Here is a 230,686-nt window from a genome sequence, read left to right on the forward strand (position 1 = left end):
CTGCGCGGTGCGCAAAGCACGCAAAGGTTTCGACAGCACTTTCTACGGCGAGGCGATTTCAGAAAGCGCTATTTCTGAAAACGCTGGATCAGGCCACCGCGCGCGACGAATCTCTCGAAATCATGTGCCACCCTTCGTTTCTTGATAACACGATCCTGGCGAGCAAATATTGTTATCCGCGACTGGCGGAGCTGGACGTGCTGACGTCTGCATCGCTGAAACAGGCTATTGCAGAACGTGGGTTCAGGTTGGGGACGTTTAAGGATTTATAAACATGAAAAACATAAAGCCCGCTGCTGGCACTATGCTTGCGGCGGGCTTTTTGCTGTGCAGATTTAAACGTGTTTCATGCGTTCGTTAAGCGTTTCAACGATGAACGCGTTAACGGAAACTTCATTCTCAGCGGCTGCCTGATTTAGCCGGTCTCCGAAGGATTCAGGATAGCGCAGGTGAAGGTTTTAATTTTTTCCTGTTTTGCGTAGGGTTCAACACCGGTTGCACTGCAATCTTCCAGATATTCACGAAGGGAAATTTCACCTTCCTTGTTCAGCCCCTGAATACTGTCAGAAACAAAATCACAATATCCAGATAAGCCCAAAAATTTGCCCCGGAACATACCAAGTTCAGGTACGTAGCTGATAACTGCGGGCTGGCCGCCGATGCGTTCATTGATTTGTTTGAGCTTGTTTTGCTCGATTTACTCTATGCGCGCAGACTGACGACCGCGCCTTTATCTGTATCCGGAGACGGATGTGGGCGGTGAATCGGGCGATGCTGCCATTAAGCAGGAATCGCACCCGGGAGCCGCTTCCTTCTTTAATTTCGCCACCTAACGATTTGATCAAAGATTCAATATCTGACCATTTGATACCCGAGGATACCGGCGTTTTAGAAATCTGGTCTAGCGTGTTTTTTTGTCTTTTCCTTAACACCGAAACGGATTCTGTCATTTCGTATTTTATGACTTCATTCTGTGAAGTCATTTTCCCTTTGTGATTTTATGAAGTCAAGTTATGAAGTCATATCTTGTATGCCAACATAACGGGGAATTGCTTTTAGCGGAGGGTAACTTGTGGAGAATATTCAGGAATGTTTGCTTGTCGCGCGAAACATTGTGCGCGGATTTTGTTCGATTAAATAGCTGTTGCTATGAAATTAATGCGGGCTTTCTCGAGTTATTGATAGAGATTTTTGACCCTCTTTTAGTTTCTTTCCTGCAGGAAAGACCTGCATTTATTTTTTTACAGGTCATTCTCAGTTCAGAAGAGTGGGCGGTCAGGTAAACAGGTGGCTGAGCCATGAATGTTTCGCGGTCTGCATTGGCTGCGTGACGGGCAGTGCCGCAACTCCGCCCAAACCTCCGCTGCTTGTAAGCCCGATCCCCCCACCGGGGCGTTTTTGTCTTTCTGCGACAAATCTCGCCTAAATCCGGCTTTCCGCTTTAATCCATTGCATAAAATCATCGATAAAGACCCGCGTTTTTTAAGCGGCAGGAGTTTGTTGGGCAGGGTGATCGCGTAGGTGTTGCGCGGGAGCGGGTTTCCACGCGCCAGTCAGGTAAAACGCGGCGCAGTTTACCGCTGGCGATGTACCGGTTGGCGATAAACGTAGGGATCAGCGCAATGCCGACACCTTGCAGAATGGCGTCAATCATGGCGTCGCTGTTATTGATCATCAGCCTTGGAACCAGCGCGTCTTTCACCAGAGCGATTGCGAAGCGCGTGCGCCGCGAAATTGCCGTTCATCAGGGAAAAAAATGTTGTGTTTGATGAGTCCGGCGGGGAAATCCGGCAGCACTTCGTCGTAATCCGCGGAACACTAATACGTAATCGATCGGCATCAGGGCGCGGGCCACCATGTTTTCCGGCGGGCTTTCGGTGACCCGCAGCGCCAGGTCATAAGCGTCTTGCGCCAGATTACTGACCCTGTCAGACAATGTCAGCTCGACATTGATCTCGGGGTAACGGCGTAAAAAATGCGGGCAGAAACGGTGTGAGCAGAATTTTACCCAGCGTATTCGGCGCGGTAATACGCAAAACACCCTGAGGGGTATCACTGAAACTATCCGCCTGGGAGAAGAGTGCCCTGCGTGGCGGATAATACGGCCTGCGCCTGCCGGTAAATCTCGAGCCCGACCTCGTCGTCGTCGTCGTGACCGATCGCGTGGAGCGGGTAACAAACACCACATTGAGGCGTTTCTCCAGCCTGTCGATCATCCTGCTTACTGACGAGGGGGCCATCGAGGTCTCACGTCCTGCCGAAGAAAAGCTTCCTTTTTCAACCACCTGAATAAAAACGGACAAACTGGGAAGCAGTTCTGCTAACTCACTTGTGTTCTTCACGCATAGCTCTTTTGTTTCTGGGATATCTAGCCAAATTAGCATCAAGCCGTATGATGTTCAACAGAGGCCTCATCGGGTGCAAATCGACCATAATAATCAAATTATTTAACAGGTTAGCTATGCCAAACCAAACGGTAATTGAAATGATCCGCCAGCGCGATGTGCTAAATGTTGGCGTTAGTCTGGGTTTTAAAGGGTTGTCATTTCGTAATTCCATAAAGAATTGCTGGGAAGGGTTCGACATTGATTTAGCCCGGGCTGTCGCGGTGGCGGTCTTTGGCGACGTCGGAAAAATCCATTATATGCCGTTGCAGTCTGGTGACCGTTTCCGGGCGCTGCGTGATGGTGTGATTGATGGGTTCGTTCAATTCCAGTATTACTTTCCAGCGTGAGGCGGAATCAGAGGTCACTTTTGTTCATCCGATGCTGTTTGACGGTGAAGTGCTGATGACGCCGGCCAGTAATTTGCTCGACCGGTTGAACAGGCAAGTTATACCCGCAAGCGCCGGATAGCGGCCATGCGCGGTTCAACAACCGAAGAAAATCTGAAGCGTTATTTTGGAAATTTAAACCTGTACTGCGAAATCAGTCTGTTTGATTCGCCGTCTCAGGCACGCCAGGCTTATCAGCATGGTGAATGCAATATCTACTGTCTCGATTCCTATGCTGGCCGGTGAACGCGCTCAGCTGAAGGATAAAGACGCGCACATTATCTTGCAGGATCGTATCTCACTGGAAACCATGTCACCGGCGGTTGCATCGCATGACCCGCAGTGGCTGAAAGCGGTGACCTGGATCATGCGTGCGCTGATTGAAGCGGAAAACCTGCAAATCAGCAGCAAAAATATTCATGAAATGAGTCAGGAGGCGACGGGGTATCTGAAGACCTTCCTGTATCCGTCGGAACAGAATTGCAAGAATCTGGGTCTGCGGCCTGAATTTATTCGCGAGATTATTCTTCAGGTAGGCAACTACGGTGAAATATTCCAGCGCAATCTGGGGAAATACTCAGAACTGAACCAGGCGCGTCGTGATAATAATTTATGGTCGCAGGGCGGGATGTTGTATTCGCCTTTATTTATATAGCCTCTGATTTATATTTATACTTAATTTTATTACGTTATTTTCGCGCGGTTATCCTTTAAATATTCTTTGGCAGGAACATCATGAAACTATTAGCTGAAAAACAGCAAGAGATGATTTTGTCTGGCTCTGTGAAAAAGAATTTCGGTTTTTAGAGACGCAGCCCGATAATGTTGATGCCAGCGTTATCAGAAATATTATTCTGCATGGCCATCATCAGGGCAATGTTTTATATGTTATTCGTAATTTCGCGAATAAACAGATTTGCCAGGATGTGGCTGAAAACTTCAATAAGATGGTGAATCGCAACGGCGGTGGAAACCGTGCGGATGACGGTTTTGTACTGACCAACCAGATTGGCGCCACGCAGTTCTCACGTAATGGCGAACAATATATGGCGGAAGTGAACCGGGTGAATGCCAGCGTCGCCGAACTGATGTCAGTGACAGACACGTATGCCACAGAATCCCTGTTCCTCAACCGCACGCTGGAAGATTTATTCCTCGAGGAAGGCATTCACTTTGGCCCGGCGCGTTATAAAAATACTTACGCCTGTTTTGCCACTTTCCGCCGCTGGCTGGATAACGGTGCCATGTCGCTGATGCCGCATGAAGACCGCGCCCAGCTCAAATTTGCGCTTCAGGATAATTTCGAAATTGCCGATGCAATGACGGTGACTGCTTTCAACGTGTGTCTGGAAGCGGCACAGGGCGGCGGTGAACTGAAAATGTGGAATCTCGACCCGGACGAACACTGCCGCGCCCGTTTTGGTGTGACGGACACCGGTTACCCTTATCCCCCACATCTGCTGCAGGGCGTGGAGTCATTATCCGTTCAACTGAATGCTGGCGATATTTACTTTATGAACGCCTGTCATTTGCACGGTGTGAGCAGTGTAAGTCAGGGAAGCCGTCTTACAGCGGGCGCTTTATTGGCAGACTCAGTAACAGCAAAGTGGTGTATTGGACCTGACCGGAATGAATTAAACAATGACGGATTATACACTCTTCCTTCTGAATTAATAATGAGTCTGATATGGAACATGTTAATCATCTTGCTGCCGAGGGATACGCTTTTATTCCTGGCAGTTATTATCAGGCGTTGCCTGAAGCGAATTACGAAAACAAAGATACTTTTCTTTCTGACCTGGAGCAGTTAAAACTGGCGTACGAGAATCTGACGCTGGATCCTTATTCTCCGGGTAACCGCTGGCGCGGTTATGCGCAATGTCGTCGTAATGCGCAGGGGGAACTTTCTTTTGGTCAATTCACGGCATATAAGCAAACTAAAAAAATACAATCCGGATACCGCGGTATTATTCGCCAATATCCCTTATTGCCGAAAAATATCACCGCTAACCGTCTGATGCAAGGCAATTTTGCAAGACGATAATCGCTTTGGTGGAAGCCTATGAGCGTATCGGGCCGCTGGATGAACTGACCATTCGGCATTCACCTGTTCCCTACGAGGCGCAGTGCGGTTCACCTGCGTACAGCTCGCCAGTGTGGCTACATAAAGATGATGAGGACGTGGTGTTTGTGCATCTGATCCATGCTCCGCCAACATGCTGGGTGGCGACAATCTGATCGCGCCGAACCCTAAAAATATTGAGCGGGTGCTGCGTCTGGAGACGTTGTTCGACACGCTGGTGGTGAATCACGACAAATACCATGCCGTGACGCCGGTGGGTTGCCGGAAACCCGGAAAGACTGCTGTGCGTGACATCATTTTGGTCACGTTCCAACGTAATGAAGGAGAGGCGGCATGAGCCTGAACCTGAAAGCTTTTATCACCGGAGCATCCAGTGGCATCGGTCAGTCAATGGTGGCGGCCTATCTCGCCGCGGTTATGTGGTCGAGGGCATTGACTGCGCCCCGTCCGTTTTCGCTGATGAACCTGACTACTCTCACCACCAGCTGGATATTACCGACTCCGCGCGCCTGGATGGTCTGTTTGAAGCGGCAGAGTACGCCAGCGGTAACAACGTTTTAATCAACTGCGCCGGAACCCGTGAAATCTGCCGCATTGATGAATTATCGCTGTCACTGTGGGAAAAGGTTTTTGCCGTCAACGTGACCGCCAGCTTCGTGGCCGGACGCGCCTTCTGCAGCAACTGGTTCGGCATAACTTGCCGGGCAATGCCGTCAATATCGCCTCGGTTTCCGGGCTGATGGGCGAGCCGGATCGCACCGCCTACGTCTCGTCAAAACACGCCGTGATCGGCCTGACTAAACAACTGGCGCTGGAATACGGCAAACATCAGATCCGGGTGAATGCCATTGCGCCCGGCGTGATCCGCACGCCGCTGACCGAACCTTATTACGACAACCCGCCCAGATGGAGAAGATCCAACGCGGTCAATACCTGCCTGTGCTGGGCGAAACCCGGGATGTGGCACACGCGGCGATGTATCTCACCTCTCCCGAGGCGCGATTTGTGACAGGTTCCACACTGGTTATCGACGGCGGCTGGACGATTGGTAAAGAACTTTAATCCGATGGCCGGCATAACGGCCACTCATGACTTGCAGGAGTTTTAACATGAACAACACCTATATTCTGATTCCTGGGCGGTGAATTCGCCTTACGTGAACGCGTTCTGGCCGGTGCCCTGCGGGCTTCTGGCGGCATGCGGGTACTCACCATGGCGAAAAACCGCACCACGCCGACAATCAAATTTTTCGACGGCTTTTTGCCGGCGATGTGGCTGATGCTGAGGCTGTGCTGCGTGCCGTTCAGGCTCATCAGGAGAAAACCGGTGAAAGCCCTGCGGCGGTGATCCCGATGAACGACTTTACCGTTCGCGCCGCCAGCCTGCTGAATGAGTATTACCAGTTGCACGGGAATGACAGTCAGACGATCACTAACTGCCGCGACAAATTTGTCATGAAGCAGATCCTGCAAGCCGCTGGCCTGCCGGTACCTCGCTTCGCTGCGTTTCGAACCCTGAATGAACTCAAGAAACTGATCGCAGAGATCGGTCTGCCGGTGGTGATTAAACCCCGTGAAATGGCGGGCAGCCTGGGTGTGTTAAAAATCAGTCGTGAAGATGAAATCGAAGAAATTTTCGGCAAATGCGTGACCGATGTCATTTCTCTGAACGGGGAATCATTTGCGCCGGAAGATCTCTTCCAGGTCGAGGAATATATCCCGGCATGGCAGGAGGTCAGCGTTGAGGTGATCAATCAGGGCGACTATCACCGGGCGATGGCCGTGACCGACAAATACCTGGGTGAAGAGCCGAATTTTGTGGAAGTGGGCCACAGCATGCCGTCGCTGCACAGTGACAATAAGCAACTGCGTGATATCGCCGAACGCGCCTGTCATGCACTGGGGATCCGCTACGGCGTGGCGCATTTTGAAGCGCGAATCACGCCCGCGGGTGAAATCAAAATCATTGAAGTGGGGGCGCGTACCGGTGGCGATACCATTATGGATCTGGTGGAAAGAACCTACGGTATCAATCCTTATGAACTGCACGTACTCAGCCATCTGAACAAACTTAAACCCCTTCCTGACACCCTGAAACCGCGTGGTCTGAGCGCCGTCGCGTTTATTAAAGCCGACGAAGGCGTGATTGAGAAAGTCACTCTGCCCGCCAGCCTGCCAGACCACGTGGTGAATATGCAGGTCACGGCGAAGCCGCTGGATACGTCGAAAAAGCTGGTGTCGTGGAAAACCCGCGAAGGTTCGGTGGAGTATTTCTGGCCACAGCGTGCAGCGGAACCGGGTTTTGATGAGCATTTAACGATTGCCGATCAGTACGCGCGTTCACTGTTTACGCTTCGTCAGGCTTGATATTAACCGGGCCGCCGTGCCTGTGCCGGTGGCCCCTGAACTCTTTTAAGGATAGTGACGATATGAACAGTGATCGTTTTGGACTAAAACGTTTTGTCTTTTCCCGCTTTGCCGGGTCACTGTGCGATCAGTTTCTGCTGTTTGCCGTTCCGCTGGCGATTTTGAAAGCCACCGGATCGTTGACCTTTTCTTCGCTGGCCTTCGTCATTGAATGGCTGCCGCGTATTCTGTTTTTCCCGCTGTCTGGTTTTCTGGCCGACCGTATCAAACCGCGTTTTATCTTCTTCAACGTAGAAGCAGGGCGCTCGGTGTTGATGGTGGTGGCCTTCCTGACCCTGACTTTTCATCCCAGCGCCACATTCCCGGTACTGGCCGTCATGATGGCGCTGCTGTCTGTCGCTTATGTGCTGAACTTTGTGGCGACTGAGGCGTTGTTACCGCGCCATATTCCGGCAGAGACCTTGCCGAAAGCACATTCAATGTTACAAGGCGTTGATCAGACCACGCAGGTCCTCGGGCCAGCGCTGGCGGTAGCCATTTCTGTTTATGGTGGCGTCGGAGCCATTTTAGCCTGTGCCGCCGTGCTGTTTGCTGTCTCTGCCATCAACTATCTGTTCCTCGAAACGCATGATCTGGTGGTTGCCGAAAAGATGAGTTTCCGCTCAATTGTGGAATCAAACCTTAAGGCGATTCATGTACTTAAGCAGAATAAAATCCTGCTGCATCTGTGTGCGCTGACCTGGGTGGTGAATCTGGTCTACGGGGCGGCGCTGGTGGTGAGTGCGGCGGTGATCCTCAAAGAGTTTCACCTGCCGGAAAGCTATTTTGGCGTATTACAAACTTCCGCCGCGCTGGTCACCATTGTGACGTTTCTCTTTGTGCCGCGCATTGCCAAACGCTTTGGTCTCTCCACGCTCGGGACACTGTCATTTTGCGGGATGATTTTGTCTGGCGCGCTGATGTCGTTGTCAGTCGATTACGCGATGTATCTGGTGGGTTATGCGGTGCTGATGGCCTTTGACGGCGCATTCAGTGTCTATCTGCGCACCTTGCGTAGCCAGATTATTCCGCAGGAGCATCTGGGGAAAACCATGGGACTGATTGGCCTGATGAATATGTGTTCGGTGCCGGTCAGTGGTCTGGCGGTAACGGCGCTGGCGGGCAGCTTTATGCCGTTGCAAATCATCGCCATTATTCTGGTTTTTGCGCTGGCATTAGGATTGGTGCTGATCGTCGTCGGTCGCCGCACCTTTGGCTACCGCAGCTGGCTACCCCCGGTGATTGCGCAGCCGCAGGCTTAACGAGGAGTAACCCCTTACCCGTGATGATGGGTAAGGGGCATGTCAGCTCAATCAACGTATCAGAAAGAGAAGCACGAACATCCCAGCGCGCCCCAGAAGGCGTTGTCGTCGGAGACCGGGACATCGGAACCGCGGGCAATGTCATGACTGTGTTTATGCACGCCGCAAGGGCCTGCGCACTGGTGCGCCTGGCGAACCAACCCGACGCGCGCTGCGCCTTGCGGAGGTGCGGAACGGTAATGCCCCGGCACGGTGGTCACCGGCGACCAGTCCGGCAGAACCGGGATCGCCGGTGGCGAAAGCGGCGAGAATCCGCCCGCGGCGTACACCACTTTGCCGTCTACCACTGTCATCACCGATTCAATCCCTTTGATGCGTTCTTCCGGCACGCTGAAGAAATCTTCAGAAAGCACCGCCAGATCCGCCAGTTGCCCGGCTCTGATTTGGCCTTTTTTGCCCTGCTCGCTGGAGAACCACGCGCTGCCCTGCGTCCACAACATCAGCGCAGTTTCGCGGTCGATTCTTGCGTCGTCATCGTACATCGCCATTCCGCCCACCGTGCGGCCGGAAACCAGCCAGTACAGCGCCGTCCACGGGTTGTAGCTGGCAACGCGGGTGGCATCGGTACCCAGCCCGACCGGTAAACCGGCGGACAACATTTTCGCCACCGGCGGCGTATGTTTGGTGGCTTCGAGACCGTAGCGCTCAGCGAAATATTCCCCCTGGAAGGCCATACGGTGCTGGACCGCAATCCCGCCGCCCAGCGCTTTGACGCGCTCAATATTCCGTTCGGTGATGGTTTCGGCGTGGTCGAAGAACCAGTGCAGACCGTTGAACGGAATATCGCTGTTCACTTTCTCAAACACATCGAGCATACGGCTGATGGATTCGTCATAGGTAGCGTGCAGGCGGAACGGCCAGCGGTGTTCGACCAGATGGCGCACCACGCGCTCCAGCTCCACTTCCGTGCCCGGCGGTAAATCCGGACGCGGTTGCAGGAAATCTTCAAAGTCTGCCGCCGAGAACACTAACATTTCGCCTGCGCCGTTATGACGATAGAAATCCGTACCCTGACCGGGTTTCAGCATGTCGGTCCACAGTTTGAAATCATCCAGCTCATGCTGTGGCCGCTGCGTGAACAGGTTGTAGGCGATGCGGATCGTCAGCTGATTTTTCTGATGAAGTTCATCAATAATCTGATAATCCTCGGGATAATTCTGGAAACCGCCACCTGCGTCGATGGCGCTGGTCAGGCCGAGGCGGTTCAGCTCGCGCATAAACTGGCGCGTGGAGTTCACCTGTTGTTCCAGAGGCAGTTTTGGCCCTTTCGCCAACGTCGAGTACAAAATCATCGCGTTCGGTTTGGCAATCAGCATGCCCGTCGGGTTGCCATTGCTGTCACGCTGAATTTCGCCGCCCGGCGGATTGGGCGTGTCTTTGGTGTAACCGACCACTTTCAGCGCAGCGCGGTTGAGCAGGGCGCGGTCATAGAGATGCAGGATGAAAACCGGCGTATCCGGCGCAGCCTGATTGATTTCATCGAGCGTGGGCATCCGGCGTTCGGCGAACTGAAATTCAGTCCAGCCGCCCACGACGCGAACCCATTGCGGGCTTGGCGTGCGCATGGCCTGCTCTTTGAGCATCCGCAGCGCATCCGCCAGAGAAGGCACGCCTTCCCAGCGTAATTCCAGATTGTAATTCAGACCGCCGCGTATCAGGTGAAGGTGCGAGTCGTTAAGGCCGGGAACTGCCGTGTGACCTTGCAAATCAACCACCTGCGTGCCTGCATCGGCGAACTGCATCACTTCATTTTCTGTGCCGACGGCAAGGAATTTGCCGTCTTTAATGGCCACAGCGTTCGCCAGCGGTTTTTCGCGGTCGACCGTGTGGAATTTACCGTTGGTTAAGATCAGGGAAGCAAAACTCGTCATTGGAAAAGCTCCTGTCATTGCGCGGTTGTGCGCGTCAGCCATGAATGAAAAACTCGGGTAATAACCGGCATCCAGAGGAATACCACCAGCGCAACGACGGACGCGTCATTGAGTAAATGGCCGCCCTCCGTGCCTTTGAGCTGCGGCAAAAAGAGACCCCAAAACCAGGGTACGATGTGCGTCGACGGGTAAATCACCAGCAGGGTCAGCAGATATTGTTTCCAGCGTGCCGGAGGACGAACCGTGGCGCTTGGCGGGGTGAACCAGAATTCGGCGCCGGGGCGCACTTCCGTGCTGTCGCTTTGCAACAGCAGCGGGCTGACTTCGTCCACCAGTTGCTTGCGCAGGTCTGATTTGTGCCAGGCGTTGAGATTTTCCAGCGTGTCGAACCGGACCAGAATGGTATAGGCATCGCCGCTGCGGCTCGGGCGGATAACGTTGACGCCCAGATGCCCCGGAAACGTACTGGCCTGCGGCATGATTTTATTCAGCCAGGCTTCGTATTCTGCTTCACGGGCAGGCGCAACTTTGTGCGTAATGACAAGCGTGACGTGTTGCTTGTGGGTCTGAGACTGGGACATTTACCACCTCACCTGTTGAATATGAAATCATTTATCGAATCAATGAAATGATATTAGTTGGCGAGTTGAATCAATGATAGGTGAGAATTTTGGCCTTCTTGTTAAGTTTTTTTGTTACTCATTTTCCCCGACCACGCGCAGGCTGCGCTGCTTCATGACGCGGTGCAAATTCGATTCCAGCCAGTTCGCCAGCCCGGAAACCTGATCCTTCACCTCAATCCCCAGCGGCGTCAGACTATACTCAACGTGCGGCGGCACGACCGGGAATGAACGGCGGTCAACAAAACCATCTTCTTCTAACGACTGCAACGTCTGCGCCAGCATTTTCTCACTGACGCCCCCGACTTTCCGGCGCAGTTCGCTAAAACGCAGCGTTTCGTCGCTCAGGGCCAGCAAAATCAGTAAACCCCAGCGGCTGGTAATGTGCCGGAGGATTTCGCGGGACGGACAGTTAGGATCGAGCACTTCGCCCCGACGTATTTGTTCTGTCAGGGGCAGACGCTCTGCCGTTTTATCGGAAGAAATTATTTTCATACTAACCTTTTGGTGCGTACTTACGAAAAGTTAGTATATCGCATAGGATGTTTTCAGAGCCAGCGTCTTTCAGGCCTCATGTTGAATAAACACTTTTTGGAGAAACAAAATGATTGCAATCACCGGTGCTACCGGCCAGTTAGGCCGCCTCGTTATTGCCGCACTTTTGAAGAAAGTGCCTGCTAATCAAATCGTTGCTGCGGTCCGCAGCCCTGAAAAAGCCAAAGACCTGGCTGATTTGGGTGTGGAAGTGCGTCAGGCGGATTACAGCCAGCCCGCAACACTGGATTCTGCCTTTAAAGGCGTTGAAAAACTGCTGCTGATTTCTTCCAGCGAAGTGGGTCAGCGTGAAGCGCAGCACAATGCGGTGATTGCTGCCGCAAAACGCGCAGGCGTTAAATTGCTGGCCTACACCAGCCTGTTGCACGCAGACAAAAGCCCGCTGGGCCTGGGCGTGGAACACCGCGCGACAGAAAAAGCGCTGAGTGAATCCGGCGTGCCTCATGTTGTGCTGCGTAACGGTTGGTACACCGAAAACTATGCGGCGAGCATCGCACCGGCACTGGCGCACAATGCGTTTATCGGTGCTGTCGGTGAAGGGCGTATTGCTTCGGCCGCGCGTCAGGATTATGCAGAAGCCGCCGCAGCGGTGCTGACCCTCGATAATCAGGCGGGTAAAGTCTACGAACTGGCAGGCGATGAAGCGTATACACTGGCTGAATTCTCCGCCGAAATTGCGCAGCAGTCCGGTAAGAAAGTGGATTACGTCAACCTGCCGGAAGCCGAATTTGCAAAGGCGCTGACCGGCGCGGGTCTCCCGGACTGGCTGGCCACTATGCTGGCTGATTCTGATGCAGGCGCGGCGAAAGGCGGCCTGTTTGATGATTCCCATACATTGAGCAAACTGATTGGTCGCCCGACGACACCGGCAAAAGAGGTGATTGCCGAAACGCTGAAATCTCTCTGATTTGTTAAATACTGTTTTTGGTAAATACTGTTCTCCGGCCTGCAATTTTGCGGGCCGTTTTTCTTTCTTCCTGATCCCTGTTCCCGCCGTCTGTTAAGCGCAACGCCATCTGGTATTATCAGAGAGTCCGCACAAACATACAGGTGAACACATGACCGAAAATGAATTCAGACTGCTGCTCGTTGATAACGGTTTTGATGAGCCGGTGCTGGTCGAGCGGGAACCGTTAATCCGTTTTGAAAACCACACTCACCCGTTCGAAGCCATGGCTTTTATCCTCAGCGGCGACATCACCATTACGACATTAAACGGGACAAGAACCTATTCGGCGGGGGAGATTTTTCATCTTCAGCCCAATGAACCGCACGAGGAAGAATTCGGCGATCAGGGCGTCCGTTACCTTTCGGGGCGAAAAAGTTTGCAGTGAATCGCACATAAAAGAATGCCCGTCAGGGGAAACGGGCATTTGAATGAGTTACAAGGGGAAAACATGAAGTTGTCTGTAGCAGGCTACAGATGAGCCCCTATAATAATCATTTATTGTGACGTTTGTGTGTAGGATAAATCTGCTTTCTGTTCAGTGTGGCAACAAATTGCCAACGTGTTATTGCTATACAACCGTCTACTTTCGCCGCACAATACGTGCCCATTTTTGGTGAGAAAAACAGCGAGCGGAGAATTCTTCAGTGAAAATCAATGTCATTGGCACCAGCGGGAGCGGGAAATCAACGCTGGCGTGCGGTATTTCTCAGAAACTGAATATTCCGTATATCGAACTGGATGCGTTGTTCTGGAGGCGAGACTGGCAGGGCACACCGGATGAAGCCTTTTTCGCATGTCTCAGCGAAAAGCTGAGGGCAAGTGATGACTGGGTGCTGGACGGCAATTACAAACGTACCCAGGCGGTGAAATGGCGGGAAATAGATCTGATTATTTGGGTGGATTATTCTTTCGGTCGGACGCTGTTTCAGGCCGTGAAACGTGCCGCCACGCGGGCATGGAATAAGCAGGAACTTTGGGCAGGAACGGGGAACCGTGAGTCGTTTCGCAAAAGCTTTTTCAGCCGGGATTCCATTATAATGTGGACGCTAAAAACCTTCGCGAATAACCGCCGCCAGTATGAAGCGTTGTTAAACAACCCTGACTGGCAGCACGTTCGTTTTGTGCGTTTACGTTCACCCCAGCAGACTCAGGTTTTTCTCCGTAATCTGACCAAGCTGTAACACCATCCACGGGCTGAATGCCCAAGGTGTTGCACGCACGCTGTTCAGCAAATCTTCCGATTTTACCCATTGATAATCCATGACTTCCGTGTCGCGTGGCTCGGGAGCCCTACGGCAAAATGCGGAAAAAATCGGGCAGAATTCGTTCTCGACAATCCCGGAAGCATCGGTCGCGATGTACTGGAATTCCCCGATCAGCGAGGTGATTTTTTCAACCGATAAACCCAGTTCATACTGGCAACGACGGTAAACGGCTACCTGCAATGATTCGCCGGGAAGCGGGTGCCCGCAGGCGGAGTTCGTCCAGACACCGGGCCACGCGATTTTGTTCAGGGACCGGCGCGTGATCAGCAACTCGCCGCGATCGTTGTGAATGTAGCAGGAAAAAGCCAGATGCAATGGCGTCTGAGCGGTATGCACAAGCGCTTTATCCATGGTACCGGCCGGTTGATTTTTAACATCAAGCAACACGACTTCTTCAATCATAAAACTCTCCGTTACGCCTCCATCATTGCTTTCAACAGGCGAACCAAATGCTGTTGATCATCAGGAGAAAGTCTTGCCAAAAACTCAGTGTCTACCTGCTGGCCGAGCGGCTGGGTTTTGGCCAGAACCGCTTTTCCTTCCCCGGTCAGGGTAATAAAACGCCGGCGTTTGTCCGCCGGATCCGCCTCACGGATTAACAAACCGCGCGACTCAAGTCGTGAAAGCATTTCCGCCAGCGTGGCCTTGCTGCTGATGGCTACGTCGGTCAGTTGTACCTGTTCAATGCCCGGGTTTTCAGCAATTGAGCGCAATACCGCGTACTGAGGTTTGGTCAGATCCGGGATGCATTGCTGCCATCGCGCGGTATGTTGCTGGAATACCTTACGCATTAAGTGAAAGGCTTCCTGTCTCAATTGTGTGCTCATCATCGTTCCCGGCTTTCTTATGGTTTCGTCCTATCTTAGCAATCTATGGATCTCGAATGCGACAGAGCATTGCGGGGATTTGAAAATGAGTATAGGGTAAAATTAATTCGTACACGAACAAAAAACAATGCTATGAAGGAGAGTCGGGATCGCTTTTGATGATCTGCGCACTGGATGAAAACCGTGGGCGCAAAATACCGTTGATGGCGAAGACATTAACCTGTTCGACATCCCGCCGCTGTGCGGTGCCCTTCGTTCGGGTTACAAACCTCGCAAAACACGCTCGGTTTTCCACCACTCCTGCGGCGTGATTTTTGAAAACGGCCAGGGACTGCATAACTGCGTATTAATGGATGTTATTGCAGCGTAATTGTTTTTTCAGCATTGGATGTTCCGTTTGCGAATGATTTGAATTTTTTATCAAAATCATTCAGGCACGTGTCCATATAGACTTTTGTGACGTCGTGGAGTTTTTGATAATTATTAGCCTGCCATTCTGCCAGTGGGGCTTTAATTGCTTCGGGTTCACAGACAACATCAAAGCCAACCATTTTTTCGTTCTCGCCGCCCTTACTGATTGTTGTTTTGTAGTGAAGTTCGTAATTGTCTCCGCCGGAGAGGTTTTCGTACACCAGATACCAGTTGTTGACGTAGATCTCGACCGGCATTTTATAAACTTTCGGTGCGCTGCTTTGCATTTGATTTTTGACGTTAGCGGTCAGCTTAGGTGCCATATAATTCATGGACGGGTTGACTTCACTCATCACAGGCGTGCCTTTCAGCTGTTCCTTGCTAAAGCCAGTTTCCTGAACGCCACCTGCGAACATTCCGACTAAAACATGCAGTGTTTTCAATCCTGTAGCTGCGGCGGTATCAGACCGGTTGATCATCCTCAGGTTACTGTCTGTCGGCTGGCTAATGCTCGTTTTCAGTTCGTAGATAACATTCAGCGTCATCTGCGTATTCTGGCGAAGATGAACGGTCGTTCCGGCTGAACGTGAATGCGTTATTTCCTAACGCGCCCTAACTTCTTTTTATTACACCGACCGTTCACTTTTAGTCAACCTGTGCCAGTCGTTTTCTCATCGATTCACCTTTCATTTCCAGACGGTGCGAGTTATGCATCAGACGATCAAGGATCGCGTCCGCCAATGTGTTATCTCCAACGCAACCGTACCACTCATCCGTTGGCAGCTGGCTTATCATGACCGTGGCGTTCTTACCGTACCTGTCGTCCATCAGTTCCAGCAGATCGTTACGTTGCGCTGGTAGTAACGGTTCGAGACCCCAGTCATCCAGGATAAGCAACTGCGTTTTGGACAGTTGAGCAAGTTGTTTCCGGTAACTGCCGTCTGCCCGGCTGTGGGTCAGTTCAACCAGCAACCGGCTCAGTCGCCAGTACTGTACGCTGTAACCCTGCTGGCAGGCGTTGTTGCCCAGCGCACAGCCTACATAGGTTTTACCGCAGCCGCAGGGACCCGTTATCAGCAGGTTCTGCCCCCTGACCACCCACTCGTTCTGGCTTAACTGAGCGATCCGCGAACGCTCCAGGTTTCTCACCGGCTGATAGTCGATGTCGTGAACCGAGGCTTCAAGCCTCAGCCGGGCCTTTTGCAACAGGCGTTTCTGTTTGCGCTGATCCCTTTCCAGAGATTCACGCGTCACCAGCAACGCCAGCCTTTCCCTGAAGGAGAGCTCTTCGTAAGTGCCGGGTTGTTCCATCTGTGAGGACAGCGCGGCTGCCATTCCCATCAGTTTCATTTCAGTCAGCTGTTTCATCAGCGTATGTGGCATTATCGAGTTCCCTGTTTCAGTGGAAGTGGCGTGGGCCACGGATGTTTTCATGTTCCTGAGGAAGTTCCTGAGACGGATGCAGATCGCCGTCCGCCGGAACAAGGTCGCGATTATTTTTCAGTATCGATTTTATCTGCTTCAGTCGGGTTAGCCCCTCAGCATTAGCCAGCCGGCAGCTGTTGTTGACGCGCTCAGAAGGATACTCGCGCGTCAGGCTCAGTAACCCCAGACACAGGCGGTAGGCCTGCTCCGAATGCGCTTTTTCCACCAGACGCTCACTGACCCACTTGAGCGTGTCGGAGCCCACGCCTGCCGCCCAGTTTTTCAACCGCTCTGGCGTCCACTGCTGATGGTGGCGATGACGCTCCGGCATATGCTCTGCTGCGGTGCTGTTACCGGGATGAAGACGCCGCGGGTGACTGGTGATCATCAGGCCCTCAGCCCAGACCTCCAGCAGGTTGTCGAAGGCATGAAGTTCCACCGTTTTGCCGACGTACTGATGCGGCACAGAGTAATGGTGCTGTTCATATTCAACGTGATAATCGATATTCACTTTCGCTTTTTTGATGTGCCGGTAGCGCCACGGCTGTACCGGTAACGGCCTGAGCGCAGGTTTGTCCAGCCTGTCGAAGGCTTCCCGGCGGTTGCCGGGCAGTTTTTTAAAGGGGCGTTCGTTGAGATCCGTAACCAGCGTACGGATACAGTGGTTCAGTTCTGCCAGCGAGAAGAAGACCTGATGCCGCAGTCGGGCCAGGATCCAGCGCTCAACGATCTGAACGCCAACTTCCACCTTCGGCTTGTCTCTGGGTTTTCGGGGGCGGGCCGGTATTACCGCGACCTGATAGTGCTCCGCCAGTTGCTGGTAGGACGGATTCAGTTCGGGATCGTAGCGACAGGCTTTATTAACCCCGCTTTTGAGGTTATCAGGGACCAGGATTTCGGGAACGCCGCCGAAGAACTCCAGCATCCTGACGTGGCTGAGAAGCCAGTCCGGTAGCGACTGTGTATACGTGGCCTCCGCGAAGGTATAGTTTGATGCCCCCAACACCGCCACAAAGATCTGAGCCTGCCGGCACTCACCGGTTTCGGGTGAGATAACCGCCACCGTGGGCCCACAGTAGTCGATAAAGCATTTTTCACCAGCGAGATGCTGTTGGCGCATGGAGCGCTTCTGTGACTGGGACCAGGTCTGGTAGCGGCAGCAGAACTGTGAGTAGCTGTACGCCCGGATCGGCATCCGCTGACAATACTCTTCCCACAGAAGGTGGCGGGTGACGCCTTTCTTACGCAACTCCATATGGATTTTAGCCCAGTCAGGATCTTCCAGCGCACCGGGACGACTGTCAGAGTCCGGATACAGCATGCTGGCAAGCCTGGGCTCTGACATCCCCTCTGGTAACGGCCAGGAGATCCCGGAGGCCTCAAGGCGTTTGAGCATTTTCTGGATGGCACCTGTGCTGACATCGGCGCACTGGCTTATCTGACGGAATGACAGGCCGACCTCAAAACGCAGCCTTAAAATTTCATGGATTTTACGCATTGCGATTCTCTTGTTTGGCATATATCACCCCCTGTAATGAAAGGGATAGATATAGCAGCAAAAATCAATGCGTTAAGAATGATTCTGGAAACGTGAACAGCAATTCCGGTCAGGTGAACACCGATTCTGGCAAAATGAACAGTGATTCTGGCCATGGTGCAAAATCGTGGTATTTTCCGTCGGAATACGCGTTCACGCGAAACCAGAAAGTGCGTTCACGTTCTGCCAGAATGAGTGTTCACGATAGGCCAGAATATGCATCATCTGACTTCCGTTGTCAGAGCGGATTTCCGTTGAACGCATTGTCTGGTGTGTCGGCGGTAATGGTCGAGTAGCGCAACCTGCTAAAGAAAGTACCAATGCCGGTAATAATAGATTTGCCCCAAATTGCATGATGCGTTTCCTTACTTGTTAATATTCTGAGGGGGGTGAAATACCCTCAGCAAGTATCGGCAACGGACACAGAATATTTAGGGTTAATTGCAGAGGTAAAACGCAGAATTTAATTAATAACCGGAACTAACTAAATTAAAGTCAAATAAATAAAGCCTGATTTTGTTATAAACAAACGGAACCGGGGCTGCACGAAGGGTGAGACGGCAGGCCGAATCACCCGACAGGGAAAACATCACTCAGCGCAATTAATCAGAAATCCAGTTCGCCACCTAAATAAGCACCATCAATAATGCGCTCATTCGGATTCCCGGCGCTGCCGTCAACGCCAATATAACGGTAACCGGCTTTCACTTTTAATGGCTGGAACGGAACCCAGCTGAATCCGCCATCGGCTTCAACATAGCTTTTCGCGCGGTTATTTAAAGAATCGGGCGCGGCATAACCTTCGGCATAAAAGGCCAGAGAGTCACTGAATGGAACGGTAATACCGCCACCAACAGGGAAGGCCACACCTTCATTATCAGAAACAGAACCCTGCATATAAACGGCTTTCGCACCGATATTAATCATTGCCGGGCCAACCGGAATATCAAAGCCTGCGCCCAAAGCACCTGCCTGGCGTCCGTTACGGGTGTTTTTAGCCCAGTTACTGTCAAGGTAAAGACCGGATGTTGCACGACCCATCCCAACACTGAGTTCGGTGAAATCGCTGCCTGCTTTCGCGCCGAGTTCTAATGCCTGAGCTTGTCCGGTGAAAGTGATTACGGCTACAAGAGCGCTGCCGGCAACGAGAGTTTTCATTAAATTGATACGCATTTTAAACCTGTTCTATGTCGTTTTATATCATCAGCGGTACCTGCGCAGATTGCGTCCAGGTGCCTGTTTTAAGAGTGTATAAGACGACATAACGACAATCGTCATCAATTTATATCTTGAAGAGAGACATATATAGATTTTTATGCGTGATATCGGTTTTATGTAGATTTTAATTCTACATCAGTTTGCCACGCAAACGAACTGTGGCGCGTACGGACTGCTGATCACATACGCGCGGTCCCGGATGTTTCTCACCCCAATATTGATCGATGCGCTGTCGCCGCTGTTTTCCAGCCACAGCTGATTAAAGTCAGTGTCTGGTGTGGTATCCAGCGGTGACGGTGTCACTTTATCAATGGTAAAATGATACGTCTTACTGTCAACTTTGACGCCCTGACTGAGGTAAATCGTTCGTTCCAGATAGGTACTCTTCTCAGGCGATTTTACGTAGCCTTCGTACTGAATAATGCCTTTATCTCTGTCGTAAAATTGCAGACTCTCGGTCAGCGAAAAAATCAATTGTCCCTGGTCAACGTCCATAGTTGAATTTATAAAGGCTTTGCAGTTGAGCGTGGGAATTGATCGGTTCTTCGGATAAAAGATAAACGCCACGGCGATAATCACCATGATCAGCAGCAACAAATAGAAACGCAGGGGTTTCACATAGCTCATGGTTTGATCCATTTATAATGATAGAAGTTGTCACAGGAGATAATTTCCCGGTTTTTCCCCAACGTGCATAAAGACAGCATCATCCGCGTGCTGTTGCGGTTTGATACAGACAACTCTTTATTATAAAGGATCACATGGTCTTTATTGCACTGAAGGCTGTACTTCTTCACCATATTGCCTACTTCCAGCATGGCGTCATTTTTTCGTCGATCCGGTATATCTGAAAGGAATATCACTTCACAGCCGCTTTCCCTGTGAGTGATCACTGTTTTCGCGTCATGATCGTCCTGATATTTCCCTATCCCGAATGCAGCGCCGCATAATACGACCAGCGCACCAAAAATGACCGGCAGGTTGTTCTTTTTAGGCGGGGGAGTCACAACCGGTGCTTCAGAATCTATCGGCAATGGGGGAGAAAGTGGCGTCAGTGGTGCGGGCGCAGTGTCGGATTGTGCAGACTCCGCCACCGGCGTCACGCTGATAGCGGTGTTCAGGCGGAAGCCGATTTTCGGCAGCGTCACGATCAGTTCATTGCAGTCGAGCATGGCCAGATTACGGCGCAGGATGCTGACGTACTGGTTGAGATTGTTTCCCGATGCCTGCAAACCGTGACGATCCCACACCGTTTCCAGTAAATAGTCGCGGGTCAGCTCACGCCCGTCTGAAACCAGAAACTCCTCCAGAAGGCGCGACGCCGGCAGAGTGAGTTTTATGATATCGCCGCTGGGAGAATAAGACAGCGTCCCGTCATCCGGATTGAATTCTATTTTATTATCAATAAGATATTTCATCTGACCCTGTTAGATATCCATGAAGTCGTTCAAGTGGTCTTCTGAGAAAAAGTGTCTCAGATAAAGAGTATACAAATTAAAATCGGATAGTCGTAGTTTGGAAAAATAGGGGTGAATTTTCTGTGCTTCACACATTTAACCCTTATTTTCCTATGGATAATTTTCATGCCGCAGATAATTCATTATCCGGTTTACTCTGCTAAATGAAAAATAAAAACCTATATATGCCCCATCGGGTAATTAAATTGTCTGCTCAAATAAAATACGGTTTCCTGTGTTGCCTGATCACATCGTATCGGAGGGAGCCGGGCCACGCGCATTTTCTCCCGCCTGCACGGGAGGTTTTAATGAACGTCAATTTTACTGATTTTCTCACTGCTTTTTCCTCAGCACTGGACTTACTGAACCCGGAAACCCCTCACCGGAGCACCCGCCGGGCTTATATTACCCAGAACATCGCCCGGCACCGGGGCCTCAGTCAGCCCGCTCAGCGTCGTTTGTTTATTGCCGCCTTACTGTGGGATTTCGGTAACGGCTCACATTCTCCGGCCCACGGCGCGCAGCGGTTGAGCAATATTCCGCTGGTGGCCGAATGCGCCGGTCTGGTTTGCGGTGCCGCGATGCACAATGCGGAACATCGCCTGCTGCAACTGGCAAATGACCTCGCTGCCCTCAGCCTGAATGAATATCCTCGTGGTCATTATCCCGAAAAGGTCATGCAAACCCTGTGTGATTCTATCGGCAGTAAATACGCGCTGGATGACGTCATTGCGCTGCGTGATCTTGGTTTATTCCCGGAATTCTGGAAGCAACTCGCTTCGTCAACATTGAGTATCGAAATTCGTCTCCTTGCGCCTTTCCCGGCACATTCTTTGACCGGCCATGAGTTACTTCAGCTTACCAGCCTGCTGGCGCGTGTGATCGATACGCATTGCTGCTCGGCGATTGGGCATTCATTTAAAGTTGCCGAACTGAGTGTTCAGCTGGGTCGGTTATACGGTTTTTCAGACACGGGCATAGAAAAAATTCATATCGCCGGTCTGTTGCATGATCTCGGCAAACTGGCGGTGCCGGCGGCTGTACTGACACAAAAAAAGCCGCTGAACGAAATGCAAAGAAAGCAGATATTCCGCCATCCCCTGCATACCTGGGATGTTTTATCGGTTGTGCCCGGGTTGTGCGATGTTGCGCAGGTCGCCAGTTTTCACCATGAACGGCTGGACGGAAAAGGCTATCCTTTCTTCCTGAAAAGCACGCAGCTGGATCTGGGTTCACGCATTGTTTCCGTTGCAGATAATTATGCCGCACTGACGGAAGAACGCTGCTATAAGGTGGCTTATTCACCGGAAAAAAGCTTCGCCATCATGGAAGAAAATGCCCGCAATGGCGGGCTGGATGCAGCGGTTATTGGCGCGCTGAAATCCAGCGTCAGCGCTGCCGGAATGGATATCATTAGCGCATCGTCAGGACAGCCGTAATACTCACATTGAATTTACCGGTCTGCACCTGTTCGCCGGACGCCCGGCTCAGTTCAGCCACGTAACCTGTCTCATGAAATGCCGCGCCTGTATCGGTACTGGCGGCGCTAAAATCGACATACTTCCCCTGTTCCGTCCTCACGCTCAGCCCGATGCCCGGCAGGCTGGTTTCGATGTGTTGCGCATCAACCCGTTTGCCGTTGTATGTAAAATTGATCGCCATGTTGTCGTAATCTTCCGGCGAGTTGCAGCGCAACGGCAGATGAAAACGGACGCGGGAAAGCACCGGAGAAGTGCCGAGCGTTGTGTCCGGGAATGTGACGCGCATCGTATTGCGGGTGATGCTGCATTGGCTGACGCTGAGCCGCAGCGCATTCATCCCCAGCGACATTCGCGGTGTGCCTGCCTGATTGAGGGTAAACAGGGCCGGTAAATTATATTCACCGGCCTGAACCCGACCGGTTTTATACAGCCGGAGGGCAAAATTTTTCATCGACGTCGCTACAGACGATCCCTTCAGTGGCGCGCCGTTGTGCAGGCACAGACTTCCTTCCTGCCGGCAAAAACTAAAACCAATCCCCGGAATATCCGTCTGATAAATGCCCCGGCCCTCATCCCAGACCGGATGTGAAATCATTACATTAAGGTCAGAGTCGGGCAGAACAGCATGACTTCACGCGCTGGCAGGAAAAGTGGCCAATAGCGTGCCAGCGGGCTGTATCTGTTTTACCGCTAAGGCCCCGGCTTTAAGCAACAGGATTTTGTTTTCGCTGGCCAGTGTCTGAGAGAAAAGAGGCGGAAGGGCAAGTAAAGGCAATAACAGCCAGGTATTGCGGCGCGCTAAGAACATGATAATTTCCACAAAGTTGAAGTGTCGGATGGGGGACCCGGCGGTGCTGAACGGGGAATATGGCACAGCATATGGCCGTTGAGGGTGACGGCCAGCGGCCAGCGTGCGTGGCTGAAATCCGCCAGTAAAATACCGGCTGCGCCGCCGGTGCCTATCCGGGCATGAGCGGCATCCTGAATCTCGACGCCGAAGGGCAGCGGATGCTCTTTTTTATCGAGTAGTTTGGCAAAACGCCGGTCGTGGCGGCGGGCATTAAATTCGGCTTCGATCACTGCGCCGTGGGTCGGGATGACCCTTTTCACGGTAGAAGAGGCATCGATATGTCGGTCGAGGGATTCAGGATCCAGTTCAACATCGTTCGCGCGGTAAGGCACGGCATACGGGATCACCGCATTGCCCCAGCGATCGGTGGAGACATTCTCGCTGTTTTTAATTTTCAAACCCCGGGTCTGCGGGGTGTGAACCAGCACCACGGTATCGCCCAAGGGCTGGCTGAACGTCACGCCATGATGATGAACCAGTACGCCGCCTTCCATGCCCAGACTGGTTTGCTGATAACCACGCCCCTGCGAAATACCGGCGCTGACAATGCCCGCAGAACCGCTGTAATCACCCGAAATCTGCGATGTTTTCTGGCTTCCCTGGCCGGACAGGCTGACGTCGTAACTCAGCTGATCATCCGCCATCAAAGAACCGTTCACCGAGGCCGTCTGTTGCGTGCCGTTACGGGAATCCGTCAGCGAGTTATAACCGACGTGTTGCATTTGCGATTCACCCAGCGGGATCACTACGTTGAACGTCAGGCTGTTATCCGTGACGCCTTTAAGTCTTCGCTGATGGGTGTAGTAAACCTGAAATTGTGACTGCCAGCGGCTGACGCTCAGCCCGACACGTGAACTGCGCTGCCGGCTGCCGTCCCCGCGCTGGTCTTCGGTATAGCGCAGCATCACGGTCATCGCGCCGATACTTTGATCGAGCTGAGCGTTGTACTGATCGCGGTAGCGGATACCCGCCGGACTCCGCTGCGCTGCGCTGATAGCATCCCCGACTTCCTGATAATTCTGGCTGTACTTGTGTTTCCAGCTCAGGCTCAGGGTGCTTTGGGTTTCGTCGACCGTGCGCACAAACAGCGTTTCCAGCTGTTTCCCCTGCTGCGCTTTCTGGCTGTTTACGGTTTGGGATTTGCTGCGTTTGAGTAATAAAGACAGTCCGCCGATCACCGGAATATTCGCACCCAGCCCGCCGCCGCTGTTCTGATATCGAAAATTGCCCTGCGTCGCCATCTGCTGACCGGCGAGCAGGGTGAACGTATTACTTAACCCGTAAAAGGCGCTGGCCTGATAGATTTTTGGCACAAGCGTTGTGCCTGACGTCGTGCTGTTACGATAACGTCCGGCGGAGATTTCATAGTTAAACACGCCGGGCGGGAGCAGGGCGGCAATGGCATTGAACGCCTGCGTAAAGTGCTGCGTGCTGCCATCGCTTTCAATCACAGTGATATCAAGATCGCCGGAGCTGGTCGCGCTGTGTAAATCCTTAATCAGGAACGGGCCGGGTGTGACGCGGCGCTGGTCAATCACAAAACCATTCTGGCGGATGACCACGGTGGCGTTGGTGCGCGCCGTTCCGCTGATGTCGGGCATGTAAAATCGCTGATTGTCCGGGCGCATTTCTTCGCTGGAGTAGAGTGTTATGCCGCGCAGTGAAACAGACGAAAAGATTTTGCCATTGGTGAAGAAATCACCGCCGCGAAACGTACTTTTTAATGCGGCGATATCGCGGGTGATATAACTGGCGCTGCTCTGATAATGGCTGCCTGCCTCGCTGCTGTAGTTAAAATAGCCGTCGTTGCGCAGCCGCCAGTTTCCCAGATTGATGCCGCTGTTGAGCGTCGAACTGGCGGTGTCAATTTGCTGACTCTGGCTGCCGGTATTGCGCTGCAGGTTCAGGTTGTAATTGAGACGCGCGGCGTTCAGCCCCGCCACCCAATTTTGCTCGGGCGCAATATCCCCGGAGACCGTGGAATAGCGAGCCTGCGGAACGGTCAGGGAAAGCTGCTCGCTCCCGGCGTCATAGTTAAAACGGGCGTCATCCACAAAGGCGGACAGCGGATGTGGCCCTTCAGGCGAACGGTCGGGCGTGATGCCCCAGGCGCAGAGCTGCGCGGCGGTAAATACCGGCTGAACTGAACCTTCTGCCAGCTGGAAAATTTGTGAAACCTGACCGGTTTCTTCGTTATTGATCAGCAGAATGACCGGATAATTCCCGGCGATCATTTCGCTGCCTTTTTCCAGCACCGACGTATCTACGCCCTGCAAATTCCCCACTTTTTCCATTAACGACATATCGAAATCTTCACTGCGCACAAGGCACGGATAAAATAGCGGGAGCAGAAAAAGGGTGAGGAAATGCGGGGGATTCTCATGGTAAGTGCGGGGATCCGGGCCTTATGGCCCGGTAACACCTGACGCAGGTGATGTGAAGGACGCCAGATGTTATTTCCTGATGCTTTATTTATACGTAAACGCGAAGGTTGCGTTAGACGTGACAGTCCCGGCGCTGACCGTGGCGTCCTGCTTGGCGTATTCCACGACAAAGTTGATACTTTCTGTGCCCTGATTCAGGCGGTCGATGTAATCGGCAGAAGGAACAACGCCGCCGTTTACCTGAAGAGGTGTCGCCAGATCCTGCTCACTAAAAAGCTCGAAACCCACGCCTTTCGCGCTGTCGGCATCGGTGCTGGTGTTCGTGAGAATGGTCGGTGTTGACCCATCAGTGTGGCCATCGATGGTCATGGTCAAATCATCCGCACTGGCTTTCTCAGCACAATTCACCGAAAGATGGAAACGTTGCTGATCCTCTGCGGTGGCTTGCCCGGTGGTGAGCGCGGCAACTTTTGCCTGATTGATTTCTGCCAGATTCACGGAATGATCGGTATTACTGTCATTGATCGTACAGGTGGGCGCTTTCACCGAACCATTGAACTGAATTTCAACCGAGGAGGCGGCGTCATCAGCGTGAACCAAACCGGCGACCGGCAGTAAAGATAATGCTAAAGCACCGGCTAATACATTTTTGTTAAACATCATTTTCTTGCCTTTATAAATTTAAAACAGGGAGACTCACTTTCCTTCAGAGAGGGTTTAAATCACTGTGGGAAATTTTATTAAAAGAGATGCTAAATAGAGATATTCTGCATTTTTGAAACACCGCCAAAGTCATTAATAATATTGTAATGAACCTGATGCACAATCGCGTTGGCGGGCACAGGAATGGTCAGCGTCGAAAATGGTTCAACCATATTGGCGGATAGTTTGTTTTTGTCGTTATTTACCGGGCCATCCCACACTTTATCAAAAGTAATATGGTACGGAGTCGGGTTCGTGACGATAAGTTTTCCCGGTTCTGCACGCCAGGTCATTTTGACAAAGCTTTCATGAAGCTCCGGATCAATGCTTTTTGGCCGGTAAAAAATCTTGATACGTGTTTTAAACGCCACAACCAGCTGCGGGCCGTTGTCCCCGGACTTCTGCGGGATTTCCTTCACATTCAGCCACATCAGCGTTTCCCGGTCTGCCGGAAGCTGGGTGCTGTCAATTTTTTCAATTCGCAACGTGCCGGCATTCCCTCCGCTGATCTTCGACAGCGGCGGATACACGGTGAAGCGGCCTTCTTCCTGGCCCTTTTCATTTTCAATCCATGCCTGAGCCAGGAAATTAATCCGCGTCGGATTATCGACTTTTACCGATTCCTGCGAGTTTGATTCAGGATATACCACACGGGTTTCATCCAGAATAAGAGACGCGTGGCAAAGAATTGAAAATAAATACGTCGCCAAGGCTGTTATCAGCTTTGCGGCTATTTTTCTGTTCATGGTTTTACCGGAATTTAAATAATAGGATATTTCGCTTGGAGGCCAATTATAGGCGGCCAACCTCAACGAAACCTAAACGGGGTTGTGCTGAAATTTTGAGATGTGAAATTAATGATACAAAAATAATAGGATGTAAATCTCAGGTCAACGTCAGGAAAATAACCGTTCACCGGATGGAAAAGTGTGTTAATCCCTGTCTCCCGACATTCGTCAGTTATCACAAAAACGTTAACTTTCCGGGAGGATTCGGTAAGACATCCCTCTGTAATCTGACGTCATCGACAACTACCGCAACGGTGACGATGATGATGAACAGACGTAATTTTCTCTTAGGCAGCACCGCCGCTTCGGCGATTGCCGTCATGGGGCTTTTCCCCGGCGTGTTTACCCGCAAAGCCGATGCGCAGGTCAGATCTGAAAAGTTTGAAATTGAACTGACTGATGCGCAATGGCACCAGCGGCTCAGCGATGCGCAATATTACGTATTGCGTGAAGCCGGTACCGAACGCCCTTACTCCAGCCCGCTCAATAATGAGCATCGCGAAGGTCAGTTTTCCTGTGCGGGTTGCGACCTGCCTTTATTCTCCTCGTCGACCAAATTCGACAGCCACACCGGCTGGCCGAGTTTCTGGAAACCGCTGCCGAATGCGGCGCTGACCAGCCGGGATACGACGCTGGGTATGGTTCGCGACGAAGTACATTGCCGCCGCTGCGGCGGTCATCTTGGCCACGTTTTTGACGACGGCCCGCAGCCGACGGGTTTGCGTTATTGCATGAACGGGCTGGCGATGACGTTCACTCCAAAAGTTTAATTTCCGCGAGGCTGCTATGAAAATAACCGTGAAAAATACAGAAAAAAGAGTGAAGTCTTTACGCAATCTCAGTGTGATCGCCGGTCTGGTGCTGGCCTCGGCTTTTGTCTTCCAGAACACCGCCTGGTCGTGGGGCGGCGCGGAACCTGCTGTCGTGATCCCGGCACCCGCACACGATGAACCGGCCGGCACATCACACAGTGAAACCGCCGTGTTTGCCGGCGGCTGCTTCTGGGGAATTCAGGGCGTGTTCCAGCATGTGAAAGGCGTGACCAGCGCGGTGTCCGGGTACACCGGCGGCGAAGCGCAGACCGCCACTTACGAGCAGGTGAGCAGCGGCGATACCGGCCATGCGGAATCCGTCAAAGTCACGTTTGACCCGACGCAGATCACCTACGGCGAACTGTTACACATTTTCTTCTCCGTGGGGCACAACCCGACTGAGCTGAACCGGCAGGGGCCGGACACCGGCACCCAGTACCGTTCGGCGGTTTTCCCGATGAACGCGGCGCAGGCTGAAGTGGCGAAAGCGTATATCGCGCAGCTCAGTGCCAGCAAAAGCTACAGCGATCCGCTGGTGACGAAGGTGGAAAGCAACGCGCATTTCTATCCGGCGGAGGCTTATCACCAGAACTTCCTGAATGATAATCCGAATTATCCGTACATTGTGGTGAACGATCTGCCGAAGATTAAAGACTTAGAGAAAGTCTTCCCGGCGGATTACCGGGAGCAACCAGTGCTGGTGACAAAGTAGAGCTTGACGCTCTGGCTTTAAAGTCAACACCTTGGGCTCGCCGCCCAAACAGGCTTTACGCGCCAGCTTAGTGTAAGTTTCGGTTTTTCAATTGCGGTGATCACTCAGCGGCTCGCGCCGAAACCGACCAAAGAGGCCCAGGACGGGGCCTCTTTGGAATCTCCGCGTCTTTTTACAACCCGCGCTATCGCTCGCTGGCTATGTTTCAGGTACCGCAGCTATTGCCGCGAAAACTTGCCGCTGCGCGGTACCTTCATTTCGGTCTTCGAGCCTTTTGGTCTCGAAACACTCATTCAGCAAGCTTTCTGAAAGCGGCTGGAGGCTTCTTCAATTCAAAATCAGCCTGCATAAATCTTCCGAATTACATAGCCTTTGGCCGCTTTCAAAACGACGTCGAGTGAGTGGTGAGAAACAGCGAGAGTCTTTTTTCGAGCAGGTTCGAACCCGAGGCGAGAGAACCGCGCAGCGGCGGCGTTTGCGGCAATAGCCGGAGTTGCTGAAACATACTTTACTAGCGGCAGCGCGCAGTTAAAAAGCGCGGGTGTCCAGAGGGCGCGCGCGTTAACGCGCCCTTTGGGCCAGTTTGGGCGGCGAGCCCAAGGTTTAGACCTTGAGCGATCACCGCAATTGAAAAACCGAAATTTTCACCAGGCCGCCTTTAAAGGCAGCCCTTTGCAGCTGCCTCCTGCAAATCCAGAAACTCCTCAATGCATTCCATGCACGCCTCCCGCTCCTCCACGTGCGGCATGTGGCTCGAATTCTCAAAAATTACCCACCGGACGTCTTTGATCCCGTCGGCGAAGGGCTGAACCACTTCGGGGGCGGCTTCGTCGTAGCGGCCGGAAATCAGCAAGACCGGCACGTTGATCGCCGGTAAGCGATCGATGATCGTCCACGCTTTCATGCTGCCGATCACGTGGAATTCGGTCGGGCCGTTCATGGCGTGATACACCGTCGGGTCGGTGTCCATCGCGGCGAAGGTGCGTTTTACCTCTTCCGGCCACGGGTTGAGACGGCATACGTGGCGCGCGTAGAAAACCTGTGAGGCGGCTTTGTATTCTTCGCTGTCGATTGTTCCGGCCTGTTCGTGGGCGAGCAGGGTTTCCTGCACACCGGCGGGAAGTTCGCTGCGCAGGCGGGCGGCGGCTTGCAGCCATAATTCCATCGAGGCCGGTGAGTTGGCGATGATCAGCGCTTTCAGGCCGGAGGGGCGCGTCACGGCATGTTCGGCTCCCAGCATGCCGCCCCAGGATTGCCCGAGCAGCGCGTAGTTTTCTTCGATGCCGAGATGACGCAGGAGAGTGTCCAGCTCTGCCAGAAACAGCGACGGTTGCCAGAAGTCCGCCGGTTTATCGGGAAGATGCGTCGAACGGCCATTGCCAATCTGATCGTAATGAATCACCGCGCGGCCTGTTTTGGCGATGTCCCGGAAGGCGTCAACGTAATCGTGCGTGCAACCCGGCCCGCCGTGGGCGATCACCAGCGGAGTTTTGCCGCTGCCGGGATCGCCGCTAATGCGGTACCAGGTCTGGTATTCCTGGAACGGTGCGTAGCCTTCAGTGATGTTGACCATTTTGTTTCCCCTGTCGGTGAATAATCTTCTCAGGGTAAACATCAGTGCGGCGCTGAACAGCTAGTAAAAAAGATAGGAAATCGGGCGGTCAGCTGTCCAGCAGGCGGTAATGCAGCGCGCGGACCACCGCTTGTACGCGGTTGCTGGCACCCAGTTTACGCCCGGCGGTATTGAGATGCAGCGTCACGGTGGCCACTGAGCGGCTGAGTTTTCGGGCGATCTCCTTGGCCGTTAATCCTTCCGCCGCCCATGCCAGACATTCGCGCTCGCGCTTGCTCAGCCGGACATGTTTGCAGGTCAGCACGCTGGCGTCGAACAGCGGAAAGACGCACTCCTGAAACGTCAGCGCCAGCAGGCTCAGTTCCGCCAGCACGTCGTGAATATCCAGCTCATGCCCCGCACCGGTGTGAATACCGGTGACGGTCACAAACCCGCCGTTCGGCAAATGCAAAGGCACGGTTGCGCCGCACGGCATGTTGTTATCACACATGTAATGCGTGACCGGTTTGTTGAGATCGCTCAGACGATTTTGCAGCGACGTGTTGTCCGGCCGCTGATAGGACCACACAAACGGCGCGCAGCTTTCCAGCGCGTAATGCTGCACCGGATCAACCTGGTAATAGCCGCTTTCCAGCCACAACTTCTGCATGTCGCCCGGCACGTTAGACATGCGCAGCAAGGAGGGCGTGATGAGGTCACCTTCCAGCGAGCGCGGCACCGGCGTGTAATCGTAAATCAGGGCGTCGAATCCCAGACGCGACGTCTGCGCGAAAAGCTGGTTAAACGCGCCGTCAACGGTGGTTTCCCGTAATGGCACTGCACTTTCATTCACCGCGAGTTTCATGAATTCCTCTCCGCAATTTCGGCTATACACCAGGAATGTGTTGATCGGGCACCGATTTGGCTGCTGCCCGTTTTATAAGAAAAAGTTATGCAATCGCAGTGCCAAATCGCTGGCATGACAAACCTAGTATTTTTGCTAACTACCGGTGAGGTTTCGCGGAGGCTAACGTAGAGCCACAGGGAAATGACGCTTGCTCTGCACCAAAAACAGTCATTAAGAGGATTGCCATGCACCGTTACCGATTTTTGCTCTGGCGCCCGCTGCAACTGCTGCCGGTTTTACTGGGGATCAGCATTCTGACGTTTGTCATGGTGCGTGCCATACCCGGCGATCCGGCGAGGATCCTGCTCGGTGTGCGCAGTACGCCGGAAGCCATCGCCCGCATTCGTGCGCAGTACGGGCTGGATCTGCCGGTCTGGCAGCAATATCTCTATTTCTTACGCAATCTGCTGCACGGCGAAATGGGCAAGTCTCTGATTTACCGGGTGGATACGCTGAAACTGATTATGTCGCGCATCGAACCGACGCTGTATCTGGTGTTGGGCAGCGTGCTGCTGGCGATGTTGTTCACCGTACCGCTGGCGGCAACGGCGGCGAGAAATCGCGGGCGTCTGGCGGATCAGATGATCCGTCTGCTTTCTACCGTCGGCCTTGGATTACCGGCGTTCTGGCTGGCGATCATGATGATTTTGCTGTTCAGCCTGTCGCTCGGCTGGTTTCCCGTGTCGGGCTACGGCAGTGATTTCGGCGAGCGTCTGCATCATCTGTTTTTACCGTGCCTGACCGTGGCGCTGGCGCTGTCGGCGGTGCTGACCCGCAATCTGCGCGCCAGTTTGTTGATGGAATTACAGAACGATTATGTCACCGCCGCCAGAGCGCGCGGGCAGAACGAGAACCGGATTTTCTGGCGTCATGTGATGCCCAATTCGCTGGTGCCGACGGTCAATCTGCTGGCAGTGAATATCGGCTGGCTGATTGGCAGCACGGTAGTGATTGAAAGCGTGTTTGCCATTCCGGGCATGGGACAGTTGCTGGTGAAAGCCATTATCAGCCGCGATTACATGGTAGTTCAGGGCGTGGTTTTGGTGTTTGCGCTGGCGACGGTGGCCGTCAATCTGGTGGCTGATTTGCTGACCGTGGCCTTGGATCCGAGGGTGAAGCTATGAGCATGACAGAAAAAATAGCCACGCAGCGGTTGGGTCGTTTTCACCTGCGGTGGTTGCCGCGTCAGCAGGCGCTGCGGCTGGGCATTCTGATGCTGAGCGCGTGGGTGCTGATTGCGTTGCTTTCCCCATGGATTGCGCCGTTCGACCCGATTGCGCAGGACGCTGCCGTGACGCTGTCACCGCCGACGTTCGCGCACCCGTTTGGCACCGATAATTTTGGCCGCGACATTCTTTCCCGCGTGATGTGGGGCGCGCGGATTGATCTGCAAATCTGCATCATCGGCGTCATTTTCCCGTTCACCTTCGGCACGCTGATCGGCGCGTTTTCCGGTTATCTCGGCGGTGCGGTGGATACGTTTTTCATGCGCGTGATTGATGTGGTACTGGCATTTCCGTTTCTGGTGCTGATGCTGTCAATCATCGCTATTCTCGGGCCGGGCCTGAGCAGTTTTTATATCGCGATGGCGATGGTCGGCTGGGTATCTTACGCCCGGCTGGTGCGCTCGCAGGTGCTGACGCTCAAACACCGCGATTTCATTCTGGCCGCGCGCAGCCTGGGCTACAGCCATCCGCGCATTTTGTTATTGCATCTTTTGCCTAACGCGCTGACCAGCTCGCTGGTGTTCTCGATGTCCGATTGCGTGCTGGTATTACTGAGCGGCGCGTCGGTGAGCTACCTCGGCTTAGGTGTTCAGCCACCGCTGGCGGAATGGGGCGTGATGGTGGCCGAAGGGCAAAGTTTCATCACCACCGCGTGGTGGATAACCACGTTTCCGGGCTTAGCGATTGTTGTGCTGGCGATGAGTTTCAGCCTGCTGGCCGACGGTCTGGGCGACAAACTGGGGGAACGCGCATGACGCTGTTACAGGTTTGCGGTTTGACGATTGAAGACCGGCAGGGTGTGGCGCTGGTGGATAAGCTTTCCCTCACGCTCAGTGCCGGTGAAATCCTCGGGCTGGTGGGCGAAAGCGGCTCGGGAAAAACGCTGAGCTGCCGCGCGATGATGCGCCTGTTGCCGGGCGAAGGGCTGAAAATCAGCGCCGGAGAAATTTGCCTGAATGACAGCGATTTACTGACGTTAAACGATAAACGCATGACGGCCATTCGCGGGCGGGAAATTGGCATGATTTTCCAGAATCCGGCCAGCCATCTGAACCCGGTGATGACCATCGGTCAGCAAATTGCTGAAAGCCGCCGCCTGCATTTTGGCGCGAGCCGCCGCGAGGCGCAGCTTCAGTCCGTGGAATGGTTGCGGCAGGTGGGCATTCCCGATCCGCAACGGCGAGTGGATAACTATCCGCATGAGTTTTCCGGCGGTATGCGCCAGCGCGCGATGATCGCCGTGGCGCTGGCCTGTGAGCCAAAAATTCTGATTGCCGACGAACCTACAACGGCACTGGATGTCACCGTGCAAATGCAGATTTTACGGCTGCTATGCGACCTGCGCGACCGGCTGGGCATTGCCATTATTCTCATTACCCATGATCTCGGCGTGGTGGCGCAAACCTGCGACCGCATTGCGGTGATGTACGGCGGGCGGTTGTGTGAAACCGGCGAAAAACGTCAGGTGCTGGCGCAGGCGTTGCATCCGTATACCCGCGGCCTGATTGACTGCCAGCCGGCCAGCGAAGGCGGCGCGGGGCGGTTGATCACATTACCCGGTCAGCCTCCGGTGGCGGCGCGTTTCCCTGCAGGCTGCCGTTTTCATCCGCGTTGCACACATGCGACGGCACAATGCCATGAACTCCAGCCCGCGATGCAGTCGGCGGCGTTTGCCTGCAGCCATGTGGCCGCCTGTCATCACCCTTTGCGCGTCCTCAAACCGGTTATCCACGGGAGGGAAAATGAATCCACTTTCTGATGTGACGTCTGTCCTGAACGCGCGGCCTTATCCGCTGCTGGAAGCCGAAGATTTGTCGGTGACATTTCCGGTGTCCGGCGGGCTGGGGCGTAAAAAGCGCGTCGTGCAGGCGGTGAACGGCGTGTCGCTGTACATCAATGCCGGAGAAACGCTGGGGCTGGTGGGTGAATCGGGCAGCGGAAAAAGCACGCTGGGGCGCGCGATGTTGCAGCTTGAAAATGCCAGCGCAGGGCGGGTGCGTTTTAACGGTCAGCTGATCACCGGTGGCGTGAAGCCAGATATCGCCCGACTTCGTCAGCAAACTGCGATGATTTTTCAGGATCCATTTTCCTCACTGAACCCGCGTCAGACGCTGGGCGAGAGTATTGGCGAAGTGCTGCGTGTACATCAGAAAGTCGCGAAAGCGGCAATTCCGGCGCGGATTAACGAGCTGTTGACGCTGGTTGGCCTGAACCCGGAACACGCGTCGCGGCGGCCACAGGCGCTGAGCGGCGGGCAATGTCAGCGTGCCGCAATTGCCCGAGCGCTGGCGATTGAGCCACGGCTGATTGTCGCCGATGAATGTGTTGCCGCGCTGGACGTGTCGATTCAGGCGCAAATCATCAATCTGCTGATGGATCTGCGCGAAAGCATGGGGCTGGCAATCTTGTTTATCGCGCACGATCTGGCGATTGTGCGGCGTCTTTGTGACCGCGTGGCGGTGATGTATCTCGGGCGCATTGTGGAAAGCGGACCGACGCAGACGGTATTTAACACGCCGCGCCATCCTTACACCGCCGCGCTGGTGGCGGCGATCCCCGAAATTGACCCCGACCGGCCGCTGCCGGAAAACCCGTTACAGGGCGAGCCGCCGAGCCCGGTTTCGCTGCCTGCGGGCTGCGCTTTTCATCCACGCTGTGCCCGTGCGCTTCCCGCGTGCAGGCAGGGCGCGGCGCCCGAAACCCGGCATATTGCCGACCATGCCTTCGCCTGTGTGCTTGATGCGCCCGGTAGCGAAAGGATTTTTCCGATGACTGAAGGAATGTTACATGAAGCAAAAGCATTTTAACGTTGTGGCCGCCGGGGTGCTGCTGGCGTTGAGCCTGGTCAGCGAAATGGCGCAGGCGGCCGGAGTTCTGACCATCGGACGTCGCGAGGACAGCACGACGTTTGACCCGATCAAATCGGCGCAAAAACGCCGATAACTGGGTGTTCTCCAACGTGTTTGACCCGCTGGTCCGCGTGGACAATACCGGCACCAAACTGCTGCCGGGGCTGGCGGAAAGCTGGACGATTTCGCCGGACGGCAAAACCTATACACTGAAAATGCGCGATGCAAAATTCTCCGACGGCACACCGGTCACGGCAGCGGATGCGGTCTTCAGCCTGACGCGTATCCGCGATGACGCCGGTTCGCTGTGGAAAGATTCGTACAGCATTATTGATACGCTGAAAGCGAGTGACGCGCACACGCTGGTCATTACGCTGAAAACGCCGTCGGCGGCGTTTCTCTCCCAGCTGGCGCTGCCAAATGCATCGGTGATTTCACAGGCGGCGCTGACCAAACAGGGCGCGGAGGATTTTGCCGAACATCCGGTGGGTTCGGGCGCCTTCAGCGTGAAAGAGTGGACGCGCGGTGAGAAGGTCGAGCTGGTGAAAAACCCGTATTACTGGGATGCCGCGAAGGTGAAGCTTGATGGTGTCGAGTGGCTGACGCTGCCGGATGACAATACCCGTATGCTGAAAGTGCAGGCGGGCGAAATCGATGCGGCGCTGTCGATTCCGTTCTCACGCATTTCATCGTTGCAGAAAGACCCCAAACTGGCTGTTGAGCTGGATACTTCCACACGGGAAGACCATCTGCTGATTAACCATTCCCACGGCGATTTGGGCAAAATCGAAGTGCGTCAGGCGCTGGATTTCGCCATCGACAAAAAATCGATTATTGACACCGTGACGTTCGGCTACGGCAAAATCGCCAATTCCTACATTCCTGACGGCGCGCTGTATCACTACGCCGGCAATCTGCAACGTCCTTATGATCCGGAAAAAGCCAAACAGTTGCTGGCGGCGGCGGGCGTGAAAAACCTGACGCTGAAATATCTGGTGAACGCCGGAGATGAAGTGGACGAGCAAATCGCCGTTCTGCTGCAACAGCAACTCGCCAAAGCAGGCATTACCGCCAATCTGCAAAAAGTGGATCCGAGCCAGAGCTGGGACATGCTGGTGGCGGGGGATTACGACATTTCGGTGATGTACTGGACGAACGACATTCTCGATCCGGATCAAAAAACCACGTTTGTGCTGGGGCATGATTCGAACAACAACTACATGACGCGCTATCACAACGACAAAGTGAAAGCGCTGGTGGCCGCCGCCCGTGTGGAAATGGATCCGGCAAAACGCCAGCAGATGTACATTGATTTGCAGAAAATGGCCAAGGCTGACGTGAACTGGGTCGATCTGTATTACAGCCCGTACCGCAACGTCACACGCAAAAATATCAAAGACTTCCATCAGAACCCGTTAGGGCGCTTCACGCTGGAAGACACCGTTAAAGAGTAATTTCGCCACCCCAGGGAAGTAATAAGAAAGACGCAATAAAAGTCTGTTTTACCCCTTTAGCCCACCTTCCGGTGGGCTTTTTCTTGCCGCTGTGTTCGCCCTCTCTGCCCGCCGGTGTGTCAACCGATCCTCAACCATTGCGCTGACCTCACTTGATTTTGAGCGCTTGCTCAAGTACCTTGCGCGCTTGAGCAAGTGCTCAAAAACTTTCTGAGGCTTTATATGTTCGTCCACAACCGCTGGCTGATCCTCGCCATTGTCACCAGTACACTTTTCCTGATCATCATTGATATGACGGTGCTTTATACGGCGCTGCCACGTCTGACGCTGGCGCTGAGTGCGTCGTCATCCGAAAAATTATGGATCGTGAATGCGTATCCGCTGGTCGTTGCCGGTCTGCTTCCCGGCGCGGGGATGCTGAGTGACCGTCTCGGGCATAAAAACCTGTTTATGAGCGGCCTGCCGGTGTTTGCGCTGGCCTCGCTGTGCGCGGCTTTTGCACCGTCCGCAGAATGGCTGATCGCATCCCGCGTGTTTCTGGCAATCGGTGCGGCCATGATGATGCCCGCGACGTTAGCGATTGTGCGTCATGTGTTTACCAATGAACGCGAACGCGCGCTGGCGATCGGCATCTGGTCGGCGGTGGCGTCGGGCGCGGCGGCGCTCGGGCCGGTGGTGGGTGGCGTGTTGCTGGAATATTTCTGGTGGGGGTCGGTGTTCCTGATCAACGTGCCGATTGTGCTGGCCGTGTTCCCTTGCGCTCTGTCGCTGATCCCGCGTGGCAAAGGCAACCCGGAGCGTCCGTGTGATTTCACCGGTTCGGCGATGGTGATGATCGGGCTGGTTGGCGTGATTTATGCGCTGAAAGAGCTGAGTCAGATGAATTCGTCCTGGGCTGGCGTGCTGCTCCCGGCCTGTGCAGGCGTGCTGTTTCTGGGGCTGTTCACCAGAAGACAAAAACGTGCCGTGCAGCCGATGATCGATTTTTCGCTGTTCCGTAACCGCGCCTTTGCCTGCGGCGTGGGCGTGGCGATCACCTCGATGATTGCGCTGATCGGCATCGAACTGGTGCTGAGCCAGCGGTTGCAGCTGGTGCTCGGGCTGACGCCGTTTATGGCGGCGATGTTCATTTTGCCGATCCCGGTGGCGTCCGCGCTGGCGTCGCCGCTGGCCGGAATGCTGATGCCGCGATACGGCGTTCGCAAAATTATGCTGGGCGGTTTCGCGCTTTCCGCCGCGGGAATTGTCAGCCACGCGTTGCTGTTTGAAGGCGGCACCGCAATGCAGCTCGTCAGCCTGTTTATTTTAGGTTTCGGCCTCGGCGGCGCGGTGACGGCGGCCTCGACCTCCATCATGCTGAACGCCCCGGAAGAAAAAGCCGGGATGGTCGCAGCAATTGAAGACGTATCGTGGGAAATGGGTGGCGTGCTGGGTGTGACGCTGCTGGGCGGGCTGATGACGGCGGTTTACAGCCGCAGCCTCACGTTGCCGGACGGTATTGTGACGGGCGATGGCGCGTATGACAGCCTCGATGAAGCGCTGAATATCGCCAGCCATCTCAGCCCGGAACATGCGACGTTAATCACCGAACTGGCGCGCGCGGCGTTTGATCAGGCATTTCTGGCGGTACTGGTTTCTGCCGCCACGCTGGTGATCGCCACCGTGGTGGTACTGAAAATCGTCCTGCGTAAGCCGGTGGGCGTGCGCCAGTCTTCCTGATAAACTGCGGCCTGAGCGGTTGCTCAATGCCAGCACAGGACTGAAGATGAAAGAAAATCGGGAAGTATTGAGGGCGCGAATCCTCGACGGTGCCATCCGCCTCTTTATCGAAAAGGGCATTGAGAAAGTGACGACGCGCGAACTGACAGAATACGTCGGGATCTCGCGCAGTCATATCTATCACTACTTTCCCGACTGGCAGACGCTGTGTATCGAAGCGCTGACGGAAGTGATGCTGGCGGAACTCAAGGAGTTCACCGCTGAAATCGTGGCGCTGCCGCCGCAGGAAAAACTTCACACCCTGGTAAACAGCTATCTGCCGGACACGCAGGGTGACATCTGGCGACTTTACGGTTCGCTGTGGCAACTGGCGGCGCACAACGAGGCTTACGCCGAACTGGCGCAACTGATGGTGAGAAAATGGCTGGATTTGCTGGCTGAAATCATCAGCGCAGGCATTGATGCGGGAGTATTTCGATCCCCCAACGCCGGCCGCGTCACCCGCCAGCTTTCCGCGATGCTCAACGGCTACGCCGATCAGCTGATCGTCATGCCTTCTGCCGAAGTCAGGCAGGAAGCCATGGAAGATATCTGTGATTTCGTGGAAATGGTGTTAAGGAAATAAAGGGCGTTTTTGATCGGCTCTCCCTCAGGGTCGATCAGAGCAAAGACGGAAAGTGAAGATCTTCAACGAAAGAAACGCTTTAAACGCACACATCCCATTAATTACTGATATCTCTTATTCACACTAATAATTAATTATAGGTGTGAATACCAGCGGTCGGCCTTAAGAAATAATTATGTAGGGTAAAAACCTTTACTATTGTATTGTGAAAACACATTCCACATAAATTAATAAGGTTGAATTATGAATGAGCATGATCAATTACTGGGAGTAATTAATAACGTTTTAGAAAGAAACGAAACTCTGCGTGCTGAGGATGAGTTGCGGTATTGATGGTTGCATGTCTTTCACTATTTCAGCAGTCTGGCGGCGACAGGATTAATATGAGAGTCGCTGATGGGCGTACTTTGTCACTGATACTGGAATTGCCGGTCACGTCACACTAATCAAACAAGATTTTGTAGACAAGGAGTGTTTAATGAGCAATCCGTTTTGCAGGCCGAATACAACTTCAGGATTTCCGAAGTGATAAGTAAATTATCCACATGCCGAATGTTAATAAAATCTATTGTTATCTTATATATTATTTCCATAATGCTGCTCTGTGGTGTATTTAGTAGCTTTGGACAAGAAGTGTTTATTGATGGGGGTGAAATTAAGGATGTCTGCTATATTGTAAGAAACTTTATTTCGGATGATTATAGAGTGATGGCAATACCGATATTCATTGCTATGATACCTGTTTTTATCTATGCCTTTATAACAAAATTCAAAAACAAAGTAATTAATGTTGCAATATGCTTATTCATTTTAGTCTGGGTTTGGTGTTTCCTAATTAAATTCAGGAATTGTCTCTGGTTTTGAATCTTCGAAAAATCCAGATCGTAGATTTCTCGGAAAGGAAATAAACGATTCGTGCTGGAGATAAGTTGCAATCTTGATGACCGCACAATTTTAAGACGAAAGACAATAATTTTAAAAGATTGGGAGCACGAGGATGATGAAAAAAGATGATAGATGGTTCATGTTAATTATCAATTGTTTAATAATTTTTTATATATTAATAGTCATGTTCTTTTTTCTTACAGGTAGTATTCCTGAATACCTATCCCTGGTCGATGGTGTTGAGATAAAAAATGTTTGTGATGTACTCAGAATTTTTGTTTCAAATGATATCAGGGTATGGTTTGCCATTGCTGCGTTGATTGCGATACTTCCTGTCATCATTTACTGCGTCAAAATAAAATTCAGAATTAAATCTATAAATTTAACGTTAATGCTGTTTTCAGGTGTGTGGGTGTGGAACTTTATTATTCAATACAGAAATTGTTTGGGGTTATATATTTATACGACCGGTCCATAGTGATTTTTTGAACTGATAGTTAGAAAGTAAAATTTCAGCGGTTTTTAAATCAAAACTGGCGCGCTCAAAATCTTGCTGATTGAGGGTTCCAGACCTGAGGCTGGAAGCCCGAAAGAAGGCACCGCGCAGCGGCAAGATTTGCGCCACACGCAGAAGTGCCAGAACATGACCTTTGTCCCAGCGACAGCGCGCAGTAAAAAGAGCCCGGGATTCTCAAGGGGGACGGCGATAAGTCCTCCTTGAGGCCGGTTTGGGTGGCAACCCAAGGTTTTGAATTTGAATTAAAAAGCCGCTACGGATGCAGCGGCCCTCTGCATCAATGCTCCCGCATTCCCGCTGCAAACATCAGCAGATGAAATATCGTTGCGACGACAAACAGCGCTAACACACTTCCACCCCAGATGACGGCCATCCAGCCAACGCGTTTTAAAAACGGTGCTTTGGTGATGTTGCTGTCATCCATTTTTCTGATGAGATTCATACTAAATTCCTCAGTGATAACCCTGATCCGGCGTCACTTTTCCGCGGAACACGTAGTAGCTCCAGAAGGTGTACACCAGAATGATCGGGATGATGAACAGTGCGCCAACCAGAATGAAGCCCTGGCTTTGTGGCGGTGATGCCGCTTCCCAGATGGAGATGGACGGCGGAATGATGTTCGGCCAGATGCTGATCCCCAGACCGGTATAGCCCAGGAACACCAGCGCCAGCGTCAGCAGGAACGGCGCGTGATGCGCGTTTTTGCTGATCGCACGGAACATCCACGCAGACACGAACACCACCAGAACCGGCACCGGCAGGAACCAATAAAGGTTAGGGCGCGTGAACCAGCGGGTGGCGATATCGCTGTGCGTCAGCGGTGTCCACAGGCTGACCGCCAGCGTCACCAGCAGGAAAACCGCCAGCAGAGGTTTAGCGATTTTATGCATCGCTTCCTGCAATTCGCCTTCGGTTTTCATAATGAGCCACGTGCAGCCGAGCAGGGCATAAGCCACGACCAGCGCGAACCCGCAGAACAGGGTGAACGGCGTGAGCCAGTCCAGCGCGCCACCGGCATACGTGCGGTTAACCACCGGAATACCGTTGATGAACGCGCCCAATACCACCCCCTGACAGAAGGTCGCGATAACCGATCCCCCGATGAAGGATTTATCCCATACATGGCGTTTGGCCGGGCTGGCTTTGAAACGAAATTCAAACGCCACGCCGCGGAAAATCAGACCGAACAACATCAGGGTCAGCGGGATGGTCAGCGCATCCAGAATCACCGAATACGCCAGCGGGAATGCGCCGTAAAGCGCCGCACCGCCCAGCACCAGCCAGGTTTCGTTGCCGTCCCAGACCGGCGCAACGGTGTTCATCATCACGTCGCGGTCGTGCTCTTTTTTCACCAGCGGGAACAGCAGACCGATACCCAGGTCGAAACCGTCCATCACCACATACATCATCACGCCGAAGATGATGATCAAAAACCAAATCAGCGGTAAGTCGATACCCATGATCAAACTCCTTTAGAGTCGTCGGACAATGATTCGGAAATAGCCGACAGCGGACGCGCCGGCGTGCGGTGCTGGCCAGGGCCACCGTGGTCAACGCTTTGACCTTCATGTGCCTGAGGACCTTTGCGGATCAGACGCATCATGTACCCGTAACCCACGCCAAATACGGAGCAGTAAATCACGATGAACAGGATCAGGCTGACGCTCATCTGAAGAACGTTATGGTTCGAGACGGCATCTTTGGTACGCAGCAGGCCGTAGACTACCCAAGGCTGACGCCCCATTTCCGTGGTGATCCACCCCGCGAGCAGCGCCAGCAGACCGGAAGGCCCCATCAGGAACACAAAGCGCAGGAATGCTTTAGAGGTATACATTTTGCCGCCACGACGCAGGATAAGGCTCAGCACACCTAGTAAAATCATCAGCATGCCCAGACCGGCCATGATGCGGAAGGTGTAGAAAATGACGGACGAGTTCGGACGATCTTCTTTCGGGAAGGATTTCAGCGCCGGGATCTGCTGCGTCAGGCTGTGCGTCAGGATCAGGCTGCCCAGATACGGGATTTCAACCGCATAACGGGTTTCTTCGCGGTTCATGTCCGGGTAACCGATCAGCACCAGCGGCGTCGGTTTATTGTCTTTATTTTCCCAGTGACCTTCGATGGCCGCAATCTTAGCGGGCTGATATTTCAGGGTATTCAGACCGTGGGCGTCGCCCAAAAATGCCTGGATCGGGGAAACAATCAGCGCCATCCACATCGCCATCGACAGCATGGTGCGGATTGCCGGCGTATCACGCCCGCGCAGCAAATGCCATGCCGCCGCAGAACCCACGAAGAACGCCGACGCCAGGAAAGCGGCGGTGGTCATGTGCATTAAGCGGAACGGGAAAGACGGGTTGAAGATGATTTTCATCCAGCTGACCGGCACGACCAGATTGTTAACAATCTCGTAGCCTTGCGGGGTCTGCATCCAGCTGTTGGACGCGAGGATCCAGAAAGTGGACATCAGCGTACCGAGCGCCACCATGCAGGTGGCGAAGAAGTGCAGGCCGGGGCCTACGCGGTTCCAGCCGAAGAGCATCACGCCCAGAAAACCGGCTTCGAGGAAGAACGCGGTTAACACTTCATAGGTCAGCAGCGGGCCGGTAATGCTCCCGGCGAACGAGGAGAACATGCTCCAGTTGGTGCCAAACTGATAAGCCATCACCAGACCGGAGACCACGCCCATACCAAAGTTAACGGCAAAAATTTTCGACCAGAAATGATACAGGTCGCGGTAAGCCTCTTTCTTCGTTTTCAGCCACATGCCTTCCAGAACAGCCAGAAAACTGGCAAGCCCGATAGTGATTGCGGGGAAAATGATGTGAAAAGAGACGGTGAATGCAAACTGGATCCGGGCCAGTTCTAGTGCATCTAGACCAAACATAACAACCTCTTTTTGTGTGTCAGGTAACCCTTTCAGATAGCAATACCGGTACGGGAACCGGCAATTTCTGACATTCGCAGGTGAAGTCTTAAATAAAAGGGTAGTACAACTGGGGTTTCGCGAGGAGTCGATTTAACCACGGGGGGTAAAGGGATTAACAGGGACGGTTTCGTGGGGAAATTACCGGCTGAAACACTTTCGCGGCAGGGATGGGAGCGGGGAGGGAAACTAATTTCAGCCCGGAACGCGTCAGGGAAGAGTAACCCCAAAAACTGAACGGACATGTTGTTGCATTGATCTGGATCAAAGAGTTTCGATGTTTTCTGAATGTAATTACCCTGCATCCAGTAATGACTTGTTGTGTACCATATTGGTAACTAAAAAGTTAAATCACTGTCGGCCTCAGCGTATTCTGGCTTTAATGCAATGTAAATTTATGTCATCTGTTTGAGTTGAAATGACGTCAAAACGGGTAACGGTTGTAGCATTTTTTTACATTTGAGCATCAGGTGGAAACGCCGTCAGCACAGCAAGTTTACTGACGGCTTAATAATAATCGTTACTGAGTTTTATAAACGTTAGCCGCAGGCACCAGCAATTCATACCGGTTCAGCAACTGCGTGAACTGACTGTCCAGTTGCATCAGCAACTGAGGGGACACGGCACTTTTCTGCTGTCTGGCTTCGGCTAATTTTCGCAACGACTCTTCGACCGGCGTGGCGCTGTTAAGTGCCTGCTGGATCGCAAAAACCGACGATTTGAGCTGCGAGACGGTCATATATTTGCCGCGTTGTTCATCCAGCCCGTTGAGTTTATCTGCCAGTTGCTGCAACTGCGTGTTGGCCGACTGCCAGCCGTTGAGGTTTTCCAGCGGGATTGCGTTTGCGGTGAGTTGCTCTGTCCATTCCTGCGTCAGCTTTTGCGTCGCGGGATTTTCAGGCCAAAGAAGCCGGGTTTGTTGTACCAGCTGCGAACCGCTATCCTGCGGCCAGCGCGGTGAAAGTGCGGCCAGCTGGCGCATCTGCTGGCGGGTGGCCGCAATAATCGCGGGTGCTTCCCGGTTCAGCGATTCGGCCTCGCGATTTTTCAGGGCTTCCAGCGTTGTGGCGTTCAGTGGTTTTGGTACACCCTGAAGCGATGCCATCAGACGTTCGCTGGCAGACGGATGATAAAACGCATTCACGCCTGCTACTACGCCGCTGCCGACCAGTACGGTGACGACGATCCCCGCCACGAATCCTTTCCACTGTAACGGACGTCTCGCTGTCGGGGCTGGAGAAATCACTACCTGCGGGGCCACCGGTTCTGCCTGAGCGACGTACACCCAGGGTTCACTGGCGCCGGTATTCCATTCTCTTTCGACCTTTTCTGCGGCAGCAGGCAACACAACGGCAGACTCTGTCGTGGCGTGCATGTTTTCTAATCGCATCGCCGCGCCCTGCATAAAGGTGCTCAATGTGCCGAGCTGGCTGGCGTGTTTGAGTTCAAGGCGTTGCAGTCCGTCGCACAGCGCATTGATGAGTTTTTCCGCCTCATAAATTTGCGGCAGGTCGCGGTATTCCAGCGTCATCCCCCGCAGGGATTGCTGAAGGCGCTGGCTCAGCCCGGTCAGAATCTCCATCCTTGCGTGAACGGGCTGCGGCCACAGCCCCGGCCACTGGCGTGAGATCAACGCGTCGAGTATCGCCAGTCCTTCATTCAGGCCGGATAGCCCGACAAGTTGCATCCGCGCCTGCGTGTACCACGACGCAGTTTGCAGCTCGATGCCGTTTTGCTGGAACAGGCTCAGGCACAGTTGCTCCACTTTTTTCCAGTTCACATCCGGGCGCGCCGGATGTGTCAGCTTACTCAGTTCTTCGCGTAAAACGGCGTAATCAGCCAGCGCACGCGGGTCGCCCCCGGTGCGTAGCTGGCGTTCAATAGACATGGTTGTTTTCCTTAACGGGCGTAATTCTGCTGTTTCATGTGGCGCATCAGCACCCGGCCTTCCGGCATAAATTCAGTCCCGAACCGGACCAGACCGAGGTCTTTCAGCTCGGCGTCGATGGCGTATTCAAGAAGCCCTGGCGTGGATTGCGGCAGTAAAATCACGTTCAGCTTTCGGATCCGCGGCTCGTATTTCAGCAGCGTGGCGGAGAGCGTAGTCAGCAGGGAATGCGCGGTGCCGGGCATCCCCTGCAAGATTTTGCTCATGTCCGGCAGGCCGTAGTCAGGCAGATGTGAAATCGTTCCTGCGCGGCAGTTAAGGATCCGCTGCATGTTGTCGAGCACGGACAGGATGACCTGATTCTGTTCGCTGACCTGATGCAGTTCGAGGCCACCGGCAAAGTTACCGAGCAGCATTTCATAGACGGAAGGCTGCGGCATCTTACTTATCCTTCAGAGGAATCAGCGTCATTCCCTGGTTATTGAGCTCAATCTGACGGGCTTTATCCGGATCGAGGTCGTCGCGGCTCAGCACCAGTCGCCAGGTGTTATTGGCGATGTCCGGTGCCAGAAACAACCCGGCCACGGCGACAAATTGCGCCTTTTCGTCCATCGGCATATCCACCGTTATCGCCTCGCCCGGACGGACGCGGATGTCTTTTTCCGCGACCAGATCGGCCTTAATAGCCTGACCGTCTCCGGCAAACAGAGACGGATAATCCGTGCCGTCAAATACCTTGCGGTCCTTTAACTGATAGATACGCACGACCGTTGCCAGCGGCGCACCTTTGGCATTGTTGTTGACCGCGTCACGCGCCCGGATATCCAGATGCAGTGTCTTGACCTGCTTGTAGAAAATAGATTTCGTGACCGCGACGGTGCCGTCGCTCACTTTTTGGGTCAGCCCGCAGCCGCTCAGCGTGAAAGTTATTGCCAGTGCCAGCACTGTGCAGCGGGTGTTACCAGCGGTAATCGCCATGTTCATCGGTCTCTTTACGGTGTGGGTTTTCCTGAACGCGCTGATAACGGCCCAGATTAATGGTGATAACGGTATCGCTAACGGGTGTGGCAGTGACGGCGCGTTGTGTGCGCATGACTGCCGTGCGTCCCAGCAGCACGCCGCTTTCCTGCGGCTGGCAGGAAAGTCGGGCATCTGGCAGCAGGCTGCGCAGTACCGAGAGCTGCATACGCACGTGCAGCCGTGAGCCAAGGTAAACGTGCAGCAGCGCCACTACATCTGTATGCAGTTGCCCGCCGGGCAGCCACTCGCGGGCTTCATCAGTATTGCGGGTGTTCAGGTTCAGCAATATCTGGCTGTTGACGTCCACCGCGTGCGTCCCCATCACCGGGCTGCTGCGCATACTGACGGGCTGACGCGCGCTCATGGCCAGCCGGTGGCGCAGCGGAATGCGCAGCCGGTCGTGCGCCATCACTGTGGCCTGTGTGTCCGGGGCCAGCAGCTTAACCAGCGCCACGACGCCTTCACTCGTGCGGGTTGGCAGGCGCATCATGCCGGTGAGTGCAAGGAAGCGTGAAACCGGTGTTGCCACCGTTTCCGCGCAGCCGTCAATCCCCAGCCCGCACAGGCTCAGCAGGTATTTCGAGGTTCTGTCCGTGCCGCCGGCCACAAAGGTGGCCGGATACGAGTATTTGCGCCAGATGCGGTAGTACTGGGTGATCATCCGGTGGTTGAAAATGTCCAGAAAATCACTGACCGCCTCGTGCCCGTCCCGGCGCTGGGTGATGTCGTCGATATAGGCCGTCGGCAGCGGCGACTCCACGCCGTACAGCCCCATAAAGGTGGTGCGGATCGTAGGCGGCAGGTGTGCCTGATTCGGAAACTCCACCCGTTTAAATTCACTGGCCGGAAAGCCCATCCCCGGATGCGGACGAAAACGCACCGGGTCATATTTCACCTGCCAGTCACTGCCCAGTGCAGGTACATCCGGCTGGCTTTGTTCCAGCAACTGACAGAAGCGATAAAACTGCGTGTACGGCAGTTTTTCGCGCATCTGTTCAATTAGCCGGGCAGTCGCTGATTGTGGTTCTCTTTCCATCGGATGCATTTGCCTTCGGGCTGAACGATTAAGGTGAGCTGATTAAACAGGTGGATGTCGGTATACAGCGCCAGGAAGCGGTTGAGCATTTCGCCGAACAGGTGGATATCGCCCTCGCCGGTAAAGCCGTTGCCGTCAATCGTGACTTCGATGTCGATACCGCGCAGCAGGAAGCCCTTTTCAAAGCGCTGGATCTGGTGATGCTGCACCTCAAGAATGGCGTCGAGACGGCGGTTATTCAGTTCATCTCCCTGCCAGTTATACAGCTCCAGAGTGCCGCGCAGCACTTCGGCGCTGCTCATCAGATTGAGGTAGCTCGAGCCGAGATGGCTCAGTACCCGCCACTGAAAACGATCTTCCGCAGGCGGATAGGCTGGCAGCGTCGGCTTGCACAGGTTGCGCACTTTCAGCAGCGTCTGTAGTACCGCTTCGCAGTGGTCTAGCAGGGTGCTTTGCAGGGCTTTGCGCGGCAACTGCCCGTTGGTGCCGGTGATTTTCAGTGAAACCGCTTCGCGCGCAAAATCGCGATCCGATTCCCACTGCACGCCGCCGAGGATAAGCCAGGTGTCATGCATCCCGGTCACGCCGCGTTTGACGCGGGTGTGATAATAGCGCTCCGGCGCATGACGGCGCTGCATTCCGCCCTGATGGCGGAAGCTGGTGAACGGCACATAGCTGGCCTCCGAGGTGCGGCTCGACCCTGTGACCGAGTCCACCGAGTAAATCTCGGTATGCCCGTCCTGCAGACGGCGCGGGCGCAGCATATATTCGCTTTCCAGCCCGTTGATAATCAGCGGGTCGGCTTCCAGGGAGAACAGGTTAATGACCGGCACACAGTGCAGATGCATCACGTCGTCAGTCACCGGCACGTCACTCTGCCACTGGCTGCTCAGCACGACCTCAATGTCGAAATATTCAATCCCGGCAGGCAGCGTGATGTCTCCCAGCCCGTTGAGATTGACGAACATAAACTTCTCGCGGAAGGTGAAATACTCCAGCAAAAGCTGGTAGCCGCTGAACGCGCTTTCGCCTTTAGGCCACAGCAGGTCTTCGTCGGCAAATCCGCCGGGCGAGAACCAGCCGTCGAGCCGGATGCGGTCGGCCTGATTGGGCAGACGCAGATACAGCGCCGCCTGACGGCGGGTCAGCGCGAGATGCAGCGCGCTGCTGACCGGCGCGTCGCCCGCCAGATAAAAGCTCAGCTGCGTTAAATCCACCTGCGACCAGTCGGCCTGCGAACTGCACGCCAGACGCAGACGCAGCACCGAGCGCCCGTCCGGCTCGGTGGCCATCACCACTTTGGAGACGGCGAGCGGGTTAAGCATCATCTCGCGCGTGGTGCGGTACTGGCAGACGGTATTTTTCGGCCCGACGGGGCGGGAAAACACCTCCATCCCCGCCGGCACCACTTCGGCAATCTTCATTGCCGGCACGTCCGGCGAGAGCGCCACAATGGAAAGCGACGGAATGGTGCGCAGATAGTGTGGCCACAGCATGCTCACCAGCCCTTCGGTGAACTCCGGCAGGTCATCATCAATCTTTTCGCGCAACCGTCCCATCGAGAAGGCAAACCCTTCGAACATCCGCTCGACGTAAGGGTCCGGTGTACCGGGTTTATCGAGATCGAGCATCGCCGCCCGGTCAGGGTGAGTCTGTGCAAACTCTTTTCCCGCATCGCGCAGATAGCGCAATTCGGTGTCGTAATAACGCAGGGTTAAGTCTTTCATTATCTTTCCAGAATAAATTGATTTCTGTTACGGCAGATAAATAAATGCCCAAGTCTGAGCGGGTGTTTAGATATACATATTAGAAATGTCAACACACCTACAACGTATTCCGCTGTTCGTCTATTATCTGAACTGCTTATTACACCATAGGCAAAATTCGTCAGCAGTATCTTCATCGCCAATATCTGGAGTCTCGTTTATTATATTGGCGGCATTGTGAGGCCTTTTTACACCAAAGGTTTTTTCTAACCAGTCAATAAAAAATGATTTATTTTTATTTCCTCTCCATCTGCTATTTCTTCAGGCGATGATGAAAAATCATACACATCGCCTAATTGACCATATCCTATAGAAAGCAACGTTAAAAACTCCTTTGCATTATTAGCAATCACACAACATAGAGTCGAAGCAGAACCAGACCCCATGTGAACAAACCTAAGCTCGTTGTTATCATCAAGCCAAAAAGCAAGGCGAGAACCGTCAAAGCCACTTTCCGCGAATGGCACCAGCCTTGAAGATATTTCATCCGTGATTTCCGGAAGGTCAAACCAATAATTCAGCCCTTTATGGGCTGAAGTGGTGAAGGTTATGTCCGGGGAAAATTCATAGTCGACATTGATTCTTCCATATTGGAAAACAGCAGGGTCACCGACCATGCCTTTAGGTGTCTCAATAAGACCGTCACGAGCCTCGACAAAACCGTTTTTTTCAATCCATTTGTAAAGAAGTTTTATTTCCTCTGGTGTGTTTATACCATTTTTAATTTCTCAATTTCCTTTTGTAAATCCATTAATAATTTACACATAAATAATCCCTCAATATTTATTAATGCTGGTTATTGTGTATACACAATAAATTCGAAGTTGCAGGTTTGCTGTTTATACGACATCGTTAAATTGATATGCCGTTAGTAGCCGCTTTTCGGGCAGGGTTCACCGGTTTTACACAGCAGATGTACGGCGGTTGATTTATCAAAATCCGGCGAGGTCGGCAGCGGCCTGCCGGTTTCCGGGTTGAGCTGCTTGTCTTTCGCCAGTTGCTCAATCAGGGCTTCGCCGGGTTTCGTGGGTGGCACATTGGCTTTTCGGGCTTCGACCCATTTTAGCTTACCGTCCCAGGCGGGCAGCGGGGCAGGTGGCAGCGGGACGATATCGTTGATTTCAGGGACTTTGGGATTGGCGTAGGAGTAACGACTCAGGATATCGCCTATTATTCTATAACGACTGGCGCGTTCTGGATCTTTCTGCTGTCCCATATAGTACAGTCCATCTGTGGGTTCCGGTCCGCCAAATCCACTCTCCAAAAAACTGGCAGAACTGCCATCACCTGCAGCGACTCCCAACTGAAATGCTTCCACCGCAGCCTTGTATTGTTCTTCGCCTTTTAACTCTATCCCCAAAAAACCAGCAGACTCGCCTTCCCCCTGCTCGGCCGCACAGCGACGCATCTGCCGGGAAACATCCGGTGCCATATTTCCCGGAGCCAGTTTTTCACCGATGTAAGCCTGTGCTTGGGGATTGCCTTCATCTGCCGCTTTGCGGTAATAGCGCAAAGCCATGTCCTTATCCTGCTGTAAACCGGCAGCGCCGTTATTCAGATAAAGGGCGACAAAGTAGTAACCGGTCGCCACTTTTGCATCGATCATCTGCTGGCTCATGCGCAACAGCTCTGCGCTGCTGAGCTCAAACCGGCCGCGCATCGTACCGTTTTGAAGATTGATATTGGCTTTGTAATGTCCGTTGGCGGCGGCAATGCGGTACAGTCGTTCAATCTGCTTCTCTACAGCAGCATCTTTCTTAAGCTGGTTATTGATCTGCAACCAGCGGGCATACTTAAACAATAAGTCGGAGTCTGCGGAGGCCTCCGGGATAGTTTCATGCTTGCAGGTAAAGGCCAGTTTGGCAGTGATAGTAGAAAGCGGATCCATCGCCGCACTTATATTAACGGGCTGCGTGAGGTTATTTTGATCACACGCCATCAGTAACAGACATGATAGAAATAGCAATTTGCGCATCAATCCTGAACCTTTAGGAGGGGAAGAGTAATTCCCCTCGAATGTGAACTTCCTAATAAGGTTATTCTGGTTTCGGTTGGTCTTGTATTCTCAGTTTCATTTTCCACTCAACCGTTTTTTCTCTAAAGCGGCCTGAATTTCCTTTGCTCGAGATAATGGATAAAATGTAACTTTCCCCACGAATAAATCTTCATCGTAGGTAAACGTGGCGGCTATTTGTTGATTAGGAGCAGGTAAGCTATAGACCTCTTTTATTCCTACATAAATAGTCATCATTATTTTTGCATCAGCGTAAATCATGGGCAACCCGAAGCGCGCCCGCACCCATTGCTGCGTCATCACAGGTTGCAGACCGAATGGCATCGGATTAGGAAATAACCAGTCGGTTTTACCTTCATCCTCTAAGATTAACGATACTTCTTTAAGGGTTTTTTCAGCGTTATTTATAAAAGATAAAAATATACCCTCACGTTTCAAATCTAAGCTGGCAACATCATCGCTCACCGAGCCATAAGGCTTGGTTTTATAAGGAATCAATCCTTGATCATGAATATCCTGATATGGCTGGCCTAGTTTTTTCACCAATTCTTCAACATCAATATTCATTTAATATAGTCCCACGTGTTGATTTAATTCATGTAATTTGGTTCCAAATGAACGGGCGGCGTGAGGTTATTTTGATCATACACCGTCAGTAACAGACATGCTAAAAATAGCAATTTGCACATCAACCCTGAACCTTTAAAAGGGGATGGGTAATTCCCCTCGAATGTGAACTTCCTAAAAAAATTCTGATTTCGGTTGGTCTTGTATTCCCAGTTTCATTTCCCAATCAACCGCTTTTTCTCTAACGCCGCCTGAATTTCTTTAGCTTTCTCTAATGAGTAAAAAGTAACACTTTCTACAAAGAAATCTTTATTATAAGTAAATGCTGCAGCGATATTTTGATGAGGAGAAGGTAATGTGTAAACTTCCCTCACTCCTACATAAATGGTCATTATGATTTCGGCTTCAGCGTAAATCATTGGCATTCCGAAGAGCGCCCGTACCCATTGTTGTGTCATTACAGGTTCCAAGCCAAACGGCATTGGATGAGGGAAGATCCAATCTGTCTTCCCTTCATCCTCCAATGTTAGTGTCACTTCAGTAAGGGTTTTTTCAGAGTTATTAATGAAAGCTAAATATATTCCCTCACGTTTCATATCTAACCTAGCGTCGTCATCACTAACTGAGCCATAAGGTTTTGTCTTATAAGGAATTAAATCTAAGTCAAAAATCTCCTGATAAGATTTACCCAATTGATTTATTAGCTTTTCGATATTAATATTCATTTAATATAACCCCGTTTGTCGGTTTAATTTATGTAATTCTTTTCTGACCTCTTCGAGCCTTTCATCAATTACATTATATTCATTCTTAAGGCACTCAGCATTTGCATCCCAGTTGGCATTAACTGCCGCCTCAAGATCGTTGGAATCCAGTTCTTTTTGTCTGATGGTCTCGCCACCTTCTGTTTCAATCTGTCTATTATTCCTTCCACCATAGGTCTCACTACATTTTTGATGAGCTTTCTTTGGAATAGCAACAGATGCAACCTTGTCAACCATTTTATCAATAAGTTGATTTGTTGCCAGGGGGTTCTTTCTCTTTAGATATATTCGTACTGCTTCCCTTGATGGAATATGATCCACCTCATATTCACCCTGCCTCGAACGGCCTTTGAAATTACCATAATAGTCAACCTCAAGGTTTTCGACAGGGGCTTTCTGAAAATAGACATAAATGGCCGGTACATTACCAATCGGGTCAACAATGATGAAATCATCAAAATCCCGATCATCTATCGGAAATGTTTCTATGCCCGGGCGCTGTTCATCGGGAATTGGCGTTCCCAGTATCGGTGGCAAGGGCTCAGGAGCCGGATTGGGTAATCCCCAGATACCGACAGGCTCTGGCATTGGCGTCGGCGGGGAAGTATATCCGCCGGAACTTCCTTCATGAATCGTTGTTTCGTTTTTCGTAGACGGATTAAGCTGGACGGGGGTGCTGCTATCGCCTTGCACAAATCTGCCCTGACCGGTGTCCGTTGACCAGACAAGCTTGCCCTTGATGGACGGGTCTTCAAAACTCCACGTTTTATCATCAACCCGTTTTGCAAATCTCACCCGAACCCGGTCCAGCCCGCTCCCTTCGCCAACCTGGTAACTCTTCGTGGTTTTTTCGCCTGTCCGGGCATCCTGTTCAACACGTAAGCGAACTTGTGTTCGTACCGAGCCATTTTGCCGGGCTATCTGCCGGAGTTCATCCTCCGGTACATAATCTTGTTGTGAAACTGTATTCGAGGCACGGGTATATGCGCCGACCAAGAGTTGGCCATTAATCATGTTTTGATATAGCTGGTCGGGAGGCAGGTCAGAATTACCCAGGCTAGGTGTGTAAAATAATCCCATAATCAGGACGGTGGCGGGGTTAAGCGTTAAGCCTTCACCTACACTCGCTGCCGCCGTGCTAACACGTGTAGCGATCGCGCCACCCAACGCGGTTTCCGTCGCCATGACATAAGCGCCGGCCATGGAAGCGGACAATGATGCAGATGCAAAAAAAACTTTTGCCGGTAAGCGTTCTACAACGGGTTCTTGTGGGGTCGCAGAGGTGCTGGCTGATGAAGTTCCCAATATTTGAGACATTACGGCTTTCTCCTGTCCATCACTTACAACAGTTCGACTTTTATTGATTCAGGTGTTCCGGTATAAACGCCGGCCGTTTTTCCTTTTGCATCAGCTCTTCCTTCAAATACTTCACCTTTCTCGGTCGTTATGCGGTAACGGGCATAGGGAATGATTTCACCGGTCTTCTGATCTTTGACGGTAAAACGTTCTTCGAACCCTTTTGGTAGCTCAACCGGAGGCACCCGAAAATTCGCCGGCCCCATCTTTTGCCAGTTGGCCGACTTAAATAAGATGTTTTGCGGATCGGCGATTTCGATATTCCCGCCGCTGAGTTTGATGTACCCGCCGCCGCAGGTGAGGATCAGCTCTTTGGAGGCGGTGACCGTGATTTTCCCTTCTGCGCTGGTGACGGTGATATCGTTTTTCGCCAGTGCGGACAGTTCGTCGCCCTGCGCCTGAATATCCACTTTCCCTTTACCGGCAATGAGTTTCATCCCGGCTTTTTGTGCCAGCAGGCTGACGCTTTCGCCCGCCGCGGCGGTGAAGGATTTGCCGCTGCTGATATCGGTATTACTGCCCGACATCATCCCGACACTTTCGCTGCCTGACGCCACGCGCACCGCTTTCGGGCTGACGATGCCGATGCCCTGTGGCGCGGACATCAGAATGCCCGCCGCTTTCAGTTTTGCCAGCGAGGCGTTCAGCGCTTTCTGGCTGTCAATATCGCCCGGCGTCGCCTTGGCAATCTGTGCCGCTTTCGCCAGACTACGCGCCAGCGTCAGCGCCTGTTCAAGCTGCGCAATAGCTTCATCCATTTCCAGCTGTTTGCCGCTGGCGGCAGGCTGCTGATCGGCGGTGATGAAAATGCCTTTACCGGCACGCAGTGCGCCCCATTCGTCGGTGCGCAGTTCAAAACCTTCACCACGCTTTGCCCGCCCGGCATCCACATTGTGGCCGAGGTTCAGCTGCGTCTTGCCGCCGTATTCGGTGCTGAGCTTGATGTGTTCTGCGCCGCGTTTGTCTTCCATCCGCAGTTTGTTATTCGCCGGTGTGCGGATCACGTTGCGGGTATTGTTCTTTTCGGTGACGTGATCAACGTGACGGGAATCGTGCAGGGCGTGGGCGATGTAAGGCCGGTCCGGATCGCCGTCGTGGAAGGCAATCGCGACTTCCGTACCCTGAATTAACGGGAAGTGAATGCCGTATTCGTCGCCGCCGTAAGGTTTCGCGAAGCGCACCGGCATGCTTTCCTGACCCTTTTTTTTATCGTCCTGATCGGCATCAAACTTCACCCGATACAACCCGGCCGCGTCCTGCCAGGCGTAGATGTCGTTCGGTTTTGCGCTGGTGACGCGCGCCATCAGGGTGCCGCTGACGGTCGGGCGCGGCATGAGGGCGGGGCGCCAGCACAGGGTTTCGCTGAAGGGAGCGGCGGCGAAAGTGATGTTCAGCGCCTCTTTGCGGCTGGCGGTAAATCCGGTGCGCAAAATCACCATCGGCAGTGATAACTGTTCGGGCAGGGTGGACGGAATGCTGCCGTCGGTGATGGTGAGCACCTGCGCCGGTTTCAGCGTGGCATCGGTACTGGCACCGGTAATCAGCGTTTGTGCGGATAAAAATCGCTCATGGTCGAGACGCGCCATGAAGTTGCCGGTTTCAGCAGCCGGGTCGGTTTTCGCACCGGACTCCAGATGGCGGGGCTTGTAATGGTAGACGTCACCATAATTACTTCCTTCACCGTCGCCGCGCGTCATGTCGGCTTTGGCGGACTGATTGACCTTCTGCGCTTCGCGGTAGTTGTAGTCTTTGGCGGTGACGCTGGCCTCAACGACGTTGTGCTGAACGCTCAGCCCCCAGACGGACTCCGCGCCGCTGTCGCTCATGCCTGACGGGCTGCTGAGCGGCAGCGTTTTCCCGAACGCGTAGGCGCTTTGCTTATCGGCAAAGTGCACGACTTCAGTTTGTGTATCCGGCTGCAGGCTGAAGAAATAGAAAATTCCCACTTCCGAGAGCAGGCGTTCGATAAAGGTCAGGTCACTTTCCTGATACTGGTTTATCTGTTCGCGTTTCGGGTAAGTCTGTTTCAGTGCAAACTCATATTCCCAGCCCTTAAAGCCATGCTCTTCCAGAATCTGAGCGACGACATCCTGCACGGATTTATTGACGAAGAAACGGTGCGTGCGGAACTGTTTGTCCAGCAGGGCGAGGGAAGGCTCCAGCGTTAACCGGTATTTCGCCTCGTCGGCTGAGCCTGAAATCCGGCTAAAATCGGTAACCACGCCGTGTACGACTTTCTGATCCACCAGGTTTTGCAGCAGTCCGGTGCCCATCGTCAGGCTGGCGGGTTTACGCAGGAACTGAGTTGCATCCAGATCTTTATCGTCGCTGGTGAACATGATGTTGTACTGATACGTCTTACTGAGCCTCTCATTGCCGGTGAAGTCTTCCACATCCAGCGGTGAAGAGCAGGAGGGAATATCAAGACGGTAACGGTTCAGGGTGGTGGCGCTCAACGCGGCAACAGTACTTGTAAGAATATCCATCATTCGGGCAAATCCTTATGTTTTACTTATCCACACAACACCGCAGCCCGCGCCGGGTCGAGGCTGATTAATCCGGCCAGTAAACTGTCCATTTCACCCTGCAGGCGGGGTTTGTCGGCGTCCGCGCGGCTGGCTTTGATGCGCAGCAGTTTCAGACGGCGGGCTTTCACTTCGAACAGCAGATCCGGCTCCCACTGCGTGAGCGTTAGACGGGCTCCGTTGCCATCCAGTTCACCGAGAAGATGCAGCGCCATGTCGTTTTTGCCGTACTGCTCGGCGACGCGCGCCATCAGCAGACGGATCAGCCATTGATGGCGGTGCGTGCGGGTGCCGGGGCGGTTTTGCAGCCAGCTAAGTGCCGCTTCGATCCCGTCGCTGTCGGCCTGCGCCAGTGCTTCCGGCTCCAGTTGCAGGATGTCGTCATCGCCGGAACCGGCCGTACTGGCTGAGGCTGCGGAGTCGTTGCTCCAGTCCGATGACATCGTGACCTGCTGGGTGAGCCAGTTCATCGTCACTTCATCGGCAAACGGCGTGCCGTCACTGAACGCCAGCCCTTCAAGACCCGGCAGGCGGGTCAGCAAACCGCTCAGATCCTGCTGAACAATGCCCGCCCAGCTTTCATACGGTGCGCCCGCCCTGGTCAGCGCCTGATGGACATACCATTGCAGATCCAGCCACAGATGGTTGACGCCCTGCGCAAACAGGCTGTCTGTTTGTTCGAGAAGCTCCAGCCAGCTTTGTTGCAGATACAGGCGTTTGAGCAGGGCGCGGTGTTCGGGTTTTGGCGGCGTCAGGCGGGTGCGACCGTCGGCGGCCAGCGGCGGCAGCTCGTGCAGCGTATCCAGCCGGATGCTTTTCATCAGATGGTGGCCGGAGAGCCAGCCGTCCGGCTGGTCACGCAGGAACTTTGCCAGCAGCTTGCCCTGATCGAGCAAATCGCGCCCTGAGGCGACCGGTTTGAGCGCCGGAGTGTCCGGTGACGACGAGGTAATACTGCCCGTCGTGGTGCTGCTGTTTTGCGGAATGATGGCATCCGGGCCGCCGGACTGCGCAAGCCGGTTTTCCAGCGCCGCGTACAGGCCGCCGAGCTCCGGCCGGGCAGCGTCATCCCAGCTTGTCACGTTCTCTTCAATCAGGGAAAGCGCGCCGGTGATACGTTCAAAATCGGCTTTTGCCACTTCCGGGAACAGCGACAGGCTGTCCAGCACGCGGCTGCCCGCCAGCCATTCCAGCGCCAGTTTGCGGCTGTTGCCGCGCTGCGGATGCAGGGCGTCGCCAAAGCGGGTAACCAGGCCAGCGAGCAGGGCGAGGCCGTCCGCCAGTCCGCTTTCGCCGTCGGTGTGCAGCCGCGCCCAGATGTAGTAGGTCGCCACGCGCACGTCCTTGCACGTGGTGGTCAGCAGTTTTTCCGCCAGTTCACAGACCAGACGCGTGTCCGCACCGGACAACTTATTGACCTCCTCGCGCATCTGCTGGAAGTCGTCGTCATAGCCGGGGTCAGCACCGGCCGGTGAATCAGGCGAGACGGGGGCAAGCCACTTATCCCAAAGAGAGATCTGCTGCTGTGCCTGCTGTAAAAGCAGCGTGGGGTCGGCAGAACAGGCGTTCTGCAGCGTGGTTATTGTGGCCATTACGGTTCCTCTGCAAGGGCGTCGGGGTCAAAAGGTTTTTCAGCCGGCGCTGCCGGGGTGTTCTGCACCTGAAAAATCTGTGCGGGCAGTGTGAAGTTACGCAGCTTCAGCAAGGCCAGCGGGCCTTCTCCGGCTTCGGTACGCAGGGTGTAATTGAGCGGCCTGCCGTCGGGCGCTTTCCAGGTGATGTTGAAACTGCTGTTAACGCCCGGATACGGCGTAACGGTGGCTTTGTCGAGCAGGCGGATTAATCCCCATGCACCCGGCATATCGGCATACTGACGGGTACCGGCCTGCGTGCTTATCCAGCTCAGACTGGCTCCCGGTGCTTCGGTGTCGTGCGGCCAGGTGAAACGTTTCCAGGCGGGCAGCTGGTTGTAATAGCTGAGTTTCTGGCTGTCGACAATCAGGTCGGTCTGCATCACGTCTTTGGCGGTTCCCGGACGCAGCTCGAAGCTGACGCCCGCCTCGCCGTTGGCGAATACCACGTCAGAGAGCATGCTCAGCTGGTCCACGGCCTTGAGGAATGCCGGGCTGAACGTCAGCCCCTGCGCATTGATGCTGTCCGGCACCCAGTGGCTGCCTTCTTTATGCAGCACGCCGTTCAGGCGGGTTTGCAGGAAGCGGGCGATGCGGCCGCTGTCGCTGTTGAGGTAACGCGCCATCAGCGGCAGGGAGACTTCGCTGCTGGTGTCTTTTAACGGATAGCGTCCGCCAAACGTGCTGTTCCAGTCATCGACAATCGCGGCCTGCCACTGGGCGTTCAGGCTTTCGGCGGCCGGGGTTAACACCTGCTGCCATGCCTGTTCCATCGGCTGGACAAACACCGTCTGCCCGAACCCGCTCCACTCCTGCCCGAGGCTGGCGGCGACCAGACTGCCGTAATCACGGGTCTCGGTCAGATCCACCGCTTTCCCCTGAAACACGGTTTGCGCCAGCGTCTGGGTCATCGCCTGCGGGTCAGCGGCGTTTACCACCTGCTGCAGCTTGAGGCGAACCTGCGTGACGCGGGTAAGGAAGGTTTGCAGGCTGAGGCTGGTCTGCCCGCCGCCTTTGTTATCCATCAGCGCCAGAACCGGGCCGAAGGTCGCGTCCAGCGGCCCTTTAGCGCCAGCCTGCTGGTCGATGGCCGGTTGTTCATCGCGGTTTAACAGGTTTTTGGCGGATTTCACCAGCGAGTCCGACAGCGCTTCGCCGGTCTGCCCGGTTTTGCCCTGAATGCTCAGGGTGTTCATCAGCGCGACCAGCGGCGACTGACGCACGTCGGCCATCAGCGTCAGCTGGTCGATGGCATCAGATAACGTCTGCGCCTGCTGCCAGCGCAGGCTGTTGAGGAACTCCAGCCAGCTACCGGAGAAATCGGCAAAGTAGCGTTCTTTCAGGCGGGCCTGCAGCGCTTCCGGGGAATCCTGCTGCACGGCGGTGGTTTTGATGTCACTGAGCACCCAGTCCATCTCTTCGCGGCGTCCGCTGACCACTTTTTCAATGGCCGGTTTAACCGATTCTTCCCAGGCTTTGCGGGTGAACATGCCCGGCACCACGGCATCGGTGGTAAAGATGCGGCTGGCGTCGGTATCGCCGGTCATGTCTGCCAGGCGCAGGTCGGCGTACTGATTGGCAACCTGACGCAGCATTTTCTGATAAAGGGAGGACTCGCTGTTGCGCGCGCCCATTTGACGAACCAGCAGGGTACGCACCTGACTGACCAGACGGTCATCCGGTGTCAGACGCCATTTCGGATGCGCGGCAAGATTGCGGGCATAAAAGGCTAACAGGGTCGGGCCCTCACCCTGCCAGACGCCGTCCGGTACGCCGTCACGCTGCGGCCAGTCGTTGAGTAACGTATTGCTGAACCAGGTGAAGTCCATCTTCTCCGGGCGGGCCAGCATCAGGTACATTTTCAGCTGGTCGTAAGCGGGTTTGATGAGCTTGTCGCGGTTCGGGTCATCGGGCGCAAGCTGCACCAGTGCTTCGAGCTGAGATTCAAGGTGCTGTGCCGCGGCATCGCGCAGCAGCGGCAGTGCGCTTGCGCCGTAATGGGGCCAGAGGGCGGCGAGCAGCGGGTCGTTCTGGCTGAGGCCAAAGCGGCTGTACCACGGCACGCCATCAATTTGGCGGAATTGCAATTTATCCAGTGTGTGCTGTAACGCCAGCTGCGCCTGCAGGCGCGCCGGTAAAGGCTGTTTGTCGTTTGCCGCGAGTTCCACCTGTGACTGCGCATCCTTAACGGCGTCGCGGTTAACCAGAAAGGCCATCACCGAGCCTGCGCCCCATAACATCATCGCACCCGCTGCAATCAGGGCCAGCAATCTGCGCCAGGCAAAACCGAGCTTCTTCGCTGCAAGTCCGGCAGGCAGTGACGGCAGGGAACCGAGCAGGACATCCCAGCGGTTGTCTTTGCCCCAGTGATGTTTCACGGTGCGTTTGGCATCCACCGACGCCGGGCTGAACATCACACCGGCCAGCGGGGAAGGGCGGTACGGATTAAGCAGCGCACCCAGCGGCCCGGCCACCGACTCCGGTGAACGTGTCAGCTGGTCAGCCAGTTGCAGTAAAAACTGATGCGCGGTGTCAGTACTCACCTGCTGTGTGCCTTGCTCTATCAGCACCGGCACCAGACCGCTGAGCTGCGCGCTCAGTTCATCCGCGCGGCAATCCGCCGGCAGCAAACAGCCGACCGACTGGGTAATGCGGTCAGCCTTTACACCTTCAGCGATGTGCAGTGACCAGACATACAGCGGCAGCCGCCAGCCCAGCAGCGTATAACGCGCGGTAAATGCCTGCGCGACGCTGTCCATCATGTCGGTGGAAAGCGCAGGCCGTACATCTTTCTGGCCGGGCAGCGCGGTTTTTGCGAGGGCAGACGTCACCCACACCACACCATCGAGCGGACGCCGGCGCAGTTTACGCAGTGCGCCCAGCCAGGCGGCATCTGCCTGTGCGCCTAAATCGCCGCCCCAGAGTAAAACGGTGCCCGCATCTTCCTGCCAGTTTTGTTCGGTCAGGCCGGGTGCGAGTTGCTCCACATCCGCCGTGCTGCCGGTCAGCAGCAGAATACGGACTTTGCGGGACCAGAAGCGACCGTAGGTCTGGCGCAGGGCCTGCTGGATTTCAGCGACCGTGATGTGGCGCGGCGGCGTTTGTGCGAGGCGGTTTTCACTGTCCGGCAGAATATTGTGTTGTTTCTCTTCTTTGCGGTGAATTACCTGGCGAGCCAGGCGCAGCAACGCAGGCCCAAAACGTAATGCTGCACCCAGCACACAGACCAGCAGGAAGGCGACGACCTTTTTGCTGGTCGTGTCGAGCCCGATCATTTCGCCGTGATACCAGATAGCCCAGCCTATAAGGCTGAGTATCGCCAGTAGCAGAACCGTCAGCCCACCGATACGCCAGAGCCTAAATAACGCGCTCATCCCCACTCCCTGATGTGATGGTGTAAACAAAATTTTCTGCTCCTGTTGTGGATAACGCTAACCATGATTGTTGCCCGATGCGGACAAAATCAGCCCCCAGCGCAAGGTTGAGCCAGGGCGAATAAGGCCCCTGAATACCGCAATATGTTTCGACAGTTGTCATGTCTTCTGCCTGCCACTTCGTGCCCAGTGCATTACCGGTGTCTATCAGCCCGGCTGTGGATTCTTTCCATTTTTGATGATCAGCAAGAACACCGGCAGTGCGAATTGCATGCGTTTGCGTCGTCAGAAACAGCGTCAGATCTTCATCAAAATGATCCATATCCAGAGGCATAGGACGCAGCAGCCGGACAGAATGCGGTAATGAATACTTGCCCGCCACGTCATCGCTGGTAAACATCAGCGCGGCCAGGCCATCCGAATAAGCCTCGTCGCCATGTAACTGCATGACCAGAACCAGATGAACGAAAGACTCCGGCTGTCTGAGGCGTTCATCGAGAGTGCTAAAGGAGAGCTGGTCAGCAAGATTGAGTGAAGCTGGCCCCGGTTGTCCCGGGAACACTTCCTGCCAGGTTTTATCAAACCGGGCCAGTAAATCTTGCCGGGTTCTTTCCGGTTCATCGCTGAGCAAAGTGACCTGAAGAGGTAATTCAACAGGCAGCCCTGATATTGCCTCCTGCGCGCCCATCAACAGAACGGACAGGGGAGATTTGTCTTCGAGATAATCAATGCGGCGAACGAGTCGCGGGAACTGCTCGAGGCCGGTGGCATTTTGCTGCAACAGCGCGGCTGAAATATGGTCTGGCAATAACAGGCAACTTGCCGATATCGCGATATAGCGCTCTGCCCATGCAGTCCACTGCTGCTGGGCATGTTCAGCTTCCTGCGTAAAAAACTGAAAGCGTTCCAGTTCACGCCCGTAGAGATAGCCGCGCATGCAGAAGATCAGTATCCAGAGGACCACGGGGATCAGTGAAAATAACCAGATGTTCACTGCATTGAGGACACTCAGCGTTCCGGAAGCGTGTAAAACGAAGAACAACACGCCGGCGATGACCGCCAGTACACCGCTGAGTAACCAGCCCCGGAAGAAGGGGAGCGGGTTGTTCAGGCGTAAAGGGTTTTTGACGTTCCCAGCCCATGACTTATCCTATTGCGCAATCCGGCGCGCTTGAAATGACCTGACAGCCGCACTGACACCGGCAACCATCGACTACAATGGCTTTACCATCAGATACCCAATCAGGAGAACCTTCCACAATTTGGTTAGTGCCGTGTCCGGGAACCGGACAGCTGATTTTGTCGCCCACAAGTGCGACAGCTTTTCCGTTCACGATCATGGTTGACGATGCTGAAATAACAGTGCCACCGTGCGTGGTTTTATCGCCAAGTAATACGAAGCCTTTTGGCATAACAGTATCGCCTCTGTAGTTTATTGATGAGTTATATGGAAGATGTTTTAAATGTTTACTCTGTCGTTTCTATTAATTGGCTGATGTAACAGTAATGACATTTTCTTTTATATCTTTATACACAGTGCTGTCGTCTGGATTTGTTACCGCATGTCCAATGGGGTTGCCCAGTTTATTTTTTATACGGCATTACTCTTTGAAGCCTCAGCGAAGTGGCAATCAAAACTAATATCCTGGAGTTCATTTATTCCTTCCTTACGTCATTTCAGCTGCTCAAATTATTTAAGATACTTTGCTGGTAGTGACTGTGCATTAATGACGCAGCGGAAAGTTATTTTCGGTATAAAACCACGCTTTGCAACTTCATAGGGATTATTTTCAGTGTCTGCCGCAAGTGCTTTCTCAAAATCTCCATTATATTTACTCCATAAACTTGGGGGAATTCTTTTAACAATGGGTCCTTTCCTGTCCTAAACATTGTTGTCGCAGTAGGGGCTGCATCATCCGCCCGACTGTCTGCAGTTGGCATTCCTCTGAGGGTCTTCTCTTTGCCTTCTTCAGGCCCCGTTGGGTTATTTTGCGGGCTGTGCTGATAATAGCTTTTACTGTACCAGTCACGCATCCACTCCTGCCCATTAGTCCCCATATCAAATAATCCTAATGGTGTTGCGGGGTACTGCCCTACAGGGAAAAGCCCGTCTCCAAGGCCGGAGTAACTTTCCTGCTGTTCATCAGAAGGGACATTAACGCCAACTTTAAAATGGCCGTCATTAGTTCCGTAGTGAACATCTTGTCCGCGATTGCGGGCAGAATATTCCCACTGTGCTTCTGTAGGTAAATCGAATGGCAATCCAGTTTTTTGACCCAACCATTGGCAATAATCCCGGCTTAGTTGCCAGTTGGCTGTCGCTGGGTAGTCAGGGTCACGCAATTTTGGATACCTTTTCAGATACCCAGAATCTATTTTTATCTCAGGCAACCCTTTATTATTGGTATAAGTATCATAATTTTTGTAAGTGACTTTATATTTAGCAATATAAAAACTGTCTAACGAAACGGTATGAACAGGAAAACTCGCCCCCTCATTGGCAAAGGTGCAAGGTTGCCCGTATGTCTTAAGGCATATATCTCCCATTTCAAAGGTTCCACCTTGCACAAAGACCATGTTTTTCATGACTTCAGTAACGGCCTGATCACTTTTGTCGCAACCCGTTAGCGTCAAAACACTAAAGCAGAGTGCGATTTTTTTTGATTTTTTCATAGTTAGCCCTTTTTATTTAAACCAATCTTTCACTTGCGTCGTAATAATTTTTATTTAAAGTGTTTTTGAATAGCGCATAATCAAGTGAGTCATTCGGAGTAATAGGAAAACCTGGCATAGGTAGTTCGCTTAATAAATTATAAATTTTTTCGAAAGCAGCACCATACCTGCCACTGTCAATTGTCGTGCCAGACGTCCAGTTATCACTGACCTCTGTAATATCGGGGGCGTACATGCGAATTTCCAGTTGTTTCATTTTAACTTCCCAGTCAGGATATTGTCGTTGTCCTAACGTAAGTGAACAGTATTGTAAAACATTTCGGTATTCAGCTTTAGACTGTACCCATCTGAATATATTTAGAATTCCTTTTTTTATTCCTAATTGGTTACCTGGGAGAATATCTCTTACACCGTCGTAGAAGTCTTCTTCTATTAGCATGGCTAACATGTTACCTTTTATTTCAGGCGTAGTGTAATGACATAGCTCTTTATTATTTGAGATGCTTTCAATAAAAAAAGATCTTTTTTTCTTGTCAGCAAAAAATTCATCAATAGATTTATCTAAGTCGACGCCTTTATTATATAGCCGACGTACTGTTTCTAAGTCCATTACCAGCGAAAGTAAAATTAATTTTGTAATCACAGGGAATGAAGAACCTATAATTATCACTGATAACTTCTGATAATCTGCATCACGCAGTAAGTAGCACACGTACTTTAGAAAATCAAACAATTGCCCTGCATCAACCTCAAAATCGATACCCCCGCTGGCACCTTGTCCCCAGCAAAGCCCTGCATGACAGGCAACGTATAATTTTCCTTTATAGAGTTTGATTTGAAATGTTGCTTCAAAACCGGCACCGGCGAGGTAGGATATGCTTTCACCGATTTTAGCAATTGCCTTATAATCATCTTCATTTTTAGAGGTCATTTTATCGGGTTCTTTCCACATCACTGAACCTGATACTTCACCTTTGGCCTCAAACCAAGCGAAAGCGCGTATCCCAGCCTTTACATCCGAGTTTTCGGCCACTTTACTTAAATCTATTTTCCTCTCAGCGGGGGCCGGAGTTGGCTTGTAATCCGAACCTATCCCCCTGATACCGGCTTTCTCCTGCGTATCAGGTTTTTTATTGATTTCTATACCTAATTCAGCAGTGATTGAGGCTCCGAGACTGCTGGTTGCGACAACTTCTAAATCGATGCGTAAATATCCTAATACACAATCACCTTTACCATCACGCCTTGGCACGGAAGGGAGCCACCCCAGCCGGTGCGGGTGCATGATTTTAAAATTCCCTTTGGCTTCCCAAACGGCAAACTCCGCATTGCCACTCAACTTCGCCTGGCCTTCCATTTTGGTTGGGTCAAACTCAATATTTGCCCCAAGTCCGGACGTATAACGCATCAGCTGAGCGCCAAACGATGCATCAAAATGATCGTCCGGGGACTGTTCTTTATCATCATGCAACTGTAGATGAGAATTTTTTCCTTCATTCCATTTTTCAGCCCAGCCAAACAATGTCCCTGTATGATCTTTAGGATCGATAATGTCCCAATCTTGTTTAATTTTGGAGGTCACACTTTTTAATTGTTTGTGCAGTTCTGCTTTATCAATTTTTCCGTTTTTAATGAAACTGCCTTTACCGCTTTCTGCCTGTTCAGGAATATAAGGTTCCCATCTTTTTTTGTTCAAACGTGGCCGGACATAAATTATCTTACCTTTACCCGCGGATTTTTTTATCGGCAATACTTCAATTAATTTCTCAGTGTCTTTGCCAATTTCACTCAAAGAATGAATCTTTGTTTTGTCATCATCGCTGGCTTGTAAAGGTTCCAGAAAATTAAGGCCATTTTTCAGATCCTTGTTGGCGTCAAACAAAGTCTGTTCTAATTGACGGTATTTGGAATTGAGAGCCTGATCTTTGGGCGCGGCCAGACATTGGCCCTGAATATCCGAAAAGGCTTTGCTTGCATTAATTTGTGTTTCTACCAAATGCTGCAACCGGTTATTTTCGTCTTCAATTGCAGTCGCAGTGGCCCCATCGACAACGTAATAATAGCCGGTAGAAAGCTCGAAGTAGATAACGCCATTATCTTTCGATTTTATATTCGCATCGGTCCCATTTCCCTGAACCTGCGTTTGCGCTGTAGCCACTGTTTTTTTTGAATCAGTCATGTTAGCTCCCTGTCAATCATCGTCCGAATAAAGTTTTATGCTTCCGGGTGTTGCACTGTATACGGTCGTCGTTTTCCCTTCGGCATCTGTCCGTCCGCTAATTTCCTCACCTTCGGCTGTGACCAGTCGGTAGGGATAATGAGGGCGAGGCTTCCCGGTATTTTCATCCTTTACAACAAAGAATTCATTGAACCCTTTAGGCAATTCGGGTGGCGGTAAATTGATACTCGCAGGCCCCATTTTTTGTACATTCGCGGCTTTTAGCAGAATATTCTTCGGGGCACCCAGCTCAATGTTGCCATCGCTAATTTTTATGTAGGCTCCTCCACAAGTCAGCACAATTTCTTTGGCTGCCGTCACTGTGACTTTACCTTCCACGCTGATGATATTAATGTCTGTTTTGGCCAGTGCAGACAATGCATCTCCTTGCGCCTGAATATCGACTTTGCCTTTTCCTGCAAACAGCTTCATCCCTGACTTGCTTGCAAACAGGCTCACCGTATCAGTGGCTGCAACAGTAAAGTTTTTCATCGCGCTGATGTCAGTATTACTGCCAGACATTATCCCACGCTTTCATTTCCAGACGCGATACGCACCGCTTTCGGACTGACGATACCGACCCCTTCAGGGGCGTGCATCACTATTCCTGGTGCGGTGAGCTGTTCAAGTGATTTATTCAGTGCGTTTTGGCTAACTGTTTCCGCTTTTTCTGCTTTGGCGATTTCCGCTGCCTGAGACAGGCTTTTCGCCAGCGAAAGGGCGCTTTCCAGCTGAGCAATAGCGGCCTGCATATCCAGCATCTGATCACTGACACCAGCCTGATCCGCACTGATAAAAATCCCTTTACCGCCCCTGATGGCACCCCATTCATCCGTGCGCAGTTCAAACCCTTCACCACGTTTTTCACGGGCAGCATCCACATTGTGCCCCAAATTCAGCTGCGTCTTGCCGCCGTACTCGGTGCTGAGTTTGATGTGTTCTTCGCCTCGCTTGTCTTCCATCCGCAGCTTGTTGAGGGCAGGGGTGCGGATGACGTTTCGGGTGCTGTTCTTTTCGGTGACGTGATCAAGGTGACGCGAATCGTGCAGGGCGTGAGCGATGTAAGGTCTGTCTGGGTCGCCGTCGTGGAAGGCGATCGCGACTTCTGTGCCCTGAATGAGCGGGAAATGGATCCCATAAACGTCGCCACCGTAGGGTTTCGCGAGGCGCACCGGCATGCTTTCCTGACCCTGCGTTTTATCGTCCTGATCGGCATCGAATTTCACCCGATATAAACCGGACGCGTCCTGCCAGGCGTAGATATCGTTGGCCTTCGCGCTGGTGACGCGCGCCATCATCGTACCGCTGACTTTCGGGCGATCTTTTAGCGCCGGACGCCAGCAGAGGGTTTCGCTAAAGGGAACAGCGGCGAGGGTCACTACCAACGCATCTTTGCGGCTGGCGAAAAATCCTGTGCGGATCACCACCATCGGCAGTGACAACTGTTCCGGCAGCGAGGACGGGATAGCGCTGTCGATAACGGTGAGCACCTGCGCGGGGTGTAGTGTGACGTCCGTGCTGCGGCCGGTAATCAATGTTTGCTGAGATAAAAAACGCTCATGGTCGAGGCGCGCTGCGAAGTTACCGGTTTCGGCTGCCGCGTCGGTCTTCGCGCCGGTATCCAGATGGCGGGGTTTATAGTGATAAACGTCACCATAATTGATCCCTTCACCGTCGCCACGCGTTGCATCAGCTTTGGCTGATTGCAGTACTTTTTGTGCTTCGCGGTAGTTGTAGTCCTTTGCCGTCACGCTGGCCTGCACCACATTCTGTTGAATGCTCAGCCCCCAGACTGACTCAGCGCCGCTGTCGCTCATGCCCGACGGACTGTTCAGCGGAAGAGTTTTACCGAATTCATAGGCGCTTTGTTTGTCGGCAAAGTGGAGCACTTCGGTTTGCGTATCAGGCTGCAGGCTGAAGAAATAGAAAATCCCGACTTCGGAAAGCAGGCGTTCGATAAATTCCAGATCGCTTTCCTGATACTGGTTTATCTGCTCGCGCTTTGGATAAGTCTGCTTGAGGGTAAATTCATATTCCCAGCCTTTAAGGCCATGTTCCTGAAGAACCTGTTCCACGACGTCCTGCACGGATTTATTGACGAAGAAGCGGTGGGTGCGGAACTGTTTGTCCAGAAGTGACAGGAAAGGTTTAACAATAATTTCGTACCGAACCTGATCGCGAGATCCGCTCAGGCGCTGAAAGCTGGTGACCACACCGTGTACCACTTTCCCTTCGATCGGGTTGAACAGATCACCAATTCCCATGCTCAGGGTGGCGGGTTTATTCAGTAACATTTCCGGGGTAAGGTCAGGATGTAGTGTGGTGAATTTGATCGTGTAATGATAAAGCTCACTGATTTGCTCCAGGCCGTCAAAACTTTCTATATCCAGAAGGTAAGGGCAGGATGGAATAGTCAGGGTATAGCGGTTAAGCGTGGTTCTAATCATTTCAGATATATTTTCCATATGGATATTTCCCTACCCCGCAAATAATAATTTTAAATAAAGTCGCCATACTTTTTTGTTGATATTACAGGTTAGCGATAATGATCCCATTCGTCATAAATATAAGTCAGTGCGAATTTATAAAGGCCATAGGCAATGAAAAAGGCCAGAATACCCGCGCATCCAAAAAGGAAATGGTAAGGTTTATGAGAAAAAAAGAAGCACCATATAGAATAAACCACGCTGACAGTGCCTATCGTCATTCCTATCCCGGCGATGAATCGTGATATGATTATTAGGAAGAAGTCTTTTATATTCATTTTCACTCACTTATGGAGTCTTGCTCAGGCATTGACAAATATATACTTTGTTAGTGTTTTATGATTACGTTAAGGTTAAGTGAAATGCTAACGTTTGTGTGGAGTTAGTAATATTCGTCCTTTTCATCATAAATATACACAAACGCAAAGCGGAACAAACCGTAGCCTATAATGAAAGCAATCAATGAATATATGCCAAGAGTGTATTTCCCTTCCAGAGAAGAGAAAAAAAAGAACCAAATAGATAGCACAAAACCACCAAAGCCTAGTCCCATACCTAGCCCGCGTATCGCTCTGGATATGAGAATGAGAATGAGTTTTTTCATTGTGCCATTCCTCCAAAAAAGTACTCACATATTTTATTGAACTCTGCTGGGTTTTTGTTATCGACTTCACATGCTTTTTCAAATGGTTTTACGGTATCTTCAATGAGAAAATAAAGAAGATCCAAGTCTCCCATTTTTTTTAACTTATAATATATAGAAGGGTTCCTTTCTCGTAAGTATCTTGATGTGTAAATAGCTCTTGAAGTTTCTGCACCGATAGCGATAAACGTGCCAACTGTGCCGCCGGCTAAAATCCCTGCTAAACCGCGAGATGTTATTGCGCTACCAATGTTAAAGCCTGTTATTTCGGTAAATGCAAATTTGCCTGCTAATGAACCAAGGATTTTCTTTAACGCTTCGGTGAGCTTTTCAATATTGATTCTTGACGTGAAATCATCAATAAACACGCTGAGAGCAGCATGAATTAACTTCTCATTGGACGTCCCCGACTTTACTAATTTAGCAATTCTCATCTTATCATCAAAGTTTTCACTACGGTGGCCTGCATCCATAAAATCATAACCAAGATACCCGAAGCTAACAGGAAATGAGATAAACCCTTTTGCAACAGCGCCGAAGAATCCATGACTAGCTACATTGATAGCATCAAGCATGTCGCGCGCAATCTCTTTTGCACCTTCCATAATGATTTTCCCTTAGAGAATCTGAAAACTATTTTTCGCCGGATTACCCGGCGCTCCGTAACCGATCTTTATTCTGCGGTAGAATCACCAAATTCCAGCGTGATCCCGTCTTCTTCATCCCAGCCCAGTGCCAGTGAAGTGGTGCGTTGTTGCTGGCTCATACGGCTCAGTAGTTGCTGGCTCAGCACCGGCAAGATCTGCTGGTTGAACAGGCTGTCGATGTTACGCGCGCCGGTGTCCGGCAGCAGGCAGGCGGCGACCAGCGTGTCGTAAAGGCTTTTTTCGACAGTGGTTTGCAGACCGTAATGTTTGTTCAGGCGTTTGGCGACCTGCGCCAGTTTCATCTCAACGATGGTGCGCAGGGCGTCTGCCGCCAGCGGACGGTAAATCAGCGTCTGGAAACGGGCCAGCAGCGCGGGCTGGAAGTGGTCGCGCAGGATAGGGCGCAACATTTCCTGCAGGGCGCTGTCTGTCGATTCCGGTTGTTCCTCCAGCAGTTGCATGATGTGGTCGGAGCCGAGGTTGGCGGTCATCAGGATAACGGTGTTGCGGAAGTCAATTTCGCGCCCTTCGCCGTCGCGCATAAAGCCGCGATCCAAGACCTGATAAAACAGGTTGATGACGTCACGGTGCGCTTTCTCGACTTCATCGAGCAGGATGACGCTGTACGGACGTTTGCGAACGGCTTCGGTCAGAATGCCGCCCTGGCCGTAACCGACGTAGCCCGGAGGGGAACCTTTCAGCTGAGAAACGGTGTGCGCTTCCTGATACTCGGACATATTAATAGTAATCAGGGATTTTTCGCCGCCGAACAGGCAGTCGGCGAGTGACAGCGCGGTCTCGGTTTTACCCACGCCGCTAGGGCCGACCAGCAGGAATACGCCCAGCGGACCGTTCTCTGACGTCAGGCCGGTTTTGGCGGCGCGCAGACGCTGCGCCATATCCTTGAGCGCGTGATCCTGCCCGACGACGCGCTCGCTCAGATGGTTTTCCAGCTGCAACAAATCCGTCTGTTCGTCTTTTAACAGGCTGGATAACGGCACACCGGTCCAGTCGGCAATCACGGTGGCCACCGTGCGAACATCAACATCCAGACTCAGCAGCGGCGCGTTGCCCTGCAAATGGCTGAGCTGATCCTGCAGGCTGGCGATTTCTTGCTGACGGCTGATGTCCTGACGGATCTCGAGCAGTTGCTGCGTCAGGGCTTTCTCCGCGTGATACTGCGTGTCCAGCGCGGTGAGCTGGTCGCTCAGGCGATCGGTCTCCTGTTCAATCTTTTCAAGGCGATCGCCGTGCGTTTTGTTGCCCAGCGCAATATCTTCCAGCATCGCCTGTTCTTCCATTTCCAGTGCAGTGACTTGCGCTTTCAGACGGGTTAACTCTTCCGGCAACGTGTCGAGGCTCATACGGACGCGGGCGCTGGCGGTGTCCAGTAAATCTACGGCTTTGTCCGGCAGCTGGCGGCCGGTGATATAACGGCGCGACAGGCTGACGGCGGCTTTCACGGCGTCATCGGTAATGTGTACGCCGTGGTGCTGCGCGTAGCGGGATTTCAGGCCGCGCAGCATCAGGCTGGCCATCTCGTCGTCCGGCTCATCCACTTTGACAATCTGGAAACGGCGTTCGAGGGCGGCGTCGCGTTCAAAATATTGCTTGTATTCCGACCAGGTGGTGGCGGCGATGGTGCGCAGTTCGCCGCGGGCAAGGGCGGGTTTGAGGAGGTTGGCGGCGTCTGCGCCACCGGCCTGATTGCCTGCGCCGATGATGGTGTGCGCTTCGTCGATGAATAGGATAACGGGCGTTGGCGACTGCTGAACGGCGTCGATGACGTTTTTCAGGCGTTGTTCGAATTCACCTTTAACGCCCGCACCGGCCTGTAACAGACCCAAATCCAGCGTGCGCAGGCTGACCGTTTTCAGGCTGTCCGGCACGTTGCCCTCCGCGATACGCAGCGCAAGGCCTTCCACCAGCGCGGTTTTCCCGACGCCCGGTTCGCCCACGAGGATTGGGTTGTTTTTACGGCGACGCGAGAGGATATCGACCATCTGGCGGATTTCGTTATCGCGGCCAAATACCGGGTCGATGCTGCCCGCTTTGGCTTTCGCGGTCACGTCCAGCGTGAACTTATCCAGTGCGGCCTGCAAAGCTTCGCTCAGGTTGTGGCTGGACAGGTTATTCGCTTTCGGCGTGGCAGAAGATTCATTCAGCGAGGACACCGGCATGTTCAGGCTTTCTTGTTGCTGGAGATCCGCACGCTCTTCTGACACCGCATCCAGCATCGGTTTGAGACGGCGAAGATGTTCTTCACTCAGGCTGAACAGCGGCCACAGGCCTTCGCAGCGCAGCAGTTTAGGTTTGGCAATCAGCGCTTCGAGTAAGTTCACGCTGCGGATGGTCTGGTTATCATCCTGCAGGGAGGCGGCCAGCCAGGCGGATTTCATCAGCGTCTGCAAATCGTCGGACAACTGCGGCCGGGTGCGCACGGAACGCGGGAGGGCATCGAGATGGGCCAGCAGGCTTTGCCACAGGGCGTCCATGTCCCACTCATAACGACGGGCCAACACGGTGATGTCGCCTTCGCCCAGTTCAAGGAGTTTCAGCAGCCAGTGTTCGATGGTGATTTCCGCGTGCGCGCGGGTCTGGCACAGGGTCGCGGCGGCTTCCAGCGCTTTGGCGCAGTACGGGTTAAGACGACGTAACAGGACAGCTGACTGATGTTCCATAGACATTATTCCTTGATTTTGGGCACGCTACCGCCCGTCGCTGTTTCCTTGTGAAAAGGAACCTAAAGCGCATAAGGTCGGAAGGCTGATTGTGAATTTCTTTGCTGAAAGCCCGCACCGGCAGACGTTTAGCAAAGAAAAAGGCGGGCAGAATGAACTGCCCGTCAGAAGGGTTACTCTAAATAGTCCGTGTTGTAGCAAGGCGGCCAGCGAGTGCAGCCCCGGGAGCATAGATAACTATGTGACCGGGGTGCATGAGCGCAGTCAACGCCGCTACAGCGCGGAATATGACGAGTAACTTAGGCGGTGGTACGTTCGTTCCACGAATCGGAATGAATGATGTTGCCGTCTTTGTAAGTCCAGGTGATTTTTTCGTAACGCAGTTCAATGCGTTCCAGGTGGTTGTGCTTCTCTTTAGCCGGATCCTTGATGTCGTACATTTCTGGCGCGACTTTCACCAGTTTGACGTTTTCAAGCTTGGTGTTGAAATACTCAACTTCCTGGCCCGCGTCGTTGATGCGGTACCATTTGAACTCAGCAGATTTCAGGGTCTGACCGGTGGTCACCGCTTTGTACAAATACGGGCTGGAGGAATCGATTTCTTTGGTAAACAGGAACGGGGTGTGAATACGCGTACCCGTCAGTTTGCCGGTGTTGTTATCGGTCGGGATGTACAGGTTGTGTTCCTGTGCAACCACTTCGATGCTGCCTTCGCGATCTTTTACGTCTACGGAGCCTTTAATGTCCGCACCGCCGTCGTCTTTCAGCCACAGATAAACAGGAATTGCCATGGGTAGTTCTCCATTTTTAGGTTAAACATTCATCAATCATTTGATGAATCGGGGGTTGCTGTTGCCTTGCAGGCATCTGCCTGCGGCACCAGACTTATTTCGACACGACGGTTAGCCGCACGGCCTTCTTCCGTGTCGTTGGATTTCAGCGGGCGGCTTTCGCCAAAGCCCTGCACGGCAAAACAGCTTTCCGGTACGTCGCCGGTGTCACGCATCCAGTCACGCACGGATTCGGCGCGCTTTTGAGAGAGCACCTGATTGGATTTGTCGTCGCCGGTGTCGTCCGTGTGCCCGGCCACCACAATCAGCCAGCCCGGTTTGGCCTTGATGCCGACCAGTGCGTTAATCAGCACCTTGGTGGAGCCGTTTTTCAGCACGAATTTGCCGGTATCGAACAGCGAAAGGGCATCCAGGCGGACAGTTTTCGGTCCCTGAATGATTTTCTTAATTACCGGCGGGGGCGGTGGTGGCGGTGACCAGCTGTTGATCGCACTTTGCAACGGCGCAATCAGCCGCATACCCTGATACAGCCCCAGAGACAGACGCATCGGTGCACCACCACGCAACCAGCCGTCCAGCAGGCGGTGATCGGCGCGCAGTTGCTGCTGCGACTGGAGTTTGGGCGCGGGCGGTGTCCCCGTCAGGCGGTTATAGACGGCCAGATGATCCCCCACGCTTTGGATCAGCCGCTGGTTATTGATGTACGACGCCAGCAGGGCAAACAGCAGAAACAGGCCGCACAGCAGCCCCGCCAGTTGCCAGCTCTGCATCAGGCGCGACACGCCGCGGCGGCGGGGCAGGTAAGGCAGCAAGACATCCGGCAGCGGCAGGCACTCCGGCACCGTGGCCGGGGCGGGTTTCAGCGTGGTGAGCCCGGCGATATGGGCCTGCCACAGGTTGTCCGCATTGCCCGTCACCGGCGTAAAGCAACTGCCCCACGCGCACGGCTTCAGGGCGGGCAAATCCCCCTGACGTTGTCCGATAACGCTGAGAACACGCGTATTGATCCAGCCCAGCAAACTTTCCATCCAGAACACGTAACTGAGCCGCTCCAGTCCGTTGCCTGTGTTCAGTTCACGGCCCCATTCGGTCAGCGGGATGATACCGGCTCCGGCCTCACGGACCTGCACGCCGGACAGCCCCGGCGTCACCGTGTACCAGCGCTCAGCGGTAGTGTCAGATACCGCCTGCGGGGAAAGCCAGGTGCTGATCCAGACCGGCGGAATGCCCGCCAGCCAGCCTTTGCACTGCACGATGGCGCGGTGCCAGGCACGCAGCCTCTGGGTGAAATCATCCGGGTCCTGATGAATTTCCGGCACGACGGCCAGCAGCACACAAATCTGTGCCACCAGTGCCGGACGTTCAGAGGCGAGGTGCTGAGCCAGGAGGGGAAGCTGTTCCGGCATCGCTACCGGCAGATACCAGCCCTGACGCGTTTCGCGAAAAGGCAGGTTGTCTGAAAACAGCGGTGCACTGTCACCGCACACCAGCACGACCGCGCCCTGAAAATCTTCCGGCGGCAGTGTGCATGGGCAATTTTATTGCGGGTGTCACGACGCCACTGAAAATACGCTGCTGCCCCGCAGACAATCACTACCAGCATGCTGAGAGCCACGCGGCTGCCTGCGCCAAGCGGCCAGAAGCCGGTAATGAGCCACAACGCCAGACAGGCGCCGAGAAGCAGCAGTATTAACTGCGTTAGTCCGCGCATCCGTCAGTGCGCCCCTGTCAGCTGCGAGACCATCTTAGCCAGCGTGGTGGAAAGTCCGAACCACAGCGCGGCTAAGAGCACGATACCCAGCACCCAGGAGAACCAGTACATTTTACGCCCGGAGCGCAGGCGTGATGAGCGCGAGACGATGGGGGCGTCCTGCGTCTGCGAGAACGCGGGGACAAGCAGGCTTAGCTTGCGGACCACGTCCTCACGACGTTCATCGCCCTGCTCGCGGTAACGGCCGACAAAACCCAGCGTCAGCGCACGGTAAAAACAGGTCAGCACGGCGGTATCCGGTGCGGGCTCCTGCAGTACGGTGCGGATGCGCTCCCACAGTTCTTCCCCCGCATTCAGGGTGTTGAAATAGCGCGCCTGCAGCGGGTCTTTCAGCCATTTTGCATAGCCACTGTCGGGCTTCTGCCGGTTCATCACGCTTTCATCCAGCAGCGCGCACTGGGTGTAGAGCATGTGGTCGCGGCTCGTATCGCTGAACCCGGCACGCGTTAGGGCTTCCCGTGCACCGTCCATCCAGCCGCAGGCCTGACGGTACAGCGCTTCTCCGTCGGTTATCTCCTGACCGTTACGCAACTGGCTGACCATCAGCCAGCAGGGATAAAAGACTTCATCAACGATTGACGTATTGATCTGACTCATGAGCGCAGCACCGCAAACAGTTCGAGCCTGATATCACCCAGCGTGCCAGGCGTGTAGAAGGCACAGTTGCCCGCTTCCAGCATCGCCACGGCGTCCGGGCTGTTGAGATCAAGGGAGAAGTATTGGTTTTCAAGACGCAGCGGGATAGCCGCCGGCACATGCGACAGCGGCTTCATCACGACACCGCTGAGCGCAACGTTCACCACATCAGAGACAGCCTCGAAACTGCCCGCTTTGCACAGCAGCGGGAACTGGGTCTGCAGCAGGTGATTGGTCATTGACGAGCGCACGGAGAGATAGAAATCGGCCCCTTCGCGCAGACGTGCGTCATGCAGGGAGCCGGTCCAGAACTGACCGTCATGTTTGAGGTCAATGGCCACCATGCGCGACGGCAGGCTCGCTTCGAGCAGTTTATCCAGCAGCGCAAACAGCGGCGGGAAGACCTGCTCTGGCGCGTCGTGCTGATACCGCGGGATGTCTTCCGCTTTGTGCTCAAGGGAGAACGTCAGCAGACTACCGGCCAGGCGCACCAGTTCGCGGTAGAACAGCTCCGGGTGGCGTGACGGGGTCTGAATAAGCTCAGTCAGCACCGGTTCCATGCTGTTTAACGCATTGAGCAGCCAGAACAGCGACACGTCGGCCACAGCAAAATCCGCCATACGCTCGTTGCTTTCACGACGCATGGCCATCAGGCGCCGACGGCGGGCCTGCAGGCGGTGAAGCAGGTCGCTCAGTTCAGTCTGCACCAGCGGGCTGGCGGCAAGAGAGAGCATCGGCGGAATGAAGTTCTCATCCGGCATCCACTGCCCCTGAGCGCTGCGTATCAGGCGCAGAACAGGGCAGGTCAGGTACGCGGCGTTCTCCTGATGGGCAAAGCGCAGGGTGATGGCATGGTGCATGACCGCAAGTTCGGTGCGTTCATGCCCGGACAGCTCCTGCACGGTATGCCACTGCTGCTGCCAGCGGCGCGGACGTTCGCTGTCCTGACCGTCATCCAGGTTGCCGCCGTTGGCAGACAACAAGGGTAAGGCCAGCACGATGTCCACGGTTTCGCGGTCTGTGACGGTTGACAAATCACAGGCCGGAGGCAGGTTATCGGCCAGTTCGGTATCAATCTGCGTGCCGTCCTGAAAGCGAACGATAAGGCGCAGCGCGTTCAGGCGTGAAAGTGCCAGCGAACCGCTGTCGAAGGCGGCATCGATAACGCCCCAGGGATTAGCCAGCGCCATGTGTGCCACGCCGTCAGCCATATAGGCATCCCAGCGGGCCTGTTGCTGAAACTGTTGCGGGGCCAGAAAGGCCCCGTCAGTCCACAGTGGTCGATAAATTTTCATTACCACTCCGGCCTTTTACGCTTTCGCCTTCGGCATCTGAGAAACCAATGACAGGTTCACGTCCATACCTTCCACCTGGAAGTGCGGCACGGCGTAAAGTTTCACGCGGAAGAAGCCCGGGTTGTCTTCGATATCTTCTACGGTCACTTTGGCGTCGCGCAGCGGGTGAGAAGCCTGCAGGTCGTCGCCCGGATCGGTCATTTCCGTCACCAGCGTGCGGATCCAGGTATTCAGTTCCAGCTCCAGCAAACGGCGGTCTTTGGTGGTACCGATGTTTTCACGCTGAATAAGCTTCAGATAATGTGCGATGCGTGACAGCAGGAAGATGTACGGCAGACGGGCGTTGATACGGCTGTTCGCGGTGGCATCAGCCGTGTCATACAGCGCCGGTTTCTGCGCGGAGTTCGCGGAGAAGAAGCACGAGTAATCGCGGTTTTTGTAGTAAGAAAGCGGAATGAAGCCGAGATTGGCGAATTCAAACTCGCGGGTTTCCGGGATCATCACCTCACTTGGGATTTTCACCTGATTGCCGGTGCCCAGATCGTAAAGGTGAATCGGTAAATCGGTCACTGCGCCGCCAGCTTGCGGGCCACGGATCTGTACACACCAGCCGTTTTTGATGAAGCTTTTCACCATGTTCGCCGCGAACGCGAAAGAGGCGTTGGTCCACAGATATTTCTCGTGATCCGGGCCCTTCAGTTCTTCGACATAGTTGAAACTGCGAACAGGGACGGTATCCGGGCCGTAAGGCAGACGGCCAAGCACGCGCGGCATGGTCAGCCCGATGTAGCGCGAATCATCAGAATCACGGAAAGATTTCCATTTGATGTACTCGGCGCGGTCAAAGTAGTTGCCGATGTCTTTAATCGCGGCCACTTCTTCCATCGAATCTTTCAGGAAGAATTTAGGGCCGACAGAGCCGACAAACGGCATGTGCGCCGCCGCAGAGACTTTGGAGATGTTACGCAGCAATGCGACGTCCTGCGCAGAAGCATCAAACTCGTAGTTAGAAATCACAGAACCGATGGGCTCGCCGCCCGGTGTGTCATATTCCTGGATGTAGGTATGACGGTACAGGCCGCTCTGAATGATCTCAGGGCAATCTTCGAAATCCTGACGCAGGTCGTCTTTAGAAACGTCCAGCAGTTCAATTTTTACGTTCTGACGGAAATCGGTGCGGTCAACCAGGAACTTCAGACCACGCCAGCCGGATTCCATACGCTGGAACTCAGGGTGGTGCATGACTTCGTCCAGCTGGCGACTGATCTGCTCGTCGAGCATTGCGATGTGGCCGTCCAGCAAGGTTTTGTCCAGACGTTCGACTTTTTGGCCTGATTGTTTCAGACGCTCCAGGAATACCTGTACCGTAGCAGTAACGCGCTCATCGGTGGTGACATCAGACAGAGCCTGATCGTCCTGGAAGGCATTAACGTCACCCAGTGCGGACACCGGAGTCAGGTTGATTTTTTCAAATAATGACGCATAAACACTTCCTGCGTCGGCACGTTCCAGCACAGTTGTGCGGCTTTCTTGACTGTTTTCAGTAGCAGACATCAGCATAGTCTCGGGTTAATCCGTTCAGGAAGGGTTAGGAATTCTGGGGAGCCAGAGCAGCCAGTTCAGCGCGTAAGTCATCGCTCAAATTGTCATCTTTCAGGATGGTTTCGAGTTCTTTGCGGAAAGTGGCATTGTCCAAAAGGTTGGATTTGAGGTCGCGTAATAAGTTACGCATAGCCAGCATGGCGCGCAGTTGTGGGATCTGGCGGGCAACCTGCTCAGGCTCAAAATCTTTCATTTCTTTGAAGTTCAGACTGACGCTTTCTTCGCTGCGATCGCCCGCCAGAGTGTTTTCCACGGTCAGGTTGAGCGACGGGCTGAAATCGGCCAGAACACTGTTGAAGTTATTTTTGTTGATGTTAACTTTTTCACGATCAGACAATGGACGGGTCTCTTTGCCATTGCTGTAGTCACCCATAACCATTAATTTTAAAGGTAATTCAACTTTCTTCTGCGCGCCGCCCGTATGTAAATCAAGTTTGATATTGACGCGAGCCTTGGGTATTTCTTCCTGAAAGCTATTAGACATGCCTATCCCTTACTGTGGAATGATAAACGCTGCCAATGGTTCCATAAATAAATGAAAGGTTGGCAACCCTGCCATAAAAAACATCCGTTTTTTTGCACTTTGGTGTGCAACTAAAATCAGGGTCACAAGCGAGACAAAATATTTTAGGAACATTTTGCAGTGTGTTTTGAATTTATCTGGAAAGAAAAATTTCAGATAAGTACCTGTTCTCAGTATTTTAGAAACAATAGTAATATTAATGAAAACTAAAATATGTTACTAAGTGTTACCCGTAACGAGCCGCAATAGACAGGGTCAGTATATTGAAATATAGTATTTTTCTTTTAATACCCATTCAGACCGCATGGGATAAGGGATGAGCTTCGCTGAAGATTTTTTAGGGATCTCAAAATTATTAAATTTTTTTGCTAAACAGAACAGATTATCAGTTAAAATTAATAGAAAAGATTTTACAGGTGAATTATCTGATGTGCTCAGTTAAGCGAAAATACATAAGAATTTTCTCTGTCGTATCTGCGGAATATTCTTATGATGAATACATTCATAGAATGTATGTTCGTCATAATTATCTATGAATGAAACTTTTTGATAGGTTTTAAAGGAATGTCAATCTGCGATTTATATCCCTGAGTTGAGATTTTCACGAGTGTTCAAGCACGGGTAATTTACTGTGAAAGTTAAAAATCAGCGCATAAAAAAGAGTGCCTCTATTCATTTATGCGGGATTTTTACCGCGACGGCACTTTTAACGAGCCATTGTGATACTCCGGCAAGGATCATTTGGACAGAAATTTGTGATAAAACACGCAAAAAACTAAACATTATATCCATTATGCCGATAAATAGACTCCAGCCCCATTTTGAGAATCTATTGATGTCGCTAAAAAAATCTTCTTTGCTTGTTCTTGTGGTTCTGTTTGCTCTTTTTTTCACCAGCATGATTTCCAATGTATGGTTGCTCACACAGAGTAATCATTCTCTGGATGATGTGAATAAAGAGATCCGCGTGGTGCTTTCTATCATTGATCCGATCAACCACAGCCGTACCTCACGTGTCCGTGTGATGGAATATATGAAGGAGATTGAAAACAGCGGTGGCCAGCCATCAGCTTCTTCTCTGGACGGTGTCAGTGAAGTGATGGGGAAAGCGGATGCGGCATTCCAGGCTTACATTAATGCGCCAAAATTGCCGGGTGAAAATGAACTGGCGGACGCTTACCGTACGGCTTACCAGAACTATCGCCAGAACGGTATCGAGCCGCTGATTGACGCCGCGAAAGCGGGTGATCAGGCGCAGTTTAAGGCACGGATCCCGGCCGTAGTTGAGCTGGATCATCAGTACGAAGTGGTGCTTGATAAAGTGCTGGCGCTGCATGAGCTGTACGCGAAAAATCTTAACAGTGATGCACAGGACAATTTCAAATTCGGTATCGGGCTGACGGTTGCGTTTGGTTTGCTGTTCCTGTTCATCATTATTGGCGTGCTGTTATTACTCAAACGTTTCGTTCTGACTCCGCTGCTGAGTTCGCGTGATCACTGCCGAAAAATTGCAGAAGGCTATCTCGATACGCCGGTGCCGTTTAAAAACAATTCTCGCAGTGAAATCGAAGAACTGATGCAGTCGATGGAACACATGCGTCAATCCCTGACCCAAATTATCGGGCAGGTACGTGACACCAGCCATACCGTCGCGCACGCGTCGCAGGAAATCTCCGCAGGCAATATCGATCTGGCTTCGCGTACTGAACAACAGGCCGCAGCACTGACGCAAACGGCCGCCAGCATGGAAGAGTTGGGCGCAACGGTAAAACAAAATACCGAAAACGTCAGCCGGGCCAGCGGTCTGACGCGCGAAGCGGTGCAAAATGCCCGTGCGGGTGAGAAGGTGGCGCAGGATGTGATCGGAACCATGGGTCGCATTAACAGCAGTTCTAAAAAAATCGAAGACATCACGGGTGTCATCAACAGCATTGCTTTCCAGACCAATATTCTGGCGCTGAATGCTGCGGTTGAAGCTGCACGCGCCGGTGAACAGGGGCGCGGATTTGCGGTAGTCGCCAGCGAAGTGCGCAGTCTTGCGCAGCGAAGCGCGGTAGCCGCAAAAGAAATCGAGAGTCTGATTTCTGAGTCGGTTGCCAATATAAAGGAAGGGTCAGATCAGGTGTCCCGCACCGGCGAATCCATCTCGGCAATCATTTCTTCAGTTACACAGGTCGATGTTCTGATGGAACATATTTCGACGGCGTCCGATGAGCAAAGCCGTGGGATCAGCCAGATTGAACAGGCCGTGACAGAAATAGACGGCGTTACGCAGCAGAATGCGGCGCTGGTTCAGGAGTCTGCGGCGGCGGCGGCTTCACTGGAAGAGCAGGTACTGCATCTGACCCGCTCGGTTTCGGCATTCAGGTTGGCGGCAAACTAACTAAGTGAGTGAACTGAAAGCGGCAGGGTAATACAACTAAAACCTGATCCGGCTAACTTCCGGATCAGGTCAGAGCGTGAATGAAATGACACTCATTAACGGAATACACCGACGGCTTCGACCAGTCTGTCGGCCTGACGTTTCAGACCTGTTGAAGCGTTCGCCCCTTCCTGAACCTGAAGTGAATTCTGGTGTGTGATCCGGTCGAGTTCTTCGATGGCCTTGGCGATATCCAGTAATCCCAGGTTTTGTTCACGCGTGGCGTTACGGATTTGCCCGATCAGCGACGTGACGTTTCTCACCTGAGAAACAATTTCCGCCATGGTTTTACCCGCCTGATCGACCTGTTTAGATCCCGAGACGACGGTCTCTACGCTGGTGTCGATCAGCCGTTTTATTTCGCTGGCGGCACTTGCACTTCGTTGCGCCAGGCTGCGAACTTCTCCGGCCACCACCGCAAATCCTTTTCCCTGTTCTCCGGCGCGTGCGGCTTCAACCGCAGCATTCAGCGCCAGAATATTGGTCTGGAATGCAATGCCGTCAATCACATTGGTGATGGTCGCAATCTGTTGCGAGCTGTCGGTGATTTCCTGCATTGTGCCGACGACGCCCTGCATGGCGTTACTGCCTTTTTCCGCCGCGGCGCTGGCGGTCATCGAAAGTTTATCGGCTTCGGCGGCTGTTTGTGTGTTGCTTTCAACGGTCGCACTCATCTCGTTCATCGCGGCGGCTGTCTCACCCACGTTGGCGGCAGTCTGTTCGGTGCGCTGACTCAACGCTTCGTTTCCGCTCGCCAGGGATTCAGTTGCCGTACGAACTTTATGTGCCTGATCGTTTACGTCATCCACCATCCACCGGCAGATCAATCCGAGCTGGCCGACCGAGCGCAACGTCATACCTATTTCATCCACCCGTTCCATCGGCGTGATCGTATGGCTGGCTCCGCTGGCAACCCGCAAGGTCTGATGACAAAGTTGTTCGACCGGGCGCGTAATTTGCCATTCAAGCCAGAAGCCTAAAAGCAAAATGAAAAATGTGCAGAGTGCATACGCGCAATAAAACTGTGTGGCGGGAAGCGCAGTGAGCGTCGAAATCGCCAGAGAGTTGAGAAGAAATAAAACGAAGAGACCGCTGCGGATCCGCCCGCGAACCGAAAGCGTTTTTAAAATTGAGAACGGGCGGGTGATGCCGGTACGGATCAACAATCCTCTGAATAAACGGCGATTGTTCAGCTCACCGCGATTCATTTTGTCGTACAACGCCTGGGTTTCGGAAATTTCAGTTGCCGTGGGTTTTGTCCGGACAGAAAGATAACCTTTGGTTTTTCCTCCGCGAATAATCGGCACCACGTTTGCCCGAACCCAATAATGATCGCCGTTTCTCCGGCGGTTTTTCACCAGCGCCGTCCAGGGAAAACCTTGTTGCAACGTGGTCCACATGTCTTTGAATGCGGACGGCGGCATGTCGGGGTGTCGGACAATATTATGAGGCTGACCGATAATATCTTCGCTGGCAAAACCACTGACTTCAATAAAAGCATCATTGGCATAGGTAATATGGCTGTCGGCATCAGTCGTTGACATCAATGTGGCGTCGTCCGGGTACTGATATTCCCGCTGTGATACAGGTTGATTATTGCGCATAGTGACATTTCCATGGCCAGACTGCGATTTGGAGGAGATAAAAGAGGTTTAACTCTTTAGATGTCGGCATAACCAAAATTTTCTTTAGGGCTGAAAGCACGTTATTGAAATTAATGTAGTCAGGCGCTAAAACAGGATGTTTTTTCATCACTTTATAAGCTACAACGATGAGTGCCGATGGGAATATGCGTTATATCATTATGTTTGCTGTTTTTATGACCGAAACTTTAGGCCACAATCTCCGCCGTAACGCCTTTATTCTTCTTTCTACACTGTCTCTGTGACTCCAGACTTAATAGGTCTGGAGTCACAAACATTTTGCCTCTGTTTCGCGGTCTTGCTATAACTGCGCCCAGTGATTTTTCTGATGAAATTCAGCGGACGGGCAATGTGGTATCGGTAACAGAAGTCGAAGCGGATTTTGCCGCTGAAAATGTAGGCCGTCATGTTCTGGATTATCTTCGGCAGGTAAAAATGACGCCGTTGGCAAAACTGGATGATTTTGACGAAGAGGGCAATGCGACGGTCCGGCAGGTGATCAATATCTGGATCCGCCTTTCACTGATGCTGACCCGAAGACGTCCTGAAATCGCCGTTTCCTCTTTGATGAAACATGTGTTGCCGGTGATCGGGGATGTGCCGCTGAACAAAATTACCCGTTTGCGCCTGAACCGGTTGTTTAATATTTTGCTGGCAGAAGGGAAAATTTCGGAAGCTAAACGGGTTTTTGCTTTGTGTAAGCAATTTTTTGGCTGGGCAGAAACGCAGGGTTACCTTGCCCATTCGCCGCTGAGCGCAATGAAACGCCGTGATGTCGGTGGCCGTAACACACCGCCGCGGGAAAGGGCGCTGACGGATGCCGAAATCTGGGTGTTCTGGCATGGCCTTGATTTGTGGGATATTTCAGAACAATGCCGCTGGGCATTACGTTTGTGTTTACTGACCGCCAGACGCCCTGATGAAGTGATCCGCGCCAGAAAAACCGAGTTTAATTTGCGCATTGGCGTCTGGCGGCAGGGTACCCGGAACAAATCCGCCCGCGACCACAGCCTGCCTCTGACCCCGCTGGCGATTATTTGCATCAACGCTCTGCTCGATGCCAGCCCGAAAGACAGTATCTGGTTGGTTCCGTCGCCGAAAGATGCGCAAAAACCTGTGTCCAGAGGGGCTATTACCCAGGTGATCCGGCGGATGTTGCGCGCTGAGCGTGGCCTGGGCATTGATGCTTTTACGACCCGCGATTTGCGCAGAACTGCGCGATCCAAATTGTCATCCCTGAATGTGCCCAACGATGTGGCCCGAAAAATTATGAACCACTCGCTGGAAGGCATAGACAGGGTTTACGACACTCACGACTATTTACCGCAGATGAAACAGGCACTCGACGCATTTTCTGACAATATAAAGGGCATTATCGAGGCCTCAGATTACTTCGAATTACGCCATAAATATGAAGGTGAGTTTCTGCAAATTCCGGAAAATTCGCTTCTGTATATGGAAAAATAACGATTTTTAACCGCATTTCAGACGTATTCATAAGAATCTATTGCCGCCGCACAGGCAAGCGCTCGAAACCTCCGTTGCGCTGGTTTGCGCAGGCGAACTGCTACACTTGGATATTGTTCGTCGTTGCCAGAAGACAAAGGAAATCATGATGCATTCACCAAAATCAAACACGGCTGGTTTGCCGGAACCGACCCGAACAATCCTGCTGAGTACCGGAACGGCGGAACAAAAACGTCAGGAAATTCGCGCGTATTTTATTCAGACATGGGAACTCTATGAAAGCCTGTTTGACTGCCTGACTGACGAACGTGCGTATTACACAAAAGCCATTTCCCTGCGCCATCCGCTCATTTTTTATTTCGGTCATACCGCGACGTTCTATATCAATAAGCTCATGGCGGGGGGGCTGATCCCTCAACGCATTGATTCCCATATCGAGGCGATGCTGGCGATCGGCGTGGATGAAATGAGCTGGGACGATCTCGACGATCAGAACTATAACTGGCCCACAGTCAGTAATTTACAGACATATCGCGACAAAGTTCGCGAAGAAGTTCTGGGCATTATTGATTCAATGCCGCTGACGCTTCCCGTTGGCTGGAACAGCCCGGCGTGGGTAATTCTGATGGGCATTGAGCATGAGCGTATTCATCTGGAAACTTCCAGCGTGCTGATCCGTCAGTTGCCTGTTAGCTGGGTCAGCCCGCAGCCACACTGGCCTGCGTGTAATCTCGCGCGTCATGACCGTAAAATCGTGCCTGAGAACGAAGCGTTGGCGGTAAAAGGTGACGTTGTCACTCTCGGTAAGCAAGATGATACTTACGGTTGGGACAATGAATACGGTTCAGTAACCCATAAAATTCAGGCATTTAGCGCCAGTAAAATGCTGGTCAGCAACGCGGAGTATTTTGCTTTTGTGGAAGGCGGCGGTTATCAGAACGCAAAATGGTGGGATGAAGAAGGTGCAGGATGGCGGGAGTTTGCCCGGGCTGAAATGCCGACATTTTGGGTCGGGTCCCCCGCAGAACCGGAACAGTTGAAACTCCGGTTAATGACGGAAGAAGTGCCTATGCCGTGGGACTGGCCGGTGGAAGTGAATCAGCTGGAAGCGGCGGCGTTTTGTCGCTGGAAGGCCGCACAAACCGGCGAATCCGTTCAGTTACCGACAGAGGCGGAATGGATGATTTTGCGAAATCAGGTAGAAGGGGACCAGCCTGATTGGGAAACTGCGCCGGGGAATATCAATCTTGCCTGGTGGGCGTCATCGTGTCCGGTCGATCACTTTGCGCAGGGGCGTTTCTTCGATATTGTGGGGAACGTGTGGCAATGGGCGTCCACGCCGATCAGTGGTTTTGAAGGGTTCCGCGTGCATCCGCTTTATGATGATTTTTCTACGCCCACGTTTGATGGCAAACATTCGATGATCAAGGGCGGAAGCTGGATTTCTACCGGAAATGAAGCGCTGAAATCCTCGCGTTATGCCTTCCGCCGTCACTTTTTCCAGCACGCAGGTTTCCGCTATGTGATTTCCGGACATCAGGAAATGCAGACGGTGAATCCTTACGAAACCGACGGGCTTATCGCTCAGTATCTGGATTTCCAGTACGGGCCGCGCCATTTCGACGTACCCAATTATGCAGAGCATCTTGTCGACATTGCAGTGAAAAACGTTAATCAGCGCGGAAGGGCACTGGACATCGGGTGTGCAACAGGCCGCGCGAGTTTTGAACTGGCACGGCATTTTGATTCTGTGGTCGGAATGGACTATTCGGCGCGGTTTATTGATGTCGCTTTAGCGTTGGCTCGCGGCGAAGCCTGTCGTTATGTCATTCCGGAAGAGGGCGAACTGGTTGATTATTGTCAGGCTTCACTGTCTGAAGTGAATATCGGTGCAGAGCAAACCGGGCGTGTGAGTTTTGTGCAGGGTGATGCCTGTAATTTGAAACCACAAGGTGAGCTGTATGATCTGGTACTGGCGGCCAATCTGGTGGACCGTTTGCGAGAACCGACACGTTTCCTGGAGGATATCGCGCCAATGATCCGCAGCGGTGGGGTGCTGATTTTGTCCTCGCCGTATACATGGCTGGAAGATTTCACGCCCAAACAGAACTGGCTTGGTGGTTTTCGCGAGAACGGCGAAGCGGTGACAACGCATCAGGCTTTGCGTCGTCTGCTGGCCAGAGAATTTGAGGAAATCCAGGCACCGCAGGATATTCCATTTGTTATTCGCGAAACGGCCCGAAAATTCCAGCACACCGTAGCCGAACTGACGTTGTGGCGTAAACGCTAAAACTCAGCGAGTTTACGTTCAAAAAATGTAAAACGGTCACGAAAAAGTGGCCGTTTTTTATGTGGACATTTTTCCTGTCCGAAAGAAGGAGATCGCTGATATTTAAGTTTTCGCTGTTGTTAGATGTTGAAATTACTTTGAATGTTGTAACTAAAAATAATGAGAATATTGAATGGGTGATCTCCGGGTTCTTTCAACCTTCATTTAATGACACACTGCCGTTATTGCGACTTTAGGACAAATGTCTTCCGATGAAATCGACTCTGCCTGGTTTATTATTAATGTTTACGGCGGTGACTGCTGTTGCCGCACCGGTTTCAGGATTCACCGAAGCACAATGTGTCGCCATGAAAAATAGGCATATTGCGGCTTCCCGGATCGGCCTTCCAACGCGGGGCGCTGTGATAACGACCGTCGCCATGGCGGGTCAGCCTGTTGAAACCCATTGCAAGCTCGAAGGGCAGATCAAACCGATAGACCTTAAAGCACCGGATATTCAATTCCAGCTCTATCTGCCCCTCATCTGGAATGGTAAGGCGCTGCAACTGGGCGGTAGCGGGTTTGATGGCGCAATTAAGGGCGCAGATACCGCACGTCTTGCACCGGCTTCTGTTCCCGGGGTGCTACAACAAGGATACGCCACCTTTGGCAGTGATTCCGGCCATCAGGGCGGGGTGTCCGACGCATCATTTACGTTAAATGATGAAGCCTGGAAAAATTTTGCTGGCGAACAAATTAAGAAAACACACGATGTCGCCATGGCGCTGATTGAACAGGCTTATGGCCGTAAACCGTCGCGTATGTATTTTCAGGGAAATTCGCAGGGTGGACATGAGGCACTGGCCGCCATTCAGCGGTATCCGCTCGATTATGATGGTGCTATCGCAATCCATCCTGTTTATAACGTCGTGGAATTACACATGGCGGGCATTCATATCGGGCAGGCCGTTTACAATACGCCGGGAGCTTGGATTTCACCGGCAAAAGCCGCACTGATAGCGAACTCTGTTATGGGTACCTGCGACAAACTGGACGGTCTGGCTGACGGCGTGGTCTCCAATGTGAATGCCTGCGGCGCGACATTCAAGCTGGAATCGTTACGTTGTCACGATGGTAAAGATGACGGCGACCATTGTCTCTCCGACACCCAATTATCTTTAGTTGATATGCTGAGTAAACCGGTATCGCTGGGTGTCAGCTTACCTAACGGTGATCACTTTGCGCCCTGGCCGATATTACTGGGGGCCGATGCACCTGCACTGGTCAGCATTTTTGGTTCCGGTGCTGATAAGCCCGAACCGGCTGCATCGAACATCATCATTTCCTTTCCTTATATGATGGGTGATCAGGCTGTACGATACGAAGTGATGAGATCTCCAGACTACGATTCCCTGCAATTTAATCCGGCGGTACATTCAACACGTCTCAATGAACTGGCGGCTCAGGTTGATAATGACAACGCCGATATCCGCGCTTTTGTGCAGCATGGCGGAAAGCTGCTTCTGATGCATGGCACGGCAGATATGGCAGTACCCCCCGGAAATACGCAGGCTTACTACGAAAAACTCAAATCCCGGTTTGGTGAAAAAGAGCTACATCAGTTTGCGCGGTTTTATCTCGCCCCGGTTTTACCCACAGCAGTGGCCCGTTTCGCGTGAGCTGGGATTCGTTGGGAACACTCGATAAGTGGGTAGACCACGGCATTGATCCGGGCCAGCAGGTCATGATTGATACCAATAAAGCTACCGCCGGGCGGGGAATGCCGCTGTGTGATTACCCGCAGTTTCCTAAATATAAAGGCAAGGGAGACACAAGATCTGCCGCGAGTTTTGTTTGTGCAACGGAATAGTCCTGCCTGACCCTGAACGAATATCCGCCGCCTGGCGGGTACTCTTTGCTGATGAAATGCAAGTGAATTTACCTATATATAATCACAGGTGAATGAACGTTCTCAAAAAACTTGAACATCCGTCCAAGTCTTGGCATTATCCTGTGCTGTCTCTTTCGCTTTGGACTTTTCCTGTGGCCTATCTCTGTAAGGAAGCACGCAAGACAACCATTCTTGAAGCCGCCGCCCGCGTTGCGCGCGTAGAAGGTTTAGCTGCGACCACCGTACGCCGGGTTGCTCAGGAAGCAGGCGCGGCAACCGGTCAGGTTCATCACCATTTTTCCAGCGCAGGCGAACTTCGCGCGCAAGCCTATACGCGCGTTATGAAGATCCTCAAAGAACAGTTGCTGAAAAGAAGTGAGCCATTGACGGCCCGCGAGCGGTTAAACATGTTGTTGATTGACCCGCAGGATGACGAATCACTGATGGCGATCCCGCTCTGGCATGAAGCCATGTTGCTGACCGAGCAGGAGCCGCTGATGAAAGCCGCTTTTGCGATGTCGGTGGCTGACTGGCACGAACTGGTTTCTGACGCGATTGAATCTGGTCGCCGGAAAGGGGAATTTACCGAAGGCGAATCACCGGAGCATATTTCCTGGCGGCTGATTGGTCTGAGCAGCAGCATGGATGCCATGTCGCGCCTCGAAACTCTCGGGCTTACCCATCAATGTGCGCAATACAATTTGCACCGCGCAATCGTGAATGAACTGTACGCCAGCGAACCTGCTTGTAAGGAAACCTCCAATGTTTAAAACCTATTTGCTGCTTGGGTTGGCAATTATTGCCGAAGTCATTGCCACCAGCAGCCTGAAAAGTTCTGAAGGATTCACCCGTTTGTGGCCAAGCGTTGTCACGTTACTGGGCTACACGATTGCGATCTTTTTATTGTCTCTGACCCTGAAAACCCTGCCGACCGGCATTGCTTACGCGATCTGGTCCGGCGTAGGTATTGTGCTGGTTTCCGCTATTGGCTGGTTCGGTTTCGGGCAAAAGCTGGATACCCCGGCCATGATTGGCCTCGGGCTGATCATCGCGGGCGTCATTGTCGTGAACGTATTTTCAAAATCTGTCGCGCACTGACTATGGCGACTTTATTGCAGCACAGGGAGTTCATTTTGCAGAGCGAACAAAAACCTGATTTCCATGATGACTTGATCAAAGAGTTACTCTACTGGATCGAAGTCAACTTAAGTGATCGTCTGACCATGGAAAAGGCCTCGAAGAAAACCGGCTATTCTCCCTGGTATCTTCAGCGTTTGTTTAAAAGTAAAACGGGTTTCGCCCTGGGCAAATACATTCGCGACCGGCGTCTGACAATGGCGGCGATTGCTTTGCGCCTGACCAATATGCCGATCCTCGATATTTCGCTGTATTACTCTTACGATTCTCAGCAGACGTTCACCCGTTCTTTCAAAAAGAACTTTGCTGAAACACCGGGGATGTATCGACGGAATGCTTCGTGGACAATGAGCGGCATCACGGCGCCGCTGACTATGGATGAGTTTCCGCAGCCTGAATACGTAATTGTAGAAATGCCGGCGATGGCGTTTGAGGGCAAGACATCAACACATTCTTATCCGATTGAAGCGCTGTTTAACGCCAAAAATCATGTGCATCGTGCGGAACTGATGCGCTATCTGGAAACGCCTGAATCGCTACTGGCGCCGGTCTGGGGGTTATCTGACTGCCGCCCGGATAATAATGATGAAGTGACCAACGCCTTACAAATGGATTATACAGTCGCGCATGAAGTGAAGATCAGCGACAGGCATAACATCCTGGTGCCAGCCAACCGTTATCTGAAGATCAATTATCCTTACGATCTCAGCCGTCTTAATGACTTTATTTTGTATCTTTATTCAGTGTTCCTGCCGACGCTGGGCCTGGAGTTCATCATGGAGCCAGATCTGGAAAAGTATTCCCGTGAGTCCGCTCTGAACGGCGTGACTTGTGAATATTATATTCCTCTGGCAAGGCACTGATTTTCCTTCCTGCAAAAACACAAAAGCCTCCCAAATGAGAGGCTTGCAATAACCGGACGTGGTGTTAACTAAAGACCATACCCCCGTCAATCAGTAACGCCTGGCCGGTCATATAATCGGAGTCCGGGCCAGCAAGATAGGAAACGCAGGCCGCGACATCTTCTGGCTCTGAAAGGCGTTTCAGGGTGATATTTTTCGCAAATTCCTGAGTCCCGTAGCCAACAGGTTTGCCAGCGGCGGCAGAAAACTGTCGGTCAATTTCTTCCCACATCGGCGTTTTCACGATGCCCGGGCAATAGGCGTTAACGGTTATCCCCAGAGACGCCAGATCGCGCGCAGCAGTTTGCGTGAGCCCGCGAACGGCAAATTTACTCGAACTGTAGATCGCCAGTTCAGGATTACCCACGTGGCCCGCCTGAGAAGAGGCATTAATGATTTTGCCACCATGCCCTTGAGATTTGAATGCTTTCACCGCAGCCTGAATACCCCAGATAACGCCTTTCACATTGATGTCATAAACTTTATCGACGATTTCCGGCGTGATGTCTTCAATCAGCGTGGTTGGTGCAATACCGGCGTTATTGACGATGACATCAAAACCCCCGAGCTGTTTTGTTGCCGCTTCAACGGCCGCAAAAACCTGTTCCCGTTTAGAAACATCCGCCAGTTGGGCAATCGCTTTACCCCCTGCGTGGTTAATTTCTTCAGCAACTTTCTTCGCTGTTTCGCCATTGTAATCGACGACCGCGACGGCAAAACCATCTTTCGCCAGACGAAGCGCAATTGCACGGCCAATCCCCTGACCGCCACCTGTTACTAAAGCCACTTTTCCATTTTTAGACATACCACTATCCTCTATGTATTCGGTTTCTTTCCAGGTGCTGCGCGCAAGGCACGGACAGACCAGCCCGATACCTTTGCGTGAGCTCCATACTGGTTTACGCCTCTCGCTGTGCTTGTGCAAATGTTAGCCACGGTAATTAACTGTACTCATCCTAATAGTCAGGAAGCGTCAGAATTCGGGCATATTCGGGTAGAATGTAAAAATCGAAAGACATCAAGGATGTTGAAATGACGGATACAAGCAGTGCAATTTTTCGCGATCGTCTGACCCTGTTAGCGCGCTCGTTGCGAATGGCGCCACAGGTTGCAGAGAATCAGGTAGTTGATCGTATGGCATTGAGTTTTCGCAAATTACTCAATTTTTTTGCTGAAGATAACGCGGTGACGCAAAAGTTTTTTCTGTTACCGCCGGAAGGCCCTGAAACACAGGCGATGCTTGCCCGTGTGTTCGCCGAAAATATAATGTTCAGTCAGCAGGACAAGCTGTTTCGTGATGATATTCCCGCCGCACTTCTGGCGCAGTGTTTCACCGGCATGCTGGTACAACTCGCTCACCAACCCGCTGAACCGGCACAACGCCATCAGGACAGTCTGGCCTGTGCCAAACTCTTCTGCGAAGGCGTCTGGCTAAGGGAATAGGGGAGAGCGACCGCGTTATTCTATTAATGAGAAAGCAAAGCATAAATCGTTGGTTCAAATCGCGGTGCAGAAACGGTTAACTGAGGTCATTGAAGGGGCAGACGATATCTGTCTGTTTATTTAAACAGAAATCATGATCAACCGGAGGCCTGTATGTCAACGACTGCACAAGCTACTGAGCAACGCTCGTTATGGCAGCGCATTACACTTCGCAAGGTGGAGGGGCAGACTGAAGAAAAAGCGCAAGACACATCGCGTTTTCTGGAAAGTTTTCTGGCTACAGGATGTCTTTACGGGATTGATGTGGGGAACACAGACCCGGCATGGTTTCGCCGCTCCTGATCGTTATATTCGTTTGTTGCGCTTTAGCTACTGGAACGAACTGTGCAACGGGCAAACGCTCTCCTGATAGTGCAAGCTGTACCCTGAATAGTTGGTGTTACCGTTGCGTTGTGTGGACAGCGTAGCCTTAGCATCAAATATGAAGGTCGTTGTGGAAAGTCTCTCTGACCTCGTCGTAGAAATTTTAGTTCTCTCTCATTTGTTGAGCCCATAACTTTCGCCGGTTATGGGTTTTTTTATGCAAAAAAATGCCCCGCAGTAAGGCGGGGCAACAATAAAGCCGTTGACAGGGATCACGGCAAGTTAATGCGAATAGTTAAAACCAAGGAAGGGTAAATTGAATTGCAGTGATGATGCTGCAAGTCAGGAATTAATTTACCAAAAAAAATTCTTCACTTAAAATACATTATTTACATGATTACTCATTTAAATATTCACGAAACATATGATTGAACCCTACTGAAATACTTAGCAATAAATAATAAAGCCAAATTCAATAATTCCCCTACAAAACAAGGGAACTATATAGGTAGTATTAGTGCGAGCACTGACTCATTAATAAAGTATATATAATAAATTCAAGTATTCAATTAAATGATAAAGGAATGACGTCATGAAATTAAAAGCACTGGCTCTTATTATTCCAGCATTACTGGTGGCAGGCGCAGCGCATTCAGCTGAGATTTATAACAAAGACGGCAACAAACTTGACCTGTACGGTAAAGTGGATGGCCTGCATTATTTCTCTGATGACGCAGGTAAAGACGGCGACCAGACTTATGTGCGTGTTGGCTTTAAAGGCGAAACTCAGATTACTGACCAACTGATCGGTTACGGCCAGTGGGAATACAATATTCAGGCAAACAGTGTTGAAGGTTCTGACGCTAATTCAACTGCCGGTAACGCAACCCGTCTGGGCTTCGCAGGTCTGAAATTCGGTGAATACGGTTCATTCGATTACGGCTGTAACTATGGCGTAGTGTACGACGTAGAAGCCTGGACAGATATGCTGCCAGAATTCGGCGGTGATACCTACACCAGCGCTGATAACTTCATGGTTGGCCGTGCTAATGGTGTTGCAACTTACCGTAATACTGATTTCTTCGGCGCAGTAAAAGGCCTGAACTTTGCGGCTCAGTATCAGGGCGCAAATGATGGCAACAACCGTGGTGAAGGTACAAACAATGGTGACCGTGCGGTCCGTAAACAAAACGGCGATGGTTTTGCACTGTCTTCTACATATGATTTCGGCATGGGTATCAGCGCAGGTGCCGCGTATGCCTCTTCTGACCGTACCAACGATCAGACTGCTGACGATCGTGGGGACAAAGCTGACGTCTGGACAATCGGCGCGAAATACGACGCGAACAACGTTTACCTTGCGACCATGTATGCTGAAACCCGCAATATGACTTATTACGGTAACGGCGACGCAGCAAATAAAACTCAGAACTTTGAAGTAACCGCACAATATCAGTTTGACTTCGGCCTGCGTCCGGAAGTTTCTTACCTGCAATCTAAAGGTAAAGATCTTAATAATGGCAATGGCGGCAAAGACAACGATAAAGATCTGGTTAAATACGTTTCTGTCGGTACCAGCTATTACTTCAACAAAAACATGTCCACCTACGTTGATTACAAAATCAACTTACTTGATAACGATGATTCGTTCTACGACAACAACGGTATTTCTACCGATGATATCGTAGCAGTTGGTCTGGTCTACCAGTTCTAATTATTCGGCATTCAATCTGAATATTAAGAACAATGAAACCCATCTTCGGATGGGTTTTTTAACATTTCAATCGAGAGAGATATTTATTATTCCAACCATCGAGCAACACCGCCGTGGCGAGAACACGTTCCGCGACGATGCGCGCTGAAACTGTACGTTCCGTCACGGCATTGAGCCGAAGCACCCTCGGGAACGTTGCCTGATTTACTGTGTGCGGGTTTATGAACACTTTGCCCGTCGGAATTAATATAATCCCCTTGTTCGATAAGTTCGTTGTCCTGGGAATACTGCTGTTTTGCCATTGCAGGCTGAAAAATCAGAAAGCCAGTGATTATTAAACAAGCGAATAATCGCATGATGTGGTTATCATCCGGTGATAAAAAAGTGTGTGCAAAGAGTACTCCCGGCGCACCGCGTTGCAATCCTGATATTTAACCATTAATGATGTGGTTAAATTATGTCCGCAAAATCATTCCTCCCCCTTATTATTCTTAACGTAAAATTTTAGTTAGGATCCGTTTAAAAAGACGGCAAATCCTTGCCTGATCCTACATGAAATTCTCTCAAGCGCTTGAATTTAAAGAGGTGAAAAGCGTTATTATGCAGGGTCATTTATTAAGCGATTTGTGCCCTACATGATTGAAATCTATTGATAAATCGCATGTACAACAGGCAGAGTCTTTGGTATATTATTGACCAGATCACGTACAGGGCTATTTCTCTGTGATACGGTGCTTTACCTAAGACTGGGTTTCTCAGGACAATGACATGTTAGATTATCGCTTTCCGACAGCTATGCAGATGGTGTTTTGTATCGCTCAGTCCCAAAAGGCTGGCCAGCGCTGCACCAGTGCGATTTTAGCAACGGGTCTGGAAGCCAACTCCAGTTTCATCCGCAAGCTGATGGTGCCGCTGACACAGCACGGCATTATTGTCTCCACTCTCGGTCGCACCGGTTCTATTAATCTCGGGCGACCGGCGGAAGAAATCTCACTGCGCGATATCTACTGCGCGGTCATTGAAGATAAGCGTCTCTGGGCCGCGCGGCCCGATGTTCCCGCCCGCTGCGTCGTCAGTGCCAACGCCTGCATGTATTTCAAGAATATCGTCAATGAAGCCGAAGAGGCCTCGCTTCAGGTTTTGGCTCGTCATACTGTGGCGGATGCGCTGGCGGAGTTCGAACGCGGCGGGAAGTACAAGTGCACCAAAGATCTGGCGGCAGAATACACAGAGAATGTTTCCTGCACTAAGTAATCCGCAGAGTCATTTTTTGCTCACATCGTGAATTTCAAACATAAAAAAGCCGGGAGATTTTCCGGCTTTTTGCTATCTCGATTTTATGCAGAGAGATATCAGACTGATTGCGTATCCAACACGACTTTCTTACGCGTCACCAGCTTACGCAGTGCAACATAAAACACCGGCGTCAGGAACAACCCGAACAGCGTCACCCCTAACATGCCGGAGAACACGGTAATTCCGGTTACGCCACGCACTTCCGCACCCGCGCCATGGCCGAGGATTAACGGAATGGTCCCGGCGATAAACGCAATCGACGTCATGACGATAGGTCGCAGACGCAAGCGACATGCTTCCAGCGCCGATTCAATAATGCCTTTACCCTGCATTTCCAGTTCGCGGGCGAACTCGACGATCAGGATGGCGTTCTTACAGGCCAGGCCCATCAACACCACCAGCCCGACCTGCACGAAGACGTTGTTATCACCGCCGGTCAGCCAGACGCCAAACAGCGCGGAGAGCATGGTCATCGGCACAATCAGGATCACCGCCAGCGGCAGCGTCCAGCTTTCATAGAGCGCCGCCAGCACCAGGAATGCCAGCAGAACGGACATCGGGAAGACGATCAGCGCCGCATTTCCTTGTGTGGATTGCTGATAACTCAAATCCGTCCATTCAATATTCATGCCGTTTGGCAGCAGATTTTTCGACATCGCAGTCAGCTCCGTCATGGCCTGCGCCGAGGACAAAATGCGCGGGTCAGCATCACCAATCAGATCCGCCGCCGGATAACCGTTATAACGGATCACCGGGTCTGGCCCGTAGGTTGTGGTGATATTGAGCATACTGCCGATTGGCACCATTTCGCCTTTGTCGTTACGGGTACGCAGATTTCCGATATCTTCCACGCTGTCACGGAACTGGCCATCAGCCTGCGCCATCACTTTCCAGGTACGGCCAAAACGGTTGAAGTCATTGATGTAGGACGACCCCAAATAGACCTGCAACGTACTGAACAAATCATCCAGTGAAACGCCCTGCGCCTTGGCCTTATCACGGTCAATATGCGCATCAAGTTGCGGCACGTTGGCCTGATAAGAGGAAATCGGATAACCCATTCCCGGCGTTTGCATGATGGCACCGGACATCGTGTTGATCGCCGTTTGCAGCGCACCGTAACCCAGCCCTGCGCGATCTTGCACGTACAGGGAATACCCCGAACCCTGGCCTAAACCGAGGATCGGCGGTGGCATAATCGAGAAGGCAAACCCTTCCTGAATCTGCGAGATTTTGGCGTTAATTTCCGCGTTTATCTGCGCCGCTGTACGGGTACGTTCGCTCAGGGGTTTAAGGGCGAAAAATACCGTCCCGGTATTCGGCGTATTGGTAAACTGCAACGCATTAAGGCCGGGGAAGGCCACTGCGTCAATTACGCCGTCCGTGCTCAGCCCCAGCGCGCTGATTTTGCGGATCACCGCGTCGGTGCGTGACAGAGACGAACCTTCCGGCATTTTCACACCGGCAATCAGATACAGTTTGTCCTGGGTTGGAATAAACCCGCCCGGTACCGCTTTAAACATGAACGCGGCCGCACAAAGCAGCAGAACGTAGACGCCAAATACTGCGCCGCGACGGCCCAGCGTTTTCGATACCGCACTCTGATACTTATGCGAGCTGGCGTTGAAGAAGCGGTTGAACGGACGGAAGATCCAGCCAAACAACCTGTCAATCAGCCGCGATGGCATATCCTTGGGCGCGCCGTGCGGTTTCAGCAATATCGCCGCCAGAGCGGGGGAAAGCGTCAAAGAGTTGATGGCTGAAATCACGGTAGAAATCGCAATCGTCACGGCAAACTGTTTGTAGAACTGGCCGGTCACGCCGGAAAGGAATGCCATCGGTACAAACACTGCGCACAGCACCAGCGCAATCGCCACTATCGGGCCGGAGACTTCCCGCATGGCCTGATGCGCAGCGTCGCGTGGGGCTAAGCCTTCCTCGATATTACGTTCAACGTTTTCCACCACCACAATGGCATCGTCGACCACTATCCCTATCGCCAGCACCAGCCCGAACAGACTGAGCGTGTTCAACGAAAAACCGAGCAGATACAGAATACTGAATGTGCCGATCACGGAAATCGGTACCGCCAGCAACGGAATGATCGACGCACGCCAGGTTTGCAGGAACAGAATTACCACCAGCACAACCAGCACCACGGCTTCCAGCAGCGTATGAACCACGGCGCTGATGGAATCACGAACAAACACAGTCGGGTCATACGGCGCGCGCCAGGTCATACCTTCCGGGAAACGCGTCGACAATTCGGTCATTTTGGCGCGCACGGCGTCGGACAAATCAATCGCATTCGCCCCCGGTGACTGGAAGATACCAATGCCGACCGCATCTTTATTATTCAACTGCGAACGCAAGGCGTAGCTGCCGGAGCCCATTTCGATACGGGCGACGTCACGCAGACGGACGATTTCACCATTATCACCACTTTTCAGAATGATCTTGCCGAATTCGTCTTCATCTTTCAGGCGGCCTTGTGCGTTGATAGACAATAAATAATCGCTGTCTTTTGGCATCGGTTCAGCACCCAGCTGACCGGCAGACACCTGCACGTTTTGCTCCTGCATCGCCTTCACGATGTCAGACGCCGTAAGGCCACGCGCCGCGACCTTGTTCGGATCCAGCCAGACACGCATCGCGTATTCACCCGCACCGAAAATCTGAATCTGACCGACACCCGGCAGGCGTGCCAGCTCATCTTTCACTTTCAGCGTGGCGTAGTTACTCAGATACAACGAATCGTATTTACCGTTGGGCGACACCAGATGTACCACCAGCGTTAACGTCGGCGACTGTTTCTGTGTGGTTACGCCCTGACGGCGCACATCTTCCGGTAACCGCGCTTCGGCCTGCGCCACTCGGTTCTGTACCTGGACCTGTGCCTGATCCGGATCTGTGCCCGGACGGAACGTTACAGTCGTCACCAGCACGCCGTCGGAACCGGCCACTGATTTCATGTACACCATGTTTTCAACGCCGTTGATGGCTTCTTCCAGCGGCGTGGCAACGGTTTCAGCAATCACTTTCGGGTTAGCGCCCGGATATTCAGCGTGAACCTGCACGCTCGGCGGTACCACGTTCGGGTATTCACTGACCGGCAGCAGGGGGATGGCAATCGCCCCGGTGACCAGAATCAAAATCGACAAAACAGCCGCAAAAATTGGCCGGTCGATGAAAAAGCGGGAAAAGTCCATGAGTCAGGATTCTCTGTTATTGAATTGCGGCAGGAGTTGGCGTCACGCTGTTGGCCGCCATGGCGACAGTTTTAGCGTTGACAGGCATTCCCGGCATAAAGACTTTTTGCACGCCGTCGATAATCACGCGGTCACCGGCTTCGAGGCCTTTCTGAATGATGCGAAGCCCGCCGGACATCCGTCCGGGTTCCACATCGCGACGCTGCGCTTTGCCGTCTTTGTCCACCACGTAGACGTATTTGCGATCCTGATCGGTTAGCACGGCTTTATCGTCAACCAGCATGGCGCTGAACTGCGCGCTGCCCGGCAATTGCACCCGCGCAAACAGACCTGGCGTAAACGTGCGATCACGGTTATCGAGCACGGCGCGCATACGGATAGTGCCGGTGCCAGAATTTAGCTGGTTATCGGTGAAATCGACTACGCCCTGATGGGGATAACCATTTTCGCCAACCAGACCGACGTGAACCGGCAGGCGGTTTTGCGGGTTATCACTGCGCTGGCCGTCACGCGTCATCGCCTGATAACGCAGGAACGTCCCTTCATCCACGTCAAAATAGACATACACGGTATCGAGGGAAACCAGCGTCGTCAGTACGCTCGCGGTGTCACCCGCCGTCACCAGATTACCGGTGGTGATCATGGCGCGGCTGGCACGCCCGTCAATCGGTGCGGTCACACGGGTGAAATCAAGATTGAGCTGCGCCATATCCAGTTGCGCCTGAGCAGCCAGAACATCTGACTGCGCCTGCGACGCGGCAGAGCGACGTTGTTCAGCAATTTCTTTGGAAACCGCCTGCGTGCCGATCAGCGCTTCGGTTCGGCCTGATTCACTCCTGGCCAGACCAGCCTGATTGCGGGCACGCACCAGCTCGGCCTGAGCCTGTTCCTGTGCGGCGCGATAAGTCCGGTCATCAATGGTAAATAAGACCTGACCCTTTCTGACTTCCTGTCCTTCCTGATAATTCACTTTGTCGATGTAACCCGACACGCGCGGACGGAGCTGAACGCTTTGAACCGCTTCGACGCGGCCATTAAAGGCATCCCATTCGCTGATTTGCTTGATTAAAACATCGGCCGCACTCACCTGCGGGGCAGGCGGAGCGGCGTTTTGCGCCACGCTGTTATCACACCCGGCAAGCAGGGCAACCACCAGCGCGATCCCGGAAAGACGCAACGTCAAAGGCATACCGCCGGAACGGCCGCGTGCATTAACCTGTGATTTTTGCAGGTTCATCATTATTTTTATTTCCAGTGAAGTAAGTGCTGCCAGGCAATACACCGGCCTGTCCTCCGGGTAACGTCCTTTGCCTGATCTGACTTTTTTGCGGCTTGTGCCGATCATCAGCACAATTATGTATCAATGTCTGATACAGTTAGTTCGAGGGGATTGTAGGGACGCGGGTACTAAAGTGCAAGGAATACTGTTACACTTTCTGTGCTATTTTACAGAACGTTTACTTCCGGCAGTGGACTATCCCGTAACGAGAAATTAAATGCAATAGTAAAACTTGCATTTAATTAAAAACTGCGTCACTTTATAAACAGACGAGCCGCCCCGGTGGGCGCCAAAATAAAAAATGACAATGACGGAGAGAGTCCATGAGAACCGAGGATTTCATTCACGACCTGATCGAGTGGATCGATCACAACCTGGAAGAGCGTCTGGATATCAAAACCGTCGCTAAACGTGCCGGGTATTCACGCTGGTATTTGCAACGGATGTTCAAAGAGCATACCGGTTTACCGATGGGTGAATATATTCGTGAGAAAAAACTGAAGAAATCTGCCGATATGCTGGCCAGCAGTCGCGAACCTATCGTCAGCGTAGCGATTTCGCTGGGCTTTGACTCACAACAATCGTTTACCCGCAGTTTCAAACGCCAGTTTGGGCAAACTCCGGGTGACTGGCGTCGTGGCCTGAGCCTGGCAACGGAATGTCAGGGCTGCCTGCACTGATTTTCCACTCCGCTTTCTCTCCTCTCTGAGACGGCGTGTACCGCTGGCCCGGCTTCCGTCGGGCAGTGAATCTTCTCCCGAACCCTTCTTTCCAATCCCGTTCAACTCCCAGGCTGATTGATACCGTCCCGGTCCGCGCATTTATTTTTCACCACTACGGCTTTTCCTTTATTCATCCCAATAATCAGCGCAAGCAAAATTGTTGATATGGAAACCCATCCCCAGGCACTGGGTTTTTGATGAATGATGAAAACAGAGCTAAGCATTCCGAATACAGGGATCAGGAGTGACCAGGGAGCCACTCTGGATACCGGATATTCACGCAGCAGAAGGTTCCACCCCCAGTAACAGAAATGGGTAGCTGCATATACCTGGAATGCCAAAGAAAATACTTCCACGATCCGGATACCAGACAATAGCGTTGAAAACGGGGCTGTCCCATGCCACCACCAGGTCAGCATCAGGAGGGGAATCGGTGAAAAAATGCTTGCCCATACAACGAAAGCGAATATCTCTTTGACTTTAGATAGCTTGATGATGATATTTCCGACACTCCAGGCTACTGCACTGATCATCAGCAGAATCAAACCGATCGTTGTGGATTTACCGGGGCTTTCCATCAGGATGCAGACCAGGCCTGTTGCTGCCAAAAACATACCTATCAGTTGTGGCCTGGTCAGGCTTTCACCAAACAACAACACACCCCAGCCAAGAGTAAAGAACGCGCTGAACTGTATTAAAAGAGCTGCGCTGCCAGGTGGCACCCCCATTGAAATACCGAGATTGATCAACGCCCACATGGCTACACCGAAGATCAATCCATAGGCAACCAGCCAGTGCATTGCAACCTGGGGTCGTTTTACAAAAAAGACCAAGGGAAATGCGGTAAATGCGAATCGGATGGCGGTCAAAAGCAACGGATCAATTCTGGCAAGCCCTAACTTGGTTATTGGAAAGTTGACTCCCCATATTGCCGTTACCAATATGGCAAGGATGATGTGTTTTCTATGCATGGATTGGCGGACCTTATTATTGAATTAAAAGAGACTTCCTTTGCTGTCCCATAAAGATGCCACTGACCGGATTGGCCCGCTTTCATTTTAAGGTCAAATATGATTAAAATCAGGCCATGCAAAAAGAACCCTATGATTTATACGAAAATGAAGCTCTTGACCTGGTGGTCACCAGGAGGGACTACGCCGATGGCGAACTATTCCCCAGGCATAGTCATCTCAGGGGACAGTTCGCTTACGCAGCATGCGGTGTCATCACCGTCGAAACCGACTTGGGCAATTGGGCAGTCCCACCACTTAGAGCGATCTGGGTACCCGCGGGTGTCCCCCATGCCATGCACATGCGCGGCCCCGTGACGATGCTGAATACCTATATCCGCCCGCAAGCTTCACAACTATTGGGCTTCCCCGTTGATTGCCAGGTATTTGGGGTATCTCGGTTGGTCCGAGAACTCCTCGAGAACGCTGTCAACGTACCCGCTTGCTTTCCTGCTAAGGAACGCGATAGTTACCTGCTGGGGCTGCTACTCCATGAAATCGCCAAGCTGCCCCCGTTATCGCTTAACGCGCCGATGCCCGACGAACCTCGCCTTGCACGAGCTTGCAATGCGTTTTTGAATGCGCCCTCTTTGGAAATGGGAATCGACGGTATGGCAGAACTTTCCAGCATGAGTCGCCGGACATTCACGCGACAATTCCGCCTGCACACAGGGATAAGTTTTATCGAATGGCGGCAGCAGGCTTGTCTGCTCGCTGCTGTGGTTCAATTGGGAAACGGTGAGTCAATTACGCGCGTTGCAATGGCGCTTGGATTTAGCAGCCCCAGCGCTTTCTCGACGGTATTCAAAAGTGTGTTGGGCGAGAACCCAAGTCGATACTTTTTACAACCTTCTCTCAGCGGAATGTAAAAGTAACCCCGGGAGACAGGGATCAGGCCCATCAAAAGGTCGGACTTCGCCTCTTTTGAAAACAACACCTCCAATTTCTTCTTTCTTCAACCCGCCTAAAGCATGGACTGAAACCATGCGTAACGTTTACGCGTGGCGGAGTAACTCTGCACCAAAAACAGGCTTAACCTGGGATGTTGTCCGTTTTTGCAAGCGCCAGCCATCAGGACGTGATCAACTCAACAAAAAACGACATCAAAGTTCACATAAATTGAAATGATGTTTCAATTTGTTGAGTTGCGCGAATTTACCCGCTAAACTCGCTTCATCACCTCGATGCCGGGCCGCGCCCGACACTCATTTAAGACGTCCTACGGAAACGCGTATTCGCCTCCATTTTATGAAATAAGGAAACATCATGATTCTGGATAATTTCTCCTTGCAGGGAAAAGTGGCTGTTGTCACCGGTTGTGACACCGGATTGGGTCAGGGCATGGCTGTGGGTCTTGCTGAAGCGGGTTGTGACATTGTGGGGATCAACATTGTTGAGCCGACGGAAACCATCGAACGCATTGGCGCAACCGGCCGCCGGTTCCTGAGCCTGACCGCCGATCTGAGCGATACCAAAGTGATCCCGGCGCTGCTGGAACGTGCCGTGGCAGAAATGGGGCATCTGGATATCCTGGTCAACAATGCCGGTATTATCCGCCGCGAAGATGCCATCGAGTTCAGCGAAAAGAACTGGGATGACGTCATGAACCTGAACATCAAATCGGTATTCTTCATGTCTCAGGCGGTCGCTAAGCAATTCATTGCACAAGGCACTGGCGGGAAAATCATTAACATCGCGTCGATGCTTTCCTATCAGGGCGGCATCCGCGTGCCGTCTTACACCGCATCAAAAAGCGCCGTGATGGGGGTAACCCGTCTGCTGGCGAACGAATGGGCAAAGCACAAGATTAACGTCAACGCCATTGCGCCGGGGTATATGGCCACGAACAACACCCAGCAACTGCGTGCTGACGAAGCGCGCAGCGAAGAAATTTTAGGCCGCATTCCGGCCGGACGCTGGGGTTTGCCGTCAGATCTGATGGGGCCGGTTGTTTTCCTGTCATCCCCGGCGTCTGACTATATTAATGGCTACACAATTGCCGTCGATGGCGGCTGGCTGGCGCGTTAATCCCGCCACAATTCAACTTGCGCAGCGGTGAAATCCGCTGCCACAACGAGGAAATCTCATGAAAATTGCATTGATGATGGAAAACAGTCAGGCGGCTAAAAACGCGATCATTCTTAAAGAACTGAACGCCGTAGCGTCTGAAAAAGAGTATCCGGTGTACAACGTCGGGATGTCCGACGAACAGGATCATCACCTGACGTATATCCATCTGGGTATTATGGCCAGTATTCTGCTGAACTCGAAAGCAGTCGATTTCGTGGTTGCAGGCTGTGGCACCGGGCAGGGCGCGCTGATGTCGCTGAACATTCATCCGGGCGTTAACTGCGGTTACTGTATCGATCCTGCGGATGCTTTCCTGTTCGCGCAAATCAACAACGGTAACGCGCTGTCATTGCCCTTCGCCAAAGGTTTTGGCTGGGGCGCAGAGCTGAACGTTCGCTTCATCTTCGAAAAAGCCTTTACCGGCGTGAAAGGTCAGGGCTATCCGGCAGATCGTAAAGAGCCACAGGTTCGCAACGCGGGTATTCTGAATCAGGTCAAAGCCGCCGTCGTGAAAGAAAACTATCTCGATACACTGCGTGCCATTGATCCTGAACTGGTGAAAACCGCTGTTACCGGCGAACGTTTCCTGAAATGCTTCTTCGAAAACTGCCAGAACAAAGAGATCGAAAACTTCGTACGTGAAATCCTCGCGTAATTACAGTTTCTTTCAGGCGATAAAAAACCGGTGCTCAGTGAGTACCGGTTTTTTATTAGCAACAATTTAACCCTAAATATTTTGAGTTGTATCAAGGCGGCAACTGAAGGAATCCCCGGGAGCTTACAAAAGTAAGTGACCGGGGTGAGTGAAGGCAGCTAACGCAGAGACGGCTCAAAAGATGACGGGTTAAAGGAAATCCTGGCGCTGCGGCGTAAAAGTATCGAGCAGTACGCCTTTTTCCAGACACACGCAGCCGTGCATGATGTACGGCTTTTTATACAGCGTATCACCCGCCGAAACTTCGTGCGTTTCCTCGCCGATGGTGAATTTGAAACGCCCCGACAGCACGTATGTCAGTTGTTCATGCACATGATTATGCATCGGGCCGATTGCGCCCGTTTCGAATGAGACTTCCACCGCCATCATCGCGCCGCCATGCGCCAGAACGCGACGGCTCACACCGTCGCCCAGATCCTGAAGTGGAATATCTTTCTTATAAATAAACATCGTCATTTAGTCCTTACGTAATGAACTGAGCAGGCCAGCCGGGATTTCCGCCAGATACAGCGCCGGAAGCCCTTCATGATCGGTGGTAAACAGCACATGACGATCATCGGGCGAGAAAGAGGGGTGCGGATGCGTCACCTGCCGGTCACCGTCCAGCACTCGCCATGAACTGTTATGTGCCGCGAGCGGTGCATACTGGCGGGATTGGGCGTCAAAAACATACAGCCACGGATCGTTATCAATCGTATGGCTGGCAGTATCCTGCACATCCACCGGTGTACCTGAGCCGTCGCCGACCAGCAACGTGCCGTTTTCATTGCTCATCAGATGCGAACAGGCAGGCATGGTCATCAGAGAAACATCTTCACCGGTTTGTGGATCATAACGGCGGATATGGCGGTCGTGCTGGCCTTTCAGATAAGACACGTACATCAGCGCAGAACCGTCCGGCACCCAGAATTCATGTGTGCAGCTTTCGCCCGGCGCATGTTCCTTCACCTTGCGCACATTGCTGCCATCTTCGTTGACCAGCCACATGCGCGCATCGACCAGATCGTGCGGGCCTTCGTGGCAGAATGCGACGGTATTATCGTCAAACGGACGATAAATCGGATGACCAAGCCACTCGTTTCTCTCGTGAATTACGCGGGATTTCCCGCTGAGTAAATCGACGCCCAACAGGCGGCAGTGCGGATTGCTGTGATAAAACGTCTGGAAAATCGTCCAGTCGGTGAGCGGTGTCCAGTCTTCGCGGCTGATTTCGATGCCCACCAGACGCGTACATTCACTGTTTGCCACCCACGTTCCGTAACCGACCCATTCTTCTGGCACCTGATACACCGTCCGCTCACTGAAATCTTTCAGCGTGACGCATTGCAGACTGCGCTCGTTCTTCACGTAGTAAAGCGACTGATCGTCCGGTGAAAGAAAACCACCAAACGTGTTATCGCCGCGACCTTCCGTCAGTTGCACCGCTTTTTGTGTGGTGAGATCCAACAGGTAATAGTTGCGATTACCGTCGAATTCACCGGCAAAAAGCAGCTTATTGCCATCGCGGGTAAAGCATTTTTGGTAAAAGTAATTGCGATGACACAGAACATCGGGAGGCGTTAAACGCGTCACGCGGGCGCCGGTCTGTGGATCCTGAACGGTGTGGAAATTGAATTGAATCTGAGAACCTTTAGCCATGATTCACCCCATCAGTAGCATGAAATTAGCCGTTGTTACGGCTTCCTTTTTCATTAATTAAAATGCAGTTTCATTAAATTGAAAACACATTACCACTTGGCGGGGTGAAACTGGGGCAGGGGAAAACAAAAGTGCAAAGCTGATCACAAAACGGCCACCTTTTGCCTCTGAGGAAAACCATTCTATAATGGTATGGCTTGCTAAAAAATTATTGATACCTGAAATAATTGAAAGGTACGAACAAAAATATCTCACGCTGAAACAGTGGAGTATTTTGGAAAAGGGATGTAAAAGATGAGATTAAGAAAAAAACGTGTTAAACCTATGCAAATCAATGACATTACTATCATTGATGATGCTAAACTGAAGAAAGCCATCACTGCCGCCGCGTTGGGCAACGCGATGGAATGGTTTGATTTCGGTGTTTATGGCTTTGTGGCCTTTGCATTAGGCCAGGTGTTTTTCCCCGGAGCCGATCCCGGTATTCAGATGATCGCCGCACTGGCAACCTTCTCGGTTCCCTTCCTCGTCAGGCCTCTGGGCGGTCTGTTCTTCGGGGCAATGGGCGACAAGTTTGGCCGCCAGAAAGTGCTGTCCGTCACCATTATCATCATGTCCGTCAGTACTTTCTGTATCGGGCTGATCCCGGGCTATGCCACTATCGGCATCTGGGCCCCCATCCTGCTGTTACTGGCAAAACTGGCGCAAGGTTTCTCGGTCGGGGGCGAATACACCGGCGCGGCCATCTTCGTTGCGGAATACTCCCCGGACAGAAAACGCGGCTTCCTCGGCAGCTGGCTTGATTTCGGCTCCATCGCCGGTTTTATTCTCGGCGCGGGCGTCGTGGTGCTGATTTCCAGCATCGTGGGTGACGCGAACTTCCTTGAGTGGGGCTGGCGTATTCCGTTCTTCATCGCCGCGCCGCTTGGCCTGATCGGGATTTACCTGCGTCACGCGCTGGAAGAAACTCCGACATTCCAGCAGCATGTGGATAAAATCGACAGCGATTCACGAAAAGACATCGCAGAGCCGCCGAAAGTTTCGTTCCGCGAGATCCTGACCAAACAATGGAGACCGCTGATTATCTGCGTTGGCATGGTGATCGCCACCAACGTCACCTACTACATGCTGCTGACGTACATGCCAAGCTACCTGTCACACAGCCTGCATTACTCTGAAGATCACGGCGTGCTGATTATCATCGCTATTATGGTCGGTATGCTGTTTGTACAGCCGTTTATGGGGATGCTCAGCGACCGTTTCGGGCGTAAACCCTTCGTCATTATTGGCAGCGTCGGCCTGTTCATTCTGGCCATACCCTGCTTCATTCTGATCAACAGTGATGTAATTGGTCTGATTTTCCTCGGGTTGCTGATCCTGGCGGTTCTGCTGAATTGTTTTATCGGTGTGATGGCCTCGACCTTACCCGCGATGTTCCCGACGCATATTCGTTACAGCGCGCTGGCGATTGCGTTTAACGTTTCGGTACTGATTGCCGGCCTGACCCCCACCATTGTTGCCTGGCTGGTGGAATCAACCAACAACCTGTACATGCCTGCGTATTATCTGATGGTCATCTCCGTGATTGGCCTGGTGACCGGTATCTTCATGAAAGAAACCGCAAACCGTCCACTCAAAGGCGCCACACCCGCCGCCTCTGACCGTGCAGAAGCGCGTGAAATCCTTCAGGAACATCACGACAATATCGAACATAAAATTGAAGATATTGATGCGCAGATTGCTGAACTCGAAGCCAAAAGAAAGAATCTGATCGACCAGCACCCTGAAATCAACTGATTCAGCGGTGACGCCCACACAAGCCGGTCAACTTCATGACCGGCTTTTTTTCGCCCTTTGCCTTACAGTTCTTTATTCCTGCTCCATACTTCACTTCCCGGTCATCTGAATGGAAATCTCCTGTATGCAGAATCCTACGTTGTTTCAGTTCTTCCACTGGTATTACCCGGAGGGTGGCAAATTGTGGCCTGAGGTCGCAGAGAAAGCCGCGTGGCTGGCCGAAATCGGCATCACTGCCGCCTGGCTCCCCCGGCATATAAAGGCGACTCCGGCGGATATTCGGTCGGTTATGACACCTACGATTTATTTGATTTGGGCGAGTTTGACCAAAAAGGCTCACGCGCCACCAAGTACGGCGACAAAGAAGGGTTGCTGGCCGCCATCGCTGCGCTGAAACAGCATCAGCTCGGCGTCATTCTCGATGTGGTGCTCAACCATAAAATGGGCGCAGACGAAAAAGAGCGCGTGCAGGTTAACCGCGTCAATATGGACGACCGTGAGGATATCAGCGACGACATCATTGAAGCCGATGCCTGGACGCGTTTCATCTTTGCCGCCAGAAACGGGCAGTACTCAAAATTCATCTGGGATTATCACTGCTTCAGCGGCGTCGATCATATCGAGAACCCTGATGAAAACGGCATCTTCAAAATTGTTAATGACTACACGGCGGGCGGATGGAACGACCAGGTCGACGAAGAATTTGGCAATTACGATTACCTGATGGGTGCCAACGTCGATTTCCGCAATAATGCGGTCAGCGAAGAGCTCAAATACTGGGGCCGCTGGATCATGGAACAAACCGGCTGCACGGGATTCCGGCTGGACGCGGTGAAGCATATTCCGGCGTGGTTCTATAAAGAATGGATTGACCATATTCAGGCTGAATCCGAACAACCAATGTATCTGGTGGCGGAATACTGGTCATTCGATGTCCCCACGCTGCAAAATTACATCCATCAGGTGGAAGGCAAAACCATGCTGTTCGATGCGCCGTTGCAACTGAACTTCCACCACGCGTCGAAGCAGGGCGCGGATTACGATCTGACCACACTTTTTGACAACACGCTGGTGGCCGCCGACGCCTCACATGCGGTCACGCTGGTCGCTAACCACGACACGCAGCCGTTACAGTCGCTCGAAGCGCCGGTCGAGCCGTGGTTCAAGCCGCTGGCTTACGCATTAATTCTGCTGCGCGAACAGGGCGTGCCGATTGTGTTTTATCCGGATTTGTTCGGGGCAAGTTACCAGGACGAAGGCGGTGATGGCAATACTCACACCATCGAACTGCCAGCGATCCCGCAACTGGAAACCCTGATCAAAGCCCGTCAGACTTACGCTTGGGGTGTGCAGACCGATTATCTGGATCATCCTAACTGCATCGCCTTCAGCCGCAGCGGCACCGAAGAACATCCGGGCTGCGTGGTGGTGATGTCAAACGGTGAAGAAGGCGAGAAAACCATCGAACTCGGCGACGGTTTTGCACATAAAAAATGGCGCGATTTACTGGAACACCGCAAAGACATCATCGAAACCGATGAAAACGGCGCGGCGCAGTTCTTCTGCGAAGCCGGGAGTGTCAGCGTCTGGGTTCTGGCGGAGTGAAAAAACAGGCTGGTGGAATGCCAGCCTGTTATTTTTCAGCGGATCCCCAAAGCAATCAAAAAGGCATACATCGCCAGCGACAAAACAAATGACACAATGCCCACAATCCCTTCTGATTTTTTCATAAGCTGCCACGGGAATACCACCAGAATAATCATGGCGTTAAGCGGAACCTGGTACCATTTCCAGGCCTTCGGAGCCATCATCCAGAGCACACAGAAACCGACAACGCTCATCACGCCGTAATTGGTTAGCAACATTTGAAGATGGCCAGATTCTGGTTTGAAAGCGTCGAAAAAGCCCAACAGCATTTTCACTAAAATCAGAAGGGCGAGCAGCGAAAGTCCGCCTTCCGCAACCTTCAGCCACCAGGGCCGGTAACGCAGAACTCTTTCCAGAAAACTGTAGCCCTGCGTATAAACGCCGATAATCGCGATCAACATGATCCGGTCACGCCACTTGTCCGGGTCTTCGCGGGTCGCAAGCAATGTCAGTAAAAGCCAGAAACCCGTCAGAAACACCGAACCCCAGCTCATCGCTGTTCGTGATTCATCGAGCGCTTTCACCAGCTGAGAGTTTATTTTCGGCAACAGTGAAGGGAAATTCATCCTGATATAACCGAGTTCATCATACAGCGGCTTCAGAAAATCAGGCATCCACCTTGCCCACCACGCAAGCGTGGCGCCTTCGACGGTAAGCAACCTCAACCGCTGCCGATCCAGTGCGGATTTCTGATATTTATTTTGCAACTGAGCCAGGTAATACTTCGCGCCCGTATTTTCAATCTGACGATAAAGCGCGGCCAGACGATGCGCGGGTATACCACCCGGCTGATAATGGTCAATATCCCAGCCCATGATCTCTGAAACGCGGATAAGCAGCGCCGAATATAATCCTTCGCGCTCACTCAGATGCGCAGCCAGTTCCTGGCTGAATAATTCCCGCAGGCGCAGATTCTGCAAAAGCTCACCGGATAGCACGGATTTGAGCAGGTTTATGCCTTCAGTTTCATCTTCCATCATGGCATCGATGATGACAGTCACCGACCTTAACGCCTCTATTTCCTGCTCCAGCGCATCATCGATATCCGCCGTGAGCTCTTTTAACGGCTCAATGTGAACCGGCATCCGTAAAGTGAAAGAGGGGGATTCATTCAGAATTTCCGTGACAACGTCACTCCTTGAGGGACGATCCACGTAACCTTTCGCCTGCTCGAACGCCTCTCTCAGCCGCTGATAGCCTTCCGGATCCTGATCTGGCCGCGTTGTTTTCAGTTTACGGGCGTAAGCGCGCTTGATAACGCTCAGATCGTCGGTGGGTTCGATGTCTAAGACTGACCAGATGCTCATCCGTTTACTCCCATTCCTTGCGAAGATATGCGACCAGTCCCTCGATTTCCTTGCGGGCTTCAGCGATTTTCCGGGCATCCTGCGTGTCCAGCACGCTTTCGAAACGGTAAAGATGATCGGCGATATATTGGCGCTGTTCACCGAGACTTTGTTCGTAAAACGCATTGGCTTCGGCGACCAGCTGGCGGTTAACCAGTTGTTCGCGCGGATGCTGTTTGATGTTTTCCAGCCGCAACAGGCTGGCGGAGATTTGCTCCGGCGTAAGCGAACCGGGGGATTTTTCGATCACCAGTTTTTGCATCTTACCGCTATGATCGATTTTGCATTCCACTTCAAGAATGCCGTCCAGCGTATAGGTAAAACGCACGTCGGCGGTGATTTCACCGGCAGGGCGTGGCGGCACATCCAGCGATAAGGAACCGAGCAGAATATTGTCGGAAACGCGGCGGCCTTCACCCTGATAAATCGAAAATTCAAGCATTTTTTGCTGGTCGGTGATCGTACGGACGGATTCCACGCGGCTCACCGGCACAAAACTATTGCGTTCGATCAGCGGCATAAAATGCCCCGTTTCATAGCCCTCGCCTTTACGGCGCGCAATCTCAATACCGAGCGTGAAGGGCATCACGTCAGTCAGCACGATATCGTCGAGTGCCTGATCCTGCATCGCCAGACCGGCCTGAATCCCGGCACCTAATGCGACGGCTTCATCGGGCTGAAGATCACAGCGCGGGAAACGGCCAAACAAACGCGCCACCGCCTGACGTACCAGTGGCATCCGCGTCGCGCCGCCCACCAGCACAATATGATCCACCTGATCGGCGGAAAACTTCGCATCTCGCAGTGCCTGAATCACCGGTTTTTTCATCCGTTCCAGCGCGCTTTCGCAGCATTGCGCCAGAATTTCCGTCGTGATCGTCCAGCTTAACGTTTCGCCTTCATGCTGATAACTGACAACCGTGCTCTCCTGCGCGGTCAGCTGGCGTTTGGCCCGCTCCGCTAATGTGACGAGCCGCCCGTGTAAACCGGTGTCTTCCTGATCGAGTCGCGGAAATTGCGCCAGCATCCAGCTGACCAGACTGCGGGTAAAATCATCGCCGCCGAGAAACACATCGCCGCTGCTGGCGCGCACTTCAATGACGCCTTCGAACATATCGATGATCGAGACATCAAAAGTGCCGCCACCCAGATCGAACACCAGGAATTTTTGCTCCTGCTGATTCGCCAGTCCGTAAGCCAGCGATGCGGCGGTCGGTTCGTTCAGCAAGCGCTCAACGTGCAAACCCGCCAGCTCACCGGCGGTTTTCACGGCTTTACGCTGAATGTCATTGAAATACGCGGGGACGGTAATGATGGCGCGTTCGACTTTACAACCGCAATGCTGCTCGACGTCAGCTTTCAGGCTGCGTAACAGCAGGGCGGAAAGCTCTTCTGCGCGGAAAGACTGTTGCCCGAGCCGGAAATCATGGTCGGTGCCCATGAAGCGTTTAAAACTGGAGAGGGTTAAACCGGGGTGAGTAAACAGGCGGGCGTGAGCAGGTGCGCCAACCAGAATGTGCCCGTTATCATCGAGCCCGATAACCGAGGGCGTGAGATTGTGCCCGTAGGCGTTCGGTATCAGAACGGCCTGACCGTCCTGCCAGATGGAAACAGCACTGTTTGACGTGCCTAAATCTATCCCTATCAACATCCGTATTGCTCCCGAAAATAAACTGAGAATGGCCGAAAGAAGTGTCTGACGACGAAAAGTCTCTATCGGCCAAATTTACTGAATACTTAAGGGATTTTGTAGTCCGGGTTAAGCGATGGTCACTTTCTTATCCAGATACACATCCTGCACCGCATTGATCAGCGCCACGCCGTCTTTCATGGATTTCTTGAAGGCTTTGCGCCCCAGAATCAGCCCCATGCCGCCCGCGCGTTTGTTAATAACCGCCGTGCGCACTGATTCCTGAATATCGTTTTCGCCTGCCGCACCGCCGGAGTTAATCAAACCGGCACGCCCCATGTAGCAGTTCGCCAGCTGATAACGCACCAGATCGATAGGGTGATCGGTAGTGAGTTTGGAATAGACGCGTGCGTCGGTATAACCAAACTTCACGGCGTTGTAGCCGCCGTTATTTTCGGCCATCTTTTGCTTCACGATATCCGCGCCAATGGTGGCCGCAAGGTGGTTAGCCTGACCGGTCAAATCCGCGCTGGAGTGATAATCCACGCCGTTTTTCACAAATGCCGGATTGCGCAGATACGCCCACAACACCGTGACCATGCCCAGCTCATGCGCCCGTTCGAACGCGGCGGAGATCTCCTCAATCTGACGACGGGATTGTTCCGAACCGAAATAAATGGTTGCGCCGACGGCCTGCGCGCCCAGATCAAACGCCTGATCCACGCTGGCGTACAGCGTCTGATCGTACTGGGTCGGATAACTGAGCGTTTCATTGTGGTTCAGTTTGACCAGGAACGGGATTTTGTGGGCATAGCGGCGGGACACGGAAGCCAGCCCGCCGTAAGTCGAGGCCACACAGTTACAACCGGCTTCCAGTGCCAGTTCGACAATATTCTTCGGGTCAAAATAGAGCGGGTTGGCCGCAAATGATGCGCCAGCGGAATGCTCGACGCCCTGATCGACAGGCAGAATCGACAGATAACCGGTTCCCGACAGACGGCCGGTGTTATACAAATTTTGCATCGCAGTCAGCACGCGCGGCGAGCGGTTATTATCAATCATTACGCGATCGACAAAATCAGCCCCCGGAAGATTAAGCTGCTCAGCAGTAATGGTGGAACAACGATGTTGCAACAGGGAATCGGCTTCTTTACCTAAAACCTTAGAGATATCAGTCATAACGAACTCCGTCTCGGGCTCTGAACAGGGGTTCAGAGCGATGAATGAACCTGCCATACAGTAGACAAAGTAGACTAACGTTTTGATTCCGGCCAACTTGCACATTAGATGCTGAGGGCTGACGCAAGCCCCACATACAAAAAAGTAATAAATGGATTTCGTTTTTCTGGCATGTGCCAAAGAAACGTTTCGCTGAACACGCTATCGTGTGCGCTTCACCGATTGCGGATGTCAGGCATGTACGAGTTCAATTTAGTTTTACTGCTTTTACAACAGATGTGTGTGTTCTTAGTTATCGCCTGGCTGATGAGTAAAACCCGCCTTTTTATCCCGCTGATGCAGGTCACTGTTCGTCTGCCGCACAAACTCTTGTGTTACATCACGTTCTCCGTGTTCTGCATTATGGGCACCTATTTCGGCCTGCACATCGAAGACTCCATTGCCAACACGCGTGCGATTGGCGCGGTGATGGGCGGCCTGTTGGGTGGCCCGGTGGTCGGCGGGTTAGTCGGGCTGACCGGCGGTTTGCATCGTTATTCGATGGGCGGCATGACCGCACTCAGTTGCATGGTGTCCACCATTACCGAAGGACTGCTCGGCGGTTTGCTGCACAGTATTCTGATCCGCCGCGGGCGCACCGATAAACTGTTTAATCCGCTGACCGCTGGCGCAATTACGTTTGTGGCAGAAGCGGTGCAGATGCTGATTATCCTGCTGATTGCCCGGCCGTTCCATGACGCGCTGCATCTGGTCAGCAACATTGCCGCGCCGATGATGGTGACCAACACGCTGGGCGCGGCGATGTTTATGCGCATCCTGCTGGATAAGCGTGCGATGTTTGAAAAATACACGTCGGCGTTTTCCGCCACCGCACTGAGGGTCGCGGCATCGACAGAAGGGATATTGCGGCAGGGCTTTAACGAAGAAAACAGCATGAAAGTGGCGCAGGTTCTGCATCAGGAACTGGATATCAGCGCCGTCGCCATTACCGATTGCGAGAAACTGCTGGCGTTCACCGGCGTGGGCGATGACCACCATTTGCCCGGCAAACCGATATCTTCCGCCTATACCTGGCGGGCGATAGAGAATGACGAAGTGGTTTACGCCGACGGTAACGAACTGCCGTATCGCTGTTCGTTACACCCGAACTGCAAACTGGGTTCCACGCTGGTGATCCCGTTGCGGGGCGAAAATCAGCGCGTCATCGGCACCATCAAATTATACGAAGCGCGCAACCGGCTGTTCAGTTCGATCAACCGCACGCTGGGCGAAGGGATTGCGCAACTGCTGTCGGCGCAAATTCTGGCGGGCAAATACGAGCAACAAAAGGCGCTGCTCGCGCAGTCAGAAATCAAACTGCTGCACGCGCAGGTGAATCCGCATTTCCTGTTTAACGCGCTCAACACGCTGATGGCGGTGATCCGCAACGACAGCGATAAAGCCGGGCAACTGGTGCAATATCTTTCGACCTTCTTTCGCAAAAACCTCAAACGCCCGTCGGAAATCGTCACGCTGGCCAATGAAATCGAGCATGTGAATGCCTATCTGCAAATCGAACTGGCGCGTTTTCCGTCTCAGCTGAGTGTCGAATTACAGGTACCGGATCATCTCTCAGCGCAAAACCTGCCTGCTTTTACCCTGCAACCGATTGTGGAAAACGCCATTAAACACGGTACGTCTCAGTTGCTCGGCAACGGCGTGATTACCATCCGCGCCCGCCGGGACGGGCAAAACGTCATCGTTGAGGTCGAGGACAACGCCGGTTTGTATCAGCAGCCGCTAACCGAAAGTAACGGACTGGGCATGAGCCTGGTGGACAGACGCCTGCGCGCCCGTTTCGGCGATGACTACGGGATCGCCGTCAGCTGCGAACCGGATCTTTTCACCCGCGTCACGTTGCGCCTGCCGATCGAGGAACCCGCATGTTAAGAGTGATGATTGTTGATGATGAACCGCTGGCACGCGAGAACCTGCGGCTCCTGCTTGAGAACGAAAGCGACATCGAGATTATCGGCGAATGTGCCAACGCCATTGAAGCCATCGGCGCGGTGCATAAACTGCGTCCGGACGTGCTGTTTCTGGACATTCAGATGCCGCGTATCAGCGGGTTGGAAATGGCCGGAATGCTCGATCACCGGCACCGTCCGCACATTGTTTTTCTTACCGCGTTTGATGAATATGCGGTGCAGGCGTTTGAAGAATGCGCGTTTGATTACCTGCTGAAACCCATCGAGCCGCCGCGTTTACAGAAAACACTGGCACGGCTGCGGCAGGAACGTCAGGTACAGCAAATCTCGCAGTTGCCGGAATCTCAGCAGTCGCTGAAATTCATTCCGTGCAGCGGACACAGCCGGATCTGGCTGTTGCAGATGGAAGAGGTGGCGTTCGTCAGCAGCCGGATGAGCGGCGTTTATGTCACCAGTCAGGACGGTAAGGAAGGCTTTACCGAACTGACGCTGCGCACGCTGGAAAGCCGCACACCGTTGTTACGTTGTCACCGGCAATATCTGGTGAATATGGATTATCTGAAAGAGATCCGCCTGGAAGATAACAATCAGGCGGAGCTGTTATTGCGCGACGGCCAGACCGTGCCGGTCAGCCGCCGCTATCTGAAATCCCTGAAAGAAGCCGTCGGGCTGTAAGTGGCAAGACAGCTGGCCCGGCGGTTCAGGCTGGCCGCAGCCCGTCAAATGCCTGACGGATTTCGGCTTCCGGTAACGCCACGCCGATAAACACCAGCTGGCTGACCGGTGTTTCTTCCGGTTCCCACGGGCGATCCCAGTCGGCGCTGTACAACCGCTGAACGCCCTGAAACAGCAGGCGGCAAGGCTGCTCTTCAATCCACAACATACCTTTGTAGCGCAGAAGGCTGTCTGCAAAACCGGCAAGCAGGCCTTCCATCACGCCGGACACCGCCTGCAACGCCACCGGATAATCCAGCTCCACCACGATGGATGAAATCGTTTTTTCCTGCTGCGCCACAATGCGGCGGAAAACCGGCTTTGACACCACCACGTTTTCCTCCAGCATAAAACCGCGCGTGTCGAACAACAGCGTCAGATCGATATCGCCGTTCACCACCGGATACACCGGCGCGCGGGCGTTGATGCGCTGCAAACGCGCAATCAGCTCGCCGCTCTCACCGGCCACATCAGTTTTGGTGAGTAAAATCCGGTCGGCATAACCAATTTGTGACTGCGCCAGCGGGAACTGATCGAGCTGTTGCTGTGCATGAACCGCGTCCACCAGCGTGATCACCCCGTCGAGCAGATAGCGTTCGCAGATAATTTCATGGGCGAAAAACGCCTGCAAAATCGGCCCCGGATCCGCCATGCCGGTGCATTCAATCACCAGCCGGTCGAACTGCACGTCGCCTTTATCCAGACCGTCGAGCAAATCCAGCAATGCGTCTTCCAGTTCGCTGGAACGGCTGCAACAGATGCAGCCGTTGGTCAGCGTCGTAATGCGCGTGGCGCGATCGCCGATCAGCTGGCTGTCGATCGCCACTTCGCCAAACTCATTTTCAATGACCGCAATTTTGTAATCGTGCTGCTGATGCAGCATCTGGCGCAGCAGGGTGGTTTTGCCTGCGCCGAGAAAACCGGTTAAAACCGTGACCGCAATGGGTGTCATAACGTTATTCCTGTTAACAACAGCGCATCCCGCCTTTGCCGTCGCCGCCGTAGCGGGCCTGCTGGCGTTCGCGGAAAAATTCTTTGTAAGTCATCATCGGTTTATCGGGATGATTAGTCTGCATATGCAAAACGTAGGTATCGTAATCCGGGATCCCCACCAGCATGCGCGCCGCCTGACCGAGGTACTTCTTTGCCGCGCCTAAATTATCGAACACAAGCCGCTCCTTTAAAGGTACTGGCCGCCATGCTTTATGCAGGACAGCCCCGCGCGTGCGGGGCTGTCACACCACATCATCAGTGGCTGGAGAGTTTGATGCCTTCCTCCGGCACCGGCACATAAGGCGTTTCTTTGTCAGTGCGCTGGTCGGTTTTACGTGCCTGCAACCACGCCTTGAAGCCGTAGAAAATAATACTGTACACCACAATCAGGAACAGAATACTCAGCCCGGCGTTGGTGTAGTTGTTAATCACAATATGGTGCATATTGCTGATTTGCTGTTCCGTCAGATCCGCGCCGCCAGCGGCGATACGGGCTTTATACTGGCTGGCCATGAAGAAGAAGCCTTCCATCTGCGGATTGGTGCTGAACAGTTTCAGGCCCAGCGCCCAGGTGGTGCAAATCAGCAGCCAGACCGCAGGCAGCACGGTGACCCAGATATATTGGGTGCGTTTCATTTTGATCAGCACCACGGTTGCCAGCACCAGCGCGACGGCGGCCAGCATCTGGTTGGAGATCCCGAACAGCGGCCACAGACTTTTCACGCCACCCAGCGGATCAACCACGCCCTGATACAGCAGATATCCCCACAGGCCCACGCAACCGGCAGTCCCGACAATCCCGGCCACCAGCGAATCGGTTTTCTTCAGGAACGGAATAAAGTTGCCGAGTAAATCCTGCAACATAAAGCGCCCGGAACGCGTACCGGCGTCCAGCGCGGTCAGGATGAACAGCGCTTCAAACAAGATCCCGAAGTGATACCAGAAGCCCATATCAGCAAACGGCACAATCTTGTTGAAGACATGCGCGATACCCACCGCCAGCGTCGGTGCGCCACCCGCGCGGTTCAGCACGGAAGGTTCGCCGATGTCTTTCGCGGTTTGCAGAATTTGTTCCGGGGTGATCACAAAGCCCCAGGAACTCACCGTAGCCGCCGCGTGCGCCGTCACATCTTTCAGCTGTGCCAGAATCATCGGCGCATTATCGCCGCCCAGCTCATGCAGGTTTGGCATCACAATGCCCAGACCGGCTGGCGGGGTGTTCATCGCAAAGTACAGACCTGGTTCGATGATGGAAGCCGCAACCAGCGCCATGACGGCCACGAAAGATTCCATCAGCATCGCGCCATAACCGATAAACCGCGCATCCGTTTCGCAGGCCAGCAGTTTCGGCGTGGTGCCGGAAGCAATCAGCGCATGGAAACCGGACACCGCGCCACAGGCAATGGTGATAAACAGGAACGGGAACAGCGCGCCTTTCCACAGCGGACCGGTGCCGTCAATGTACTGCGTAATCGCAGGCATTTTCAGTTCCGGATTCAGGATCACAATACCTATCGCCAGCCCGACGATCACGCCGATTTTCAGGAACGTCGCCAGATAGTCGCGCGGTGCCAGAATCAGCCAGACCGGCAACAGCGCGGAGACAAACGCATAGCCAATCAGGGTAAAGGTGATGGTGGTGTCTTTAAAGGTCAGCGCCGGTCCCCAATACGGGTCTGCTGCAATCACGCCACCAAACCAGATGGACGCGATCAGCAAAATCACGCCAATCACCGAGATTTCACCCACCTGTCCTGGCCGGATAAAGCGCATGTAAATGCCCATAAACAGCGCGATTGGCACCGTCGAACAGACGGTAAACACGCCCCACGGGCTTTCCGCCAGTGCTTTCACCACGATTAAGGCCAGCACCGCCAGAATAATAATCATGATCAGGAAACAGCCAAACAGGGCGATGGTGCCCGGTACCGGCCCCATTTCTTCTTTGATCATCTCACCGAGCGAGGCCCCGTTACGGCGCGAAGAGATAAACAGAACCATGAAGTCCTGTACCGCCCCGGCCAGCACCACGCCCGCCAGCAGCCACAGCACGCCGGGCAGATAGCCCATTTGCGCCGCCAGCACCGGCCCGACCAGCGGCCCTGCGCCGGCAATGGCCGCAAAGTGGTGACCGAACAACACGTTGCGGTGCGTCGGCACGTAGTTCAGCCCGTCGTTATTGAGTACCGCAGGCGTTGAACGCGTCGGGTCCAGCTTCATCACTTTTTGCGCGATGTAGAGGCTGTAATAACGGTAGGCCACCAGATAGACCGAAACCGATGCCACCACAATCCACAGCGCACTGATGTGTTCACCTCTCCGTAAGGCAACCACTGCCAGACAGAAAGCACCGATGATTCCCAGAATCATCCAGGGTATATGCTTGAATATTGATTTTGTATTCATATGAAACCTGGTTGTCAGAATAGCCAACGAATGCCCCTCACAGATTTTGTGAGGCGCTTTTTAAAAGAAAAGGGCATATTTTTTGCCAGACACAGGATGGCGAATTTCACCGCAAAACGGGGGAAAGAGTGGTTAAGCGGTTGTATGGGGAGATAAGCGGTTACTGGAGGCGGTAAGCGGTTTTGATGTCGCGCTAACCCACTGAATTCTGTGATTTAGATCTCACTGCAAACCCGCGTCACAGAGGCGTTTTGCCCCTGTGACGGGTTATTTTCAGGCCGGAACGGTTAATTTACCGAGCAAATGTTCTAACTGTTCGCGTTGCGGCGCAGGAATTTCACCGCCCGCAGCATAACCGGCGTTACGCATGATGCTTTCCTGCAATCCGACCAGCCAGTCGTAAATGTAAAACGCGGTCGAATTGGTTGGCGTCGCGGAGAGCTTGGTCAGCCTGCGGGACGATTTCCAGCTGGCGACGTTTTTCGGCGGCTTGGCGAAAATCTTATTGCCCTTGTTGATACGGCTTTCCGGGCGCTCGGCTTCGCTGAGTTTTTCATAGCCGAGCCACGCGACGAAATCACCGAGCACCGTCAGCGCACGGGAAACCTGACGGTCGGCGTGATGTTCATGCTCGCGTGTACCGGCAGGCAAGGTTCCGCCCAGCGAACGCATCAACGCCTCGCCCATGTTCAGCCGGAAACTGGCAGTGATCAGCTCTTCCATCAGCAGTTCTACCGTCGGTTTCGCCACGCCAAGCAGGGCGATCAGCGGTTCGTTTTCCGGCAGGCCGCGCAGATGGTTAATCCAGTATCGCTGCACCTGACGCGCAAACGCCGCGCCATCATCCTGTTTTTCCTGCCAGGGCTGCACATCCTGTTGCTCGGCAAACAAATCGATATCGATGCCGATACCAAAACTTTCTGCCGCCGTCTGATCCTGCGGGCCGCTCCCGGCGTCCTGCCCGGAAATCTCGTGATAAATGCGGTGCAACTCTTCGCGGCCGGGCAGCAGTTTTTCCAGCAATTCGCCGTGGACGCCGGTGCGCGTCTGCAAGGCTTTAATCACGGTCTGAACGGTGTGCTGTTTTTTCGCCGGATCGGCCACTTCGCCTTTCTGGAACCAGCGTCCCAGCAGGTTATCCGCCAGCTCGCGGTAAAGTTCATCACGCAGTTCTTGCAGACGATTCAGCCGGATTTCCGGGCGAATTTCTGCCACCAGATAATCAGCCATACGTTGCAGGCCGCGTTCGTCCATCGCCAGCAACGCTCCCCAGGCGTCACCCGGATTGCCCACATGACGCTGCACGGCTTCATCGAAATGCACCGATTCGGTCATACGGCGGTCGAACGGCGTCAGCACCCAGACCAGCCCCGGCTTGCGGCGGCCGCGTACCTGCGGATTCTCACCCTGCATTTCTCTCACCCAGTATTCCAGCGTGCGGCCCACGGCAACCACCTCTTCACGCGTGTCTGCGGCGGTACACACCATCAGCATGTTCATTTCGTGACGATCGGTATAACGTTCGGGCAGATAGGCCATTTTGGCGCGGAACAGGGCGTCTTTTTCGTCGTCCGTGCCGTCCTGCGTCAGCGCGCTCTGCGCCGGTAAATCCAGCAGGTCAGTCTGTTCAAACAGCACTTCGCGGGGTGCCGTCAGCAGTGGGATTTGCACTTCGGACGCCAGCAGCGCCAGCTCAGCCAGTGACAACGTCACTTGCGCGCCGGTTTCTTCGCCAAACTGCGGGCACACCGGCACCTGAATATCCCAGGTCGGCGACGGGCTGAAAATCCCGTCCGCTGGCTGCATTGCGTCATCCACCAGAATGCTGAGCGGTGCCAGCAGGCTTTGTGCATTGCCGAGATGTTGCAGCGTATGCGCGTAATGTCGATAAGCGGCGGTTAATGCGGGCGTATTGCCCCACAACAGAGAAAACAGGCGCGCACGGTCATCAACGTTCAGATACGGCGCAAGCTTTACGGCCACCGGCCAGTAATGCGCATTCAGATGGCGGAAACGGCGGGCGTCGAGGCGGATCATGGAATCCCATAATCCCATCATCTGCTCGCTGGTAAAGCCCTCTACCGGCTCCGGCTGGCGGTGCATCATCAGCTTGTTCAGATGCTCGGTGATCTGCTGCGTATCGGGAACGTGATAGCTGGCGTCAGGCTCAAACGCGCGGATCACAATGCGCGCCAGATCAGCTTCGCTGAGCAGCAACATGCGTACCGGAAAAGCGCGGTCTCTCACATCCACCTGACGGGTAAATCGTGTCGCCAGACGGGCGGCGCGGTTCCCCGGATTAATCTGCGTCAGATAATCAAGCGTCACGCCGCCGAGACGGGTCTCGAGACGGCCATAGTTGCCGGCCGCCAGAGAGCAAATCAGATAGGATTTCCCGGCCTGCGAATGCCCGTAAAAACCCAGCGCAGGCGGCAGTTCGCACGCCAGCGCCAGACGCTGCGCTTTGTCGCGGCAACGTTTGAGTTGCAGACGCAAACGGTCGGCTTCCAGATCCAGACGCGGAGCCTGCTCACGGGTGGAATCCACCCATTCCAGTGCGTCGCCCAATGTCGCGGCGGCGGCTTCAAACTGGCGCTGCAACGCGTTAGTGGTCAGCGCCGGTGCCGGCGTTGAAACTGTCATACTTATTGTCATGAGACGAATACGCTCCCACTGTCGATCCAGTAATGGCTTTCGCCCAGTGTGTTCAGCCTGAGCCGCAGGTGATGAGACGGCACTTTGGTGCCGTTATCCAGCACCGCGCTGGCGATGTCGAAAAATTCCGGTGTCGGGTGATCTTCGCCTTTTTTAACCGCCAGTTTCACGCGCAGGACACTGTCGCCCGCCACTTTACGCGCCAGTTCAGGCTCAGCAATCGACAAGGTATACAGCGGCGACGCGGGCCAGCGGTCATTTTCCAGCTGACGGAAACCGAGACAAATCGCGCCACGGATACGGAAACTGGCGGCGCTGTCGAGTTTGTAATCATGCGCATCCAGATCGATATCGCTGTAGCAAACATTGTCGTCGGTCAGAACCTGATTGCCGTCGAGCATACCCAGATAACGCACCGTGGAATACGGCTGGAAATCACCGGCTTTGAAATAGAAGCCCGGCAGCCGTAAGTCCAGCGCCAGCAGGCACAGCATCGCGCCCACGGCCGCCGTCGATTTCGGGTTATCAATGCGCCCCTGTTTATTAAACGGATACCAGCCGCTGGTGTGATACCCGTCCAGCGACAGCATGCGGTTAATCGGCAACGGCTGAAGATGGCGGAACAGCGCCTGAATGCCGGGAAAGCGCGAAGGGCGGCCGGTCAGCAACAGCACATCACAATCGTGCAGCGAAACCACTTCGCACAGCGAACGCAGATTCTGTGTAATGCTCATGCGGTTAGATAAAAATTCGTTGTGCAGTTTGCTGAGTTTGAGCACCAGCGGAGCCTGCAAAATATCAAAAGCGGCGGAACCGGCAGGCAGCACGCGCTGAATTTCGCTGTGCAGATAATCCAGCACTTTTTGTGTCGGATGTTGCCCCAGCAGTTCGCCAAACGGCGCATCGATTTCGGCGTGGGTGTCCAGCGGATCAAAACGTTCGTAGGTTTCCAGCACGGCGTGGGCCAGCGGGATGAAAATTTGCAGCGTACTTTGCTGGCGCAGCGTTGCGTGACCGTCCATGCGGCCTTCGCTGCCAAACAGGCGCGTCATCAGGCTGTCCGGATTCGCCAGCCCGGCTTTTTTCAATGCGGCGTGCAGCGCAGGCAAAATATAAAGCTGAATGACGTCGAGCAAAATATCGTCGCCCGCGACTTTAAACCCTTCGCGGAACAGCAGGCGCGGGGTGATTTTGACGTTATTCCCCATGCCGTCGTCCAGCCAGTATTGGGTAATTGCCAGATCGGTGGTGCCGCCGCCAATATCAATCGACGCGATGCGCAGGGTTTTGCCCACCGGTTCATCGTCGGCCAGTTCCCTGTCCGGGCGCGCCATGCTGGCAAAGAATTCACCAGTGTGTCCGCCGAAATTCACCTGCGTTTCGTTGTACAGATACACCATCTGGCCGCAGGTCGCTTCGTCCCATTCCATCTGCACATCGGGCACCGGCATACGGTTTTTGGCTTTATCCGGCTGGTTTTTGAAACCGTCATCCGACGGATGCCAGCCCATCGATTTCCACACCAGACCAATCGCTTCCTGCATTCTGCGGCGGAAAATTTCACGCTCAGGTTTCGGCATCGCCGACGGCAGCGTCAGAATAATATTGCGGATCTGGCGGGGCGCGGATGAGCGCAGCATACGAATACGCTGTGCCGGGCTGTTGATTTGCATCATCGCCTGCGCCAGCAGTTCGGACAGCATCAGCGTCATCACCGAGCTGCGGCTGTAGTGGGCAGAAAATACCGGCAGGCGATCTTCCGGCGCCAGTTCGGACAGCGGCTGACCTTCGTCGTTGATCAGGAACGTCAGTGGCATTGCTGCGGCAACCGGCTCCTGCACCGCGCCGTGGCCGCCCTGGCTGAAACGCCAGCCCGGCGTGTAACTGTCTTCATCCCACAAATAACGGCGCGGGCTGGAAATCCCGGTCGATCCTTCCGTGCCTTCGCGCAGCAACGCCAGACGGCTGGCTTCACGCCCTGCACGCAGAATCGACGGCCAGGTAAACGCGTCATCGCGACCGCTTTCAACGGAAAAGTTAGGTTTACCAAAACGCGCATGGGCAAATTCCACACGGCTTTCGAACAGCTCGTTATAGAGAAAATGCGGTTGTGAGAGGTCACGCAGTTGCAGTTCGCTGGTCTGTTTCAGGCCGTCGGTTTCGCCAACATGGTCTTCCACCAGAATGCCGCAGGTATGCGAGTTACCGACGTCGAGGATAAGATCCACGTTGATCGGCGGCTCCTGTAGCGTCGCGCCGTTGATCTTCAGCTCAGGAATACTCATCTGGCTGCCGAGCATTTCCAGCAAATTCAGATAATGCGCCTGATATTCAAACTCACGCAGCGCCACTTTGATATTGCGTGCTTCACGCTCTTCGCGCAGTGCGGACTGCTCGGTAAACACTTCACGCAACCAGCCGTCCACCCAGGTATGGTCAAGGAACTCAGGCAGTTCTTCGTTGTGCCACGCCAGCGCAAAGTTAATGCCGTTTTTCACATCGTCCGCCGTCGGTGCCAGCTGCGCCTGTTCTTCATCGCCTTCGGTCACGCGGGTGTCGAACGCCACCACCACGCGGTGCGTACTGCCGTCGGCTTCCGGCGTATCCAGTGCGCGGATTTGCACGCGCGCCCAGTTATCCGGGCCCGCCATAAAGGTGCGCGGCGGATTAAAACGCAGGAATGGCAACGGCAGCCAGATCTGATCGAACAGTTTGAGCGACTGTTCCAGCGGAAAACTGAATTCAGGACGCACCACTTCCGGCGCGCCGCCGTCCACGCCGGGTAAGAAATGGCGGCCATTTTGCGGGTTAAAATCCAGGCGCAGAAGCGGGCCGTTAGCGCTTTTGCGCACAAATTTGGCCGGCAGCGCGTCATCCCACACCGGCTTGAGCGCGAAGTCGAGAAACTGAATGCCGCTGTCCTGAATCAGGGTCACGGCCTGCTTAAAAATGGTCTGTTTAAAATCTGTAATGGTTGCCAGCATGCTGTTATTTACCTTCGCGCTTCATGGTAATTGGGTAAACCGTGTCACCGTTGTAACGCCCCTGACACACCGCAGCGCCCGTCGCGCCCTGAGTACAGCTGATTTCCGGCATCTGATAACGGGAACTGTCGCTGCATTTCGCTTTATAGCGGCTGTTGATCACCAGCTTGCCGGACTGCATCAGGCCCGCGCTCATTGCCGCATGACAGGCCACGCCTGCGCCGTAGGTGATTTTCACCGTTCCCTGACCTTGTTTAATCTGATAGCGCAGCACCGGCGGTTTGCCGGTTACCGGATCTTTAATGTCGACGATGGCCGTCCAGTTGCCGTTGAGGAATTTAGTGGAACCAATTTTTACCGCGTCCGGTGGCAGCACCAGCGCATTCTTGCTGACCGGAACCGGTGCAGGTTCGGCAACGACCGGGTTTTTCTCGGCTTCTGCCACCGGTTCAGGCGCAGGAACAACCACAGCCGACGGCGCAACCGGCAGGGCAGCAGGAGCCGGTTTTGCGACCTCTGGTTCCGGGGCTTTCACTTCCGTTGCGACCGGAGGAGGCGCGATAGCGACCGGTTCAGCCGCCGGTTTTGGCGCGTCGGTTTTAGCGGTTTCCGCTTTCGGTTCAGGCGCACGCGAATACAACCAGGCGGCAGCAGAACCGGCGAAGACCAGCGCCGCGACCGGTAAGGCCCAGATCAGCGGCGATTTTTTACGGCGCGGCGCGGCGACCGGTTCAGGCGTGGCGTTCTCCTGTTCAGCGGCGCGGGCTTCAATGGTTTTGATCACGCGCGGTGGCGGAGGCAGTTCGACGACCGGTTCCTGCACACGCGGTTTTTCGGCGGCGAGCGAGAGCACCGGCAAGGGTTCTTCCGCTTTCAGCGTATTACGCAAAGCCGCAAACGGGTCGGCGTTATGGGTATTTTCCAGACTGACAAAGCCCCAGAACGTCAGCACCGGCTGACCACCGACCAGATAAACGTGGTTCTGATCCGGAAAGCGAAACGCCTTTTCCAGCAGGGAGCCGAAAAACTGATTCGCGGATTTTTCAGACGCTTTCGCCGCCTTGCTGATTTGTGCCACGGCATCCAGGCAGTTTTCGAGCTGGCGCAGCGCGGAGGCGCGGGCCGAATCAGTTGCCGCCGCCCACGACACCACTTTGCCTTCGCGCGGGGAATACCAGTCGAGCCGGTCACCGGCTTCATTGAGTTGCCCAATAGCCAGACAATCGGCAATTGCAGGTTGTTTACGCAGACGTAAGGTTTCCCGTAATTGCAGGGCTGATGCGTAAACCGGTTGTCCGTTTTCGCCCAGCGCAAGGATGTCGTTGAGACTGCCACTGCGTAAAAATGATTTTGCCACGCCTGAAAAGCCTTTATTGGTTTTGCGCTGCGAAAGAAAACAGGCAGAAAAGGTTCATGATGCTGACATTTTAGGGGATTTAAGCGAAATCAAACGGGGGAATAAGCATCAAAAAGGGTGGCTGTTTATGGCGTGGGAATAAAGAAGGGAAATAACGGCGGGACAAACGCCCGCCATCAAAATCAGGCTTGTAAACCCAGTTGTTCGAGAACGCCCGCCAGACGCTGACGCCCATCGCCGCCCAGAGACTGAAGCGGTAACGGCAGGCAGGGCGCGGAAACAATGCCCAGTAATTCTGCGGCGGCAGCGACAACACGAACGCTGCCGTGCTTTCTGAATAACGCCCATAATGGCTCAAGCTGCGCCGATAAGGCCTGCGCTTGCGCCACATCGCCGCTTTTCGCCGCGCGGGCAATGGCAACCGGGATCTCCGGGAACAGACCGGCAATCACCGAATACCAGACATCACCACCTTGTGTCAGCACCGTCGCCGCCGCCAGATCCCCGGCGGCACCCAGTTTGATATGTGCAGGCAATAAAGCGCGCAGTGCATCCAGACGCTTGCGGGTGGCGACCGGATCCGGCGACAGGTTAGGGATTTTGATGCTGGCAACGTGCGGCAGTTGCGCCACGCGCACATAGAGTTCATCGGAAAACTCAAAGTGTGTCGTATTCGGATTATCGTAAACGCACAACGGCACCGACAGGTTCCGGGACACCGTTTCATACAGCGTAAACACTTCATCTTCGGTAAGTTTCTGGTACGACACCGGTGCCAGCAATACCGATTTCACGCCCGCCTGCTGAGCATCTTCGGCAAGACGCAACACATCCGACGTCCGCACAGAACCGATACTGACCATCACCGGCACATCACCCGCATTTTCAACCGCCAGACGGGCAACGCGGGCGCGCTCTTCGCGGGTCAGATAGGCGTAACTGCCCGTCGACCCCAGCGCACCAATGGAATCCACGCCTGCGCTGACCAGCCGGTCAATCAGTCTGACAAAGGATTTCTCGTCGATGCCGTTTTCCGTGAGCGGCGTAAGAGGAAAAGCGCTTAATCCTGTGAACATCGGTCTCTCCGAAAGAAGTTAAATAGCCTGGTTAATCATAGCGTCATCATTCACTTTTTGCCGGACACCGAGACACCGGCGTCGGGTTTCAATCGCAGTATATCCAGCCAGCCAATGAGTGTCAGGATGGCAATCACCACGAACGCGACTTTAAAGCTCAGGCCGGGAAGGGGATCCCAGTGCATTGCGGCAATCAGCTGTTCGCCGAGCCGCGTACCGAGCGCGCCGACGGTAATGCCCAGCCCGACGGAAAGCTGTAAAACCGTGCTGAACAGGGTATTAGCATCGGCCATTTGCCTGGCCGGAACATCAGAAAACGCCAGCGTGCTGATGCCGGTAAACTGCATCGAACGGCTGAGGCCACCGAGAAACAGCAGCAACATCACCAGCCAGTCGGGGGTTCCCGGCGTCAGGAACGCACAAAACAGCAGCGAGAAAACGCTGAGTAATCCGTTGACCACCAGTACCGGCCTGAACCCGAACCGGCGGATCAGCGGCGTAGTCGCCGGTTTCATCGCCAGATTCCCGGCAAAAACCGCCAGAACCAGCAGCCCGGCATGGAAGGGATCCATCCCGAACCCCACCTGTAACATCAGCGGCAGCAGGAAAGGCACGGCGCTGATTGTCACGCGAAACAGCGACCCGCCACCCATGCTGATGCGAAACGTCGGGATCGCCAGTGAGCCCAGATGCACCATCGGCGCGGGATCTCGTTGCAAATGCCGCAACGCCAGAAGCGACAGCACGACGCCCGCCACCAGCAGCGCAATGGCGGTGCCCCATAAAATGTGGTCCTGACTGATCAGCTCCAGACCGGTCACCAGCGAGAGCATCGCCAGCCCGGTCATCAGAAAGCCCGGTTTATCGAAGTGCTTCGGCTGGTCAGGTTTTTCCTGCGGGAAGAGACGCCAGGCGAACATCATCGCGATAATCCCCAGCGGAACGTTGATGTAAAAAATCCAGTGCCATGAAGCGTAGTGGGTGATAAAACCGCCGAGCGGTGGCCCGAGAATAGGTGCTACCAGTGCAGGCCAGGTGAGGGTGGCAATGGCTTTAATCAGCTGTGGTTTCGGGGTGGTTTTCAGTACCGTCAGACGCCCGACCGGCACCATCAGCGCGCCGCCAATCCCCTGAATAATACGCAGAATGATAAATTCACTGACGTTGGTCGCCAGCGCACAAAACAGGGAAGCCAGCGTGAAAACGCCCAGCGCAAACGTGAACACATTGCGCGCCCCGAAACGCTCCGCCGCCCAGCCACTGGCCGGGATCAGCACCGCCAGCGTCAGCATATACGCGCTCATCCCCGCGTTCAGATCCACCGCCGAAACGCCAAACGACAGCGCCATTTGTGGCAGCGCGGTGGCAATCACCGTCCCGTCGATAAACTCCATGAAGAAAGCGGCTGCAACCAATAAAGCAATAACGGAAATTCCCGAGTTAACCGTGGAATCGCCCTGCGGATGTTCTGACGCATCCGATTTACTCTGGCTCATTTATTCTGTCCCGGACACCACGAAGGCGCTGCAATACGCAGCGAAAGATAGATGATAAGTATTAAACCTATCACACACCTTTGCGCCGGTTATAGATCTGCGAAGGATCAATAAGAGCGGTTTTATACAGGAAGTACGGCAACAAAAGCGTCGTCAGAGAGTTTGCAGGCGGCACCGGAGAGGTCCTCCTGTAAGCACAGTTCGACATCGGCGGCAAATCCACGCCGCTGAAGTTCAAGCGCAGAACCGCAATGCCGCAGTTCCTGCCGGTCCATCGTCTCATAGACGGCGCAGGCAGCACGCGCTTCCACGGATAAATGCCGGTGTTTCAGGCGTGAAATCAGACCTCCCGCTGCCGCCAGATCTTCAATCGCCGGGCGAAGGCTGTTATCAGGCCACTTTTCTCCGGCAGGAACCACCAGAATACGGGAATACTTTTCGCAGGCGCGTGCCGTTGCCGACAGATTACGGAAACAGGCCGTGAAGATATCCGCCTCTGATTTTTTCGCGCTGAACGTCAGCGCAGAACCATTCGGCGAAGGCAGTACCAGCCGGGTACCCGCAAGCATTGCCCGCAAAGAGCAGGGCGAAAGCGTGAATCCCGGCCCGTCAAAACGGCGGTCAAACTGCGCGCACTGCGCATTTTTCTCTGCGGCATAATCCTGAGCACGGGCATCTTTCCACGGATACGGGAAAATAAAACCACCGCGCTCCGCAGCAACACTTACGCAGGTCGAAAACGAGATCACGTCAATAATCACGATGCAATCAACCTCAGCCGCCAGTTGCTCGACAGCCTGAACCCCCCATTCCAGCCGGATGTCATAATGGGTTTGTGAGAAATCATTCATGGGGCGGCCTGTAAGGTAAATTTAACGCAAGAGGTAAAGGTTATTCCGAACAGGGTTGATAAGAAAGATCTGAAGCAGCGGTTATAGAAATGTCAGGGTCGCCGCGCCCATATTTATTTCCTCCTGGTGAGTTATTTCCTCACGATGGTCGTTGACCTGATTGTGGAAATAATAAATTTTGCTGCCGATGCCCGTGCCATACCTTCTGGCAAGCGACTATCTTCGCTATAGATTTCCTACAGCTGGTCTATAGCAACTGAGCACTCGGGATAATTACAGTATATCTAAGCTCACTGAGCTTCCCGAGTGAGCCAAAAACCGACAACAAGCAGTTACTAATTTACACCTTAAATAAACTATTTATCTCGAATGATACAATTAAATTTATCATTAACTATGTACACCCTATTAACATTACCATCGAGCAAGCCTGAGATACAAACCTTATAATTTTTTAGCCCAAGCTCTTTAATATATCCTGTCGTGATCAGCTCTTCTTTTGTTGAGGATTTTCTTAATGTAACATGTGAAAAAAGCCACTTTCTTCGCCTGGTTATATATATATTTGGCGTGATACATTTTATCTCATCAACTGAATCCCATTTGGTTAATGTTACACAACAAAAATAGTCCAGGTAATCAAGACCAAGCTTGTTACACGCAACCTCATCGGCATGTTCCGCCAATGAAATTGCATTAGATATTAATAGCTTATTATTTTCGTCAATGGAGGTGTTTTTTAGGAAATTTATATTCTTCCAGCGAGAGAAAAGGGGAATTTCCTCGAAAGTTTCATATTCCGCATAAAACAAATCATCATTATCAAACCCTTCTTTTAGAATGAGTTTTTTTATTTTCACATCTAATATTTTATTCATAGCCATTCATCCACATTCCAACCATGATCTTTTAACCATTTCCATGTTTTCTTTGAAAATGATGGAGTTCCATCATGCGTTGTACCATCCTGATTCAGCGCTGGATGCCTACCTTTTTCGGGTTTAGTTTGATGAGCATGCCATTGACTACCTGGTACGCTTACTAATTCAGGTTCATCTATGCGTTTAATATCTTTTGGACCTTGCCCTTTATCAACCTTCTTTTGGGCATCTTTTGGGGTACCGCCACACGGTCCTTTTGCAAGCCCTCAAGGATCCACCCACCCCAAGGCATTTGGGGCATACTGGTATAAATTCAACCCACCCAGCAAACCAATCGGATCTTGTTGGGTAAATCGTCCGTTATCGGGGTCGTAATAACGGTATAAATTGTAATGTAACCCCGTTTCTCTGTCGAGATATTGACCCTGCATCCTCAGGTTTTGCGGGCCGCCGGTTGTGATTTCTCGTGGGTGTGTTTCGCCTTTGACTTTGCCCCAGCAGTCAGGCTCGCCTCGCCAGCATTCCTTTCCTTCGCTATACATAGCGCCACTAAAGGGGCGCTCCAGGGGATGAATACTTAGAGAATAAATAATAAACAACCGAATACTTATTCTCTATTGTTTATTATCATTAGATTAACGTGTTCAGATAGCTTATTACATTCGCCCTTGTCACCTCAGGAATAATAACAGCATCTGCATCTTTAAAATAACCACTTCCCGCTATCTCTTCCATCGCGTCTTGTGTAAACCTAGCAAGATTATAAAAATTAAATAAAAAGCGTCTTCCATTAACAATGACATTAAAATTCAAGATACACCCTTTAGACTCACACTCAAATTCAGTTAAGTCATCATACCAGTCTGGTAAAGTTATATTCATAGCTAATGAACCTTTATTTTTGCAAGTTCGGCGACATAGTCGGCAAATGGTATTTGCTGAGAAGGAACAATTTCAAAGTGTTTGAGGTCATTACCTCTCTGAATAATATTAAGTTTATCACTAACAGTACTCATATCTATCTTATGGGGTTCAAAACCCTTGCTTGATACACTCGTTGGATTATCAAAAACAGACACGCCGTGTGTTGTCTTAACATTACCCGTTACAGAATCAATTTTGAATTCATTAGGCTTGGGAACAAAAGAAGGTTTTTCTCCAAGTTTAGAACCTCTATAAAAACAACTCGTTAAACCTAAAGGATCCACCCACCCCAACGCATTCGGTGCATACTGGTATAAATTCAATCCACCCAACAAACCTATCGTATCTTGCTGGGTAAATCGTCCGTTATCGGGGTCGTAATAACGGTATAAATTGTAATGTAACCCTGTTTCTCTGTCGAGATATTGCCCCTGCATCCTCAGGTTTTGCGGGCCGCCGGTTTTGATTTCACGGGGGTGTGTTTCGCCTTTGATTTTGCCCCAACTGTCTGGCTCGCCGCGCCAGCATTCGTTTCCTTCGTTGTCGGTCATCGCCTCCGGCTGGCCGTTGACCTGATTGTGGAAATAATAAATTTTGCTATCAACGCCCGTTCCGTCGATTCTGGCGAGCGGGGCATAACTGTTCTGATCGCTGTAGGCGTAAACCTGCGTACGGCTCCCGCTGAACTCGGCGAGCAGGCGCGGGCCTTCCCATAAAAATTGGGTTTCTGTAGGGTCGTATTTCTCAGGCTCATAGGTGACGAGATCCATCCGCTGGTAGCGTACGCGCTTGCTGATGCGTCTGCCGAGCGGGTCGTAGCTGAAATTCACCACGCATTCAGGCCGCGTGTGGCTGAACGGCTGATGCAACACCTCAATCAGCTGATGGTCACTGTTATAGCGGTACTTCCAGCGTTCACCGTGGGTGGTTTTCTCCGTCGTTCTGCCGTAAATATCGTACCGATAATCGCATTCGTTATGCTGCATAACGCGGTTATGCGGCCACAGTCCGACATTTATCGTTGTATCCAGCGGATTGGATGCCGGGTCATACCGGTAGTACTGCGGTGATGGGGCCGGGCCTTCGCGACCGGTCAGATGGTCGGCGGCATCATAGGTGTAGCGTCGGGCACGAAAATGCGTCGTGCTCTGATGCACCAGAGTCAGGTTATCCCTGAGGTCGTAATGCCAGCTTTCTTTCGACTGCGCCAGAGCGGAATGAGGCGTCCGGCCAGTCCAGCGTTCACTGATCCGCCCATGACGGTCATAACGCAGCCCGGTTTGCAGCACGCCCTGAGTCCGGCCTGTTTCACGGTGCAATGCATCGCGGCTGAACTCAGTGATCAGCTGTGAATCCAGCATTACCTGCAGGGCATGTCCGCTGCCGTAATAGAGCGTTTTCAGCGAACGACCATCCGGTAATGTTACCGCGCTGCGGTTACCCAGCGCGTCATACCGGTAGTTAACGTCTCCGTTGCGCCCCCGTTCTGACAACAACTGGCCTGCGGGATCGTAGGCCAGCAAGAGGCGTTCAGGTTCTCCGCCGTCTTTTGGGGCGAAAAGGGCGTCGGTCAGTTGCCCGAGAAGGTCGTACTGATACTGCGTGATGCCGTCCGGCGTTTGCCGGGTGACAATTTGCCCGAGCAGATTGCGTGTGAAATGGTGGGTCAGCGCCTGATCGGTGCCAGCGGCAAATGTTCTGTTGCTGCTCCGGTCACAGACATCATATCCGTAGCGGGTGACCACGCCGTCGAGGCCGCGCTCTTCGGTCAGTCTGTCGTTTTCACCCCAGTTGAAACCGTAGGCTTCGCCGTTTTCATTCATCAGCCGGATCAGCCGTCCGCGCGGATCGTAAGTACGGGAGACTGTTCCACCGAGTGCATCGCGACTGAAACTCAGCTGACCGGTGACCCGGTCATAGCCATACTCACGCAATGTTCCGTCAGCGGCTTTCAGCCCGACAAGCTGGCCTTTTTCATCCCAAATCGCGTGTTCCGTCCGTTCCTCTGCCGACGTCACCCGCAATATCCGCCCGGCAGCGTCGTACTCGTAATGGCGTGATTCCCCGGTGGCATCTGTCACAGAGACCTGCCGGTAATGCTCATCGTAGGTATAAAGCGTGGTGTGTCCGGAGCAATCCTGCGCCTGCGTCAACTGACCGCGTTCATTCCATAAAAAACGGCTGATGCCGTCCAGCGGATTGATGTAAGCCGTTACCTGCCCAAACTCGTCACGTTCGTAGCGGCTGATGTGCCTGAGTTCGTCTTCTTCGGCAATGACACCGTGGCAGGCGTCATATTGCAGGCTGTAAACGCCATCCTGCGGGTTGATGAACTGACGGGGATTTGACTGCTGCTCAAGCCAAATCGTGTGAGATATGCCACCCGCCGGGTCGATCTCTTTGACGAGGTTGCCGGAGGCATCGTAGAAAAATTGCTGCGTTGCACCGTCCGGCGCGACTGTTTGGGTGAGTTGCTGATTTTCATCCCACGCGTAACACCACGCGTTACCCGCTTCATCAATAAAACGCTCCACCAGATATTCGGCGTTCCAGTGGTGCTCGCGGGTCATGCCGTCGGACTCCTCAACCCGTGTGATCCGCTGCGTCATGTCGTAACTTATCGTGCTGCGTCTTCCCGCACTGGTGACATGTGAAATAACCCGCCAGTCGTCATCAAAAAGCTGCCAGCGGTATTCGCTGCGCAAGCCTGACGGCAGAACGTGCCACGCCATCAGCCCTTCGGCGGTGTAATCAAACTCGCGAAGCACCACGTCAGCGGCATCCGTCACTTTTGCCAGCTGGCCGGTCAGCCCGTAATCATAAGTCATCAGCGTGCGGGGATTATCGCGGCTGGTGTCAGTAATCTGTGTGACACGCTGCGGGTGTGACGCAATCTGATAATGCAGGCTGACGCTGAGGCTATTTTCTGTGTCTTTGATCTCAGCGAGTTTTCCCTGTACGTCATAATGCAACAACAGACCGTTGCCGTATTCATCGCACAATGACGTCAGCCGCAGATTTCCGGCTGATTGAGGATCCGGCAGATACAACCGCCAGACGCTGCCGTCAAGATCGGCAACCAGAATCTGCCCCTCATCTCCGGCGGCCACCAGCAGGCCAGAGTCGGGATAGATTTTACGTTCGCCTGCTGCCAGCGAGGCAAAGCGTAATTCACGCCCGCTTTCGTCATGAAAACAGGTCATTTCGCCTTCAAGGGTAATGCGCGACTCAAAAGAGGTTCGCCATCCGGTGCCAAACATTCCTGCGGCGGTATTGCGACTGCTGTAAATACGTTGCCAGCGAAGAGGGAAACGTGCCGGTAAAACAAAATCCAGATCTTCTTCACCGGCCAGTACTTTTGCGCCTGTCGCCGCATGCACGGGCATAAAGGCCGATTGCACCGAAGCCGCCAGTTTACTGCTCAACATACCTGCGCCCATCATCATTAACATACAGGGCAGTTTGCTGAACATTTTCGAGGGTTTGCCCATTAGCAGCATGCTCGTGGCCACCAACAAATCGAGCCCCGGCACTTTTCCACTGGAGATAGGGCGCACTATCACCGCCGCGCCGCCGATGGTGACATTGGGCGACGTTGAGGTTGAAACGGTGCCACCGCAGGTGGTGCGGTCGTTACCCCGCACGGCGGGCAAATCATTAATGGAGACGGTAGAAGAACCTTCCGCAAGATATTGCGGAGGAGCAGGAGGATGTTTCTCGCACAGAACGATATCCTGATTGGATGGTGCAACCGGCCCCGGAGGCAGCGCAACGGTCGGGCTCATCAGCTCCATCCCGATGGCCTTGATGCCATTGAGCAGCATGGCGACGTAATCTCGTTCGCCTTCAGGTTCTGGCGGTAATCCGGCCTGTTCGGTGGTGCTGAGCAAACGTCCGGCTGCACGCGCGGCTGGAATGTCATTGGTCAATACATCAGTCGCACCGGTGGTGATAACGCCCGCAGGTGATGGCGGGAACATCATGTTCGCCAGTCCCTCACTCTCGCTGATGACCTCATCCATCATCCCCGTGGCCTCAAGAACGAAACCGGCAATCAGCCCGGAACCCAAACAGGTTCCCGCAGCGGCCACGGCAGTTGCCGCTATGCCCCCGACCGCCAACACCGGAGCCGCTACAATGGCGACCCCCATAACGATGGCACCAGCGGCAGCAACCGCAATTCCCTGAATCGCAACCGCAGCAATATCGGCCATTACGCTGGTATGAATAATGGCATCACCCAGACGGGCAGCATGTTCATCAGCCATGATGTGCTCCCCGGTCAGGATTGAGTCAGACACAATGACTGGCAAAGTTTTTGCCAGTAAAGGTTCTGCTCATCAGTGAAAGGTTGTAGTGCTGTGCAGGTAAAAATCAGCATGTCCCGCCGCTCAGCGCGATAAATGGCCAGTTGGCGCTGATAATGGCGATGAGCTCCCCGCCTGAAGTGACAATCTGTTTCCAGCGCGTGCAGACCGGGTGACATAGGCAGAAGGCGGGGAGACGCGGCTCTGAGTGCAGAACTTCCACGCTACCGAGCAGGAGTGACCACTGATAATCCAGTTCTTCTTCAAAAGTCCGTTCTTTGGGGATAACGCCCCGGCTGACAATCAGAGAAGAATTATCCTGAGTATTCCGGAAAATATTGAGGCTGCAGTCCAGCCAGTTGTTGCCGTCAGGCAGCGGGAAGGTGCATTCGTCCGTGCGGTAGAGATTCATGATCACTCACTTTCCTTGTTGAAAATTCCATCGATGCTGTTTTGAATGGATTGTTTGTAGCTTTCACCCGGCGCGCTTGCCGGGGATCCCGGAGAGGAAGGGTTCAGACCCAGCACGCCGCCGAGGGTATTAATAACGCCGTTGCCCTCAATGGTGACATTCAGGCTTTTGCCTTTGAGGTTGATGGCTCCGCTGGCATGTAACTCGAGCGCACTTTCGCCACATTCAAGGCGGATAAGTTCCCCGGAGCCTATCGTGACGATCTTGACGGCCAGACTGGTGTGCGTTCCTCCCGTTAACTGAGCGACATCCCCTTGCACAGCGGCTGACTGCCCGACTTTCACCGTCGAGCCCTGAAATCCTTCTACGGCGTTTGTTTCATTACCCGTAACAATTTTTGTGCGATAGCCCTCAATGGTGTTGATCTCATTACCTTTGATGGTTTTTACCCGATGCCGGTCTACCGTGAGCGCCTGATCGTTCAGCACTTTGGTCTTCATGTCCTTCTGCGCCTGCATCGACAACAATTGATTACCGGTCGCATCTTCGAACATCAGTTCGTTATAGCCGTCGCCTTTGTAGGTTTGCGAACGGATCGCCATCTGGGTTTTAGTGCCGGGCAGGCCGCCGGGGGCGCGGTTTGTGGCGTGATAGGTGCGTCCGGTGATGATCGGCTGGTCGGGGTCGCCGTTAAGAAAATCGACGATCACTTCCTGTCCGACACGCGGCACCGCAATATTGCCAAAACCGGTGCCTGCCCAGGCCTGCGATACGCGGATCCAGCATGAGCTGTAGTTGTCGGCCTTGTTATAACGGTCCCAGGCAAACTTCACCCGCACGCGCCCGTGTTCGTCACAAAAGATCTCTTCCCCCGGAGGCCCGGTGACAATTGCGGTCTGCGGGCCGTCTGCGCGCGGTTTCGGGTGCGGCATCGACCGCCATGTTTGGGTAGAAGGAATCACTTCAAATTCGTTAACCAGCGTCGTTCCCTGACCTTCGTTGCCGATCCACGCCTGTGGCTGATCACCGCTCATCTCGCTTGAGACGACCTGCCAGTTCACGTTCAGATCTTCACGCGGATGGTTTGTTAACGCAAAGCAGACGCCCGGAGAGAGTTCGGGGTATTACTTCTGCCAGCCACGACATCGGCGTTATTGCGCCAGCCTTCTATCTGATATTTGGCGAAGTCCGCGCCGTGTTGCTCGTCTTTAAAACGCCCCGGATAGTCGAAAATCTTGTACAGGTCATGCTGATATTTCATTTTTGACGGTTGCTCCTGGTACTGAGCCTGCCAGTTGGGAGCGGTGAAGGTGTAATCCTGAGTGACAACTTCGGAAGGCCGGATGCGCGCGCTGCGACGGAAGTTGTTGATACAGTAAGTGTCGGCTTCAGAGGCCGCATTAGGGTTGTAAGGCAGGGAGCCGATGCCGGTTAATGCGGAGCAGTTATCTGCAAACGTCAGCTTCTGGTCGCTGGCTTCCAGATATTCCTGCTCATAAAAGAAGATCCCTTCTTCAGCAGATAAGCGGGAAATATAGTCGTAATCCGTTTCCATAAACTGCACGCAAAACTCGCGCACGCCGTGGGGGCTCGAAACAGGGTGTCATATTTAACCACTTCCATTTCACTCAGCAGCGGCTGGAAAATACTGCGGATATCGAGGTTCTGAAAACTGCGGCAGTTCGTTCTCAGGGAACTGCGCCAGAAATTAGGCCGGATGGTCATCCTGTAGAGTGTCTGATGTTTGCCGCTATCACCTTGCTCACAAAACGTCACGATGCCGCGGACCCGCCGTTTAATCTCTTCCCCTTGCCAGATAGTCAGTGTCGCGTTTTCGTCCAGTACCTTTTCAAACCCAATCGCCGGGTCACTGCTGGCTAAAGTAAGATTCAACGTAAAGAGTTCGGAGTAACGTTGTGAAAGGTGAAAATTTACGACGGCGAAGGTGTCTTTTGCCGTGCTACCTGCTGTGAAAGTAAAGCGCGTTCCATTAATCGCCATGCTGTTATTCCTTTATCATCCGTGGTCATTCATTAATCAGAAAGTAATTATTTAGACAATGCATCACTGAAATAAATACAATAAATTCAAATAGATAAACTCAATCAGGACAAAGAAACTAAACTGACTCAGAAGGTTTATCCATGACTCGGATCACACGAATAATACTGCATCAAAATTAAGGAAGTACATTTCTGAGGAGAGTTAAATGAATGCAGTACTTATAAAAGTAAATCATAATATATATATATGCTTTAAATTTAATTATAAAAAAATTACATTTTACTTTTTTTAAAAAAAAGATAATCATGATGTTGATATGTTTACCCATTAAATAACTTATAGATATACTCAAACTCTAAATCAAGGAAATTCAATTATGGCCAATATGATTTACTTAACAATAACAGGTAAAAAACAAGGTTTGATTTCAGCGGGGTGTTCAACGGCAGACTCCATTGGCAATAAATATCAACTTGGTCATCGCGATCAAATTATGGTTGTTTCATTTGAACATGCGTTAACACGGTCTCAAAATGTAAATCATGGCCCTATATCGTTCATTAAGTTCATCGATAAGTCATCCCCATTATTTGGCATGGCAATATCGAACAATGAAGAGCTTGAGTTGAAATTTGATTTCTACAGGACATCATCGTCGGGTGGTTATGAGATATTCTATACAGTAACCGTTAGAAAAGCATTTCTGCACGGAGTTAGTGTTATTTACCCGCATACTATTGATCACTCAGGAAACCAACCAGAAGAAATGATTTCCGTGAACTATCAAAATATCACATGGGAGCATCATATAGCTGGGACTGCGGGATATAGTATCTGGGATGAGCGTATTTTTTGAACATGGAAAGAGACAATTTGGATAGGCTTAAAGGGTCAAAGATGATGCGTAATAAAAATTCATACTGCAAACCCGAAGGCAATAACTTTCGCCGTTGGGATTTAATAGATTATACTATTTCAAAATGGAATGAAAATGGAGATGACAGTTATTGGGGGCAAGGATATCTTTTTCTTTACAAAGATGTTTATATAAAAACCCACAAAGAAACAATAATTAAGCATGCGCGCGAAGCGAAAATACCTTCATGGCTTCTTGCAGATGTTGCATGGCAGGAGGCTGGGGGGAAACCAGATGATTTAAAACCTCAGGTACTTTTGTTTCGGCAACTCATAGATTCTTTCAGAAAAAATAATGATTACTCTAATAAAGTTTCGATTGGCATAGTCGCCATTCAGATACGTGTAGTCGCTGAGATATTAGGGATAGCTCCGGAAAAAATCACATCACGGCAGCAATTACAAATTAGCCGATGTTTGCAGACCGATGACTTCAATCTAAAAATGGTTTCCCTCCATTTAAGAGATCTAATAAAATATGATTACCCTGATATCGACACGGAAAAACTGACTGACGAAAATATTATTTTAGTGGGTGCGCGATATAATCGTGGAATTCAGAGAACAAAAGGAGATTTTGTCCGGGCCATTTCACTTCCTGAAGGAAATGCTGATCGCGACTATATTTCCTATGGCCTCGCCATTATCAAAAGAAGAGCGCGAGTCAAAAACCTAATGGACATACATGAATGAACAACTTAAAACCAATATCAGTTTCAAAGCTATTGGAACCTTTTATTTACTTCTATTTTATTCTTTGTGCTATATCAGTTTTTATTTTCTCAACCATTGACGTCACGCATAGTTCAGGAGGCATTCATAATTGGTGCGACAACGTTAACGGTGTAGATACGGACAGCACGAGAGATTTCTCAGCCTTTGTAAACGCTCTTCTTATACTCCCTCTGCTAATTTCGCTCCCTGTAGCCATTAAAAATAAAAAGTACGTTCGCTCAGGCTTTATCATATTTCTCATTATTTACTGGTGGTGGGAGTTTTTTGGGCGATTTCTACAATGTTAATTTACTCATGTAAGAAAATCGCCGCGTCTGAAACTGACTGACTCAGACGCAGCGCAGCATTACCCGAGATACTCGATGATGGATAATCCCCCGTTGTAGTCGGTGCTGTAGATGATGCCCTGCGCATCGACAAACACATCGCAGGACTGAATCACCTGCGGTCTGCCGGGACGGGTATCCATCATCCTGTCGGGTGCCGCCGGAACCAGCGCGCCGGTTTCTTTCGGCTGATACGGATTACTGATGTCGTACGCGCGCACACCGGCATTCTGGTAAGTGGCGAAAATCAGCGTCGAGCTGATAAAGCTGCCTGCCCGGTTTTCATGCAGATTATGCGGGCCGAAATGCGCGCCTTTGCTGACATAATCCCGCTCATCCGGCTGCGGGAACGTCGAAATACTCACCGGATTGGACGGCTCGCGCACGTCGAATACCCAGATCAGCTTCTCGCCGTCTTCCTGATTATCCAGCACGGCTTCATCGAGCACGATCAGCAAATCCCGGTCCGGCAACGGCAGCGCGGTGTGCGTACCGCCGCCAAACGGCGGGCTCCAGTTACGGTGCGAAATCAGCTGCGGCGCGGTCCGGTCTTTGATGTCCAGCAGCGTCAGGCCGCCGTCGCGCCAGCTGGCATACGCCGTATCCCCGCTGATGATCGCGTGATGCAACGCGTAGCGTTTGCCTTCCGGCCAGCTCTGCGTTTCACCGCCAGCGGTATGCATCCCCGGCAACCACCAGCGCCCGGCGACCTGCGGGTTACGCGGGTCAGCCAGATCAATGGTCAGGAAGATGTAATCGCTGTAACCGTCAATCAGCGCCGACACGTAAGCCCAACGCCCGCCGACATACCAGATGCGGTGAACGCCGATGCCTTCCAGCCCGAGGAAACTGATTTCTTTTGGCTGATCGGGCGTCGAAATATCAAAAATCCTGACACCCGCACTCCAGCCACGCTGTTGCGTGCCTTTGACCGTCTCGCTGACCGAGCGGGTGTAATACACTTTCTCATCGGCGAACCGCGCGTCAGCAAACAAATCGCGCGCGTTAATCACCAGCAGCAAATCGTCATGCGCCTGCAAATGTACATTCCAGGTGCCGGGCGGTGCGGCGACGAAACCGGCAGGGCGCGGATTTTTCGGGTCGCGGACATCCACGATGGAAAAGCCCTGCGACACCATATGGCCGATATACGCATAGCCGCGGTGAACCATTACCTGCACGCCATCAGGTTTTCCGCCCTGATCGCTGTGCCCGATCAGCCGCATGTTGCGGCTGTATTCCGGTTGCGGAAGAGATTGAGTTGTCATGTTCCGGCCTTATTTCTTATTTTTTGCTTCGAGGGTAGTAAACCACGGGGCGATGAAATCATCCGATTTGCCCCACCCCGGAATGACTTTCGCCAGCGACGCGACGTTTACGGCATCGGGATTGCGGGTCAGCAACGCCTGAGGAATGGCGGCGGCTTTGAAATCATACGTTGCAGGCGTTTTCTCACCGGCAATTTTGTAGGCCACCAGACGCAGGTTAATTGCGCCGATCAGTTTCGGATCCACCGCAGCACTCAGTTTCCACGGGCTGTTCGCCTCGCGCATCAGACCGATATCCTGATTGGAAATATCGATACTGTAGAGTTTGATTTCAGTGCGGCCATTTTCCTGCAAGGCTTTATACGCGCCCTGACTGAACGCATCCCACGTCCCCCAGATGGCGTCAATTTTGCCTTTCGGATATTTCGCCAGAATCGCGCCAATTTTGTTGGCCGTATCGCCTTGTACGTCAGATGACACCGCGCCGACGGATTCCAGTTCATGGATCCCCGGCTGGTCTTTCAGCAGTTTTTTATACGCATCCTGACGGCGTTCCATTGGCGGGAAACCGGCCACCCACAGTTTGACGATATTGGCTTTGCCGTTGAAATCCTTCACCAGCTGGCCCACGGACAGCTCGGTTAAAGACGCATCATCTTGCCGGGTAACGGTGACACCGGGAATATCACCGTTAACGGCGGTATCAAAGACCGATACGGCAATTCCACTGGCGGTAATGCGTTTGAGCAATTCAGTGGAGTAGGGGTCACGCCCCTGAGACAAAATAATGCCGTCGTATTTCTGGCTGATGGCCTGATTGACGAAATCCTGGAATTTGGCGTCGTCGCCGTTACTCAGAAACGTGCTGACCTGAAAGCCTAATTTGCGGCCTTCCTGAATGACACCGGAAACAAATTGCGTGGTGTTATCGTCCGAGCCCAGGTTACGGATCACCGCAATACGGATCGGGCCGTGGTGACCGGCAATGGATTTTGGTATCGCTGCGGTGTCTGCCGCAAAAGAAGGAAAGACCGACAACAAACTTAACGCCAGCAATGAAGAGGAGAACAGTTTCATTTCATTTACCCTGTGTGGTTAATCATCATTCGAACGGGAGGACAATTCATGCGAGCCTTTAGGGAGGCTTTTAGAATGCGTTAATGAATTGATTGTCCGAGTTTTGATGACGGGGTAATGATTGGCAACGAACTAAAAGGCATAAGTTAATGCCAAAGATTATTAGCCATCCGGATGTCCGGGAGTAGGATGTTAACAGATTATAATGTAAGGATTTTCCCATGAGCGATACTGATATCCGCGTGGTCACCGGCCCCGCAAACTACTTTTCTTTCCCCGGCGCGATTGATCGCCTGACGCAGTTTTACTCAACCGAACAACTGGATAACGCGCTGTGGATTTATGGCGAACGCGCGCTGGCGGCGGCTCAGGATTATCTGCCGGAAGCCTTCAGCGCATCACAGGCGAAGCGCGTGCTGTTCAACGCGCATTGCAGCGAAACCGAAGTGCAGCGGATTGCGACTATCGGCGGGAAAGATCGTCAGGTCGTGATTGGGATCGGTGGCGGCGCGGTGCTGGATACCGCAAAAGTTGTGGCACGCCGTCTCGGATTACCGGTCGTTGCCATTCCCACTATCGCCGCTACCTGTGCCGCCTGGACGCCGCTTTCCGTGTGGTACAACGATGAAGGGCAGGCGTTGCGGTATGAAATATTCAACGACGCCAACCATCTGGTACTGGTGGAACCGCGCATTATTCTGCGTGCGCCGAAAGAATATCTGCTGGCCGGTATCGGCGATACGCTGGCGAAATGGTACGAAGCGGTGGTACTCAGCCCGCAACCGGAGATTCTGCCGTTAACGGTGCAGCTCGGTTTGAACACGGCGTTGACGATCCGCGATGTTCTGCTCAACGAAAGTGAAGCGGCGTTGCAGGCGCAGAACGACGGTCAGCTTACGCAATCTTTCCTCAACGTACTGGACGCGATCATTGCCGGTGGCGGGCTTGTCGGCGGCCTGGGCGATCGTTATACCCGCATTGCGGCCGCGCACTCGGTGCATAACGGCCTGACGGCGCTGCCACAAACCGACGCCTTCCTGCACGGCACCAAAGTGGCATACGGTATTCTGGTGCAGAGCGCACTGCTGAACCAGCCGCAAGTGGTACAGCAACTGACGGCGCTGTACCGCGTGCTGGATTTGCCGGTCAGCCTGTCGCAGTTGCAGGTGGATATTCATGATGAAGCACAGGTTTCACGGCTGATTGAACGCACTTTGCAGGCAGGCGAGTCGATTCATCTGCTGCCCGGAAATGTAAACGCAGAGCAGCTGCGTCTGGCGTTGGAATTTGTCGAGAATAAATAAACTCGCTGCGCTTTTAATTTCCCACGAAATAAAAAACCCGGTATTTTCCGGGTTTACTTTAAGACGTTCACGAAAAAGACTGAAGGTAATCAATATATCCTTTTGCGCTTTTGTCTAATTCTTCTTGCGAATTTTCATCTTCTGCGCCGTAAAAAGCATAGAAGGGAAGGTAATTTGCCTCCACATATTTGGCTGTCATTTCGAAAGGCAAAAGTATTTCTTTTAACGAATGCGGGTAACGTCCATCAGGCCTAAAATCCTCTTCTTTAATCCCGGCGCTCACGGCGAGAGCAAACTGACGATTTCTGAGCTTGTGGCCGCTGGTGGAGCCGTATGCCCAGCCATAGGTGAAGACTTCGTCGAACCATTTTTTCAGTAGCGGCGGGCAATTAAACCAGTACAACGGAAATTGCAAAACAATGCTGTCGTGTTGCTCAATTAACTGCTGCTCTTTCTGTACATCAATAACCCCGTCAGGATACGCCTGATAAAGATTATGGACTGTATATAAATCGGGGTGTTGAGCTAATTCACCAATCCACCGTTTACTGATGACAGATTCATTCAGGTTTGGATGAATAACCACAATGAGCGTTTTCAAATAATATCTCCCTTTATCCGATGAAGTAATTCTGTGTCTGTTTGATGTTTGCATCATAGGGAGCGTTAATTTAAAGTACAATACTGTCATTTATGATATGTACTATACAAAAGGATAGTGTAAATGCGTGAAGAGACAATGGATATTCCCTGTGAACTCAGGGGGGAAACGGGGTTCGCGTATACGCTTTCGCTGGTCAGCGGAAAATATAAAATGATCCTCCTCTATTCGCTGACGGGCGCAACGCCTGTAGTGCGATTCAATGAGCTAAAACGCCGCCTGGGAAAAATTTCATTCAGAACGCTGAGCCTCACACTGAAAGAGCTTGAGAGTGACGGTCTGATCATCAGGAAGGAGTACCCGCAAATTCCGCCAAAAGTGGAATACAGTCTTTCTGAAAGAGGCCAGTCTCTGATTCCGGTTTTAGACATGATGTGCGGGTGGGGAAACGTCCACAGCAATGACAAACTGAAATGAACTGTTGAAAACGACGGGTAGGGAACCTGATGAATGTGCAGAAAAATCGGGCTTCTGTGTAAAGAAAACGTAAAGTAAACAGCAACTCAACAACTCGTATTTATCCCCACAACCTGAGTGTTCTTTAAATTCACGTTGTAAAGATGTTTAAAAATCGGGTGATACCGTGATTATTTCAGGCACTGGAAATCAATCATGGAACACTCACCCCTTAACGAAACCGAATCCCTCAGCGGAAGTTATACTGCTGCAAAAAACATCAAAAAAGCCAGTGGATTCACTCTGTTTATGGATCTGCTGAGTGGCACGCGTACCCCGGATGCCTTGTGGAAAAACCGCATGTTCCGTGTGAAATACGCTGTCCGAACCTTGTTGCATCCGCTCGATACCCTGAAGGTGCTCGACAAAATGGCCAGTGAACCGGTCTGGCAGGAAGCGCTGAGCGTGCAGACCAAGCTGCCAAACAAAATCCACAAGCCGTATTTGTATCTCGGTTTACCTTCCGCCGGACGCGCCAATGCGCTGGTCGAACACTACGAGTTTGTGAAAAACCTCACCAATGCTTCGCTGAAAAACGCTTTACTCAGCGCGGGCGGTTACACCGTCACGCAGTTTATGGGGAAAGAGGGCGAAAGCTTCCGCGTGGTACTCGGCTCAATCGGTAAATCCGAGCGTGAAGGCGAAGCCAACATGTTTCTGTACATGGATGAAACCCGTCTTGCCGCGCTGACGTTCAGCGTCGTGCAGCGACCGGAAGGGGCGACGATCGTTGTCGGCGGTTTCCAGGGCGCACACCGCTCAACGCCACATGAAGTGATTAAACAGGCGACAAAATCCTGCTACGGGCTGTTTCCCAAACGCCTGTTACTGGAAAGCCTGCAACGCATCGCGGAGCAAACCGGCGTGAAACACATTCTGGCTGTCAGCGATACCGGGCACGTCTTCCGCAGCCTTCGTTACCGTCACCGTAAGAAAAATGTGTTTGTCGCCAGCTATAACGAATTCTGGGACTCCATCAGCGCAACGGTGTATTCACCAGCGTTATATGACGTTCCGCTGGAATTACCCCGCAAAACCATGGAAGAGATCCCGAGCAAAAAGCGTTCAGAGTACCGCAAACGCTACACCTTGCTCGATGAACTCAGTGAAAGCACAGCGTCACTGCTGAAAGCCTGATTTTACAGGCGCTTTGATATCAGAATGACCCGCTGTAGCAGGCAACATGGCCAGGGACTGGCCTTATTCGCCTCCCTTTCTGCACGACTTTTCATCAGTAGTCCGCTATAACCCCCCCTGTGTTACGTCATGATTTTCAGAGGAATAGTTAGCAAATTATTCGATTCAAAACTAATGCAATTTGAACGTTCTCGCCAATTGTGGATTTTTGATGGATGAGAATGTTACACGTATCGCAAAATTCTCGGACAAATTGCCTCCAGCTCATTCAAATGTGAACTGATTCACAGCTATTCATTCATTCCGCCTATATAAAACGCTATCTCTATAAAAACAAAACAGCGGTTCATATTTATAAACTCTCTGGCGGAACGAAACATGAAGACAGAAAAACCGATTTTATTTAAACATCAGCTGGCCTATGGCGGCGGAAATTTACTGGGCAGCGGGGCGCTGGCGATAGCCGGGATCTGGCTGCTTTACTTCTACACCACGTTTTGCGGCCTGACGCTGCTTCAGGCATCAGCCATCTTCTCGGTTGCCAGCATTATCGACGCGATCAGTAATCCGCTGATGGGTTACCTCTCTGATAACTTTGGTAAAACGCGCCTCGGCAAACGATTTGGCCGCCGTCGCTTCTTTATATTACTCGGCGTACCGCTGATGATGTTCTACCCGCTGCTGTGGGTTGAAGGCTTCGGATTCTGGTATTACCTGTCCACCTACGTCGTCTTTGAACTGATTTACACCTCTGTCATGGTGCCGTATGAAACGCTCGCCACCGAAATGACCACCGACTTCTCAGCCCGTTCTAAACTGACCGGCTACAAAGCGATTTTCGGTAAAGTGGCGAACTTCCTGGCTGCTTTCATTCCCGGCCAGTTCATCCTGATCTACGGCAAAGACTCCGCGCAGCCGTTCTTCTTCACGGCGCTGACCTACGGGGTGATCCTGTGCGTCGCGATCGGCCTGCTGTATTTATCTTCCTGGGAACGTCCGGTGGAAGAAACGACGCCGGTTGACGAGACTAAAATGAGCCTCGGCAAAACCATGCTGACGCTGGTGCGCGACATGAAATCGACGTTCCACCTGCGCGTATTTCGCAAACATCTGGGCATGTATCTGTGCGGCTTTGGGGCGGAATGGCTGTTCGCGTCGGTCTTTACCTACTTCATCATTTTCGTTCTGCAATATGACCCGACCATGGTGGCGGGGCTGAGCAGCCTGAACTCCATTCTGCAACTGTTCTCCACCGCAATTTTCATCGGTATCTGCGTGAAACACGGCTTCAGCAAGCCTTATATTCTGGCGCTGAGTATCGTGGTGTTCTCCGTATTTTGCTACAGCCTGCTGCATTTCCTGCACCTGCCGCAGCAGTACGCCACCGTGGCGATGCTGACCATTACCGTAATTTTCGGAATCGGCACCGGCGGCGTTTACTACATTCCATGGACGGTCTACACCTTCCTGGCCGATGTGGATGAAGCCTTTACCGGCCGCCGTCGCGAAGGGATCTACGCCGGCGCGATGACCTTCTCCGGCAAGCTGATGCGCTCCGTGATCGTGTTTGTGATGGGATCCATTCTGAGCTTCTACGGGTTCCAGTCAAAATCACATACCCAGCCGGAAAGCGCGGTCATGGCGATTGCGCTGGTGTTCTGTATCGGTGTAATCGGCCTGGCACTGATGGCGATGCTGTTCAGTAACCAGATGAAACTTAACCGCAAAACGCATCTGGTGGTACTGGGTGAAGTAGCCCGTATCAAAGCAGGTGGCGCCATCGGCCATATCAAGCCGGACGCCCGCGCGGTGATGGAAGAGCTGATCGGACACCCTTATGAGGAATGCTGGGGAAACAGCGCGGTGTGCCGCAAAATCTTCAACACGCCTGCCGTGAATGTGGACGTCCCGAAACCGCTGACCGGCACCACGCAACAGCCGTAATCTCAAAAAACGCTGTATTTTGACCTCACCGACTGGCCGGGAAACACCGGCCAGCGACCCCGTATTTTTTAAAGATGAGAAAAACTATGTGGGAACACAAACTGGCGATTGTCGCGCTGTCCCTGGGAATAAGCGCGCAAAGCCTCGCCGCCGCCTTGCCTGAACCCGGAAATTTGCGCTGGCACAGCATCACCTTTGGTCAGTCCACCGACGTCAATTTTGCCACTAACGTATTGCCTGAAAAAATCGGCATGAATGAAGTCCGCACGGCGGATGACAAACCCATCCCGGCCGAAGGAATTGCGCTGACTACGCCGTTCACGCTGGAAAGCCGGGGTGGAAAAGTGGGGAACAGCCACGACGGCCTGACTTATTTCTACACGCGTCTCCCTGCGGAGACGAATTTCGAGCTGGAAGCCGACATCACGCTCGATCAGTTTGGCCCGGAAAACGGCGCTAAACCTGCCGGGCAGGAAGGTGCGGGGCTGCTGGTACGCGACATTCTCGGCGCGCCGCGTGAACCCGTGACCAAACCGGGCATTGAAGAATTACCGGCGGCGTCAAATATGGTAATGAACAGCGTCATGGCGGTGGGCGATAAGCCGCCGGTCGTTGCGCTGATTGCGCGGCAGGGCGTGAAACAGCCGTGGGGCAATACCGGAATCGGTATCGTGCGTGAGGAATACCATCCGCTGACCACGCCTGCGCATTTCTCGTTGCGGCTGACGCGGACGGACACCGGTTTTGATGTCGCGTATGCGTCACAGGGCAGCGATCAATGGACGGTGAAATCCGTCGAGGGCGCAGATCGTGTCACGCAACTGGATAAAGCCGGGTATTACGTCGGTTTCTTTGCGTCGCGTAATGCCAAAATCACGGTCAGCCACGCGAAACTAACGCTCAGCGAAGCGCATTCTTTGCCTTCCGCGCCTTACGTGACACCGTCACTCAAACCGCGTATCGAAATCATGTCTTCGCCGGTCGTTACGCGACGCGACAGCGTTTTCCAGCTGCGTACCAACGGCGACGGCAAGTTGCAGATTGAGGACGGCAATAAATCCCTGCTGCGGCAGAAAACCGTTCAGGGCGGCGAAGTGGTTGCCGTGCCGTTCCACGCCGGTCAGCCCGCGACCACGCTGAGCGTGATATTTACGCCGGAAAACGGAAAGCCGCTGACGCAGGAATTTGCAGTTCGTATGGCGCTGGTCAGCAACCCTGATGCGCTGTATGTCTCGCCGCAGGGAACGGCTGAAAACGACGGCTCGCAGGCGCATCCGCTGGATTTCGCCAGCGCGGTCAATCTGTTAGCGCCCGGCGGAACCCTGTGGCTGGCGGACGGTGACTATCCGGCCAGTGTGATCCCGGCAACCGCCAGTGGCACAAAAGCCAAAATGAAAACGCTGCGTGCGCAGGGCGAAAACGGGGTGTTTAACGGGTTAACACTCGATGCCAGTTTCTGGAATGTGCAGGGCATTACCGTTACGCAGAAAAGCTTCCATATTGCCGGCAGTGATAATCATATCGATCGCATTAAAGCCCATCACGCCGATGATACCGGCATCTGGGTGGCCTCACCGGACGGGATTGGCCGCGCCTTGTGGGCCAGCCGTAATCTGATCAGTAATTCTGAATCCTGGGGAAATCAGGATCCGGGGCGCAAAAATGCCGACGGTTTTGCGGTGAAAATGCGCGTGGGCGAGGGCAACCGGCTGGTGAATTGTTATTCGCATGACAACGTGGATGACGGATTCGACCTGTTCAACAAAATCGAAGACGGCCCGAACGGCAGTGTCACGATCGAAAAAAGTTTATCGGTTCACAACGGCAGCAACGGATTCAAGCTCGGCGGAGAAGGCCTGCCGGTCGCGCACCGCGTGCTGAACAGCGTGGCGGTGGAAAACGGCATGGACGGTTTCACCGATAACTTCAACCCCGGCGCACTCTGCGTAGAAGGTAACCGTGCGGTGGATAACAAACGCTTCAACTTCCTGTTCCGCCCGTCGCCGTACACCACCGCCGATAAACAGGGCGTGTTCAAAGGCAACGTGTCGCTGCGCACCGCGCCAGGTAAATATGACGATGCTGTCAGCGGCAATGTCGATGCCTCTGATTATTTTTATACCAAAAACAAAAGCGTGAATACGCTGAATAAAGAAATTATGCCGGAAGATTTTATTTCTTTCCGGTTACCCGATCCGGTAACCCGTTTTTCTGACGGCGGATTTAATTACGCTGACTTTTTTAAACAAAAATAAAGCAACGTAATGAATTTCAGGCATGAACGCTGAAATATTCTTTACAAAAAATAATATTACTCAATATCTCTGGGACTTAAAAAATGAAAAATAACAGACTTCTCATCTGCGGTCTGCTGCTGGCCAGCGCCAGCAGTCAGGCTGTGACGATTGACCTTCGCCATGAATGGCTTGATGACAGTAAGCAGAATAAAGACAGGGCGTTAATCTCACACCGCTTCGACAATGGGTTTGGTTTCTCACTGGAAGCCAAATGGAAATCCGGGGGTGATAATGAAAACAAACCCTTTAATAATCTGGTGGATAACGGAACTGAAAGCACCATCAGCTATCAGTACAAAGTGACACCGGCGTTTTTCCTGCAACCGGGTTTTACGCTGGAATCCAGTTCTGACAACAGCATTTACAAACCGTTTTTAACCGCCGGATATACCTTCGACAGCGGCATTTACTTTAATGCCCGCTACCGTTATGAATATACCCGTTATACCAAAGAGAATACTGAAGACCGTAAAACCAATCGCGGCGAAATCTGGCTGGGCTATCGTCTTGCGGACTGGCGGTTTGAATATAACTATATTTATAAGCACAGCGATCAGGTTTTATATGATAATGACAAATGGGATTATGAGCAGGATCTGAAGGTCGCTTATAATATCAATAAAAACTGGACGCCTTATGTTCAGGTCGGTGATGTCTCTGTCAGAAAAACCACCGACGAACGTCAGACACGTTTCCGCGTAGGGGTACAATATTCGTTCTGATACCGTGAAATAAACAACGCGTAAGTTGATAAGCACTCCGTAATAAACTCCTGCCTGAAAATTCCGGCGGGAGTTTCACTTTTATGACAATCTCGTTGATGTTTGTTTAGGTTATAACATCCGGAGGAAATAATTCCGCCGTTGTTTCCTCACTCAAACATAAACGACATGGTTTAATTATGAGTTTACGGGTTGACAATAATATACCGCATGCGTAAATTGCACCTGCCGGAAGTTGCGGCCTTTCCTTACTTAACATAAGAGACTAATGGACACTGTATCTAGTAGCTTCCCGAATGACGCTGAACCGGCGCTTCGGAATATTAAACATGAAATCGACTGTGATCATTTCATCGTTTGGGTGCGCCTCGCCAGAGCCTGATGCTCTTGTGTTATCTCACCTCAACCTGAGTGTTTACGGTCCCGGGGTGTGTTATGAACTTCAAATCAATCCTTTATCCCGATGTCAAAAGCCTGACATCACTTCTGCGTGTCCGTCCGTCCCGAGACAGGGTGCTGGCTGCGCGCGGCAAAGACTCGCATTCAATTTTTTCCTCTAAAATCAATAGAATGAATCTTCGCGTAACCAACTGGCGCGTCAGTCCTGTGACCGGCCAGCTTGAGCAGCGTTGCATCATGTCTGACAGCGAAGAACCTCAAAGTCGGTTTTCCCCCGCATGATTCAGCCCGTGGTTTAACGCCGCGCTGAATCTCGTCCTTATTGCTGCCTGACCGTTTCCGGCAGGTTATTGCTGATTTAATTCCGTTGAACTGTTTCAACTGTGTTATTTCAGAGAATAATTCCGGCCAGCGAAACCTGAAGCAGAAATAAAAGACACACAATAAGGCTTGTTCTGTTTATCTATAAATAAACAGCGAATAGCCCTGCATAAAATAAATGAAAACACCGATCGCTCAGACGATACGGGCAATATCTTGCAGCCTGAAAAAAGGCTTACGGATATTACGGCCGTATTGTTGCGCGACAGGAGCACCACCATGACTGTACAAAACAACACCACGCACGATAAAAAGAAACAACAGACTCTCTCCATGCGTGCCGCGCAGGAAGCAAAAAACGGCGTCGCGGTTACGCTGATTAACGTTAACGCCACCCGCGACGGCCTGACGGAAGCCAGCGCCGCCACACGTCTGGAGAAAGAAGGTTACAACGACGTCGCGCACGACAAGCCGCCTCACCCGCTGATCCAGATGGTGAAAGCCTTTAACAACCCGTTCATCTATGTGTTAGCGGTGCTGGCTGTCATCAGCTTCTTCACGGATTACTGGTTCCCGCTGCGGGCCGGAGAAGAAACGGATCTGACCGGGGTTTACATCATCGGCACGATGGTGGGCCTGAGCGGGCTGGTTCGTTTCTGGCAGGAATATCGCTCGGCGAAATCGGCCGAAGCGCTGAAAGCGATGGTCAGAACCACGGCCACGGTGTTACGCCGCGACCGTGCAGGGAAGGCCGGTTCGCTGCGTGAAATACCGATGCGCGAACTGGTGGTCGGCGACATCGTGCAGCTTTATGCGGGCGATATGATCCCGGCGGATGTCCGTCTGATTGAATCGCGTGATCTGTTCATCAGCCAGGCCGTGCTGACCGGTGAAGCGTTGCCGGTTGAAAAGTACGACACGCTGGGCGATGTGGCGCAAAAATCCGCCAGCGACGTGAGTGCTGAAAATGAAAATCTGCTGGATATTCCCAACATTTGTTTCATGGGCACCAACGTGGTCAGCGGCACAGCGCAGGCGGTGGTGGTGGCGACCGGAGCCAGAACCTACTTTGGCTCGCTGGCGAAAGCCATTGTCGGCACCCGTGTACAGACGGCGTTTGATCGCGGCGTGAACAGCGTCAGCGGATTACTGATCCGCTTCATGCTGGTGATGGTGCCGGTGGTCTTCCTGATCAACGGCATCATGAAAGGCGAATGGTGGGATGCACTGCTGTTTGCCGTGGCGGTCGCCGTCGGGCTGACGCCGGAAATGCTGCCAATGATCGTCAGCGCCAATCTGGCGAAAGGCGCGATGGCGATGGCGAAACGCAAAGTGGTGGTTAAACGCCTGAACGCCATTCAGAACCTCGGCGCGATGGACATTCTGTGTACCGATAAAACCGGCACCCTGACGCAGGACAAAATCATTCTTGAGCACCACCTCGATACACAAGGTGCAAAAAATGAGTCCGTACTGGCGTTGGCGTGGCTGAACAGTTATCACCAGAGCGGCATCAAAAACCTGATGGATCAGGCGGTGCTGCACTTCTCCGAGAATGGCGTTTCTACGTTCACCCGTCCGCAGGGCTACAGCAAAGTCGATGAAATGCCGTTCGATTTCTTACGCCGCCGTCTGTCGATTGTGGTGAAAGACGCAAAGGAAAATCATCTGCTGGTCTGCAAAGGCGCGGTGGAAGAGATGCTGAGTATTTCCACGCATATGCAGGAAAACGGCACGGTGGTGGAACTGACCCCGGCACGCCGCGAGACACTGCTGGCGCTGGCGAATGACTACAACCAGGAAGGGTTCCGCGTGCTGGTGGTGGCGACCCGCGACATCCGTAAAAGTGAGGCGAAAAAACAGTATGGCACAACCGATGAGCACGACCTGATCCTGCAAGGGTTCCTGACCTTCCTCGATCCGCCGAAAGAATCTGCCGGTCCGGCCATTGCGGCGCTGCGTGATATCGGCGTGGGCGTGAAAGTGCTGACCGGCGATAACGCTGTCGTCACCAGCCGCATCTGTCATCAGGTGGGATTAGCACCGGGCGAACCGCTGCTCGGGCCGCAGATTGAACGCCTTGACGACGCCACGCTGCGTGAGCTGGTGGAAGAGCGCACGGTCTTTGCCAAACTGACGCCGCTGCAAAAATCGCGGGTGCTGAAAGCCTTGCAGGCCAACGGCCACACGGTCGGATTCCTCGGCGACGGCATCAACGATGCACCGGCACTGCGCGACGCAGACGTCGGGATTTCCGTCGACAGCGGCACGGATATCGCCAAAGAGTCTGCCGATATCATCCTGCTGGAAAAAAGCCTGATGGTGCTGGAAGAGGGCGTGCTGAAAGGGCGCGAAACGTTCGGGAACATCGTGAAGTACCTGAACATGACCGCCAGTTCAAATTTTGGCAACGTGTTTTCCGTCCTGGTTGCCAGTGCGTTTATCCCGTTCCTGCCGATGCTGGCAATTCAGCTGTTACTGCAAAACCTGATGTATGACATTTCCCAGCTGGCGCTGCCGTGGGACAAAATTGATAAGGAGTTCCTGAAAAAACCGCGTAAATGGGATGCCAAAAACATTGGCCGTTTCATGGTGTGGATTGGTCCGACGTCGTCCATTTTCGATATGACGACGTTTGCCCTGATGTGGTACGTGTTCAGCGCCAACAGTGAACATATGCAGACGCTGTTCCAGTCCGGCTGGTTTGTGGAAGGGCTGCTTTCCCAGACGCTGGTGGTGCATATGCTGCGTACCCAGAAAATCCCGTTCATCCAGAGCACGGCGGCGTGGCCGGTGATGCTGATGACCGGGCTGGTGATGGCGGTCGGTATTTACGTACCGTTCTCTCCGCTGGGGCCGATCGTCGGGCTGCAGGCGCTGCCGTGGCAATACTTCCCGTGGCTGGCCGGTACGCTGCTGGCGTACTGCTGCGTCGCACAGGGAATGAAAACCTTCTACATCCGTCGTTTTAAACAGTGGTTCTGATGTCCTGATTTTTCATTAAAACCTGACCGGTGCCGCAGCGCTTTGCGGCACCGTTTTAAGACTGAAAATAGCGCCACGCTTCACAATGACAACCCTGAAAAAGGGGAGCGATTATGTTTGCAACAACCCAATCTGGCACCACCTTACTGATCAACCTGGCAGGCGCGATTGCCCTGCTGCTGTGGGGTTCCCACATGATTTCTTCCGCGCTGCAACGCGGATTCGGGACACCGTTACGCCACTGGATGGGGCGTCATCTTAAACATCGCGGGATGGCGTTGCTGTCCGGCGTGGGCATTACCTGCCTTTTGCAAAGCAGCACCGCCGTCAGCCTGATGGCAACGTCATTTACCGCCGCCGGTACGCTGAGCCTCGCCCCCGCGCTGGCCGTGATGCTCGGTGCCAACATCGGCTCCACGCTGGTGGTTCAGCTGATGAGTTTCAACACCGCGATTGCGGTGCCGCTGCTGATGCTGAGCGGATTTATCGTTTTTAAAATGCGAGACCATACCGGCTTTGAAAGCGCCGGTTGCGCGTTGATTGGCCTCGGGCTGATGTTGCTGGCGCTGAGCCTGCTGGGCGCAACGCTGGAACACATCGAATCCACACCGGTGTTCCGTGCTGTGATGTCCGGTTTGCAGGGCGATACGCTGATCGCGCTGTCCGTGGCGGTGATCCTCACGCTGGTTTGCCATTCAAGCGTGGCGGTGATTTTACTGATCGCCTCGCTGGCGGCGACAGGCGTGATGACGCCGGTGACCGCGATGGTACTGGTGCTCGGCGCGAACATGGGCGGCGCGCTGCCGCCGGTGCTGAATGCCGGAACAGCCGTCGCCCGCCGTCTGCCCGTGGGCAATCTGCTGATCCGCTGCGCCGGTTGCGGGGTGGCGCTGGCCTTTATGCCTTTGCTGGCCCGTTTTTCTGACAGCCTGGCGTTGAGCACACCGCAACTGGTGGTGTGGTTTCATACGGCGTTCAGCGCCGTGCTGGCGCTGGTGTTTATTGGCCTGACGGGGCCGGTCGCCCGCCTGCTTGAGCGGCTTTTCCCTGAAGAAGCGCGTGCCGGTGATCCGGGTACGCCGGTGTACCTCGACGAGACCGGGCTGGATATCGCCTACATCGGTTTATCCAATTCAGTGCGTGAATCCCTGCGCGCGGCGGATATGCTCAGCATTATGCTCGACCGGCTGCAGGTACTGTTTCAGACGCCGGAAAAAGGCAGCCGCACGGAGATCCGACAGCTCGATCAGTCACTGGATATGCTGAGTGCGGCGATACGTGCGTATCTGGCCGATCTGGCACACGACGGACTAAGCGACGCCGATGCCGACCGCGCTCAGGAAATCCTGATGTTTGTCATAAACGTCGAACATGCCGGTGACATTCTTTCCAGCAGTCTGGCGGAGCTGGCCGCACGCAGGACGCGGCGGGGCGAGACGTTCAGTGATTTCGAGCGGAACAATATTGCGCTGCTCCACGCGGAAATTCTCACCAGTCAGCGTCTGGCCGTGACGACGTTTCTGGGCGAAGACCTCGACGCCGCGCATCAGCTGGTGGTGCGCAAGGAAGTGATTCGCCAGATTGAAGCCAACGCCAGCCGTGAGCATTTTAAAAAGCTGCGCGATGATGAAAATGCGTGGGCGGAATCCGGCGATATTTTCCAGCGTGTTTTACGCGATTACCGCCGCGTACATCATCATATTGCCGCCGTGGCGTATCCCGTTATTGACCGGTGCGGTGATGAATTGCGGGCGATGGTTGAAAATAACGCAGACGTATAAATCCCATAATAAAAACAACAGGAAAACTTCATGAGAGTGCTTATTTGTTCTGGCCGCTTTTATGCCGGTATCAGTACGTTAACGCGGGTGCTGGATTTATATTCGCAATCAGAAAACATCCGCGTGCTGATCCACGGCGGACACCCGTCTTCCGGCGGTGCCATTGAGCACTGGGCGCGGGATGCCAACGTTCACATCGTGCGGTATCCCGCCAACTGGGCAGCGCACGGCAAATATGCAGAAATTCGCCGTAATATTTTCATGCTTGAAGACAGCCGCCCGGATATTATCCTGGCATTTTCGGGCGGAGAGGATACCGCGGATTGCATCGGGCTGGCGAAAAGCAAAGGAATTAAAGTGATTGAAATTGATGATTATCTTTAGCCACAAAAAAACCGGTTACGCTTTTTATTTTGAGACATTTTTCAGGGAACCAGTTTCTGGATTAATCTGATAGTCCCGGCAAAGGCTTTATAAGAGGGTATATTTATTCATTGGCAGAGCGGTTGCACCGCGTTATTTCTGATTATAGAAAGATTTCTGTTTATAGAAAGTACAGCAACCGGCTACGTACACAGGAGAATAAAATTGACCACAGAACTGAAGGATAACACCACAGAAACGCCCCCGATCCCCGCCCTCAGTGGCGGGAAAACTGCTTTCTTCTTTGATGTTGACGGCACGCTCGCCGACATCTGCGCCGAACCTGACGCCGTCACTCTTCCCGTTTCCGTTCGCGATAACCTGAAAGCACTGGCTGCGGCCACCTCGGGCGCTGTTGCGCTGGTTTCAGGGCGTCCGGTTGATCAGCTTGATCAGCTTGCCGCGCCGCTGAAATTGCCGGCGGCAGGCGTTCATGGTGCTGAGTTGCGCGACTTTGCAGGCAATCTGCACCGCGTGACGTTGCCTGAGAAGCTCGCGCGTGCCCTGCAACTTCAGCTCGAACAGGGAATGGCCGCGATGCCGGGCACGATGCTGGAAGCCAAAGGCATGGCGTTTGCGTTGCACTACCGTCAGGCACCGGCTTTTCAGCAGCAGGTTCTGCAACTGGCCGAATCGGTGGTGGCCGCGTACCCGGAGCTGATGCTTCAGCGCGGCAAATGCGTGGCCGAAATCAAGCCGCGCGGCAATGACAAAGGCTCCGCCATAACAACCTTTATGCAGCAGGCACCCTTCGCGGGGCGCATTCCGGTGTTTATCGGCGATGATCTGACCGATGAGAAAGGCTTTCAGGTCGTCAATGCCCTGCAAGGGATCTCCGTGAAAGTCGGAGGAGGTTTCAGCCATGCGCGCTACCGTCTGGCACAGGTCAGCGATGTGCATCAGTGGCTGGAATCGTTACAACGTCACTTAACAACGATCAATAAGGAGACAAAACGATGAGCCGCCTGGTTGTCGTATCTAACCGTATTGCTATTCCTGACGGGTCAAAATCCGCAGGTGGACTTGCTGTCGGTATTATGGATGCGTTGAAAAACACGTCCGGGCTCTGGTTTGGCTGGAACGGAGAAATCAGTGAAATCTCCGGCGAAGAGGAAGATGATCTGAGCCTGGTGGAAGAAGACGGCATCACCTACGCTTCGGTTCCGCTCAATCAAAACGATTACGATCTCTATTATTGCCAGTTTTCCAATGCCGTACTCTGGCCAGCGCTTCATTACCGCATTGATCTGGTGGATTACCAGCGTGAAGCCTGGGAAGGTTACTGCCGCGTCAATGATCTGCTGGCGAAACGATTGCAGCCACTGATAAAGCCCGACGATATTTTGTGGATCCATGACTACCATTTGCTGCCTTTTGCCGCCGCGCTGCGCAAACTTGGCGTGAAGAACCGCATCGGCTTTTTCCTGCATATTCCGTTTCCGACACCCGAAATTTTTAACGCCGTACCGCCGCATAATGAGCTGCTTGAAATGATGTCGCACTACGATTTACTGGGCTTCCAGACCGAAAGCGACCGGCAGGCATTTCTGGATAATCTGGGCGAACTGACCACGTTGCAGCCTGCCAATACCAGCCTGCATCAGGCGTTCGGCAATACCTTCCAGACCGGCGTTTATCCGATCAGCATCGCACCCGAAAATATCAGAAAGATGGCGGAAGGGCCGCTGCCGCCGAAAATGGCCGCCATGGAACCCGAACTGCGCGAAGCGAAAAATATCATTTCCTGCGAGCGTCTGGATTACACCAAAGGGCTGCCGGAGCGTTTTCTGGCGTTTGAAGCGCTGCTGGAGAAATTCCCGCAACATCGTGGCAAAGTGCGGTATTCCCAGATTGCGCCGACGTCGCGTGGCGATGTTCAGGCCTATCAGGAACTGCGCCATCAGCTCGAAACTGAAGTCGGGCGCATCAACGGGAAATACGGCAGTTTTAACCAGACGCCGCTGTTTTATCTCAATCAGCATTTTCAGCGCAGCCTGCTGATGAAACTGTTCCGCCTGACCGACGTCGGGCTGGTCACGCCGCTGCGCGATGGCATGAATCTGGTGGCGAAAGAGTATGTCGCGGCGCAGGATCCGCAAGATCCGGGCGTACTGGTGTTGTCGCAGTTTGCCGGTGCCGCCAATGAACTGACGGCGGCGCTGATCGTCAACCCGTATGACCGCGATGACGTGGCCGCAGCACTCGATAAAGCACTGACCATGCCACTTGAAGAGCGTCGTGAACGCTACAACGCCATGATGGCCGTGCTGCGTGAAAACGATATCGCCCACTGGGGGGAAACCTATTTGCACGATTTGCAGGCGATTTCGCCCCACGACCTCGCGCATCACGCCGTCGCCTGAATACTTTTCTAAACACAGCCCTTAACGCGGGCTGTATCATTTTTTAACGCAATGCAGAGGCTTATCGCATATGCAAAACGCTAAATTACAGCGTCAGGGATTCCCTGAACTGGAACCTATTGAGCTGATTCTCGACCGGATGATGGACGCCGAGCCGGAACCGGAAATGATCGAAGGGCTGCCGCCTTCCGATGCTTTAACGCCCGCTGACCGTTACATGGAACTGTTCACCGCCGTACAGTCTTCGCGCCTGTTTGAAGACAGCAAAACGTTCCCTGACTGCTCACCGAAAATGGATCCGCTGGATATTCTCCTGCGCTACCGCCGGATAAAAAATCATCCCGGTTTCAACCTGCAACGCTTTGTCGATGCGCATTTTTCGTTACCGGCACATTACGGCGATGAATACGTCAGCGATCCGGGCGATTCGCTGAAAGAGCACATCGATAAGCTCTGGCCGGTGCTGACGCGCCAGCCGGAAGACCATGTGCCGTGGTCGTCATTACTGCCGTTGCCGCAGGCGTATATCGTGCCAGGCGGGCGTTTCAGCGAAACGTATTACTGGGATTCCTACTTCACCATGCTGGGGCTGGCGGAAAGCGGCCGTAACGATTTGCTGCGTACCATGGCGGACAACTTCGCCTGGATGATTGAGATGTACGGGCATATTCCCAACGGCAACCGCACGTATTATCTCAGTCGTTCGCAGCCACCGGTGTTTGCCCTGATGGTTGAACTGTTTGAAGAGGATGGCGTACGCGGGGCGCGGCGGTATCTGGATCATCTGCTGAAAGAGTACGAATTCTGGATGGATGGCGCGGGCTCACTGATGCCCAATCAGGCGTACCGTCACGTTGTTTGCCTGCCAGACGGCACGCTGCTGAATCGTTACTGGGATGACAGGGATACCCCGCGTGACGAATCCTGGCGCGAGGACGTGGAAACGGCGAAGCTTTCCAGCCGACCGGCCAATGAGGTTTACCGTGATCTGCGCGCCGGTGCGGCCTCAGGCTGGGATTATTCTTCGCGCTGGCTGCGGGATCCTGATCGTCTGGCCAGTATCCGCACCACGCAGTTTATTCCGGTCGACCTGAACGCGTTTTTGTACAAACTGGAAAGCGCCATTTCAAATATCGCCGGTCTGAAAGGCAACCGCGAAACGCAGGCGCTGTTCCGGCATAAAGCCACGGTTCGTCGCGACGCCATTACCCGCTATCTGTGGGACGACGAAGAAGGGTGTTTCCGCGATTACGACTGGCACCGTCAGCAGCGGGCGCGATTTTCCGCCGCCTGCGTGGTGCCGCTGTTTGTCGGCCTCGCCACGCACGGGCAGGCCGAAAGCGTCGCCGCCGTGGTGCGCGAACGCCTTCTGACGTCCGGCGGTTTACTGGCAACCGACATTGAAACCCGCGAGCAATGGGACAAACCGAACGGCTGGGCACCGCTGCAATGGATGGCGATTCAGGGCTTCAAACTGTATGGCAACGACGTGCTGGGGATGAAATCGCCCACAGCTGGCTGAGAACGGTGAATCAGTTTTATCAGAAGCATCACAAGCTGATTGAGAAATACCATATCTCCGGCAGCGCCGCGCGCGAAGGTGGCGGCGGCGAATATCCGCTTCAGGACGGCTTCGGCTGGACCAACGGCGTTGTCCGCCGCCTGATCGGGCTTTACGGTGAAAATTACGATTAAGTCTCAGCAACACGCTGATCGCGGGAGTGATGATCGGCAAAAGATCTGTGATCAAAATACCGGAGAAAACTTTTCGTCGTTTCGTTGACGGGATGTTAATGCTGGCCGGGTTGTCACTGCTTTGGGATGCGGTGAATTAGCGATAGAGTAAAAGCCCGCCGTGAAACGTTTTCACCGAAACAAGAGAACAGATACGATGCAACCTGTTAAAAAATTTCGTTTTTATCGCCCGCTGAAAGGCCATAGCCATACTTTTGGTGAACAATGGTTTGCCCTGAAGGCAGAAGCGTTTGCCCGGTTCTTCGGCACACCGACGTTCCTGATCGCGCAGACGCTGATCGTCGCAGTCTGGATCTACCTGAATATTTCCGGGCTGTCCAAATTTGACCCGTATCCGTTTATTCTTCTGAATCTGGCTTTCAGTTTACAGGCCGCTTACGCCGCACCGCTGATTCTGCTGGCGCAAACCCGTCAGGCCGAGCGCGACCTGGCGCATGCACTGACGGATGCCCAACACAGAGAAGATCTGGACGATGCGATGGCCAAGCGCCAGACCATCGCCGAGGAAAATTCCGTGCAGTTGCTGGTTTTAGTCCAGCAGAACATTGCGTTAACCTCGCTGACCAAAGACCTGGCCGAACGTATCGAAACCCTGACAACGCAGTTAGCCAGCCGTTAAAGAAAAGCTACACCTCGTTCTTCAAATCATCCTTTTTCAAATAGATATCAGGCCGGGTTATCGCCCACGCATAATCCGGCCGGTTGACCGGCTCGTAGCCGAATTTTTCATACAGCCACGGCGCGGTGGTAGTGAACAGCATCATGCGGCGCAACCGCGCAGACACCGGATGCGACTGGCAGCATTCCACCAGCCAGAAGCCGAGGTTTTTACCCTGATATTCTTCAAGCACGTAGACGTCGCACAGGTAGGCAAAGGTGGCGTAATCGGTAATAAGGCGGGCAAAACCGATTTGCTTGTCGCCTTCGAATAACCCGAAATTCAGGCTATTTTCGACAGAATCGCGCACGGTTTGCTCGTCAATTCCGGCCGCCCACGTTGAGCGGGTCAGGTAACGATGGATCGCCGGAATATCCTGCGCGGCTTTATCCGTGGTGATATGAAATGTGCCTTTTGTCCAATGGCATATGTCGGTTGCTGTCACGTTGTTCTCCGCGAGTTTCGGTTGTTTTAATGATCACCGTACGAATGTAGCGCAGGCCGGTAGAGATTTCATACAGTCGGGCTGTAAAAAGCTGGCTGAATGATGTATCCTGCACTCATCATTAATATGCTGTATATAATTACAGTATAAGGAGCGAGTCATGGCTGTTGAAACAAAATTTGTTGTCGTCAGAAAAGGTGAAGAGAAAATGACATTTGCCAATAAAAAAGATGCGGACGCTTACGACAAGATGCTCGATATGGCAGATACCTTCACCGAATGGCTGTCGCAGAGCGGGCTTGAGATTGACGAAGCGCTGGCGGAAAACATCGCGCTGCACCTCGCCGAACAGAAAGACGCCGTTCAGCATATTCTGCGCACCAGTAAATTACCGGAAGCCGTAGCGGTCGTCGTTGAAGAAACAGCAGAAGAAACCGCAGAACCTGAAACGGCGGAACACGCCGAACCTACAGCAGAAGAAACGCCAGCACCGAAGAAACCGCGTGCAGTGAAAGCCGCCTGACTTCTCTGCCCTAAAAAACGCCAGAAAGGGACACGCACCGGCAATAACCGGTGTGTTCCTTTATCAATACCCTTCCACAACGCCTTCATTTCTGAGTCCCGAACGACTTAGCCTCATATTTATTTCGGCTCGTAACGAATATATCCCGCCACACCCCCTTTACCGCCATCTTTCGGATGATTAATGCCGTCGCTGACGCTGACTACCGGAAAATCAAACGGTGAAACGCCTTCAATGCAGGCGACGTTAACGCCGTAAAATTCAGGATTTGAGCGGCGCTGATGGAAAGTGTAAATCCCGCAAACCGAACAGAAGAAATGGGCGGCTTCACCGGTGTTAAACCGGTATTTGGTAAGTTTGTCCTTGCCCTTGATCACTTCCACTTCCTGAGCCGGGACGACGACCGCGCCGCGCATACGGCAGAACGAACAGTTACAGCGAAGCACGTTGTTATAGCCATCGGTAAGCTCGGCGCTGAAGACAACCGAACCGCAATGACACTGGGCTGACACTTTATCTGACATGGAAATCTCCTGAGATCGTCCGGTGAATGAGCGGGTTAGCCGGTTCACCGTGTTGAATGTTTTCATCGAAGCTGACAGGCGTTCGGATACGTTAGCCGCTTTTTTATCCTCGCTCAAGGGCATGACAGGACGTCAGGTTGGGGGTATGTTACTGGCAATTTATTTTAGCGGAGTGGGTAATGGACATTATCGGGATCATTCTCTCGGCGGGTAAAGCGTCAGTTAACGTGGCGCTTTACACGCTGATCCCAATCATGGTGGTCATGCTGATCATCATGAAGTACCTGGAAGTGCGTGGCGTTCTCGACGGGATTGTACGGCTGGTGACACCGGTTTTACGCCCCTTTGGCGTCACCGGCATGGCGGTGTTTGCGCTCATCCAACTGAATTTCGTGAGTTTCGCCGCACCGCTGGCGTCGCTGGCACTGATGGAAAAAAGAGGAACATCGGACCGTCATCTTGCCGCCACGCTGGCGATGCTTTTCGCCATGGGGCAGGGCAATGTGTTTTATCCGCTGATCCCTTACGGCCTGCACTGGGGGGCGGCGATTATTATTTCAATTGCCGGTGGCCTTGGCGCAGCGAGTGCGACGTATTATATTTTTGGGCGACGCCTGTCGGCCACCGCGCTGGAGCGGGAAAGTAATCCGCTGGAAGATAAAACCAACAAGGGCCTGATCGCCATTATCAACAGCGCCGGTTCCGACGCCATTCGTCTGGCTTTGGGCTCCGTGCCGATGCTGATCCTTTCGCTGACCGTCGTCGGTATCTTAAAAGAAGCCGGGGCGATTGAGTTTCTGACCCGTCTGCTCGGGCCGGTGTTAGGCTTTTTCAGTATTTCGGACGTGTACGTTTTGCCCGCGCTGACCAAAATGCTTGCCGGCGGCACGGCGTATTACGGCGTGGTGTCCGATCTGATTCATCGCGGGCTGTTTTCCCCGCAGCAGGTGAATGCTTCGAGCGGTTTCCTGATTCAGACGCTCGATTTACCCGGTATCGGTATTTTTCTGGGGATCGCCAGCCGTTTTGTCCGGCTGTTCCGTTATGCACTGCCGGGTGCACTGATCGGGATCCTCATTCGCAGCATTGTTCACGCACTGGTATTTTGACTGTTCAAGGGAGTTTTTAAATGAAAGAGAAGTTTCCGCAAGGCTTTATGTGGGGCGGCGCAACGGCGGCAAACCAGGTTGAAGGGGCATACGATCAGGACGGGAAAGGGTTGTCAATTGTCGATGCTATCCCCGGTGGCAAAGACCGCTTAAGCATTGTTTCTTCGCCGGAATTTGATTTCACGCTGGATACCGCAAAGCACACGTATCCGAACCACAAGGGCATCGATCACTATCATCGTTTTGAAGAAGATATCGCCCTGTTTGCGGAAATGGGCTTCAAATGTTACCGCTTTTCCATCGCCTGGACGCGCATCTATCCGAACGGTATCGAGCAACAGCCGAACGAAGCCGGTCTGGCGCACTATGACAAAGTGATCGACGCTTGTATCGCGCACGGCATCGAACCGGTTATCACCCTTTCGCATTACGAAATGCCGCTGCATCTGGCGACCGTGTTTGGCGGCTGGAAAAACCGTGAACTGATCGGCCACTTCGAGCGCTTTGCCCGCACGGTACTGGTGCGTTTTGGTCATAAAGTGAAGTACTGGATGACTTTCAACGAAATCAACAGTGCGGCGCATTTCCCGATCATGAGCCAGGGTCTGACGGTCAAAACCGGCGCGCTGGAGGCTCAGGCCAAATTCCAGGCATGGCATAACCAGTTTGTGGCCAGCAGCCTGGCGGTCAAAATTGCCCACGAGACAAACGCCCAGATTAAGATCGGCTGCATGATCCTGTTCGCCACGAATTACGCTTACGACTGCAATCCGGTGAACCAGCTCGAAACCCTGAAAGAGACGCAGGCGTTTAACTTCTACTGCGCGGACGTGCAGGCAGGCGGGAAATATCCGTACTACGCTAAACGTTTGTGGGCATCGCAGGGCGTTGCGCTGGATATTCAGCCGGGCGATCTGGAGCTGATTAAACAGCACACGGTGGATTACATTGGCTTTAGCTATTACATGTCTTCAACCATCAACAAAACCAATCCCGACGCGGTATCTGCGCAAGGCAACCTGCTGGGCGGCGCACGCAATCCGTTCCTCGACGCCAGTGACTGGGGTTGGGAAATCGACCCGGTTGGCCTGCGTATCGCGCTGAATCAGCTTTACGACCGCTACGAAAAGCCGCTGTTCATTGTTGAGAATGGTTTAGGTGCCGTCGATAAACCGGATGAAAACCACGTTATCGCCGATGATTACCGCATCAACTATCTGCGCCAGCATATCGCTGCGATGGCAGAAGCCATTGAAGACGGCGTGGATCTGATGGGTTACACGCCGTGGGGCTGCATCGATCTGGTGAGTATGTCCACCGGTGAGATGAGCAAACGCTACGGCCTGATTTATGTCGATCTCGACGATAAAATCTCCGGCACCGGCAACCGTTACAAGAAGAAGTCTTTCCACTGGTATCAGAAAGTGATCGCCACTAACGGCGCGGATATCAGCTAAAACGGTGATGTGAAAAATGGTGGAAAAATTCGGGCGGAGAGATCCGTCTGAATTTTTTTAACAAGAAGTTTTAACAACGAATTCAGGCCTCACACTCCACGCTGGCGAAAATAAACCCACTGAAATCCGGTAAACAGGCTAGTATGAAAAGGATTGCCCGCAGAGGGTAATAAGCCGTTTCGCCTCCCTGACCTTTACCCTTTCTTCTTTTTACGTGAACTCTTATCGCAGCTCAGGCAACTGCCTTCTCGGGTCCCCGTAAGGTATGTTCATGTGAAAAAGACTGTCATTAACTGGTTCAAAAGCAAACGGGCACCGCCTGTTATCTCCATTACGCGCCGTCAGCGCGCCAGCGCTCGGGAACAGACAGTGCCGATCCGCACGGAGCTTTTCTCAGCGGATCAGATGGAACGCTACGGTGGAAAGCTGGCCCTCTCGCACAAACTCTCCGGCAAAAAACTCCCGTACTACCTGCTTAAACGCCTTGATGATAATGAAAAAGTCCTGACCCGAAGTTGCCTGATTTTAAGCAACGGGGAGAAAGCGAGTATTACGCCCGCCGGTGAATGGCTGCTCGATAACTTTTATCTGATTGAAGAACAAATCCGCCTGGTGCGTCAGTTGCTGCCGAAAAACTTTGGTAAAGGCCTTCCGCCGCTCGGTTCCCCGCATTTCTGCCCGCGTATTTATGATATCGCCACCGAGGTCGTCAGCCACAGCGACGGACTTCTGGACATCACCACGCTCACCCGATTTTTCACCACTTACCAGAGCGTTAAACCGCTGACGCTCGGCGAACTGTGGGCGTTCCCCGGTATGCTGCGCCTTGCACTAATCGAGAATCTGCGCCGCGTCAGCATTGAAGTGGCGAATGCCCAGCAGGAACGCAATCTGGCGGATTACTGGGTCAATAAATTGCAGGACAGCGCCGAAAACGATCCGTCCGGCCAGATCATTATTATCGCCGATATGGCGCGCACCAATCCGCCGCGGACCAGCGCGTTTGTCGCCGAACTGGTGCGCCGCCTGCAAGGACATGGCTCGATGCTGGCGCTGCCGCTGACCTGGGTGGAACAGCGCCTGAGCGAAGTCGGGCTGACGCAACGTGAAGTGATCGACAAATTTAACCAGCAACTGGCCGCCAATCAGCTTTCCGTCAGTAACAGTATTATGGGATTACGTCAGCTGACGGAAATGGACTGGGCAGACTTTGCCGAAAATCTCAGCGTGGTCGAGCAAACGTTGCAGGGCGATCCTGCCGGTATTTATCCGCTGATGCATTTTGATACCCGCGACAATTACCGCCATCAGATTGAACGTCTTTCACGTAATTCACGCCATGACGAAGCCTTCGTCGCCGCCCGTGCTGTGGCTTTAGCGCAGGGAGCCACCGGTTCCTATCAGCAACAACACGTCGGGTATTACCTGATTGACGCAGGCCGTAAAACACTGGAAAAAGACCTCAGCGCCCGGTTTTCCCTGATCACCCGGATACGCGCCAGACTGAGCCAGACACCGCTGCTTTCGTGGCTCGGCAGTCTTTTGCTCCTGACCACCGCCGTGACCGCTCATGCGCTTTACCGTTCGGAAAATCCGCCACTGCACTGGGTGTGGTGGGCGCTTCTGGTTCCGGTTGTGCTGGTCGCCAGCCAGTTCGCCCTCAATCTGCTCAGTGAAATTACCACCCGCAGCCGCACGCCACAGCCGTTACCGCGTCTGGAATTTGCCGGTGGGATCCCGGAAACCGCCAGCACGCTGGTGGTGATCCCTTGTTTGCTGGGCAGTAAAAAAAATATCGACGCGCTGATTAACAGCCTGGAAGTGTGTTATCTCGGCAATGTGTCGGCACATCTTAATTTCGCGCTGCTGAGTGATTTTCACGACAGCGACCAGCGCGACAACGCTCAAAATGACGATCTGCTGACCCACGCCACCCGGCAGATCCAATCGCTGAACCGGCGTTATCCCGCCACAGAAGGCGCGCGGTTTACGCTTTTGCATCGCGACAGTGAAATGAATCCGCAACAAGGCGTGTGGATGGGCTACGAGCGCAAACGCGGCAAGCTGAACGCGCTGAACCGCTGGCTGCGTCAGCAGGCTCAGCCGTTCTCGCTGATTGAAGGCAGTACGCAGGAATATCTGCGGCAGGTGAAATACGTGATTACGCTCGACAGCGACACCGTTTTGCCGCGCGCGACGGCGCATCAGCTGGTGGCCGCCATGGCACATCCGCTGAATCATCCGGTGTATAACGAAAAGCTTCAGCGGGTGATTTCCGGTTACGCCATTCTCCAGCCACGGCTGGCGGAAGAAATCCCGGAGAACGGGCAGGGACGCTACGCCGCGTTATGCAGCAGCGTGCCAGGTAATGATCCGTATTCGTCTATGTCGTCCGATATCTATCAGGATTTATTCGGCGAAGGCTCGTTTGTCGGGAAGGGCATTTACGACGTTGATGTCTTTATGCAGGCCACAGAAAACACCTGCCCGGAAAATCTGGTACTCAGCCACGACTTGCTGGAGGGCTGTTATGCCCGTTCCGGGATGCTCAGCGATGTGGTGCTGTACGAGCAATATCCTGACCATTATCTGGCGGATGTGGCGCGTAAAACCCGCTGGATACGCGGTGACTGGCAATTGCTGAACTGGCTCGGTTTGCGGGTGACGCAGGAAGACGGCCAGCGTGCCCGTAATCCGCTGACATTGCTTTCCCGCTGGAAACTGTTTGATAACCTGCGCCGCAGTCTGGTCGCGCCCGCCCTGTTGATCCTCATTTTCAGCACGCTGATTCTGGTGCCCAACAAGCTTTACTGGTTCGGATTGATCAGTTTTATGCTGTTGTTCCCCGCGCTGGTCGCGCTGGTGCTGGATCTGCTGAATAAAGGCCCGCGACGTGCGCTCATCCCGCATCTGAAAAGCGTATTTTCGGCCACCGTCAGCCGGATTTCACGTATTTTCCTGCACCTGATGACGCTGCCGCACGAAGCCGTTTACTCCGTACAGGCGATTTTGCTGACGCTGTGGCGGCTGAATGTCAGCCATCGCAAATTGCACGAATGGGCCAGTGTGAGTATTAGCGCGCAAAACCGGGCACACGCACCGGAATATTTTTATCGCCGGATGTGGGCCAATCCGCTGGCCGGTGTGGCGGTGATCATGGTGGCTGCATATTCCCATCCGCCGCTTCTGGGGTTCGCGCTGCCGCTGGGCATTCTGTGGTTTCTCGCGCCACGCATTCTGTGCTGGCTCAGTCAGCCCGCAAAACGCGAAGTGCCGGATTTCAATATTCTGCAATACAACTTCCTGCGCCAGACAGCGCGCCAGACCTGGTCTTTCTTTGAAGATTTCGTCAATGAAACCGAAAACTGGCTGCCGCCGGATAACTTCCAGGAAATCCCGCAGCCGACGATTGCCCACCGCACATCGCCTACTAATATCGGCCTGTCCTTACTGGCCAATATTACCGCGTGGGATTTTGGCTATCTCACGCAAAGAGAGGTCCTCGAACGCACCAGCCTGACGCTCGATACGCTGGACAAACTCGAACATTATCGCGGCCATCTTTATAACTGGTACGACACGCGCACGCTGGAACCGCTCAATCCGCGCTACATCTCCAGCGTTGACAGCGGCAATCTGGCCGGGCACCTGCTGACGCTGAGCACCGGTTTACGGCTCTGGCGCACGCAACCCGCGACGGACATCGGGCGCTGGCTGAACGGGCTGGACGATACCCTGCAAATGGCCGAAAAACAGACGTCATCACCGGTGCTGCTCAGACTCCGCCACCTTATGCCGCAAACGGCAGACATACAGGCACTGGATCCTGTAAGGGAAATGCGCGCGCTGATTACGCATGCCGATACCGTCTGGTTGCAACGTCTGGCCACGCAGATAGATGCAGGGCTGGAAGAGTGGACGGATTTTTATGGCGCGCTGACACCAGCGGCACAAAGCGCTCCGCTGCCTTCGTTGCAATGGCTGGCGCAGCAGGATACGCGAACCGAGCCGGATTTATCCCGCGCGATCGGGCTGGCGCGTCAGCGTCTGGACATTATCAGTGAGCTGGAAAAACGCCTTAACGACCACGCGCACATGGATTTCCAGTTCCTGTATGACAAAAGTACACATCTGCTGACCGTCGGCTACAACTGTGACGCACATAAAATGGACAGCGGAAAATATGACCTGCTGCCGTCGGAAATCCGTCTGACCAACTACGTCACCATCGCCACCAACCAGTTGCCGCAAAAAAGCTGGTTCGCGCTGGGCCGCTTATTCACCGTCATCGACAAGCAACCGTCGCTGATGTCATGGAGCGGTTCGATGTTTGAGTACCTGATGCCGCAACTGGTCATGCCCGCCTATCCGGACACGCTGCTGGTGCAAATGTGCCAGACCGCCGTTGACCGGCAGATTGCCTGGGGCAGGGAAAACAAGGTGCCGTGGGGTATTTCCGAATCCGCATATGCCGCGTTTGATCTCAACCAGAATTATCAATATCACGCCTTTGGTGTGCCCGGCCTCGGGCTGAAGCGCGGTCTTGCCGAGGATATGGTGGTTGCGCCTTACGCCACCCTGATGGCGCTGATGATCCGGCCGCAGGAAGCCTGTCTCAATCTGGCCGAGCTGGAAAATCGCGGTGCCCGCGGGGAGTACGGTTTTTATGATGCACTCGATTACACACCGTCGCGTCTGATCCGCGGGCAGATTTACATCGTGGTGCGCTCCTACATGGCGCACCACCAGGGCATGGGGTTTCTGGCGCTGGCGAATGTGTTGCTCGATGCGCCAATGAACGCACGCTTTGCGGCGAATGCGGCATTCCAGTCTGCCCGCCTTCTGTTGCAGGAACGCGTGCCCGATGCCGTGGAGCTTTACAGCCCGCGCCGTCACTTTGAATCGCACGACAGTACACTGCAAAAAGTGAATATCGAGCTGCGGGAATTCAGCAATGCCGACAGCCCGGCACCGGAAGTTCTGCTGCTTTCCAACACAAATTATCACCTGATGGTGACGCAGGCCGGCGGCAGCGTCAGCCGCTGGAAAGACCTGACGCTGACGCGCTGGCGCGAAGATGCAACGCGCGATAACCGGGGTATTTTCTGTTATCTGAGTGATCCTGAATCAGGCACCGTCACCAGCAATACGTGGCAGCCGCTCGGCAAGCAAAAGGGGACTTATCACGCCGTGCTGACCGATGCCGGAGCCGAATTCCGACGGACTCACGGCTCGCTGACCACGCAAACGCATATCGTGGTATCACCGGAGGATGATGTGGAAATCCGCCGGATGACGGTCACGCATCATGGCCGCCATGCCCGCGAGCTGGAAATCACCACCTACGCCGAAGTGGTGCTGGCTCCTGCCGCCAATGACGCGGCGCATCCGGCGTTCAGCAACCTGTTTGTACAAACCGAACTGATGCCCGCGCAGGAAGGGATTTTATGTCATCGCCGCCCGCGTGAGCATGAAGAACAGTGCCCGTGGATGTTCCATATGATGGCGATCCACGGTGCCGTGGAACGGGAAACATCGTTCGAAACCGATCGTGCACAATTTATCGGGCGCGGTAATACGGCTTCAAATCCGCAGGCATTACGCCGGGCGGGGGCGCTCAGTAACAGCGCCGGTGCCGTGCTGGATCCGGTGATGGCGATCCGCCAGCGCATTCGCCTCAAACCCGGCGTGCCGGTCATCATCGATATGGTTTACGGCATTGCTGACACCCGTCTGCAAAGTCTGGCGTTAATGGAAAAATACCGCGATCACCATATTGCTGACCGGGTATTTGAAATCACCTGGTCGCACAGTCAGGTGGTGCTGCGCCAGCTGAATGCCACCGAGGAAGATGCCGGGCTGTTTAACCGGCTGGCCGGTGCCATTATTTTTGCCAGTCAGGAAATGCGCGGCGATGCGCAGGCGGTGAGCGCGAACCGTCGCGGGCAATCCGGATTGTGGGGGCAATCGCTCTCCGGCGACCTGCCAATCGTTCTGCTGACGATGACCAGCAATGAAAATATCGGACTGGTGACATTGCTGATCCGTGCGCATCATTACTGGCGGCTGAAAGGGCTGAAAGTCGATCTGGTCATTCTGTGTAATGATTCGGGTGGCTATCAGCAGGCGCTGCAAAATCAGATCCTCAGTCTGGTAGCGTCCGGCGCGGGTTCCAGCCTGACCGATATCCCGGGCGGCATTTTTGTCCGTAATGGCGAACAAATGACGCAGGATGACCGCACACTGCTGATGAGCGTTGCCCGCGTAGTGATCGACGACCGGCGCGGAACGCTGGCGGATCAGCTGAATCAGCGGATGCAGCCACCGCATATCTCTCTGCCCGCGTTGTTGCCGGTGCGCACGCTCAAGGACAGCCAGCCCGTCGTCGCCTCGGCGCGCGACCTGACGTATTTCAACGGGCTGGGTGGATTCTCGCCTGATGGCCGTGAATATCAGATTGTGCTCAACGACGGTGAAAACACGCCCGCGCCGTGGTCGAACGTACTCGCCAATGCAGATTTTGGTTCGGTGATTTCGGAAAGCGGTCAGGCATATACCTGGTATGAGAATGCGCATGAATACCGTCTGACGCCGTGGGAAAACGACCCGGTCAGCGACAGTTCCGGCGAAGCATTTTATCTGCGCGATGAAGAGACCGGCAGCGTCTGGTCTCCGGCACCGCTGCCGGTACGTGGCCCCGGCGGTTATGTCACGCGGCACGGTTTTGGTTACAGCGTGTTCGAGCATACCGAACGTGGGATCAGCAGCGAAATGACGGTATTGATCGCGGAACATGCGCCGGTCAAACTGATTATGCTGACGCTGACGAACGTGTCAGGCAGGCCGCGCAGGCTGTCGGTGACCGGTTATGTCGAGTGGGTGATGGCCGATTTGCGGGTGAAATCCGCCATGCATATTGTCACCTCGCAGGCTCACGTCGTGCAGGGCTGCGGCGTGCTGGCGACCAATCATTACACCAGCAACGGCTCACCGCGTACCGCGTTTTTTGCCGTCACCGGTGCGCATTGCTCCGTGAGCGGCGATCGCCGAGAATTCCTCGGAAGAACGGGTTCCACAGCAGCGCCCGCTGCAATGAAAAATCAGCGGCTTTCAGATAAAACCGGTGCGATGTTTGACCCTTGCGGCGCGGTGCAGTCTGCCACTACGCTGATTGACGGTGACCAGCGCACCTTTATTTTCGCACTCGGGCTGGGGCAAAACGCGGGAGACGCGGAAGCGTTGATCCATCAGTTCTTCCAGGAAGGTGCTGCGCAGGCAGAACTGGAGCGTGTTCATCATCACTGGCATCAGGTTCTGGATAAAATTCAGATCACCACGCCGAATAAGTCCGTCGATTTGCTGACCAACGGCTGGCTGATTTATCAAACCCTCGCCAGTCGGATCCTCGCGCGCAGCGGGTATTATCAGTCCGGCGGCGCATTTGGTTTCCGCGATCAGTTGCAGGATACACTGGCGCTGACTCACGCCGCGCCGCAGCGGATGCGCGAGCAGATCCTGATGTGCGCCTCGCGACAATTCATTGAAGGTGACGTTCAGCACTGGTGGCATCCGCCGACCGGCAATGGCGTCCGCACGCGCTGCTCCGACGATTATCTGTGGCTGCCGCTGGCGATAAGCCATTACATTGCGGTGACCGACGATCACGCCATTGCGCAAGAATCCGTGCCGTACCTCGAAGCGCGTTTGCTGGCGCCCGGCGAAGAATCTTTCTACGAACAACCGGTGGTCAGCACCACGCAGGAAACCCTGTGGCAGCACGGCGTGCGTGCGCTTAAATACGGGCTGAAAATGGGCGAGCACGGCCTGCCGCTGATGGGCGCCGGTGACTGGAATGACGGCATGAATCTGGTCGGGCTGGGCGGCCGCGGGGAAAGTGTCTGGCTGGGCTTCTTCTTATATGACGTGCTGCAACGTTATGGTGCGCTGGCGCAAGAACGTCAGGACGCCGACGTCGCCACACTGTGTCGTGAACAATCTGCGCTGCTCAGACAAAATCTCAACGATCACGCGTGGGACGGTGAATGGTATTTGCGCGGGTATTTCGACGACGGAGAAACGCTGGGTTCCCACGTCAACAAGGAATGTCAGATCGACGCCATCGCCCAAAGCTGGTCGGTACTTTCCGGGGCGGGCACACCGGAACGCACCGCCAGCGCCATGCAATCGGTGGATAAGTACCTTGTCGATAACGACGCCGGTTTGATCAAACTTCTCACGCCTCCTTTCGACGGCAACGGCCCAAATCCCGGTTACATTCGCGGTTATCTGCCGGGGGTTCGCGAGAACGGCGGGCAGTACACGCACGGCGCAATCTGGGCGGTGATGGCCTTTGCAAAACAAGGCAATATTGCGCGCGCGTGGGAACTGATGGCGATGATTAACCCGATCAATCACAGCCTGAGCGCAGACGCGGTGGAACGATACAAAGCCGAACCGTACGTCATTTCAGCCGATATCTATTCGGTCGCGCCACACAGCGGACGCGGTGGCTGGAGCTGGTATACCGGTTCCGCCGGGTGGACGTATCGTCTGATCACCGAATCGCTACTGGGCATCACGCGCCGGGGCGATACGATATCCGTTCATAGCCAGCTTCCCGAAAACTGGCCGGAAATCAGCGTTACTTACCAGCAAGGCTCCAGCCGCTATCTGATGACCGTCCGTAAAAGCACGGGGAATATCGTGTAACGCTGGACGGAAATTTACTGGCCAATGATGAGATCCCACTTAACGATGACGGGCAGGAGCATCATGTTGACGTAGAGCTGGGGAGGACGGCTAAAAACGAATGAATTGCCTGTGTGAATAAATTCCCGGCACAGGCACACGGCCTGTTGCCGGGATAACAACGTGGCATTTTTGTACATACTTCGGTGTAGAAACCGGGATCATCATTCCGTCAGTGTTTGTCGTGAGCGTGCAGTGGAGTTTCAGGTAGGAAATCGGGCCGGATTACCGGCTGGCGGGTCAGAACACCAGGCTATCGTGAAGTCACGTTTACCGAAGTCGGGAAAAGGGCGCTGTTACGTATTTTTCGGATTGATGTGAACTGATGGATTCAGGCGCATTCCTCCGGTAAAAACAGATTCCTGCGCACAAGGTGAAACTCAGCTGATGACATCCAATGAATCAGGATGCCGCCAGTGTAATTTGGGGGCTAAGTAGCTTTGAATCTGCTCAGTCGGCTGTTCATTGATCAGACTGATGATCAGGTCAAAACAATGTATGGCCAGTTCCTTGCAATCCTGTGCCACGGTATCAATTTTCACCGTGAGCGAATCATAAAGATAATGGTCATCAAAACTGCATAAGTGGATATCGCTCTCTAGCAGTTTGTGCTGGCTCATGTAGCGCAATACCCCTTCCATCAGCCCGCAGGACGCGACGTACAGCGCTTTGGGCGGACGTCCCAACCGGGCACAGAGATTGGCAAACATTTCATAACCTGAGCTGGGATGATAATTGCCGTACATAATCCATTCAGGATCCGGGCTGACGCCCGCACGTTCAAGACCGAGCTGATAACCGGCAAGACGGTCACGCGTCGGGGAAATGCGGGGCTGACCGCCGAGAAAATAAAATTCATCCGGGTGCTTTTTCGCCACCCGCGCGACCAGCTCGGCGGAAGACTCGATGGCTTCACACACCACCAGCGGCAATTGCGTTTCCTGTAAATAACGGTCAAACAGAATCACCGGTAACTGCTGGCTGATTTTCACGTATTCCGCATCGCTGAGCATACTCGACGCCACAATCAGCCCGTCAACCTGGCGCTGGATGAGGTTGTTTACCACCATGGTTTCCTGGCTGGTGTTCTCATCCGTGCAGGCAATCAGCAACTGCATACCGTTCTCGCGGCAGAGGGTTTCGAGTTCGTTTGAGCAGGCGGCAAAACCGTAGTTGGTCATTTCCGGGACAACCAGCCCCAGCGTGAAGCTGCGCGATACGTTGAGTGAACGGGCGTGAATACTCGGCTGATAATGTTGCTCAGCAGCGACGGCAAGCACGCGGTCACGGGTGGTATCGGAGATGCGAAACTTCTTACTGTGCCCGTTGAGAACCTGACTGGCAGTCGATTTGGACACGCCAGCCAGCTCTGCTATGCCACTGATAGTGATGCGTTTGGTCTTTTTCACTGCGCCATATTCTGTTGTCCGGAAAGGTTTTTTATTCTAACACGCAATCAGCGAACAACCAGTGGCGCAGCGTAATCTGCTGATCACCGCCAAAGTTTACTAATGCCGGTAATACAGGGAAATAACGTGACGTCATCACCGCTTCGCCGTCGTTAATGAAGATTTCGAGGCTTGAACTGTCACACAGTACGTTCAGTTTGCGTAACTGGCCATGCCAGACGCGGACTTCAGGCAATCCGGTGCGCCGGTTTTTGCGGGTCAGATGCAGACATTCACCGTCCCAGCGGAGAAGCAGATCGCCCCCGAAACCGGCGCTGAAAGGCTGCGCGGTTTCAATTTCCATTTCCGCGCGGGTGACATCCCATACCGGCGCATCGTTCGTCAGACCCTGCCATTCCTGCACGTGGCCGCGAAGCTGTTGCAGTTCACGGGCAGGGCGCTGGATGATTTTACCGGCTTCCAGCGTCAGTTCTCGCGGGCAGGTCAGGGTATGCAGCCAGCCGTTTTCCACCGTGGGCTGATAAAACTCATCGCCGTCAGGGATACCCATCCAGCCGATGAGCAGCCTGCGGCCGTCATCAGTTTGGGTGGTTTGTGGCGCGTAGAACTCAAAGCCCAGATCCAGCTCGGTGAAATCCCCGTGCGGGAATTTCGCCTTTTCGGCATCAAGCTGACCGACAAAATAGCCCGACTGGAAGGTATTCAGATAACGGTCTTTTTCCGCGGGCAGACCCTGCGGACAGCAAATCAGGACGTCGTGGTCGGCCAGCCTGAACATATCCGGGCATTCCCACATGTAGCCGAATTCGCCCAATCCATTGAGATTCGACCCGGCAATCTCGCCCAGAAAATCCCAGCTGAGCAGATCGGCTGAGCGCAGTAACAGCACTTTTCCCTGAAGGCTGAGATCCTGCGCACCGAGCACCATGTACCAGTGATACCCTTTCGCCAGACTTTCGGATCGCGCACATGGCCGGTGTAGCCTTCCGGCAAATCCAGCACGGGGCCGGTTTTGTCGAATTCGCCGTATGCATTTTCACGCGCCAGACACTGGAACGCCGTGCGGCTGCCATTGGCATATTTCACATTACCGGTGTAAATCAGCGTTAAGTGACCGTGATCGGTCACCGCAGAACCGGAATAACAGCCGTGCGATTCGTAAGCTTCTGACGGTGCCAGCGCCAGCGGCTCATGCCGCCAGCTCAGTAAATCCGCCGAACTCCAGTGCCCCAGAATTTCGCGCCATGCGCACAGGCCAGCGGATTCCACTGGTAGAACACATGATAACGGCCTTTATGCCGGATGAATCCATTCGGGTCGTTGAGCAATCCTACCGGCGGTGCAAGGTGCCAGCCGGGGCGGTAAGGATCCGCCGCCGCTTTAACCTGCCCGGAAACCACGCTGCGAAGAGCCTGTTTCAGCAAACTCGTTTCCGTCATCATTCACTCTCCGTTTTGTATTTCAGCAGCAAAGACAACAGGAATGCGCTGCCAAAGGCAATCACCAGACCAATCAGATAGCTGAGGATCGAACTGGCTTGTACGATTGCCAGCCCCGGAATGCCGGTCAGGCCGACGGCGGTCATGTTAACGTGCATCGCCACAACCCAGGCGCCACCCAGTGCGCCCCCGCCAGCGCGGCCAGGAACGGTTTCATGAAGCGCAGGTTGATACCAAAAATCGCCGCTTCGGTAATGCCCAGCATGGCCGAGAAAGCTGAAGGCACTGCAATGGCTTTGATTTTGGCATCCTTCGTTTTGAAATAGACCGCCAGACAGGCACCGCCTTGTGCCACGTTAGCCATCGACCAGATCGGCAGCAGGAAGTTAACGCCAATATTCGGATTGCCCAGCAACCCGGCTTCAATCGCATGGAAGCTGTGGTGAATCCCGGTGATCACAATGACGGAATACAACCCGCCAAACACCAGTCCCGCGACCCAACCGGCGTGCGTGATCAGCGTGCTGAGCACAAAGGAGATGCCGTCGCCCAGTGCACGGCCGGCAGGGCCGATAATCAGGAAAGCAATGAACCCGGAAATAATCACCGTCAGGAAAGGCGTCAGGATCAAATCCAGCGCATCAGGAATGACTTTGCGCAGACGTTTTTCAAGGAAGCTCATGAACCAGACGGCCAGCAACACCGGGAATACCGTGCCCTGATAGCCGATCATCGCAATGTCGATACCAAAGAAATTCATGGTATGGAAACCACCGGCCACGCCCCAGGCATTGGTCAGTGCAGGGTGGGTCAGAATGCCTCCCAGCGTCGCACCGAGGAACGGGTTACCGCCAAATTCACGCGCAGCCGTGAAACCAATCAGGATCGGCAGAATGATAAATGCCGCGGAACTGAACATATCGAGCATGATAAAAATCGCGCTCTCCGGGTTAGCCCAGCCATAGGTTTTCACCATGCCGAGCAACCCCATCAGGAGACCGGAGGCCACAATCGCCGGGATAATTGGCACGAAGATGTTCGATAACACACGGGCAATACGCTGGAACGGATTCAATTTTTGCGCCGCGATATTGGCCGCTTCGGACTTGCTCGATTCGCTGATGCCCGCCACTTTAATGAACTCGGCATACACTTTATTCACCAGGCCGGTACCAAAAATAATCTGTATCTGGCCCGCATTGCTGAAGCACCCTTTGACGCCTTCGACTTTCTCGATGGCGCTTTTATTGATCAGGCTGTCATCGGCCAGCACCAGTCGCAGGCGCGTTGCGCAGTGCGCCGCGCTGGCAATATTGTCTTTGCCGCCGAGTAATGGCAGCAACTCCGTCGCTATGGCATTGATATTCATCTTGTCCCTTACTGTTTTTATTATCGACAGCGCCCGGTTCACCCGGACGCGTCATATTGGGTCATACCCTGTTTTTTAGAACCAGGTTTCCATCTGGATACCGAAGTTCCACTGTCCGCCTGCCGTAAATCCATCCGTACCGAACGAATCGCTGGAAGAATAACGGTCGAGATCTTTGCTCCAGTCCATATAACTGGCGAAGAAGCGAATTTCCGGGCGGCTCAGCATGTCGCTGATATCGCCCACTTTGAAGGTTGGCGCAAAGGTCAGTTTGTAGAATCCGCCTTTCACTTTGTTGTAATCGTTGTAACCCTGTGGATCGAGATCCATGTACTGATAACTGCCTTCATAAGCCAGCTCGAAGTTTTCAGTGATCTTCTGAATCAGGCGGGTGTTGAACGTCACCCATTTGTAATCGTCGCCGGAGATATAGCGGTCTTTGCTCTGCTGTGCCAGAACGGCAGGCGCGATACTCCAGTTTTTGCTTAACGGGGTAATCCCGTAAGTCGCCAGACGCAGCGTATTGGCCTCATCCGTCAGATGACCGTCCGAACCCAGCGCCTTAACTTCTGCCCCAGACCGTGACCATAGAGCAGCGCAGTGGTGGATGTCCCGTCACGCAGGCCATAGAAGCTGTCCCGTGGTAGGCCAGCATGGTATGGAAGCCGGTATCCGCAGCATTCGTGATGCCCTGAGAACCCGTGTTTTCGCGATCCTGATTGTTTTTAGCACGCAGGCCACTGAGCATCCACTGGAAAGGCCCGGCATAGTTGTTGGCCGTAACAATGTAGTTTTCAATCCGCGTGTCGTCATTATTCTCATTTTCGAGATCGTCAAAGTTGCGCCCGTAAAGTGAGAAGTTACTTTTCAGGTTGTCTCCCCATTTGACGTCGTAGATCCCGCCACCGGTTCCCGCAAGGAAGATAATGTCGGAGTCGAGGAAGTGAATGTCGAAATTATCGCGGTCAAATCGTTTACCGGCCCACAGTGTCGAATCTTTCCACGGCCCGGTGAACGTCGGCAAAGAACCTAATTCCACAAACGCCTGACGAATATTCAGATCGCTGGTTGCGCCGGTCCAGTCGTTGTAGCTGCGTTGTCCGTCCGCCAGCATCACTTTGTAGCGTGAGGTCGCGCCGCTGGCCATGGTCTGGTTATGTTCCAGATTTAATTCGACGTAAGTGTTGTTTTCGTTACCCAGACGTCCGACCGCGCCACCGGTTTGCCCGGCTGGCGTGACGTAAGGCCCGCTTTCTGTCGATGTGCCGGAATCATTCATGATCACGCCGGAACGCGCATAACCTGAAAATTTGAACCCCTGAGGCGCACTGCTGGTTTTATTATTAATGCTGGCTAACGATTCCGTCCGCTCCGCCACTTCAGCCGTTTTTTTCTGATTAATTTCGGCATTCCTGGCGACCAGACGCGTTTGCTGTTCATTGCTGGCGGTTCGTGTTTCCAGCGTTTTCACCTGTGTTTCTGCTTCCGTGGCGCGGGCTTCCGCTTTGGCGGCGCGGTTCTCAGCGAGTTGCAGTCTTTTCTCCAGAGCATTCAGCCGGGCCTCGATGGCACTGGCCGAGGTGTCCGCTCCCTGGGCGGCGCTCGAAAGAATTAATCCAATAGCAACAGCAAGATAGCGAGGTTTCATCATCATTTTTATCCCTCAAGGTAAGTGTAATTATTATGGGGAAAACCATTTTTGCTAAATTGCTAAACTGGTTTTCCTGAGCACAATAATCATCCACACCGGGTTTAATCAATGATGTTTTACCGCCATGTCTTGTATTTGTGATCCTGTTTGCAAAATATGACTAAACTCTGACAATTCATTTGTGCTTGATTAGCTAAACCGGTTCTTCTATTTTACATGACCATGTGGCCAGACAGGAATTGAATACAGGGAATGAAAATGAAAAACCGAATTTGGGTGTTGGGTGATGCTGTTGTCGATCTGATCCCGGAAGATGATGGCCGTTTATTGAAATGCCCCGGAGGCGCACCGGCGAACGTTGCCGTGGGGATCAGCCGTCTCGGCGGCGAAAGTGCGTTTATCGGGCGGGTAGGGGATGATCCGTTTGGGAGGTTCCTGATGAAAACGCTGAGCGATGAAGGCGTAGACACGGAACATATGCTTCCCGATGCCAGCCATCGTACGTCAACGGTGGTGGTCGAAAACGACGCCGACGGGGAACGCTCCTTTACATTTATGGTGCGTCCGGGCGCAGATTTATTCCTGCAATCCACCGATATTCCGGCCTTCAAAGCCGGGCAATTTCTGCATCTGTGCTCCATTGCGTTATCCGCAGAGCCCAGCCGGTCTTCTGCCGTTCTGGCCATGGCGCAGATGAAAGCCGCAGGTGGCGTGGTGTGTTTTGATCCGAATATCCGCCACGATTTATGGCCGGATGAAAATCAACTGCGTGACTGCCTGAATCAGGCGCTGTCTCTGGCCGATATCATCAAAGTGTCGGAAGATGAGCTGGAATACCTGACCGGCGAAGTATTGCTGTCCGAGGGGATTTTGCGTCTTTGCGACCGTCATGATCCTGAACTTTTGCTGGTCACGCAGGGCAAAAAGGGTGTGTCGGTTTACCGGAAAAAAGATGCGTCGTTGATGCAATATCCGGCTCCGGAAGTGAAAGCACTGGATACGACCGGCGCGGGCGATGCGTTTGTCGCCGGATTGCTGGCCGGGCTGGCGCAGCACTGGCCGCTGAGTTCAGAAAACGCCTGGAATCAAACGATCCGTCAGGCACTGGCTTGCGGTGCGCTGGCAACGACGGCCAGAGGGGCCATGACGGCATTGCCGGATCGCGCAAAATTAGAAGAGTTTTACAGGGTGGCCTGTTCCTGAAAGGCAATCGATCGCCTCGATTTCTAGTTCAAATCACGCAAACTTGTCCTTCAGAAGAGACGCGCGGTGACGGCGTCTTTTCTATATTTTCCTTAAAATTCCAGGCAGCCATCGCAATAGGATTATTCTATAAATCATAGGGTTATTTTCTTAATACGTCAGATTTCCTCGCCAAATTTCCGCCAATACCCCCATTCTCAAAGCCGACTTTAAATCTGTAAAAGTAGACAACTGTCGACTTTTCATCTTAAAGTCCCCCGGTTGGCGCTAGACATAACTAGACTCCAGTGACCCGATAATAATAGCTGAATGTTGAAGAGCGGCCGTCCAGAGGCCGCCGGACATTTCGGTATTCACAAGCACGACTTAAGACTTTCTCTGGAGAATTTATGCAATCCTCTGTTAACAAAAACGAGAGCCGAACCTTCTTCGGCCATCCGTACCCGCTGGGCTCACTGTTCTTCACAGAAATGTGGGAGCGTTTTTCATTTTACGGGATCCGTCCCTTACTGATCCTGTTCATGGCTGCGACCGTTTACGATGGCGGCATGGGCATGGCGCGTGAAAATGCTTCGGCTATCGTCGGTATCTTTGCAGGCTGTATGTATCTCGCCGCGTTACCGGGCGGCTGGCTGGCAGATAACTGGCTTGGACAGCAAAAAGCGGTCTGGTACGGTTCGATTCTGATCGCACTCGGCCACCTGGCGATTGCCTTATCTGCGTGGTTCGGCAACAACTTGTTCTTTATCGGCCTGATGTTTATCGTTCTGGGTTCCGGCCTGTTTAAGACGTGCATCTCCGTCATGGTGGGGACGCTGTATAAGAAAGGGGATACGCGCCGCGACGGCGGTTTCTCACTGTTTTATATGGGCATTAACATGGGCTCATTTATCGCGCCGCTGATTTCCGGCTGGCTGATTAAAAGCCACGGCTGGCACTGGGGTTTCGGTATCGGGGGTATCGGGATGCTGGTGGCGCTGATTATCTTCCGCCTCTATGCCGTTCCGGCCATGAAGCGTTATGACAGCGAAGTGGGTCTGGATTCCACCTGGAACAGCCCGGTGGCGAAGAAGAAAGGCGTTGGCGGCGGGTTGCTGGTGCTGGCGGCCGGTGTGGCGGTTGTCGTAACGCTGATCGCACAGGGCATTATCGTCATTAATCCTGTGGCACTTGCCAGCATGCTGGTGTACGTCATTGCGGCCTCGGTCGTGCTCTATTTCATTTATCTTTTCGTGTTCGCCGGTCTGAATCGCAAAGAACGCGCCAGACTGCTGGTGTGCTTCATTCTGCTGGTTTCAGCGGCCTTCTTCTGGTCTGCGTTTGAGCAAAAACCCACGTCGTTCAACCTGTTTGCGAACGACTATACCAACCGTATGATCGGCGATTTTGAAATCCCTGCCGTATGGTTCCAGTCCGTCAATGCGCTGTTTATCATTTTGCTCGCACCGGTATTTAGCTGGGCATGGCCGAAACTGGCACAGAATAATGTGCGTCCGAGCAGCATCACTAAATTCATCATCGGCATTTTATGCGCCGCGGCAGGTTTTGGGATCATGATGATGGCGGCACAGAATGTGTTGAGCAACGGCGGAGCAGGGGTATCGCCGCTGTGGCTGGTCGGCAGTATTCTGATGCTGACGCTCGGCGAGCTGTGCCTGAGCCCGATTGGGCTGGCGACCATGACGTTGCTGGCACCGGAAAGAATGCGCGGCCAGATGATGGGGCTGTGGTTCTGCGCCAGTGCGCTGGGTAACCTGGCGGCGGGCCTGATTGGTGGCCACGTGAAAGCCGATCAGCTGGATGTGCTGCCTGATCTGTTCGCGCGTTGTTCTATTTCGCTGCTGATCTGCGCGGCGGTGCTGTTCGTCCTGATCATTCCGGTACGCAAAATGCTGGAAAATTCACAGGCGAAACCCGCCACCAATGCGTGATAAGGCATAACGCGATTCTCAACAAATAGCGGAACAACAGGGTAAAGATGAAAGAGGCGGATCTGACGATCGGCCTCTTTTTTTACATCGAAAGTGAAATTCTTTAAATCAACCTCTAGACGACTGGTCTAATCCCTGATAACTTACCGCCATGACGACGACAACTCAGCACCATAACAATGATGTCCGCGAACACATTCTCGAGACTGGCCAGCGCATTATGGCCGGTAAGGGGTTTTCGGCTGTCGGACTGAATGAAATCCTCAAGGACGCGGGTGTGCCTAAAGGATCTTTCTACCACTATTTTGGGTCGAAAGAAGCTTTTGGCGTGGCGATGCTTGAGCGCTATTTTGAGGATTATCTGGCTCAGATCGACAGCACACTGAGCCAGCCGGGCCTGAATATGTCGCAGCGCCTGATGAATTACTGGCAGCAATGGCAGGAATCGCAGTCATTCTTCGACTGCCAGGGGAAATGCCTCGCCGTAAAACTTGGCGCAGAAGTCGCCGATCTTTCCGACAGCATGCGTTTAACCTTGCAGGCAGGGACGTCGGGGATAATATCGCGCCTGACGCAGGCATTAGAAACAGGCGTCGCAGAAGGGTCGCTGACCGTTGACGATGAACCCGCTCGCGTGGCCGAGAGCGTTTATCAGCTCTGGGTCGGTGCCAGCATTATGGTCAAGATTGTCCGTCATACCGGCCCGTTTGATTCGGCCATGAGCATGACGCAGCATATTATTCATACCGCCCCCTGATGGGGGTATACCACAAACGGTTAGGCGTTTTTTTATTTACACAATAACTAGACGACTGGTCTACTCGGTCGTTATTACTCAACATACCGGAGATTTACGATGAAAATTCTGATGGTTTTAACCTCACACGACAAGCTGGGCGATACCGGACGTACAACAGGTTTCTGGCTTGAAGAGCTGGCTGCGCCTTACTACGCGTTCAAGGATGCCGGTGCTGAAATCACGCTGACATCACCGAAAGGCGGCAATCCGCCGTTAGACCCAAAAAGCAACGAGCCTGATTTCCAGACCGAGCAGACTCATCGTTTCGAAGCGGATGCAGAAGCAATGGCACAACTGGCCTCAACGGTTCGCCTCGACAGCGTTTCACCAGCAGATTACGACGCCGTTTTTTATCCGGGCGGCCACGGTCCGCTGTGGGATCTGGCAGAAGATATAAACTCCATCGCACTGATCGAGGCATTTCTGGCAGCCAGCAAACAGGTTGCGCTGGTCTGCCATGCGCCCGGCGTGCTGCGTCACGTAAAAACACCGGAAGGGAACCCGCTGGTTGAAGGCAAAAAAGTCACTGGCTTTACCAATACGGAAGAAGAAGTGGTAGGCCTGACCGACGTGGTGCCTTTCCTGGTGGAAGATGAGCTCATTGCGAAGGGCGGTCTCTATTCCAAAGGCGCCGACTGGAGTTCATATGTCGTCACTGACGGCCTGCTGATCACCGGGCAAAACCCGACGTCTTCGGCAGCGACGGCTGAAGCGCTGATTAAACAACTGACGGCATAACCGAAAATGATGTGAAGGTGACAGGGCGCTCCTGTCACCTGTTTTCCTGACCCGCACTCCGGTCATCCCTCATTAAGTTTAAATGAGATAATTCCTAGTTATAAATTTGATAAGACGATGTAGCGATGTTGTCTGGCAAATAATCTGGCAGTTATTCATTCTAAAAATCATCAAAAAATTAACATTATCTGAATTATTCCATCGCTTACAGTGGTTTTTTAGCCATCATTAACCTAATCTTAAAATTAACTCCCACATCAAAAACATGAATTTCAGTTGATAAAATAAAACGAGGATATTATCAATGTAAGGAATACAAATGGCCTGGAAGAGAAGAGAAAAAGTAGCAATCATGGAACCCCTGTCGATGGTCAGCGATGTTATGTCGCAGATTTTAAGAGAGGAAGGGGACATTATTATTGAAGGCGTAATTTCTAATTTCACGTCACTGAGATCCGTACTGGAATTAAGAAAAGTAGATGTGGTTTTCAGCGAAGTCTATGACGCCAGAACATCGATCATAGAAGGTCTGGATTTTTTAAGGAAGCTTAAAGCTCAGTTCAGCGACATTGACATTATCATCCACACTGAAATTGAGATCCCTGCGTTGCTTATTCAGAGCAATGCGGACGCAATCTATATGAAACAAATAGGTCTGGAAGGTTGCCGCGCATCGGCATCACAAATACTGAATGCCGAAAGTATGGTCAGCGTATTATTTTACGAGGACAGAAAAGCAAATTATAACTTTATGATGTTGAGTGACTTTGAATGGCAAGTTTTAATCATGTTTAGCCAGCAGATGAGCATCGCACATATTGCCAAAGAAACGGCAAGGAGTTATCAAAGAATTAGCCGTATCAAACACGACATCATGGACAAACTGAAAGTGAGTAACAATGTCGCATTCAGCCAGTTAATGGTGCTGGCAGGCAGTAAGTTCGGCGACTACCCTCCGGTCTCACTCTAACAGCGCGATCTTCAGTAGCGTTCATTCAGGTATAACATGAAGACAGTCAAACCTTTCAGCCCACTTTTATTTTTCTGGATCAGTACAATTATGGTGGCTGCCATTCTGTTAATCAGCGTACATCTGGTCGTGTCAGCCTATGACCGCGACGATCTGACTTCCTATGCGCGCCATATCCTGGCGAGGGGGGTGGAAGTTGCTGATGAATCGCAAAATATCGTCAGTAAAGTCAACAATATAAAGCCCGAATCCTGCAGTAACGGATTTCTGGATGAAATCCGTTACCTTGCGTTTACGTCTGTGTTTGTCTCTGACATCGGTTACACCCAGGAACATGCTCTGAAATGTACGGCAATGCGCGGTCGTCTTCCTGAGCCGGTAGCCATGTCCGCGCCGGATTCTGTTACACGTTACGGGCAGCGCATCTGGACGTTATTTAGTGGAATTGTTGATCCCCGTATTAGCGCTGACATGATGGAATCAGAAAACGTCTTAATCTTTCCCACACCCGCTGCATTTCGCGATATTTATGTGCCCTATGACGGATTTGGTGCGGTACTTTCAAACCACCGGCGGGATCATATATTCAGGGTCTTTGGCGAAACGGATGGGTTGGTGAAAGATGTGACTAACGTTACTGATATCAAATGGTTGCATCAGGCCAGGTTTTCAGAGTGCAGCAATAAGTATGATATTTGCGTGATGGCAAGGAATACAAAAATAGGGATCTTATCTCTGTCTGAGACTGCCATTTCATTCGTTATCCTCATGAGTCTCATCGCCGGTGGCGTATTCTCTTTTTCGGTTGCGCAATTTATAAGCAACAACCGGTCATTACAGAACAAGCTTAAAATTGCCATCAGACGTGATGATATAAAGGTCAATTTTCAGCCTTTCGTCGACATATCAACGGGCAAGGTGGTGGGTTACGAAGCATTGGCCCGCTGGAAACAAAATAATGGTGATTTCATTTCGCCTGATGTTTTCATCAAACTTGCTGAATCAACTCACCAGATCAAGAACCTGACACGGTCTGTTGTTGCCAGAACCCTGAGGGAAATGGCACCGGTACTGAGAGGAAATAAATCTTTGTTCGTGAGTATCAACGTCACGACATCAGATGTGATTGATCCCGAATTCAAAATTCTTCTCGAAGAAGAAGTCGATAAAGGGGGCATTGGCCGGGAGCAGGTCGTTCTGGAAATCACCGAACGTTCTACGGCAGATCACGAGATGCTCAAAAATTCGCTTGTCCGGTTAAGGGAGTACGGATACAGGGTCGCATTAGATGATTTCGGAACCGGCTATTCTAATCTTGATTATCTGAGCAAGTTATCCTTCGACTTTATTAAAGTTGATAAAATATTCACTGATTCTATTGGCACGCAATCTGTCAGTTTTAGCATGTTAAAAATGATGTTAGAGATGCTGGATCAAACCCGTGCAGCGGTTATCGTTGAAGGAATAGAACAACAGCATCAGGCTGACTTTTTGCTGAATTCGTGTTCGACAATAATTGGTCAGGGCTGGTTATACGGAAAGCCCATGGAGAGTAAAAAAATCATTATCCAGCATTAAAAGTGCAGGGGTAAATGCCCCTGCACACCTTTCTTTCAGCCCCAGTCAGTTTGTTATTCCCTCCTTATAGTTACGTCAAAAATTACGCTACCACCATCACGCCTGATGATTACGCCTGCCCGGTAACGTTCCTTCACGAGAGAATTTTTCCAACACATCACTTATCAGGCCGGATTACTGTCTGCGTCAGACAGTAAATTAAAAAATATAAAGTAATATTTTATAATTAGTTTCTAAGAAAAAACCAATGAATAACATTTTTTACAAACACTACACCGCATGCCACAATCGACTAAACCATCATGCATTTAATTAAAGTAAGAATAATCCTAGCCAGAAACCTCGTGTAACTAAAGTTATAATTTATTATGTATAAAAATTGCAAAATATTTCACTAAATATCTGCTTCACCTGAATTGAACATAGTGAAATCAACAACCCGCCACATCCAAGTGCAGAATAAAACCCTGTTTTATCTCTATTTCTCGGTGTTGTTTGCCAATTTATGACACTTATTTAATATTACTAACTCTGACGAAGCCAGTCTGGTGACTCGTTTTAATCAGTGAGAAGGAAATTAATCTAATGGAGAAAAAACGCATGAATAAGAAAATCTTAGTGGCTTGTGGTTTGCTGGTAGCAGGTTATTCAATGATGGCATCTGCTGTGTCTGATAATACCATTTCGTTCCAGGGTGAAGTAACGGATGAGACTTGTTCATTAACCGTCAATGGTAATGAAACCTCGCCAATTATCTTATTACCCACAGTCTCTACTTCTGATTTGGCCACTTCAGGGAGTTTTGCAGGAGCCACGACATTTGAAATGGGTGTCAGCGGTTGCACTGGCACCAGCGGAGATGATGCTGCTGAAACAGCAATCAGTACTGTATTTTCCGGTAATCTGGTTGAAACGGTAAATGGCACTTTGGGTAATACCGGGACAGCTGAAAACGTAACGGTTCAAATTTTGGATACAGCAGGTACTGCGATCAATTTGAGTTCAACCTACACGGCCGAAGGCGATCTGACTTTGGCTGCTGGTGACACTGCTTCGACCGCGACATATACCGCACAATATTATGCCACTGATGTTGCGGCAGCCGGTACCGTTGCGGCTTCAATGCAATATGCAATTTCTTATCAGTAATACTTAAAGTATCGGAAGATGGCAGTTAACTGCCATCTTGTTTTCATCGGGGCGGGCGTCCACAGATATCTCACAAACTTATAAGTCTACTATTTAAATGTTTAATAAATTTACTTTAATTACCAAGATATCGGGTCTGATTATTTTGTTGATATCATGTTTGTTTCCCGCGATGGCATTTTCCAGTGTCACGATGATTGGCAACAGAATTATTTACCCGTCAGAAAACACCTCTGTAAATGTTGAATTCCGTAATAAGGATATGATCCCTTATGCGGTGCAAACCTGGCTGGATGATGGCGATACCGAGTCAACACCCGCGACAGGTAAAGCGCCATTTATTTCTTCTCCTGCTCTTTTTCGGATTTTGGCTAACGGCGGGCAGGTTCTCCGCATCGCATTTAATGGCACACGTCATCTACCCCAGGATCGGGAATCTATTTTTTACTTTAATTTCTTACAAATACCGCCAGTCAATGCGGGTGACGAAGGCGATCAAAAAAAGAATAAAATGCTCATCATGCTAAAAAACCGCGTAAAGGTTTTTTACAGACCTGCAGCTATCGCCTCCGGCAGTAAAAATTTATTTGAGAAAATTAACGTTACCCCTTCTAAGGCGAATGGCAGCACGACCATTAATATCGAAAACAATTCTCCATTTTATGCCTCTCTGATTAATGTAAAAATTAAACAGGGGAATCAGGTCTATAAACAGAAAGCCGATATGATCGCTCCTTTCTCAAAGGGAAGCGTTGTATTCAAAAAGATCCAAGATCTGAAAAATGCGACAGTTATTGTTGATTATCTCAATGATCAGGGTGCAAGGATGAGCCACGAGTATGAAATCAATCACTAATAAAAAAGCACAGACACTTTCGTTATTAACTGTCTGCATTATCGCCAATTACAGTCCGTTTGCTGTCGCAGAGGATTATTATTTTGATCCCGGCTTACTGCAGGGATCTGGCGTATCGGTGAATCTGGAGAAACTTAACGAAAAAGTTGTCAGCGCGGATGCCGGAACCTATCGGGTAGACCTCTATGTCAATAACAAACTGGTTAAAGAAAATACAGAAATCACGTTTAGCCGCAAATCTGAAGGGGATAATGTCACGGTTCAGCCTTGCCTGAAAGCCGGAGACATAAAACTGATTCAGCTGAAACCTGATACGGTGACGTTAATTCCTGTTGATGATAAATGTGTCTGGTTTTCCGATCTCTCAAAAGCATCTTCATGGGAGCTGGAACAGTCTACGCAAAAACTAAAACTGCTGATCCCGCAAAGTTTACTCTATCGCCAGCCACGGGGTTATATTCCGGTGTCCCAGTGGGATAGCGGCGGCCTGGGCTTATTTATTAAGCACAACACTAACTATTATGAAACCCGTAACACCGGTGGCTATAAAACTAAAAACCTGTGGAGCGGGCTTAACAGCGGAACCAACATTGGCCTTTGGCAATTAAGAAATCAGTCAAATTATCGCTATACCGATAATAATGGGCGGACCAGCCATAAATGGACCAGCGTACGGACGAATGCACAGCGACCTTTGGCGTCGATTAATTCTTTGGTCACCTTCGGTGACAGCTATACCAACAGCAGCCTGTTTGGCAGCCTGTCGTTCAATGGTGTAAAACTCGCCAGCGATACCAGAATGATGCCTCAGGGTAAACGTGGTTATGCGCCGGAAGTGCGTGGTGTTGCCAGTACCACTGCGCGTGTTGTGGTCAGCCAGCTCGGTAAGACGATTTACGAAACCGTGGTTTCACCAGGCCCGTTTGTTATCGACGATTTGTCCAACACCAAAGGTCAGGGCGATCTTCAGGTCACGATCATTGAAGCTAACGGGCAAACGTCATCCTTTACCGTTCCCTATTCCGCAGTGCCGGATTCTGTTCGCCCTGGCTTGTGGAACTATGAGCTCGCACTTGGCAAGGTGCGCAAATATTACAGCGTCGATAACGAATTTGTGGAAGGTGTACTGCAGCGCGGGATCAGTAACCGGTTTACCGGCAATGCCGGTGTGCGTCTGGCGAAAGACTATGAGGCGTATTTGCTAGGCGGCGTAATGGCCACGCAATTTGGGGCCATTGGTGTCAATACCACCTATTCACATGCGCTCGCAGAAAACAACCAACGTCAGTCGGGTTGGCGCGCCGAGGCCAGTTACAGCAAAACCTTTACGACCGGCACTAATCTGACACTGGCTGCCTATCGTTATTCCACCAAAGGTTTCCGCGATCTGCAGGATGTTCTGGGCGTGAGACGGGCGGCTGAAAATACCAGTACCTATTATTCGGATACGCTGAATCAGAAGAATCAGTTCAGCATGACCATTGCCCAGGGCTTCGATACGTTCGGTTCACTTTCTCTGAATGCCAGTACCTCAGACTATTACAGCAATAGTTCACGCATTACTCAGATGCAGCTGGGTTATAGCAATAGTTATAAAAAGATCAGCTACAACATCAACGTTGGCAGACAACGAACCAGCTACAGCAACCGAAGCAACTATTACAGTAATACCGATGACAGCGACAATAATAAGAAGTATACGGAGAACACTATTTCCGTCGGTTTCTCCATGCCGCTCGACTGGACAGATTCGCGGTCAAACGTTTCGTTCAATTTGGCGAAAAACAAAACGTCAGAATCAGCCACGACCAGCCTTTCCGGCTCTGTGGGTGAAAAGAGTAACTTATCCTATTCATTATACAGCGGCGTAGAAAACTATCAGAGCACGGGGAATGAAATGACCTGGGGCGGTTCATTGCAACAAAACACCTCCAAAGGAGCATTCCGTGGGTCTTATTCACAGGGCAGCGGTTATAAACAGTTTGGGATGGGAACGTCGGGGACCTTACTTGTCCATCCGGGAGGCGTGACCTACGGGCCGTATGTCAGCGATACTTTTGCACTGGTAAAAGCTAAGGGAGCCAAAGGGGCAGAAATCAAGAACGGGCAGGGCGCGAAAATCGATAGTTTTGGTTACGCCATTATGCCGTCGTTATCTCCGTATCGTTATGACACCGTGAGCCTGGATCCAAAGGGATTAAACTCAAAAGTGGATATTCAGGGCGGCAGTCAGCAGGTTGTGCCTTATTCAGGTGCGATCGTCCAGGTTAATTTTGAAACAATATCCGGACAACAGGTGTTAATTAATACCACGCTCCACGATAAACAAATGATCCCGATGGGCGCTGACGTTACCGACAAAGACGGTAAAAGTTTGGGCATGGTCGGGCAGGCGGGGCAGATCTACGCACGCATTAATGATCGCTCCGGTGTGTTATTTATTTCATGGGGTAAAGGCGATGCGGAACAATGCAAAATTAATTATCAGTTACCTGCAGAAGATTATAATGAATTTGTACAGTTAACGTTGTCATGTGAAATTTAGTGGTGGATGAAAATAATGTTTGAAATAAAAATTCCTTTGATTTTTCTGATGCTGACCGTACCTATTGCATCCCATGCCAACTGTACAAAGGTGACAAGTACATCTTCACTATCTAGTGAACTCATTGCTGACGGATATACTGCTGGATCCTGGACTGGCGCTTGCAATAGCTGTGGGGGGAGCTCTAACATCAATCATGTTGTGTCTATCAGTTCGTCGAGTAGCATAATGCCATCTGGTACACTCTTGGCAACCTCTACAGCAACAACACTTGAATCGGGGAGGTCTGCAGGCTATGAAGCAAATCAGATTTTATACCGCTGTGCATTAGCAGATGCAGATTCTTTATATGAAATGTATTCACTACGTGGGTATGGTTATGATTACCTTGGATACCAGATTACCGATGAAATTGAAGATGGATATTATTCTTATGTTAAAAACGTCGCTTTCAGGTTAACAAATACGTTAACTGGGGAATACTATAGCCGTTATTGGAAGTCTAGAAAGCTAACTTCCGATTCCTGGGTGCAAGATAGTAGCTATATTTATATACCCGCTAGCGCATTTAGCGACGTTGTCTGGGAACTATTCAAAATAGACACGGCAAGTAGTTATTCTCCTAATTCTGCAACACGTTATGTATATAACGTTGGAGTTACTATTGGGAGAACGGCGTTTAAAGGTCCGGGACTAAATACCGCAAATTTGAATGCTGGTGATGATTCACGGAGTATTTATCTAGGATATTTTGCGAATTGGCCTTCAGCCTGGGATATCTCCGGTGTTGTTTTTGTCCGTGGCTCCACCTGCTTAATTAAAGATTATCCATCTGTTGTTCTATTGCCGAAGATTTCCACCGATTCTCTTAATAATGGAGAAACGAGCCAAAGCACTTTTGATATTAGTTTAAGTTGTGAAGACGCTGCTGTATCCAGCGTAAGTCAATCAACAAGTTCATCAGCAAATGTCGCGATGGGTTTCTTAGTTAATCAGTCAACAGCGGTCACCGCCGCGACAACTCTGGGTCTAACCTCAACCAGTGGTTTAACGCATTTACTGGACACCAATTACGGCAGTTCAGGTGTCGCGTCAGGCGTAGGAATTCGTATCTATGATGAAAGTGGTAATGCATTAAACCTGCTTTCAAGTAAAACGGCGACGACCGGAAATGCGGGCGGCTGGTATGCCTATAAAGATCTGACCATCAGTCAGGATGATTCAACGGACGGTGTCACAACGTACACCGGTAATTTTACAGCATCTCTGGAGGCCATCAGTGGCGAAACAGTTACAGCGGGAACGGTCAATGCGCAGTTACAAGTGGTGGTCAGTTTTCAATAAGATGGCCTGATTAAAAATTAAATAATAACGCATATTATATTTAAGGATGAAAATATTGTTCAAAATTATAAAAATAATAGTGGGAGCCTCCTTGTTCACTTTCCCATTATTATCTCATGCAACCTGCACAAAAGTGACAAGTACTTCATCTTTAACCAGTGATTTAATTTCAGCTGGTTATACTGCAACTAGTTTGATTTTGACGTAATCAACGACAACGGGACGCATTGGACAAATAAATCAAACATTTTATGATTTAGGAATTAAATTACTATATCCCTGGGTCACCCGTAAAATTATAAGAGGCCAGCTTTGTAAATCGGCCTTATATTCATTAGGATCCACACATAATGAAAAAAATATTTTATTCAATGGCCGTGCTCTGGTATTTATTCCCCGGTATTTCCGAGGCAACCTGTGAGCGGGTTACCGGGACGGCTTATCTGACAACTGCCCTTATTGAAGAAGGCTACACAGCAAAAAGCTGGGAGGGTTCATGTGATACATGCAATGGAAATTTGGGGCTTCCCTCTGTTGTACAAATCAGTACAAGTTCGAGTTTTATGCCTTCTGGGACATTACTCGCAAGCTCAACGGCAAGCTTTATTCAGGGTTCGGCAAGGGTCGCTTACACCCAGAATCAAATCCTTTACCGTTGTCTCCTTAGCGATGCTGATTCTATTTATGAAATGTATGCGACAAATGGCGATAATGCTTACACGGGGCAATTTACTGCCGACGAGGTGGAGGGGGCATATTATAGTGTAGCAAAGAATGTCGCCTACAGATTAACCAACACGACCACAGGTGAGTTTTACTCAAGATATTGGAAATCGAGAAAATTAACATTGGAGGACTGGATACAAGATAGTACCTATATATACGTACCTGCCAGTGCGTTCAGCGGCGTAACAATGGAATTGTTCAAAATAGATTCTACATCTTATTATGTCTATAGCGGAACCTCAGATTTAGTAGGGTATTCTCAGCCAAACGGTTATATCGCTTTCAAAGGAACGGGAGTTTCAAATAATGTCACAGAGGGTGCAGACTCACTAAGTTATTATGAGGGCGTTGGTACCTACTGGCCCGGAGCCTATGGCATGTATAACAATGTCCGATTTGTTCGCGGAGCCGTATGTTTAGTCAAAGATTATCCCTCAGTCGTGTCATTACCCACTATCACTGTGGCGTCACTTAATAATGACGAATACAGCCAAAATACCTTTTCTGTTAGCCTTGAATGTGAAGATGCTGCTGTTTCCAGTGTCAGTTCGTCATCCACTACCGCGACTGCCAATGTTGCAATGGGTTTTCTGGTTAATCAGTCCACAGCCATTACAGCGGCAACCAATCTGGGCCTGACTTCAACTAATGGTCTGACCCACTTGCTCGATACAAATTATGGCAACTCCGGTGTCGCGTCCGGCGTAGGGATACGCATTTATGATGAAAGCGGAAATGCACTGAATCTGTTATCGAGCACAACAACAGCAACTGGTAACACTGGCGGTTGGTACGCTTATAAAGCTTTAACTACCAGTCAGGATGATTCAACGGACGGTGTCACAACGTACACAGGTAATTTTACAGCATCTCTGGAGGCCATCAGTGGCGAAACAGTTACAGCGGGAACGGTCAATGCGCAGTTACAAGTGGTGGTCAGTTTTCAATAAAATCACCGTTGCGGCGGGGATTATGCTCTGTAGCACAACGTTTCACGCCGGTGCGGTGGTTAATGCGGAAAAAACCCGCGTGGTGTTCAGCTCAGGCAGCATCGCGGAATCACTTTCATTAGTCAATTCTGAGAAAGAACCCGTGGTGGTTCAGGTCTGGACAGATAATGGCGATCCGACCGTGAATCCTGATCAGGTACATACGCCCATTGTGATCAATCCGCCCGTTTTCAAAATGAAACCAGGCGAGATCCGGAATATTCGTTTGTTGCTGGTTTCTGCAGGAAGCCTGCCTCAGGATAGAGAAAGCGTGTATTGGCTGAATATTTACCAAATTCCGCCTAATACAGAAACGCAGCATAAAGGGGAGAAAAGGGTGGTTCTGCCCTTAAAGATCCGCATGAAAGTGTTCGTCAGGCCTGAAAAGGTAGGGGAACTCAAAGAGAGTGATGCGCAGAAATTACAATTTACTGTGCAACAGACAGCGACCGGTAAAACGCTGGTGATGAAAAATCCCACGCCGTGGCATCTGACAATATCCTCACTGAAGTCCGGGCAGACGGCGTTCCCAAATCTGATGCTGGAACCGTTTTCCAGCCAGTCAGTGGATGTGCCTAAGGATAAAGTAATGTCTCATGACATTGATTTTGAAGTGATCACCGATAATGGGACGCGCTGGACAAATAAATCAAACATTTTATGATTGAGGAATTAAATTTGAGGTGTTGTTGATTTTTTGTAAAAAATAATCTGGCTTATTGAGTCTAATTAACACAAATAAAACATAACCAAAATTTATGCCGTCTTGTTACATCGGCGTTTGAGGAATGTGTAGGAGGATAGACCACCTCGTTAACATGAAGTGTTTTTAGAAATGAAACTCCAGGGAATTTATAATGAAAATATCAGCATCAGCAAAGCAATTCGCCTTGGGCAGCATGGTCATATCGGCCGTCCTGTGCATATCCGCCTGTTCAAGTAACTACGTTATTTCAACGGATGACGGACACATGATCGCCACGCACGGCAAGCCGGTAAAGGATAAAGATACCGGCCTAATCTCGTACAAAGACACAGATGGAAATACGCATCAGCTTAAGCAGCAGGATGTCAAAGAAATCGTTGAGAAATAAAGGGGGTCAGGTCACCTGCTCGACACCACGTCGGGCGGGCATTTTCCCTTACGTTCCAGCGGTTCATCCCACAGAATGTGCTCACTGGAAATACATACCCTCTGATGGCTTCATACTCGGTTCCTTCAGCTAAAGTGGTAACATCAGTTCACCACTACCAATTTGCCAAGATATCAGCGTCGTCTGATATGGCAAAACGAAGTGGAAAAAAGCGGCTGAAGGGCTCCGGATAAAATCCATTTTTATTAAAAAACCGTCTCGAAAGGAGTCATTCATTATGAAGAATCTGCTGCTGGTTCTTATGATTCTAACATCATCCGGATGCGTTGATCTTGGACGCGTCGGAATGCACCCCGAATTAAAAACAGCTTACTTTGATGGCCGTCAGCATGAGGTTACAAACTGCCTATACTCTGCAGCGCTAATTCAACACTTATCATTGATGAGAGGCGATCCATATCCAGATGGGTCAGAAAGATACAACTTACAGGATGCAAATTACGAGGATGTAGCATGGATTGACGTTTCTGCTTTTAATAATAAGCAAACAAGTGTGAACTTCTTCTATGCACCTCATGCACCTGATGTCACCGCCGCCTTATCAGCAATGGTTTCGCAATGCAAAAAATCTTTGTATTAGGCTGCGTTTATTAAAGCGCTCATCCGCTTGTCTCACACCTTCCTGAAGAGCACACCTGGGCTCTCGTTCGAGAGAGTAACAATACGCATCGATATAATTAACCATTAAATGAAGTCATTTTTAAGAAAAATGGAGCAATATATTTGAAATTCAAAAAATTAGTCATCATCAGTTTTACAATTGTCATCCTATTTTTCATCGTCTTCATTCCGAGTATTTTCTCCCACCTGAAAAATACTCCACAGATTAACTACTATATAAATCATCCCGATTTAACGTATAAGACATTTAGTCAATGTAAGCTTCGCGTTGACGATGTAAATGAATGTTATTCTGCCTACAGCGCAGCTGTTTCTCTCGCCGATTCAGATGATTGTAGCCTAACGGGCATAGCTTCAAAACGGCGATTTAAAAAATTAGTTGAAGACAGTAAGGAAAAAGTCATTGATGATGAAATCGTTAATGACTGCATCCCAAATAACAACAAAACACTTATAGGAGAAAAAAACTAAGTGCGCATAATCATGATTATGTTAAATGCAATCTACCGTAACGCATCTGCCATAAATCCACCTTCTCTTATGTCCCCCATCTGCACTTTTCTCTTCCTCCACGTAGACGCTCTTCCCGATTTTCAGAGATCAAAACCATTAAACCTGTTCCGACTTCCTGCTGACGTATCGAATGTTCCGCTGATGTAAGTTCCGTCCCTGAAAATGACCACGTCATCCACTCTCACAGGATGCGCGCAGACAGCACACTGTATAGCATCCACAACGTCGGCAAACGGCGTAGTCGCTGTGGCATTAAAGCGATCGGAACCGCATTGTTCGCAAATTATCCGGATATCCGGCATGTGATAAACCTGACATAAGTAAAAAAATAACTTATATAAATATAACACATAGGATAATTCTTATTGTGATTATTTCTTTTTATGGAAGCAAAATCCTCTAACGCATAAAGCGCTCTGTTTCATTTGCATTTAGACACAATAAATCGTCCCGTCCTCCTGTGATTTTCTCGCTATTATTCTGTTCTACAAAAAAGCACAGGTTTCGGCTTTACTGCTCACACAATGGATTGGTGGCATATTACCGGGACAGGCATTACGTTGATGATTTTAAACGGGATAATCTATGCGTCATTCAAAAATTGTTATGTTATCGGCTCTGGTTGTTTCTTCCTTATTACCTCTGGCCAATACCGCGTTCGCAGCGTCAAGCTCTCATGAAATCAAATCGTTCTACGATGATTCCAAACTTTACTCGATTGGCGACCAGGTTCCGGCGCTGTACCGCACCAAACCTTATGAGATCATCGGCTGGCAGGAACGTCACCTACCGGCACCGGATGCAGGCACACACTGGACGTACATCGGTGGCAGTTACGCGCTGATCACCGATACTGACGGTAAGATCACCAAAGCCGAAAACGGCGATATTTACTTCCAGTAAGACGTTTAAGATCGTGTCTGTAAGGCCTGAAGAGATTCAGGCCTTTTTTCTTTCCTGCGACGGTGTAATGCCAAACACCTGTTTGTAGGAAGTGGTGAAGTGATTACTGTTTGAAAAACCACACATGAATGCGATATCCGTAATAGAGGTTTCCGTGTTTTTGATCTTCACGCGTGCCGACACCAGACGCAGTTTTTTCAGGTAGTTTTCCGGTGTCATCCCGGTAGTTTCTTTTATGCGGCGAAACAGCGTGCGCTGCGTCAGCAAAAATTCTTCAGCGACGTCCACCCAGTTAATCTCTGTAAAACAATGCTCCTGCAAATACCCCAGCATGCGATGAAGTTTGTACTGAGTATGGTTGCGATCCCCGGTTTCCCGCTGGTTCACCAGACTCATTATTAGCTGGAAAAATAATCCTTCCTGCTGAACCGCCCGCACGTTCCTGTCGCAGTCATCCGCACGGGTAAACATCTGCCCGACTAAATCCCGGCAATGGTTTTTCACCTCAGGCAATAACCAGCCGTAACGGCTACCTTCACTGGCAGAAAAGAGAGAAAGCAGGCGTTCGGTATTCATCAGATAATTAAATTCAGTCTGCGGGTTGATCAGCACATTGATCAGTTTTAGCGTGCCGAGTTCATCATAAAAATGATAGTCATTATCGCGGACGAAAAAGACGTCGCCTTCCTGAATAAAAACCGGTTTGCCGTTGATAACGTGCAATCCGTGGCCGCTATCAACGATCACCAGTTCGTCAAAATCGTGGCAATGCTCACAGTTGTTATCTTCCGGGTCGCTGGAGTAAACCGACAGTTTTTCTTCTGCAGAAGAAAAATAGGCTTCGACTTTGAGTTTATCCATCAGGTGATATGTCCCGTTTTGTTCTTTTATCCTGGCAGGAAGTCACCATAATTTATTCGCCACTGACCCGCGAATATGATTTCAGAATTTGTGATCATCCCCTTTCATACCCCACTCTGGCTGCCAGTTCCTGCACAAAGCTGGCAATCACAGAATAGCTGACGTTCTGAGCCTGGCGCACACTCGACTCCACACATCATTGAACAGGAAATGGGAATGTCTCAGGGAATTCAGAAAAACAGCAGCCTTACTTTTCACCGGAACAACCATTTTTTATCAGTCGCCGCCAGTTTGTTACCGGCGTTGCAACAAACTCGTTTGCAGCCGACAGCGTTGGTGGAAGTGGTTGCCGACGCATCTGAAGTTTCAGGCTGGAAAACAGAAAAGTGTGCCCTTCCTGCCAGCCTGATGCAGCGGGAACTGGCTGCGGGTGATGAACTTATTATCGATTTCGGTACGCACTGCGTGGGATATTTTGGGCTGCGGTGCGCACCGGCAGGCAGTCCGCCGGACGCGCCAGCCCATCTGCAATTTATCTTCGGCGAGACGCCGGCGGAAATGGCCGAACCGTTCAGCGAATATAACGGCTGGCTGAGCAGCAGCTGGTTGCAGCAGGCGGACGTCTATCTGGATGTACTGCCGGAGCTTGTACGCCTGCCGCGTCGCTACTGCTGTCGTTTCGTGAAAATTAAAGTTATCTCTGCGTCAGCGAAATTTAACCTGAAGTTGAGTGACATTCATCTGAACACAGTGACATCTGCGGATACCACATCACTCAAACCACGACATCATCCGGATGCCTTGCTGGACCAGATCGACCAGGTCAGCGTCCTGACGTTGCGAAACTGTATGCAGGAAGTGTTCGAGGACGGGCCCAAACGTGACCGTCGTCTGTGGCTGGGTGATCTGCGTTTACAGGCGCTGGTGAATTACCAGACGTTTGAACAAAACGATCTGGTGAAACGTTGCCTGTATTTATTCGCGGGTGTGACACGCGAAGACGGCATGGTGTCTTCGAATCTGTTTATGAAACCTGACGTCATCGCTGACGATACGTTTTTATTTGATTACGCGCTGTTTTTTGTCGCCACGCTTGCCGATTACATCGCCGCGACAAATGATCAGCAAACGCTGGAAGATCTCTGGGCGGTCGCGTGGCGGCAGGTGGAGCTGTCGCTGGAACGCGTTGGCCCAAACGGAATATTGCAGGACAGCGCTGACTGGTGGGCATTCATTGACTGGCACGAATCACTGAATAAACAGGCTCCGTCGCAGGGCGTACTGATTTATTGCCTGATGAAAGCCAGGGAGCTGGCCCGCAAAATCGACAGCGAAAAAGTCACATTGCTGACCGCCAAAATCGATGAACTCAAAAGCGCGGTAATGGAACAATTGTGGGATGAAAATAAAGGGTTTTTCGTCAGCGGTGCGGAACAGCAGGTTTCCTGTGCTTCGCAGATATGGCTGGTTCTGGCAGAAGTCGGCGATAACGATTTTCGATCACGGCTGATCGGCCGCTTACTGGCAGATCCACCAGAAATTGGCATGAACACGCCTTACATGATGCACCACTTTATTGATGCGCTGATCAGCGTCGGTAACACCGGATGTGCTGTGCAGGAAATTAAAAAATACTGGGGCGGAATGGTTCGGGCCGGAGCCGACACGTTCTGGGAATTGTATGACCCGAAACGCCCTGAATTTTCCCCGTATGGCAGCAAACTCATTAACAGCTATTGCCATGCCTGGAGTTGTACTCCTGCCTATTTCATCCGCAAGTATGGCTTATAACAGACTCAAAAATAACAATAACCCTGAAGAGAAACCACCATGCAGAATACAACTTTTTCCCTGTGGCGTCAGCGCCTGGGATATGGGATCGCCGACCTCTCATGCAATCTGGTCTGGCAGATGATTTCGCTGTACCTCATGTTCTTCTATACCGACATTATGGGACTTCCCGCCTACTACGCCGGGCTGATGTTTTTAGTCACGCGCCTGGTCGATGGTGTTGCGGATGTCCTGATGGGACTACTCATCGACAATACCAATACCCGCTGGGGCCGCTGCCGCCCTTACCTGCTGCTTGGCGCGGTGCCGTTTGGTCTGTTATGCGTGATGGCCTTTTATGTGCCGGATTTCGGTCTGACAGGTAAACTTTGGTACGCCTTTCTGACGTATTTGTGCCTCTCATTTCTCTATACGCTCGTCAATATTCCGTTTTGCGCGATGTTGCCGTTTATCACCAATGATTCCAAAGAGCGCACCATACTCTCGGCGGTGCGCATTGTGATGGGCTCGCTCGGCTCGACGATTGTGGCCGTCGCTACGCTGCCGCTGGTTCATTCTCTGGGCAACGGGAATCAGCAATCGGGATTTTTCTATACCGCGATGATTTTTGGCGGGATCGCAGTGTTCTTCCTGCTGCTGAGTTTTGCGAACGTCAAAGAGAGCGTGACAGTCCGGAGTGAAAAAATGACGCTCAGTCGCGCGTGGACTGGCCTGCGGCACAACCGTCCGTGGTTTGTCTTCGCAGTGAATATATTTCTGATGTGGGGCGCCTTCTTTTTCCAGACTGGCGCGCTGGTCTATTTCTTCAACTATTACGTGGGCGACCCGACGATGACGGCCATTGCTGCAGGTATTTCGACCTTTGTACCTTTGCTGGGAACACTCACGGTTCCGTTTATGGCGGCGCGAATGAAAAAACGCCACGTCTACTTATTCTCCTGCGCAATCAACTTAGCCGGCATGCTGGTAATGATATTCTCTGGAAATGCCATTATCGGCTTATTAACCGGTGCTACGATCTTATCTGTGGGTGCGGGTCAGCGCACAGCGATCTATTTCTCAATGCAGGCAGATCCTGTCGATTACGGTGAATGGAAAACCGGGATTAACACTGCCGGTATCCTGACGTCTGTTAACGGTTTCCTGGGGAAAGTTGCCATGGCCGGTGCCGGGGCTATCAGCGGGATCCTGCTGTCTGCCGGAGGATATCTCGCCAATCAGGCACAAAGTCCGCAGGCGCTGCTGGCCATAAAAGCCTGTTACCTGTATATCCCTGCGGCACTGATTCTGTGTTCGATGTACTGGATGGGTCGTTATTATCGCCTTGATGATAACTATGAAGAGATCAAAGCAGAGCTGGATGAAAGGAAATCCAGCAACGTTGGAAGGCACGCCGCAAAACTCACTTTAGAAAGTATTAAATAGCGGTAAGATCAATCGAATAGACTTATCATTATGGCTGAACAGGGTTAGTTCATCGTACAGCCAGGGTCGGTGCATCGGCGCAGGACGTTTAACGCGAACTATTCATCATCATTCATGAGCATTTTGCTCTTTTCTCTTTGGGGCTCCCATGAGCGACTCGCTGCAACGTCATTCAGTGCGCAAGCACCCCATGAAACTCAGTACTTCCGTCATTCTGATGATCAGCGCCGTGATTGCTTCCGTGCTGCTGGTGGTTCATCTGCTTTATTTTGTCCAGGTCAGTGATACCACGCGCGATGGCGTCAAAGATAAAGCGCTGGCCGTGGCGAGAACGCTGGCGGATTCTCCCGAAGTGAAACACGCGCTCTCCCTGCCTTCTGACAGCGGGATTATCCAGCCTGTTGCGAGCGCAGTGCAAAAACGCAACGACCTGCTGTTTGTCGTCGTCACCAACATGGACGGGATCCGCTTCTCGCATCCAAATACGGATGTGATCAGTCATCATTTTATCGGCGATGACATCAATCCTGCGCTGCTCGGCAACGAAAATGTCTCTATTAACAAAGGGACGCTGGATAAAGCGTTACGTGTATTTACACCGGTGTATGACGATCACCATAAGCAAATCGGGGTTGTCGCCATCGGGATTTCGCTGGAAAAAGTCACCGAGCAAATCAATAAAAGTCGCTGGAGCATTCTCTGGACGGTGCTTTTCGGCATGATGGTCGGCGCGCTGGGCACCTACTTTTTGGTCAAAATGCTGAAACGCATTCTGTTCGGGCTGGAGCCTTATGAGATTTCGACGCTGTTCGAACAGCGTCAGGCGATGTTGCAATCCATCAAAGAAGGCGTGATCGCCGTGGATGAAGACGCGCACGTCACGCTCATTAACCAGACCGCCCGCCAGATATTTCAGGAAACAGCCACTGACGTGGTCCCGAATGCCGATTCCCTGCCACTCATCGCCAACCTGCGCGATGTACTCAACACCGGCGTTCCACGTCGTGACGAAGAGATTAACTACAAAGGGCGTTTACTGCTGAGTAATACTGTGCCGGTGCGCAATAACGGCATCATTATTGGCGCGATTTGTACCTTCAGGGATAAGACGGAGGTCAGCCAGTTGATGCAGCGCCTGAGCGGCATGGTAAACTATGCAGATTCGTTGCGGGAACGCTCGCATGAGTTCATGAATAAACTCCATGTGATACTGGGTTTACTGCACATGAAAAGTTATACGCAGCTGGAAGATTATATTCTCAAAACAGCCAATAACTATCAGGCTGAAATCGGATCCCTGCTGTTGAAAATCAAGTCTCCGGTCATCGCCGGGTTCCTCTTGAGCAAGATTAACCGCGCCTCGGATACCCGGCATCTGCTGACGCTCAGTGATGACAGCCTGTTGCCCGATAACAGCAATGAAAATCAGGTCGCGGCGCTGATCACCGTGCTGGGTAATCTGATTGAAAATGCTCTGGATGCGCTTGGAGACCAGCCGGACGGCGAAGTCAGCGTGCTGTTGCATTATCAAAATGGTTCGCTGGCCTGCGTCGTCAGTGACGACGGACCGGGGATTGCGCCGGAAAACATCGAGGCGATATTTGAGAAAGGTATTTCTTCCAAGGGTGATCAGCGAGGTATGGGGTTGTTCCTTGCGAAACAGCAAGTTGAAAGTCTGGGCGGAACTATTAACGTAGAATCCGAACCCGATGTTTATACCCAATTTTTTGTACAACTTCCCTGGGATGGAGAGAGGACAAGTTCTTGATCAATGTGCTGATAGTTGATGATGATGCTATGGTAGCCGAGCTGAACCGCTGCTACGTGGGCCAGATTGAAGGCTTCGCGTGCTGCGGCACTGCATCGACGTTGCAACAGGCGAAAGATCTGGTTTTGAATTCAGAACTGTCTATCGACCTGATTTTACTTGACGTGTACATGCAGCAGGACAATGGTCTGGATTTACTTCCTGAGCTGCGCGATGCCCGCCGCCCTATCGACGTGATTGTCATTTCTTCCGCCGCCGATGCGGACACCATCAAAAAATCGCTGAATTACGGCGTCGTGGATTACCTGATCAAACCGTTCCAGTTTTCCCGTTTTGAGGAGGCACTGACGGGCTGGCAGCAGAAAAAAACGCTGATGGATAACCAGCAATATTATGAGCAGTCGGACGTTGACCGGTTAATTCATGGCAATAACCCGGCGGCGGCAGAATCTAAAAAGCTGCCAAAAGGTCTGACGCCACAAACGCTGCGCACGCTGTGCCAGTGGATTGACGCGCATCCGACGATGGAATTCTCCACCGACGAACTTGCCAGTTCAGTGAATATTTCGCGGGTGTCTTGTCGTAAATACCTGATATGGCTGGCACAGATGAACATCCTCTTCACCAGCATTCATTATGGCGTAACGGGCAGGCCGGTTTACCGCTATCGCTTACAGGCCGATCATTACTCGCTGCTTAAGCAATACTGCCAGTAATGTGATAGTCCGGGTCCAGCGGCGTGAACGTAAACTGCCGCGGCGACGAGAAGATAATCTGCTGGTCTTTCGTGACAAAAACAGCCTCAATGTGCGGGAAATTCTGCAAGTACCTGAGGCTTTTTTCCACGCCCATGCCGTAAAGCAGCGTGGTGTAGATATCACCGTCAATCGAATCATCCGAAATAATCGTCACGCTGAGAAGTTCGTTATCCAGCGGATAACCGGTTTTCGGATCGAGAATATGATGGTAACGCTGGCCATTTAGCGCGAAGTACCGCTCGTAAACGCCCGATGTTACTACCGATTTATTTGTAACGTTTATCACCCCGATCAGCGATTCCGGGTCAGAAAACGGTTTTTTCAGGCCAATCGCCCACGCCCCTTCTGCCCCCGCACCCAGCGTTTGCACATTCCCGCCCAGATTGATCAGCGCCTGCGTGACCTGCTGTTCACGAAGAAAATCCCTTACCACGTCCGCGATATACCCTTTGGCAATCGCACCCAGATCGATTTCCATTCCCGCTTTATGCAGAAAAACGGACTGCGATTCTTCATCGAGGATCACGTCATGGGGATCGGTAATTTTCAATAACGTCTGTAAGTCACCCGCCGCAGGTACGCTGTTGCCGTTAAAACCGATTTTCCAGCGTTTTACCAGCGGACCGATGGTGAAATTAAAACTGCTGTTTTCCAGCACACTCACGGCTTTGGCGCGACTGATCAAATCGAACACCGGTTTGCTGACAGTAACCGCATGATCCCCTGCCGCATGGTTCACTGACATCACTTCGGACTGCGGGCGGTTAACCGTCAGTTTTGTTTCCTGAAGTTTGATAAGGCGAAAAACGTTGGAGGCCAGCGTTTGATTATGTTCAAACAGCTTGAGAAGAATGGGCGAACCCATCAAAACGGCGGAATAAGCATAAACACGATCGTCTGGCGTCATCAGATTTACCCAAAAGCAGGCCTCAAAACAGACCTTAAAGAAGAAAAGTGAAAAGCCCGCCCCACAGCGATGCGGGACAGGCTTTACGTTTAACTGAAACCTTAACCTTCCGGGTTACAGGCGCTGACTTAGCGTTGCCAGACTCCGTGCAACCGGAAGGAAAACGGTTCTTTATTGCATCGCGTATTTCGCTGCATTCTGTCCAGCAAGAATACCGAAGATAATGATATCTGCAACGGCATTCCCGCCGATACGGTTACCACCGTGGATCCCGCCGACCACTTCACCCGCGGCGAATGCGCCGCTGAGCACCTGTTTATGAGCATCCAGTACGCAGGTGTCGGTGTTAATGGTCACGCCGCCCATGGTGTGGTGAACCCCCGGTGCGATACGGATAGCGTAGAATGGCCCCTGATTGATCGGATGGCGCATCGCTGTTTTACGGCCAAACGCTGCGTCGTCCTGTTTATCCACCGCGACGTTGTAGTTTTCGAGCGTGGCGAGAAACGCATCGGAATCCATTTCCAGCTTAGCGGCCAGTTCACGCGGTGTAGATCCGCTGATAACAAAACCACGTGCAATGTACTCATCTGCCGCCTTGTTGTTAAGCCGCACTTGTTCGTCGAAGACCACGTAGGCAAACATCTCCGGCAGGCCGATGATTTTTGCAGAAACTTTGTCGCGCGTTTCCATCTCGTTGAAGAAGCGATGACCCGCCTGGCTGACCAGAATCGCGCCGCCGCCACGGATGGCTTCGGAAATCAGATAAGACGTTGTCTGTTCCACGGTCGGGTGAATCTGAATTTCGCCCATATCGACGGTACCGGCACCGATTTTTTCGAGAATGGCAATACCGCCGCCGGTCGCGCCTTTGTGGTTAGTGGTCACAAAACCGTCCAGTTCAGGGCGATATTTCACGACCATATCACGGTTGGCGCTGAAACCACCGGTCGCGACAATCACGCTTTTAGCATTCACCGTCAGCACTTCGTTTTCATCGTTGAGCAGTTCGACGCCCTGCACCGCGCCGTTGGTGTAACGGATTTCGGTCACAGACGTATCCAGCATCACGTCGATATTACGTTTGTTGAGGTTTTTCACCAGACCGCTTATCAGGAAGCCACCGACTGCACTGCGGTCGGCCGGACGGTGCGTACGGTCGATGCTCATCCCGCCGGTGATGGTGATATCGCTCAGTTCAATATTGTGTGCAGCCAGCCATTCGACGGCCTGCGGAGCCCGTTCGATGAATTCGTTCAGCAGCACGGTGTTATTTTTGAACTGGCCGCCTTTCAGGGTTTCCTGATAGAACAGCTCTTTACTGTCTTCGATGCCTTTCAGTTTCTGATAACGGGTTTCAGCGGCGTTCATGCCCACAGAGGCTTTGATGGTGTTGCCGCCGATGGTAGACATTTTCTCGACGATCAGCACTTTCGCGCCTTCATCACAGGCCTGAATCGCAGCCGCCAGACCCGCACCGCCGCTGCCGACTACAACCACATCGTAGCTTTGCGGTTCGGACAGGCTGCCGCCCTCTTCCAGCAACTGCGCTTTACACGATTTTGCGATGGCTTTGGACACCGCTTTTTTCACCGCTTCGCTCTGTTCAGTGGCGCCCGTGACGGCGTCAACGTGCGGGCTGTTCGCATCCAGAATACGGGTACGGATGATATCGAAGCTGGTGGTGAATTCCACATCCAGATCCGCACTGGCTTCCAGCACGATGTCCGTAATGCGGTCGGTTTCCAGGCTGACGTTCACTGCCACTTCATGCGCGTTGTCCTGCACTTTTTCCTGGAACACACCGGCTTTGAATTTTTTCGACGACATGCTCATGTCGCGGATCATCGCGTCAACCAGCGAGAAGCGCCACAGCGGCTCAGGAATGGTCAGGGCTTCGCGCTGCGTGCTGTCAATGAACAGATCGAGTTTCTGGTCATTGGCGATACGGTCAGTCCAGTCAGGGTAAGCGATGCAGGCTTTACCAATGGCAATCATATCGTAGCCATGTTCCAGCGCCAGCTCCGCATCGGCTTTGTTCACAATACCGCCCACGCCCATCACTGGTATAGCCGCCAGCGTTTCAGAACGCATCGCGACATACTTGTCGATAAGCGGCGTCGGATCTGTGGTGTCGTTGATGGAAGGCCGCAAGGAGTAACCGAGGGAGAAATGCAGATAATCCAGACCCCGCGCGGCCAGTTGCTCGAGCAGATACATTGTGTCTGCAAAGCGAATGCCCGGCTCTTCGAGTTCTTCCGGTGAGAAACGGTAACCAATAATGAAAGTAGAATCGGCGTATTTCTTCGCCATTTCATGGGTGATATCCAGCACAGCCAGCGGGAAACGGGCGCGGTTTTCGCGGCTACCGCCCCATTTGTCGTCGCGCTGGTTGGAGTTCGGTGAGAAGAACTGCTGGATAAGGTAAGTATTCGCGCCGTGAATTTCCACACCGTCGAAACCGGCTTCAATCGCGCGGCGGGTGGCTTCACCAAATTTGGCGATCATGCCGTCCACTTCTTCTGCGGTTAACGCCACCGGAGTTGCTGCGCCGTCACGCGGTGCAGCCAGCGCACTTGGCGCAACCGGCTGCTGACCGCCGATCAGTTTTGGCTCGCTCATGCGGCCGCCGTGATAAATCTGCAACAGTGCTTTGGAACCCTGAGATTTCACCGCTTCGGCAATTTTCGCCAGACCGGCAATTTTACTGTCGTTATCGATGCCGATAGCGCCCGGGAATGCGAGGCCTTTGTCATCAACAAAACAGCATTCCACGATGACGGTGCCGATACTGCCAGCGCGGGCGCGATAATATTCGACCAGCTCGCTGGTGACGGTGCCATCATAAAAACCGGTGCAGGTGGTCATTGGCGCCATCAGGATACGGTTTTTCAGTACGGTGCCATTTGGCAGAGTGAACGGACTCAATAGCGGTGCGTTGGTGCTCATAATTGTAACTCCAAATTTTAAGTATTAATTTTCTGAATTCTTTACCGGCCGCTATTTGACGAAATATCTGATTATTATTTGTGTGTTTTATTTCGTTGCCGGTCTAATGCTTATTAATATAGTTTTATTTTTAGTTTCAAAACCGCTTACATTAGTTTATTAACTATTTATCTATTAACTTAATGCCTGTTATATTAAAAATATGTTAACACTAAAAATAAATAATCACATTCGTGTAAACTACGATCTTATTTGTATTTATATGATCAGATAACTATTACATCTTCAGCCCGTTCTTACCAAGAAAATCAGAGGTTTTACCCGCCCGCAAGGCCACCGGCATCAGGACGGGAAAGCCTCAACGATGTGAATGACTCTCATTCGGCATACTCCGCTTCTCATGCATCTCCACCCCATAAAGGGGCATTAATCGCAATTTATTCCCAGCCTGATGACAATGTGCGTTAAACATGTTCAAAACACGTTACGGGCATCTCATTTATTGTTTTAAAAAATAAACCATCACCGTATTTTGTTGATCAAGATCAACAGTAATAAATAGGGAAAACGCATTATATAAACATTTACTCCCTCTTATGGGGAATGACATCTACCAAACACAAATAACAATAATGGGGGAGGATTTCATAAAAACTTGCTCGCCATTAAATAACTAAAAAAAGCAAAGTAACTAAAAAAACACAAGAGACATTTTACCTAAGCATCATCACAATATTCCTAACTACCTAAGATAAATATTATGAGCGAAATAACAAAAACTGCGGTGAAAGAGCCAGCGAAAAAAGCCGAGTCCGGCAAGAAAAATCGCTGGATCTTTATGTTACTTCCGGTGCTGGTAGCGGTGTTGCTGCTACTGGTTCCCACTCCCGATGGCCTTGAACCTTATGCATGGCACTTCTTCGCCATTTTTGTCGGCGTCATCGTGGGTTTGATCTTCGAGCCACTGCCAGGTGCCGTTATCGGCCTGACCGGCGTCGTGGTCATTGCCCTCTTCAGCCAGTGGTTGCTGTTCAGCCCGGCTGAGCTGGCCGATCCGAAATTCAAAATGGCGGCACAGTCTTTCAAATGGGCCGTCAGTGGTTTCGGTAACTCAACGGTCTGGCTAATCTTCGGCGCGTTCATGTTTGCCGCCGGCTACGATAAAACCCAGTTCGGCCGCCGTCTGGCGCTGATTCTGGTGAAATATCTTGGCCGCCGCAGCCTGACGCTCGGTTATGCCATCACCTTTGCAGACTTACTGCTGGCACCGTTCACACCGTCCAATACCGCGCGCAGTGGCGGCACGATCTACCCGATCATTGCTAACCTGCCACCGTTGTACGGCTCTAAACCTAACGACCCGAGCGCCCGCAAAATTGGTTCTTACCTGATGTGGGTCGCCATCACCGCAGCGTGTATCACCAGCTCCATGTTCCTGTCTGCACTGGCTCCCAACCTGCTGGCGCTGGGCATCGTGAACAGCGTCACCGGGATCAACATCTCCTGGGGCACCTGGTTCATGGCGTTCCTGCCGGTCGGCTTACTGTTGCTGCTGACCATGCCGCTGCTGGCGTACTGGTTCTACCCGCCTGAAGTTAAAATCAACGACGAAGTGCCAAAATGGGCAACGTCTGAGCTGGCGAAACTCGGCAGAATGTCCCGTCACGAAATCTTGCTGCTGGTCTTCGTATGCTGTGCGCTGGCAATGTGGATTTTCGCTGCCAGCTTCATTGAGCCTGCAATGGCTGCGCTGCTGGTTGTGGTTCTGATGTTGTGGACCGGCGTTCTGAACTGGAACGATATCACCAGCAACAAACCGGCCTGGAACACCTTTGCCTGGTTTGCCACGCTGGTTGCACTGGCTGACGGCCTGTCACGCACGGGCTTTATCGCCTGGCTGGGTAAAGAAGGCGCTGCGCTGATGGGCGGTATTTCTCCGGGCGCGGCGACCATCGCCCTGCTGCTGGCGTTCTACCTGCTGCACTATCTGTTTGCCAGCACCACCGCACACACCACCGCGCTTTTACCGGCTATGCTGACTATTGGTGCTGCGATTCCGGGCATCAATATGCAGGTGTTCTGTCTGCTGATGGTGACGTCTCTGGGGATCATGGGGATCATCACACCGTACGGTACTGGCCCGAGTCCGATTTATTACGGGAGTGGTTATCTGCCGACGAAAGATTACTGGCGACTGGGCACCATCTTCGGTGCCATCTTCCTGGTCGCATTGCTGGTCATTGGCTACCCGTGGATGGTGATGATGTTCTGAGGGTGTGCATAAAACCATCCGCAAGGCATTAACAAAACATTTACTAAAAGAAAACAGTTAAACCACGTTGCCAGCCTGTGTATTTGGCTGGCAACATACGGAACGAATAGAAACGTCGCCGTGATTTTCCCGTACTCTTCCTGAAAATCGTTGTACCCGTGGCGGCCATAACGGATTAAGTGAGAAAACAATGTCGAATAAACCTTTCTACTATCAGAATCCCTTCCCCGTTTCCAAAGACGATACTGAATACTATTTGCTGACCAAAGAGCACGTCTCTGTCAGACAGTTTGACGGTGAAGACGTCTTAAAAGTCGCGCCCGAAGCGCTTACCCTGCTGGCTCAGCACGCATTCCACGATGCTTCTTTCATGCTGCGCCCTGCGCATCAGCAACAAGTTGCCGCCATCCTGGATGACCCGGAAGCCAGCGAAAACGACAAATACGTTGCATTGCAGTTCCTGAGAAACTCAGAGATCGCCGCGAAAGGCATTCTGCCAACCTGCCAGGACACCGGCACCGCGATCATTATGGGCAAAAAAGGCCAGCGCGTCTGGACCGGCGGAAACGACGAAGCCAGCCTGTCTCAGGGCGTATATAACACTTTCATCGAAGACAACCTGCGCTATTCCCAGAATGCCGCGCTGGATATGTACAAAGAGGTGAACACCGGCACCAACCTGCCGGCACAAATCGACCTCTACAGCGTCGATGGCGACGAGTACAAATTCCTGTGCATCGCCAAAGGCGGTGGTTCTGCAAACAAAACGTATCTTTATCAGGAAACCAAAGCGCTGATCACCCCGGCGAAGCTGAAAGGCTATCTGGTTGAGAAAATGCGCACGCTGGGTACCGCGGCTTGCCCTCCTTACCATATCGCGTTTGTTATCGGCGGCACTTCGGCCGAAGCGACCTTGAAAACAGTAAAACTGGCGTCCACGCATTACTACGATGGTCTGCCAACGGAAGGTAACGAACACGGTCAGGCTTTCCGCGATGTGCAACTCGAACAGGAACTGCTGATCGAAGCGAACAATCTCGGCCTCGGCGCGCAGTTCGGCGGTAAATACTTTGCTCACGACATCCGGGTAGTCCGTCTGCCACGTCACGGCGCTTCCTGCCCGGTGGGCATGGGTGTTTCCTGCTCCGCTGACCGAAATATCCGCGCGAAAATCAACAAAGACGGTATCTGGATCGAGAAACTGGAAAACAATCCGGGCAAATATATCCCTGAATCACTGCGTCATGCCGGTGAAGGCGAAGCCGTTAAGGTTGACCTGAACCGCCCGATGAAAGAAATCCTTGCACAGCTTTCAGAATATCCGGTATCAACGCGCCTTTCCCTGAACGGTACTATTATCGTAGGTCGTGACATTGCGCACGCCAAACTGAAAGACCGTCTGGATAACGGCGAAGGCTTGCCACAGTACGTTAAAGATCACCCGATTTACTACGCTGGCCCGGCGAAAACACCAGAAGGTTATGCCTCCGGTTCCCTCGGCCCGACCACCGCAGGCCGCATGGATTCCTACGTGGATCTTCTGCAATCTAACGGCGGCAGCATGATCATGCTGGCAAAAGGCAACCGCAGCCAGCAAGTTACCGATGCCTGCCACAAACACGGTGGCTTCTATCTGGGCAGCATCGGCGGCCCGGCAGCGGTTCTTGCACAACAAAGCATCAAAAGCCTCGAATGTGTTGAATATCCTGAATTAGGGATGGAAGCAATATGGAAAATTGAAGTGGAAAACTTCCCGGCGTTCATCCTGGTGGATGACAAAGGCAACGACTTCTTCCAGCAGATCCAGCAAAACCAATGTGCGAAATGCGTGAAGTAATCGCACCGCGCTAAAACAAAAGGCTCGCCGGAAATGGCGGGCCTTTTTTATCGGTTCAGATCACAGCACGTCCCTGCTTTACGACATCATATAAATCACGATCCCTTCCGTCACAATCCCGAGCGCTGTCCCGATCAGAATGGAAGATGAGGCGGATTCCACGTACGTATCACTGCGCACTGCAAACATCCCGGCAGCAATCGCCGACGGCGTGGCACCGATAATCACCACCTGCTGCATCAGCGTATGACTCAGACCAAATGCTATTCCGGCGGCCGCCATGATGGCAGGTTGGATTAAATTCTTGATGCCGATATTGGTAAACGTATGGATATTCAGCGTCGGGCGTTCGCCGAAGAACAATAATCCCAGCGCGAACAACGAAATACCCCCTGCCGTTTTCCCCATCATTTCAACCGAAGACGACAGCAGTTCCGGGATTTTGATCCCCGCAAGACTCATGATGACGCCGAGAACGGGGATCCACACAATCGGGTTGCGCACCGCTTTGAACAGGTTTGTCAGGATCATTTTGCTCAGACTGCCCTGATCGGCCAGTTCACTGTTTTCATCCCCCATGCGGATCAGAACAATGGTCAGCGGGATCATCAGCACGCTGGTGATCAGGTTACCCACCAGCACACCCAGAAAACCTTCCGGCCCGATGAGTACGGCCAGAACCGGCGCGCCGAAGTACGCCATATCCGGGAAGGCGCACACCAGTGACTGAATGGCGCTGGTTTTTATATCGTGACGAAACAGAAAACGCGAGATGCACAGTGTCAGAAGATAAGACCCCATCAGGCCGATCACCAGCACAGCCATAAAGGATAAATTCTGTATTTTAGAAGGGTCGGTGTGTAATGCGCCGATAAAAAGATGTAATGGCAAAGCAAAACGAATCACTACGGTGGCTAACACCGTTGCGTCGTCCCGTTTCATATAACCGAGTTTCCCGCTCAGCCAGCCTAAAACCATAACAAAAACCAAAGGGAATAAAGAGGATAAGAGTAACGTTGGCATAATCAGACCTTTATCTTTTTTATTGTTAATTGAATGAAGAAAAATAAAACTGCGAGTCTTTATATTATTTTCGCTTAAAGGTAATTGTGACAATGCTCACATCTGTTTATTTGATAAGAATAACAATAATTACTTAACCATCAAAAACAGTAAAATCAATCAATTACACTAAACTGAGTTATTTAGCTTAAGTGAGTATTTATTTTATTACTTACATTGAATTACTCTGAAATATCCAACAACATGCTGTCGTTTCTTATCACTAAGTAAGTATTAAAATGCTTTTGTAATTTATGTAACCAGAACCCCTGCCTCACGCGTGATATAAAAAACAGACAATAATAAAGACTATTTCCGGCTGCTGTGCGCCACCTGCTTTATTTTTAATTCACTCTGATTCGATTGTTTATAGGATTTTACTGCGAGGGATCCCGCGCGAAGAAATAACGCCGAGGGAAATCACTGAGTACAAACTCTCTAAGGCTTAATGATGTTAAAAAAACGCCCACTCTACACGCATTACACCGGTTCACTGTTACTCGAAAATCCGCTGCTGAACAAAGGCTCGGCCTTCAGCCGCGATGAGCGTCTGGCGCTTAATCTGAACGGATTGCTGCCAAATCAGGTCGAAACCATCAGCGAACAGACCGACCGTGCTTACACCCAATTCTCTGAATTCAAACGTGATATCTCAAAACACGTTTATCTGCGCAATATCCAGGACACTAACGAAACGCTTTTCTATAACCTGGTGAATTCGCATCTGGAAGAAATGCTGCCGATCATCTACACCCCGACCGTCGGCGAGGCCTGTGAGCATTTCTCTGATATCTACCGCCGCGCCAGAGGGTTGTTTATCTCCTACCCGGACCGCGACCATATCGATGAAATGCTGCAAAACTTCTCCAAAAACGACATCCGGGTGATCGTCGTCACCGACGGCGAGCGCATTCTGGGATTGGGCGATCAGGGCATCGGCGGGATGGGTATTCCTATCGGCAAACTGTCTCTGTATACCTCTTGTGGCGGGATTAACCCGGCCAATACGTTGCCGATCATGCTCGACGTTGGCACCAATAATGCGCAGCGCCTCGATGATCCGCTGTATATGGGCTGGCGCCACCCGCGCATTACCGACGGTGAATACAATGAATTTATGGATATGTTCATTCAGGCGGTCAAAACGCGCTGGCCGGACGTATTGCTTCAGTTCGAAGATTTCGCGCAAACCAACGCGATGCCGCTGCTGGAACGTTATCGTGAAGAGCTGTGCTGCTTTAATGACGATATTCAGGGCACCGCCGCTGTCACGTTAGGCTGCCTGATTGCTGCCAGCCATGCTGCCGGAACGCAGTTGCGCGACCAGCGCGTGACTTTCCTCGGCGCGGGTTCTGCGGGCTGTGGTATCGCGGAAAAAATTATTGCGCAGATGATCGCCGAAGGCGCGACGGAAGACGAAGCGCGCGGTCAGGTGTTTATGGTGGATCGTTTTGGTTTGCTGACCGATGACATGCCAAACGTGCTGGGTTTCCAGCGCAAACTGGTCACACGCAAAGCCAGTATCGCTCACTGGAAAGTCGATGCACAAAACATCTCGTTGCAGGATGTCGTACACCATTCCAAACCGACGATTCTGATTGGCGTTTCCGGGCAGCCGGGGCTGTTCACCGAAGAAATCATCCGCGAAATGCACCACAACTGCCACCATCCGATCATCATGCCGTTGTCGAATCCGACGTCCCGTGCCGAAGCCCGCCCGCAAGATGTGATTGCGTGGACCGAAGGCGCGGCACTGATGGCAACCGGCAGCCCGTTTGCGCCGGTGCATTATCAGGACCGCACTTACGCGATCCCGCAATGCAACAATGCGTATATCTTCCCCGGTTTAGGCTTGGGGATTCTGGCCGCCAAAGCGCGTCGCGTTACTGATGGTATGTTGCTCGCCGCAAGTCAGGCGCTGGCCAGCCTTTCTCCGCTGGCAACTACCGGCAAAGGCTCGCTGTTACCGGCTATCGCCGATATTCAGCATGTATCGAAAGTGATTGCCGCCGAAGTCGCCCGTGTAGCGCAGCACGAAGGTGTGGCGCCGGAAATGTCGCAAGAGACGCTGCAAAACCGTCTTGATACTGAATTCTGGAAGCCAGAATACCGGTCTTACAAGCATTCATCGTTCTGATCATTTGTCTGGCCGGAGAGATACCGGCCATTTTAAATTCTGAAGTACATCTTAGTAATAAACGCTAAAGCTCGGCATTTTGCGGATTATCAAAACCGACGCGACCGACAAACGGTAAACGCAGTGCCGGATTTTTGAAATCAACTCCCAGATTTAGCCCTAACACATTCACTTCAACGCCCTCTTCAACGCCGAGCGTAACGCCCAAAAGCCCCAGCACTGAAACCTGCACGCCACGACCGGAAGGTGGCAAACCGATCGGATTTGTGATGCCCCGATAATCTTTGCCGATGGCGTTAGACGGCATATCGAGTTGCAGATCCGGCACTTCACGGCCAATGTGCGCCATAAATGTGTTGCTGTTGGGGCCAGGCCACGCGTGATAGGTATGCGGATACGGATAACTTTTTATCGCCGCGACAATATTGGGGATCATCGCTTCAGCCTGGGCACCGCGATGATCGACCAGTAATTTGGGCTTAGACCCAAACCAGTAACCGTCAGGGATAGCATAATTGCGGCGAACAACGTTCGTGCTGCCCCAGCTGATGACGTCATAACGTGTAAACGCCGTTTCGCCTTCGCGTTTAAAAATAATCCACGGATGTACCGCCACCAGCCCGCGCCAGCCATACGTCGGCGCGGCATATATCTGGACAATCGCGGTACTGCGCAGTTTGACCGGATCCGGCGCAATACCCGCAGAATCACGACGCGCCGTCGACCAGTTCTGGCTGGCAGGCTCCGTTTTAGTGTGTGCCGCCCTGGCATAGCTGTAACCGAATGACAGCAACAAAACCCCTACAAAACAGAGAATTATCCATTTCACGGCCATTTTTTTCACTCACTCTTGTCAGCCATTTCGAATGAACAACAGTACGCATTCATTACAAGGCTGGCAACGTGAAAGTCTGGTGCGCATCACAAATTTTCTAGCAAATGGCCGCTGAAAAAGGACAATTATTTCATTATCTCAACTTGTCGTAAGGCACTATCGTCTTACATAAAGCAGGGTGAATAACATAATAACTGCCGAGTTTATCTTCGTTGCAGGAAGTGTAGGATGAAAACATAAATATGAATGGGATGATAAAGGACATAACAAACCCTAAGCAGCAGGAGGCTATACTAATTCCTAACCAAATATTTCCGATTACAGTAGCTTTTTTTAATGGTTTCATCCCTTTACGTAATAATATTCTCAATGAAAAAAAGAACATCCAGATGAATAAAGGAACCCCTCCAATAGATATTATCACTTTCCCATTATACTGTATAATATCTCCGCGCAAAAAAAACGAGTAAACACCAAATAAATCCACTTAAATGGAAATCACGTAAATAGTTACCACGCAGATAGCCATCATTAAAAAAGCTGAGAGTTTATAAAACACCAATTTTTGTAAATCATTATCTTTCATTTATCTCTCCAGCGATGCGTAACTATTGTCTTACATAAATCAGGGTGAATGACATAATAATTGCTGGTTGTATCTGTATTGCAGGAGGTATAGGATGAAAAAATAAATATGAAAGGGAGAATAAACGAGGCGATAAAACCCAAGCATACTGATGCAAGGCTAACCCCTCCCCAAACATTCCCAATCCACGTGGCTTTTTTCAAGGGTTTCATCCCTTTATGCAATAAAACCCTTAACGAAAAGAAAAAACCCCAAATAAACAGAGGAATACCTGAGACAGAAATAACCACCTTCCCGTTATACTCAATGATATCTCCAAAAGCAAATATCGAATAATTACCAAGCACACCAGGCAAGCTAATCACCAGGTAAGTGAACCCTGCAAAAAAGACTATCAGAAAAATAGCTGAAAGCTTATAGATAATTAGTTTTCTAAAATCATTCATTTCCATTTCAATATCCAAATCCTACAGGTGCATTTAAAAATAAACCGGAATTTTTAAAATTCCATTCATTGATTTTTTGATATTCTTCCCATCCCTCCCTCAACTTGATTTTAAGGCTAGAAGAGAAGCCAATTTTGTCATCTAACTTATTCAACGTGATATTTAATACAATGCCAGCGACTACAATTACAAATATAGTAAAAGCGACAGGGGCACCAAGTACAGTCAAAACACCCGCAGCAACACCGATAACAATACTAGTAACAATGGTTTTTACCGCATCCACCGAAACATCAACAAGAAAATCGGCAAGGTGATAATCAGATTTAAATACTAATTCGAGGGCGCGCCAGGCCAGGGAGGCGACAATACAAAATCTCGTTCCTTTAACAAGTGCTTTACCAATACCCCGGTAGCCAATGCCCATTTCCAGCATCTGAGGATGATTCACAGCATAACGGGTGCCCTTGAGAATTTGGCGCAATCCGGCGTACCCGGTTATTTTGATGTAAGATTTACCTTCGAATGTGTATTCAATCGCCCGGACACCGAGCGATTTGAAATGAAACACCAGATCACCGGCTGAATTCTTATAGGTCATTAATTTGCTGATATTCCCAGTGCCTTCCAGAATATCTTTAATGTTACCCGGCGCCAGTTTGTAGGAGAAAATTTTATCCGTGCCGCCCATCAGGGTATCGACAATTTCTTGCGCCTCTTCCATCGTCAGCAACATGATATGGCGAGTTTCGGTAATAAATGTACCGTTCGCGAAAGCAATATCGCGCTGCACAGGATTCATGCTGGGGAAAGAGTTGAATGAGTCCTCGCCCATTAATATTTTTTTGCCGGCATTGACCCGTCGCCAGTAAGCCGCATCCGTGAGATCTGACATTTTTTTCCCTTTCTTAATAAACGCGTTCATTCCATAAACTGTACGCGCTTGTGCCCGCTATGCAGTGTTCCCATGTGATGGTTTCGTAGCTGAAACTGACTCTTTCCTGCGCTTCGGCTTCGCTCTCAAGAATGCTGTGGGGCACAATAAAATCGATATTTGTGATCCGGGCACCGGTTAATTTCACTTTGTAATAACACTCTCCCATGCCGACTTTATTTGTACGGTAGAGTTCCAGATCACAGGTTAATATTTCATTATCAGTTATAGCCTTCCCAAGAAGCGGCGAAGATTTATCTATCGGCTTAAGAATAGTCACTTCATGATGGTTTACGTTTTGATCGCGGGACAGCGTATGTTTCATACTGTAAACCATGATCTTGTCAATATTTCCGATTTGCGCTTTATTACCAATGGAATCCAGTGAAGAACATCCCGCAGAGATCAGCCCCTGAGTTTGCCCGTTCAACGTCAGATATGTTAAGTTTGCCATATTAGTCCCTTAAAAATCATTTGAATGAGTGATACTTTCCATTTCGAAATTACGTCAACTTCGACGATAATTCATTCTTGTTACTGATTTAATTAACAGAAATCCGTCAATCAGATAATCAACTTAATGTATTACTATTAATGCAGTCTGTAAAAGTTAAATCTGAGAGTGATTTTGTTCCTGAGTATTTTAAAAAACAAGATATTTATGCATGAATTAAAGCTTAAAATATTATTATTCATGCCACCAATGAATTCATTGGAAATATATGAACACCGACAAACAACAGGCGATATAAATCAAGCCTGCCGGCGCTAGCAGGTTGCCACGCCGACAGTCAGTGCCGGGAAACTCATGCATCCGGAAAATCGGACTCCAGCCCATTGTTGCCAGCGGCGGGTTGTCCCATACTGAAACTCAAGCTAAAGCGGTTTTACAGGTTTAATGAAAACAACAAATTAATTTTAACGCATTGAATAAAAGGATGAATATGACTGACTCTAAGAAAGCATTGATCATCGGCGCTTCACGCGGCATCGGCCTGGGTGTGGTGGATGTACTGGCAAAACGTGGCTGGCAGGTAACTGCGACTACGCGTGCTGCCGTTCCGGCGAAAAGCCCTGCTTCGGCTGAATGGGTAAAATTAGATATCAATAAATCCGAAGCCCGCGAAGCGGTGAAAGACGCACTTTCCGAAAGCCGTTTTGACCTGATTTTCGTGAATGCGGGCGTATTTGGTCCCGACCATCAGGACATTCATCAGGCCACCGATGAAGAGATTATTCAGCTGTTCCTGACCAATGCCATTTCCCCTGTCCGCACTGCCGCTGAATTCCTTCCCCTGCTGAATCACCGTACCGGCGTGCTGGCGCTGATGACCTCAGAACTGTCCAGCCTCAACGAGAATGAAGTCGCCACCTATCCGCTGTATTCCGCCAGTAAGGCCGCGCTGAATATGCTGACCCGCGGGTTGCAGGAAGCCACTGAAAAGCAGGAACTGACGCTGTTATCCGTCCATCCGGGTTGGGTAAAAACTGATATGGGCGGCGAAGATGCCACCCTGACCGTTGAAGAAAGCGCCACCGGGATTGCTGATCAGTTCGACGCATTCCGCGGCAAAGGCGGCCACCACTTTGTGGAATATTCCGGCCGTAAATTACGCTGGTAAATTTGCAGTTCCCCCGCTCGCCACGGCCTCACTTGAGGCCGTTTTTATTTCTGAAGAAAAACCGGAAGATCATGCGCAAGAACTCCGTTCCTTCTTCACAATGTGAAGGCAAACTCCGTTTAATGAAGATGTGCTGAATTTTTTGTGATGGTTCTTTTTTATGGTAAAAATAGCCCGGTAGATTGATTGTTAATAATTTGTACCCCTAATAATTGCCGGGCTAACTTATGACACAATAAGGCTCAGACGCGGCGTATAAACTTTCTTCTTTCAGGAATTTGTCATGCCTCCTTCTTCCGCAGTGAATTCAGATTCGCTGTTACAACATCGTTCGTTTGTTGCGTTCTGGATAGCCCGCGCCGCGTCCAGCTTTGGTTTCCAGATGCTTTCAATTGTGGTGAGCTGGCAAATCTATTCGATTACTGGTCGGGCATTTGATCTCGGGCTGATCGGGCTGGTGCAGTTTTTCCCCTCCGTCGCGCTGGCGCTGGTCGCCGGGCACGTAGCCGACCAGTTTGATCGTCGCCGCGTGGTGTTGCTCGGGCAGATGGTAGAGTGGCTGGCGATTGCCGCACTGGCCTGGTTGTCGCTGACCCATCACGTCAATGAAGTGATCATACTCGGGCTGATTTTCATTATTTCGACCGCCAAAGCGATGGAGGCGCCGTCGTTGCAGTCGATGCTTCCGGCGCTGGTTCCGCCGCATTTGCTGGCGCGCGCAATGGCGGCAAACAGCGTGTCCGGCCAGGCGGCAGCGATGGTCGGCCCGGCGCTGGGCGGTTTTCTGTATGTCGCCGGTGCGGGCGTGGCCTATTCGGTTTGCGCCGTGCTGTATCTGCTGTCGATCCTGATGGTCAGCCGTTTACGATACGAACAGGCGCCTCCACGCCGTATTCCGGCCACGTTCAAAACGTTGTTTGCGGGCATCAGCTTTATCCGTAACCGGCCGGACGTTCTGGGCGTCATTTCACTCGATTTATTTGCCGTGCTGCTGGGAGGCGCGACGGCCTTGTTGCCGATTTTTGCGCACGATATTCTGCATACCGGCCCGTGGGGATTGGGTTTACTACGCGGTGCGCCTGCGGTTGGTGGCTTAATCGTCGGCTTCTGGCTGAGCCATCGCGCGCTGAAACGCAATGTCGGGATGACCATGTTTACGGCGGTAGCCGGTTTTGGCGTCGCCACCTTGGTCTTCGCCTTCTCAACCTCGTTGTGGCTTTCCATACTGGCCCTGTTTGCCCTCGGCGGTTTCGATATGATCAGCATGGTTATCCGTGGCGCGCTGGTTCAGCTGGACACGCCTGACGATATGCGTGGCCGCGTCAGCGCTGTGAATTCCATTTTCATCAACACGTCCAATCAGCTCGGCGAGTTTGAATCCGGTTTGCTGGCGGCCTGGGTGGGCGCAGTTCCGGCCGCGGCGATTGGCGGCGTCGGTACATTGATCGTGGTGGGATTATGGATGACATGGTTCCCGGCCTTGCGTAAACGGCAGAAGCTTGAAAACGATGTGGTGACACCGTAACGTTCTCGTGAGGATTTTCGACACTGGAACAATTCGGAAATCCCCAATATAATCAGCTCATTCATTCACCAACAGAATACATAAGGAGGATTGCCATGCTGACCCGTGAAGTTTTTTTAGTTTCACTCGTCCTTAGCGATCGTCACTGCTCAGGCGTTACCGGTATCGTGCTGCGATAACCTGCTTGAGCGAAGCTAACTGACAATCTGAGAACTTCCCTCCGGCTTACCGGTTATCGTCGGCTTTATTGACGACAGGCATTTGTTTGCCTGTAAAACCTGAGTAAGCACCATGACATTATTATCTGCACAATCCATATCCTTCGATAATGCCTTCGGCCCGTTGCTGAAGGAGATTTCTTTCGGCCTGAAAAAAGGCGACCGCATCGGGCTTATCGGCCATAACGGCTGCGGAAAAAGTACCCTTCTGAAAGTCCTGAACGGCGAACTGGCGGCCACTTCCGGTACGGTTACACTGTCGAATCAATGCATTATGGCGACGGTAGAACAGCATCTTCCCGTTGCATTGCAGGACGCAACGCTGATCGACGCGGTGCAAAACCATTTGCCCGGCAGCCTGCATCAACCGGAACGCTGGCAGGCAGAAGTGCTGCTTGCGACGCTGGGCTTCGGGGAAAAAAACTGGAACCTGGCCGCCGGAACGCTCAGCGGCGGGCAACATACGCGGCTGATGCTGGCGCGTGCGCTTATCCGTCAGCCGGATTTACTGCTGCTGGATGAACCGAGTAACCATCTGGATCTGCCCACGCTGCTGTGGCTCGAGCAGTTTCTGCAAAACTGGGGCGGCAGTTTTGTGCTGGTTTCCCACGATCGCAGCCTGCTGGACAACGTCACCAACAGCACCTGGATCCTGCGCGACAAAACGCTGCAGTTCATCCGCCTGCCCTGCTCGTAGGCAGATTATTCACTTGTAACGCAATGAAAAAAAACAATTAATGTATGATTCCTGCCAAGATTAATCGAAAAAAACTTGTTCTCTAACTCATTGGTTTCAATAAGAACAAAAAACGTTTTGCAGAAGACTTCCGAATAAAAAATCAGATAAATTCAATTTTCTCCCCCTTTCCTTTTCGTATCAGTTCAGCCGCGTCCCGATAGACGCCCTCCCGATCCCAACCTCGATATACGACATCAAAACCTAAATCCCAACTGCTCATGTTTCAACCATCAAATACTGAATATAAAACCATTGCAGGCATGATTTGCAAGCCAATAAAAAACCCGCCGAAGCGGGTGTATACATTTTGACGGCGCATTAAATTTTCTAACCGTTGTTAATCATCAGATAGCTCAGCAATCCCTCGCCTGACGCTTTCTTTGCAGGTTCATTGCTTGCTGTGAGATAAAATGACGTTGCCACATCATACGGCGCTTTGTCTGCCGGCTGGATGGTAAAGGTTAAAGTTGAAGGCGTTAATAAAGAACTGCACGCCATTTCCCACTGAGAGTCTCCATTGAGAGCCGCCTTGCACTTGCTCACGCCATAGCTATAAGACATTTTGTTGCTAACAGCGCTTAAGGCATCTCGCACGTATACAGGGTTATTCCCACCGCTATAACTTGCAAATGCTATCCCGCCAATCAATAGCAGGGGCAGACCATATAAAGCCCCATTCCTTATTTTCATCCTGAATACTCCTTCGCATCATTAACATGCACTAAGAATACTCTCAAAGAAAATGCAAAGAAATGTCAGTGACATGATATTTTCACATTTTCATCTGAGCAATATTAATCAAAAATGCGGACATTTCTTTGCGGTAAGGTGCAGGCTTTCTGGCTAAGAGCTTGGTTGTGCTGGAAGAATAGCTGTGCCGTCCCCTGTCGCAATATACGCCCTCAGCGCTTTACGGTAGGTCACCAAAGTCGATTTTTCCACTGCGACGGCTGCAACTGTATCCGTCCCCGAATAATCTTCATCGTCAATTTGTTGCTGTAAGGCTGTGATTTTATCTGAAGCGCGGGTGTATTCTGATTGGGCTGTTTCTAAGTTGCCCTCGGCACTCGCAGCTGATTTGAGTTCTGCACTCTCAGCGGTGATTGTCCAGGCCAGTGTCTCGGTAGAAAACGTATAATCATAGCCATCACGCGGCTTGGCATAGAGAGCATTATTAACGTAAGCATCCCCAATAGATGCATTAAAATCGTCTGTGATTTCAACGGGTGTAACATCAAAAAAAATGTCCCCATCGCCATCCCAGACAACAGTGTTCACCACAAACCCGTCTTTTATAATTGCGTAGTTACTTTCCATTATGCGTACTCCCAAACGATTGCAATACCAGAACCGCCTGCGCCACCGGCTGCGGCAGCACCATTGTTAACGCCAATAGCTCCAGCACCTCCAGCGCCATGATTTGCCGTGCCGCTGCTACCTGCATTTATTCCAGTTCCTGAGAGTGATCCGTATGGGGTCATTGAGGCAAAGAAAGAATCCCCACCAGCACCTCCGAGAGAGAAACTTGACCCGATAATTCCTACACCGCCACCGCCGCCAACCCTGAAAGTATCAGCCAGGGCAACAGCACCACCAGCACCAGCAACACCTGAAGGCGCAACGACCGTGGTTGTAGTCCCTCCAAGGGTGCCACCCGTGCCCCCCCCAGCCGTAAGAAGTGACCCGAATGTCGTATTCCCGCCGGCAATCCCGGCAGCCCCAGTGACTCCGCCACCGCCTGCGCCGATAGTAATTGCCACACCACTGAATCCACTAGTGATACGACGACGGCCATACCCTCCACCACCGCCACCAGCTCCAGCAGTTGATGAACCAGCACCTGTAATCGGAACTCCACCACCGCCAGCTCCAGCACCCTGAGCCTCAACGATAACGAATGCTGTTCCTAATGAGGAGGTGTAAGTCCCAGATGATGTGAAAACCCTCATGCCGATCAAACGACCTGTCCCTGCCGCCAAAAGAGCCGCTTTGAGATTCGTCAGAATTGTTGCTGTTACGCCATTATCAAGAACATCTACGCCCAATGTGTCGCTAATGAACTGTGCGAGAACGCTCGACATGACGGTCCCTTGTCGTAACGCTTTATTTATTTGAGCTGAAGAGGCTTTACCTGACTGAAACCCCGTCAATAAAGCGGCCAGTGCTTCATAGGCGGTTTGATCCGTTACGTTCGCACCAGACCCGATCCCGAACGGTTTAAAATTATTTGTCGACATTATTTTTATCCTATATTTATAGGTTTATTAGCAGATATGTTAGTTGGAAACTACTCAGCATGGGTGAGATAATAAATGTGATTATTAAACTTAATATTTAAATGCTAATTGAAACCATTTTATCAAATATGAATAATTTCTTACCAACCCGGTTATAATGATTCATTTACTTTCTCGCCTCGAACAACAAGATACTCTACAGAACCGCCGTCGGTAATTTCATTGGAGGACTTTATATAAATAGTTACCATTTCAATTTATACTTAATGCTAATTTAGAGTTATTTCCCCTTCTCCATGTTAATTATTAAACCAAAGATATAATATCCTAGGCCGTTATTGATATGAAATTTTAAGAGACACCACCATAGGATTCTATGACGATAATATTACAGTTAGTGGTTACAATATTACTTATATCATAAACATGACTTCTTATGTAAATGGCTATAGCTGCTATAGCTATAATGTCGCTTGAAATAACAAATTAAGTTAAATAATCACGGTTGGGGTGGGGGTGAATTTGACAATTAAGACTAAGAGATCTCCCAGTCATCTGACATCTGATCTGATAGTGATGGCCTCCACCCGACAAGATCCCCATCAGGGGAGAATAAAGTAATCGAAGTAGCGTCTTCATCTGACTCAATTGAGGCGGCAACATATTCGTTAGCTCCCAGCCGAGCGGAAATTATTTTTGAACCGGCCGCGATCGCGGCTTGCGCATCTTTCCAGATCATAATTACCCCTTAGTAAGTTCTTGTTACAGCGGCAGTACCAATACCAGCAGTTTTGACGATATCCCCACGCTTTGCGTCTGTCGGAGTGATCAACTCAAACTCTTGTCTTACATCGAAATACGTAGTGGCGTACGACACATTATCAGTAAGAGCATTAGGCCAAGCAATTCCGAGATTGGTCTTTCCTTTCACGGTGCCTTTTGGCATGAGTGTGGCTGAATTTATGAGTTCCGTAGTCCAAGTTTTATTGAAGAAAGTAAAGTCTCTTGCGCTGAATCTGAGACCAATACCTGCATTCTGACCACCATTAACAAAGCCAATATCATTGACAATTCCAGCGCTGAGGGTTCCGCCGCCAGACACATCTACTGATGAGGTATTATTGTACCCAACATGCAGGAACCAGTTTGCATAAGATGGAGATGGGAATGTGGCAGATGTTGCAAACCAGTTGTCTTTTGCCACAGACTTTGCTGCTGGCACAGCACCACTTGCGGTCGATCCGCCACTATGGAACCCCCCCACAGCCAGCATCGCGTAGATGCCGTAGTCGTTGAAATTCGTGTACGGAACAGTGTCGTAATAGAAGTTGTTATCGGACACATTTATAAAACCGTTATTATTCGCAACGAGCCAAAGGATGCAGTTGATAAACTTATTCCCTCGGATGATAAGGTTGTTAGCAGCCCCCATCTGTACGATGGCGGAAACAATGCCTATGCCTCTCCATCTACAGTTCGTGATATAGATCCCATCTGCTTTGGTATTTTGAGCGGCATTGTAGAAGCGGGCAAAGCGCGAATTAGTGTTATCGACCACTATTTCACAGTTATCGAACGACACCTGGTTATTGAAGAAGAATGTCGCGACGCCACCGTTGGCCCAGTTTTTCGCGTAGCAGGAATATGCGCGGCAGTTAGTGCAGCCCTCGAAATCAATACCAACATCGCAATGGCTTGGATCTAACGACTCCACGCGGCAGCTGCTAATCTCAATATTATCGCCCATTGAACCCCAGATACCCGCCCAAACGACATTAGCCCTGATATTTTGGAAGGTCAAATTCTTACATTTTCTCTCATTGCCTACAGCACCGTTGATGTTGTAATTTGAATCTCCACCCCAGAACATCGCTGCGTAGTAGTACCCATCGACAGTCACATTCTCGCAAATCCCACCCTCGGTGTAGCGGTATTGAATCAGGGCCGAGGTGGTAGAGCGAGTGACCGTAGTAGCTTTTACGAAGCTGGAGTTGATATTTTTTGGTCGGGATGCTGAGGTCGTTACAGCATAATCATTTGCCCCATCCATTACATCGATCAGTCGTGGCCCTCGTAATTCCGTATGTTCGATAGAGCAGTCATGCGAACCACTTTGCACCGCCAAAACTACCATCGTGTCATCTGGGTGCTCATGTATGCCACCGGCGATAACTACGTCCCCGACATTCTGAACCATAAAGCCCCAAGCTTGCTGACTACCACCGCTGCTGCCAGTGTTATTCACCCAAGTAATTACAGCCCCGGATTCAAGATAAATCCTCGCTCCAGCGGGAACGTTAATCGTGTTACATTCCAAGGTGTACCACCCGGCAGGGAGTACAACATCGAGTCCGGTCGCCAGGCAGGAAATTAATGATGCCGTGTCATAATCAGTGCCATTGATTTTAGCGCCAGCCATAGCCAGCGTGACCGCCCCCTGCTTGACTACTCGCTTCCAGCGAGCACTATTACCAGTAACAATGCACACAACTCCATCATCGGCGGTTGTAGAGTCGTTCGCGTCATAAACGAAGTAGCCACCTCCAGTATGCGTATTGGGGTTGTAGCCGACAACATCGATCTTCTGCCTTGCTGCTGAAGGCTCAATTGTCCTCAGCGTGGCAATGTCTGGGCACCTACCTATATATTTAAGCCCATCATAACTTGCATATTGTGTGGTGAATTCTTCAGTAACTAACTGAGCGCTTTCCGCTGCAGTTTGAGCTGCACCCATGGCAGCCTGTGAGTTTTGGCTACTTAATTCGGCAGCACTTGCAGATTGTAACGCCTGGTCGGCACTTTCTATTGCTTGTTGTCCGGCGATAGTTATTTCATTAATTCTTTCATTCACCTGAACTTGAAGAACAGAAAATTCCTTACCTTTTCTGTTAAAGGTTTTCCCAGAGGGGTTATTAACGAATTCATCAATTGCACTTAGATTATCACTTAAATCCGTGAGAGCATTTGATGGTATTGGATTATCTGTGTTATATCTCTGTGACATTTTCATTCCTTACTAATAACTTTCATAATTTAATTAGCGGAACTGGTTACAAATTTCGCTCCCATGACCCATTATCAAAACCGGAAACATATTCGTTATCCACATCGAAACCAAAGAATTGATAACCATCTGATGGAGTAATAATTTCTCCAGAGAAAACTCCAGCAGCCTTGACCGTTAAATAACCCTGTTTTATAACTGCTATTATTTCAGCCGATGTGGAGTTCATTGATAATGATGTGTAATCTGTTGCCACATAACCGTCTGGCAACGTCACAAACCCGTCCCCGTTTAAACTGTTATCCAGAATAAGCCGGTCAGTATCGCTGAGGGTTTGAGACTCGGATAAAACCCAGATTGATATAGTCATGTCCTGATTATCGACTATCACCATTCTGACGCCGGAACCCGACAAAGCTGTATTCAGGATTTCAGGTAAGGTTTCGTTTGTGCCATCCCAATGGTTAATGGCAATTTTTGCCTTGAGCACAATCCGGTAAACTTCATCGCTAAGGCTGGTGAATCCCTCATCCGGGTCATACGGCCCTTGCCACGAACCCTGGTCGTATCCCAGATTATCGGTATCAAAAGAGAAATAGACGCCAGATATCGGCTGACTTACAACCCGTGATCTGCCAATCCATTTACCCAAAATATCTAACTGGGTGCCTTCTGCAGCATCAATATCAAACTTTGTAATTAAACCTGATATCGAACCAATAGCATCGGTGAAAGGTCGGGTAATCAGGTCAATGTGATCGACAAAGAGAGGTTTTTGCCGATGATAGTTGGTGATGAGTTCAGTATATTTACTCATGACGAAACCGTTATGTTGATATTTGCAACATCACAGGTTGCTGACTCATCAAAAACAATGGTGATATTGCTGGCCGATAATGAACCGGTACTTTTCCCTATTAACAGGCTGGTAATGTCGTAGTAGCGACTTTCCCCACCACTTACCACGCCGAGGTTTGCCGGGGAGTAGACCCGGCTTAAAAGCACATCTGCGCCAATGCTCAGGGAATTAATGTAAGCGGCAATCGCTGTTTTGATATCAGCGCCGACCTGAGACGTATAACCCGCAAAAGCCTGAATGGTTATATCGACATATACGGGTACCGGAACGGGACGATTAAACCCAATGGCGTGAGGGTTTCCGTAGGTGTCCAGAATGATAATGACCGTGCTGCCATTCGGTGTGACGCCCTGGCCTTTTTTCAAACGGATAACCGTTGCAATTTCCGTGGCGTCACCACCATCAACGACAGCGGTAATTGAATGGGGTGGCAGTCCGTTACTGTCAACGGTGCCCGTATCGTTCTCATAAAGTACGTGGCGAGTAACGCCGGAAACGTTAGCGATAGCCCCGTCAAGCGCATCAAATGGCGTTATTGAGGATAAGGCCACGCTCTGAGTTTGCCGCGTGCGCAGCGCCGCGTCTGTCTCGGCTGCCGTCCCGACGGTGGCCGCACTCGGGTTTGTGACCGATACCCAGCCGCGTGTCGGCGTATTGATGCCGGTGACCGTGCCAGCCAGTGCCGCGACTGCGCCGGCGGTGGCGCACGTTGCCGTAACCAGCACCGTGCCATCGGTGCCTATCACAACTGATGTAGGCAGCGTCCAGATAATGTTGTTCGAATCTTTTGCAGAGCCGTTGGCGATTATCAGCCCAATGGTGCCGGTAATCAGCAAATCTACGGTCGAGTTATTTGCCACGCCG

At 52.1% G+C, this 230,686-nt stretch carries 180 protein-coding genes and 19 pseudogenes (1 of these 199 cut by a window edge); 93 read left to right on the forward strand and 106 right to left on the reverse strand.

The annotated features are described in order from the left end of the window. Positions 1-272: pseudogene (locus ACM5QY_RS22780) on the forward strand (ChbG/HpnK family deacetylase); the annotation flags it as partial. Positions 273-335: 63 nt separating this feature from the next. On the opposite strand, the pseudogene ACM5QY_RS22785 reads toward ACM5QY_RS22780, so the two are convergent. The 4 genes and pseudogenes from ACM5QY_RS22785 to ACM5QY_RS22800 form a co-directional block, all read right to left on the reverse strand. Next, positions 336-616, reverse strand: a pseudogene (locus tag ACM5QY_RS22785) (type II toxin-antitoxin system HicB family antitoxin). Positions 617-702: 86 nt separating this feature from the next. Beyond that, positions 703-950 (reverse strand): annotated as a pseudogene (locus ACM5QY_RS22790) (type II toxin-antitoxin system HicA family toxin). Positions 951-1,459: 509 nt separating this feature from the next. Beyond that, a pseudogene (locus tag ACM5QY_RS22795) lies at positions 1,460-2,041 on the reverse strand (LysR substrate-binding domain-containing protein). Beyond that, entirely contained in the window at positions 1,929-2,342 is a 414-nt protein-coding gene (locus ACM5QY_RS22800) for a LysR family transcriptional regulator (RefSeq protein ID WP_416122970.1), read from the reverse strand. Before ACM5QY_RS22800 ends, ACM5QY_RS22795 begins: the two are co-directional and overlap by 113 nt. Positions 2,343-2,461: 119 nt before the next feature. Here ACM5QY_RS22800 and ACM5QY_RS22805 point away from each other — a divergent pair, with 119 nt between their 5' ends. The 10 genes and pseudogenes from ACM5QY_RS22805 to ACM5QY_RS22850 all read left to right on the forward strand — a co-directional run bounded on the left by ACM5QY_RS22805 (position 2,462) and on the right by ACM5QY_RS22850 (position 8,523). Then, positions 2,462-2,734, forward strand: a complete 273-nt coding sequence (locus tag ACM5QY_RS22805; protein ID WP_416122971.1) for a type 2 periplasmic-binding domain-containing protein — start codon at positions 2,462-2,464, stop codon at positions 2,732-2,734. 238 nt (positions 2,735-2,972) lie between these two features. After that, positions 2,973-3,428 (forward strand): type 2 periplasmic-binding domain-containing protein, encoded by a 456-nt coding sequence (locus tag ACM5QY_RS22810; protein ID WP_416122972.1) that lies wholly within the window; start codon positions 2,973-2,975, stop codon positions 3,426-3,428. A 193-nt stretch (positions 3,429-3,621) separates the two neighbouring features. Continuing rightward, a complete protein-coding gene (locus ACM5QY_RS22815; RefSeq protein ID WP_416123404.1) occupies positions 3,622-4,584 on the forward strand; it encodes a 2OG-Fe(II)-dependent halogenase WelO5 family protein in 963 nt (320 codons plus the stop codon). Beyond that, positions 4,527-4,817 (forward strand): 2OG-Fe dioxygenase family protein, encoded by a 291-nt coding sequence (locus ACM5QY_RS22820; protein ID WP_416122973.1) that lies wholly within the window; start codon positions 4,527-4,529, stop codon positions 4,815-4,817. The genes ACM5QY_RS22815 and ACM5QY_RS22820 overlap by 58 nt, the downstream gene beginning before the upstream one ends. A gap of 8 nt (positions 4,818-4,825) precedes the next feature. Beyond that, the gene (locus ACM5QY_RS22825; RefSeq protein ID WP_416123405.1) at positions 4,826-5,011 is read left to right on the forward strand and encodes a hypothetical protein; all 186 of its coding nucleotides are present in this window, start codon (positions 4,826-4,828) and stop codon (positions 5,009-5,011) included. Beyond that, entirely contained in the window at positions 4,990-5,193 is a 204-nt protein-coding gene (locus ACM5QY_RS22830; protein ID WP_416122974.1) for a 2OG-Fe dioxygenase family protein, read from the forward strand. Before ACM5QY_RS22825 ends, ACM5QY_RS22830 begins: the two co-directional genes overlap by 22 nt. After that, positions 5,190-5,417 carry a hypothetical protein gene (locus tag ACM5QY_RS22835; RefSeq protein WP_416123437.1) on the forward strand — a complete coding sequence of 76 codons (228 nt, stop codon included), beginning with the start codon at positions 5,190-5,192 and terminating at the stop codon, positions 5,415-5,417. Before ACM5QY_RS22830 ends, ACM5QY_RS22835 begins: the two co-directional genes overlap by 4 nt. Then, positions 5,375-5,918 (forward strand): annotated as a pseudogene (locus ACM5QY_RS22840) (SDR family NAD(P)-dependent oxidoreductase). Before ACM5QY_RS22835 ends, ACM5QY_RS22840 begins: the two are co-directional and overlap by 43 nt. A gap of 209 nt (positions 5,919-6,127) precedes the next feature. Further along, positions 6,128-7,222: an ATP-grasp domain-containing protein gene (locus tag ACM5QY_RS22845; RefSeq protein WP_416122975.1), complete on the forward strand. Its 1,095-nt coding sequence runs from the start codon at positions 6,128-6,130 to the stop codon at positions 7,220-7,222. A 62-nt stretch (positions 7,223-7,284) separates the two neighbouring features. Then, entirely contained in the window at positions 7,285-8,523 is a 1,239-nt protein-coding gene (locus tag ACM5QY_RS22850) for an MFS transporter (RefSeq protein ID WP_416122976.1), read from the forward strand. A 59-nt stretch (positions 8,524-8,582) separates the two neighbouring features. Here ACM5QY_RS22850 and ACM5QY_RS22855 read toward each other — a convergent pair whose 3' ends face one another. The 3 genes from ACM5QY_RS22855 to ACM5QY_RS22865 all read right to left on the reverse strand — a co-directional run bounded on the left by ACM5QY_RS22855 (position 8,583) and on the right by ACM5QY_RS22865 (position 11,569). Further along, positions 8,583-10,454, reverse strand: coding sequence for an amidohydrolase (locus tag ACM5QY_RS22855; protein ID WP_416122977.1), 1,872 nt, complete (start codon positions 10,452-10,454; stop codon positions 8,583-8,585). 14 nt (positions 10,455-10,468) lie between these two features. Beyond that, the gene (locus ACM5QY_RS22860; protein WP_416122978.1) at positions 10,469-11,035 is read right to left on the reverse strand and encodes an antibiotic biosynthesis monooxygenase; all 567 of its coding nucleotides are present in this window, start codon (positions 11,033-11,035) and stop codon (positions 10,469-10,471) included. A gap of 114 nt (positions 11,036-11,149) precedes the next feature. Next, positions 11,150-11,569: a winged helix-turn-helix transcriptional regulator gene (locus tag ACM5QY_RS22865; protein WP_416122979.1), complete on the reverse strand. Its 420-nt coding sequence runs from the start codon at positions 11,567-11,569 to the stop codon at positions 11,150-11,152. A 109-nt stretch (positions 11,570-11,678) separates the two neighbouring features. Here ACM5QY_RS22865 and ACM5QY_RS22870 point away from each other — a divergent pair, with 109 nt between their 5' ends. The 3 genes from ACM5QY_RS22870 to ACM5QY_RS22880 all read left to right on the forward strand — a co-directional run bounded on the left by ACM5QY_RS22870 (position 11,679) and on the right by ACM5QY_RS22880 (position 13,759). Then, positions 11,679-12,536 carry an SDR family oxidoreductase gene (locus ACM5QY_RS22870; protein ID WP_416122980.1) on the forward strand — a complete coding sequence of 286 codons (858 nt, stop codon included), beginning with the start codon at positions 11,679-11,681 and terminating at the stop codon, positions 12,534-12,536. Between the two features lie 151 nt (positions 12,537-12,687). Beyond that, on the forward strand, positions 12,688-12,963 hold the full coding sequence (locus ACM5QY_RS22875; protein ID WP_416122981.1) for a cupin domain-containing protein: 276 nt from the start codon (positions 12,688-12,690) through the stop codon (positions 12,961-12,963). A gap of 259 nt (positions 12,964-13,222) precedes the next feature. After that, positions 13,223-13,759, forward strand: coding sequence for a P-loop NTPase family protein (locus ACM5QY_RS22880; RefSeq protein WP_416122982.1), 537 nt, complete (start codon positions 13,223-13,225; stop codon positions 13,757-13,759). Here the strand turns inward: ACM5QY_RS22880 and idi are convergent. The 9 genes from idi to ACM5QY_RS22925 form a co-directional block, all read right to left on the reverse strand. Further along, positions 13,712-14,245 carry an isopentenyl-diphosphate Delta-isomerase gene (gene idi / locus ACM5QY_RS22885; RefSeq protein WP_416122983.1) on the reverse strand — a complete coding sequence of 178 codons (534 nt, stop codon included), beginning with the start codon at positions 14,243-14,245 and terminating at the stop codon, positions 13,712-13,714. The two genes, ACM5QY_RS22880 and idi, sit on opposite strands and share 48 nt — an antisense overlap. Positions 14,246-14,256: 11 nt before the next feature. After that, positions 14,257-14,670, reverse strand: a complete 414-nt coding sequence (locus ACM5QY_RS22890; protein ID WP_416122984.1) for a MarR family winged helix-turn-helix transcriptional regulator — start codon at positions 14,668-14,670, stop codon at positions 14,257-14,259. 356 nt (positions 14,671-15,026) lie between these two features. Further along, on the reverse strand, positions 15,027-15,626 hold the full coding sequence (locus ACM5QY_RS22895; RefSeq protein ID WP_416122985.1) for a hypothetical protein: 600 nt from the start codon (positions 15,624-15,626) through the stop codon (positions 15,027-15,029). 100 nt (positions 15,627-15,726) lie between these two features. Beyond that, positions 15,727-16,467 (reverse strand): IS21-like element helper ATPase IstB, encoded by a 741-nt coding sequence (istB, locus tag ACM5QY_RS22900; RefSeq protein WP_416122809.1) that lies wholly within the window; start codon positions 16,465-16,467, stop codon positions 15,727-15,729. A gap of 13 nt (positions 16,468-16,480) precedes the next feature. Continuing rightward, positions 16,481-18,025 carry an IS21 family transposase gene (gene istA, locus ACM5QY_RS22905; protein ID WP_416119222.1) on the reverse strand — a complete coding sequence of 515 codons (1,545 nt, stop codon included), beginning with the start codon at positions 18,023-18,025 and terminating at the stop codon, positions 16,481-16,483. Between the two features lie 171 nt (positions 18,026-18,196). Further along, positions 18,197-18,397 carry a hypothetical protein gene (locus ACM5QY_RS22910; RefSeq protein WP_416122986.1) on the reverse strand — a complete coding sequence of 67 codons (201 nt, stop codon included), beginning with the start codon at positions 18,395-18,397 and terminating at the stop codon, positions 18,197-18,199. Positions 18,398-18,649: 252 nt separating this feature from the next. Further along, positions 18,650-19,216, reverse strand: a complete 567-nt coding sequence (locus ACM5QY_RS22915; protein WP_416122987.1) for a YfaZ family outer membrane protein — start codon at positions 19,214-19,216, stop codon at positions 18,650-18,652. A gap of 180 nt (positions 19,217-19,396) precedes the next feature. Continuing rightward, complete coding sequence (locus ACM5QY_RS22920; protein ID WP_416122988.1) at positions 19,397-19,888, reverse strand: FidL-like protein; 492 nt, start codon at positions 19,886-19,888, stop codon at positions 19,397-19,399. After that, positions 19,885-20,679, reverse strand: a complete 795-nt coding sequence (locus ACM5QY_RS22925) for a winged helix-turn-helix domain-containing protein (protein ID WP_416122989.1) — start codon at positions 20,677-20,679, stop codon at positions 19,885-19,887. The genes ACM5QY_RS22920 and ACM5QY_RS22925 overlap by 4 nt, the downstream gene beginning before the upstream one ends. A 347-nt stretch (positions 20,680-21,026) precedes the next feature. Between ACM5QY_RS22925 and ACM5QY_RS22930 the strand changes: the two genes are divergently transcribed. Beyond that, positions 21,027-22,157, forward strand: a complete 1,131-nt coding sequence (locus ACM5QY_RS22930; protein ID WP_416122990.1) for an HD-GYP domain-containing protein — start codon at positions 21,027-21,029, stop codon at positions 22,155-22,157. Here ACM5QY_RS22930 and ACM5QY_RS22935 read toward each other — a convergent pair. The 4 genes from ACM5QY_RS22935 to ACM5QY_RS22950 form a co-directional block, all read right to left on the reverse strand. After that, the gene (locus ACM5QY_RS22935) at positions 22,132-22,794 is read right to left on the reverse strand and encodes a hypothetical protein (RefSeq protein ID WP_416122991.1); all 663 of its coding nucleotides are present in this window, start codon (positions 22,792-22,794) and stop codon (positions 22,132-22,134) included. The two genes, ACM5QY_RS22930 and ACM5QY_RS22935, sit on opposite strands and share 26 nt — an antisense overlap. A 203-nt stretch (positions 22,795-22,997) precedes the next feature. Next, on the reverse strand, positions 22,998-25,352 hold the full coding sequence (locus tag ACM5QY_RS22940) for a fimbria/pilus outer membrane usher protein (RefSeq protein WP_416122992.1): 2,355 nt from the start codon (positions 25,350-25,352) through the stop codon (positions 22,998-23,000). Positions 25,353-25,517: 165 nt separating this feature from the next. After that, positions 25,518-26,096, reverse strand: a complete 579-nt coding sequence (locus ACM5QY_RS22945; protein ID WP_416122993.1) for a fimbrial protein — start codon at positions 26,094-26,096, stop codon at positions 25,518-25,520. 89 nt (positions 26,097-26,185) lie between these two features. Beyond that, positions 26,186-26,881, reverse strand: a complete 696-nt coding sequence (locus ACM5QY_RS22950; protein WP_416122994.1) for a fimbrial biogenesis chaperone — start codon at positions 26,879-26,881, stop codon at positions 26,186-26,188. A gap of 302 nt (positions 26,882-27,183) precedes the next feature. Here ACM5QY_RS22950 and msrB point away from each other — a divergent pair, with 302 nt between their 5' ends. Continuing rightward, positions 27,184-27,693 carry a peptide-methionine (R)-S-oxide reductase MsrB gene (msrB, locus tag ACM5QY_RS22955; RefSeq protein ID WP_416122995.1) on the forward strand — a complete coding sequence of 170 codons (510 nt, stop codon included), beginning with the start codon at positions 27,184-27,186 and terminating at the stop codon, positions 27,691-27,693. 16 nt (positions 27,694-27,709) lie between these two features. Then, complete coding sequence (gene msrA, locus ACM5QY_RS22960; RefSeq protein ID WP_416122996.1) at positions 27,710-28,447, forward strand: peptide-methionine (S)-S-oxide reductase MsrA; 738 nt, start codon at positions 27,710-27,712, stop codon at positions 28,445-28,447. A 658-nt stretch (positions 28,448-29,105) separates the two neighbouring features. On the opposite strand, the gene ACM5QY_RS22965 is transcribed toward msrA, so the two are convergent. Further along, the gene (locus ACM5QY_RS22965; protein ID WP_416122997.1) at positions 29,106-30,020 is read right to left on the reverse strand and encodes a proline iminopeptidase-family hydrolase; all 915 of its coding nucleotides are present in this window, start codon (positions 30,018-30,020) and stop codon (positions 29,106-29,108) included. Between the two features lie 88 nt (positions 30,021-30,108). Then, positions 30,109-30,864, reverse strand: coding sequence for a LuxR family transcriptional regulator (locus ACM5QY_RS22970; RefSeq protein WP_416122998.1), 756 nt, complete (start codon positions 30,862-30,864; stop codon positions 30,109-30,111). Positions 30,865-31,091: 227 nt separating this feature from the next. Here ACM5QY_RS22970 and ACM5QY_RS22975 point away from each other — a divergent pair, with 227 nt between their 5' ends. The 9 genes and pseudogenes from ACM5QY_RS22975 to ACM5QY_RS23015 all read left to right on the forward strand — a co-directional run bounded on the left by ACM5QY_RS22975 (position 31,092) and on the right by ACM5QY_RS23015 (position 40,142). Next, on the forward strand, positions 31,092-32,030 hold the full coding sequence (locus ACM5QY_RS22975; RefSeq protein WP_410148302.1) for an ABC transporter permease: 939 nt from the start codon (positions 31,092-31,094) through the stop codon (positions 32,028-32,030). Continuing rightward, complete coding sequence (locus ACM5QY_RS22980) at positions 32,027-32,887, forward strand: ABC transporter permease (protein WP_416122999.1); 861 nt, start codon at positions 32,027-32,029, stop codon at positions 32,885-32,887. The genes ACM5QY_RS22975 and ACM5QY_RS22980 overlap by 4 nt, the downstream gene beginning before the upstream one ends. Continuing rightward, a complete protein-coding gene (locus ACM5QY_RS22985; protein ID WP_416123000.1) occupies positions 32,884-33,891 on the forward strand; it encodes an ABC transporter ATP-binding protein in 1,008 nt (335 codons plus the stop codon). The genes ACM5QY_RS22980 and ACM5QY_RS22985 overlap by 4 nt, the downstream gene beginning before the upstream one ends. Further along, positions 33,875-34,939, forward strand: coding sequence for an ABC transporter ATP-binding protein (locus ACM5QY_RS22990; protein WP_416123001.1), 1,065 nt, complete (start codon positions 33,875-33,877; stop codon positions 34,937-34,939). Before ACM5QY_RS22985 ends, ACM5QY_RS22990 begins: the two co-directional genes overlap by 17 nt. Next, positions 34,920-36,435 (forward strand): annotated as a pseudogene (locus tag ACM5QY_RS22995) (ABC transporter substrate-binding protein). The gene ACM5QY_RS22990 and the pseudogene ACM5QY_RS22995 overlap by 20 nt, the downstream one beginning before the upstream one ends. Before the next feature lie 222 nt (positions 36,436-36,657). After that, positions 36,658-38,154, forward strand: coding sequence for an MFS transporter (locus tag ACM5QY_RS23000; RefSeq protein ID WP_416123002.1), 1,497 nt, complete (start codon positions 36,658-36,660; stop codon positions 38,152-38,154). Positions 38,155-38,200: 46 nt separating this feature from the next. After that, positions 38,201-38,779, forward strand: a complete 579-nt coding sequence (locus ACM5QY_RS23005; protein ID WP_416123003.1) for a TetR/AcrR family transcriptional regulator — start codon at positions 38,201-38,203, stop codon at positions 38,777-38,779. 552 nt (positions 38,780-39,331) lie between these two features. Beyond that, complete coding sequence (locus ACM5QY_RS23010) at positions 39,332-39,643, forward strand: DUF2645 family protein (protein ID WP_416123406.1); 312 nt, start codon at positions 39,332-39,334, stop codon at positions 39,641-39,643. Positions 39,644-39,803: 160 nt separating this feature from the next. Next, positions 39,804-40,142, forward strand: a complete 339-nt coding sequence (locus ACM5QY_RS23015; protein WP_416123407.1) for a DUF2645 family protein — start codon at positions 39,804-39,806, stop codon at positions 40,140-40,142. Here the strand turns inward: ACM5QY_RS23015 and ACM5QY_RS23020 are convergent. From ACM5QY_RS23020 to ACM5QY_RS23175, 32 genes and pseudogenes are all read right to left on the reverse strand, one after another. Next, complete coding sequence (locus ACM5QY_RS23020; protein WP_416123438.1) at positions 40,116-40,289, reverse strand: hypothetical protein; 174 nt, start codon at positions 40,287-40,289, stop codon at positions 40,116-40,118. The two genes, ACM5QY_RS23015 and ACM5QY_RS23020, sit on opposite strands and share 27 nt — an antisense overlap. A 169-nt stretch (positions 40,290-40,458) precedes the next feature. Continuing rightward, positions 40,459-40,623 (reverse strand): DUF2474 domain-containing protein, encoded by a 165-nt coding sequence (locus ACM5QY_RS23025; RefSeq protein WP_416123004.1) that lies wholly within the window; start codon positions 40,621-40,623, stop codon positions 40,459-40,461. Positions 40,624-40,633: 10 nt separating this feature from the next. Continuing rightward, positions 40,634-41,641 carry a cytochrome d ubiquinol oxidase subunit II gene (gene cydB / locus ACM5QY_RS23030; RefSeq protein WP_416123005.1) on the reverse strand — a complete coding sequence of 336 codons (1,008 nt, stop codon included), beginning with the start codon at positions 41,639-41,641 and terminating at the stop codon, positions 40,634-40,636. 2 nt (positions 41,642-41,643) lie between these two features. Next, complete coding sequence (locus ACM5QY_RS23035; protein ID WP_416123006.1) at positions 41,644-43,068, reverse strand: cytochrome ubiquinol oxidase subunit I; 1,425 nt, start codon at positions 43,066-43,068, stop codon at positions 41,644-41,646. Between the two features lie 559 nt (positions 43,069-43,627). Then, positions 43,628-44,995: a VasL domain-containing protein gene (locus ACM5QY_RS23040; RefSeq protein ID WP_416123007.1), complete on the reverse strand. Its 1,368-nt coding sequence runs from the start codon at positions 44,993-44,995 to the stop codon at positions 43,628-43,630. Between the two features lie 11 nt (positions 44,996-45,006). Then, on the reverse strand, positions 45,007-45,435 hold the full coding sequence (gene tssE, locus ACM5QY_RS23045; protein WP_416123008.1) for a type VI secretion system baseplate subunit TssE: 429 nt from the start codon (positions 45,433-45,435) through the stop codon (positions 45,007-45,009). Position 45,436: 1 nt separating this feature from the next. After that, complete coding sequence (tssJ, locus tag ACM5QY_RS23050) at positions 45,437-45,973, reverse strand: type VI secretion system lipoprotein TssJ (protein WP_416123009.1); 537 nt, start codon at positions 45,971-45,973, stop codon at positions 45,437-45,439. Beyond that, complete coding sequence (tssG, locus tag ACM5QY_RS23055) at positions 45,954-47,051, reverse strand: type VI secretion system baseplate subunit TssG (protein ID WP_416123010.1); 1,098 nt, start codon at positions 47,049-47,051, stop codon at positions 45,954-45,956. The genes tssJ and tssG overlap by 20 nt, the downstream gene beginning before the upstream one ends. Further along, positions 47,015-48,778: a type VI secretion system baseplate subunit TssF gene (gene tssF / locus ACM5QY_RS23060; protein WP_416123011.1), complete on the reverse strand. Its 1,764-nt coding sequence runs from the start codon at positions 48,776-48,778 to the stop codon at positions 47,015-47,017. The genes tssG and tssF overlap by 37 nt, the downstream gene beginning before the upstream one ends. A 245-nt stretch (positions 48,779-49,023) precedes the next feature. After that, positions 49,024-49,434, reverse strand: coding sequence for a hypothetical protein (locus ACM5QY_RS23065; RefSeq protein ID WP_416123012.1), 411 nt, complete (start codon positions 49,432-49,434; stop codon positions 49,024-49,026). A 251-nt stretch (positions 49,435-49,685) separates the two neighbouring features. After that, positions 49,686-50,792, reverse strand: coding sequence for an SEL1-like repeat protein (locus ACM5QY_RS23070; protein WP_416123013.1), 1,107 nt, complete (start codon positions 50,790-50,792; stop codon positions 49,686-49,688). A gap of 96 nt (positions 50,793-50,888) precedes the next feature. Further along, positions 50,889-51,398 carry a DUF6392 family protein gene (locus ACM5QY_RS23075; protein ID WP_416123014.1) on the reverse strand — a complete coding sequence of 170 codons (510 nt, stop codon included), beginning with the start codon at positions 51,396-51,398 and terminating at the stop codon, positions 50,889-50,891. A 215-nt stretch (positions 51,399-51,613) separates the two neighbouring features. Continuing rightward, positions 51,614-52,123 carry a DUF6392 family protein gene (locus ACM5QY_RS23080; RefSeq protein WP_416123015.1) on the reverse strand — a complete coding sequence of 170 codons (510 nt, stop codon included), beginning with the start codon at positions 52,121-52,123 and terminating at the stop codon, positions 51,614-51,616. Further along, positions 52,124-53,479 (reverse strand): S-type pyocin domain-containing protein, encoded by a 1,356-nt coding sequence (locus ACM5QY_RS23085; protein WP_416123016.1) that lies wholly within the window; start codon positions 53,477-53,479, stop codon positions 52,124-52,126. Positions 53,480-53,502: 23 nt separating this feature from the next. Further along, a complete protein-coding gene (locus ACM5QY_RS23090) occupies positions 53,503-56,004 on the reverse strand; it encodes a DUF2345 domain-containing protein (RefSeq protein ID WP_416123408.1) in 2,502 nt (833 codons plus the stop codon). Positions 56,005-56,030: 26 nt separating this feature from the next. Then, positions 56,031-57,635, reverse strand: a complete 1,605-nt coding sequence (gene tssA, locus ACM5QY_RS23095) for a type VI secretion system protein TssA (RefSeq protein ID WP_416123017.1) — start codon at positions 57,633-57,635, stop codon at positions 56,031-56,033. Further along, the gene (locus ACM5QY_RS23100; RefSeq protein WP_416123018.1) at positions 57,635-61,048 is read right to left on the reverse strand and encodes an ImcF-related family protein; all 3,414 of its coding nucleotides are present in this window, start codon (positions 61,046-61,048) and stop codon (positions 57,635-57,637) included. The genes tssA and ACM5QY_RS23100 overlap by 1 nt, the downstream gene beginning before the upstream one ends. After that, positions 61,032-62,093, reverse strand: coding sequence for a type VI secretion protein (locus ACM5QY_RS23105; protein ID WP_416123019.1), 1,062 nt, complete (start codon positions 62,091-62,093; stop codon positions 61,032-61,034). Before ACM5QY_RS23105 ends, ACM5QY_RS23100 begins: the two co-directional genes overlap by 17 nt. 100 nt (positions 62,094-62,193) lie before the next feature. Continuing rightward, on the reverse strand, positions 62,194-62,460 hold the full coding sequence (locus ACM5QY_RS23110) for a PAAR domain-containing protein (RefSeq protein WP_416123020.1): 267 nt from the start codon (positions 62,458-62,460) through the stop codon (positions 62,194-62,196). Between the two features lie 331 nt (positions 62,461-62,791). Beyond that, complete coding sequence (locus ACM5QY_RS23115) at positions 62,792-63,721, reverse strand: formylglycine-generating enzyme family protein (RefSeq protein WP_416123021.1); 930 nt, start codon at positions 63,719-63,721, stop codon at positions 62,792-62,794. Positions 63,722-63,737: 16 nt separating this feature from the next. Next, positions 63,738-65,900: a hypothetical protein gene (locus ACM5QY_RS23120; protein ID WP_416123022.1), complete on the reverse strand. Its 2,163-nt coding sequence runs from the start codon at positions 65,898-65,900 to the stop codon at positions 63,738-63,740. A gap of 12 nt (positions 65,901-65,912) precedes the next feature. Next, positions 65,913-68,404, reverse strand: a pseudogene (locus ACM5QY_RS23125) (DUF2345 domain-containing protein). A gap of 403 nt (positions 68,405-68,807) precedes the next feature. After that, entirely contained in the window at positions 68,808-69,029 is a 222-nt protein-coding gene (locus tag ACM5QY_RS23130; protein WP_416123023.1) for a hypothetical protein, read from the reverse strand. After that, the gene (locus ACM5QY_RS23135) at positions 69,026-69,673 is read right to left on the reverse strand and encodes a hypothetical protein (RefSeq protein ID WP_416123024.1); all 648 of its coding nucleotides are present in this window, start codon (positions 69,671-69,673) and stop codon (positions 69,026-69,028) included. The genes ACM5QY_RS23130 and ACM5QY_RS23135 overlap by 4 nt, the downstream gene beginning before the upstream one ends. Before the next feature lie 68 nt (positions 69,674-69,741). Further along, positions 69,742-72,396, reverse strand: a complete 2,655-nt coding sequence (gene tssH / locus ACM5QY_RS23140; protein ID WP_416123025.1) for a type VI secretion system ATPase TssH — start codon at positions 72,394-72,396, stop codon at positions 69,742-69,744. 299 nt (positions 72,397-72,695) lie between these two features. Then, complete coding sequence (gene hcp, locus ACM5QY_RS23145; RefSeq protein ID WP_104924884.1) at positions 72,696-73,187, reverse strand: type VI secretion system effector Hcp; 492 nt, start codon at positions 73,185-73,187, stop codon at positions 72,696-72,698. Between the two features lie 32 nt (positions 73,188-73,219). Next, positions 73,220-74,898: pseudogene (locus ACM5QY_RS23150) on the reverse strand (OmpA family protein). A gap of 3 nt (positions 74,899-74,901) precedes the next feature. Beyond that, positions 74,902-75,555 (reverse strand): type VI secretion system protein TssL, short form, encoded by a 654-nt coding sequence (gene tssL / locus ACM5QY_RS23155; RefSeq protein ID WP_416123026.1) that lies wholly within the window; start codon positions 75,553-75,555, stop codon positions 74,902-74,904. Beyond that, complete coding sequence (tssK, locus tag ACM5QY_RS23160; RefSeq protein WP_416123027.1) at positions 75,552-76,889, reverse strand: type VI secretion system baseplate subunit TssK; 1,338 nt, start codon at positions 76,887-76,889, stop codon at positions 75,552-75,554. Before tssK ends, tssL begins: the two co-directional genes overlap by 4 nt. Before the next feature lie 15 nt (positions 76,890-76,904). Continuing rightward, on the reverse strand, positions 76,905-78,449 hold the full coding sequence (tssC, locus tag ACM5QY_RS23165; protein WP_416123028.1) for a type VI secretion system contractile sheath large subunit: 1,545 nt from the start codon (positions 78,447-78,449) through the stop codon (positions 76,905-76,907). Between the two features lie 28 nt (positions 78,450-78,477). Beyond that, the gene (gene tssB, locus ACM5QY_RS23170; protein WP_416123029.1) at positions 78,478-78,975 is read right to left on the reverse strand and encodes a type VI secretion system contractile sheath small subunit; all 498 of its coding nucleotides are present in this window, start codon (positions 78,973-78,975) and stop codon (positions 78,478-78,480) included. A 711-nt stretch (positions 78,976-79,686) separates the two neighbouring features. After that, positions 79,687-79,938 carry a hypothetical protein gene (locus ACM5QY_RS23175; protein WP_416123439.1) on the reverse strand — a complete coding sequence of 84 codons (252 nt, stop codon included), beginning with the start codon at positions 79,936-79,938 and terminating at the stop codon, positions 79,687-79,689. On the opposite strand from ACM5QY_RS23175, the gene ACM5QY_RS23180 reads away from it, so the two are divergent. Beyond that, positions 79,850-81,397 (forward strand): methyl-accepting chemotaxis protein, encoded by a 1,548-nt coding sequence (locus ACM5QY_RS23180; RefSeq protein WP_416123030.1) that lies wholly within the window; start codon positions 79,850-79,852, stop codon positions 81,395-81,397. The genes ACM5QY_RS23175 and ACM5QY_RS23180 overlap by 89 nt on opposite strands. Before the next feature lie 95 nt (positions 81,398-81,492). On the opposite strand, the gene ACM5QY_RS23185 is transcribed toward ACM5QY_RS23180, so the two are convergent. Further along, a complete protein-coding gene (locus tag ACM5QY_RS23185) occupies positions 81,493-83,040 on the reverse strand; it encodes a methyl-accepting chemotaxis protein (protein WP_416123031.1) in 1,548 nt (515 codons plus the stop codon). 390 nt (positions 83,041-83,430) lie between these two features. On the opposite strand from ACM5QY_RS23185, the gene ACM5QY_RS23190 reads away from it, so the two are divergent. The 6 genes and pseudogenes from ACM5QY_RS23190 (at position 83,431) to ACM5QY_RS23215 (ending at position 90,706) form a co-directional block, all read left to right on the forward strand. Beyond that, entirely contained in the window at positions 83,431-84,546 is a 1,116-nt protein-coding gene (locus ACM5QY_RS23190) for a tyrosine-type recombinase/integrase (RefSeq protein WP_416123032.1), read from the forward strand. Positions 84,547-84,694: 148 nt separating this feature from the next. After that, positions 84,695-86,836, forward strand: a complete 2,142-nt coding sequence (ovoA, locus tag ACM5QY_RS23195; RefSeq protein WP_416123409.1) for a 5-histidylcysteine sulfoxide synthase — start codon at positions 84,695-84,697, stop codon at positions 86,834-86,836. Between the two features lie 419 nt (positions 86,837-87,255). Then, positions 87,256-88,685: pseudogene (locus ACM5QY_RS23200) on the forward strand (tannase/feruloyl esterase family alpha/beta hydrolase). 173 nt (positions 88,686-88,858) lie between these two features. Next, entirely contained in the window at positions 88,859-89,476 is a 618-nt protein-coding gene (locus tag ACM5QY_RS23205; protein ID WP_416123033.1) for a TetR family transcriptional regulator, read from the forward strand. Continuing rightward, complete coding sequence (locus tag ACM5QY_RS23210) at positions 89,469-89,804, forward strand: SMR family transporter (RefSeq protein ID WP_104924896.1); 336 nt, start codon at positions 89,469-89,471, stop codon at positions 89,802-89,804. Before ACM5QY_RS23205 ends, ACM5QY_RS23210 begins: the two co-directional genes overlap by 8 nt. A 35-nt stretch (positions 89,805-89,839) precedes the next feature. After that, positions 89,840-90,706, forward strand: coding sequence for a helix-turn-helix domain-containing protein (locus tag ACM5QY_RS23215; RefSeq protein WP_416123034.1), 867 nt, complete (start codon positions 89,840-89,842; stop codon positions 90,704-90,706). Positions 90,707-90,770: 64 nt separating this feature from the next. On the opposite strand, the gene ACM5QY_RS23220 is transcribed toward ACM5QY_RS23215, so the two are convergent. Beyond that, on the reverse strand, positions 90,771-91,550 hold the full coding sequence (locus ACM5QY_RS23220) for a (S)-acetoin forming diacetyl reductase (RefSeq protein WP_416123035.1): 780 nt from the start codon (positions 91,548-91,550) through the stop codon (positions 90,771-90,773). 227 nt (positions 91,551-91,777) lie between these two features. Between ACM5QY_RS23220 and ACM5QY_RS23225 the strand changes: the two genes are divergently transcribed. The 3 genes from ACM5QY_RS23225 (at position 91,778) to ompC (ending at position 94,265) form a co-directional block, all read left to right on the forward strand. Then, on the forward strand, positions 91,778-92,188 hold the full coding sequence (locus tag ACM5QY_RS23225; protein ID WP_416123036.1) for a hypothetical protein: 411 nt from the start codon (positions 91,778-91,780) through the stop codon (positions 92,186-92,188). Between the two features lie 153 nt (positions 92,189-92,341). After that, positions 92,342-92,530, forward strand: coding sequence for a hypothetical protein (locus ACM5QY_RS23230; protein ID WP_416123037.1), 189 nt, complete (start codon positions 92,342-92,344; stop codon positions 92,528-92,530). A 613-nt stretch (positions 92,531-93,143) separates the two neighbouring features. After that, positions 93,144-94,265: a porin OmpC gene (gene ompC / locus ACM5QY_RS23235; protein ID WP_416123038.1), complete on the forward strand. Its 1,122-nt coding sequence runs from the start codon at positions 93,144-93,146 to the stop codon at positions 94,263-94,265. Between the two features lie 86 nt (positions 94,266-94,351). On the opposite strand, the gene ACM5QY_RS23240 is transcribed toward ompC, so the two are convergent. Next, on the reverse strand, positions 94,352-94,621 hold the full coding sequence (locus ACM5QY_RS23240) for a DUF3761 domain-containing protein (protein ID WP_416123039.1): 270 nt from the start codon (positions 94,619-94,621) through the stop codon (positions 94,352-94,354). A gap of 412 nt (positions 94,622-95,033) precedes the next feature. On the opposite strand from ACM5QY_RS23240, the gene ACM5QY_RS23245 reads away from it, so the two are divergent. Further along, complete coding sequence (locus tag ACM5QY_RS23245) at positions 95,034-95,519, forward strand: RrF2 family transcriptional regulator (protein ID WP_416123040.1); 486 nt, start codon at positions 95,034-95,036, stop codon at positions 95,517-95,519. Positions 95,520-95,617: 98 nt separating this feature from the next. On the opposite strand, the gene ACM5QY_RS23250 is transcribed toward ACM5QY_RS23245, so the two are convergent. Continuing rightward, entirely contained in the window at positions 95,618-98,770 is a 3,153-nt protein-coding gene (locus tag ACM5QY_RS23250) for an efflux RND transporter permease subunit (RefSeq protein ID WP_416123041.1), read from the reverse strand. Between the two features lie 16 nt (positions 98,771-98,786). Next, positions 98,787-99,959 carry an efflux RND transporter periplasmic adaptor subunit gene (locus tag ACM5QY_RS23255; protein ID WP_416123410.1) on the reverse strand — a complete coding sequence of 391 codons (1,173 nt, stop codon included), beginning with the start codon at positions 99,957-99,959 and terminating at the stop codon, positions 98,787-98,789. A 413-nt stretch (positions 99,960-100,372) separates the two neighbouring features. On the opposite strand from ACM5QY_RS23255, the gene ACM5QY_RS23260 reads away from it, so the two are divergent. Continuing rightward, a complete protein-coding gene (locus ACM5QY_RS23260; RefSeq protein ID WP_416123042.1) occupies positions 100,373-100,729 on the forward strand; it encodes a helix-turn-helix domain-containing protein in 357 nt (118 codons plus the stop codon). A 101-nt stretch (positions 100,730-100,830) separates the two neighbouring features. On the opposite strand, the gene ACM5QY_RS23265 is transcribed toward ACM5QY_RS23260, so the two are convergent. Then, on the reverse strand, positions 100,831-101,742 hold the full coding sequence (locus ACM5QY_RS23265) for an EamA family transporter (protein WP_416123043.1): 912 nt from the start codon (positions 101,740-101,742) through the stop codon (positions 100,831-100,833). Positions 101,743-101,858: 116 nt separating this feature from the next. On the opposite strand from ACM5QY_RS23265, the gene ACM5QY_RS23270 reads away from it, so the two are divergent. The 3 genes from ACM5QY_RS23270 to ACM5QY_RS23280 all read left to right on the forward strand — a co-directional run bounded on the left by ACM5QY_RS23270 (position 101,859) and on the right by ACM5QY_RS23280 (position 104,506). Further along, complete coding sequence (locus tag ACM5QY_RS23270; RefSeq protein WP_416123044.1) at positions 101,859-102,650, forward strand: AraC family transcriptional regulator; 792 nt, start codon at positions 101,859-101,861, stop codon at positions 102,648-102,650. A gap of 397 nt (positions 102,651-103,047) precedes the next feature. Then, the gene (kduD, locus tag ACM5QY_RS23275; RefSeq protein ID WP_416123045.1) at positions 103,048-103,809 is read left to right on the forward strand and encodes a 2-dehydro-3-deoxy-D-gluconate 5-dehydrogenase KduD; all 762 of its coding nucleotides are present in this window, start codon (positions 103,048-103,050) and stop codon (positions 103,807-103,809) included. A gap of 58 nt (positions 103,810-103,867) precedes the next feature. Next, positions 103,868-104,506, forward strand: coding sequence for an RpiB/LacA/LacB family sugar-phosphate isomerase (locus tag ACM5QY_RS23280; RefSeq protein ID WP_416123046.1), 639 nt, complete (start codon positions 103,868-103,870; stop codon positions 104,504-104,506). Between the two features lie 189 nt (positions 104,507-104,695). Here the strand turns inward: ACM5QY_RS23280 and ACM5QY_RS23285 are convergent, their stop codons facing one another. Both ACM5QY_RS23285 and ACM5QY_RS23290 read right to left on the reverse strand, forming a co-directional pair. Beyond that, the gene (locus tag ACM5QY_RS23285) at positions 104,696-105,016 is read right to left on the reverse strand and encodes a cupin domain-containing protein (protein ID WP_416123411.1); all 321 of its coding nucleotides are present in this window, start codon (positions 105,014-105,016) and stop codon (positions 104,696-104,698) included. 6 nt (positions 105,017-105,022) lie between these two features. Beyond that, positions 105,023-106,204, reverse strand: coding sequence for an oligogalacturonate lyase family protein (locus ACM5QY_RS23290; protein WP_416123047.1), 1,182 nt, complete (start codon positions 106,202-106,204; stop codon positions 105,023-105,025). A gap of 294 nt (positions 106,205-106,498) precedes the next feature. On the opposite strand from ACM5QY_RS23290, the gene proP reads away from it, so the two are divergent. Both proP and amyA read left to right on the forward strand, forming a co-directional pair. Continuing rightward, the gene (gene proP, locus ACM5QY_RS23295) at positions 106,499-108,001 is read left to right on the forward strand and encodes a glycine betaine/L-proline transporter ProP (protein ID WP_416123048.1); all 1,503 of its coding nucleotides are present in this window, start codon (positions 106,499-106,501) and stop codon (positions 107,999-108,001) included. Positions 108,002-108,125: 124 nt separating this feature from the next. After that, a pseudogene (gene amyA, locus ACM5QY_RS23300) lies at positions 108,126-109,606 on the forward strand (alpha-amylase). Positions 109,607-109,641: 35 nt separating this feature from the next. On the opposite strand, the gene ACM5QY_RS23305 reads toward amyA, so the two are convergent. The 3 genes from ACM5QY_RS23305 to fbaB form a co-directional block, all read right to left on the reverse strand. Then, positions 109,642-110,955, reverse strand: coding sequence for a hypothetical protein (locus ACM5QY_RS23305; RefSeq protein ID WP_416123049.1), 1,314 nt, complete (start codon positions 110,953-110,955; stop codon positions 109,642-109,644). 4 nt (positions 110,956-110,959) lie between these two features. Then, positions 110,960-112,645, reverse strand: coding sequence for an Hsp70 family protein (locus tag ACM5QY_RS23310; protein WP_416123050.1), 1,686 nt, complete (start codon positions 112,643-112,645; stop codon positions 110,960-110,962). 108 nt (positions 112,646-112,753) lie between these two features. Further along, complete coding sequence (gene fbaB / locus ACM5QY_RS23315; RefSeq protein WP_416123051.1) at positions 112,754-113,803, reverse strand: class I fructose-bisphosphate aldolase; 1,050 nt, start codon at positions 113,801-113,803, stop codon at positions 112,754-112,756. A gap of 237 nt (positions 113,804-114,040) precedes the next feature. On the opposite strand from fbaB, the gene ACM5QY_RS23320 reads away from it, so the two are divergent. Continuing rightward, positions 114,041-115,732 (forward strand): LytS/YhcK type 5TM receptor domain-containing protein, encoded by a 1,692-nt coding sequence (locus tag ACM5QY_RS23320; RefSeq protein ID WP_416123052.1) that lies wholly within the window; start codon positions 114,041-114,043, stop codon positions 115,730-115,732. After that, entirely contained in the window at positions 115,726-116,445 is a 720-nt protein-coding gene (btsR, locus tag ACM5QY_RS23325) for a two-component system response regulator BtsR (RefSeq protein WP_416123053.1), read from the forward strand. Before ACM5QY_RS23320 ends, btsR begins: the two co-directional genes overlap by 7 nt. A gap of 25 nt (positions 116,446-116,470) precedes the next feature. Here the strand turns inward: btsR and yjiA are convergent, their stop codons facing one another. The 15 genes and pseudogenes from yjiA to tssI all read right to left on the reverse strand — a co-directional run bounded on the left by yjiA (position 116,471) and on the right by tssI (position 138,827). Then, complete coding sequence (yjiA, locus tag ACM5QY_RS23330; protein ID WP_416123054.1) at positions 116,471-117,436, reverse strand: GTPase; 966 nt, start codon at positions 117,434-117,436, stop codon at positions 116,471-116,473. A 13-nt stretch (positions 117,437-117,449) separates the two neighbouring features. Continuing rightward, a complete protein-coding gene (locus tag ACM5QY_RS23335; protein ID WP_104924916.1) occupies positions 117,450-117,653 on the reverse strand; it encodes a YbdD/YjiX family protein in 204 nt (67 codons plus the stop codon). Between the two features lie 79 nt (positions 117,654-117,732). Next, the gene (locus tag ACM5QY_RS23340) at positions 117,733-119,883 is read right to left on the reverse strand and encodes a carbon starvation CstA family protein (RefSeq protein WP_416123055.1); all 2,151 of its coding nucleotides are present in this window, start codon (positions 119,881-119,883) and stop codon (positions 117,733-117,735) included. 273 nt (positions 119,884-120,156) lie between these two features. After that, entirely contained in the window at positions 120,157-122,526 is a 2,370-nt protein-coding gene (locus tag ACM5QY_RS23345) for a virulence factor SrfC family protein (protein WP_416123056.1), read from the reverse strand. An 8-nt stretch (positions 122,527-122,534) separates the two neighbouring features. Further along, positions 122,535-125,522: a virulence factor SrfB gene (locus tag ACM5QY_RS23350; protein WP_416123057.1), complete on the reverse strand. Its 2,988-nt coding sequence runs from the start codon at positions 125,520-125,522 to the stop codon at positions 122,535-122,537. 4 nt (positions 125,523-125,526) lie between these two features. Next, positions 125,527-126,879, reverse strand: coding sequence for an SrfA family protein (locus ACM5QY_RS23355; protein WP_416123058.1), 1,353 nt, complete (start codon positions 126,877-126,879; stop codon positions 125,527-125,529). 182 nt (positions 126,880-127,061) lie between these two features. Further along, complete coding sequence (locus tag ACM5QY_RS23360) at positions 127,062-127,955, reverse strand: dihydrodipicolinate synthase family protein (RefSeq protein WP_416123059.1); 894 nt, start codon at positions 127,953-127,955, stop codon at positions 127,062-127,064. Positions 127,956-128,005: 50 nt separating this feature from the next. Next, positions 128,006-129,451, reverse strand: coding sequence for an MFS transporter (locus ACM5QY_RS23365; RefSeq protein WP_416123060.1), 1,446 nt, complete (start codon positions 129,449-129,451; stop codon positions 128,006-128,008). 122 nt (positions 129,452-129,573) lie between these two features. Further along, positions 129,574-130,302: a 2-phosphosulfolactate phosphatase gene (locus ACM5QY_RS23370; RefSeq protein ID WP_416123061.1), complete on the reverse strand. Its 729-nt coding sequence runs from the start codon at positions 130,300-130,302 to the stop codon at positions 129,574-129,576. Positions 130,303-130,658: 356 nt separating this feature from the next. Continuing rightward, positions 130,659-131,180 (reverse strand): Imm15 family immunity protein, encoded by a 522-nt coding sequence (locus tag ACM5QY_RS23375; protein ID WP_416123062.1) that lies wholly within the window; start codon positions 131,178-131,180, stop codon positions 130,659-130,661. A gap of 272 nt (positions 131,181-131,452) precedes the next feature. Continuing rightward, positions 131,453-131,716: pseudogene (locus ACM5QY_RS23380) on the reverse strand (RHS repeat-associated core domain-containing protein); the annotation flags it as partial. Positions 131,717-131,813: 97 nt separating this feature from the next. After that, positions 131,814-132,065, reverse strand: coding sequence for a hypothetical protein (locus ACM5QY_RS23385; protein WP_416123063.1), 252 nt, complete (start codon positions 132,063-132,065; stop codon positions 131,814-131,816). Positions 132,066-132,067: 2 nt separating this feature from the next. After that, positions 132,068-136,375: an RHS repeat-associated core domain-containing protein gene (locus ACM5QY_RS23390; protein WP_416123064.1), complete on the reverse strand. Its 4,308-nt coding sequence runs from the start codon at positions 136,373-136,375 to the stop codon at positions 132,068-132,070. Positions 136,376-136,389: 14 nt separating this feature from the next. Continuing rightward, positions 136,390-136,593: a DcrB-related protein gene (locus ACM5QY_RS23395; RefSeq protein ID WP_416123065.1), complete on the reverse strand. Its 204-nt coding sequence runs from the start codon at positions 136,591-136,593 to the stop codon at positions 136,390-136,392. 235 nt (positions 136,594-136,828) lie between these two features. After that, a pseudogene (gene tssI / locus ACM5QY_RS23400) lies at positions 136,829-138,827 on the reverse strand (type VI secretion system tip protein TssI/VgrG). 379 nt (positions 138,828-139,206) lie between these two features. Between tssI and ACM5QY_RS23405 the strand changes: the two are divergent. The 3 genes from ACM5QY_RS23405 to ACM5QY_RS23415 are packed head-to-tail and all read left to right on the forward strand — an operon-like array spanning position 139,207 to position 140,767. After that, positions 139,207-139,686 carry an Hcp family type VI secretion system effector gene (locus tag ACM5QY_RS23405; protein WP_416123066.1) on the forward strand — a complete coding sequence of 160 codons (480 nt, stop codon included), beginning with the start codon at positions 139,207-139,209 and terminating at the stop codon, positions 139,684-139,686. 41 nt (positions 139,687-139,727) lie between these two features. After that, on the forward strand, positions 139,728-140,438 hold the full coding sequence (locus ACM5QY_RS23410; RefSeq protein ID WP_416123067.1) for a hypothetical protein: 711 nt from the start codon (positions 139,728-139,730) through the stop codon (positions 140,436-140,438). Next, entirely contained in the window at positions 140,435-140,767 is a 333-nt protein-coding gene (locus ACM5QY_RS23415) for a DUF2645 family protein (RefSeq protein WP_416123068.1), read from the forward strand. The genes ACM5QY_RS23410 and ACM5QY_RS23415 overlap by 4 nt, the downstream gene beginning before the upstream one ends. A gap of 59 nt (positions 140,768-140,826) precedes the next feature. Here ACM5QY_RS23415 and ACM5QY_RS23420 read toward each other — a convergent pair whose 3' ends face one another. Further along, entirely contained in the window at positions 140,827-142,074 is a 1,248-nt protein-coding gene (locus ACM5QY_RS23420; RefSeq protein WP_416123069.1) for an LVIVD repeat-containing protein, read from the reverse strand. A gap of 9 nt (positions 142,075-142,083) precedes the next feature. Then, positions 142,084-143,151, reverse strand: coding sequence for a sugar ABC transporter substrate-binding protein (locus tag ACM5QY_RS23425; RefSeq protein ID WP_416123070.1), 1,068 nt, complete (start codon positions 143,149-143,151; stop codon positions 142,084-142,086). Between the two features lie 221 nt (positions 143,152-143,372). Between ACM5QY_RS23425 and ACM5QY_RS23430 the strand changes: the two genes are divergently transcribed. After that, on the forward strand, positions 143,373-144,455 hold the full coding sequence (locus ACM5QY_RS23430) for an oxidoreductase (RefSeq protein ID WP_416123071.1): 1,083 nt from the start codon (positions 143,373-143,375) through the stop codon (positions 144,453-144,455). A gap of 67 nt (positions 144,456-144,522) precedes the next feature. Here ACM5QY_RS23430 and ACM5QY_RS23435 read toward each other — a convergent pair whose 3' ends face one another. Continuing rightward, positions 144,523-145,056 (reverse strand): NAD(P)H-dependent oxidoreductase, encoded by a 534-nt coding sequence (locus ACM5QY_RS23435; protein WP_416123072.1) that lies wholly within the window; start codon positions 145,054-145,056, stop codon positions 144,523-144,525. Between the two features lie 123 nt (positions 145,057-145,179). On the opposite strand from ACM5QY_RS23435, the gene ACM5QY_RS23440 reads away from it, so the two are divergent. The 13 genes and pseudogenes from ACM5QY_RS23440 to ACM5QY_RS23500 all read left to right on the forward strand — a co-directional run bounded on the left by ACM5QY_RS23440 (position 145,180) and on the right by ACM5QY_RS23500 (position 162,318). Beyond that, on the forward strand, positions 145,180-145,533 hold the full coding sequence (locus ACM5QY_RS23440) for a winged helix-turn-helix transcriptional regulator (RefSeq protein WP_416123073.1): 354 nt from the start codon (positions 145,180-145,182) through the stop codon (positions 145,531-145,533). 195 nt (positions 145,534-145,728) lie between these two features. After that, positions 145,729-146,709: a VirK/YbjX family protein gene (locus ACM5QY_RS23445; protein ID WP_416123074.1), complete on the forward strand. Its 981-nt coding sequence runs from the start codon at positions 145,729-145,731 to the stop codon at positions 146,707-146,709. Positions 146,710-147,087: 378 nt separating this feature from the next. Continuing rightward, positions 147,088-148,653, forward strand: a complete 1,566-nt coding sequence (locus tag ACM5QY_RS23450) for an MFS transporter (protein ID WP_416123075.1) — start codon at positions 147,088-147,090, stop codon at positions 148,651-148,653. A gap of 86 nt (positions 148,654-148,739) precedes the next feature. Beyond that, positions 148,740-150,908, forward strand: coding sequence for a right-handed parallel beta-helix repeat-containing protein (locus ACM5QY_RS23455; protein ID WP_416123076.1), 2,169 nt, complete (start codon positions 148,740-148,742; stop codon positions 150,906-150,908). A gap of 83 nt (positions 150,909-150,991) precedes the next feature. After that, positions 150,992-151,672 (forward strand): oligogalacturonate-specific porin KdgM family protein, encoded by a 681-nt coding sequence (locus ACM5QY_RS23460; RefSeq protein ID WP_416123077.1) that lies wholly within the window; start codon positions 150,992-150,994, stop codon positions 151,670-151,672. A 435-nt stretch (positions 151,673-152,107) separates the two neighbouring features. After that, complete coding sequence (locus ACM5QY_RS23465) at positions 152,108-152,353, forward strand: hypothetical protein (protein ID WP_416123078.1); 246 nt, start codon at positions 152,108-152,110, stop codon at positions 152,351-152,353. A 318-nt stretch (positions 152,354-152,671) separates the two neighbouring features. Next, complete coding sequence (mgtA, locus tag ACM5QY_RS23470; protein ID WP_416123079.1) at positions 152,672-155,377, forward strand: magnesium-translocating P-type ATPase; 2,706 nt, start codon at positions 152,672-152,674, stop codon at positions 155,375-155,377. A gap of 113 nt (positions 155,378-155,490) precedes the next feature. After that, positions 155,491-157,158 carry a Na/Pi cotransporter family protein gene (locus tag ACM5QY_RS23475; RefSeq protein ID WP_416123080.1) on the forward strand — a complete coding sequence of 556 codons (1,668 nt, stop codon included), beginning with the start codon at positions 155,491-155,493 and terminating at the stop codon, positions 157,156-157,158. A 30-nt stretch (positions 157,159-157,188) separates the two neighbouring features. After that, entirely contained in the window at positions 157,189-157,542 is a 354-nt protein-coding gene (locus ACM5QY_RS23480) for an SLOG family protein (protein ID WP_416123081.1), read from the forward strand. Between the two features lie 204 nt (positions 157,543-157,746). Beyond that, entirely contained in the window at positions 157,747-158,541 is a 795-nt protein-coding gene (otsB, locus tag ACM5QY_RS23485) for a trehalose-phosphatase (RefSeq protein ID WP_416123082.1), read from the forward strand. After that, entirely contained in the window at positions 158,538-159,944 is a 1,407-nt protein-coding gene (otsA, locus tag ACM5QY_RS23490) for an alpha,alpha-trehalose-phosphate synthase (protein ID WP_416123083.1), read from the forward strand. The genes otsB and otsA overlap by 4 nt, the downstream gene beginning before the upstream one ends. A gap of 142 nt (positions 159,945-160,086) precedes the next feature. Next, a pseudogene (treF, locus tag ACM5QY_RS23495) lies at positions 160,087-161,639 on the forward strand (alpha,alpha-trehalase TreF). 196 nt (positions 161,640-161,835) lie between these two features. Further along, positions 161,836-162,318 (forward strand): DUF1003 domain-containing protein, encoded by a 483-nt coding sequence (locus ACM5QY_RS23500; protein ID WP_416123084.1) that lies wholly within the window; start codon positions 161,836-161,838, stop codon positions 162,316-162,318. A 7-nt stretch (positions 162,319-162,325) separates the two neighbouring features. Here the strand turns inward: ACM5QY_RS23500 and ACM5QY_RS23505 are convergent, their stop codons facing one another. After that, the gene (locus tag ACM5QY_RS23505; protein ID WP_416123085.1) at positions 162,326-162,802 is read right to left on the reverse strand and encodes a GNAT family N-acetyltransferase; all 477 of its coding nucleotides are present in this window, start codon (positions 162,800-162,802) and stop codon (positions 162,326-162,328) included. Between the two features lie 160 nt (positions 162,803-162,962). On the opposite strand from ACM5QY_RS23505, the gene ACM5QY_RS23510 reads away from it, so the two are divergent. Further along, positions 162,963-163,325 carry a YebG family protein gene (locus tag ACM5QY_RS23510; RefSeq protein WP_416123086.1) on the forward strand — a complete coding sequence of 121 codons (363 nt, stop codon included), beginning with the start codon at positions 162,963-162,965 and terminating at the stop codon, positions 163,323-163,325. A gap of 119 nt (positions 163,326-163,444) precedes the next feature. Here ACM5QY_RS23510 and ACM5QY_RS23515 read toward each other — a convergent pair whose 3' ends face one another. Further along, positions 163,445-163,849, reverse strand: coding sequence for a GFA family protein (locus ACM5QY_RS23515; protein WP_416123087.1), 405 nt, complete (start codon positions 163,847-163,849; stop codon positions 163,445-163,447). Positions 163,850-164,028: 179 nt separating this feature from the next. Here ACM5QY_RS23515 and ACM5QY_RS23520 point away from each other — a divergent pair, with 179 nt between their 5' ends. The 4 genes and pseudogenes from ACM5QY_RS23520 to ACM5QY_RS23535 all read left to right on the forward strand — a co-directional run. After that, complete coding sequence (locus ACM5QY_RS23520) at positions 164,029-164,958, forward strand: nucleoside recognition domain-containing protein (RefSeq protein ID WP_416123088.1); 930 nt, start codon at positions 164,029-164,031, stop codon at positions 164,956-164,958. A gap of 20 nt (positions 164,959-164,978) precedes the next feature. Continuing rightward, complete coding sequence (locus ACM5QY_RS23525; RefSeq protein WP_416123089.1) at positions 164,979-166,415, forward strand: glycoside hydrolase family 1 protein; 1,437 nt, start codon at positions 164,979-164,981, stop codon at positions 166,413-166,415. A gap of 273 nt (positions 166,416-166,688) precedes the next feature. Further along, positions 166,689-175,228: pseudogene (locus tag ACM5QY_RS23530) on the forward strand (GH36-type glycosyl hydrolase domain-containing protein). Between the two features lie 59 nt (positions 175,229-175,287). After that, positions 175,288-175,374, forward strand: a pseudogene (locus ACM5QY_RS23535) (hypothetical protein); the annotation flags it as partial. Between the two features lie 169 nt (positions 175,375-175,543). Here the strand turns inward: ACM5QY_RS23535 and ACM5QY_RS23540 are convergent. The 5 genes and pseudogenes from ACM5QY_RS23540 to ACM5QY_RS23560 all read right to left on the reverse strand — a co-directional run bounded on the left by ACM5QY_RS23540 (position 175,544) and on the right by ACM5QY_RS23560 (position 181,031). Then, positions 175,544-176,572, reverse strand: coding sequence for a LacI family DNA-binding transcriptional regulator (locus ACM5QY_RS23540; RefSeq protein ID WP_416123090.1), 1,029 nt, complete (start codon positions 176,570-176,572; stop codon positions 175,544-175,546). A 31-nt stretch (positions 176,573-176,603) separates the two neighbouring features. Then, a complete protein-coding gene (locus ACM5QY_RS23545; protein WP_416123412.1) occupies positions 176,604-176,915 on the reverse strand; it encodes a GH32 C-terminal domain-containing protein in 312 nt (103 codons plus the stop codon). A gap of 150 nt (positions 176,916-177,065) precedes the next feature. Further along, positions 177,066-178,014, reverse strand: a pseudogene (locus tag ACM5QY_RS23550) (sucrose-6-phosphate hydrolase); the annotation flags it as partial. Next, positions 178,011-179,380 (reverse strand): annotated as a pseudogene (locus ACM5QY_RS23555) (sucrose-specific PTS transporter subunit IIBC). The pseudogenes ACM5QY_RS23550 and ACM5QY_RS23555, both read right to left, overlap by 4 nt. Positions 179,381-179,455: 75 nt before the next feature. Beyond that, positions 179,456-181,031: pseudogene (locus tag ACM5QY_RS23560) on the reverse strand (carbohydrate porin). A 258-nt stretch (positions 181,032-181,289) separates the two neighbouring features. On the opposite strand from ACM5QY_RS23560, the gene ACM5QY_RS23565 reads away from it, so the two are divergent. The 16 genes from ACM5QY_RS23565 to ACM5QY_RS23640 all read left to right on the forward strand — a co-directional run bounded on the left by ACM5QY_RS23565 (position 181,290) and on the right by ACM5QY_RS23640 (position 199,050). Further along, on the forward strand, positions 181,290-182,234 hold the full coding sequence (locus ACM5QY_RS23565) for an aminoimidazole riboside kinase (protein WP_416123091.1): 945 nt from the start codon (positions 181,290-181,292) through the stop codon (positions 182,232-182,234). Between the two features lie 389 nt (positions 182,235-182,623). Further along, positions 182,624-184,165: a peptide MFS transporter gene (locus ACM5QY_RS23570; protein WP_416123092.1), complete on the forward strand. Its 1,542-nt coding sequence runs from the start codon at positions 182,624-182,626 to the stop codon at positions 184,163-184,165. Positions 184,166-184,316: 151 nt separating this feature from the next. Beyond that, complete coding sequence (locus tag ACM5QY_RS23575; RefSeq protein WP_416123093.1) at positions 184,317-184,922, forward strand: TetR/AcrR family transcriptional regulator; 606 nt, start codon at positions 184,317-184,319, stop codon at positions 184,920-184,922. 99 nt (positions 184,923-185,021) lie between these two features. After that, positions 185,022-185,702: a type 1 glutamine amidotransferase domain-containing protein gene (locus ACM5QY_RS23580; RefSeq protein ID WP_416123094.1), complete on the forward strand. Its 681-nt coding sequence runs from the start codon at positions 185,022-185,024 to the stop codon at positions 185,700-185,702. A gap of 319 nt (positions 185,703-186,021) precedes the next feature. Continuing rightward, positions 186,022-186,672, forward strand: coding sequence for a hypothetical protein (locus tag ACM5QY_RS23585; protein ID WP_416123095.1), 651 nt, complete (start codon positions 186,022-186,024; stop codon positions 186,670-186,672). A 36-nt stretch (positions 186,673-186,708) separates the two neighbouring features. Then, positions 186,709-188,250, forward strand: a complete 1,542-nt coding sequence (locus ACM5QY_RS23590; RefSeq protein ID WP_416123096.1) for an EAL domain-containing protein — start codon at positions 186,709-186,711, stop codon at positions 188,248-188,250. A gap of 600 nt (positions 188,251-188,850) precedes the next feature. After that, the gene (locus ACM5QY_RS23595) at positions 188,851-189,399 is read left to right on the forward strand and encodes a fimbrial protein (RefSeq protein WP_463366401.1); all 549 of its coding nucleotides are present in this window, start codon (positions 188,851-188,853) and stop codon (positions 189,397-189,399) included. Between the two features lie 193 nt (positions 189,400-189,592). After that, positions 189,593-190,255: a fimbria/pilus periplasmic chaperone gene (locus ACM5QY_RS23600; RefSeq protein ID WP_416123098.1), complete on the forward strand. Its 663-nt coding sequence runs from the start codon at positions 189,593-189,595 to the stop codon at positions 190,253-190,255. Continuing rightward, entirely contained in the window at positions 190,239-192,800 is a 2,562-nt protein-coding gene (locus ACM5QY_RS23605) for a fimbrial outer membrane usher protein (RefSeq protein ID WP_416123099.1), read from the forward strand. Before ACM5QY_RS23600 ends, ACM5QY_RS23605 begins: the two co-directional genes overlap by 17 nt. 12 nt (positions 192,801-192,812) lie before the next feature. Further along, positions 192,813-194,144, forward strand: a complete 1,332-nt coding sequence (stbD, locus tag ACM5QY_RS23610; RefSeq protein WP_416123413.1) for a fimbrial usher protein StbD — start codon at positions 192,813-192,815, stop codon at positions 194,142-194,144. 350 nt (positions 194,145-194,494) lie between these two features. Then, a complete protein-coding gene (stbD, locus tag ACM5QY_RS23615; RefSeq protein ID WP_416123100.1) occupies positions 194,495-195,820 on the forward strand; it encodes a fimbrial usher protein StbD in 1,326 nt (441 codons plus the stop codon). Positions 195,821-195,875: 55 nt separating this feature from the next. Next, positions 195,876-196,523 carry a fimbria/pilus periplasmic chaperone gene (locus ACM5QY_RS23620; protein WP_416123101.1) on the forward strand — a complete coding sequence of 216 codons (648 nt, stop codon included), beginning with the start codon at positions 195,876-195,878 and terminating at the stop codon, positions 196,521-196,523. A 193-nt stretch (positions 196,524-196,716) separates the two neighbouring features. Further along, positions 196,717-196,953 carry a YgdI/YgdR family lipoprotein gene (locus ACM5QY_RS23625; RefSeq protein ID WP_416123102.1) on the forward strand — a complete coding sequence of 79 codons (237 nt, stop codon included), beginning with the start codon at positions 196,717-196,719 and terminating at the stop codon, positions 196,951-196,953. Positions 196,954-197,230: 277 nt separating this feature from the next. Next, a complete protein-coding gene (locus ACM5QY_RS23630) occupies positions 197,231-197,593 on the forward strand; it encodes a hypothetical protein (RefSeq protein ID WP_416123103.1) in 363 nt (120 codons plus the stop codon). 143 nt (positions 197,594-197,736) lie between these two features. Next, on the forward strand, positions 197,737-198,105 hold the full coding sequence (locus ACM5QY_RS23635; RefSeq protein ID WP_416123104.1) for a hypothetical protein: 369 nt from the start codon (positions 197,737-197,739) through the stop codon (positions 198,103-198,105). Positions 198,106-198,732: 627 nt separating this feature from the next. After that, a complete protein-coding gene (locus ACM5QY_RS23640; protein WP_416123105.1) occupies positions 198,733-199,050 on the forward strand; it encodes an RcnB family protein in 318 nt (105 codons plus the stop codon). 36 nt (positions 199,051-199,086) lie between these two features. Here the strand turns inward: ACM5QY_RS23640 and ACM5QY_RS23645 are convergent, their stop codons facing one another. Next, the gene (locus ACM5QY_RS23645; protein ID WP_416123106.1) at positions 199,087-199,911 is read right to left on the reverse strand and encodes a helix-turn-helix domain-containing protein; all 825 of its coding nucleotides are present in this window, start codon (positions 199,909-199,911) and stop codon (positions 199,087-199,089) included. 216 nt (positions 199,912-200,127) lie between these two features. Between ACM5QY_RS23645 and ACM5QY_RS23650 the strand changes: the two genes are divergently transcribed. The 4 genes from ACM5QY_RS23650 (at position 200,128) to dcuR (ending at position 205,611) form a co-directional block, all read left to right on the forward strand. Then, on the forward strand, positions 200,128-201,702 hold the full coding sequence (locus tag ACM5QY_RS23650) for an alpha-L-rhamnosidase-related protein (RefSeq protein WP_416123107.1): 1,575 nt from the start codon (positions 200,128-200,130) through the stop codon (positions 201,700-201,702). Between the two features lie 39 nt (positions 201,703-201,741). After that, positions 201,742-203,127 (forward strand): MFS transporter, encoded by a 1,386-nt coding sequence (locus ACM5QY_RS23655; RefSeq protein WP_416123108.1) that lies wholly within the window; start codon positions 201,742-201,744, stop codon positions 203,125-203,127. A gap of 148 nt (positions 203,128-203,275) precedes the next feature. Beyond that, positions 203,276-204,895 (forward strand): sensor histidine kinase, encoded by a 1,620-nt coding sequence (locus ACM5QY_RS23660; RefSeq protein WP_416123109.1) that lies wholly within the window; start codon positions 203,276-203,278, stop codon positions 204,893-204,895. Next, complete coding sequence (gene dcuR / locus ACM5QY_RS23665; protein ID WP_416123110.1) at positions 204,892-205,611, forward strand: two-component system response regulator DcuR; 720 nt, start codon at positions 204,892-204,894, stop codon at positions 205,609-205,611. Before ACM5QY_RS23660 ends, dcuR begins: the two co-directional genes overlap by 4 nt. On the opposite strand, the gene ACM5QY_RS23670 is transcribed toward dcuR, so the two are convergent. Both ACM5QY_RS23670 and ACM5QY_RS23675 read right to left on the reverse strand, forming a co-directional pair. Next, positions 205,592-206,560 (reverse strand): FAD:protein FMN transferase, encoded by a 969-nt coding sequence (locus tag ACM5QY_RS23670; RefSeq protein ID WP_416123111.1) that lies wholly within the window; start codon positions 206,558-206,560, stop codon positions 205,592-205,594. The two genes, dcuR and ACM5QY_RS23670, sit on opposite strands and share 20 nt — an antisense overlap. Positions 206,561-206,731: 171 nt before the next feature. Further along, on the reverse strand, positions 206,732-209,509 hold the full coding sequence (locus ACM5QY_RS23675) for a flavocytochrome c (RefSeq protein WP_416123112.1): 2,778 nt from the start codon (positions 209,507-209,509) through the stop codon (positions 206,732-206,734). A 760-nt stretch (positions 209,510-210,269) separates the two neighbouring features. On the opposite strand from ACM5QY_RS23675, the gene ACM5QY_RS23680 reads away from it, so the two are divergent. Both ACM5QY_RS23680 and fumA read left to right on the forward strand, forming a co-directional pair. After that, positions 210,270-211,781 carry an anion permease gene (locus ACM5QY_RS23680; RefSeq protein ID WP_416123113.1) on the forward strand — a complete coding sequence of 504 codons (1,512 nt, stop codon included), beginning with the start codon at positions 210,270-210,272 and terminating at the stop codon, positions 211,779-211,781. A 190-nt stretch (positions 211,782-211,971) separates the two neighbouring features. Then, positions 211,972-213,618 carry a class I fumarate hydratase FumA gene (gene fumA, locus ACM5QY_RS23685; protein ID WP_416123114.1) on the forward strand — a complete coding sequence of 549 codons (1,647 nt, stop codon included), beginning with the start codon at positions 211,972-211,974 and terminating at the stop codon, positions 213,616-213,618. Positions 213,619-213,696: 78 nt separating this feature from the next. Here the strand turns inward: fumA and ACM5QY_RS23690 are convergent, their stop codons facing one another. Next, positions 213,697-214,641, reverse strand: coding sequence for an AEC family transporter (locus ACM5QY_RS23690; RefSeq protein ID WP_416123115.1), 945 nt, complete (start codon positions 214,639-214,641; stop codon positions 213,697-213,699). A gap of 490 nt (positions 214,642-215,131) precedes the next feature. Here ACM5QY_RS23690 and ACM5QY_RS23695 point away from each other — a divergent pair, with 490 nt between their 5' ends. After that, positions 215,132-216,817, forward strand: a complete 1,686-nt coding sequence (locus tag ACM5QY_RS23695; RefSeq protein WP_416123116.1) for an NAD-dependent malic enzyme — start codon at positions 215,132-215,134, stop codon at positions 216,815-216,817. 64 nt (positions 216,818-216,881) lie between these two features. On the opposite strand, the gene ACM5QY_RS23700 is transcribed toward ACM5QY_RS23695, so the two are convergent. The 5 genes from ACM5QY_RS23700 to ACM5QY_RS23720 all read right to left on the reverse strand — a co-directional run bounded on the left by ACM5QY_RS23700 (position 216,882) and on the right by ACM5QY_RS23720 (position 220,072). Further along, positions 216,882-217,652 (reverse strand): DUF3750 domain-containing protein, encoded by a 771-nt coding sequence (locus ACM5QY_RS23700; protein WP_416123414.1) that lies wholly within the window; start codon positions 217,650-217,652, stop codon positions 216,882-216,884. A 133-nt stretch (positions 217,653-217,785) separates the two neighbouring features. Continuing rightward, positions 217,786-218,139: a DUF1240 domain-containing protein gene (locus ACM5QY_RS23705; RefSeq protein WP_416123117.1), complete on the reverse strand. Its 354-nt coding sequence runs from the start codon at positions 218,137-218,139 to the stop codon at positions 217,786-217,788. A 95-nt stretch (positions 218,140-218,234) separates the two neighbouring features. Beyond that, positions 218,235-218,690 carry a hypothetical protein gene (locus tag ACM5QY_RS23710; RefSeq protein ID WP_416123118.1) on the reverse strand — a complete coding sequence of 152 codons (456 nt, stop codon included), beginning with the start codon at positions 218,688-218,690 and terminating at the stop codon, positions 218,235-218,237. Between the two features lies 1 nt (position 218,691). Further along, positions 218,692-219,579: a hypothetical protein gene (locus ACM5QY_RS23715; protein ID WP_416123119.1), complete on the reverse strand. Its 888-nt coding sequence runs from the start codon at positions 219,577-219,579 to the stop codon at positions 218,692-218,694. 13 nt (positions 219,580-219,592) lie between these two features. Beyond that, positions 219,593-220,072: an Hcp family type VI secretion system effector gene (locus tag ACM5QY_RS23720; protein WP_195824074.1), complete on the reverse strand. Its 480-nt coding sequence runs from the start codon at positions 220,070-220,072 to the stop codon at positions 219,593-219,595. 490 nt (positions 220,073-220,562) lie between these two features. Between ACM5QY_RS23720 and ACM5QY_RS23725 the strand changes: the two genes are divergently transcribed. The 3 genes and pseudogenes from ACM5QY_RS23725 to ACM5QY_RS23735 form a co-directional block, all read left to right on the forward strand. Then, positions 220,563-221,240 carry an SDR family oxidoreductase gene (locus tag ACM5QY_RS23725; protein WP_416123120.1) on the forward strand — a complete coding sequence of 226 codons (678 nt, stop codon included), beginning with the start codon at positions 220,563-220,565 and terminating at the stop codon, positions 221,238-221,240. Positions 221,241-221,523: 283 nt separating this feature from the next. Next, the gene (locus ACM5QY_RS23730; protein ID WP_416123121.1) at positions 221,524-222,765 is read left to right on the forward strand and encodes an MFS transporter; all 1,242 of its coding nucleotides are present in this window, start codon (positions 221,524-221,526) and stop codon (positions 222,763-222,765) included. 291 nt (positions 222,766-223,056) lie between these two features. Next, positions 223,057-223,677: pseudogene (locus tag ACM5QY_RS23735) on the forward strand (ATP-binding cassette domain-containing protein); the annotation flags it as partial. A 372-nt stretch (positions 223,678-224,049) separates the two neighbouring features. Here ACM5QY_RS23735 and ACM5QY_RS23740 read toward each other — a convergent pair. The 7 genes from ACM5QY_RS23740 to ACM5QY_RS23770 all read right to left on the reverse strand — a co-directional run. Then, positions 224,050-224,412, reverse strand: coding sequence for a hypothetical protein (locus ACM5QY_RS23740; protein WP_416123122.1), 363 nt, complete (start codon positions 224,410-224,412; stop codon positions 224,050-224,052). A gap of 153 nt (positions 224,413-224,565) precedes the next feature. Further along, positions 224,566-225,039: a hypothetical protein gene (locus ACM5QY_RS23745; RefSeq protein WP_416123123.1), complete on the reverse strand. Its 474-nt coding sequence runs from the start codon at positions 225,037-225,039 to the stop codon at positions 224,566-224,568. Continuing rightward, on the reverse strand, positions 225,039-225,959 hold the full coding sequence (locus ACM5QY_RS23750) for a hypothetical protein (protein ID WP_416123124.1): 921 nt from the start codon (positions 225,957-225,959) through the stop codon (positions 225,039-225,041). The genes ACM5QY_RS23745 and ACM5QY_RS23750 overlap by 1 nt, the downstream gene beginning before the upstream one ends. A 535-nt stretch (positions 225,960-226,494) precedes the next feature. Next, a complete protein-coding gene (locus ACM5QY_RS23755; protein WP_416123125.1) occupies positions 226,495-226,698 on the reverse strand; it encodes a Thoeris anti-defense Tad2 family protein in 204 nt (67 codons plus the stop codon). Between the two features lie 9 nt (positions 226,699-226,707). Next, positions 226,708-228,963 (reverse strand): hypothetical protein, encoded by a 2,256-nt coding sequence (locus ACM5QY_RS23760; protein ID WP_416123126.1) that lies wholly within the window; start codon positions 228,961-228,963, stop codon positions 226,708-226,710. 46 nt (positions 228,964-229,009) lie between these two features. Further along, positions 229,010-229,780, reverse strand: a complete 771-nt coding sequence (locus tag ACM5QY_RS23765) for a baseplate wedge 1 family protein (protein WP_416123127.1) — start codon at positions 229,778-229,780, stop codon at positions 229,010-229,012. Then, positions 229,777-230,686, reverse strand: partial view of a baseplate J/gp47 family protein gene (locus ACM5QY_RS23770; protein ID WP_416123128.1) — the 3' portion only. The gene runs 290 nt beyond the window's last position; only the last 910 of its 1,200 coding nucleotides appear in the window; its start codon lies beyond the right edge, outside the window; the stop codon is at positions 229,777-229,779. Before ACM5QY_RS23770 ends, ACM5QY_RS23765 begins: the two co-directional genes overlap by 4 nt.

Origin of the sequence: Rahnella sp. PCH160 (assembly GCF_047784855.1) — a bacterium.
Taxonomy (GTDB): Bacteria; Pseudomonadota; Gammaproteobacteria; order Enterobacterales; family Enterobacteriaceae; genus Rahnella.

Coding starts and splice junctions, on each gene's coding strand:
- ACM5QY_RS22805 (WP_416122971.1), top strand. CDS start 2,462: ATGCCAAACCAAACGGTAATTGAAATGATCCGCCAGCGCGATGTGCTA.
- ACM5QY_RS22810 (WP_416122972.1), top strand. CDS start 2,973: ATGGTGAATGCAATATCTACTGTCTCGATTCCTATGCTGGCCGGTGAA.
- ACM5QY_RS22830 (WP_416122974.1), top strand. CDS start 4,990: ATGCTGGGTGGCGACAATCTGATCGCGCCGAACCCTAAAAATATTGAG.
- ACM5QY_RS22835 (WP_416123437.1), top strand. CDS start 5,190: ATGAGCCTGAACCTGAAAGCTTTTATCACCGGAGCATCCAGTGGCATC.
- ACM5QY_RS22850 (WP_416122976.1), top strand. CDS start 7,285: ATGAACAGTGATCGTTTTGGACTAAAACGTTTTGTCTTTTCCCGCTTT.
- ACM5QY_RS22855 (WP_416122977.1), bottom strand. CDS start 10,454: ATGACGAGTTTTGCTTCCCTGATCTTAACCAACGGTAAATTCCACACG.
- ACM5QY_RS22860 (WP_416122978.1), bottom strand. CDS start 11,035: ATGTCCCAGTCTCAGACCCACAAGCAACACGTCACGCTTGTCATTACG.
- ACM5QY_RS22865 (WP_416122979.1), bottom strand. CDS start 11,569: ATGAAAATAATTTCTTCCGATAAAACGGCAGAGCGTCTGCCCCTGACA.
- ACM5QY_RS22870 (WP_416122980.1), top strand. CDS start 11,679: ATGATTGCAATCACCGGTGCTACCGGCCAGTTAGGCCGCCTCGTTATT.
- ACM5QY_RS22875 (WP_416122981.1), top strand. CDS start 12,688: ATGACCGAAAATGAATTCAGACTGCTGCTCGTTGATAACGGTTTTGAT.
- idi (WP_416122983.1), bottom strand. CDS start 14,245: ATGATTGAAGAAGTCGTGTTGCTTGATGTTAAAAATCAACCGGCCGGT.
- ACM5QY_RS22890 (WP_416122984.1), bottom strand. CDS start 14,670: ATGAGCACACAATTGAGACAGGAAGCCTTTCACTTAATGCGTAAGGTA.
- ACM5QY_RS22895 (WP_416122985.1), bottom strand. CDS start 15,626: ATGACGCTGAATGTTATCTACGAACTGAAAACGAGCATTAGCCAGCCG.
- istA (WP_416119222.1), bottom strand. CDS start 18,025: ATGCCAAACAAGAGAATCGCAATGCGTAAAATCCATGAAATTTTAAGG.
- ACM5QY_RS22910 (WP_416122986.1), bottom strand. CDS start 18,397: ATGCAATTTGGGGCAAATCTATTATTACCGGCATTGGTACTTTCTTTA.
- ACM5QY_RS22915 (WP_416122987.1), bottom strand. CDS start 19,216: ATGCGTATCAATTTAATGAAAACTCTCGTTGCCGGCAGCGCTCTTGTA.
- ACM5QY_RS22920 (WP_416122988.1), bottom strand. CDS start 19,888: ATGAGCTATGTGAAACCCCTGCGTTTCTATTTGTTGCTGCTGATCATG.
- ACM5QY_RS22925 (WP_416122989.1), bottom strand. CDS start 20,679: ATGAAATATCTTATTGATAATAAAATAGAATTCAATCCGGATGACGGG.
- ACM5QY_RS22930 (WP_416122990.1), top strand. CDS start 21,027: ATGAACGTCAATTTTACTGATTTTCTCACTGCTTTTTCCTCAGCACTG.
- ACM5QY_RS22935 (WP_416122991.1), bottom strand. CDS start 22,794: ATGATTTCACATCCGGTCTGGGATGAGGGCCGGGGCATTTATCAGACG.
- ACM5QY_RS22940 (WP_416122992.1), bottom strand. CDS start 25,352: ATGTCGTTAATGGAAAAAGTGGGGAATTTGCAGGGCGTAGATACGTCG.
- ACM5QY_RS22945 (WP_416122993.1), bottom strand. CDS start 26,096: ATGATGTTTAACAAAAATGTATTAGCCGGTGCTTTAGCATTATCTTTA.
- ACM5QY_RS22950 (WP_416122994.1), bottom strand. CDS start 26,881: ATGAACAGAAAAATAGCCGCAAAGCTGATAACAGCCTTGGCGACGTAT.
- msrB (WP_416122995.1), top strand. CDS start 27,184: ATGATGATGAACAGACGTAATTTTCTCTTAGGCAGCACCGCCGCTTCG.
- msrA (WP_416122996.1), top strand. CDS start 27,710: ATGAAAATAACCGTGAAAAATACAGAAAAAAGAGTGAAGTCTTTACGC.
- ACM5QY_RS22965 (WP_416122997.1), bottom strand. CDS start 30,020: ATGGTCAACATCACTGAAGGCTACGCACCGTTCCAGGAATACCAGACC.
- ACM5QY_RS22970 (WP_416122998.1), bottom strand. CDS start 30,864: ATGAAACTCGCGGTGAATGAAAGTGCAGTGCCATTACGGGAAACCACC.
- ACM5QY_RS22975 (WP_410148302.1), top strand. CDS start 31,092: ATGCACCGTTACCGATTTTTGCTCTGGCGCCCGCTGCAACTGCTGCCG.
- ACM5QY_RS22980 (WP_416122999.1), top strand. CDS start 32,027: ATGAGCATGACAGAAAAAATAGCCACGCAGCGGTTGGGTCGTTTTCAC.
- ACM5QY_RS22985 (WP_416123000.1), top strand. CDS start 32,884: ATGACGCTGTTACAGGTTTGCGGTTTGACGATTGAAGACCGGCAGGGT.
- ACM5QY_RS22990 (WP_416123001.1), top strand. CDS start 33,875: ATGAATCCACTTTCTGATGTGACGTCTGTCCTGAACGCGCGGCCTTAT.
- ACM5QY_RS23000 (WP_416123002.1), top strand. CDS start 36,658: ATGTTCGTCCACAACCGCTGGCTGATCCTCGCCATTGTCACCAGTACA.
- ACM5QY_RS23005 (WP_416123003.1), top strand. CDS start 38,201: ATGAAAGAAAATCGGGAAGTATTGAGGGCGCGAATCCTCGACGGTGCC.
- ACM5QY_RS23010 (WP_416123406.1), top strand. CDS start 39,332: ATGTTAATAAAATCTATTGTTATCTTATATATTATTTCCATAATGCTG.
- ACM5QY_RS23015 (WP_416123407.1), top strand. CDS start 39,804: ATGTTAATTATCAATTGTTTAATAATTTTTTATATATTAATAGTCATG.
- ACM5QY_RS23025 (WP_416123004.1), bottom strand. CDS start 40,623: ATGAATCTCATCAGAAAAATGGATGACAGCAACATCACCAAAGCACCG.
- cydB (WP_416123005.1), bottom strand. CDS start 41,641: ATGGGTATCGACTTACCGCTGATTTGGTTTTTGATCATCATCTTCGGC.
- ACM5QY_RS23035 (WP_416123006.1), bottom strand. CDS start 43,068: ATGTTTGGTCTAGATGCACTAGAACTGGCCCGGATCCAGTTTGCATTC.
- ACM5QY_RS23040 (WP_416123007.1), bottom strand. CDS start 44,995: ATGTCTATTGAACGCCAGCTACGCACCGGGGGCGACCCGCGTGCGCTG.
- tssE (WP_416123008.1), bottom strand. CDS start 45,435: ATGCCGCAGCCTTCCGTCTATGAAATGCTGCTCGGTAACTTTGCCGGT.
- tssJ (WP_416123009.1), bottom strand. CDS start 45,973: ATGGCGATTACCGCTGGTAACACCCGCTGCACAGTGCTGGCACTGGCA.
- tssG (WP_416123010.1), bottom strand. CDS start 47,051: ATGGAAAGAGAACCACAATCAGCGACTGCCCGGCTAATTGAACAGATG.
- tssF (WP_416123011.1), bottom strand. CDS start 48,778: ATGAAAGACTTAACCCTGCGTTATTACGACACCGAATTGCGCTATCTG.
- ACM5QY_RS23065 (WP_416123012.1), bottom strand. CDS start 49,434: ATGGTCGGTGACCCTGCTGTTTTCCAATATGGAAGAATCAATGTCGAC.
- ACM5QY_RS23070 (WP_416123013.1), bottom strand. CDS start 50,792: ATGCGCAAATTGCTATTTCTATCATGTCTGTTACTGATGGCGTGTGAT.
- ACM5QY_RS23075 (WP_416123014.1), bottom strand. CDS start 51,398: ATGAATATTGATGTTGAAGAATTGGTGAAAAAACTAGGCCAGCCATAT.
- ACM5QY_RS23080 (WP_416123015.1), bottom strand. CDS start 52,123: ATGAATATTAATATCGAAAAGCTAATAAATCAATTGGGTAAATCTTAT.
- ACM5QY_RS23085 (WP_416123016.1), bottom strand. CDS start 53,479: ATGTCTCAAATATTGGGAACTTCATCAGCCAGCACCTCTGCGACCCCA.
- ACM5QY_RS23090 (WP_416123408.1), bottom strand. CDS start 56,004: ATGGATATTCTTACAAGTACTGTTGCCGCGTTGAGCGCCACCACCCTG.
- tssA (WP_416123017.1), bottom strand. CDS start 57,635: ATGGCCACAATAACCACGCTGCAGAACGCCTGTTCTGCCGACCCCACG.
- ACM5QY_RS23100 (WP_416123018.1), bottom strand. CDS start 61,048: ATGAGCGCGTTATTTAGGCTCTGGCGTATCGGTGGGCTGACGGTTCTG.
- ACM5QY_RS23110 (WP_416123020.1), bottom strand. CDS start 62,460: ATGCCAAAAGGCTTCGTATTACTTGGCGATAAAACCACGCACGGTGGC.
- ACM5QY_RS23115 (WP_416123021.1), bottom strand. CDS start 63,721: ATGAAAAAATCAAAAAAAATCGCACTCTGCTTTAGTGTTTTGACGCTA.
- ACM5QY_RS23120 (WP_416123022.1), bottom strand. CDS start 65,900: ATGACTGATTCAAAAAAAACAGTGGCTACAGCGCAAACGCAGGTTCAG.
- ACM5QY_RS23130 (WP_416123023.1), bottom strand. CDS start 69,029: ATGAAAAAACTCATTCTCATTCTCATATCCAGAGCGATACGCGGGCTA.
- ACM5QY_RS23135 (WP_416123024.1), bottom strand. CDS start 69,673: ATGGAAGGTGCAAAAGAGATTGCGCGCGACATGCTTGATGCTATCAAT.
- tssH (WP_416123025.1), bottom strand. CDS start 72,396: ATGGAACATCAGTCAGCTGTCCTGTTACGTCGTCTTAACCCGTACTGC.
- hcp (WP_104924884.1), bottom strand. CDS start 73,187: ATGGCAATTCCTGTTTATCTGTGGCTGAAAGACGACGGCGGTGCGGAC.
- tssL (WP_416123026.1), bottom strand. CDS start 75,555: ATGAGTCAGATCAATACGTCAATCGTTGATGAAGTCTTTTATCCCTGC.
- tssK (WP_416123027.1), bottom strand. CDS start 76,889: ATGAAAATTTATCGACCACTGTGGACTGACGGGGCCTTTCTGGCCCCG.
- tssC (WP_416123028.1), bottom strand. CDS start 78,449: ATGCTGATGTCTGCTACTGAAAACAGTCAAGAAAGCCGCACAACTGTG.
- tssB (WP_416123029.1), bottom strand. CDS start 78,975: ATGTCTAATAGCTTTCAGGAAGAAATACCCAAGGCTCGCGTCAATATC.
- ACM5QY_RS23180 (WP_416123030.1), top strand. CDS start 79,850: ATGTCGCTAAAAAAATCTTCTTTGCTTGTTCTTGTGGTTCTGTTTGCT.
- ACM5QY_RS23185 (WP_416123031.1), bottom strand. CDS start 83,040: ATGCGCAATAATCAACCTGTATCACAGCGGGAATATCAGTACCCGGAC.
- ovoA (WP_416123409.1), top strand. CDS start 84,695: ATGCATTCACCAAAATCAAACACGGCTGGTTTGCCGGAACCGACCCGA.
- ACM5QY_RS23210 (WP_104924896.1), top strand. CDS start 89,469: ATGTTTAAAACCTATTTGCTGCTTGGGTTGGCAATTATTGCCGAAGTC.
- ACM5QY_RS23220 (WP_416123035.1), bottom strand. CDS start 91,550: ATGTCTAAAAATGGAAAAGTGGCTTTAGTAACAGGTGGCGGTCAGGGG.
- ACM5QY_RS23225 (WP_416123036.1), top strand. CDS start 91,778: ATGACGGATACAAGCAGTGCAATTTTTCGCGATCGTCTGACCCTGTTA.
- ACM5QY_RS23230 (WP_416123037.1), top strand. CDS start 92,342: ATGTCAACGACTGCACAAGCTACTGAGCAACGCTCGTTATGGCAGCGC.
- ompC (WP_416123038.1), top strand. CDS start 93,144: ATGAAATTAAAAGCACTGGCTCTTATTATTCCAGCATTACTGGTGGCA.
- ACM5QY_RS23240 (WP_416123039.1), bottom strand. CDS start 94,621: ATGCGATTATTCGCTTGTTTAATAATCACTGGCTTTCTGATTTTTCAG.
- ACM5QY_RS23245 (WP_416123040.1), top strand. CDS start 95,034: ATGTTAGATTATCGCTTTCCGACAGCTATGCAGATGGTGTTTTGTATC.
- ACM5QY_RS23250 (WP_416123041.1), bottom strand. CDS start 98,770: ATGGACTTTTCCCGCTTTTTCATCGACCGGCCAATTTTTGCGGCTGTT.
- ACM5QY_RS23255 (WP_416123410.1), bottom strand. CDS start 99,959: ATGCCTTTGACGTTGCGTCTTTCCGGGATCGCGCTGGTGGTTGCCCTG.
- ACM5QY_RS23260 (WP_416123042.1), top strand. CDS start 100,373: ATGAGAACCGAGGATTTCATTCACGACCTGATCGAGTGGATCGATCAC.
- ACM5QY_RS23265 (WP_416123043.1), bottom strand. CDS start 101,742: ATGCATAGAAAACACATCATCCTTGCCATATTGGTAACGGCAATATGG.
- ACM5QY_RS23270 (WP_416123044.1), top strand. CDS start 101,859: ATGCAAAAAGAACCCTATGATTTATACGAAAATGAAGCTCTTGACCTG.
- kduD (WP_416123045.1), top strand. CDS start 103,048: ATGATTCTGGATAATTTCTCCTTGCAGGGAAAAGTGGCTGTTGTCACC.
- ACM5QY_RS23280 (WP_416123046.1), top strand. CDS start 103,868: ATGAAAATTGCATTGATGATGGAAAACAGTCAGGCGGCTAAAAACGCG.
- ACM5QY_RS23285 (WP_416123411.1), bottom strand. CDS start 105,016: ATGTTTATTTATAAGAAAGATATTCCACTTCAGGATCTGGGCGACGGT.
- ACM5QY_RS23290 (WP_416123047.1), bottom strand. CDS start 106,204: ATGGCTAAAGGTTCTCAGATTCAATTCAATTTCCACACCGTTCAGGAT.
- proP (WP_416123048.1), top strand. CDS start 106,499: ATGAGATTAAGAAAAAAACGTGTTAAACCTATGCAAATCAATGACATT.
- ACM5QY_RS23305 (WP_416123049.1), bottom strand. CDS start 110,955: ATGAGCATCTGGTCAGTCTTAGACATCGAACCCACCGACGATCTGAGC.
- ACM5QY_RS23310 (WP_416123050.1), bottom strand. CDS start 112,645: ATGTTGATAGGGATAGATTTAGGCACGTCAAACAGTGCTGTTTCCATC.
- fbaB (WP_416123051.1), bottom strand. CDS start 113,803: ATGACTGATATCTCTAAGGTTTTAGGTAAAGAAGCCGATTCCCTGTTG.
- ACM5QY_RS23320 (WP_416123052.1), top strand. CDS start 114,041: ATGTACGAGTTCAATTTAGTTTTACTGCTTTTACAACAGATGTGTGTG.
- btsR (WP_416123053.1), top strand. CDS start 115,726: ATGTTAAGAGTGATGATTGTTGATGATGAACCGCTGGCACGCGAGAAC.
- yjiA (WP_416123054.1), bottom strand. CDS start 117,436: ATGACACCCATTGCGGTCACGGTTTTAACCGGTTTTCTCGGCGCAGGC.
- ACM5QY_RS23340 (WP_416123055.1), bottom strand. CDS start 119,883: ATGAATACAAAATCAATATTCAAGCATATACCCTGGATGATTCTGGGA.
- ACM5QY_RS23345 (WP_416123056.1), bottom strand. CDS start 122,526: ATGACAGTTTCAACGCCGGCACCGGCGCTGACCACTAACGCGTTGCAG.
- ACM5QY_RS23350 (WP_416123057.1), bottom strand. CDS start 125,522: ATGCTGGCAACCATTACAGATTTTAAACAGACCATTTTTAAGCAGGCC.
- ACM5QY_RS23360 (WP_416123059.1), bottom strand. CDS start 127,955: ATGTTCACAGGATTAAGCGCTTTTCCTCTTACGCCGCTCACGGAAAAC.
- ACM5QY_RS23365 (WP_416123060.1), bottom strand. CDS start 129,451: ATGAGCCAGAGTAAATCGGATGCGTCAGAACATCCGCAGGGCGATTCC.
- ACM5QY_RS23370 (WP_416123061.1), bottom strand. CDS start 130,302: ATGAATGATTTCTCACAAACCCATTATGACATCCGGCTGGAATGGGGG.
- ACM5QY_RS23375 (WP_416123062.1), bottom strand. CDS start 131,180: ATGAATAAAATATTAGATGTGAAAATAAAAAAACTCATTCTAAAAGAA.
- ACM5QY_RS23385 (WP_416123063.1), bottom strand. CDS start 132,065: ATGAATATAACTTTACCAGACTGGTATGATGACTTAACTGAATTTGAG.
- ACM5QY_RS23390 (WP_416123064.1), bottom strand. CDS start 136,375: ATGGCTGATGAACATGCTGCCCGTCTGGGTGATGCCATTATTCATACC.
- ACM5QY_RS23395 (WP_416123065.1), bottom strand. CDS start 136,593: ATGTCACCCGGTCTGCACGCGCTGGAAACAGATTGTCACTTCAGGCGG.
- ACM5QY_RS23405 (WP_416123066.1), top strand. CDS start 139,207: ATGGCCAATATGATTTACTTAACAATAACAGGTAAAAAACAAGGTTTG.
- ACM5QY_RS23410 (WP_416123067.1), top strand. CDS start 139,728: ATGATGCGTAATAAAAATTCATACTGCAAACCCGAAGGCAATAACTTT.
- ACM5QY_RS23415 (WP_416123068.1), top strand. CDS start 140,435: ATGAACAACTTAAAACCAATATCAGTTTCAAAGCTATTGGAACCTTTT.
- ACM5QY_RS23420 (WP_416123069.1), bottom strand. CDS start 142,074: ATGACAACTCAATCTCTTCCGCAACCGGAATACAGCCGCAACATGCGG.
- ACM5QY_RS23425 (WP_416123070.1), bottom strand. CDS start 143,151: ATGAAACTGTTCTCCTCTTCATTGCTGGCGTTAAGTTTGTTGTCGGTC.
- ACM5QY_RS23430 (WP_416123071.1), top strand. CDS start 143,373: ATGAGCGATACTGATATCCGCGTGGTCACCGGCCCCGCAAACTACTTT.
- ACM5QY_RS23440 (WP_416123073.1), top strand. CDS start 145,180: ATGCGTGAAGAGACAATGGATATTCCCTGTGAACTCAGGGGGGAAACG.
- ACM5QY_RS23445 (WP_416123074.1), top strand. CDS start 145,729: ATGGAACACTCACCCCTTAACGAAACCGAATCCCTCAGCGGAAGTTAT.
- ACM5QY_RS23450 (WP_416123075.1), top strand. CDS start 147,088: ATGAAGACAGAAAAACCGATTTTATTTAAACATCAGCTGGCCTATGGC.
- ACM5QY_RS23455 (WP_416123076.1), top strand. CDS start 148,740: ATGTGGGAACACAAACTGGCGATTGTCGCGCTGTCCCTGGGAATAAGC.
- ACM5QY_RS23460 (WP_416123077.1), top strand. CDS start 150,992: ATGAAAAATAACAGACTTCTCATCTGCGGTCTGCTGCTGGCCAGCGCC.
- ACM5QY_RS23465 (WP_416123078.1), top strand. CDS start 152,108: ATGAACTTCAAATCAATCCTTTATCCCGATGTCAAAAGCCTGACATCA.
- mgtA (WP_416123079.1), top strand. CDS start 152,672: ATGACTGTACAAAACAACACCACGCACGATAAAAAGAAACAACAGACT.
- ACM5QY_RS23475 (WP_416123080.1), top strand. CDS start 155,491: ATGTTTGCAACAACCCAATCTGGCACCACCTTACTGATCAACCTGGCA.
- ACM5QY_RS23480 (WP_416123081.1), top strand. CDS start 157,189: ATGAGAGTGCTTATTTGTTCTGGCCGCTTTTATGCCGGTATCAGTACG.
- otsA (WP_416123083.1), top strand. CDS start 158,538: ATGAGCCGCCTGGTTGTCGTATCTAACCGTATTGCTATTCCTGACGGG.
- ACM5QY_RS23500 (WP_416123084.1), top strand. CDS start 161,836: ATGCAACCTGTTAAAAAATTTCGTTTTTATCGCCCGCTGAAAGGCCAT.
- ACM5QY_RS23510 (WP_416123086.1), top strand. CDS start 162,963: ATGGCTGTTGAAACAAAATTTGTTGTCGTCAGAAAAGGTGAAGAGAAA.
- ACM5QY_RS23515 (WP_416123087.1), bottom strand. CDS start 163,849: ATGTCAGATAAAGTGTCAGCCCAGTGTCATTGCGGTTCGGTTGTCTTC.
- ACM5QY_RS23520 (WP_416123088.1), top strand. CDS start 164,029: ATGGACATTATCGGGATCATTCTCTCGGCGGGTAAAGCGTCAGTTAAC.
- ACM5QY_RS23525 (WP_416123089.1), top strand. CDS start 164,979: ATGAAAGAGAAGTTTCCGCAAGGCTTTATGTGGGGCGGCGCAACGGCG.
- ACM5QY_RS23545 (WP_416123412.1), bottom strand. CDS start 176,915: ATGGAAATTGAAACCGCGCAGCCTTTCAGCGCCGGTTTCGGGGGCGAT.
- ACM5QY_RS23565 (WP_416123091.1), top strand. CDS start 181,290: ATGAAAAACCGAATTTGGGTGTTGGGTGATGCTGTTGTCGATCTGATC.
- ACM5QY_RS23570 (WP_416123092.1), top strand. CDS start 182,624: ATGCAATCCTCTGTTAACAAAAACGAGAGCCGAACCTTCTTCGGCCAT.
- ACM5QY_RS23575 (WP_416123093.1), top strand. CDS start 184,317: ATGACGACGACAACTCAGCACCATAACAATGATGTCCGCGAACACATT.
- ACM5QY_RS23580 (WP_416123094.1), top strand. CDS start 185,022: ATGAAAATTCTGATGGTTTTAACCTCACACGACAAGCTGGGCGATACC.
- ACM5QY_RS23585 (WP_416123095.1), top strand. CDS start 186,022: ATGGCCTGGAAGAGAAGAGAAAAAGTAGCAATCATGGAACCCCTGTCG.
- ACM5QY_RS23590 (WP_416123096.1), top strand. CDS start 186,709: ATGAAGACAGTCAAACCTTTCAGCCCACTTTTATTTTTCTGGATCAGT.
- ACM5QY_RS23595 (WP_463366401.1), top strand. CDS start 188,851: ATGAATAAGAAAATCTTAGTGGCTTGTGGTTTGCTGGTAGCAGGTTAT.
- ACM5QY_RS23600 (WP_416123098.1), top strand. CDS start 189,593: ATGATTGGCAACAGAATTATTTACCCGTCAGAAAACACCTCTGTAAAT.
- ACM5QY_RS23605 (WP_416123099.1), top strand. CDS start 190,239: ATGAAATCAATCACTAATAAAAAAGCACAGACACTTTCGTTATTAACT.
- stbD (WP_416123100.1), top strand. CDS start 194,495: ATGAAAAAAATATTTTATTCAATGGCCGTGCTCTGGTATTTATTCCCC.
- ACM5QY_RS23625 (WP_416123102.1), top strand. CDS start 196,717: ATGAAAATATCAGCATCAGCAAAGCAATTCGCCTTGGGCAGCATGGTC.
- ACM5QY_RS23630 (WP_416123103.1), top strand. CDS start 197,231: ATGAAGAATCTGCTGCTGGTTCTTATGATTCTAACATCATCCGGATGC.
- ACM5QY_RS23640 (WP_416123105.1), top strand. CDS start 198,733: ATGCGTCATTCAAAAATTGTTATGTTATCGGCTCTGGTTGTTTCTTCC.
- ACM5QY_RS23645 (WP_416123106.1), bottom strand. CDS start 199,911: ATGGATAAACTCAAAGTCGAAGCCTATTTTTCTTCTGCAGAAGAAAAA.
- ACM5QY_RS23650 (WP_416123107.1), top strand. CDS start 200,128: ATGTCTCAGGGAATTCAGAAAAACAGCAGCCTTACTTTTCACCGGAAC.
- ACM5QY_RS23655 (WP_416123108.1), top strand. CDS start 201,742: ATGCAGAATACAACTTTTTCCCTGTGGCGTCAGCGCCTGGGATATGGG.
- ACM5QY_RS23660 (WP_416123109.1), top strand. CDS start 203,276: ATGAGCGACTCGCTGCAACGTCATTCAGTGCGCAAGCACCCCATGAAA.
- ACM5QY_RS23670 (WP_416123111.1), bottom strand. CDS start 206,560: ATGACGCCAGACGATCGTGTTTATGCTTATTCCGCCGTTTTGATGGGT.
- ACM5QY_RS23675 (WP_416123112.1), bottom strand. CDS start 209,509: ATGAGCACCAACGCACCGCTATTGAGTCCGTTCACTCTGCCAAATGGC.
- ACM5QY_RS23680 (WP_416123113.1), top strand. CDS start 210,270: ATGAGCGAAATAACAAAAACTGCGGTGAAAGAGCCAGCGAAAAAAGCC.
- fumA (WP_416123114.1), top strand. CDS start 211,972: ATGTCGAATAAACCTTTCTACTATCAGAATCCCTTCCCCGTTTCCAAA.
- ACM5QY_RS23690 (WP_416123115.1), bottom strand. CDS start 214,641: ATGCCAACGTTACTCTTATCCTCTTTATTCCCTTTGGTTTTTGTTATG.
- ACM5QY_RS23695 (WP_416123116.1), top strand. CDS start 215,132: ATGTTAAAAAAACGCCCACTCTACACGCATTACACCGGTTCACTGTTA.
- ACM5QY_RS23700 (WP_416123414.1), bottom strand. CDS start 217,652: ATGGCCGTGAAATGGATAATTCTCTGTTTTGTAGGGGTTTTGTTGCTG.
- ACM5QY_RS23710 (WP_416123118.1), bottom strand. CDS start 218,690: ATGGAAATGAATGATTTTAGAAAACTAATTATCTATAAGCTTTCAGCT.
- ACM5QY_RS23715 (WP_416123119.1), bottom strand. CDS start 219,579: ATGTCAGATCTCACGGATGCGGCTTACTGGCGACGGGTCAATGCCGGC.
- ACM5QY_RS23720 (WP_195824074.1), bottom strand. CDS start 220,072: ATGGCAAACTTAACATATCTGACGTTGAACGGGCAAACTCAGGGGCTG.
- ACM5QY_RS23725 (WP_416123120.1), top strand. CDS start 220,563: ATGACTGACTCTAAGAAAGCATTGATCATCGGCGCTTCACGCGGCATC.
- ACM5QY_RS23730 (WP_416123121.1), top strand. CDS start 221,524: ATGCCTCCTTCTTCCGCAGTGAATTCAGATTCGCTGTTACAACATCGT.
- ACM5QY_RS23740 (WP_416123122.1), bottom strand. CDS start 224,412: ATGAAAATAAGGAATGGGGCTTTATATGGTCTGCCCCTGCTATTGATT.
- ACM5QY_RS23745 (WP_416123123.1), bottom strand. CDS start 225,039: ATGGAAAGTAACTACGCAATTATAAAAGACGGGTTTGTGGTGAACACT.
- ACM5QY_RS23750 (WP_416123124.1), bottom strand. CDS start 225,959: ATGTCGACAAATAATTTTAAACCGTTCGGGATCGGGTCTGGTGCGAAC.
- ACM5QY_RS23755 (WP_416123125.1), bottom strand. CDS start 226,698: ATGATCTGGAAAGATGCGCAAGCCGCGATCGCGGCCGGTTCAAAAATA.
- ACM5QY_RS23760 (WP_416123126.1), bottom strand. CDS start 228,963: ATGTCACAGAGATATAACACAGATAATCCAATACCATCAAATGCTCTC.
- ACM5QY_RS23765 (WP_416123127.1), bottom strand. CDS start 229,780: ATGAGTAAATATACTGAACTCATCACCAACTATCATCGGCAAAAACCT.